We start from the raw sequence: 224,891 nt of genomic DNA, 5'->3' as shown, positions 1-224,891 counted from the left end.
GCCGAACAGGTCGATCTCCCAGCCGGCGTCGGCGACGGCGCTGGCCTGGCTGACTGCGTTGAAGCCCGTGGCGGCGGATGAGCCGCGCTGGGCCTGCACGTTGGCGCCGACGGTTGGCCAGCCGGCGGACGCCGCCACGCGCTGGCCGGCACGGGCCTGCTGGATGCGGGCGAGCGCCTGGGCGAGCAGTGGGTGGGCGGCCTGGGCCTCGTCGATCAGCGCAGGCAGCAGCGGGTCATCGAATTGCGACCACCAGGACACGAGCCGGCCCGGATCGCCCGCGTGTGGCAATGGTGCCTGCCAGGCGGGACGGGCCAAGGCGGCGGTGGACACGGGGGGCGGGAGCGGTGTCGGGGTGCTGCAGCCGGTCAGCAGACCCAAGCCGATCGCCAGAAACGCAGCGGGCGGCGGGAAACGAAAAGAAAGAAGGGCACGCATTTCGTGAGCTTATCAACGAATGCGTGCCCCCGCATGACAGCGCCGCGCGCTGTCCGCAGCCCCTGCGGGCTTACTGCTTCGCGCCGTCCTTCGGCAGATCCTTGAAGGCGTCCATCGGGTCGGGTTCCGACGCCGCGCCCGCCGGAGGCTCCAGACCTTGCATGTTCTGCTCGGCCGGGGCCTGCTCGTTGGCGATGGTCATCTCCTGCAGCGCCTGGTTGGCGTCGATGGTGCTGGCCACGACCGCATCACCGGACACCAGCGTCGGGAAGGCGATCACCACCCCGACCATGATGAGCTGCAGCACGATGAAGGCGATCGAGCCCTTGTAGATCTGCGAGGTCTGCACCGCCGGGATCATCTCGCCGGTCACGCGGTCCTTGTAGTCCTTCTTCGCCGCGACGCTGCGCAGGTAGAACAGGGCAAAGCCGAACGGCGGCGTCAGGAACGAGGTCTGCAGGTTCATCGCCAGGATCACGCCGAACCACACCATCGCGAAGTCCGCCGGGTAACCCGCCGGCAGCAGTTCCGGCAGGAGCTTCTCGGCCACCGGTGCCAGGATCGGCACGACGATGAAGGCGATCTCGAAGAAGTCGATGAAGCAGCCCAGCACGAACACCAGCAGGTTCACGACGATCAGGAAGCCCATCGCGCCGCCGGGCATGTTGTCGAACAGGTGCTCGACCCAGATGTGGCCGTCGGCGGCGTTGAACGTGAAGCTGAACACCGTCGAGCCGATCAGGATGAACAGCACGAAGCAGCTCAGCCGTGCGGTGCTGTCGAGCGCCTGGTTCATCAGCGCGCGGTTGATCTGGCCGCGCGAGAACGCCATCAGCAGCGCACCGACCGCGCCCATCGCGCCACCTTCCGTCGGCGTCGCCACCCCCAGGAAGATCGTGCCCAGCACCAGGAAGATCAGCACCAGCGGCGGGATCAGCACGAAGGTGAAGCGCTCGGCCAGCTTCGACAGCAGGCCCATCTTCAACACTCGGTTGACCATTGCCAGACCCAGCGCCAGGAAGGAGGCGATGGTCATCGACATGATCAGCGTCTCGTCGCCTGGCGCGGGCAGCGTGCGGCCCATCCACGGGTTCACGATGCTTTCATGCACCTGCGACCAGGCCCAGCCGGCCACGCCGCAGATCAGCAGCAGCGCCAGCAGCGACTTGTGGCCGCTCGCGCCGTTGGCTTCGCGGTAGATGCGCGCTTCGGGCGGCAGGGCGGGCACCCAGTCCGGCTTGAAGATCGCCACGGCCGCGATGAAGGCCAGGTACAGACCCACCAACAGCAGGCCCGGCACCAGCGCGCCGGCGTACATGTCGCCGACCGAGCGGCCGAGCTGGTCGGCCAGCACGATCAGCACCAGCGACGGGGGAATCGCTTGCGCGAGGGTGCCGGAGGCGGTGATGGTGCCGGTGGCGATGGTGCGGTTGTAGCCGTAGCGCAGCATGATGGGCAGCGAGATCAGGCCCATCGAGATCACGGCCGCCGCGACGACGCCGGTGGTGGCCGCCAGCAGTGCGCCGACCAGGATCACCGCGACCGCCAGACCGCCACGCAGCGGGCCGAACACCTGCCCCACGGTTTCGAGCAGGTCCTCCGCCATCCCGGATCGCTCCAGGATGATCCCCATGAAGGTGAAGAAGGGGATCGCCAGCAGGGTGTCGTTCTGCATGATCCCGAAGATCCGCAGCGGCAGCGCCTGGAACAGGTTGCCACCGAAGAGGCCCACCTCCATGCCGACGAAGCCGAACACGAGGCCGGTGGCCGCGAGACCGAAGGCGACAGGGATGCCGGTCAGCAGGAACACGAACAGGCCGCAGAACATCAGCGGCACAAAATTCTGGGTGATGAACTCGATCACGGGCGGGCTCCTTCGAGGGCAGCCTGCTCGGCCTTGGCGGCGAGTTCGGCGGCGAGTTTTTCTTCGTCGCTCGGGCCGTGTTCGACCGACATCGGCTCGTCGCGCAGGCCCTTCAGGTAGGCCACGCGCTTGATCAGTTCCGACACGGCCTGCACCAGCAGGATGCCGAACCCGGCCGGGATCAGCAGCAGCACCGGCCAGCGGATCAGACCGCCGGCGTTCTGGCTCATCTCGCCGCTGTCATAGGCGCGCACGAACAGCGGCCACGACAGGTCGATCAGGATCAGGCTCAGCGGGATCAGGAAGAGCACCATGCCGAGGATGTCGATGATGGTGTTGGTGCGGGTCGACAGCTTCGACGAGATGAAGTCGATGCGCACGTGGGCGTTCTTCAGGAAGGCATAGCCGGCGCCGAGCATGAACACGGCGGCGAACAGGTACCACTGGATTTCCAGGAAGGCGTTCGAGCCGATGTTGAAGGTCTTGCGCATGATCGCGTTGCCGGCGCTGATCAGCACCGCGGCCAGCACCAGCCACGACAGCAGGCGGCCGACACGTTCATTGAACGCATCGATCCAGCCCGAAAGTCTCAAGAGGGCAGTCAAGATGGTGTCTCCAGGATTGTGGGACGGGTTTTCGGAAGGTGAGAAATCTTGTCGCTATCACACTCGAAAACCCTGATGCGGCACATCGGGTCTAACGACTACGCGGCACTACGCATGCCGTGCGCGGCAGTTTCGTGGTCGGGATCAGCCAGCGGTCCGGCAGTGTTCCACGGCGTAGCGGATCAGCTCGGCCTGCCCCTCGATCCGCAGCTTGCGGCGGATGTTCTGGCGGTGGGTCTCGACGGTACGCACGCTGAGGTCGTGGTCGGCGGCGATCTGCTTGCTGGAGAGGCCGCGGGCCAGGCAGTTGAGAATTTCCGCCTCGCGCTCGGACAGCAGCGGGCGCGGCCCGTCGCTGCGGCTCACCGGCCGGGCGACGCTGTCGCTGAGGAAGGTGCCGCCCGCCGTGACGGCCGCAATGGCTTCGACGATGTCCGAGGAGGGGGCGTCCTTCAGCACGTAGCCGCTGGCGCCGGCCTGCATCGCCTGGTGCACGTACTCGGGGTTGTCGTACATGCTCAGCACGATCACCGCCATCTCGGGCCACTGCGTGCGCAGCTGGGCCGTGAGGGCGATGCCGTTGGTGTGCTTCATGCCGATGTCGGTCAGCACGAGCTGCGGCCGCAGCTCGGCCGCCAGTTGCAGCGCGGTGGCGGCGTCCGGTGCTTCGCCGACGACTTCATGGCCGGGCTGGCTCTGGATCAGCGTGCGCACGCCTTCGCGCACGAGAGGATGGTCATCGACGAGCAGGATGCGCATGGGCGGCAGCGGGTTGGAGGGTGAAGCGCCGCAGGGCCTCGGCAGGCACCTGGGCGATGACCCGGGTCGAGCCCGGGCGTGAATGGACCTTGAAGACACCGCCGATCGACTCGACCCGCTCGCGCATGTTGCGCAGGCCGATGCCGCGGCGCGGATCGACACCGATGGCCGCGATGTCGAAGCCGGTGCCGTCATCGGCCACGGTCAGGCGCACGCCACCGGCCAGGAAGATCAGCCGCAGGTCGACCCGGCCGGCGCGGGCGTGCTTGTCGATGTTGGTCAGGGCTTCCTGCGTGATGCGGAACAGGACCGTCTTGATCTCGTCCGGCAGGTCGTCGGCCTGGCCACGCAGGCGCATGAAGAAGGCCATCTCGGCGTGTTCGGCGAACTCCTCGCCCAGGTGCCGCAGTGCGCTGGGCAGCCCGAGCGTGTCGAGCACGACCGGGCGCAGCCGGTGCGAGATGTCGCGGACCTCGGTGAGCGCGTCGTCGATGCGGGCGCGGGCCTGTGTCAGCGTGGCGGGCAGGCGCTGGGGCTCGCGTCCGAGCTGGCCGATGGCGCTGTCCATCAGCAGCTTGATCGAGACCAGGGTCTGGCTGGTGGAGTCGTGCAGTTCGCGCGAGAGGTGGGCGCGCTCGTTTTCCTGCGACTGCACCACCTGGCGGGCGAGCAGCTGCAACTGGGCATCGGCGGCCCGGTACTCGCTCAGGTTCAGCGCCAGCGCACTGCCGCCGACCAGTCCCAGCGCGAGCAGGGCGATGCCGGCGATCCAGCCCATGGTCTTGGCGATGTTGGCGCTGCCTTGCTGGTCGAGCTGGTCGAGCGTGGCCTGCACGTCGTCGAGGTAGATGCCGGTGCCGATCATCCAGCCCCAGCGCTGCAACCCGACGACGTGGCCGAGCTTGGGCGCCACCTGCTTCACGGTCGGCTTGTTCCAGACATAGCGGAAGAAGCCCTGGCCCTGTCTGGCCTTGGCGACCAGCGACTGCACCACCGGCAGGCCATCGCGGTCGCGGATGTTCCAGAGGTTCTGGCCGACCAGCTCGGGCTGGTGCGGCAGCACGAGACAGCGGCCGCTGTATTCGTAGGCGAAGAAGTAACCGTCGCCATGGTCGAAGTCGAATGCGTTGAGGATGCGCACCGCCTCGGCCTTGGCGGCATCGTCGTCGCGGCCCGTGTCGTAGATGGGCGCGATCATGTTCATCGCCATCTCGACATGGTGGCGCAACTCCGCCTCCTTGCTGGCGAGGTAGGCGGATTCGACCAGCGTGCGCTCCTGCCGCGCCAGCTCCAGCGCCTGGTGGCGCACGGCGAGGGCGATCAGCAGCAGCGCTGCCAGCAGCGGCAGCACCGCCAGCAGCAGGATCTTCTTGCGCAGCCGGCGCGGGCCGCGGGGCTCGGAGCTGGCGCGACCGGCGTCGGCGAAGACCATCGCTGCGGGTCTCAGCCTGCCTGGGTGGCTGCCAGATAGAGCCTGGTGGACCGGGCGCCGCTGCGGCAGAAGCACAGCAGCGGACGCGGCATGGCGGCGATCAGCGCGGCGAAGCGGGCGATCTCCTCGGGGCTCTGGTAGCCACCGGCGACCGGCAGATGGGCGTACTGCAGGCCTGCGGCCAGGGCGGCGGCCTCGACGGCCGCGCTGGTGGGCTGGTCCGGGCCGTGCTCGAAGTCGGGGCGGTTGTTGACCACGCTGCGGAAACCGGCCGCAGCCACGTCGGCCATCGCGGCGGGCGCGAGTTGCGGGGCGACGCAGACATCGGCTGCGATGCGCTGGATTGGCAGGGAAGTGCTCATTGTGGTGCTCCGGACGTGTCCGTCATTGTGTCAGCGCGCGCTTGACGGCGGCGGAGACCAGCCCCATGTCGGCGTTGCCCGCCAGCCGCTGCTTCACGGTGCCCATGACCTTGCCCATGTCGCCAGGGCCGGAGGCACCCAGTTCGGCCACGATGGCCCGCACGGCGGCGTCGATCTCGTCCGCGCCCAGGCGCTGGGGCAGATAGGCGTCCAGCACCACGAGTTCGGCACTTTCCTGGTCGACCAGATCCGTGCGGCCGGCCGCGGTGAACTGGGCGATCGAATCCTTGCGCTGCTTGATCATCTTGTCGACGATGGCCACCACGTCGGCGTCCGACAGCGTCACGCGCTCGTCGACTTCCTTCTGCTTGCAGGCCGACAGCAGCAGCCGGATCGTGCCCAGGCGGGCCGTGTCCTTGGCGCGCATGGCCGTCTTCATGTCTTCGGTGATCTGGTCCTTGAGGGTCATGGTGTCATCCTGGCGGGTCCTGGGGGACCTGCATGCATCGGTTCCGGAAACGACAAAACCCGCAACGGCGTCCCGCGCGGGTTCTGGACTTTCGTCTGTCATCGAACGCTGGTGGCATCTGCACAGCGTGCTGTGCAGAGTACACCGGGTTCAGTACAGGCGCTTGGGCAGCTGCATCGAGCGCACGCGCTTGTAGTGGCGCTTGACGGCGGCAGCCTTCTTGCGCTTGCGCTCGGCGGTGGGCTTTTCGTAGAACTCGCGAGCGCGCAGGTCAGGCAGCAGGCCCAACTTTTCGATGGTGCGCTTGAAGCGACGCAGTGCAACGTCGAACGGCTCGTTTTCCTTGACTCGGATGGTCGTCATGAACTGAAAGATCCTTCGGTTTATGCCCTCGGTGGCCGACGCGGGGTTCCGGAAACCCTGGTGCCGCCGACTCGAACAGGCTTCTTTGCCAGCAAAGCCTTGGATTATAGGCGAGTTTGCTGGTGCTGGTGAAAATCAATCAGCTTGCCACGCAAGCGTCCGCGCAGGCGGCGGCACTGGCCCAGGCCCACTGGAAGTTGTAGCCGCCAAGCCAGCCGGTGACATCGACCACCTCGCCGATGAAGTGCAGGCCCGGCACGCGCTTGCTCTCCAGCGTCTGCGAGCTGAGTTCGCGGGTGTCGACGCCGCCGGCCATCACCTCGGCCTTCTTCCAGCCTTCGTCGCCAGTCGGCGTCACGTCCCAGGCGCGCGCGCGCTGCGCCACCGCCTGCAGGTCCTTGTCCTTGCAGTCGGGCATCGGGCGCTGGGCGTCCAGACCGGCGCCCTGCAGCCAGGCCTCGGCCAGCCGCGTGGGCAGGAGGGTGGCGAACTCGTTGCCGAGCTGCCGTCGCGACGACTGCTTGGCCGCCAGCAGCCGTGCACCAAGGTCCATGCCGGGGGCCAGATCGATCTGCAGCGACTGCCCCGGGCGCCAGAAGCTGGAGATCTGCAGCACCGCCGGCCCGCTCAGACCACGGTGCGTGAACAGCAGGTCTTCGAGGAAGGTGGTGCGGGCCTTGCCGCTGCCGGTGGAGATGCCGACTGGCAGCGCCACGCCCGACAGCGCGGCGAAGGGCGCCCACTGCACCGGATCGAAGGTCAGCGGCACCAGCGCCGGACGGGGCTCGATGACGTGGTGGCCGAACTGCTGCGCGATGCGCAGGCCGAAGTCGCTCGCGCCGATCTTGGGCACCGGCAGCCCGCCGGTGGCGATCACCAGCCGCGGCGCCTGCACGGGTCCGGCATCGGTGTCGAGTTCGAATCCGCCGGCGCCACCGCGGTGCTGCCGGATGGCCTGCACGCCGCAGGGCTGGCGCCGCACCACGCCACCGGTGTCGCACTCGCGCAGCAGCATCGTGACCAGGTCCTCTGCGCTGCGGTCGCAGAAGAGCTGGCCCTTGTGCTTCTCGTGGAAGGCGATGCCGTGGCGCTGGACGAGCGCGATGAAGTCGCCGGGCGTGTAGCGGGCCAGCGCCGAGCGGCAGAAACGCGGGTTGTCCGAGAGGAAATTCGCTGGCGTGACGTCGCGGTTGGTGAAGTTGGCGCGGCCACCGCCGGAGATCCGGATCTTCTCGGCGACCTTGGGGCTGTGGTCGAGCAGCAGCACACGCTGGCCGCGCTGTCCGGCGCGCCCGGCGCAAAAAAGGCCGGCGGCGCCGGCCCCGACGATGACGACGTCAAAGGTTTCCATGGGGCGGGATTATCCGCGCCCCGGGTGCGCGGGGTTCAGACGCGCTGCCAGGCCAGATTGGCCCGCGCGAACATCGCCTTCAGCTCGCCCTTCTCGGCGAGGTTGTTGAGGGCGCCCTGCAGGGCCTCGGCGAGGTCCGTGGCGTCCTTCTTGACCGCCATGCCGACGGCCCAGCCGTCCTTGGGCGCCCGTGGCATCGGAATCGGCGCGATCGCGAAGCGCGGGTCACCGCGCAGCACCGACTCGATTTCCGAACGCAGGCCGGCGGCCGCAGCCACCTCGCCGCGCTGCAGCATCTGTGCCGCCACGACCCCATCCGGGATCTTGGTGATCAGCCGCTCCCGCAGGGCACCCTCATCGGCGCCGATCATCAGCCAGCCGGCCAGCGAGAGACCGGGAACCGCGGAGCGCACCTGGCGCAGCGGCTCCAGCGAGTCGAGTTCGGGCAGCTTCGACAGATCGCGTGCCACCACGACACGCTCGCGCCAGTAGGGTCCGAAGATGCTGACACGCGGGTTGTTCTGCATCAGCGGACGGTCGACCGGGACATGCAGCAGGACATCGGCCGGGCCGTAGCCCAGGTAATGGCCCTTCCAGACCATGTTGCGCAGATCGTCGTTCATGTTGTCGTCCGCCGGGAACGGCAGCAGCGACACCTCGACCTCCAGCGCGGAGGCCAGCGCCTTGGCCAGCTCGATCTCGATGCCCTGGCCCTTGACGTGGAAGGGCGGCAGGTCGTTGTAGAGGCCGACGCTCAGTCGGCCGCGCTCGCGCACCCGGACGAGTGCGGGCTTGTCCTGCGCTGCGGCGCTGCCGACGCCGAGCAGACCGCCCAGCGTGCCGAGCGCCAGTGCCGAGGTCCTGCCGAGGAACGCGCGGCGCTCGGTCGCCTGGTCATGGGAGTGGCTCATGTCTGTCTCCTGGAATCTGGTCACGAATCGGGGGTCACGAAAAGGACGAGGCCCGGGGCTGGATTCTGTCAGCGAATCCATGCCACGGACCTCGTGGAGCACGTGCCTGGGGTTGGCAGCAGGGTCAGGGCAGCGGCTTTTCGCGGCGGGTTTCCAGGTAGGCCTTGATGGCCCACATGGCTTCCTGGCTGACCATGCCTTCGAACGGAGGCATGTAGACCGCGCCATTGCGGACCTTGCCACGGCGCACGCTGGTCAGGAAGTAGTCGTCCATCTCCTTGACGCAGGCGTTGCGCTTTTTCTCGTCCTTGACACTCGAACATTCGTTGTCGAGCTTGCGCAGGTCAGGCGCAATGCCACCGGAAATGGCTTCGAGTCCATGGCAGCGGGCGCAGTTCTGGTTGTAGGCCGACGAACCGATGGCGATGGCCTTGTCGTTCTTGCGGTACGGGTTTTCAGCGCGCCAGTCGGCGCCCAGTTGTGGCAGGCTGGACGTGTCCACTGCCTGGGGGGTCACATCGCCGTGCGCCATGGCCGGGCCACCGGCCACGGCGCAGAAGGCGGCCAGAATTGCTGCGCGGAAGAGGTTGCCTCGTGCCATTCTTTGTCTCCAGAAAGGGTTTGTTCAAAGGGGGTTGGCATCGTTTCTGCAATCACTGTGCCAAGCATGGACAAGGTCACGGATACGGCATTGAAACAAGGGTCTGTCCGGAGGTGGTACGCCGCAGTTGCTTCTAAATTGCGCGGCATCCTCCCGGGTTTTTCCTGTGCTGTGACAGGGTGACGGGTAACGTGTGCAAATAGATGACAGTGACAGTCGGGCGACAATGGGGTGGCACGGCAGCGCTGGATTGGCAGACAAGACAGGAGACAAGACCATGGCAGGACCCTACACACCCGCATCGGCAGGGCTGCGCTTGCGTGCGACGCAGGGCGATGCACGCCGGCCGATCGCGTCGGCGCTGCCGCTGGACCACACCCATGTCTCGAAGATCGACAACTCGCACGAACGCTGCGCCGCCCTCGGCCTGTCGCGCATCGAGCGTCTCGACTTCTCGCCGCTCGGGCGATCGGACCTGGTCGTGGCCCGCGAGCGCAACCAGCGCCTCTACGCCCATGCCGCGCCGGTCATGGAGATGCTCTACGAGCAGATCGTCAACAGCGACTCGATGGTCGTGCTGTGCGATGCCACCGGCACGATCATCCATTCGATCGGCGACCACGACTTCCTGACCCGTGCCTCGAAGGTCGCGTTGCAGCCCGGCGTCAACTGGTCCGAGCAGTCCAAGGGCACGAACGCGGTCGGCACGGCGCTGATCGAGGAGTCGCCCACGCTCGTCCACGCGGACGAGCACTACATGCACGCCAACCATTTCCTGACGTGCTCGGCCGCGCCGATCCTGGATCCGCGCGGCAACATCCTCGGCGTGCTGGATGTGTCCGGCGACCAGCGCACCTACCACCAGCACACGATGGGGCTGGTGAAGATGAGCGCGCGGATGATCGAGAACCACTGGCTCACCGACGACTACCGCAACGTGATGCGCCTGCATTTCCACAGCCGCGTCGAGTTCATCGGCACGCTGATGGAGGGCATCCTCGCCGTCAGCCAGGACGGCAAGCTGGTGGGCGCCAACCGTGGCGCGCTGGAGCAGCTGGGCCTGAGCGGTGCCGCGCTGCGCATGCACTCGCTGTCCACGCTGTTCGGCACCAGCGTGTCGGCACTGGTGGACCGCTTCCGTTCGCCGCTGGCGCAGCCGCAGCCGGTCGAGTTGTCGAACGGGCGGCAGTTCCATGTGCACGCCCGCTTCAACTGGCCGGTGTGGCATGGCATGGAGCCGGCATCGTCCGTCAGCGATGTCGTGGCCACCCAAGAGGCGCCGGGGGTGGCAGCGCCGGTGCGCGAGCCATCGGCCCGCCCGGCCGCCGCATCGACCGAGCGGGCTGGTCTGGCCAGCCTGATCACGGGCGATGCGCAGGTCGGCACGCTGGTGGACAAGATCCGCCGCGTCATCAACCGCGACATCCCCATCCTCATCCTGGGCGAGACCGGCACCGGCAAGGAGCTGCTGGCCCGCGCCATCCACCAGGACTCCGAGCGCGCCCGCCAGCCCTTCGTGGCGGTGAACTGTGCCTCGATCCCCGAGACGCTGATCGAGGCCGAGCTGTTCGGCTACGAGGAAGGTGCGTTCACCGGCGCCCGGCGCAAGGGGGCGGTCGGCAAGCTCGTGCAGGCCAACGGCGGCACGCTCTTCCTCGACGAGATCGGCGACATGCCGCTGACGCTGCAGGCCCACCTGCTGCGCGTGCTGCAGGAGCGCCAGGTCACGCCGCTGGGCAGCGCCAAGGCGGTGTCGGTGGACGTGATGCTGGTGTGTGCCACGCACCGCAACCTGCGCGAGATGATCGAGCAGAAGACCTTCCGCGAGGACCTGTACTACCGCCTGAACGGGCTGGCCGTGCGCCTGCCGCCGCTGCGCGAGCGCACCGACCTGATGGCGCTGGTCGAGCGCATTCTGGAGCGCGAGAACCCGGACCGCCGCCTGCGCCTGAACCCGGACGTGCTGCGCCTGTTCCAGGGCTACCAGTGGCCGGGCAACGTGCGCCAGCTGTTCAACGTGCTGCGCACCGCCAGCGTCATGGCGTCCGGGGATGCGGTGATCAGCCGCGACCACCTGTCGGACGACTTCATCGACGATGCCCGCCAGGCGTCGGCGCAGCGACCGGCGGTGGCGGTGCCGACGCCTGAGCCTGAGCCCGTGCAGCGGTCGGTGCCGCAGGACGCCATGCCGGCGTCACCGGCGGCCAGCCTCCCTGTGGACGAGCAGGCGGGTCGTTCTCTGGAAGACATCGAGCTGCAGTCCATCCAGCGTGCGGTGGATGCGGCGGGCGGCAACATCTCCGTGGCGGCCAAGCAGCTGGGCATCAGCCGCAACACCATCTACCGCAAGCTGCGCTGGAAAACGCCGCGCTGAGTCTCGGTTCCGGTCTCGCTGGCAGCGGGTGCGGCCATCCAGCGTGCTTCGGCCTCGCGCCAGACGTGCTGCCAGTTGAGCTGGTGGCGCAGGCTCCGGTTGACCACGTCGGACACGCCGGGCAGCGCCGGTGCCGGATCCGATTCCGGCGCCCCCCGGGCTTGTGCGGCGTCGACGGCTGCCCGCAAGGCCTGCAGGTAGTGCAGATGCTCGGCCGGTGCGGTCGCCGGCTGCAGCGGCCCCTGTTCCGGCAGCCAGTGCGCCCCGTCCGGGACCGACGCGGCGAGTCGCTGCCAGGCGCGTTCCAGATGGACCGTGTCCGCGTCCCGCAGATCCGGCGCCCCGTCGGCCCAGAGCAGGCCGTGGGCGGTGGTCAGGCGCGCGCGAGGCAGTGACCAGAGCGTGACGGCCGTTGTGCCGGAGCGCTGCAGGCGCTGCCAGCGCAGCGGCCCGAGCGCGCCACGGTCGCCCCGCAGCAGGTGATCGGGCAGGGCGACCACCGCCTCCGCGAGATCGGAGGCCGCAGTCCCCAGGCGCAGACGCAGGCGCTCGATGCAGCGCGGGCAGCGCTCCCGCATGGCGCTGGCCACGTCTGCGTGCGCCCAGCGCCGCGCACCGACCAGCCCGGCCTGTCCCAGCACCAGTTCCGGCCGCGGCCATGGCGCGATCACATCCGTCACCCGCTGTCCGCTGACGCGCTGGAGCTGGCAGTCCAGTGCCCGTGCATGGGCGATCGATGGCCCGCTGCCGACCAGCCAGAGCCGGCGACCATCGCGCACGGCCAGCAGGTTGGAGAGGGCGCCACGGTTGTCCGGCGTGGTGTCGCCGTCCGCGCCCGGCACCAGCCAGACGCCGGGCGCCACTGGCTGCAACGGGACGGGTGGTCCGGGGCATGCGAACGCCGGCCACGCCGCTCCGGCCGCAACCAGCAGCAGCGACAGGACGGTCTGCAGGGCCCGGTGTCGGCGGGATGTCCAGTTTCGTTGCATTCGGGTTGCCCCTGTGTCAGCTTTGAAACGATGTTGTTCCGCGTTGGAGCAGTTGGCGGGCGTGGTGCCCGTCGCCGGCGGCATCGGGGGGCATTCGGGCCACAGCCGGTTGCCGCATGCACCTGCAGGCGGTCGGTGGAGACGGTTGACGTGTGCGTCAACCTCGGCATGGCTCTTGCAAAAACCGGACGAGGTGGCTGTATGCAGTCGCGTGTTCAATGTGAAGACCATGAGGGGGACTTCATGAAACTGGTTGTACTCAAGGGCGGCGACGAAGCGGTACCGCTGGCCCAGTGTTCCCGGGCCAGCCCGACCTCGACCCGCGCGCCGGGGGCGGTCGCCTTGTCGGGGGATGGTCTGCACTGGGTGCTGATCAATGTATCGCCTTCGGTGGCGACGCAGTTGTCGACCGATGCGCGTCTGCTGCGGCATCCGGGTCTGCCGGACGCCGCCGTGCGCGCCGTGGTGCTGACCGATGCGCAGGTGGACCATGTCACCGGCCTGCTCGGACTGCGCGATGGTGCGCCGATCCACCTGTATGCGACGCCGGCGGTGTTCGAGGAACTGACGCATGCGCTGCCCGTGCTGCCGCTGCTGGAGCATTACTGCGGCGTGCAGTGGCACGTCATTCCGGTGGCGGGCGAATCGCGCGAGGCGGTGTTCCACATCGAGGGCCAGCCCACGCTCGAATTCACCGCCGTCGCCACCGATGGTCCGCTGCCGCGCCACGCGGCACAGCCCGCATCGGGCGAGGTGGGCGACACCATCGCGCTGGCCGTGCGTGATCTGGTGACCGGGCAGCGCTTCTTCTGCGCACGCAGTCTGGCGGCCGCCGGGTTCGAGGCCGTCGAGTGGATGCAGCAGGCCGACTGCCTGCTGCTCGGCGACGACCGGGTCGACACCTGGCCGGACGACGGCGGTGCCTGGACCACGGGTCTGGACATGCTGGCGCAACTCGACCGGGTCGGCGCCCGCCGCAAGGTGCTGATGGCGATGCCGGACTGGGAGGCCGGCCCCGGTCGGCTGCGGGGCGAACTGGCACGGCACGGGGTCGAACTCGCGGCCGACCGGATGGAGATCAATCTCTGATCTCCGGGTCTGATCTCCGGTCTCCGGATGGAGCAATCGGAGCCCGCCCGCGGTGTTTCTCGGTGTAAGTCCGGGCACGACGCCATGCACGGGGCCCTGTACAACGCGGACTGTGTCACTTTCCACACCTCCCCACGTCCCATGCTGCGTCTAGACGGTCTGATCAAGCGCTACGGCGACCGCACGGCCCTGGCCGGCCTGACGCTGGCGCTGCCCGCCGGCCAGTTTGTCGCGCTGCTCGGCCCGAACGGCGCCGGCAAGTCCACGCTGTTCCAGGTGCTCACCGGCCTGTTCGTCGCCGACGCGGGCGAGGTCGAGGTGGCCGGGCAATCGCTGCGGCACTCGGCGGTGCGGGCACTGCGTGACATCGGCGTGGTGTTCCAGCAGATGTCGCTTGATCTGGACCTCTCGGTCGAGCGCAACCTGCGCTTCCACGCCGACCTGCACGGCCTGCCGAGGGCGGTGGCGACCGAGCGCATCCGGTCCGGCTGCGTGGCGCTCGGCATCGACCAGGACCTGGCGCGCCCGGTGCGCGAGCTGTCTGGTGGCAACCGGCGCAAGGTGGAGCTGGTGCGGGCGCTGCTGCACCGGCCGAAGGTGGTGCTGATGGACGAGCCGACCGTCGGCCTCGATCCGAAGTCGCGCCGCGACCTGATGACCGCCATCCGCGCCGATGTCGCCGAGCGGCAGAGCACGGTGCTGTGGGCCACCCATCTGGTCGAGGAAGCCGAGGCGGCGGACCGCGTGGTCGTGCTGCACCAGGGCCGGCTGCTGGCCGACGGCACGCCGGCCGACGTGACCGCCACCCTGGGCGGTGGCGGCCTCGAAGAAGCCTTCATCCGGGCCACGGCCCGGTGACGACATGCACAACATGCTGGAGACGAAGATGAACAAGCTGGTGTTTGCGCGCAGCCTGCTGGGCGGCGCTGCCATGGTGGCGATGTCCCTGCTGGCGCAGGCGCAGACCGCGTACGTGTCGAGCGAGAAGGACCACACGCTGACGGTGATCGACCTGAAGACGCAGGCGGTCACCGGCACGGTGGCGACCTGCAAGCGCCCGCGCCACGTGCAGGTCACGCCGGACGGCAAGAAGCTGCTGGTGGCGTGCGCCGAATCGAACGCCGCCGACGTGATCGATCTGGCCACGCGCAAGTCGGTCGGCCGGCTGGCGATCGGCGAAGACCCCGAGGCGTTTGACCTCTCGCCCGACGGCAAGACGCTCTACATCTCGCAGGAAGACGACGCCGCTTTAGGCTTCTTCGACATCGCCAGCGGCAAGTTCACCCGCACGGTCGAGGTCGGCAAGGAGCCCGAGGGCGTGAAAGCCTCGCCCGACGGCAAGCTGGTCTGGGTCACCTCGGAGGTGGCGAACATGGTCCACGTCGTCGATGCGGCCACCGGCAAGGTGGTCAAGAACATCAAGGTCGGCAAGCGTCCGCGCCGGCTGGCCCTGACGCCGGACGGCAGCCAGCTCTGGGTGACCAACGAGATGTCGGCCAGCGTCAGCGTGGTCTCGACGAAGGACTGGTCGGTGACGGACACGATCAGGTTCGAGGTGAAGGGCGCGCGGGCCACGGACATCACGCCGGTGGGCATCACGATGACGAAGGACGGCAAGCAGGCGTTCGTGGCGCTGGGCCGGGCGAACCACGTGGCGTTCGTGGAGGTGGCGACCCGCAAGACGACGGCGCTGGCGCTGGTGGGCAAGCGGGCGTGGAACGTGACGCTGGACAAGGCGGAGAAGCAGTTGCTGGTGGTCAACGGGCTGTCGGATGACGTGACGCTGGTGGACGTGGCGAGTGCCAAGTCGATCAAGAGCCTGCCGGTGGGGCGCGTGCCGTATGGCGCGGTGATCGTCGAATGAAGCGCCTGCACGTTGCCGCATGGCTGGCGTGCGCGGGCGTGGCGACCGCCCAGGCTGCCACCTTCAAGCTGACCCTGCTCGTCCCCGCCGACGATGTCCGCCTGGAGCGCAGCCGCACCGAACGTGCCTACCTTGGCCATCCTGGCGGCCCCGCCGCGGATGGGCTGCAGGTCGCGCTGAAGGAAGCGAAGTTCGAGCTGGAGGCCGCGGGCGCCGTGCTGACGCTGGACACCGTGCCGGTGGCGAATGCCGCCGCCGCCAAGGACGCTGCGCAGAAAGCGGAGAAGGGCGGCGCCGCGGTCGTGCTGACCGACTTGCCGGCCGAATGGACGCTGGCGGCGGCGGACGCGGTCAAGCTGCCGGTGATGAACCTGGGCGACGCGAGCGACCGCCTGCGCGAGCAGGACTGCCGGCCGCGCCTGCTGCACCTGCTGCCCAGCGAGCGCATGCGCACCGACGCGCTGGCGCAGACGCTGGCGGCGGCGCGCTGGAGCCAGGTGCTGCTGCTGAGCGGCCCGGCGCCCGCCGACGCCCAGCGCAGCGCCACCGTGCAGGCGTCGATCAAGCGCTACGGCCTCAAGCTCGTGGCCGCCAAGCCGTTCAAGCTCTCGGCCGATCCGCGCGAGCGCGACATGGCGAACCTGAAGCTGCTGACCGGCAACGCGACCTACGACGTGGTCTGGGTGGTGGACAGCGACGGCGAGTTCGCGCGCACGCTGCCGTACCGGACCAGCCTGCCTCGCCCGGTCGTGGGTGATGCCGGGCTGACGGCGCTGGCGTGGTCGGCGCAGTTCGAGCGCTTCGGCGCGCCGCAGGTCTCGCGCCGCTTCGCCAAGACCACCGGCCGTCCGATGACGGCACACGACTGGGCTGCCTGGATGGCGGGCAAGGCGATCGTCGCCGCGGCCACGGAAGCCCCCAAGGGCCCGGTGGCTGCCTTCGCCAAGGCGCTGAATCAACTCGAATTCGATGGCTCCAAGGGCACGCCGATGGGCTTCCGCCCCTGGGATGGCCAGTTGCGCCAGCCGATGCTGCTGACCGACGGGCAGGGCGTGGTCGCGATGGCCCCGGTCGAAGGCGTGCTGCACCCGAAGAACAACCTCGACACCCTTGGCGTCGATGCCCCGGAGAAGCTCTGCAAGGTGGCCCGCCCATGAACCTCGGCCACGCCCTGCAGGCGATGCGCGCCATCGTCTGGCGCGAGATCGCCAAGTTCGCGCGCCAGACCGGCCGGCTGGTGTCGGCGCTGGTGCGGCCGCTGCTGTGGCTGGCGGTGTTCGCGGCGGGTTTTCGCAACGTGTTTGGCATGGCGATCGCCGAGCCGTATGACACCTACATCCCGTATGACGTGTACATCGCGCCGGGGCTGGTCGGCATGGTGCTGCTGTTCAACGGCATGCAGTCGAGCCTGGCGATGGTCTACGACCGCGAGATGGGGCTGATGCGGCTGCTGCTGACGGCGCCGTTGCCGCGACCGTGGATCCTGTTCTCGAAGCTCACCGCGACGGCCGTGCTGTCGCTGGCGCAGGCGCTGGCGTTCGTCGTGATCGCGTGGCTGCTCGGGACGGAGCTGCCGCTGATCGGGCCGCAGACGCCGCACGTGCTGCTCGCCGCGGTGTGCAGCGCGCTGATGCTGGGCGCGCTCGGCCTGCTGCTGAGCGTGCACATCAAGCAGCTGGAGAACTTCGCCGGCACGATGAACTTCGTGATCTTCCCGATGTACTTCATGTCCACCGCGCTCTACCCGCTGTGGAAGCTGGAGGAGTCCGGGGCGGCGTGGGTGTACCAGATCGCGCGGTTCAACCCGTTCACGCACGCGGTCGAGTGGATGCGCTACGCGATGTACGACAAGGATCCGGGCCTGTCGCCGTGGATCGTGCTCGGCACGCTGGCGCTGTGTTTCGGGCTGGCCAGCTGGGGGTATGACCCGCAGCGCGGGTTCGGTGCGCTGACCAAGCGGGGCGGCGGCGGGCCTCCTGGCGGCGGCGGAGGCTGACGGTGATGAAACTCTGGCAACGCCTGCGGGAACAGGGCCGTGTCGAGGCCGGGCTGCCCGTCGAATTCGGCGCGGCGGCGGTGGGTCGGGCCGACATCGCGGCGCTGTCGCAGCGGCTGTTCTGGGGCTGGGCGCTGCTGGCCGGGGTGGCGCTGTTCACCGCGTGGTGGATGCAGCGCCACGGCTGGTGGCGGGCGCTGGTCGACGGGGATCCGAGTGGCATCAGCGTGGTGATCGCGCTGCTGGCGGCCGTCGTCACCGGGTGGTGCGGCGTGCGTGCGTGGCGTCTGCAGCAGGAGGCGCAGCCGGGGGGCAGCCGCTGGCGCTCGGCCTACCTGGCGGACCTGGCGCACCAGCAGGGCGAGGCCAGCGCGCTGCTCGCCGAGCGCACCCATGGCCCGCACGAGACCGCGTGGTGGTTCACGGCGGCCACGATCAAGCTCGGCCTGCTCGGCACCGTGGTCGGCTTCATCCTGATGTCCTCGCAGCTCGGCAAGTCGCAGAGCTTCGAGCTGGCGGAAGTCCAGCAGCTGCTGCAGCAGATGACCGGCGGCATGGCGATCGCCCTCTACACCACGCTGGTCGGGCTGATCGCCAACCTGTGGCTGGGCTTGCAGCTGCTGCTGCTGGACCGGCTGGCGGACCGGCTGGCGGCGGACATCCTGGCCGACGGTGCGCGCTGATGGCGGTCCTGCGCCCGCGCCGCTCCGACGAGATCGACCCGTTCAGCGACCTGCTGTTCAACACGCTGCTGATCTTCGTCATGCTGTTCGCCATCGCGATCGTGGCGATGAACCCGAAGGCCAAGACCGGCGTGATCGATGCCAAGGCCGAGTTCATCGTCACCGTGACCTGGCCGGACATGAACCCGAACGACATCGACACCTGGGTCCAGGACCCGGGCCGCAACCTCGTCTGGTTCCGCCAGCGCGAGGGCGGGATGATGCACCTCGACCGCGATGACCGGGGCCTCGCCAACGACACGCTGGTGGTGAACGGCCAGCAGATCGTCAACCCGCTGAACCAGGAGGTCGTGACGGTGCGCGGGTTCTCGCCGGGCGAATACACCGTCAATGTCTTCTATTACGAGAGCAAGAACGGCGAACCGGTGCCCGTGAATGTCTCGGTGGTGAAGGTCAACCCGCGCGCCGAGGTGGTGTTCTACGGCACCGTGAACGTGGCGCGCAAGGGCGACGAGGTGACGGCGGTGCGCTTCACGGTGAACCGCGACGGGAAGGTCGAAGCGGTCAACACGCTGGCCAAGACGCTGGTGGAAAGGATCTGACGTGATGATGATGAGGGACATGCTGTGACATCGACCGATGCGGTGCTGTGGGCGTTTGTCGCCGTGCTGTTCGTGCTGGGGCTGGCGCTGGTGGCGTCGCGCTGGCCGGTGTGGGCCAAGGCGGGGCTGGTGGCGCTGGTGACGGGGCTGTATTTCTGGAGCGACACCGCGCTGGAGGACGTCTGGGGCTGGCCGAGCCGGCATGCGCTGCCGGAAAAGTTTGTCCTGCTGGCCGCGGTGATCGAGGAGCCGAGCAAGGGCAAGGAGGGCGCGCTGTATGTCTGGGTCAACGCGATCGAGAACGGCAAGCCCGCGCCGCAGCCGCGCGCCTACAAGCTGCCGTATGCCAAGGATCTGCACGCGCTGCTCGCCGAGGGCATGAAGAAGGTGCGCCAGGGCGTCACGCAGATGGGCTCGGCCGAACCGAAGCGCGGGCCGAAGGGCCTGAGCTGGCTGCGGCCGGGGTCGGACGAGCAGAACGTCAAGATCCGCGATCTGCCTGCGCCGCAGTTGCCGGAGAAGTGACGTGGTGCGTGCTGCCTTGCTTGTCCGTCCCCTGGGGCTGCCGGTGCTGCTGGGGCTGCTGCTGGCCGCGTGCAGCGAGCCGCCTGGTGCGTCGCTGTTTCCGCTCGACCAGGGCCGCACCTGGACCTACCGCCTCACCAGCGAGTGGGAAAACAACACCAGCGAGCGCGAGGCGGTCGTCCTGCGCAACGAAGGCCGCGACAGCGCGCTCGACTCGGGCCGTGCGTGGCGGCGGCGCAGCGACTCGGGCATCGACTACTGGCTGCGCGCTGACGACACGGGCGTCTACCGCGTCGCGAGCAAGAGCGATCTGGAGGAAGCGCCCAAGCCTGATCCGCAGCCACGCTACGTGCTCAAGGCGCCGATCGCGGTGGGCACGAACTGGTCGGCCTCGACGACCACCTACCTGCTGCGCCGGCGCAATGATTTCCCGCCCGAGATCCGGCACAGTCACCCGTCGGTGCCGATGGTCTACACGATCGTGGCGCTGAACCAGCAGGTCGAGACACCGGCCGGCCGCTTCGATGGCTGCGTCAAGGTCCAGGGCGAGGCGAAGCTGAAACTGTTTTCCGACCCGGTGCAGGGTTGGCGGGACATGCCGCTGACCACGCTGGAGTGGTACTGCCCAGGCGTCGGCCTCGTGCGCGTGGAGCGCAGCGAGCCGGCCAATTCGACCTTTCTGCTGGGTGGCGTGATGAAAATGGAGTTGATGTCATGGGAATGATGAGCCGCCGGCAGGTGCTGGGGGCCTTGAGCGCTGCGGCGTTCGGGCCGGCGAGTGCCCGGCTGATGGCCCAGCCGGGCGAGCGTTTTCCGGTCCGGCCGATCACGCTGTGGGTACCGTGGCCGGCGGGTGGGGCGACGGATCTGACGATGCGGTTGCTGGCGGAGCTGGCGGGGCGGCAGCTCGGGCAGCGGGTGCTGGTCGAGAACCGGGCGGGGGCGGGCGGGACGCTGGCCATGCCGGTCCTGCAACAGGCTGCGCCGGACGGCTACACGATCGCGCAACTGCCGCAGCCCGCGCTGCGGGCGCCGCACATCCAGAAGGTGCTGTGGGATCCGATCCGGGACACGACGCCGATCATTCAGATTTCCGGGGTGACGTTCGGGGTGGTGGTGCCGGGTGGCAGTGCGCTGAAGACGCTGGACGATGTGTTCGCGTGGGCGAAGGCGCATCCGGGCGAGCTGACGGTGTCGACCAACGGGGTGGGCACGACGCCGCACGTGGTGTTCGACGAGCTGTTCGCCAAGCGCGGGCTGGCGTACGTGCATGTGCCGTACAAGGGCACGTCCGAGCAGATGCTGGCGGTGTCGTCGGGACAGGTGATGGTGGGCATCAACTCCAACGGGTTCGCGCCATTCGTCGACTCCGGCAAGCTGCGGCTGCTGGTGACGTTCGGCGAACACCGCACGAAGCGCTGGCCGACGGTGCCGACGCTGAAGGAGCTGGGCCTGGGCATCGTGGCCACATCACCGTATGGGCTGGTCGGACCGCGGGGCATGCCGCCCGCGGTGGTCGCCGTGCTGCACGACGCGTTCAAGGCCGCGATGAATGATCCGGCGCACATTGCCGAGCTGGCGAAATACGACCAGGAGCTGGTGTATCTCGATGCCGAGGACTATGGGCGCAGTCTCAAGGAGAGTTTTGCGGCGGAGAAGAGGGCGGTGGAGAGGTTGGGGTTGAACAAGGGGGGGTAGATATTTGAAAAAGGCTGGGCGGTTTTAATTCTCTTGAAGAATGGCTGCGATCAGGCTATATGCCTGCGAAAGCGGCATAGCTCCTCGTTCCACCGCTTCAATGAGCTGAAAGGCCTTTTTCGGGGGAATTGCATCCTTCTCTATCATCTCGCGCAGGGATGTGATGAATGTATTTCTGTCTGATGAGGTGACTTCCTGTGCTTGCTCCCGCCTCTGTACTTCTTGAAGTCGCTCCTTGTATGTTTGTAGCAGTTCTCGCTTCCTGCCCTCGGATAGACTGCCGTCACGAATCAAGCGAGATACATAGTATGTCAGTGCGCCGCCAGCCAGTGCTGCGCCGATAATCCAGCCTACCGGCGTAGCTGCCACAGCAGTTACGCCCAGCCATGATGCTGCAGTCGTGACCAATGGAATCGCGGTGACTCCAGCTAGAGTTGCAGCAGTTCCTGCTGCTGCGGCACCGAGCCCGATTCCAAGCGAAGTAATTCCTACGTCTCCAAGAATGCGTACTCTATCTGCCGGAGTTGCTTCTAGGTCGCTGATGACTTGGAGAAGTTGCTTCTTTGTTACTGTGTTTTGCTGGAGCATAAAAATAAATTTTAAAATAATTGACTTTAGGCTTGATGCGAAAATTTTAAAATCAACAGCTTGGTAATAAAATTTTACTGGAATTGATTTTTTGGTGCCATCTGGATCTCAGGTGTCAAAATCAGAGGACAATATCGCTATGGTGTCGATCAACGACTGAAAAAAAACACTCGCGATCTCGATAAGATCTTGGGCAATGATAATGGCTCCGATGGAGCTGCTCATGGCTCCACCGTTGGCCTTATCTATTCTGTGGCCAGCGATTGCGCCTACTGCAATTCCAAGCGGGAGTGCAATCGGAGCCAATATTTGTCCCAAAAGAGGTATCGAAGAGATTAGTGATGAAACTGCTGCGCCCAAAGCGATTCCGGCGGCCAGATTTGGATGTTTCTCGATAAAATCGATTATTTTGAGTGCAATTATTTTTCCGAGGCTAATTATTTTTTCGCCAATCGGCCTGACTATTGCCAGCAATTCCTTCAGACGGATCGCAACTTCCGAAGGTAAGCCCATCTCTGTCAGTCGGATATAGATATCGCCGCTACTCGTCATGTCAGCGTCGGCTTGCCAAAGCGCTCGCTCTAGTCTTGCCTGAGATAGCGTCATGGTTGTTTTTTTCATGATGTATTTTAGATTTTCATCGGACTAAAAAATCATTTTCAATTATTGGTCTAAAAATAGCTATATCATTAATTGCAGATTGGGTGTGCGAGGAATATTTTAATGAAAATTGTGCGGATTTTTCACGCGGCAGAGGGGGTGGCGACTTGTCGCTTATTGTTTGGTGCCGCCGCCAGACAACAGGTCAGTCGCTTCGTCAGCGGATTCACTAGCCCAGCTGACGCTGGCCGACCCCGGCGCGGATGCACCGCGGCATAGACCCGCGCCGCGCTCAGATGTGTGTCGGTCAGAAATTGGAACGACTCGCGCAACTCCGCCTTGCCGATCCCCCGATCCCCCGGTCCAGCGACGCCAGCACGGTGTTGATCGGCCTCCGAGTCGTCCACCTCTCACGCGCGGACAAAGGCCTGTGCGTCGATCGGCCCGACGTCGATGCCCACCCCCGGCCGGAACACGCACCAACGTACTTCTGCTCAACGCGGCTTGGCCAGATCCATCACCCAGTAGTTCGAGCGGTTGGTCGTGTTGTAGACACAGGCCACCGCGAACTCTTCCATCACCGGGTTCATCAGGTTGGCGCAGTGCCCGTCGCTGCCCATCCAGGCATCGACGACCCGGGTCACCGTCGGCTGGCCGGCGGCGATGTTCTCGCCGACGCTGGCCCAGGAATAGCCGATCGCGTTGATCCGGTCGCTGATGGCGCTGCCGTTGCTGCCGGTGTGGGCGAAGAAGTTGCCGGTCACCATGTCGTTGGCATGCGCCGCCGCGGCACGGAACAGCACGTCGTTCCAGCGCAGGCTGCCGGCCGCGGCGAAGGTGCCGCGGCTGCCGCAGGACTGCGCACTGGCACGCCGCCGGTTCACTTCGGCCACCACGGAGGCCTGAAAGGCGGTGATGCTGCAACTGGTGGCGGCGGTCAGCGCGCTCGCGGCAGGTGCAGCGGTGCCCGTGGTGGTGGTTGTGCCGGTGGTGGTGGACGTGGCCGCACCGGAGGGGAGGACCGTGCTGGCCGTCAACGGGACCGGATCCTCGTCGCTGCCGCCATTGCAGGCGCTCAGCAGCCCGATCAGCACGGTGGCGCCGATCCGGCGGACGAAGTTACAAGTGCGGTAGGGCGTGCGGTTGTTCTTGTGGGTCATGTCAGGTGGCCTCTTTGCTTGAATTCATTCTGGGAGGCGGTCCTGCCTGGTGTCGATCGGTACTCCAAAGAACCGGGGGGGTCGTGGCTTCCACACGCTTCAAACCGCGCCATCTGCACGGGGGTCTGTTTCTTCGGCCCATGTTCGAGGGGGCGCTGAAGCTGGCAATCCCGAGGGGGCTCCCGCAGACTTCGAGGCCTGAACTGAAAGAAGTCGCAAGCAGTTGTCTGCATCGCGTTCGGTTCTGCTACAGGAGTCAGTGCATGTCCGTCTTTTCGTCACCAGCCCCAGAACGCACGAAGGACCCGGTCCGGTCCATCGGCGTGAATGCCTGGTTGATCACCTGCACCGCCGAGCGCACCCGCACCCGGGCCCGCCACGGCCGGGCGCGCTGGTGCCTGTCGGCGGGCCTGCGCCGCAAGCCGGCCACGACCCGGCCGCTCCGCGCGCTGGCCTGAACTGCACAGTCCGTGTGCCTGAAGTGCGCCTGAAGTGCGCCTGAAGTGAACTTTTTGGCATAACTTCCGCGCAAGCGTCGCCGGCTAGGATGTCGGCGATGCAGTTTTCAATCCGGAACCCTCAAGGACCATCGCTGCCGATGGTCGATCTGGGCAAGGCCCTCGCCTCCCAGTTCATCGTCTGGCACCACCTTGCCCTGTACGGCCCCATGTCCGACGTCGTCGGTCATCTCACGGGCGATCTGATGGAGTGGCTGGTCAGCCATGCGCGGCTCGCCGTGCAGGTCTTTCTCGTGATGGGGGGTTTTCTGGCCGCCCGCGGGCTCCTGCCGACTCCCGATGCCCCGACCCCTGCCGGCCCCGGCGTGCTGCTGCAGACCCAGTGGCGGCGTCTGAAGCGGTTGATGCCGCCGTACTTCGTGGCCTTGCTGGCCGCGGTGTGGTGCGCGCTGTGTGCCCGCACCCTGATCGACCATCCCACCATCCCGGAGGCACCGACCCTCTGGCAGTTCGTCACCAATGTGCTGATGCTGCAGGACGTGCTGGAGGAAGACGCCTTGTCGGCCGGTGTCTGGTACGTCGCCATCGACGCGCAGCTGTACGCGGCGCTGGCGCTGCTCTGTGCGCTGCGCCTCTGGTGGGGTGGGGACACCGCTGCCCGCGGGCGCGTCACGGCGCTGACCGTGGTGGTGCTGATCGGCGCGTCGCTGCTCTGGTTCAACCGCGAACCGCCTCTCGACATGTGGGCGCCGTACTTCATCGGCGCCTATGGTCTGGGCGTGATGGCGCAATGGGCGAGGGCGGCACGCCAGCGTGCCCTGTGGACCGGTGCCATCGTGGTGCTCACGGCATTGGCGCTGCTGGTGGAGTGGCGCAGCCGCGTGGCGCTGGCGGGTTGTGTGGCGCTGGTGCTGGCGCTGGACATCGGGCGCGGCTGGCGCTGGCTGAACGCCGGTCCGGTCCGCGGGGTGGTGGCCTTCCTGTCCCGCATCTCCTACACGGTGTTCCTGATGCACTACCCGGTGATTCTCGTGGTGGGCGCTGCGTTCTACCGCCTGTGGCCGACCTCGCCGGGCATGAACCTGCTGGGTCTGTTCGTCGCCTGGGGCACCAGCCTGGTGGCTGGCTGGTGGCTGCAGGTCGTCCTGACGCCACCAGCGGTGGCACGCACGACCGAGCGCGCGCCGGACCGGGTGGTCAGCCGGTCCTTTCACTCGGCCTCGGCCCTGCGCGCCTCGATCTCGAACGGATTGTCCCGGTAGGGCTCCCGGCCGCGCAGCCACGTCCAGCCGCTCGCCCCGAGGTAGAGCGGCCAGAACAGCAGGCCCCAGCGCTCGTACTGCCGCACGTGTGCCTGCTCGTGGCGGCGCCAGCGCGCCAGCGTGGCGTGGTCGCGCCCCAGGATGACGTGGCCGAGCGTGATCGCGACGAAATCCCGGACAGGCGGCCAGCGCCCGAAGCCGCGCAGCCGGTGCGCGCCGGCCACTTCGAGCTGGCCCTCGACCCACCGCGCCCGTGCCCCGCACGCCAGCGCGAGCCCGGCCAGCACCAGCCCGGCCAGCGTCACCGGCGCGACCCAGGCGTAGGCGATGGTGCGGTGCACCCGGTGGCGGGCGGGTCTCAAGCGCCGGATCCGCTGCGCGCCAGCGCCTCGGCCAGCTCGGCGCGCAGCAGGCGCAGCGCGGCCAGCTCCGTGTCCGGTGCCTGCAGCGCCGACCACAGCAGCGCCACCAGATCGGTCGAGACGGCGTCGATGTCGGTCGGCTTGTTCTGGGCGATGACCTCCCACAGGAGGTGCTCCATCGGCCCGAGCACCATCGAGCGCAGCAGCCGCAGCGGCACGTCCCGGCGCAGCTCGCCCGAGGCCTGACCGCGCGCGAGCAGGTCCATCAGCGGCGCGGTGTAGCGGCGCTGCAGCGGCAGGAAGCTCTCGCCCAGCGCCTGTCCCTTCGAGCGACCCTCCGACAGCACCAGCGCGCACAGCCCCGTGCCCTGCACCAGGAACAGCCGCAGGTGCGTCTGGATCAGGTAGTGCAGCTGCGCCCGGATCGGCTGCTCGCGCGGCAGGCCGGCTTCCATCGTCGCGATGATCTCGTCGTACCAGTCGCTGATCACGCGCACGCACAGCTCCCGCTTGCCGCGGAAGTAGGTGAAGACGGTCGCCTCGCTGATGCCCAGGCGCTGGGCGATCTCGGTGGTGGTCGCGTGCTCGTAGCCCTTTTCCGCGAACACCTCGCGGCCGACGCGCAGCAGGTCGCGGATGCGCTGCTCGGACTTGGCGCTGGCGGGGGCACGGCGACGGGGGCTGCGGGAGTCGTCGGAATCAGGGGATGGGCTGCTGCGCATGGGGCGATCTTAGTGGCCCGGTGGGTTGGCGTGCTTCGCAGTGGAGCGCGTGGGCTGCCCCAGGTGCTTTGTAAAAGAAAGTACCCGTAATGATAAAAATATACATACCAGACTATGATTTTTTTCACGAATAACAGCCAGTCTTGGCACTTTTGGGGTAAACCACGTGGATGCAACTGTTTTTGGAAATCCGCTGAGCCAGTGGTTGATGGCCGTGGGCCTGGTGGTCGGTGCCTTGCTGCTGGGCCGGATGCTGGTGGGCGTGCTGCACGCGTCGGCGCGCAAGCTGGGCAGTGGACTGGTCGTGGCCGTCAGCGAGGAGGCGTCAGCGCCCCTCACGGTGATGGCCATGCTGCTGGGCATGCGGCTGGCGATCGGGATGCTGTCGATGCCGGCCGCGCTGGGCACGGTGGCTGCGCAGGGCATCACGTTCGCCATCGCCGTGTCGCTCACCTGGCTGCTGGTGGCCGTCTACGACGCCTTCCACCGCAGCGTGTTCGAGCCGCAGGCGCGCAAGCCGGACAGCTCGATCGAGCTGCACCTGCTGATGGTGCTGCGCACGGTGGCGCATGTGCTGATCTGGCTTGCCGGTCTGGCGACGGCCCTCAACAGCATCGGCTTCGAAGTGACCGCGGTGCTGGCGGGTCTGGGGATCGGCGGCATGGCGCTGGCGCTGGCGGCCCAGGACACGGTGGCCAATATCTTCGGCGGCGTGGTCGTGCTGACGCAGCGTCCCTTCAAGGTCGGCGAGCGCATCGAGGTCAACGGCATCAACGGCTGGGTGCAGAAGATCGGCCTGCGCACGACCACGGTGACCAACTGGTACGGCCGCCTGGTGCAGATCCCCAACAAGGTCTTCACCGATGGTGTGGTCACCAACATCGACAGTCAGGGCTGCTACTACCAGGAAGCGCGCCTGCGCATCGAACCCTGGACGCCGCCGGCCAAGGTCGAAGAGGCGCTGGCCATCCTGCATGCGGTGGTGGCCGACAACGCGCTGTTGCTGAAGAGCGGCTGGGCGGCACTGGACAAGGTCGAGCCGGGTTACCTCGAACTGGAGTTCTGGTATGCCGTGGCCAAGTGGTCGTCCGACGAGCGGGCGCAGATCGGCAACGAGTACGAGAAGATCTGCCGCGCCAAGACGCAGGTGAACCTGGAAGTGCTGCGCCGCTTCGAGCAGGCCGGCATCCGCATGGCGCTGCCGCTGCGGGTGGAGATGCAACTGGACGAGCGTCCCGCCCCGGCGTCCACGCCCGTGGCCGTCCGTCCGACGCCTTCGCGGCTCCAGCCCGCCTGAGCCATGCCCGGTCCTGCCATCGCCCCCTCTGAACTGCGCCGGCGCTACCGCGCAGTCCGCGCCGTGACCGAGACGCTGTGTGCCCCGCTGCTGACCGAGGACTACCAGACCCAGGCCGCCGCCGAGGCCAGTCCGCCGAAGTGGCACATCGCCCACGTCACCTGGTTCTTCGAGACCTTCCTGCTCAAGCCGCACCACCCGGACTACCGGGCGGGGTTTCCGGGCTTCGAGGTGCTGTTCAACTCCTACTACGAGTCGATCGGCAAGTTCCATCCCCGCAATCAGCGCGGCCACCTCGCCCGGCCCTCGGTCGAGGATGTCTACCGCTACCGCCGCACGGTCGATGCGGCGATGGAGGAACTGTTCGATCTGCTGGAGCAGCAGCCGGATGCCGGCATCTGCGGCTTCATCGAACTCGGCCTGCACCACGAGCAGCAGCACCAGGAGCTGCTGTGCATGGACATCAAGGCCAACTTCGCGGTCAACCCGCTCAAGCCGGCCTACCGCCACGACCTGCCGCGCCGCACGGTCGAGTCCACCCGGCCGATGCGCTGGGTCGAGCTGGGCGAGGGGCTGCACGAGATCGGCCACGTCCGCGGCAGCGGCTTCGCCTTCGACAACGAGTCGCCGCGCCACCGCGTCTGGCTGGACCGCTACCGCGTCGCCGACCGGCTGGTGACCAACGGCGAATACCTCGCGTTCATCGAGTCCGGGGCCTACACGCAGGCCGCGCACTGGCTCTCCGACGGCTGGGCGCACATCCGCCGCCACGACTGGCAGCACCCGCTGTACTGGGAGCGGGACGGACAGGGCGGCTGGCTGGAGATGACGCTCGGAGGCTGGCGCCCGCTCGACCCGCACGCGCCGGTCTGCCACGTCAGCTACTACGAGGCCGAGGCCTATGCGCGCTGGGCCGGCCAACGCCTGCCGACCGAGGCCGAACTCGAAGTGGTGCTCGCGCAGCAGCCGCTGCAGGGCAACACCTTCGAACAGGGCTTCCTGCACCCCATGCCCGCCGGGCCGGAAGGCCAGTGGCACGGCGACCTCTGGACCTGGACCGGCTCGGCCTACCTGCCGTACCCGGGCTTCCGGCCGCTGGAAGGCTCGGCCGGTGAATACAACGGCAAGTTCATGTGCAACCAGATGGTGCTGCGCGGTGGTTGCTGCGCCACGTCGCTGGACCACCTGCGCGCGAGCTACCGCAATTTCTTCTACCCCCACGACCGCTGGGCCTTCACGGGCATCCGGCTCGCGGGGAATTGCTGATCTCTGGAGGATTCGACCGATGACGTACCGCTTTCACGACTGCCAGCCCGAGTTCGACGACTTCCACCACAGCGTGATCCACGGTCTGTCCGCGACGCCCAAGCAGATCCCGCCGAAGTTCTTCTACGACGAGGTCGGCTCGCAGATCTTCGACCAGATCTGTGCCCAGCCCGAGTACTACGTGCCCGCGGTCGAACGCAGCATCTTCGAGACCCATGCCGAGGACATCCTGGCGAGCCTGCAGATCGAGGACTGCCACCTGATCGAGCCCGGCGCGGGCAGCAGCATCAAGGTGCGCTTCCTGCTCGACCGGGTGCGCCCGGCGATGTACGTGCCGATGGACATCTCGGCCGAGCACCTACGCGCTTCGGCTGCGCGGCTGGCGGCGGACTATCCCGGGCTGCCGGTGCACGCGGTCTGTGTCGACCACACCAAGCCTTACGCGCTGCCGTCTGACATTCCCGCCACGCGGCGCGTGTTCTTCTACCCCGGCTCCAGCCTCGGCAACTTCGATCCGGCCGAGGCGATCCGCTTCCTGCGCGACCTGCGCAGCAAGGCGGGCGACGATGGCCGTCTGCTGATCGGTGTCGACACCAAGAAGCCGGCCGACATCCTGCACCTGGCCTACAACGACCCGGCCGGTGTCACCGCAGCGTTCAACCTCAATCTGCTGGAGCGCCTGCGCAAGGAGCTGGCCTCGGACGTCGACCCGGACAGCTTCGAGCACCGTGCCTTCTACAACGCCGCACGGGGACGCATCGAGATGCACCTCGTCAGCCGCGAAGCGCAGCGCGTGCGCGTCAACGGCAATACCTTCGACTTCGATGCCGGCGAGTCGATCCACACCGAGAACTCCTACAAGTACACGCCCGACGAACTCCGGCAACTGGCCTGGGATGCGGGCTGGATGGGCGAGAAGCTCTGGCTGGATGACAAAGGCTACTTCAGCGTGCATCTGCTGAAGGCGCGTACCTGACTCCGGCGCACCAGACCCCTGAACCTGACCTGCACGACATGTCCAACGATTTCCTCTTCACATCCGAATCCGTCTCGGAAGGGCACCCCGACAAGGTCGCCGACCAGATCTCCGACGCGATCCTCGACGCGATCTTCGAACAGGACCCGCGCAGCCGCGTGGCCGCCGAGACGCTGTGCAACACGGGCCTCGTCGTGCTGGCGGGCGAGATCACGACCAACGCGCACGTCGACTACATCCAGGTCGCCCGCGACACCATCAAGCGCATCGGCTACGACAACACCGAGTACGGCATCGACTACAAGGGCTGCGCGGTGCTGGTGGCCTACGACAAGCAGTCGAACGACATCGCGCAGGGCGTGGACCATGCGAGCGACGACCACCTGAACACCGGCGCCGGTGACCAGGGCCTGATGTTCGGCTACGCCTGCGACGAGACGCCGGAGCTGATGCCCGCGCCGATCTACTACGCCCACCGCCTCGTCGAGCGCCAGGCCCAGCTGCGCAAGGACGGCCGCATGCCCTTCCTGCGCCCGGACGCCAAGGGCCAGGTGACGATGCGCTACGTCGACGGCAAGCCGCACTCGATCAACACCGTCGTGCTCTCCACCCAGCACGACCCGGACCAGAGCGCGACGCAGACGACGATGAAGGCTTCGTTCATTGAGGCGATCCGCGAGGAGCTGATCAAGCCGGTGCTGCCGAAGGAGTGGATCACCGCGGACACCAAGTTCCTGATCAACCCGACGGGGCGCTTCGTCATCGGTGGTCCGCAAGGCGACTGTGGCCTGACCGGCCGCAAGATCATCGTCGATACCTACGGCGGCGCCTGCCCGCACGGCGGCGGTGCGTTCTCGGGCAAGGATCCGACCAAGGTGGACCGCTCGGCGGCGTATGCGGCGCGCTACGTGGCGAAGAACATCGTCGCGGCGGGGCTGGCGAAGCAGTGTCAGATCCAGGTGGCGTACGCGATCGGCGTGGCGCGGCCGATGAACGTGACGGTCTACACCGAAGGCACGGGCGTGATCTCCGACGAGAAGATCGCGCAACTGGTCAACGAGTTCTTCGACCTGCGTCCGCGCGGGATCATCCAGATGCTGGACCTGCTGCGGCCGATCTACACGAAGACCGCCGCGTACGGGCACTTCGGGCGCGAAGAGCCGGAGTTCACGTGGGAGCGCACGGACAAGGCAGCGCTGCTGCGCGCTGCCGCCGCGCATGCCTGATGCGCCGACCACCCGCCTGATCCACCACCCCTACCGGCCACCGGACGGGTTTGAAGGCGCGATGCCCGGGGTGTTCAAGGCGGCGACGGTGTATTTCCCGAACGTGGCGGCCTCGCGCACGGACGGGTGGATCGACAAGACCAGCTACACCTACGGGCTGCAGGGCACGCCGACCAGCTTCGTGCTGGAGGAGCGGCTGGCCACGCTCGAAGGTGCGCGCCGGGTGCTGCTCGCGCCGAGCGGTCGTTCGGCGGTGACGCTGGTCGAGGTGGTGGCGCTCCAGGCTGGGGACACGGTGGTGTTGCCACGCTCCGCGGTGGATGCGCAGGGCCATGACGCCGCCGGCCATGCGTTCGCGCGGGAGGATCTGGTTCGCTGGGGTGTCGGCGTCCGGGGCTACGACCCGATGTCCGTCGCCTCGCTGGCCGAGGTGGTGACGCCAGCCACGCGGCTGGTCTGGCTGGTCGCGCCGGATCCGGTGACGCTGGCCTTCCCGGACCTGCGCTGGCTGGTGCGCACCGTGCGCGAGCGGGCGCCGGGGGCCTTGGTCGCGCTGGACAACACCTGGGGCGCCGGACTCGCGTTCTGTGCCTTCGATCTCGGGGAGGGTCTGGCCGTCGATCTGACGATCCAGGACCTGGGTCCGCAGGTGTCGGGCGGTCAGGCTGGCCTGGGATCGGTGGCCTGTCGCGATGAGACGCTGTACCGGCGCCTGCTGTGGGGCCACACGCGGCTGGGGCTGGGTGTCGGCATGAACGAGGTCGAGTCGGTGCTGCGGGCCCTGCCGTCGCTGGCCTTGCGCCACGCCGCGCAGGACGCTGCGGCGCGGCAGATCGCGCAGTGGTGCCGGGCGCAACCCGCGATTGCCAGCGTGCGGCATCCGGTCAGTCCGGAGTCGCCGGGTCATGCCCACTGGGCGACGCTGTGCGGATCGGCGGCCGGTTTGGTCACGCTGCAGTTCGATGCTGGCGGTGGTCCGGACCGCCTCGACGCCTTCGCCGCAGCGCTGAAGACCTTCCGGCTGGGCGGCGGCTGGGGCGGGCCGGTGAGCCAGGCGCTGACGTTTCCTGGGTCCGACGGGCGAGGCGGCTGGGTGCGTCTGGCCGTGGGTCTGGAGGCGGTGGAGGATCTGGTGAACGACTTGGCCCGGGCTGTGGTGGCATTGAATTGAGTATTGCTCAACTTCAATCGCGGGCCGTCAGTTCGCTGCCGGAATGGCTTCCCGGTTGTGCTGAGTCAAAGAATGCGCAGGCCTTCAGGGTTTACCCGCAACCCTTGTTTTGAGTAAGGCTCAATAATTGTCGCCAGTTCCGACTGGAGACACACATGACGCCTCAAGATCTGGGAGTGCTTCCGCTGCATGGCCTCAGCCACGTCCGAGGGCCGGCGCAGCCGCAACTGTCCGTGCGCACCATGCCTGGCCTCTTGCGCGAGACCGTGGCGCGCTTCGGCGACCGCGAGGCCGTCGTGTTCCGCGAGCAGGGCGTGCGCTGGACGTGGCGTCAGTTCTCGGTCGAGGTCGACCGGCTGGGGGCGGGCCTGCTGGCGCTGGGCTTGCGGCGTGGTGATCGCCTGGGCATCTGGTCACCGAACCGCGTCGAGTGGCTGGTGACGCAGTTCGCCACGGCGCGCATCGGGGTGATCCTCGTCAACATCAACCCGTCGTACCGGCTGTCGGAGCTGGAATACGCGCTGCAGTTGTCGGGCTGCCGGGCGGTGGTCGCGGCGGAGCGGCTGCGCACGGCGGACTACCTGGCGATGCTGCAGACGGTGGCGCCGAAGCTGCCAGCGCTGGAATTCATCATCCGCATGGGCGACGGCGAGACGCAAGGGATGCTGCGCTACGCCGACGTGCTGGCGGCGCCGGAAGCGGTCGACGTGGCTGCGCTGGACGCGATCGAGGCCACGCTCGGCTGCCATGATCCGATCAACATCCAGTTCACCAGCGGCACCACCGGCCACCCCAAGGGCGCGACGCTGACGCACCACAACGTCGTCAACAACGCCATCGCGGTCGCGGCGGCGATGCGTTTCACTGCAGCCGACAAGCTCTGCATCCCCGTGCCGCTGTACCACTGCTTCGGCATGGTGCTGGCGGTGCTGGCCTGCGTGTCGAGCGGCGCTGCGATGGTGTTCCCCGGCGAGATCTTCGACGCGGGCGCGACGCTGGCCGCCGTGTCCGAGGAGGGCTGCACCGCGCTGCACGGCGTGCCGACGATGTTCATCGCCGAACTGGACCACCCGGAGTTCGCCACCTTCGACCTCAGCCGCCTGCGCACCGGGATCATGGCTGGCTCGCCTTGCCCGATCGAGACGATGAAGAAGGTCGTCGCGCAGATGCACCTGGTCGAGATCACCATCGCCTACGGCATGACCGAGACCAGCCCGGTGTCGTTCCAGAGCAGCGCCGACGATCCGCTCGACCGCCGCGTGACGACCGTCGGCCGCGTGCAGCCGCACGTCGAGGCCAAGGTGGTCGATGCCGAGTTCAAGACGGTCCCGGTTGGCACGCCCGGCGAGCTGTGGACCCGCGGCTACCTCGTGATGCAAGGTTACTGGGGCGACGAGGCGAAGACCCGCGAGGCCATCGTCGACGGCGGCTGGATGCGCACGGGTGATCTCGCCACGATCGACGCCGAGGGCTACTGCAACATCGTCGGCCGCGTGAAGGACATGCTGATCCGCGGCGGCGAGAACGTCTATCCGCGCGAGATCGAGGAGTTCCTGTTCCGCCACCCGAAGGTGCAGTCGGTGCAGGTCTTCGGCGTGCCGGACCAGAAGTACGGCGAGGAGGTCTGCGCGTGGATCGTGCTGCGGCCGGGCGAGACCTGTACCGCCGACGAGATCCAGACCTTCTGCCGCGACCAGATCGCCCACTACAAGGTGCCGCGCCACATCCGCTTCGTGGACGTCGCCGAGATGCCCATGACCATCACCGGCAAGGTGCAGAAGTACCTGATGCGCCGCGCCATGACCGAATCCCTCCAGCGCGCCGAAACCCGCACGGCCTGAACCCGCCCAACCCGCCCCCCACACGCCGTCATCCCCGCGCAAGCGGGGACCCACCCTTCCAGAAGCCCCCCCATGTTCGAATCCACCTTCCAGTTCCCCCTCGGCGACGACGTGGCCGCCCTGCGCGACGCCGTGCGCGACTTTGCCCAGCACGAGATCGCCCCCCGCGCCGCCGACATCGACCGCGACAACCTCTTCCCCCACGCGCTGTGGAAGAAGCTCGGCGACCTCGGTGTCCACGGCCTGACCGTCGCCGAGGAATACGGCGGCATGAACATGGGCTACGTCGCCCACATGGTCGCGATGGAGGAGATCAGCCGCGCCAGCGCCTCGGTGGGCCTCAGCTACGGCGCGCACTCCAACCTGTGCATCAACCAGATCAAGCGCAACGGCAGCGAAGCCCAGAAGCAGAAGTACCTGCCCAAGCTCATCAGCGGCGACCACATCGGCGCGCTGGCGATGAGCGAGCCGGGCGCGGGCTCGGACGTGGTGAGCATGAAGCTCAAGGCGGAGAAACGCGGCGACCGCTACGTGCTGAACGGCTCGAAGATGTGGATCACCAACGGCGGCGACGCCGACACGCTGGTCGTCTACGCCAAGACCGAGCCAGAAATGGGCGCGCGTGGCATGACGGCCTTCATCGTCGAGAAGGGCATGGCCGGCTTCACCCACGGCCACCACCTCGACAAGCTCGGCATGCGCGGCTCGAACACCTGGCCGCTGTTCTTCGACAACTGCGAAGTGCCGGAAGAGAACGTGCTCGGCGGCGAAGGCAATGGCGCCAAGGTGCTGATGTCGGGCCTAGATTTCGAGCGCATCGTGCTGTCGGGCGGGCCGCTGGGGATCATGGCGGCGTGCCTGGACGTGGTCGTGCCGTTTGTCCACGAGCGCAAGCAGTTCGGCCAGTCGATCGGCGAATTCCAGCTCATGCAGGGCAAGCTGGCGGACATGTACGCGACCTTCCAGGCCTGCCGCGCCTATGGCTACGCGGTGGCCGGCGCCTGTGACCGCGGCGACCACAGCCGCACGCTGCGCAAGGACGCGGCCGGCGTGATCCTCTACACCGCCGAGAAGGCGACGTGGATGGCGGGCGAGGCGATCCAGGCGCTCGGCGGCGTCGGCTACACCAACGAATACCCCACCGGCCGCCTCTGGCGCGACGCCAAGCTCTACGAGATCGGCGCCGGCACCAGCGAGATCCGCCGGATGCTGATCGGGCGCGAGCTGTTCAACGAGACCTGCTGAGCCGAAAGCCGAGCGACCACGCCATGCAAGCCCTTCAAAGCAAGATCAACCCGCGTTCGGATGATTTCCGTGCCAACGCGGCCCACATGAAAGCCCTGGTCGAGGATCTGCGTGTGCAGGCCGCGAAGGTGGCTCTCGGCGGCGGTGTATCGGCCCGCGCCAAGCACGCGGCCCGCGGCAAGCTGCTGCCCCGCGAGCGTGTGGACCAGTTGCTCGACCCCGGCACGCCCTTCCTGGAGATCGGCCAGCTCGCGGCACTCGGCCTGTACGACAACGACGCGCCGGCCGCAGGGATGATCGCCGGCATCGGCCGCGTGCAGGGCGTCGAATGCATGATCGTCGCCAACGACGCGACGGTGAAGGGCGGTACCTACTACCCGATGACGGTCAAGAAGCACCTGCGCGCGCAGGAGATCGCGATGCAGAACCACCTGCCGTGCATCTACCTCGTCGATTCGGGCGGCGCCTTCCTGCCGAAACAGGACGAGGTCTTCCCCGACCGCGACCACTTCGGCCGCATCTTCTTCAACCAGGCCACGATGTCGGCGATGGGCATCGCGCAGATCGCGGTCGTGATGGGCTCCTGCACGGCGGGCGGCGCGTATGTCCCGGCGATGAGCGACGAGACCATCATCGTCAAGAACCAGGGCACGATCTTCCTGGGCGGCCCGCCGCTGGTGAAGGCCGCGACCGGCGAAGTCGTCAGCGCGGAAGACCTGGGCGGTGGCGATGTCCACACCCGCGTCTCCGGCGTCGCCGACCACCTGGCCGAGAACGACAGCCACGCGCTGTTCATCTGCCGCCGCATCGTCGCGAACCTGAACCGCCGCAAGCCGTCACAGCTCGTGCTCGCCCCGAGCGAAGCGCCGTTGTACGACCCGGAAGAGATCTACGGCATCGTCTCGGCCGACCCGCGCAAGCCCTACGACGTGCGCGAGATCATCGCCCGCGTCGTGGACGGCTCGCGATTCGACGAGTTCAAGGCCCGCTACGGCACGACGCTGGTGACCGGCTTCGCGTACCTGCACGGCATGCCGATCGGCATCATCGCCAACAACGGCATCCTGTTCGGCGAGTCGGCGCAGAAGGGCGCGCACTTCATCGAACTCTGCGCCCAGCGCGGTATCCCGCTGGTCTTTCTGCAGAACATCACCGGCTTCATGGTGGGCCGCAAGGTCGAGAGCGCCGGCATCGCCAAGGACGGCGCCAAGATGGTCACCGCTGTCGCCACCGCCCAGGTGCCCAAGCTCACGGTGCTGATCGGCGGCTCGTTCGGCGCGGGCAACTACGGCATGTGTGGCCGGGCCTATTCGCCGCGCTTCCTGTGGATGTGGCCGAACTCGCGGATCAGCGTGATGGGCGGCGAACAGGCCGCCAGCGTGCTGGCCACCGTCAAGCGCGACGGCATCGAGGGCAAGGGCGGCGCGTGGTCGGCCGACGACGAAGCTGCGTTCAAGGCGCCGATCCGCCAGCAGTACGAGGACCAAGGCCATCCGTACTACGCGACGGCCCGTCTCTGGGACGACGGCGTGGTCGATCCGGCGCAGACGCGGCGCACGCTCGGGCTGTCGCTGTCGGCGTCGCTGAATGCGCCGATCGAACCGACGAAGTTCGGCTTGTTCCGCATGTGAGGCCACAGCGATGACGATGACCACCTTGAAGATCGATCGGCGCGGTGAAGCGGCGCGGTGCGTCGCCTGGGTCTGGATGGCCAAGCCGGCCGTCCACAACGCCTTCGACGAGACGCTGATCGCCGAACTGACCGCCACGCTGCTGGCGCTGGACGCCGACCCCACCGTGCGCGTGATCGTGCTGGCGGGTGAGGGCAAGAGCTTCTCGGCCGGCGCCGACCTGACGTGGATGCAGCGCCAGGGCGCGGCGTCCGTGGACGAGAACCTCGCCGACGCGCGCCGACTCGCCGAACTGTTCCGTACGCTGTCCACCTTGGCCAAGCCGACGATTGCGCGTGTCCACGGCGCAGCGCTCGGTGGCGGCATGGGGCTGGCTGCCGCCTGCGACATCTGCGTGGCGAGCGACCGGGCGGTGTTCGCGACCTCCGAAGTGAAGTTCGGGATCATCCCGTCCGCCATCAGCCCCTACGTGATCCGCGCCATCGGCGAGCGGCAGGCCTACCGCTACTTCCAGACCGCCGAGCGCATCTCCGCGGCGCGTGCCCGCGAGATCGGCCTGGTCCACGAGGTCACCGACAGCGAAGGTGGGCTGGACCCGCAGATCGAGGCGATCGTCGAGGCGCTGCTCGCCGGTGGCCCGAACGCCCAGGCGGCGGCGACCGATCTGATCCGGGCGGTGGCGAACAAGCCGGTGACCGACGACGTGGTGGACGACACCGCCCGCCGCATCGCCACGCTGCGCGCCACGCCGGAAGCGCGTGAGGGCTTGAGCGCTTTCCTCGACAAACGACAGGCTGCGTGGATGGTTTCCGCGCCCGCACCGAACCCCACGACGGGACACTGACATGTTCACCAAGATCCTGATCGCCAACCGCGGCGAGATCGCCTGCCGCGTCATCAAGACGGCACGCCGCATGGGCATCGCGACCGTCGCGGTGTACTCCGACGCCGATGCCAATGCCCGCCATGTCCGCCTGGCCGACGAGGCGGTGCGCATCGGCCCAGCCGCGGCGCGCGAGAGCTACCTGCGCGCCGACAAGATCCTCGAAGTCGCCCGCGCCACGGGTGCGCAGGCGGTTCACCCCGGCTACGGCTTCCTGTCCGAAAACGACGCCTTCGCCGACGCTTGCGCCGAGGCTGGCATCGTCTTCATCGGCCCGCCCGCGTCGGCGATCCGGGCGATGGGCAGCAAGTCCGCAGCCAAGGCGCTGATGGACAAGGCCGGTGTGCCGCTGACGCCGGGCTACCACGGCGACCAGCAGGAACCCGCCTTCCTCGCCGAACAGGCGGCGTGCATCGGCTACCCGGTGCTGATCAAGGCCAGCGCGGGCGGCGGCGGCAAGGGGATGCGCCGCGTCGACCGTGCCGAGGACTTCGAGTCCGCGCTCGCCTCCTGCCAGCGCGAGGCGATCAACGCGTTCGGCGATCAGCACGTGCTGGTCGAGAAGTACGTGCTCAGGCCGCGCCACATCGAGATCCAGGTCTTCGGCGACACGCAGGGCGACTGCGTCTACCTGTTCGAGCGCGACTGCTCGGTGCAGCGCCGACATCAGAAGGTGCTGGAAGAAGCGCCCGCGCCCGGCATGACCCCCGAGCGCCGCGCCGCGATGGGCCAGGCGGCGGTCGAGGCGGCCAAGGCGGTCGGCTACGTCGGCGCCGGCACGGTCGAGTTCATCGCCAACCAGGACGGCTCGTTCTACTTCATGGAGATGAACACCCGCCTCCAGGTCGAGCACCCGGTCACTGAAATGATCACCGGGCTGGACCTCGTCGAATGGCAACTGCGCGTCGCGTCTGGCGAGCCGCTGCCGCTGCGCCAGGAGCAGCTCACGCTCGATGGCCACGCGCTGGAGGCCCGCATCTACGCGGAAGATCCGGACCGCGGTTTCCTGCCGTCGACCGGCCGCTTGGTGCATCTGGTCCCGCCGGCCGAGAGCGACCATGTGCGCGTGGACACCGGCGTCGAGCAGGGCGACGAGATCTCGCCGCACTACGACCCGATGATCGCCAAGCTCATCGTCTGGGACCGCGACCGGCCGCGGGCGCTGGCACGGATGCGGGCGGCGCTGGCGCAGTACCGCGTGGTCGGCGTGTCGAACAACGTCGAGTTCCTGCAGCGGCTGGTGACGGCGCCCGCGTTCGCCAACGCTGATCTCGACACCGCGCTGATCGAGCGCGAGAACGCTGTGCTGTTCCCCGCCGCACAGCCGGTGCCGCAGGCGGTCTGGGCGCTGGCGGCGCTGGCCGAACTGCAGCGCGAGGCGCAAGGCGTGCGCGACGATTCGCCGTGGTCCGTGCTCGATGGCTGGCGCCTGAATTCGACCACCTTGCGCACGCTGACGCTGCGTCTCGGCGACGAGGTGCAGCCGGTCGGTGTCGCCTACGTCAGCGGCGGCCATGAACTGACGATCGGTGGCCAGTTGCTGACCGTGCGCGGCCAGTTCGGCCCGAGCGGCACGGTCCACGCGCAGATCGGCGAACGCCGCGTCAGCGCGGCCGTCGTCACCAGCGGCGAGAAGCGGCAGGTGTTCTTCGAGGGCCGTTCGTGGCCGGTCACCGTCGTGGGCGCGCTCAGCGCGGGCGGTGGCGGCGACGACCATGCCGGTGGTCTGAAGGCGCCGATGCCCGGCAAGGTGATCGCGCTGATCGCCACGGCCGGCAGCGTGGTCGAGAAGGGCACGCCGCTGCTGGTGCTCGAAGCCATGAAGATGGAGCACACCATCAGCGCGCCGGCCAAGGGGCGGGTGAAGGCGTTCCACTTCGCGGCGGGCGATCAGGTCACGGACGGGGTCGATCTGGTGGACTTTGAAGTCGAGGTGCAGCCATGAAACTTCTGGACCTGGAACCCGCGCGGGACGTTCGCATCGTCGAAGTCGGCCCGCGCGACGGCCTGCAGAACGAGAAGCAGCTCATCCCCACCGCCACCAAGCTGGCGCTGATCCGTCGCCTGGCCGCCGCGGGCCTGCAGGACATCGAAGCGACGTCCTTCGTGTCGCCGAAGTGGGTGCCGCAGATGGCCGACCACGCCGAGGTGATGGCCGGCCTGCCGTCGCAGGACGAATTCCCCGGCGTGAACTACCCGGTGCTGACGCCGAACCTGAAGGGCTTCGAGGCGGCGATGGCCGCAGGCGCCAAGGAGGTGGCGGTGTTCGCAGCGGCGTCCGAGGCGTTCTCGCAGAAGAACATCAACTGCTCGATCGCCGAATCGATCACCCGCTTCGAGCCGATCCTGGCCGCGGCGCAGGCGGCGGGTATGCGCGTGCGGGGCTACATCTCCTGCGTGGTGGGCTGTCCCTACGAGGGCGCCATCACGCCGCAGGTGGTGGCGGATGTGGCTTGGCGACTGCGTGATCTGGGCTGCTACGAGGTGTCGCTGGGCGACACGATCGGCGTCGGCAACCCGGCCAGCGTGGCGCGGATGCTCGAAGCGGTCGGGGCGCGGGTGCCGATGGCGCAACTCGCTGGTCATTACCACGACACCTACGGCATGGGCGCAGCCAACGTCCATGCGAGCTACCAGATGGGTGTGCGCGTGTTCGACAGCTCGGTCGCCGGGCTGGGCGGCTGTCCGTATGCGAAGGGCGCGACCGGCAATGTCGCCACCGAGGATGTCGTGTGGCTGCTGCACGGGCTGGGTGTGCGCACCGGTGTGGACCTGGAAGCGCTGGTCGACTGCGGCGCCTGGATCAGCGCGGAACTCGGGCGGCTGTCGGGTTCGCGGGTGGCGCGGGCGCTGCTGGCGCGGCGCGGCTGAAGGCTGGCGGACCCGGCGACGGGTCAGCGGATCCGGGTCTTGCTGTCCTGCTGCTTGTTGCCGGAGTTCGGCAGCACGTGCAGCGTCGCTTCGGCGATGCCGACGCGGATCATGTTGAGTTTCTCGGCCGCGGCGCGCGACAGATCGGCCACCCGCCCGCCCGTGAACGGACCGCGGTCATTCACGGTCACGACCACGCTGCGCTGATTGGCGGTGTTCGTGATCATCACCTTGGTGCCGATCGGCAGCGTGCGGTGCGCCATCGTCATCTCTTCGGCGTCGTAGGGCGTGCCACTGGCCGTCGGGCGGCCGTGGAACTTGTCGGCATAGAACGACACGCGGCCGGTCTGGAACAGCGTGGCGGCGGCGGTGGCCGCGCTCACCGCGGTCGTGGTGGCGACGTTGGCCACGCTGAACACCGCCGCCGTGGCCACCGTGGCTGCATCCATGGCCGCGCTGGTGGCTGTGCTGGCTGCCGTGGTGGCCACCGTGGTCGCCGCGCTGGCGGCGCTGGCGACGGCCATGCCGGCGGCGCTGGTGACCCGCTCGATCGGACGCTCCACCAGCCGCTCGAAACTGGAGGCCGCCGAAGCAGCCCGTTCGGCTGGCTCCGCTGCCACGGCCCGCGGGACCTCGCTGATGGCCTGTCCTTCTGCTGCCTGGCTGGCGGGGGCAAACGCGGCCAGCGTGGTGGCAAGGCTGAGACAGGTCAGGGTGGTCTTCGCGGTGCGTGCAATCAATGTCGATCTCCGTCCGGGGGGCAACTGGGAGCGCAGTCTAACGGCATCCGCAAGCTGCGTGAAACAGGGATAAGCGCTGGTACCAGCCAATTTGTTCAATTGCGGCGCGCACTTACCGCTGTCGGCGGGGTGTGTTCAGCGCGTGAACAGCCGCTTCCAGCCGGCCTGTCCGAGCGCCTTCAGCGTCTCGATGTTGCGCTCGTAGATGTCGCCTGCATCCGGAAATGCGGCCACCGCGGCGTCGATGCTGTCCTCGCGCAGCAGGTGCAGCGTGGGGTAGGGCGCGCGGTTGCTGTAGTTCTCGATGTCGTCGATGTGGGTCTCGTCGAACTGGTAGTCGGGGTGGAAACTGGCGACCTGCAGGATGCCGTCGAGCTGCAGTTCTTCCACGGCCGCGTCGGCCACGTCGAGGAAATCGTTGTAGTCCATGAAGTCGCCGAGCACCTGCGGATGGATCAGCAGCGTGGTCTCGATCTTCTCGGGCGAGGCCTCGGCCAGCGTTTCCAGCTCCTTCACCAGGTCTTCCAGCAGGGCTTCCGGCGTGGTGGCCGCGCTGACCACGTAGCGGATCTGCGCCTTCACATGCACCGCCTTGGCGAAGGGGCACAGGTTCAGGCCGATGACGGCTTTCTCCAGCCACTCGACGGTGTCGGCGATGACCCGGGTGTCGTCCGGGGTGGGGGTGGGGGTGGGCGTAGGGGTGTTCTGGCTCATTCGGGGATCTCCACGCCGCGCTCGCGCAGCAGGTCTTTCAGGGCGGGCAGCAAGGGCCCGAGGCGTTCTTCCAGCGTGTCGCGCACCGTGTCGACCAGCACCTGCGTCTGCCGCTCGATCTCGATGTTCAGCGCGTCGCCGACCTGCTTGTCGCCGAAGGTGGTCTGGCGCAGCGTCTCGGGGATCAGCCAGACCTCGAACCAGCCGGCCTGGCGGTCGGCCTCGGCGATGGTCAGGCTCGCGCCGTTGATGGCGATGTAGCCCTTCGGAAACACGTAGCGCATCCACGGCGCTGGCACCGCGATGCGCAGCACGTGGTTGTTCTCGGGCCGGCGGATCTCGGCGACCGTGGCCTGGAAGTCGATGTGACCGGACAGCGGATGGCCGCCGATCTCCACGCCATCGCGGGCGGCGCGCTCGACGTTGATCCGGCTGCCGACCTGCAGCGTGCCGAGCGTGGTGAGGTTCAGGCTCTGCTGCATCACGTCGAAGTCGGCGTGCAGCGCGTCGCGGTGCTGCGTGACGGTCAGGCAGGTGCCGTCGCAGGCGACGCTGGCGCCGATCTCCTGGCCCTCCAGGAAGCCGAGCGGGAAGGCGAGCGTGAAGCTGCGCAGGCCGGGGCGGTCGGTGATGGCCGCGACGGTGGCGATGGACTGGACGATGCCGGTGAACATGGGCGTGATCCTTGGTACTGGAGCTGGAAGCTGGAATCGGGTGGCGCGGCGCTCAGACCACGGTGACGCGCGGCGCACCGGCTGCCAGCGTGCCGACGACCGCCGCCTCGCCGAACCCGGCCTCGCGGAACATCGCCAGCACCGCGTCCACGCCGTCCGCCGCCACGCTCACCAGCAGCCCGCCGCTGGTCTGTGGATCGGTGACCAGCGCGCGCTGCCAGTCCGGGAAACCGTCGGGCAGGGTGACGCTGGCGCCGTAGCTGGCCCAGTTGCGCGTCGAGGCGCCGGTCCAGATGCCGTTCTGCGCGTGGCCGACCGCACTGGCGATCAGCGGCAGCGCGTCCCAGCGCACCTCGGCCGCGAGCTTCGAGCCGCGGCAGATCTCCAGCAGGTGCCCGGCCAGACCGAAGCCGGTGACGTCGGTGATCGCGTGCACGCTGTCCAGCCCGGCCAGGTCGGCGCCGACGCGGTTCAGCTTGGTCGTGTGGCGCAGCATCTCGGCGTAGCCGGCTGCGTCCAGCAGGCCCTTCTTCAGCGCCGCCGACAGCACGCCCACGCCGAGCGGCTTGCCCAGCACCAGCACATCGCCGGCCTGCGCGTCCGCATTGCGCCGCACGCGCTTCGGATGGACTAGCCCGAGCGCCACCAGCCCGTAGATCGGCTCGACCACGTCGATCGAGTGGCCGCCCGCGATCGGGATGCCCGCTTCGCGGCACACGCTCGCGCCGCCTTCCAGGATGCGTCCGATCACCTCGGGCGAGAGCTTGCTGATCGGCATGCCGACGATGGCCAGCGCCATGATCGGGCGGCCCCCCATCGCGTAGACGTCCGACAGCGCGTTGGTCGCGGCGATGCGGCCGAAGTCGTAGGGGTCGTCGACGATCGGGGTGAAGAAGTCGGTGGTCGCCACCAGCGCCTGCTCGTCATTGAGGCGCCAGACGGCGGCGTCGTCGCTGGTCTCGATGCCGACCATCAGCTCTGGCGGGATCAGGCCCGGCGTGTTGCGCGCCAGGATGTCGCTGAGCACGCCCGGGGCGATCTTGCAGCCGCAGCCGCCGCCGTGGGCGAGCTGGGTGAGGGCGGGCGAGGAAGTGGCCGGGAGGGTCATGGTCGGGGTCGGTGGCGAAGGCGAGACAATCGGGGACACGGGGCCGGACGGAACGATCTGGCCGAACCTGCCGATTTTGCCTGCGACTGCCGAGACCCCTGTTCCCCATGAGCCACAACCGCCCCGTCGGCATCGACCAGATCGCCGCCTTCGACACCGTCATCGACGCCCGTTCCCCGTCCGAGTTCGCGCTTGACCACCTGCCCGGCGCCATCAACTGCCCCGTGCTGGACGACGAGGAGCGCCGCATCGTCGGCACCATCTACAAGCAGCGCAGCGCCTTCGAGGCCCGGCGGGTCGGTGGCGCCATGGTGGCCGCCAATCTGGCCCGGCACCTGCGCGAGCGGTTCCACGACCAGCCGGCCGATTGGCGCCCGCTGGTCTACTGCTGGCGCGGCGGTCTGCGCAGCGGCTCGATGGTGCAGTGGCTGCGCCTGGTCGGCTGGGATGCGCAGCAGCTCGCGGGTGGCTACAAGCGCTTTCGCGGCCACGTCATCGCGCAGATCGAGGCGATCGCGCCGCAGTTGCCGCTGCGCGTGCTCTGCGGCCCGACCGGCAGCGCCAAGACCGCGCTGCTGCACGCGCTGTCCGCGCAGGGCGCGCAGGTGCTCGATCTGGAAGGGCTGGCGGTGCACAAGGGCTCCGTGCTGGGCAAGGTGCCCGGCACGCCGCAGCCCTCGCAGAAGCGCTTCGAGACGCAACTGGCGGTGCAGCTGCAGGCCTTCGACCTGGGCCGGCCCGTCTACGTCGAGTCCGAGAGCCGCAAGATCGGCCAGATCTCGCTGCCGACACCGCTGCTGGAGCGGCTGCGCGCGAGTCCCTGCATCGAGATCGTCGCGTCACCCGAGGCCCGGCTGGATTACCTGCTGCGCGACTACGTCTATCTGGGCGACGACGGCCCGCGGCTGGCGGAGACGCTCGGCCAGCTGCACGGCCTGCAGGCGAACGAGACGATCGCCCGCTGGCAGGCCTGGGCCGTGGCCGGGGAACTGCGCCCGCTGTTCGCCGAGCTGATGGTGCTGCACTACGACCCGCTGTACGCGCGGTCACAGAACGGCAACTACCAGCGTCTGAAAGAGGCCCGGCGGGTCGAGGCGGCCTCGCTGGACGAGGCCGCGCTGGTGGTGCTGGCCACCGGGATCAGTTCGATTCCTTGACCAGTCGGCCGCTGGCCTGCTGGATCGGGCGGGCGTTCATCGGGTAGAGGCGCGCGAATACCGCGAGCTGGTCCGGCGACATCTGGGCCGGCTGCTTGAGCACCAGCCACAGCACGCCCTCGCTGCACGGCGGCGTCGTCAGCGAGCCCATGTAGGTGTAGTAGCGGCGGTCTTCCGGCAGCAGCAGGTTCATGTCGATCGGCGCGGGCGACTGCAGCTCCTCGTTCTTCTCCAGCGGCAGGCTGTTCCACACCAGCTGCACCATCGGATGCTGCTTGCCCTGGTCCATCAGCACGGCGACCACCGCCAGGCGGCCTTCCGGGTCCTTGTGGACCAGGTGGGCGACCATGTCGTACTGGCGGCCATTGATGCGCTCCTCCGAGGGCCGGTGGAAGTGGAACTGCACCAGGTCGTAGCGGCGGCCGGCGACCTCGATGTTGTTGCCGTAGCCGAGGTTGGCCTGCACCGTGTGGCCGTTGTCCAGCACGTTGAAGCCGGTCGGGCGGTAGTTGAACTTGATCGGCTCCAGCTCGACCTTGAGACCGCCACGGATGTCGATCGGGCTCTGGCGCGTGCCGGAGGCGCAGGTCGAGAAGTCCGGGCGCAGCTTGGCCCATTCGGCCGGGCCACCCTCGCCGGCGTAGGACCAGTGCGCGGCATGGGCGGCCGGTGCATGCGCGGGCGCGGCGGCCTCGGCCGGCGCATGGCCGGCGGGCGCCACGATGCCCATGCGCACGGTGGGCGCTGCGGCTCCATGTTCGGGCGCGGGGCTAGCGGCCCGGCGTGCATGGGTGGCGGCCCGGGGCGCATGCGCCTGGGCCTGGGCCGCGCGAACGGTCGCGATGCGTTCCTGCAGGCGGCGTTGCAGTTCGTCGGAGGGCAGCGCTGCCGGAGCCGCGGCGGCAGCGGGCGCGGCGGCTGCATGACCGGCCGCGGCTGGTTCGACGGCCGCTGCTGCAGGCTTGGCGGCTGCGGGCTTGGCTGCCGGTGCGGCATGACCATCGGCGGCCATGGCCCAGGGGCTCACCAGCAGGGTGGACACCAGCGCGGCGCAATGCAGGGGCTTCAGGTTCAGGATAGGGCGGCGGGTCATCGGGTTCTCCGGCAGGGCTGTTGCTGCAGGTTTTCGACCCGATGACCGGGTGACTTGAGCCCTGTTCGCGGCAGAGACCGCCCGGTCCGCGCTCAGCGGCCGATGAAGATCGCGCGGAAGTCGTTGACGTTCGTCAGCGTCGGTCCGGTGATGACCTGATCGCCCAGGGCCTCGAAGAAGCCGTGGCCGTCGTTGTCGGCCAGCCGGTCCTTCGGGCGCAGGCCCAGCGCCCAGGCGCGCGCCAGCGTCCCGGGTTGCCAGACGGCGCCGGCAATCTCCTCCTGCCCGTCCACGCCATCGGTGTCGCCCGCCAGCGCGTGGATGCGCGGATGGCCGCCCAGCGCGATGCCCATCGACAGCAGGCATTCGACGTTGCGCCCGCCGCGCCCGGTGCCACGCACGGTGACCGTCGTCTCGCCGCCGGACAGCAGCACGCACGGTGCGGCAAACGGTTGCCCCTGCCGGGCAACTTGCAGCGCCAGGCCGGCGAGTACCTTGCCGACATCACGCGCCTCGCCCTCGATGGCGTCGCCGAGGATGTGCGCCGTGACGCCGGCCTCGCGCGCCACGGCGGCGGCGGCTTCGAGCGCTTGCTGTGGCGCGGCGACGATGCGCGTTTCGATCCCCGCCAGGCGTGGGTCACCCGGCTTGACCGATTCGCCTCGGCCGCTGTCGAGCACCTCGCGGGCTGCGGCGGGCAGCTCGATGCCGTAGCGCCGCACGATGTCGAGCGCGTCGGCGCAGGTCGTCGGGTCTGCCACTGTCGGGCCGGAGGCGATGTCGATCGGGTCGTCGCCGGGCACATCCGAGATCAGCAGCGTCAGCACCCGCGCCGGGTGGCACGCCGCGGCGAGCCGGCCGCCCTTGATCGCCGAGAGGTGGCGGCGCACGCAGTTCATCTCGGTGATCGTGGCGCCCGAGGCGAGCAGCGCGCGGTTGATCGCCTGCTTGTCGGCCAGCGTCACGCCCGCCAGCGGCAGCGGCAGCAGCGCCGAGCCGCCACCCGAGATGAGGCACAGCACCACGTCGTCCGCCGTGAGGCCGCCGACGAAGGCGAGCAGGCGCTCGGCGGCGCGCAGGCCGGCTTCGTCCGGGACCGGGTGGGCGGCTTCGATGATCTCGATGTGCTCGCAGGGCACGCTGTAGCCGTAGCGCGTGACCACCAGGCCGGTGAGCGGGCCGGGCCAGTGCTGCTCGACCGCCTGTGCCATCGCGGCGGAGGCCTTGCCCGCGCCGATGACGACCAGCCGGCCGCGCACGCTGGCGGGGTCGGGCAGGTGCGGCGGGATGCACAGGGCGGGCTGGGCGCTGGCGATGGCGGCGTCGAAGAGGCGGCGCAGGAAGGCGGGGGCGTCGGTGAGGGGCATGGTGGTGTGCGTGGGTTCCCGCTTGCGCGGGAATGACGGGTGGTGTGCGGGGCGAGGTCAGGCGGCCGGCGGGCCGACCTCGACATTGGACATCGTCTCCAGCGCCCGCACCATCGCCGAGTGGTCCCAGGCCTTGCCGCCGTGGGCCGCGCAGACGTTGAACAGCTCCTGCGCGGTCGCGGTGTTCGGCAGCGCGACGCCGAGGCTGCGTGCGGTGGACAGCGCGAGGTTCAGATCCTTCTGGTGCAGCTCGATGCGGAAGCCGGGGTTGAAGGTGCGGTCGATCATGCGCTGGCCGTGGACTTCGAGGATCCGGGACGACGCGAAACCGCCCATCAGCGCCGTCCGCACCCGCGCCGGATCCGCCCCCGCCTTGGCCGCGAAGACCAGCGCCTCGGCGACGGCTTCGATGTTGAGGGCCACGATGATCTGGTTCGCCACCTTGGCGGTCTGGCCATCGCCCACGCCGCCAACGTGGGTGATGTTCTTCCCCATCAAGGCGAACAGGGGCCGCACGCGCTCGAACGCCGCCTCGGTCCCGCCGACCATGATCGACAGCGTGGCGTTCTTCGCGCCGACCTCGCCGCCGGACACCGGCGCGTCGAGGTAGTTACAGCCGAGGGCGGCGATGCGCTGCGCGAAGTCCTTGGTGGCGATCGGCGAGATGGAACTCATGTCCACGACGGTCTTGCCAATGCCCAGGCCTGCCGCCACGCCGTGGGGACCGAACAGCACCGCTTCGACATCCGGCGTGTCGGGCACCATCGTGAAGACGATGTCGGCGCGCTCGGCGACGCCGCGGGCCGTGGTGCAGAGCGTGGCGCGGCTGTCGGCGATCGTGGGCGGCACACGGCCGCGGGTGTGGACGAACACGGTGTGGCCGGCGGCGACCAGGTGGCCGGCCATCGGCGCGCCCATGATGCCCAGGCCGATGAAGCCGAGGCGAAGGGGCTGGAAGGTCGAGGAGGTGTCGGCAGTCATGCAGTTTCCTTGGCAAAAGAACGGAACCAGCCCAGGCCCATCTCGGTCGTGGTCGCGGGCTTGTATTCGCAGCCGACCCAGCCGTTCCAGCCGAGCCGGTCGAGGTGCTCGAACAGGAAGGGGTAGTGGATCTCGCCGGTGCCGGGCTCGTGGCGGCCGGGGTTGTCGGCCAGTTGGATGTGCCCGATGCGGTGCAGGTGGCGCGTCAGCGTGCCGGCGAGTTCGCCCTCCATGCGCTGGGCGTGGTAGAGGTCGAACTGCAGCAGCAGGTTGCCGGCATCCACCTCGTCCATCACGTCGAGCGCCTGCGTAGTGCGGTTCAGCCAGAAGCCGGGGATGTCGAAGGTGTTGACCGGCTCGATCAGCAGCGTCAGCCCTGCCGCCTTCAGCTCGCCCGCGGCGTAGCGCAGGTTCTCCACGAAGGTCTGGCGCAGCACCGCGTCCTGCACCCCGGCCGGCGCCTTGCCCGCCAGGCAGTTCAGCCGCGGCACGCCGAGCGCGGTCGCGTACTCGATCGCCCGCTCGACTCCGCGGCGGAACTCGTCCACCCGGTCCGGGTGGCAGGCGATGCCGCGCTCGCCGGCCTCCCAGTCGCCCGCGGGCAGGTTGTGCAGCACCAGTTGCAGGCCCGCGTCGTCGAGCCGTTCCCGGATGTGTTGCGCCGGGTGGTCATAGGGAAAGAGGAACTCCACCGCCTCGAACCCGGCGCGGCGGGCGCGGATGAAGCGGTCGAGGAAGGGCACCTCGGTGAAGAGCATCGAGAGGTTGGCGGAAAAGCGGGGCATAGGGGTTCTCCGGCGCTCGTTCAATCGAGCATGGACGCGATCGCGGTCGGCGCGTCGCTGTGGTCGTGGGCGAGTTCCTCGAACTCGGTGACGTTGTCGATCTCGGTGCCCATGGCGATGTTGGTCACACGCTCCAGGATCACCTCGATCACCACTGGCACGCGGAACTCGGCCATCCAGGCGTCGGCCTGGGCGATGGCAGGGGCGAGTTCCTCCTGGCGGTGGACGCGGATTGCCTTGCAGCCCAGTCCTTCCACCACCTTCAGGTGGTCGACGCCGTAGCCGTGCGAGGGCGCGTCGGCGGGCGTGTTGATGTTGTCGAAGCCGAGTTGCACGCAGTAGTCCATCGAGAAACCGCGCTGGCTCTGCCGGATCAGGCCGAGGTAGCTGTTGTTCACGACGACGTGGATGTAGGGCAGCTTGAATTGCGCGCCCACCGCGAGTTCTTCGAGCATGAACTGGAAGTCGTAGTCGCCCGAGAGCGCAACGATGCGGCGCGTCGGGTCGGCCGCCCGCACGCCGAGCGCGGCGGGTACCGTCCAGCCGAGCGGCCCGGCCTGACCGCAGTTGATCCAGTGCCGCGGATGGTGCACGTGCAGGAACTGCGCCCCGGCGATCTGGCTCAGGCCGATGGTCGAGACGTAGCAGACGTCCCGCCCGAAGGCGCGTGTCATGCACTGGTAGACCCGCTGCGGCTTCATCGGCACGCTGTCGAAATTGGTCTTGCGCAGGTAGCGCACGTCCGATTTGCGGCCCAGGCATTCCATGGCCCAACCCGTGCGATCGCGCAACCGACCTGCGGCTTGCCACTCGCGCGCCACGTCGATCAGCATGGCCAATGCGGCCTTGGCGTCCGAGACGATGCCGTAGTCGGGGGCGAAGACGCGGCCGATCTGCGTCGGCTCGATGTCGATGTGGATGAACTGGCGGCCCTTGCAGTAGACCTCCGGCGAGCCCGTGTGCCGGTTCGCCCAGCGGTTGCCGATGCCGAGCACGAAGTCGCTGGCGAGCATCGTCGCGTTGCCGTAGCGGTGGCTGGTCTGCAGGCCGACCATGCCCGCCATCAGCGCGTGGTCGTCGGGGATCGCACCCCAGCCCATCAGCGTCGGGATCACAGGGATGCCGGTCAGCTCGGCGAACTCGACCAGCAGGTCGGCGGCGTCCGCGTTGATGATCCCGCCGCCGGCCACGATCAGCGGGCGCTCGGCGGTGTCAAGCATCTCCAGCACGCGTTCGATCTGGTGGCGGTGCGCGGCGGGCTTGTAGACGGGCAGCGGCTCGTAGGTGTCGATGTCGAACTCGATATCCGCCATCTGCACGTCAAACGGCAAATCGATCAGCACGGGGCCCGGCCGACCGGAGCGCATCAGGTGGAAGGCCTGCTGGAACGCCCGCGGCACCTGCGCCGGCTCCATCACGGTGGTCGCCCACTTGGTCACCGGCCGGGCGATCGAGGCGATGTCCACGGCCTGGAAATCCTCCTTGTGCAAGCGGGCCCGCGGCGCCTGGCCGGTGATGCAGAGGATCGGGATCGAGTCGGCCTGCGCGGAATAGAGGCCCGTGATCATGTCGGTGCCGGCCGGGCCGCTGGTGCCGATGCAGACACCGATGTTGCCGGCGCGGGCCCGGGTGTAGCCCTCGGCCATGTGCGAGGCGCCTTCGACGTGGCGCGCCAGGATGTGGTGGATGCCGCCGTGTTCGCGCATCGCGCTGTAGAGCGGGTTGATGGCGGCGCCGGGCACGCCGAAGGTCTGCGTCGCGCCTTCCTTTTCCATCACCAGCACGGCGGCCATGGCGGCCTTCATCTTGGGCATCGGGGACTCCTGGGGGATCGTGTTGCGATGGCTGCATGGTCGTGGTGAGGTGGCCGCACGAGAATCCCAGCCCGCCGATAACGCCTATTCCACGGTGGAATACCCCGGCAGGCCCGGCGCGTCGCTACAGTCCGCCCATGGACCGCATCACGGGCGTGCAGCTCTTCATCCGCATCGTCGAGACCGGCAGCTTCAGCAAGGCCGCCGCCGACCTCGGCATCACCCAGCCCACCGCCACCAAGTCGGTCGCCGCCACCGAGCAGCGGCTGGGCGCGCGGCTGCTGCACCGCTCGACGCGCGGCGTGACGCCCACCGAGGTCGGTGCGCTGTACTACGAAAAATGCAAGCGCATCGCCCGCGAGATGGACGAGGCCGACCACCTCGCCACGCTGCTGCAGAGCGCGGTCGGCGGCACCTTGCGCATCAGCACCTCGGTCGCCTTTGGCCGGCGCGTGCTGGTGCCGCTGGTGCTGCGCTACATGCGGGCCCACCCGCAGGTGACGATCGACCTGAGTTTCGACGACCGTTACGTCGATCTGGTCGCACAGGGTGTCGATCTGGCGATCCGCATGGGCCGGCTGGCGGATTCGTCGCTCGGGGCGCGTTACCTCGGCACGAACCCGTGGGTGATGGTCGCCTCGCCCGACTACCTGCGCCAGCACGGTGCGCCGCAGACCGCGGCCGACCTGCCGGCGCACGCCTGCCTCGTCTACAGCAGCGTACAGGGCGATGACCGCTGGGGCCTGACGACGCCGGACGGGCGCGAGGTGTCGGTGCCGGTGCAGGGGGCGCTGCGCTCGAACAACCTCTCGGCGGTGCTGGCGGCGGCGCGGGCGGGGATGGGGCTGGCGGTGCTGCCGTGGTATGTCGCGCACCCGTCGGTGGCGGCGGGCGCGGTGCAGCCGGTGATGCTGGACCACGGGCTGCCGGCGCAGGAGGTCCATGCCGTGTTCCCGTCGCCGAAGTTCGTGCCGTCGAAGGTGACGAGCTTCATCGCGTACCTGCAGCAGGCGCTGGATGGTGCGTGGTGGGCCGTGCCAGGCGCCTGAAGCCCATCAGCCGACTGGGTCGACTCAGCCGACCACTTCGGGCCAGTCTGTGTGAAACCATTGGCCTGCAGGCTTGTCGATGCGCTCGTAGGTGTGCGCGCCGAAGAAGTCGCGCTGGGCCTGCAGCAGATTGGCCGGCAGACGCGCCGTGCGCAGGCTGTCGTAGTAGCCGAGCGAGGCGCTCATCGCCGGCACCGGGATGCCCTGCGTCACGGCGTGCGCCACCACCTCGCGCCAGGCCTGCTGCGTGCGGTTCAGCAGCGCGGCGAAGTAGGGCGCCAGCATCAGGTGCGCCAGATCCGGCTGGGTGCGGTAGGCGTCGGTGATGTGGTTGAGGAAGCGCGCCCGGATGATGCAGCCGCCGCGCCAGATCGACGCCAGCCCGCCGAGGTCGATGTCCCAGCCCTTGTGCGCGCTCATGCTCCGGACGAGGTCCAGCCCCTGCGCATAGCTGATGACCTTGGCCGCGTAGAGCGCGTCGTGGATCTTGGCCACCAGCGCGTCGCGTGCGGCCTGGTCGCCGGTCCACGGCGTGGTCGGGCCTTGCAGGATCTGGCTGGCGGCGACGCGCTGCGCCTTCTGCGACGACAGCACGCGCGCCTCGACCGCGGCGTTGATCGTGCTGATCACGACCGCCTGCTCGGCCGCGTTGACGAGCGTCCACTGACCGGTGCCCTTCTGGCCCGCCTTGTCGAGGATGAGTTCGACGATCGGGCGGCCGGTTTCCGGGTCGATCTGCTCCAGCGCCTTGCCGGTGATCTGGACCAGGTAGCTCTGCAGCTCGCCCTCGTTCCAGCGGTTGAAGACCTCGGCGATCTCCAGCGTCGCCATGCCCGCTGACTGCATCAGGTGGTAGGCCTCGCAGATGAGCTGCATGTCGCCGTACTCGATGCCGTTGTGGATCATCTTGACGTAGTGGCCCGCGCCGCCCGGCCCGATGTGGCGCACGCAGGGCTGGCCTTCGGCGACCGCGGCGATGCTCTCGAAGATCGGCTGCATCACCGCCCAGGTCGAGGCCGGCCCGCCCGGCATGATCGCCGGCCCCTTGCGCGCACCTTCCTCGCCGCCCGAGACGCCCGCGCCGATGAAGCGCAGGCCCAGCGGCGTGAGCCACGCGTCGCGGCGTTCGGTGTCGGTGTAGAGGCTGTTGCCGCCGTCGATGACGATGTCGTCGGCCTCCAGCAGCGGCAGGAGCTGCTCGATCACCGCGTCCACCGCCGCGCCAGCCTTCACCATGATCATCACCTTGCGCGGGCGCGCCAGGCTCTGCACGAAGTCGGCGAGGGTGTGTGTGGCCGTCAGGCGCTTGCCCGGGTGCTGCGCCACGAATTCGTCCGTGACCGCGGCGGTGCGGTTGTAGACGCTGACGTGGAAGCCGCGGCTTTCCACGTTGAGCACCAGGTTCTGGCCCATCACGGCCAGGCCGATCAGGCCGAAATCGTTGAGCTTGTCTGTCATCGCATCACTGTCGAGGCTGAAGAGGCGGACAGGGTAGCGGGCCGGGCGTGGCGGGTCCAGTCCGCTGGTGACGGAAATCCGACCTCTGGCAGGGGGGGCTGACGGATAGCCGGTTCCGGGCAGACCCGTGGGGCCTGGGTGCCGTTTCAAATCAAGCACTTGGATCACGCCAGCGGCCAGAATGCCCACCGGAGCAGCTGGCACGACCTGTGCATTCTGACCGGACATGGCTGCCTTCCCTGACCTGATCCGAGCGCGACGGGCCCACCTTGCACGGTTCGTGCGGGTGGCGCTGCTGTCCTGTGCCGGCCTGATGGCCGGTGCCGTGCTGGCGCAGGAAGCCGACACGCTGCGCAAGATCGCCGAGACCGGCACGATCAATCTCGGGCACCGCGAGTCCTCGGTGCCGTTTTCCTACTACGACCAGCGCAAGCAGGTGGTGGGCTACTCGCACGAGCTGATGCTGCGGCTGCTCGACACCATCAAGGCCGAGCTGAAGCTGCCCGCGCTCACCATCAAGCTGATCCCGGTGACGGCGCAGAACCGCATCCCGCTGGTGCGCAACGGCACGGTCGATCTGGAATGTGGCTCGACCACCCACAACGCCGACCGGGCACGGCAGGTCGCTTTTTCCACCACCTTCTTCATTGCGGGCACGCGGCTGATGTCGCGCCGCGGCTCCGGCATCCGCGACTTCCCCGATCTGGCGGGCAGGGCCGTCGTCGTCACCGCGGGCACCACCTCCGAGCGGTTGCTGCGCACCTACACGGAACGCAACGGCCTGCGCCTGGCCATCCTGCCGGCGCGTGACCACGGCGAGTCCTTCCAGGCGCTGGAGTCCGGCAAGGCCGACGCCTTCATGATGGACGACGCGCTGCTCTACGGCGAGCGTGCCAAGGCCGTGCGCCCGGACGACTGGGTGGTGGTCGGCACCCCCATGTCGACCGAGGCCTATGCCTGCATGATGCGGCGCGGCGATCCGGCATTCAAGGCGGTGGTCGACCGCGGCCTGACCGTGCTGATGCGGTCGGGCGAGGCGCTGAAGATCTACACCCGGTGGTTTCAGGCGCCCATTCCTCCCAAGGGACTCAACCTGAACTGGCCGCCGTCTCCGGCGTTGCTGGAGTTGTACAAGAATCCCAATGATCGGCCGCTGGGCTGATGCGTGCATCGGCCCTGGCGGGCTGGTCCACTCCCTGATCCCTGACTGCATGTCGCACTTTTGAAGGAACTCCCATGAAGAAATCACTGCTGGTTGTTGCCGCTCTGCTGGCCCTGGGCACGGCCCAGGCCGACACCCTCAAGAAGATCAAGGACAGCGGCACTGTCACGATGGGCGTGCGCGAGTCTTCGGGCGCGCTGTCGTACACGCTGGGCGACAACAAGTTCGTCGGCTACCACATCGAGCTGTGCGAGCGCGTGATCGCCGATCTGGAAAAGTCGCTGGGCACCAAGCTGGCCATCAAGTACCAGCCGGTCACCTCGCAGAACCGCATCCCGCTGGTCGAGAACGGCACCGTGGACATCGAGTGCGGCTCCACCACCAACAACGCCGCCCGCCAGAAGCAGGTCGCGTTCGCCGTCACCACCTTCGTCGAGGAAGTGCGCATCGCGGTCAAGGCGAACTCGGGGATCACCTCGATCGCCCAGCTCAACGGCAAGAGCGTGGCCACCACCACCGGCACCACCTCGGTGCAACTGCTGCGCAAGAACGAGAAGGCCACGGGCGTCGACTTCAAGGAAGTCTTCGGCAAGGACCACGCCGACAGCTTCCTGCTGCTCGACTCCGGACGCGCCGACGCCTTCGTGATGGACGGCGCCATCCTGGCCGGCAACATCGCCAAGGCCAAGAGTCCGGCCGATTTCAGGATTGTCGGCGAGGTGCTGTCGGTCGAGCCGATCGCCATCATGCTGCGCAAGGACGATCCGGCCTTCAAGACGGCAGTCGACAACAGCCTGAAGGCGATGATGAAGTCCGGCGAGATCGCCAAGGCCTGGGACAAGTGGTTCATGCAGCCGATCCCGCCGACCAATTCGAAGGTCGGCATGCCGGTCAATGACAACACCAAGATGGCCTGGGCGAGCCCCAACGACAAGCCGGCCGAAGACTACGCCAAGAAGTAAGCGGCCAAGCCAAGCCAAGACAAGACAAGAGGAGTGACCCTGTGACTACCTGGGACTGGCAGGTCTTCTGCAAGAACACCGTCGATGGTGAGGTGATCCCGCGCTGCTTCGGCGAGGGCGGCGACATCACCTACCTCGACTGGCTGCTGTCAGCCTGGGGCTGGACGGCGTCGGTGTCGGTGCTGGCGCTGGTCGTGGCGCTGGCCTTCGGGGTGCTCATGGGCATCCTGCGCACCACGCCGAGCAAGGCGCTGGTCCTGCTCGGCGATGCCTGGACGGAGCTGTTCCGCAACATCCCGGTGCTGGTCCAGGTCTTCCTCTGGTACTTCGTGATCCCGGAGCTGGTGCCGCCGCTCAAGCAGGTGCCGAGCTTCGTGCTGGTGGTGCTGGCGCTGGGATTCTTCACCTCGGCGCGGGTGTCCGAGCAGATCAAGGCCGGCATCCAGAGCCTGCCGAAAGGCCAGCGCTACGCGGGTCTGGCGATGGGCCTGACGCTGCCGCAGACCTACCGCTACGTGCTGCTGCCGATGGCCTTCCGCATCGTCGTGCCGCCGCTGACCAGCGAGAGCATGGGCATCGTCAAGAACTCCTCGGTGGCGTTCTCGGTCTCGGTGGCGGAGCTCACGATGTTCGCCCGCCAGGCGCAGGAAGAGACCTCGCGCGGCATCGAGGTCTATCTGGCCGTCACGGGCCTGTACTACCTCACCTCGATCCTCGTCTACCAGGTGGCGAAGGTCATCGAGCAGCGCGTGCGCATTCCCGGCCAGACGAGCGGAGGCAAGTGACCATGGCATCCGGACTCCAACTCGACTTTTCCTTCCTCACGGCCGACGTGCTGGCGAGCTACGTCAGCAAGGGCCTGTGGTTCTCGGTGCAGCTCACGCTGGTGGCGATGGTCGGCGGCATCGTGCTCGGCACGCTGCTGGCGCTGCTGCGGCTGTCGGGCAAGAAGTGGCTCGAAATGCCCGCCGCGCTCTACGTGAACACCATGCGCAGCATCCCGCTGGTCATGGTCATCCTGTGGTTCTTCCTGCTGATTCCTCTGCTCATCGGGCAGCCGATGGGGGCGGAGCTGTCGGCGGTGATCACCTTCACGCTGTTCGAGGCGGCCTATTTCGCCGAGATCATGCGGGCGGGCATCCAGTCGATCCCGCGCGGTCAGGTCCACGCCGGCTACGCGGTCGGCATGAACTACCGCCAGACCATGCAGCTCATCGTGCTGCCGCAGGCCTTCCGCAACATGCTGCCGGTGCTGATGACGCAGACCATCATCCTGTTCCAGGACACCTCGCTGGTGTATGCGATCGGGGCCTATGACCTGCTCAAGGGCTTCGAGATCGCCGGCAAGAACTTCAACCGGCCGGTGGAAACCTATCTGGTGGCCACGGTGGTGTATTTCGTGATCTGTTTCACGCTGTCGATGCTGGTCAAGCGTCTGCAGAAGAAGATCGCCATCATTCGCTGAGATTCCCTGAGATTCGCTGAGGAACAACGTTGTGATCGACATCAAGAACATCTCCAAGTGGTACGGCAGCTTCCAGGTGCTCACCGACTGCACCACGACCATCAAGAAGGGCGAAGTGGTCGTCGTCTGCGGCCCGTCCGGCTCGGGCAAGTCCACGCTGATCAAGACGGTCAACGCGCTGGAGCCGTTCCAGAAGGGCGACATCGTCGTGGACGGCATCTCGATCGCCGACCCGAAGACCGATCTGCCCAAGCTGCGCAGCCGCGTCGGCATGGTGTTCCAGCACTTCGAGCTGTTCCCGCACCTGTCGGTGACCGAGAACCTGACGCTCGCACAGATCAAGGTGCTCGGCCGCTCGCAGGACGAGGCGCTCAAGCGCGGTCTGAAGATGCTGGAGCGCGTCGGCCTGATCGCGCACAAGGACAAGTTCCCGGGTCAGCTCTCCGGTGGCCAGCAGCAGCGGGTGGCGATCGCGCGTGCGCTGTCGATGGACCCGATCGTGATGCTGTTCGACGAGCCGACCTCGGCGCTCGACCCCGAGATGGTCGGCGAGGTGCTGGACGTGATGGTGCAGCTCGCCAACGAGGGCATGACCATGATGTGCGTGACCCACGAGATGGGGTTCGCGAAGAAGGTCAGCCACCGGGTGATCTTCATGGACCAGGGCCGCATCATCGAGGACTGCCGCAAGGACGAGTTCTTCGGCAATCCGGACGCGCGTTCGCCGCGCGCCAAGGAATTCCTCTCCAAGATCCTGGGGCACTGAGCACCCCTCTGGCCCCGCAGGTCCGCCAGCCCACGGCGGACGGCCAGTCCCATCCCCTCTGAAGCCTGACACCCCGCGCGGCCCGACTTTCCGGGCCGTGCCGGTTCGCCACGCCTTGTCGTCCCACCGACGGCCCATTCCCTGCGTTTTTCTGTCATTTTCTGAGTTGATTCGGAGCTTTCCATGTCCTTGATGCAATCTTCCCTGCGCGGCCTGCTGGCTGTCGTGCTGACTGCGGCGGTCGGCTGCGCGCTGGCCCAGTCGGTCAGCAAGCCCAACGTGGTCGTGCTCGCCACTGGCGGCACCATCGCTGGCGCCGGTGCTTCTGCTGCCAACAGCGCCACCTACCAGGCCGCCAAGGTGCCGGTCGACAAGCTGATCGCCGGCGTGCCCGAACTGGCCGACGTGGCCCATGTGCGCGGCGAGCAGGTGTTCCAGATCGCCTCCGAGAGCTTCACCAACGAGAAGCTGGTGACGCTGGCCAAGCGGGTCTCCGCGCTCGCCAAGGATCCGGCGGTCGACGGCATCGTCATCACCCACGGCACCGACACGGTGGAAGAGACCTCGTTCTTCCTGACGCTGACCGTCCACACCGACAAGCCGATCGTCATGGTCGCCTCGATGCGCCCGGGCACCGCCATGTCGGCCGACGGCATGCTCAACCTGTACAACGCCGTCGTGCTGGCGGGTGACAAGGAGTCGCGTGGCAAGGGTGTGCTGATCGCGATGAACGACGACATCCTGAGCGGCCGCGATGCCTCGAAGCGCATCAACATCAAGACCAATGCGTTCAGCAGCCAGTGGGGCGCGCTCGGTCTCGTCGTCGAGGGCCGCAGCTACTGGTTCCGCGCACCGGTGAAGCGCCACACGGTGAACAGCGAGTTCGACATCGACAGCATCAGCACGCTGCCGGACGTCCAGATCGTCTACGGCTCGGGCAACATGGGCACGGCGCTGTACGAAGCCGCGGCGAAGTCGGGCGCGAAGGCCATCATCCACGCCGGCACCGGCAACGGCTCGGTGGCCGACTACGCGGTCGAGACGCTGAAGAAGATCCGCGCCTCGGGCGTGCAGATCATCCGCTCCGCCCGCGTCGCTGACGGCCTGGTGCTGCGCAACTCCGAGCAGCCGGACGACAAGTACGACTGGGTGGTCGCCAACGACCTGAACCCGCAGAAGGCCAAGATCCTGGCCGCGGTCGCGCTGACCAAGACCAATGACCCGAAGGAACTGCAGCGCATCTTCTGGCAATATTGACCGGATCCGATCTGATCCGATCGACATGGAGCACAGGGGAACTGACACGGAACCGTCTCGCATCTTCGGGCCCCGCCGCCCCATCTGGCCTTCGCTGCGCCGGCTGCTCGGCATCGTGCTGGCCGGGCTCGCCGTCGGGCTGGCCGGGTGGAGCGGATTCCGGATCAGCGAGCAGCACGGCACGCTGGCGCTGCGCGACGAGTCGAACCACCGGCTCGACCTGTTCGCCTCCGCCGTCGAGGGCATGGTCAAGCGGCTGGAACACGTGCCCGCCACGATCCAGCTCAACCAGGACGTGCAGGCGCTGCTGCTGGAGCCCCGCCACGCGCTGCGTGTCAGCCGTGTCAACGACTACCTGCGCCGCCTGAACGCCCACCTGGGCAGCCTGGCGGTGTTCGTGCTGGACGAACGCGGCGTGGTGGTCGCCTCCAGCAACAGCGAACTGGGCGATGACAGCCAGCTCGGCGAGGACCTGTCCTTCCGCCCCTACTTTCTCGAAGCCCTGTCCGGCCAGGTCGGTCGCCATTTCGCCATCGGCGCCAAGAGCGGGCAGCCCGGCTACTTCGTCTCGCATCCGATTCGCGACGGTGCCCGGGTGCTCGGCGTGGCCACCATCAAGATCAGCCTCGATCCGGTGGACGAGGTCTGGGACATGCTCGGGGCGCCCGCGCTGCTGGCCGACACCAACCAGGTCGTGATCCTCTCCTCGCGGCCGGAGTGGCGCTACACCGCGCTGGCCGAGCTGTCCCTGGAGCGGCGGGTCGATCTGCAGATCACCCGGCTCTACAACAACCAGCAGATCCCGCGCTTCCCGCTGCCGGTGAAGCTCTCGATCGACGAGGACAGCCAGGTGCTCGAAGGCGTGCTGCCCGGCGGTCTGCCCCCCGACTCCGACGCGGCCCGCCCGGTGCGCAGCAGCACGCTGGTGCTCGGCCGCACGCTGGATGGCATGGACTGGCGGCTGCTGATCTTTTCGGACCTGCGCAGCGTGCGCAACCAGGCGGTGCTGAACAGCATGCTCTCGGCCGTGGCGGCGGGGTTCGTGCTGCTGCTGGCGCTCTACCTGAACCAGCGTCGACGCATCGCGCGCCAGAAGATCGAGTCGCGCCAGATGCTGGAGCGTGCCAACACCGAACTCGAACACAAGGTGGCCCGCCGCACGCGTGCGCTGACGGACTCCAACACCCGGCTGCGCCGCGAGATCGCCGAGCGCGAGCAGGCCGAGCTGACGCTGCGCGCGGCGCAGGACGAACTGGTCCACGTCGCCAAGATGGCCGTGCTGGGGCAGCTCGCCACCGGCATCACCCACGAGCTGACGCAGCCGCTGGGCGCGATCCGCACGCTCTCGGGCAATGCGCTGGAGTTCATGCGCCGGGGTGACCTGAAGGCGGTGCAGGGCAATCTGCAGTTCGTCACCCGGCTGGCCGACCAGATGGGCAACATCATCCAGCCGCTCAAGGGCTTTGCCCGCAAGTCGCTGGCCCAGCCCGCGGCGACCGATGTGGCCCACGCGGTCAGCAACGCGCTGTTCCTGTACGACCAGCGCCTGCGCAAGGAGGGCATCACGGTGCACAACCGCTGCGAGCCCGGCCAGATCATCGCCTGGTGCGACCCGAACCGGCTGGAGCAGGTGCTGATCAACCTGATCGGCAACGCGATGGACGCGATGCGCGACACCGCGGTGAAGGTGCTGACGCTGGAGGCCGTGTCCGACCCGGCCTGCACGCCGCCCCTGCGCATCGAGGTGTCCGACAGCGGCCCCGGCGTGCCCGAGGACGTGCGCCAGCGCCTGTTCGAGCCCTTCTTCACCACCAAGGAAGCCGGTGTCGGCCTCGGCCTGGGCCTGGCGATCTCGCGCGACATCGTGCGCGAGTTCCACGGGGACCTGGAGGCGGACAATCTGCCCGGGGGCGGGGCCTGTTTCACCGTGCGCCTGCCGGCTGCCCCTGACCCTGAAGAAGAGCCCACCACGACATGACCGCCCTGACCTCCACCCTGGCGTCTGCGCCACTCACCGTTCTCATCGTCGAGGACGATTTCCACATGCAGCTCGGCTGTGTCCAGGCGCTGCAGCTCGCCGGCCTCACGGTCGAGGCGGTGGATTCGGCCGAAGACGCGATGGCGCGCATCACCCCCGGTTACGCTGGCATCGTCGTGACCGACATGCGCCTGCCCAGGGCGGACGGCCTCTCGCTGGTGCGCCACTGCCATGCGCTCGACCCGGACCTGCCCGTCATCATGATCACCGGACACGGCGATGTGACGCTGGCGGTCGAGGCCATGCGCAGCGGCGCCTACGATTTCATCCCCAAGCCCTTCTCGCCCGAGATCCTGGTCGAGATCGTGCGCCGCGCGATGGAGAAGCGCAGCCTCACGCTCGAAGTCGCCACGCTGCGCCGCGTGCTGGCCCGACGCGACGGGATCGATGGCAAGCTCATCGGCCGCTCGCCGCAGATCCAGCGCGTGCGGCGGCTGGTGATGGAAGTGGCCGACAGCCCGGTGGACGTGCTGATCCAGGGCGAGACCGGTACCGGCAAGGAAGTGGTGGCCCGGGCACTGCACGATTTCTCCGGGCGGCGCGAGGGCAGCTACGTGGCGCTGAACTGTGGCGGCGTGCCCGACACGCTGCTCGACAGCGAACTCTTCGGCCACGAAGTCGGCGCCTTCACCGGCGCGCAGAAGAAGCGCATCGGCAAGATCGAGCACGCCCATGGCGGCACCCTGTTCCTCGACGAACTGGAGACCATGCCGATGGGCATGCAGATCAAGCTGCTGCGGGTGCTGCAGGAACGCGAGATCGAGCGCCTGGGCTCCAACCAGCCGCCGCCGGTGGATGTGCGCGTGGTCGCGGCGACCAAGGACGATCTGCTGCAGCGGGCGCAGCAGGGCGGGTTCCGCACCGATCTCTACTACCGGCTCAACGTGGTCACGATCGAGCTGCCGCCGCTGCGCGAGCGGCGCGAGGACATTCCCGTGCTGCTGGAGCACTTCATGCTGCTCGCCACCAGCCGCTTCAACCGTCCGCCGCCCCAGGTCACCACCGAGCAGATGCACCGCCTGATGGCCCACCACTGGCCCGGCAATGTGCGGGAACTGCGCAACATGGCGGACTGCCTGGTGCTGGGCGTGCGCAAGGACATCCTCGGCCCCGGTCCGGCGCCCGAATCCACCGGTGACGGTGCGGAGGAGGGCCTGTCGCTGTCCGATTCGGTCGACAGCTTCGAGCGCAGCCTGATCGCTGCGGAACTGCGCCGCCAGGAGGGCAACATTGCCCGCACCGCCAAGGAGCTGCGCGTGCCCAAGACGACGCTCAACGACAAGATCCGCAAGTACCGGCTGCAGGGCGAATAGGCCGCCGGCTCAGGCGGGATCCGATCCGGTGTGCAGCGCCAGACGGTGTGCCGGCGCCGTGTCGTGGCGCCTGGCAAAGTCCAGGGCGTCCGCCAGACCGCGCGCCGCGTTGTCGTAGGTGTAGTCGGCCACCAGTGCGCGGCTGCGGGCGGACATGCGCTGCCACAGTGCCGCGTCGGTCAGCAGCGCGCTGGCGGCATCGATCCAGGCGGGCAGGTCGAGCGGCAGGACGCGGCCGTTCTCGTGGTCGCGCACGATCTCGCCGGCCGAGCCGGCCACCGGCGTCACCAGCACCGGCAGGCCGACCGCACAGGCCTCGTTGGCCACCACGCCCCAGGGATCCCAGCTCGACGGGAACAGGAAGACCTTGCCCTGCCGGTAGGCCTGGGGCAGGGCGGCCTGGTCGAGAAAGCCGGGGAACTGCACGTCGACCAGATCCGCCAGGTCGCGTGCCTGTGCCTGCAGGCTGTCCCACAGCGGCCCTTTCCCCAGGAAGACCATCGAGACCCGCCGGCCGATGCGGCGTGCCACACCGGCGGCCACCTCCATCGCGAAACCGGGGTTCTTGACCGGGTGCATCCGCCCGCTGAAGATGAAGTCGACCGGCCGCTCCACCCCTGCCACGGCTGCCGCCTGGTCGACCGCCTGGAAGCGGGCCATGTCGGCACACAGGTGCGACTGGAAGATGGCGTCCGGCGCGATGCCGTACGAGGCGAACAGCCGCCGGGCACCCAGGCTCGGACCCACGAACGCCGCCGAGCGTGCGAACACGGCGCGGCGGACCTGCCGGTGGATCCAGGTCAGGGTCTGTTCGGATGTGTCGGTGCCGTCGGTCATGGCCACGTGCGGAATGTGCCTGCGCCAGGCATGGACGAAGGCCGCGAGGTAGGGCTGGCTGAACGAGGTGGTGACGATCACGTCGGGGGCGATGTCCGACAGCAGCGCGGGCAGACCGGCGGTGAAGTGGATGTACTTGTCGCCGACCTGCAGCTCCCGGGATGGCGGGAAGTGGGTCTGCACCAGGTCCGAGCGGGTCTCCAGCTGCCAGTCCCGGTTGCCTTCCTTGCGCGTCAGGTAGAGGCAGTGCACGTCGGCACCTGTCAGGGCGGGCAGGGCGGCGAACACCGGGATCCGGTAGGGCGACGGCATGTTGGTGACGATCGCGATCCGGGGGCGTCGGGCGGAATTCAGGGGACGCTGGTGAAGCATGGGATTGACGCGGAAATGCACTCGCTGTAGTGCCGGAATGGTAGTGAGGGCTGACGCTGCTGCGGTGTGCACATTGCCACGGTTTCCCCCTGGAACCAGGGGTCACCGGTGCATGGGGCGGTCCAGCCAGTCGATCAGGCGCTGCCCGAGCGCCTGGTGACCCGCCGTTGAGGTGTGGGTGTCGTTCGGACTGTAGAGGTCGCGGGTCTGGCGGCTCAGGTGCACGAAGTGGCTGAACAGGTCCGGGCCGAGTCCGGTGGTTTCCAGCACGGCGCCGATGCTGGCGGCCCGGTCGGGCTCCAGGTAGATGCTGGTCTTGTTGGGCACCACGAGCCAGGTGATGGCCAGTCCGGGATGCCGGGCGGAGAGCCGCTGCATCCGCTCCACCAGGGCGGGCGAGAAGGGCGGCGCTGTCCGGTCCTGCGCGAAGAACAGGCCGCGGTCGCAGGCCCGGTGGCTGAAGCGCTGGCAGCCGTCGGTCATGCGCTGGATACGGACCTGCTCGGCGCCATCGTGACGGTTGACCACTTCCGGGGCGTTCGCATGCAGGGCCCGCCAGGTGTGCCGGGTCGTCAGCAGCCCGGTGAACAGGGACTCACGGGTGTTCAGACCGAATACGCCGGCCGTTTCGTGGTCCCTGGGGGCCATCTGGCGAGTCTGCAGCGGGTGGGGGTCTCGGCGGGTGGCGCAGGCCAGGGAGCGGTCGAGCCGGTCGGCCAGCGCGCGCTCCACCGATTCGATCACCACGGTCCGGCTGTGGAACCCCTGTCTGCGCAGCGTCGATTCCAGATCGGCGCAGACCGGACCGAGCATCTCCCAGTGCACGGTGGCGACTTTCAGGCCCTGCGCGACCAGCACCGCCTGCCAGCGCAGGGGCGCTGAGAAACTGTCGCCGATGACCAGCACGTCAGCCTCGTCCAGCGCGCTGGACAAGCGCAGCGCCGGGTCCGTCGCAGGCGCCTGTACGTTCGGTCCGAACGCGGTTTCCGAGAGCCTGCCGATGCGGGTCAGATCGCCCTGGAACGGCGGGGTCAGGACCGTCCAGAGCAGCAGGGTGGCCACCACAGCCAGGCAGGTACCGAACACCCGCAGCCACAGTCGCTGGGCGGTGTCGTTGGTGTCAGGCGGTTTCATGGCGTGCGCATGGTCTGTCCGGCATCATCAGAACTGGAAGTACAGAAAGGCACTGTGCGTCCCCAGATGTGCCACGCCCGCCATGAACAGCCCTCCCGTGGCGAGCGCACTCAGCACGACTTGGCGGCGACTCGACACCCGGGGTGGCAGCCAGCGCGCCAGCGTGCCCGAGTTGGGCAGGCAGAACGCCACCCCGGCACACCCCAGGAAGTGTTGGTAGAACTCTGCCACCGGGTAGGGCAAGTCGAAGCCGCGGAAGGGGTGGCTCGACCAGCCGTTGAGCCCGGCCATGCCGCGGTAGAGCGCGCCGGCCACCTCCATCGACTCGGCCCGGAACACCACCCACGCCAAGGTCACCCAGGCGAAGGTCAGCCCTGCGCCCGCCCAGCGGCCCATCCGGCTGCCAGGCCGCGTGCCGAACCGCGCTCGCCACAGGTGATTGAGCACTAGCCCGGCGCCGTGCAGCGCACCCCAGAGGACAAACGTCCACGACGCGCCGTGCCACAGCCCGCCGAGCAGCATGGTCAGCACGAGGTTGAGGTAACGCCGCGCGGTGCCGTGGCGGTTGCCGCCGAGCGGCACGTAGAGGTAGTCGCGCAGGAACGTGGACAGCGAGATGTGCCAGCGGCGCCAGAAGTCGATGAGGCTGGTGGCCTGGTAGGGCGAGTCGAAATTGATCGGCAGCCGGATGCCCAGGCACAGCGACAGCCCGATCGCCATGTCCGAGTAGCCGGAGAAGTCGAAGTAGATCTGGAAGGCGTAGGCGAGGGCGCCCAGCCAGGCGGTCAGCGTGGTGAGGTCGACGCCCTGGCCGGCCGCGGCGAAGACCACGTCGGCGTACTGGCCCATCGGATCCGCCAGCAGTAGCTTCTTGGCCAGCCCGACCGTGAAGGTGGCCAGGCCTAGCACCAGCTTGGCGCGGTCGAGCCGGTAGCTGGCCGGGTCGGCGAACTGCGGCATCATCTGCGCGTGGTGCAGCACCGGGCCGGCGATCAGGTGCGGGAAGTAGGTGACAAACAGCAGGTAGTGCGAGAACGAGCGCTCGCGCACCTTGCCCGCCCAGGCGTCCACCAGGAAGGCGATCTGCGTGAAGGTGTAGAACGAGATGCCGATCGGCAGCAGCAGGTGGGGCAGCGGCCACGCGATACCCGCCGCCGCGTTGACGTTGCCGATGAAGAAGTCGGCGTACTTGAATACCGCGAGCAGGCCCAGGTTCACGGCCAGCGCGCCCCGCAGCCGCCACAGCCGCACCCGCTCGCTGCGCCCGGCCAGCGGCGTGACCCACAGGCTGGCGAGGTAGTTGAAACCGATCGAGGCCAGCAGCAGCGGCAGCGCCGACAGGCTCCACCAGCCGTAGAAGAACAGCGACGCCGCTCCCAGGAATCGCGCCGCCGCCAGCGCCCGCTGCGGCCCGAGCAGGAAATGCCCGGCCAGCACCAGCGGGAAGAACAGGAACAGGAACTCGTAGGAATTGAACAACATCGGCGGGTCCGCCTGGCGCCGCGCGTGGGTTCAGCGCCCCGGACCCCGGCGGCGCGCCCGGAGTGCCGACTGTGCCGCCCGGATGGCCGCGGCCAGCCCCGGCCAGGCCAGGTACACGCACTTGCGCACGCGCCAGCCAGGGTCCACCGGCGAAGACTGCAGCGCGATGCGCCAGCGGGACACAGCCCCTGGCGCGTCCAGCAGGGCGGCGACGAAGCGCTCGCGCTGGTACTCGCGCTCGATCGACCGCTGCACCACCTCCAGGCAGCCCGCCCGCGCCGCGTCCTGCAGCCACTGCTGGTGCAACGCGACGTGGATGACATTCAGCCGCCGCACCCAGGCGAGGTAGCGCTCGCCTGAGAACTCCCGCATCCGGTCCGACACGCCCCCGCGGCGGTAGCGCACCAGCGCCGCATCGACCGTGCAGGCGCCACCGCCACACAGCGCCCGCAGCAGGTTGACCTGATCCTCGTAAGACACGTGGGGCAGCAGCGGGCCGAAGCGCTCGAACAGCCGGCGGGTGAACGCATGGGCCGCGCCGATGATGTAGGGCCGCCGCTGCGCCCAGTCCTCCACGGTGCGCCACTGCGACAGGTCGTCCACCCGCACCACGCCGAGGTCTTCGCCTTCCGGGCTCATGTCGACGAGGTGGCTGGCGATCAGGTCGAGCCGCTGCCCCGAGGCGTCCCAGGCCTGCGCGACGCGAGCGACCCGCTCGGGCAACGAGAGGTCGTCGCCGGCCATCATCACCAGCAGGTCGCCCTGCGCCGCCTCGACGACTGCGTTGAAGTGGCCGTTGATGCCCAGGTTGCTCGCGTTGCGGCGCACCCGGACCTGGTGCGGCCCCTGGTAGGTGGCGGCCCTGGCCTGCATGCGGGCGAAGGTGTCGTCCGGCGAGGCGTCGTCGGACAGCAGGATCTCGATGGGCTCGCAGACCTGGACCAGCGCGCTGTCGATGGCGGCATCGATCATCGCGGACTGGTTGTAGGCGAACACCACCAGCGTGATGCGGGGGCGGCGCGTCGGGTCGCTCATGGCGCTCAGCTCCGGCGTCCGACGATGTCGGTCAGTGCGGCGACGACGGTGTCAACCTCGGCCTCGGTGTGCACCGGGCTGATCGGCAGGCTCAGCACCTGGTGCTGTAGCGCGCTGGCAATGGGCAGCGCCGGCCAGTGGCGGTCGGCATAGGCCTGCTGTTCGTGGCAGGCGATGGGGTAGTGGACCAGCGTCGTGATGCCGCGCTCGGCCAGTGCGGCCTGCACGCGTGCGCGCTCGGCCACCCGCACGACGAACAGGTGCCACACCGGCTCGCATCCCTCGACCGTGCGCGGCAGGCCGACGTTCACGTCCGCCAGCCCGGCGAGGTAGCGCTGCGCGAGGCGGTGGCGCACGGCGTTTTCCGTGTCCATCGCGGGCAGCTTGACGCGCAGCATCGCCGCCTGGAGTTCGTCCAGGCGCGAGTTCACGCCGATGGTCTCGTGGTGGTACTTGCGGGATGAGCCGTAATTGCGCAACTGGCGCAGCCTGGCCGCCAGCGCGTCGTCGTTCGTCGTCACCGCGCCACCGTCGCCGAGCGCGCCGAGGTTCTTGCCGGGGTAGAAACTGAACCCGGCCGCGTCGCCCAGCGCACCAGCGCGCACGCCGTGGTGACGCGCACCGTGGGCCTGCGCCGCGTCCTCGATCAGCTTCAGGCCGTGGCGGTCGGCGATGACGCGCAGCGCGGCCATCTCGGCGGTCTGGCCGTAGAGGTGGACCGGCAGGATTGCCCGGGTGCGCGGTGTGATCGCAGCTTCGACCAGCTCGGGGTTCAGGTTGGCGGTGTCAGGGCGTGGCTCGACCGGCACGGGCACCGCGCCCACCTGGCTCACCGCCAGCCAGGTGGCGATGAAGGTGTTCGACGGCACGATCACTTCGTCGCCTGGGCCGATTTCCATCGCGCGCAGGATCAGGTGCAGCGCGTCCAGCCCGTTGGCGACGCCGATGGCGTGGCGCACGCCGCACCACGCAGCGAACTCGACCTCGAAGTGGTCGCATTCCTGGCCAAGCACGTACCAACCGGAGGCGATCACGCGGGCGGCGGCGGCCTGCAGCGCGGCTTCATGGGGCGCGTTGACGCGCTTGAGGTTGAGGAAGTCGATCATGGCTGGGAGCGTGGAGCGGGCAGGGCGGCGGCGAGGAACTGGTCGTAGTCGCGGTAATAGTCGTCCTCGTCGTAGCGGTTGGACGCCAGCACCATGCAGACCGAGCCGGACGAGAAGTTGTCCAGCTCTCGCCAGATCATCGGGCAGACGTAGAGCCCGTAGTAGGAGCGATTGAGGTGGAAGCGGCGCTTGGCGGTGCCGTCGTCGAGGATCACGTCGAAGCTGCCTGACATGGCGACGATGAGCTGGTGCAGGCCCTTGTGGGCATGACCGCCGCGTTCGGAGCCGCCTGGCACGTCGTAGAGGTAGTAGACGCGCTGGATGTCGAAGGGAATGTGGCGCCCGCCCTCTATGAAGGTCAGGTTGCCGCGCGGGTCGGAGATCTTCGGCAGATCGACGAGGTGGCAGCGCTCCAGGGGCGTACTCATGTTCAGGTTCCTTCAGGCTGAGGCGAGCAGGGCAGGGTGCGGGCCGGGTTGCCGACCACGGTGAGGCCGGCCCGCACGTCGCGGGTCACCACCGCCCCCGCGCCCACCATCGCGCCCGCACCGATGCGCACGCCCGGCAGGATCACCGCCCCGGCACCGATCGAGGCACCGCGTTCGATGACGGTGTCTTCCCGGACGAAGTCGCGGTGGCCGCTGCGCGGATGGCGGTCGTTCGAAAAGGTCACGTTCGGGCCGATGAACACGTCGTCCTCGACGGTCAGGCCGTCCCAGAGCTGCACGCCGCTTTTCACGGTCACCCGGTCGCCGATGCGCACGTCGTTCTCGATGAAGCAGTGCGAGCAGACATTGCCGCCGCGACCGATGCGCGCGCCGGCCAGCACGACGACGAACTGCCAGACCCGCGTGCCGGCGCCGATGTGCGGGCTCTGCACGTCGGCCAGCGGGTGGATGAAGGGGGCGTCCAGCGAAGCAGACAGTTCAGACATGTTTCCAGGCTCCGTTCTCGCGCAACATGTGCAGGCTGTGGCCGGTGCGCTTTGTCTCCTCGGCGGACCACTGGTCGCGCTGCCGCTCGCGCTGCAGCTTGAAACGCTTGCGCGCCAGCCAGCCCATGCCGAGGCGGCTGTAGAAATAGTGCCGGTCACCGAGCGCCTTGGCCCCGGTTTCCTTCTTCATGGCCTTCTGCGTGATCGAGCCGAAGTGGTGGAACACCGCGTCGCCCACCGTGCCGACCGGGATGCCCGCGCGTGAGCAGCGCACGAGGTATTCCATGTCCTCGTGCCCGCCCAGCTTGCGGTCCGTGTCGGGGAAGCCGATCGCCTCGAACACGCTGCGGTGCACCGCGAAGCACACGCCGTGGAACCAGCCGCGGCGCACCGTTCCCGCCATCTTCACGAGGTATTCTGGCGCGAACTGCGCGTAACCGTAGTCTTCTGCGCCTTCGAGCAGCGCGGGGCTGACGACCTTCAGACCGTGCTGTTCCGCCGCGTCGAGCATCGCGTCGATCGCCCGCGGCCCGGCCAGCACGTCGTTGTTGAGCAGCACGACCCACTCGGCGTCGCCGGCCAGCAGCGCGCCCTGTGTCCACGCGCCGCCGCAGCCGAGGTTGACGCGGTTGCGCTGCTGCGCCAGTTCGGGGTGCCGGGCCAGCCACTGCGGGGTCTCGTCGGTGCTGGCGTTGTCGATGACGAGGATGTCGCCGGGCGTGACGCTCTGGGCGAGCAGGCTCTCGACGCACATCGCGGTGTAGCGCAACTGGTTGAGCACCGGGATGACGATGGTGTAGCGGCGGGTCATGGTGGGGGCGTGTCCTTCCTTGGCGGCGCGGCTCAGGCCACGAGCGTGTAGTGCTTGTGGCTCAGGTCCCAGCCGAACCAGCGTTCCAGCCGCATCGCGTGGCGGTGCTTGCGCTCGCGGCGGGTCAGCGGGTGGTTCGGGTCGGGCGTGAACGCGGGTTCGGCGTCGTGGGCCAGCCAGTCGGCCATGCAGGCAGGGTGCGTGCCGTCAAAGGGGCGCAGCGCCTGCGGGTCGATCGAGTAGCGCATCTTCGGCGGCTGGTGCGACCAGTATTTGCTGACCTGGTCCATCTTGGCCTGCATGTAGTCGAGCCGGCGCACGTGGCCGTAGTGGTAGATGTGGGCGTTGGCTAGCGCAGCTTTCGGGTGGCGGCCCTGGCGGTGCTTGTCCATCACGACCCAGAACTGGCCGTCCGGCGCATAGGAGCGGATCGTGTTGCGGATCAAGCGGCATTCGCGCCGGTACCAGGCCGGGCTCACGGCCAGCCACTGCGGCGAGCCGTAGAAGTGCAGGTAGTCGAAGACCAGCGCCTCGACCTGAGGATTGCCGTGGTGGCGGTCGACCGACGCGCGGATCGCCGCGAGTTCGCCCTCGTGCAGCACCTCGTCGCCTTCGAGGTAGAAGGCCCAGTCGCCGGTGCAGGCGTACTGCGCGATCATCTTCTGCTGGGCATAGACGAAGCCGCGCTCGGCCATGCGCTCGTTCCACAGCGTGTCGAGGATGCGGAGCTTCGGCTCGGTGGCGGCGAGCGCGTGGATGCGCGCGACCGTGTCGTCTTCGCCCGCCCCGAGCGCGATGACGAACTCGTCCACCAGCGGCAGGATCGAGCGGATCGAGGCCTCGAACGGGAAGCCCAGCTTCACGCCGTTGCGCAGGAAGGTGAAGCCGCTGATGACGGCGCGCGGGGCGGTGGAACTCATGCGCGCGGCGGGCGGGGCTGGCGGCCCATCAGGAAGAACTCGTCGTTGGGCCGCATGCCGATCAGGTTGGCCATGCGGTTGGACAGGCCGAAGAAGGCCGTGATGCCGCCGATGTCCCAGATGTCCTCGTCGCTGAAGCCGTGGGCGTGCAGCGCGGCGACGTCGGCCTCGTCGATGGCGGCCGAGTCCAGGCAGACCTTGAGCGCGAAGTCGAGCATGGCCTTCTGGCGCGGTGTCAGGTCGGCCTTGCGGTGGTTGACGGCGACCTGGTCGGCGATCAGCGGGTTCTTTTCATAGATGCGCAGGATGGCGCCGTGTGCGACCACGCAGTAGAGGCAGCCGTTCGCGCCCGAGGTGGCGACGACGATCATCTCCTTCTCGCCCTTGGTCAGCCCGGACGGGCGCAGCATCAGCGCGTCGTGGTAGTCGAAGAAGGCGCGGCATTCGTCGGGCCGGTGCGCCAGCGTCAGGAACACGTTCGGCACGAAGCCGGCCTTCTCCTGCACGCCGAGGATGCGGGTGCGCAGGTCCTCGGGCAGCGTGTTCAGGTCGGGCACAGGGTAGCGGCTGATGGGTGCGGTCGTCATGAAAGCGGTCTCCGGTCGATCCCGTGATTGTCGGGGCTGAAAGCAGCGGATTTCAGGTCTGGAACTGAAGGGCGTGCAGCCGGGCGAACAGGCCGCCTTGCGCCAGCAGTTCTGCCTGGGTGCCCTGCTCGACGATGCGCCCGCCTTCCAGCACCACGACCCGGTTGGCGCGTTCGATGGTGGACAGCCGGTGCGCGATGACGATGGCCGTGCGTCCGACCATCAGCCGCTCCAGCGCGGACTGCACCAGGCGCTCGGATTCCGAGTCCAGCGCCGAGGTGGCCTCGTCGAGGATCAGGATCGGCGCGTCCTTGTAGATCGCCCGTGCGATGGCCAGCCGCTGGCGCTGGCCGCCGGACAGGCGCTGGCCGTTGTGGCCGATGCGGGTGTCGATGCCGTCGGGCAGCGCGGCGGCGAAGTCGTGCAGGTTGGCGGCGCGCAGCGCAGCCTCGACCCGCACGCGGTCCACGGTCTGGCCGAGCGCCACGTTGGCGGCCACGCTGTCGTTGAACAGCACGACGTCCTGGCTGACCAGCGCGAACTGCTGGCGCAGCGCGGTGACGCGCCAGTCGGCCAGCGGCGTGTTGTCGATGCAGATGGTGCCGGCGGTGGGCTCGACGAAGCGGGCGAGCAGGTTGATCAGCGTGGTCTTGCCGGCGCCCGAGGGCCCGACCAGCGCGACCACCTGGCCGGCGGGGATGTGCAGGTCGATGTCCTGCAAGGCCGGGGTGTTCTGCTCGCCGTAGGTCACGGTGACGTGCTCGAAGGTGATGTCGCCGAGGGCGCGGCCCGGATCGAAGGGGCCGTCGCGCTCGACGGGAGCCTCGTCGATCATGGTCATGCCGCGCTCCAGCGAGGCGAGTCCGCGCGTGATGGGCACCGCGACTTCCGAGAGGCGCTTGATGGGTGCGACCAGCATCAGCATCGCCATCACGAAGCCGACGAAGCCGCCGACGGTCTGGCCGTCCTGCCCGCTCTGCCACAGCGCGGTGACGATCACGGCCGACAGCGCGATGGCCGAGAGCACCTGGGTCAGCGGCGTCATCGTGGCTGCGGCGGCGACCGACTTCATTGCGATGTGGCGCATGTCCTCGCTCATCGACAGGAAGCGCGCGGTCTGGTGCTGCTGCGCGCCGTGCATGCGGACCACGCGCCAGGCCTGGACGTTTTCCTCCACCGTGTAGGCGAGTTCGTCCGTGGCCTGCTGGCCCTGCAGCGTCAGGCGGTGCAGGCGGCGGCTGAGCGTGCGCATCACGAAGGCCACCGCCGGGAACAGCACCGCCACGAACAGCGTGAGCTGCCAGTTCATCCACAGCAGGTAGCCCAGCAGCGCCGCCAGCGTCAGCAGGTCGCGCAGCAGCGTCAGGCCCGAGGTGGACAGCTGCAGCGCGCCGGACTGCACCTCGTGCGCGACGATGTTGGTCAGCGTGCTGGTGGAGTGGGTGGCGTAGAGCTGCGGATGGGCGTCCATCAGGCGGCGGAACAAGGCCTCGCGCATGGCCTGCGTGCCGCGGTAGGCGACCCAGGCGAGGGTGTACTGGCCGACGTAGCCCGCAGCCCCGCGGACCGCGAACAGGCCGATGATCGCCACGGGCACCTGCCACAGCGGGATGCCGGCGGCCCCCTGCTTGAAGCCGGCATCCAGCAGGTGCTGCATCAGGCTGGGCACCATCGGCTCGGTGGCGGCGACGATCACGGTGCAGACCGCGGAGACGATGAAGCCCATGCGGCTCGGGGAGAAATACGGCCAGATGCGGCGCAGGCGCTGGAGCAGGGCTTTCATCGGAGCGGGCGAAGGCGATTCTGAAGAGCGGGGTCGCCGCGGAGGCGCGATTATCAGCGCAGGCGGGTTGTTGCCTACAATCCCCGGGTCCCGACCGTTCCGACCGTCCCTGTGCGCCCACTGCTCCTGTCTGCCCTGAACTTGACATGCCTCTGACGATTGCGCCGCGCTTGTCAGTGATCGTCATCACACGCAACGAAGCGCTGCGGCTGCGGCGCTGCCTGGAGTCGGTGTCGTTCGCCGACGAGTGCATCGTCGTGGACAGTGGCAGCACCGACGGCACGCCTGAACTGGCCGAAGCGCTGGGCGCCCGGGTGACCCGCACGACCGACTGGCCCGGATTCGGCGCGCAGAAGAACCGCGCGCTGGCGCTGGCCCGTGGCGACTGGGTGCTGAGTCTGGACGCCGACGAATGGCTGGACGACACGCTGGCAGCGCAGGTGCGGGCCGTGGTCGAGGCGCCGGGCGCGCCGGGCTGCAGCTACACGCTGTCGCGGCTGTCCTCGTTCTGCGGGCAGTGGATGCGCCACAGCGGCTGGTCTCCGGATCCGGTGCTGCGGCTGTTTCCGCGCGGCACGGCGCGCTTCAGCGACGACCTCGTGCACGAGCGGCTCCTGTGTGACCTGCCGACGCGGCCGCTGCCGGGACACCTGCTCCACGAGAGCATGCCGACGCTGACGGTCGCCAACGACAAGATGAACCGCTACTCCAGCGGACGCGCCGCCGACCTCCACGCCCGCGGTCGCCGCGGTGGTCTCGGCAGCGCCCTCGGGCACGGCTTCTGGGCCTTCGTGCGGACCTACGTTCTGAAACGAGGATTTCTCGACGGACGCATGGGGTTCATACTCGCGGTCCACAATGCCGAGACTTCTTACTACCGTTACCTGAAAATGTGGCTTGAATGCGACGATTCGACAAGTTGATGGACCGGCGCCTGTTCCTGCAACGTGGCTTGGGTGGCTGTGCGGTTCTGGCGACGGCCTTTCCGGCGGCGGCGCAGTTCCGGGTCGAGATCTCCGGCATCGGTGCGGCGCAGGTGCCCGTCGCCATCGCGCGCTTCCGGGACGAGGACAAGGCGCTGCACCCGGTGTCGCAGATCGTGCGGGCCGATCTGGAGCGCAGCGGCCTGTTCAAACTGGTGTCCGCGCCCGACAACCTCGACGAGAACGCGCGCCCGGTCTTCGCCGAATGGCGCAGCCGCAATGCCGATGCGCTGGCCGCCGGCACGGTCACCCGGCTGGCGGACGGCCGCTACGACCTGCGCTACCGGCTGTGGGACGTGGTCAAGGGCACCGAGCTGATCGCGCAGTCGCTGGCCGTGCCGAAGGACGATCTGCGTCTGGCGGCCCACCGCATCGCCGACGACATCTACCAGAAGCTCACCGGCGAGCGCGGCATCTTCTCGACCCGCATCGCCTACGTCTCCAAGGGGGCCGGTCGCTACACGCTGTTCGTGGCCGATGCGGACGGTGAAGGTTCCCGCTCCGCCCTGGGCAGCGCGCAGCCGATCATCTCGCCCGCCTGGTCGCCGGAGGGGAACGAACTGGCCTACGTCTCGTTCGAGACCGGCAAGCCGGTGGTGTACGTGCAGGATGTGCTCAATGGTCGCCGGCGCGCTGTCGCGGAATTCCGTGGCTCGAACAGCGCGCCAGCGTTCTCGCCGGATGGCTCCCAGCTGGCCGTGACGCTCACCAAGGACGGCAACTCCGAGATCTACGCGATGGGCCGGCAGGGCGACAACCTGCGCCGACTCACCACCGCGCCGGGCATCGACACCGAGGCGGCCTGGTCGTCCGACGGCAGGTCGATCTACTTTGTCAGCGACCGCGGCGGCGGCCCGCAGGTCTACCGCATGGGTGCGTCCGGCGGCAACGCCGAACGGGTCACCTTCAGCGGCAACTACAACATCAGCCCCGCCCTCAGTCCCGATGGCCGCTACATGGCCTACATCAGCCGCAACGGTGGCAACCAGTTCCGCCTGCAACTGATGGACCTCAATTCGGGAACTGTCACCGCACTCACGGACACCAACGACGACGAAAGCCCGAGCTTCGCACCCAACAGTCGGCTCATCATCTACGCCAGCCGCGCTGGCGGACGTGATCTGCTGATGACCACCACGCTGGACGGACTCATCAAGGCCCGTCTCAGTCCGCCCCAGGCGGATGTGAGAGAGCCGGTCTGGGGGCCTTACAGCCGCTGACCGCTGGTGCCGGGAGTCGTCTGGCGTCCTGTCTTTTGTCTTTCTGTTCGATCCCACCTTTCTGGAGCGTATTCATGAGCCCATTCCTCAACAGCCGCACCACGTGGCTGGCGTCCTTCGGTGCCGCCGTGCTGGTCCTGACCGGCTGTGCGTCGAATACCCGCGTCGAGCCGCCGGCGCCCGTCGAAAACCGCCTGGCCGGCGCTGGCACCGCCCCCACGGTCGCGCCGAACGCCAATGCCGGCGCCACCACCGGCCAGGCCGCACAGTCCACCGTCACGCCGGTTGACGTCACCCGCAACGATGCGGCCGCGAACGCAGGCGGCCGTGTCGTGTACTTCGATTTCGACAGCTACGTGGTCAAGGACGAGTACCGCAGCGTGGTGGAGAGCAACGCGCGGCGCCTGAGTGCCGACCGCAAGCGCCGTGTCCTGATCGAGGGGCACACCGACGAGCGCGGGGGCCATGAATACAACCTCGCGCTGGGCCAGCGCCGTGCCGAGGCGGTGCTGAAATCGCTGACGCTGCTGGGCGTGTCGGATGCGCAGCTGGAAGCCGTGAGCTTCGGCAAGGAAAAGCCGGCGGTCGCAGGCAGCAACGAAGCGGCATGGGCCAAGAACCGCCGTGCTGAGCTGAAGGACCGCTGAGATGCGCCGCGCTCCGCCCCTGACGCTGTCTGCACTGGCCGCTGCCGCCGTGCTGGCCCTGTCCGCGCTCTGGCCGGTCACGGCCAGCGCCGGGCTGTTCGATGACGAGGAGGCCCGCAAGGCCGTCGTCGATCTGCGCACCCGGTTCGAGCAGTCGCAGCGGCAGGCGGAGCTCGAGACCAGCGAACGCAAGGCCCTGGCCGCACAGCTTGCGGACCAGGCCGAGCAGCTCGGTGTGCTCAAGCGCAGCCTGCTCGATCTCAACGCGCAGATGGAGACCCTGCGCACGGAGATCGCCAAGCTGCGTGGCGCGGACGAAACGCTGGCGCAGGCCAACAAGGACCTGGCCCGTGAACTGGCCGACCTGCAACGCAAGTACAAGGACACGGTGGTTGCGCTCGACGACCGCATGCGCCGGCTGGAGCCGCAGCGGGTCTCGCTCGATGGCAAGGATGCCGTCGTCGAGGCGCCGGAGAAGAAGGCCTATGACGAGGCCATCGGCATCCTGCGCAAGGGCGAGTTCGCCAATGCGGCGACGGCGCTGGCTGCGTTCCAGAAGCGGTTCCCGTCGAGCGCCTACACCGGCCATGTCCAGTACTGGCTGGGCAATGCGCTCTACGGCAAGGGCGAGGTCAAGGAAGCCATGAACATCTTCCGGACCCTGGTCTCCACGACGCCGGACCACCCGCGGGCCTCCGAAGCCCTGCTGGCGCTGGCCAACTGCCAGATCGAGCTCAAGGACCAGAAGGGTGCGCGCAAGACGCTGGAAGAGCTGATCGCGAACTACCCGCAGTCCGAGGCCGCACAGGCCGGGCGGGAACGCATCAAGCAGATCAAGTGAACGTCCTGCATGACGACGACGATCGAGCTGGAACTGCCGGCGCTGGACGCCGATCTGGAGCGCCGCTTCGGCGGCCTGCGGCGCCTGTGGGGTGACGAGGGCTACCGCCGGGTGCGCGCGGCGCGGGTGGTGGTGGTGGGTGTGGGCGGCGTGGGCTCCTGGGCGGTGGAGGCGCTGGCGCGTTGCGGGGTCGCAGCGCTGGTGCTGATCGATCTGGACCATGTGGCCGAATCCAACATCAACCGCCAGGTCCAGGCGGTGGGGGCCACCGTGGGGGCTGCCAAGGTGCTGGCCTTGCGCGAGCGGGTGGCGGACATCCATCCCGGCTGCGTCGTGCACGCGGTGGAAGAGTTTGTCGAGCCCGCGAACTGGCCGGCGCTGCTGCCGATCGAGGTGGATGTCGTGATCGATGCCTGCGACCAGAATGCCGCCAAGTTCGCGATGGCCCGCTGGTCGATCGCGACGGGGCGGGCGCTGGTCATGGCCGGGGCTGCGGGTGGCAAGTCGAAGCCGGAACGCATCGAGGTGGCTGATCTTGCCGAGGTCACCCACGATCCCTTGCTGGCGCGGCTGCGCCAGCAATTGCGCAAGGACGGTGCCCCGCGCACGGGGCGCATGGGCGTGCGCTGCGTATTTTCGCGGGAGGAGGTTCGTCTGCCGCCGCAGGAGGATGCCTGTGCGGTCGACGGCAGCCTGAATTGCCACGGCTATGGATCCAGCGTGATGGTCACGGCCAGTTTCGGCATGGCCGCCGCTGCACAGGCGATGGAACTCGTCCGGGGGTCTTGACGAGACTGGTGGGTATTGGTTTAGAATCTATGGCTCGGCTTCAAGCAGTGCGGAATCGGTAACGAAGAAGCAATGCAAGAGGACGGGGCGGCGGGTCGTTAGCTCAGTTGGTAGAGCAGCGGACTTTTAATCCGTAGGTCGCAGGTTCGAGTCCCGCACGACCCACCAAGCGCCAAAAAGTGTGTTATAGTATCGGTCTTGACGCAATAAGCGTTAAGCAAGTGGGGTTCTTAGCTCAGTTGGTAGAGCAGCGGACTCTTAATCCGTAGGTCGAGTGTTCGAGTCACTCAGGACCCACCACCAGATACTGTCACACCACCGCATTTCAAATTGCGGGCTCTTAGCTCAGTTGGTAGAGCAGCGGACTCTTAATCCGTAGGTCGAGTGTTCGAGTCACTCAGGGCCCACCAGATTCTCTGGTCAACAAAGGGACTTGGCGCATGCCAAGTCCCTTTTGCATTGGCGCAGCGATTTTGCTCAGCGCTGGGTGCCTGCGTGCTGGCGCTGCAGTTCGAGCCGCTTCATGGCGAGATACTTGCCGCGGTCCATCTCGTGGAGCTGCTCCGCATGCCGCTCGGTGGCGGTGAACCAGTCGCGCAGGCGCTTCTCTTCCCGCTCGTCGGGGAGCGCTGACAGGCTGCCGAGGTAACTCTCGATCGCGAGAAAGTAGCGCATGGTGTTGCGCTCCACCACACCGCGCACCCCATGGATGTGGACCGGCCGACCATCGCTGCCCTGGCCGGTGACGCTGAAGCCGACCTTGTCACGGCCAGCGGACGCGAGGTAGATCTCCATCGCCACCAGCGCGGCCGTGCCATACGAATAAGCGTACGACATGTGGAGGAAGGCGTGCTTCGCGTCCAGCGGAATCGCTTCCAGTGCAAGACGGTAGTCGCTGGTGCCCAGCGGTCCGGAGGCCGCTGTCATCTGGACTCGGAGGTAGTCGCTGCTGGTGACAGGGACACGGTAGGCGAACCGGACCACGTAGGCCTCGCTCAGCGGCTGGTCGAACTTGCGCCCCACGGCCAGGCCCAGGGTCTGGCCTGGTGGCTCCCCGGCTGCGCCGCAGTGCTTCACGTTCAGGTGGAGGATCAGCAGGTCGCACCACGCCCCTGCGCTCCGCAGCGCGGAGGCCACGACGTCGAACGGCTGGTCGATGACAGCGTAGACCTCGCCCTTCAGGTCGCCCGAGGAAAGGCTGGACTCCAGTACCAGCGGCCGCTGGAACGGGCTCGACGCCAGCCGTGCGCGCAGGCTGGAATGCATGCTGCGCAGGGCGGCCGTGTCTTGCGCCTGGGCAGCGTCCACGCCGACCGTGCTGAAGACCATCGCCAATCCGATGGCCCGGATGAGCCGTTTTCCCGCAGACACCACCTCCACCTCCACCTCCCCAGGCCGAAAGTCCGAGTATGCGGGCAGCCCGGCAGTGCGGGTATCCGACCCGTTGCTGACTCATGCGGACGCTTGTGCCTGCCGTGGCCGCTCGATGCCGGTATCGCGGGCGATCTCGCTGGTGGCCAGCTCGAATTCTTCCATCAGGCGCTGGAGGGTCGGGGTGTCGCACAGTTGCCCGCTGGTCCGGGAGGCATTCTCGACCGCACGGGTCTGCATCGAGAAGCGCCGCGCACCGACCGTGGCGCCGCTGGAGGCCAGCTTGTGCGCCGAGAAAATCAGGCCTTGCACGTCGCCCTGGGCGTGTGCGTGGCACATGGCCTGCATCAGCTGGTTGCCGTCGTCGTAGAAGAGTTCCAGCAGACGGCGGACCAGGCTGCCGTCGGTGTCGAGGGCGCGGACTTCTTCGAGGACCTGGCTGTCGAAGGTCGGGATGCCGGTTTCCCGATGCACTGCTGCGGCCGGAGTCGGCGCGCCATGCGGGAGCTGGGGAGAGGCTGCCGATGCGCTGGCCAGCCAGCGCTGCAGCATCGCCCGCAGGCTGGCTCCCGAGAAGGGCTTGCTCAGGTAATCGGACATGCCCGCGTCCAGGCAGCGTTCCCGGTCACCGTGCAGGGCGTTGGCCGTCAGCGCGATGATCGGGGTCGGGGGGGTGGCCGTGCCTTCCCAGTCGCGGATGCGGCGGGTGGCCTCGAAGCCATCGATTTCCGGCATCTGGCAGTCCATCAGGACCACGTCGAACCGTTCGGTCCGCACCCGCTCGACGGCTTCCCGACCGTTGTGTGCCAGCGTCACGGTGCAGCCCATCTTCTGCAGCATGGCGATGGCGACCTGCTGGTTGATGGGGTTGTCTTCCGCGAGCAGCACGTGTGCGTCCAGCGGTCCGGTGGCGGCACCCGGCGCCGGGGCGGTCCCGGGACCCGCCGCGGTCTGGTCCGGTCGGGTTTCGGACGCCAGCGCCGATCGGATCGCCGCCAGCAGATCGGTCTGTCGCACCGGCTTGTCGAGGGTCGTGTGGAAGCCCGCATCCTTGGCCGCCTGCGCCTCGTTGGACGAGGTCAGCGAGGTGAGCATCACCATGGGCAGGGCCTTCAGCTCCGGATCGCCACGCACCACGCGGGCCAGCTCCAGCCCGCTGAGGCCGGGCATCTTCATGTCGATCAGGGCCAGATCGTAGGGCGCGTCATGCGCCTGTGCGTCGCGCAGCAGCATCAGCGCCTGCAGGGCATCGCCCGCACTCGCGCGGCGCAGGCCCATGGATTCGACCTGGTGCTCCAGCAGAGTGCGGTTCGTCGGGTTGTCCTCGACGATCAGGACCTTGCGGCCGAGCACGTCCGGGTGGGGGGGCAGTGCCACCGACGGTGTGTCCTCCAGCGGCAGCTCGAACCAGAAGGTCGAGCCCTGGCCTTCGCGGCTGACCATGCCGATGCGGCCGTCCATCAGGTCGGTGAGCTGCCGGGAAATCGCCAGACCCAGGCCGGTGCCGCCGTACTGGCGCGCCATCGAGCCGTCGGCCTGCGTGAAGGACTGGAACAGGCGCTCCTGCTGCGTGGCACCGATGCCGATGCCGGTGTCGCGCACCTCGAAGCGCAGGTGGGTCCGGTCCGCGCCGCTGTGCACGCCCAGCACCTCGATGACCACCTCGCCCTCGTGGGTGAACTTGATCGCGTTGGCCACGAGATTGGTCAGGATCTGCCGGATGCGGCCCGCGTCGCCCTTGAAGGCCAGCGGCAGCGACGGCTCCACCCCGCAGGCCAGCTCCAGGCCCTTGCGGTGGGCACGCTCGGCCAGCAGCGTGGCCACTTCCTCGACCATCGCGCGCAGATTGAAGGGCAGGATCTCCAGCTCCATCCGGCCGGCCTCGATCTTCGAGAAGTCCAGGATGTCGTTGATGATGCCGAGCAGCGATTCGCCGGACTGCTGGGCCGTCTGGGCCAGACGCTGCTGGGTCGGGTTGACGCCACTCTCCAGCAGCAGCTCGATCATGCCCAGCACGCCGTTCATCGGCGTGCGGATCTCGTGGCTCATGTTGGCCAGGAACTGCGACTTGGCCTGGCTCGCGGCCTCGGCGGCTTCCTTCGCGTGGCGCAGCTCGACCGTGCGGGCATCCACTTCCTGCTCCAGGTGGTCGCGGTGTGCGGACAGCGCCAGTTCGCGCTGCCGGATCTGGTCCAGCATCTCGTTGAAGCCGTGGATCAGCGTGCCGATCTCGTCCTGCCGTCCACCGTCCACGCGCACGGTGTAGTCCTGTTCGCGCGTGATGCGGTGCGTGGTGGCGGCCAGATGCTCGATCGGGGCGACCACGTCCCGTCGGGCCCAGCGGGCCACGACCAGCGAGGCGCCGAAGGCCAGCAGCGAGATGCCGGCCGTCTGCGCCAGCTGGCGCGCGATGGCCGCCCACATCTCGGTGAGATCGGCGTGGATCACCACCTGGCCGATCGCCTCTGCATCCGTCGTGATGGGGCGCTGCAGCGTGACGGTCCGGTTCAGCCCCAGCGTGTTGATGAGGCCGGAGGTCTGGTCTGGCGCTTCTGCGCGCGTGTAGCGGGCCAGGACCTGGCCATTGCCGGCCATGATCTGCGCGTCGGTGATGTTGGCTTTCACGCGCAGCGCCGACAGGGTCTCGTTGGCCGCCTTCGTGTCGCCGAAGGCCAGCGCCGCTGCGCTGTTGCTCGCCGTGATGTCGGCCAGGGTGCTCAGCTGGGCGCGGGTGTCGCGCTGGTACTGGTCGATCTGGCTGTACGCCGAGGCTGCATAGGACAGCAGCAGGGCCACGCCGGTGCTGGCGGCCATCAGCAGCCCCAGGCGTCGCCCGATCGACATGGACTGGATTGCACTCATGGTGTACGCCCTCGAACGGTGGTGGCCAGCCGCAGCAGCTGCGAGCTGAACTTCAGTGCGGCGGCCTGGGCCGCCTCGTTGTTGATTTCGAACGTGACCCGCCCGCCGGTTGCGCCGAGGCCGATCATCCCGCCCATTTCGGCGAATCCGTCCACATCGCCGATGGTCAGCACGGGCTGGTTGCGCACGGCACGCAGCACCTCGCTCTGGCGGCGCTCGTCCGGATCGGTCACGTACACGATCTGGCAGGACTTCAGCTCCTCGGCGCGCGGGTTGCGTTTCACGTTCATCACGCGGCCCTGCAAGGTGCGCCCCTCGATGGCGGTGCCCACCACTGTCTGGGGATCCTGTCCGACCAGACAGAGCTGGATCTGGCCGGCCGGCAAGGCGCCAGCCGGCCACTCCGTGAACTTGCCGAAGTTGAAGACAAAACCGGCCTTGACCGCCGCTTCCGTGGTCGCCGGGCCCTGTGCCAGCGCGGTGCAGACGAACCCGGTCAGCAGGGTCACCAGAGCACCTCGCCCCAGAGCGAGACTGCGCATGTCGATGCTTTCGCTGCCGTCAGGTCAGAACTGCCAGCGGCCCTTGACCGCGATGGAGCGGGGAATGCGCATCTGCATCGTGGGCAGCTGGTCGCCGGTGTACTCCACGTGCTGCGCCTGGAGCAGGTTCTGGCCGGTCACCGAGGCTTCGAACTGCGGGGTCACGCGCCAGGCCCAGCGCAGGTCGAGCGTGGTGAACGCGCCGATGTTCATGGACTCCAGCCGCCCCACGCGGCGCAGCCAGCCATCGAGTTGCTGTTGCTTGCCCAGATCGAAGGATGCGCGCAGCGACAGCTGGTGGCGGGGCACGCCGCCTCTGGCGGTGCGCACGTCGGCGTCATGGAGCGGGTCGCCACTGGACTCGGCGCTGACCTGCAGCAGGGTGTAGGCCGTCTGCACGCGCAGCGAGGGCGCCGCATGCCAGTCGACGGCAGCTTCCAGGCCGTTTTCCTGCGCTTCCAGGCCATTGCCGATCGCGCCGGACACCAGCAGGTAGGGCGACAGGCTGGTCAGGACCGGGGTGGCGCCCTGGGTCTGCGCGGCGCGCAGGTTCCGGTAGCGGTTGTGGAAGGCGGCCACGTCGAGCAGCAGGTTCGAGCCGAACTGCGCCCGGTAGCCCACCTCGTAGCTCAGCACCGACTCCGAGGAGAACGAGGGGCTGCCGCCGATGCGCAGCAGCGTCGGCAGGGGATTGCCGCCGGCCGGGTCGGCCGGGAGGACGGCGGCGTCGATGGTCGCGCCGCGCTCCACCCGGGCGGGCGTGCGCACCGCGCGGGAGACTGCTGCCCACACCGAATCGGTCGGGTTCAGGTTCCACGAGGAGCGCAGATTCGGCTGGACCTCGAAGCCGGTGTAGCTGTTGTGCTCGAACTTGCTGCCAGCGGCGATGCGCCAGCGGTCCGGGAGCACGGTGAACTCGTCGTGGACAAAGGCGCTGAACAAGGTCTGCGTTTGCTCGGCGGGCAGGAAGGTGGCGAGCGAGGCGGGCGGGGTGTGGATGGTGTCTGCGCTGCGCCGGTAACCCAGGCCCCAGACCATGTCCTGGCGGGACGTCAGCGCGAAGCGGTTCTGGAAGTCGACGTCCAGCGTGGTGCGGTCTTCGGCGTGGACACCTTCCATGGCGATGCGGCCGTGCTCCAGACCGACCTGCAGCGTGGCTTGCGAGCCGTTGTCCAGCGTCCAGTCGATCTTGCCCAGGACGTTCACGCCCTGGTTCTTCTGCATGGTCGGGGTCCGTGCGGCGTAGGGCGGGGTGAGCTGGGGCAGCAGCAGCACCTCGCCGCTCTTCGTGTCGAACACGTTCGCGGTGGCCATCACGCGGGCGGTGCCCGAGAGATCGCGGTCCAGCCGGAAGCCGGCGCGCACGGCATCGACATCGTCCGCGCCCGGCGTGCCGTCGCTGGCCTGCACGCTGTCGCGCCGGACGGACTTGGCCCAGAGGCGGTAGTGGGTGTCCTCGTCGACCTGCGCGCCCCAGCGCACGGCGCCGGTGCGCTGTCCCTCGTTGCCCACCAGGGCGGTCGCCAGCCCGCCCTGTGTGCGCCTGGCGTTGCGGGTCAGGATGTTGATCACGCCGTTCACGGCATTGGCGCCCCACATGGTGGCACCCGGGCCGCGGATCACCTCGATGCGGTCCACATCCTCCAGCAGCACATCCTCGGCTTCCCAGAACACGCCGGAGAAGAAGGGCGAGTAGGCGCTGCGGCCATCGATCAGCACCAGCAGCTTGTTGGCGAAGCGGCCGTTGAAGCCGCGTGCGGTCACCGCCCAGCGGCTGCCGCTGGCCCGGGCCACTTCCAGCCCCGGCACCATGCGCAGCGCTTCGGGGATCGACGTCGATCCCGAGCGCTGGATGTCATCGGCCGTGACCACGAAGGCGGCGGCGGCCGTGTCGGTCAGCCGCTGCGACTTGCGGGACACGGTGGTGACCTCGACGTTCATGAGGTCCTCGATGGACATCGAGGCGACCTCCAGTTCCTGCGCTGCCCGGGCCTGCGTGCCGGCCAGGGCCATGACCCCGACCATGACAGCGTTCAGGCATTTGCAAGGAAGCGCAAGGGTGGAACAGGTGGTTTGGTGCACAGCGAAAACTCCCAGCCGGTCAGATTCGACCCAGTCGCCACCATCTTGGGGACGAACCGACTGGCGCACTCGGCCGATCAGCTTGCGCTTGACCTCCCAGATCCGCTGTCTGCGCGCCGAGCCGCCAGACTGATCCTCATCAATGGTCTGTCTGGTTCTGGATCTTGAAATCTGGTCTGTACTGCCCCAGATCCCTTTCAACCGGAGGAACACCCCATGCGACTCGACAAACTCACCACCCTGCTGCAACAGGCGCTCGGCGACGCCCAGAGCCTGGCCCTCGCGGCGGACCACCCCTACATCGAACCCGTCCACCTGCTCAAGGCGCTGCTGCAGCAGGAGGACGGTCCGCGCTCGCTGCTGCAGCGCGCGGGCGTGAGCCTGCGTGCGCTCGACGAGGCGATCGACGCTGCCCTGGCCCGCATCGCGTCGGTGACGGGCGCCCAAGTGCAACCCGGCCGCGACCTGATGGCCCTGCTGCAGGCGGCCGAGAAGGAGTCGACCAAGCGCGGCGACCAGTACATCGCCACTGAAATGGTGCTGCTGGCGCTGGCCGAGTCGAAGACCGACTTCGCCCAGGCGGTGCGCACCTGCGGCCTGACCCGCAAGGCGCTGGAAACCGCCGTGGACGCCGTGCGCGGTGGCCAGCCGGTGGACTCGGCCGACGCCGAAGGCCAGCGCGAGGCTCTGAAGAAGTACACGATGGACCTCACCGAGCGCGCCCGCGCCGGCAAGCTCGACCCGGTGATCGGCCGTGACGACGAGATCCGCCGTGCCATCCAGGTGCTGCAGCGGCGCACCAAGAACAACCCGGTGCTGATCGGCGAGCCCGGCGTCGGCAAGACCGCCATCGTCGAAGGACTGGCGCAGCGCATCGTCAACGGCGAGGTGCCCGAGTCGCTGAAGAACAAGCGCGTGCTGGTGCTCGACATGGCCGGTCTGCTGGCCGGGGCCAAGTACCGCGGCGAGTTCGAGGAGCGGCTGAAGTCGGTGCTGAAGGAAGTGGCGCAGGACGAGGGCCGCATCATTCTCTTCATCGACGAGCTGCACACCATGGTCGGTGCGGGCAAGGCCGAGGGCGCGATGGACGCGGGCAACATGCTCAAGCCGGCGCTGGCCCGCGGCGAGCTGCACTGCATCGGCGCGACCACGCTCGATGAATACCGCAAGTACGTCGAGAAGGACGCCGCGCTGGAACGCCGCTTCCAGAAGGTGCTCGTCGCCGAGCCCACCGTGGAAGCGACGATCGCCATCCTGCGCGGCTTGCAGGAGAAGTACGAGGTTCACCACGGCGTCGAGATCACCGACCCGGCCATCGTCGCCGCGGCCGAACTCTCGCACCGCTACATCACCGACCGCTTCCTGCCCGACAAGGCCATCGACCTGATCGACGAGGCGGCGGCCAAGATCAAGATCGAGATCGACTCCAAGCCGGAGGTGATGGACAAGCTCGACCGTCGCATCATCCAGCTCAAGATCGAGCGCGAGGCGGTGCGCAAGGAGAAGGACGAAGCCTCGATCAAGCGCATGGGCCTGATCGAGGAAGAGATCGGCAAGCTGGAGCGCGAGTACGCCGATCTGGAAGAGATCTGGAAGGCCGAGAAGGCGACGGCGCAAGGATCGGCCCACGTCAAGGAAGAGATCGACCGCATCAAGTTCCAGATCGAGGAATGGAAGCGCAAGGGCGATTTCAACCGCGTGGCCGAGCTGCAGTACGGCAAGCTGCCCGAACTGGAGAAGCGCCTGAACGAAGCGCAGGCCAAGGAGGAATCCAAGACCCGCGCCGGCAAGGACGGCAAGGGCGGCCCGCAACTGCTGCGCACGATGGTCGGCGCGGAGGAAATCGCCGAGGTGGTCAGCCGCGCCACGGGCATCCCGGTGTCCAAGCTGATGCAGGGCGAGCGCGACAAGCTGCTGCAGATGGAAAACAAGCTGCACCAGCGCGTGGTCGGCCAGGAAGAAGCCATCGTCGCCGTGTCGAACGCGATCCGCCGTTCACGCGCCGGCTTGTCCGATCCGAACCGGCCGCTGGGCTCGTTCCTGTTCCTCGGCCCCACCGGCGTGGGCAAGACCGAGCTGTGCAAGGCTTTGGCCGGCTTCCTGTTCGACAGCGAGGACCACATGATCCGCATCGACATGAGCGAGTTCATGGAGAAGCACTCGGTGTCGCGGCTGATCGGCGCGCCTCCGGGCTACGTCGGCTATGACGAGGGTGGCACGCTGACCGAAGCCGTGCGGCGCAAGCCCTACAGCGTCGTGTTGCTCGACGAGGTGGAGAAGGCGCACCCGGACGTGTTCAACGTGCTGCTGCAGGTGCTGGACGATGGCCGGCTGACGGACGGGCAGGGCCGCACGATCGACTTCAAGAACACCGTGATCGTGATGACCAGCAACCTCGGCTCGCACCTGATCATGGCCATGGCCGGCCAGCCGACCGAGGACATCCGCGAGGCGGTCTGGGGCGAGGTGAAGGCGCATTTCCGGCCCGAGTTCCTGAACCGCATCGACGAGACCGTCGTGTTCCACGCGCTGGACCTGAAGAACATCGAGTCGATCGCTGCGATCCAGCTCAAGGGGCTGGAAGGGCGGCTGGCGAAGATGGAGATGGTGCTGGAGGTCACGCCCGAGGCGCTGAAGGAAATCGCCAAGGTCGGCTTCGACCCGGTGTTCGGGGCGCGGCCGCTCAAGCGGGCGATCCAGCAGCGCATCGAGAACCCGGTGGCGCGGCTGATCCTGGAAGGGCGCTTCGCGCCGCGCGACGTGATTCCGGTCGGGATCAATGTGGACGGCGAGTTCACCTTCGGCCGCACGGTGCACTGAAGCACCGGTGCCGCGGGCCTGGTGTTCAGAGCACCGGCGCCCGCGGCAATGCGGCATCCATCGCCATCAGACGCGGGCGCAACTGGGTCCAGCTCGTCAGGGACGGGCCGTAGACCAGGTGCAGCGCCAGCCCCGGCTGGGACTGCAGTGTCCGCACGCCAAGCGCCTCGTTGCCTCCCATGACCAGCACCTCGTCGGCTTGCCCGACGAGGTGCAGCTGTCTGCGGGTGCTGGTGCCGGCGGCCAGCAGCAGCGAGCCGCGGCGTGCCAGGTCGCTGGGCTGGAAGGCCGCGCCAGCGTGGGCGATCACGCGGCTGGTGGCGACATCGAACACGCACGCACTCTGCACCCCCGGCAGCGCATGGGCCTCCAGCACGAAGCGCTCGATCGGCTGCGTCCTGGACGCGAGCGTGGCTGGCGTGGTGGCCAGATCGGGCATGGCCTGCATCGTGTCCCGGCCGCTGGCCAGCACGCTCAGCAGCGGCCCGCTGCCGTCCGGGTGCAGGGCGGTCTGTACCCGGTTCCACGACTCGCTCAGGAAGTTCCAGGCCTCGGCCGGGCGACTGACCCGCGGCGCGATCTGGCAGGCCACGCCGCTGCCCGGTCCGAGTGCGGCAACGAGTCCGGCCAGTGCCGCGTGGCTGGTGGCGGCCAGCGGCATGAACTGCAGGTGGGCGCACTGCCAGTCGGGCCGGAACATCGCGTCGCGCAAGGGCTGGAGGGCGTCGCTCAGCGCGTGCGGTGGCACGTCGCCGATCAGGATGACGGCCATCGTCGCCTGCGCACAGAGCACCCGGGCGATGGCGGTCCGGGTCACGGTGTCGGCCTCGGCGTCGGTGCTGTAGAGCCGCACCAGCTGGCCGCGGCTGGCCGGACAGTCCACGTAGTCGATGCTGGCGAGCACGGTGCCATAGCTCTGGCGGCGGATGCTCAGGCGCTCCACCGGCCGGCCCGCCGCGGACGCGATGGCGTGCAGCAGGCGGCGTGCACCGCGGCTGGCGATGTCGTGCAGCGCGATGTAGCTGGGGCGCAGATATTCGAACTGCTGCTGCAGCGCCTCGCCCGGCTCGCAGGACACGAACAGCTCGCGGGTGTGGTTGCCGACCGGGCGGCCGATGTCGACGGCGTTGTCCAGCCGGTCGTCGAAGCTGCGCTGGATCTGGGTCGGTGGGGCGTCGACAGCGTTGTCGGATCCGTCGGCGGGTGGGTGCATGCCGTGGTCTCCAGAACGAAAAGGGCGCGGGCATCCTATCATCCGCGTCTTGATTTCACATCGTGCGCTGGCATGTCGTCTACCGTGTCCTCTACCTCTCCGCTCTCGGAACCTGAAATGGAAACTTTGCCTGTCGTGATCGTGGGGGCCGGACTGGCTGGCTTGACTGTGGCGCTGCACCTCGCGGCCGAGCGGCGGGTCATCGTGCTGGCCAAGCGGCAACTCGGTGAGGCGGCCACCGCCTGGGCCCAGGGCGGCATCGTCGGCGTGCTCGGCCGCGACGACAGCATCGACAGCCATGTGCGCGACACGCAGGAAGCGGGCGCCGGACTGGTGGACGAACACACCGCGCGCTTCATCGCCGAGCGCAGCGCGGACGCGGTGGGCTGGCTGGTCGACCAGGGGGTGGCGTTTTCGCCCGACCCGGACGGCCCGCTCGGCCTGCACCTGACCCGCGAGGGTGGCCATGCGGTGCGCCGCATCGCCCACGCCGCCGACGCCACCGGCTACGCCATCCACCAGGCGCTGCTGGCCGAGGTGAAGCGCCACCCGAACATCGAGCTGCGCGAGCAGGCGATGGCGGTGGACGTCATCACCCCGCGCCACCTGCGGCTGGACGCCGCGCCGCGCTGCTACGGCGTCTACGTGCTCGACATCGAGAGCCAGCGCATCGAGACCATTGCCACCAGCGCGGTCGTGCTGGCCAGCGGTGGCGTCGGCAAGGTCTACCGCTACACCAGCAACCCCGACACCGCCACCGGCGATGGCATCGCGATGGCCTGGCGCGCCGGCTGCCGGGTGGGCAACATGGAGTTCATCCAGTTCCACCCGACCTGCCTCTACCACCCGCAGGACCGCAGCTTCCTCATCACCGAGGCGCTGCGCGGCGAGGGCGCCTTCCTGCGTCTGCCGGACGGCACCCGCTTCATGCTGGCGCACGACGAGCGCGCCGAACTCGCGCCGCGCGATGTGGTGGCCCGCGCCATCGACTTCGAGATGAAGCGTCTCGGCGTGGACCACGTCTGGCTGGACGCGACCCACCTTGGCGAAGACTTCCTGAAGGAGCACTTCCCGACCATCCACGCCCGCTGCCTGAAGCTCGGCATCGACATCGCCCTGCAGCCGATCCCGGTCGTGCCCGCCGCGCATTACACCTGCGGCGGCGTGGTCACCGACCTGCATGGCCAGACCGATCTGCCAGGCCTCTTCGCGGTGGGCGAGACGACCTACACCGGCCTGCACGGCGCCAACCGGCTGGCCAGCAACTCGCTGCTGGAATGTGTGGTGCTGGGCCGCAGCTGCGCTGAAACCATCATGACGGCGCCGCAGTCCGAGCACCCGCCACTGCCGCTGTGGGACGAGAGCCAGGTCGAGAACGCCGACGAGCAGGTCGTGATCTCGCACAACTGGGACGAGCTGCGCCTGCTGATGTGGAACTACGTCGGCATCGTGCGCACCACCAAGCGCCTGGAGCGTGCGCTGCATCGCATTCAGATGCTGCGCGACGAGATCGACGACTACTACGCCAACTTCCGCGTCAACCGCGACCTGCTGGAGCTGCGCAATCTGGTGGAGTGCGCCGACCTGATCGTGCGCTCGGCGCTGATGCGCCACGAGAGCCGCGGGCTGCACTACAGCCGCGATTTCCCGACCACGCTGCCGGTGAGCTTCCCCACGGTGCTGGTGCGCCCGGCGCGCAGCCAGCGCGTGGCGGCGAAATCCGGTCGCCGGCTGGCCGGCGGACCGCCGCCGACGGGGTTGTGCGGCTGATCCGCCTGGACTGGGCCGCCGTTCAGCGCCGCGCCCGCATCGCCATGCGGGCCTGCACGAACTCGAAGGCGAAGGTGACGGCGTCGCTGATGGTCTCGTCCATCGCCAGGCGTTCCTTCTCCGTCAGGTAGAAGGTCAGATCGACCGAGTGGCGGATGTAGCGTGCGCCCAGCCGGTTGAGCGCAACGCAGGCCACATCGGGCAGCGCCTCCGCGTCCAGGTAGGGATAGCCGGGGGCCAGACGAACCACCGTGTCGAACACCGGCCGTTCGTAGTGGTTGTGGACGGAAGTGAAATCGATGCTCATGCCGAGGATGTCGGCATGCGCACCCGCAACTTGACTCAGGCCGCGCCGATGTTCGGCACGAAGCCCCGCGAGGGCTGGCTGATCGCGGCCGGGTTGGCCTTGACGAAGTCCAGCATGCGGTCGATGCAGCCGAGGGCCTGGGTGCGGACCGGCTCGTCGACCTGCACCTCGCCCGTGCCGCGCTCCAGACAGTCGATCACGCCCTGCAGCGCGTTCATCGCCATCCACGGGCAGTGCGCGCAGCTCTTGCAGGTGGCGCTGTTGCCCGCGGTGGGGGCCTCGATCAGCCGCTTGGTCGGCGCGGACTGGCGCATGCGGTGGAACATGCCGTTGTCGGTGGCGACGATGAACTCGGGCGCGTCCATGGTCATCACGGCCTTGAGCAGCTGCGCCGTCGAGCCGACCACGTCGGCCTGGTCGACCACGCTCTTCGGCGATTCAGGGTGGACGAGGACCTTCGCCTGCGGATGCTCCTGGCGCAGCAGCTCCAGCTCGACGCCCTTGAACTCGTTGTGCACGATGCAGTCGCCCTGCCACATCAGCATGTCGGCGCCGGTCTGGCGCTGCACGTAGCTGCCCAGGTGGCGGTCCGGGGCCCAGAGGATCTTCTGGCCCTGTTCGTGCAGGTGGCGGACGATGGCCTCGGCGCAGGAACTCGTCACCATCCAGTCGGCCCGGGCCTTCACGGCGGCGCTGGTGTTGGCGTAGACGACGACGGTGCGGTCAGGGTGGGCATCGCAGAAGGCGGCGAACTGGTCCGGCGGGCAGCCCAGGTCGAGCGAGCAGGTGGCGTCCAGGTCCGGCATCAGCACGCGCTTCTGCGGCGACAGGATCTTGGCGCTTTCGCCCATGAAGCGCACGCCGGCGACGATGAGCGTCTGCGCCGCGTGGTCGCGGCCGAAGCGGGCCATTTCCAGCGAGTCGCTGACGCAGCCGCCGGTCTCCATGGCGAGGTCCTGCAGGTCGCCGTCCACGTAGTAGTGGGCGACGAGCACCGCGTTGTGCTGCTGGAGCAGGGCGCGGGCGCGGTCCTTGAGGGCGGTGCGCTGGCTGGGGGTGAGCGGCGCGGGCACCTTGGCCCAGGCGTGCGCGGTGCAGCTCTGGCCGGTGGCGTCCTGCTGGGTGTAGTCGAATTGAACGTCGGTCATGGCGAGATCGTAATGCAGCAGATCAGGGAGACGGATTCTCGGAGGTTCCGATCCACTGGTTGCGTGCGACCGCGATCTGCCAGCGCGCAGCGCCCAGGTCGCCGAACTCGCGCTCGACGCAGGCGAGGATCAGCAGACCCGGCTGGCGCGGCACGGGCAGCGCCAGGTGGTGGTGGGTCGGACTGCCCCAGGACAGCTCCAGCAGCGGCTGCCCGGCGCCCAGCGCGCGGTGGGCCCGCCAGAGGGCGCAGCCGGCGCGCGCGGCTCCTTCGAGCAGGGTCAGCTGGTCCTCGGTCTGGGCCTGCACGCTCAACACGTGCGCGTCCTCGATCGCCACGACGGCACACGCCGTCACGCCGACCCCCATCGACAGCACCCGCAGCACGCGGTTCATCACGGTCGCGGACACGTCCGGCAGCGCCGAGGTCACGACCAGCGGCGCCAGCGCAGGCGAGACGGCCGGGGGGGGGGCCACCGGTGCCGCTGCGGCTGATCGCGCGGGCGCAGGCGTCGGCACTGGCGCTGGCGCCGCTTTTGCTGGCACCACCGGCGGTGCCGGTTCCGGCCGTGGTGCCTCCGCGTCAGCCGGGCCGTCGTCCATCGCGCCGGGCACGGTCGGCTCGCCGCTGGCAAAGCCGGTCACCAGCGAGATCAGCTGCTGCGACCAGCCCGGGTCGTTCACCGAGAACAGCTCCAGCACGTGCATCTTCATGCCGCGCGGCCAGGTGGCGCGGCGCAGGCGGTCGGCGCGGCTCGGCTTGTCCGCCGGCGACACCAGCAGCAGCGACGGCCCGCGCCAGGCGTCTGCACGCACGAAGTCGTTGATGCGCCGGATCAGGTCCTTGTCCCCGTTGGCACCGGCCAGGATCACGGCGCGGTCGGCCTGCTCCAGCAGGGTCAGGGCAACGCTGAGGCCGCGGTTGTCGGCGAACGAGGCGTCCACCTCGACCACCCCGAGCGGCTGGCCGGACGGCGTCGGCAGCACCGTGCTGCGCAGCATGGCCACCGGCTCCGTGCCTTGTTCCTGCATCAGCGAGATCTCGCTGATGCGGCCATGGGCCGCCAGGGCGAGCTGGGCGATCGAGAAACCGGGCCAGCTGCCGGAGGGGTCCCACACGGCCACCGTCTGTTGCGGTTGCACCGAATCGCGCGAAAACAGGGTCTGCACGGGCGGTGCGCTCGGTGTCTCGGCCCGGGTGCGCAATTCGCGGGTGCTGACCGGAACAGTGGTGGGGGGGTCTGCGGGCAGGCTGCTGGGGCCGGCCCAGGCCGCGCTGCGGGGGTCATCCTGGGACGCGGAGGCGTCGCTCGAAGGGGCAGTGCGCTTGAATTTCAGGCTGAGCATGGTGTCGAGGGTTGTGACCGGTTCACATCAGCACCTGCTGTGCCTCCATGATGCGGTAGCGCGTCATCGCCAGATTGCTGCGCAGCTTGTCCAGAACGGCCAGGATGAACAGGTCCGGGTGGGCGCGCAGCGTCCGGAGAATATGGTATCGGCTGCCCGCGGTGACCAGTATTTCTTCCAGCGGGTCGCCCGGACGGGAATGACCCAGCTGGCGCAGCGTGCGGCGGTGGGTTTTCCAGATTTCGGCGGCGGCCAGCGCCGCGCGGTCGATGTCGGGTCCGCGGGCGGGGCTGGCCTTGACCAGTCCGGTGCTGCCTTCGACCAGCGCAACGAAGATCAGGCCGTCCAGCACCGTGAGCTCGTCCAGCACGGCGAGTGCGCGCCTGGGGTGCACGGGCGTGCGTCCGGACTCCGGGGCCGGGGCGTCTGCGGACAGCTCTGGCGTTTCCGGAGGCGCCACAAACAGCGTGGCCTGTCGGGCAGGCGGCAGGGCGGGGCCGGAGGCCACCGCTTCCGACAGCGGCATCGGCGCGCTGCCGGGCGCTGGCGCAGCCACCACCGCCGGTGCGGCTGGTGGGGACGCCTGTTCCGACCGCAGGCGCTGCCAGTAGGCCAGCATGCGGTTCCACACCGCGCTGGCGCTGGTCAGCGGCTCGCACATCGTTTCGATGCGCACCTGCGCCGGCCAGTCCATGCGCTCGATCTTCTGCACCATCCAGCTGGCGCCCACCGGCAGCATGAACAGCAGGTTGCGGCATTGCCAGTGCAGGCTCAGCGTGGCGCTGTGCAGATCGACCAGCATGTCGTCGATCGCCGACGGTGCCATCGGCCCGATGATCACCACCGACAGGTCCGAGCGCTCCATCAGGGCCATCTGCACCTCGGCCGCATCGCCACCTTCGGCCTGGATGTCCGCGTGGTAGATCTTCAGCGTGTCGTCGGTGCGCCGGGGCAGGGTGGTGCGCTCGATGGTGGCCATCAGGTTGAGGCTGGCCTGGTCGCGCAGGCTGAGCCGCTCGATCGGCTGGCCGCTGGCGTCGGCCAGCGCGCGGATGACCGAGGCGGCCCACATGTGCGACGGGTCGCACATCGTGATGAGCTTCTGCCGGACAAAGGTGTCCTTGCGGCTGCCGGCGAAATGGGCGCGCATGGCCTGCGCGGGGGAGCCGCTGACCAGCAGGTCGTCGTTGTGGCGCGCTTCGGCTTCTGCCGCGGCTTCGGCCAGTTCGTTCTCGTCGGCCATGACGGCGGTGGAGGCGAACTCGGGCATCTCGACATCGGCGGCCGCGTCCTTGCCACTCGCGCGGGACGTGGCGTCCCGAATCGGGGTCAGATCGCCGAAGAGGCTCTTGAGCATGTTCATCGCGTGACGGAGCAGTCCGGGGAAAGGGGTGGGAGCATCGCTACTTTAGTCGCTGAAGCTGGCTGCGACCTGAGTTTGCGTGAAACTGCATGGAATGGACGCATTCCGTCATCAGGGTGATTGACGAATATGAAATCTGGAAATGCGTGATTTTCTGATCGTTTCGAAGAAAATGCACCCGGGCGCCTGTCCACAGTGTGAGTGCTTGTGACGAGGCGTCACCCGCGCACGCCTGTGCGGGGTGGACCGTGCCCCCTGAATCTGGTTGCCCCGTGTTTGATTCAGCGCGCAGAAATCCGTGTCTCGACAGGGCACACTGGTGGTCGGTTACGCTAGTCCGATGAAGATGAATTGCTTTTCTGGTTCCGATGTCCGGCGTCTGGTGTGGCGTTGCCTCGCTGCGGTACTGGTGTGGCTGGTGGTCACGGGGCCGGTGCGGGCGGCCGAAACCTTCCTGGAGCCGGAGCAGGCCTTCCGGCTCAGCGTGCGGGTGGCCGATGCGCAGACCCTGGCACTGCGGTTCGAGGTGGCCCCCGGCTACTACCTGTACCGGGAGCGGTTCGAGGTGCTGCCCGGCGGACCGGATGTCGTGCTGTCGCCGCCGGTCTATCCGGCGGGGGTGGTCAAGTTCGACGAGACCTTCCAGAAGGAGGTCGAGATCTACCACGACGTCCTGGAGGTGCCGCTGGCGGTGCAGTCCGCCCCCGGGCAGTTCACGGTGAAGGTGACGCACCAGGGTTGCGCCGACAAGGGCCTGTGCTATCCGCCGCAGATCCACCAGCTGCAGGTGCGCCAGGAGGCTGGTGCGCTGCGGGCGGTGCGTGTCGTGGCGGCGGACGCGACCGGGGATGCCGCGTTGTCCTCCGCCGAGGCAACGCCCGCGCCCGAGGCCAGTGTGTTCGACCGCTTCGGCACCGTGCTGCGCTCGGGCAACCTGTGGGGTGTCGCGGGGGTCTTCGCGCTGGCTGGCGTGTTGCTGTCGTTCACGCCCTGCGTGCTGCCGATGGTGCCCATCCTGTCCTCGATCATCCTGGGACAGGGGGGCGGCGGCTCGCGCCAGCGTGGCCTGCTGCTGTCGGGGGCGTACGCGCTCGGCATGGCGCTGGTCTACACCGGCATGGGTGTGGCCGCAGGGCTGGCCGGCGAGGGACTGGCGGCGACGCTGCAGACGCCCTGGGTGCTGGGGGCGTTCGCGCTGGTGCTGGTGGGGTTGTCGCTGTCGATGTTCGGCTTCTATGACCTGCAGATTCCGGCGTCGTGGCAGACCCGTCTGCACGCCGCCAGCAGCCAGGTCGAAGGCGGTCGCTATGGCGGTGTGTTCGTGATGGGCGGCGTCTCGGCGCTGATCGTCGGGCCGTGCGTGGCCGCGCCGCTGGCGGGTGCGCTGGTCTACATCAGCCAGACGCGCGACGTGGTGCTCGGGGGCGTGGCGCTGTTCGCCATGGCTTGCGGCATGAGCGTGCCGCTGATGCTGGTCGGCTTGTCGGCGGGTTCGCTGCTGCCCAGGGCGGGTGCCTGGATGGAGTGGGTCAAGCGCAGCTTCGGCGTGATGCTGCTGGCGGTGGCGGCCTGGATGGTCTGGCCGGTGCTGTCCTTCGGATCCACCGTGGAGGCTGCAGGTGCCTCCAGCCACACGATACCGGGCGATGGCGTGGTGTTCCGCCGCGTCCGCACCCTGGCCGAACTGGACGAGGCCGTGCGCACGGCAGGGCGCCCGGTGCTGTTCGATTTCTATGCCGACTGGTGTGTTTCCTGCAAGGAAATGGAGCGCTTCACCTTCACCGATCCGGCCGTCAAGGAGCGCCTGGCCGGGATGCTGCTGCTGCAGGTCGACGTGACGGCCAACAACGCCGACGACAAGGCCCTGATGCGCCGCTACGGCCTGTTCGGGCCGCCGGCCATCCTGCTGTTCGACACTGCCGGGCGCGAACTGCCCGCGCACCGCGTCATCGGTTTCCAGCGCGCGGGCGACTTCCTGTCCCATCTGGATGCGGCGCCGCTGCGTCCTTCATCCCCCTGAACCATGACTGCACCTGCTCCCACCACGCTCACCTCGACCTGCGACCTCTGCGACCTGCACAAGGGCGATACCAGTGGCGCCTTCCGCGTCCTGCCGCCGGTGTTCCGCTCGTTCGGCGGCCGTGCGGCCTTTGCCGGCCCGGTGACCACCGTGAAGTGTTTCGAGGACAACACCTCCGTCAAGGCGGCGCTGGAAGGCCCCGGCCAGGGGCGCGTGCTGGTGGTCGATGGCGCCGGCTCGCTGCGCCGGGCACTCATCGGCGGCAACATCGCGGCCGCGGCGGCGCGCAACGGCTGGGCCGGTGTCGTGGTGGATGGCTGCGTGCGCGATCTGGCGGAACTGGCCGCCTGCGACGTGGGCCTGTTCGCACTCGCCCCCATGCCGCTGCCGACCGACCGCCGCCAGGCCGGACTGGTCGATGTGGCCGTGCAGATCCAGGGTGTGACCGTGCGGCCCGGCGACTGGCTGGTGGCCGATGCGGACGGCATCGTCGTGCTGCCCGCCGCGCGCTGAACCCCGTCGAACGGGCCTGAATCGGCCCGGATCTGCACGAAATCCCGGCGTTTGCATTCCGAGATCATCGATTCAGGTCGTGCGGTTCATCACGGTCAGGCGGGGTGGTGCATACAGCACGGTGGCATGGGCGCCGAAAAGTGGCTATGCATGTGCTCTCCGTCCCGTCTGACCTCCTCGCGCCCTCGGTGGCGTCGGCCTTGTCCGATGCACCGATGCTGTCGGCGCTGGTCGCCGACATCGGCATTCCGCCGTGTCCTGACATGCTGTTGCGCCTGCGCGCCGAACTGGCGCGCACACCACCACGCAGCGAGGAACTCGCCCGCATTGCCATGACGGATGTGGCCGTCTCTGCCGCGCTGCTGAAGGCGGCCTATGCGCCCTGGCTCGGCCGCGGACGTGGTCGCGGCACGCTGGCCCAGGCCTTCGAGCGGCTCGGACCCGTGCGCTGTACCGCGCTGCTCAGTGCGCTGGCCCTGCGCGAGGTGCTGCCCGCGCACGGGCCCTCGCTGGAGCGCTTCTGGGATGTCGCGCACCGGCGCAGCGTGGCGATGGCCTGGCTGGCGCGCCGGCATGGCGAGGTCGCGCCGGACGTGGCGCAGACCTTCGGGCTGTTCTGCGACGTCGGGATTCCCGTGCTGCTGCAGCGCTTCGAATCACCCAGCTACCGCGCCACGCTGGCCGAAGCCAATCTCGGCTTCCGCGCCTTCACCGAGGTGGAACGCGGACGACACGGCACCGACCATGCGGTCGTTGGTGCCGCGCTGGCCCGGACCTGGGGCGTCGGCGAGGAGATCGTCGAGGCGGTCTGCCTGCACCACGACTACCGCGTGCTCGGCGCGGAACACCGCCGCCGGCCGTCCAGCCTGCTGATCGCGCTGGCGCTGGTGGCCGAGCGCATGATCCAGCTCCACCGCGGCCGCAACCGCCACGGCGAGTGGCTGCGCGGGGGCGTCCAGGCGCTGGCGGCGCTGGGCATGAGCGAGGACGATTTCGAGGACTGGAGCGACGAGATCCGGACCCAGATGGTGCTCAGCGGTCCCTGAAGACGTCGAGCAGGCGGTCGAGTCCGCCGTCGTCGATGGCGACCATGGCCTGGGCGCGCACGGCCGGTTTGGCGTGGTGCGCGACCGACAGGCCCGCCACACCCATCATCGGCAGGTCGTTGGCGCCGTCGCCCATGGCGATGGCCTGCGCCGGGGCGATGCCCAGGCGGGCGCAGGTGGCCAGCAGCGTGCGGCGCTTTTCCTCGCCGTCGCAGATGTCGCCCCAGGGCTGGTCGACCATGCGGCCCGTCAGCTGGCCGTCCACGATCTCCAGCAGGTTGCTGCGCGCCTCGTCGAGTTGCAGGCGTGCGGCCACGCGGTCCGCGAAGAACGTGAAGCCGCCCGAGACCAGCAGCGTCTTCAGGCCGGCGGCGCGGCAGGCCCGGACCAGCGCTTCGGCGCCCGGATTCAGCTGCAGGCGCTGCGTGTAGACCTCTTCCAGCGCGCTGGCCGGCACGCCCTGCAGCAGGGCCACGCGGCGGCGCAGGCTGTCCTTGTAGTCGGTGATCTCGCCGCGCATCGCCGCGGCGGTGATGGCGGCGACCTCGGCCTTGCGCCCGGCGGCGTCGGCGATCTCGTCGACGCACTCGATGTTGATCAGCGTCGAGTCCATGTCGAAGGCGATGAGCTTGAAGTCGCTCAGGCGCAGCGGGGGCTCGAAACCCTGGATCACCAGGCCGGGGGCAAGTTCACGGGGGGAAGCGGCAACAGACATCGCGGCGGACAGTGCAGTGGGAACAGCCCGCGATCCTACCCGCTCGGCCGCCGGACCTCAGGGTCTGGGGGCGGCCAGCAGTCCGTTGAGCACACCGATCTGGCGCTTCAGGTCCGGGCCGACCAGCTCCGCCAGGGTCTGCGTGTCCGAGGTGGCCAGCACGCCGGAAGCGCCCAGGCGCTCGCGCAGCTCGGCCGGCGTGAGTTTCAGCACCGGGGCCAGCGTCGACAGCGGCACCTGCGCCATGGCCCGCAGCGGCGGCGCGAAGCCTGGTTCGCTCTTCTGGTCGCCGACGCTGAGGAAGGACAGCCCCAGCAGCACGGCGAACACGCCGATCAGCACCCGCCCGGTCGTCTGGGTCAGGTGGCGCTTGAAGGCGGCGAAGTTGACCGCGACGTGCAGACCGACCGCCACGACCATGGCCCAGCCCAGCCATTCGTGGGCCTCCTTGTTCAGGCCGCGGTCGAGGTGGAAGAACATCAGCCCCCCGGTGACGGCCATCAGCAAGAAGGCGCCGATGGTGAGGGGCGTGGCCCAGTGGCGTTGGATCGTCATGGTGGAGTTGCAGTGGTTCAAGGGATAACCCTGATTCTGCAACGGTCATGTGAACGCCATCCCCACCGCGCTGTTGCTGCCGTGTAAAGCCTGCTGGCGAGGTCAGCGGCCAGCCAGCGGCGTGCCCAGCGCCCGCAGCACGTCGCGCACGTACTGGGCCCGGTCCTTGGCATCCGGATAGGCGCGTTCGATGCGCAGCTTGTCGTTGCCGGCGAGCTTCACGTTCCGGTTCTTCTGCACCAGATCGATGATGCGCATCGGGTCGATCGGCGGATTCGGGCGGAAGTGGATGTTGATCACCGCCGGGCCTGCATCGATCTTGGTCACGCCGTAGGGCTTCGCCTGCACGCGCAGCCGGTGCAGGTCGAACAGCGCCTGCGCCTGCGCCGGCAGCTTGCCGAAGCGGTCGACACACTCCTCCAGCATCGTGTCGATCTTGTCCGCCTTGTCCGCGGTGGCCAGGCGCTTGTAGAGGTTCAGGCGCACCTGCACGTCCGGGCAATAGGCGTCCGGCAGCAACGCCGGCGCGTGCAGGTTGACGTCGGTGGTCGCGCCAAAGAAGCCGGTGGGCGAGAGCAGGTCCGGCTCCTGGCCCGCCTTGAGGGCGCGCACCGCTTCCGACAGCATCTCGTTGTAGAGCTGGAAGCCCACCTCCATCATGTTGCCGCTCTGGTGGTCGCCCAGCACCTCGCCGGCGCCGCGGATCTCCAGGTCGTGCATCGCGAGGTAGAAGCCCGAGCCGAGTTCTTCCATGCTCTGGATCGCGTCCAGCCGCTGCTGCGCCTGCTTGGTGAGGCCCTCGATGTCGGGCACCAGCAGGTAGGCATAGGCCTGGTGGTGGCTGCGGCCGACGCGTCCGCGCAGCTGGTGCAGCTGGGCCAGGCCGAACTTGTCCGCCCGCGCCATGAGGATGGTGTTGGCAGTCGGCACGTCGATGCCGGTCTCGATGATGGTCGAGCACAGCAGCACGTTGTGGCGCTGCGCCACGAAGTCGCGCATCACCCGCTCCAGCTCGCGCTCGGGCATCTGGCCATGGGCGACACCGATGCGCGCCTCGGGGATCAGCTCCTGCAGCGACTGGCGGCGGTTCTCGATCGTGTCGACCTCGTTGTGCAGGAAGTAGACCTGCCCGCCCCGCTGGAACTCGCGCAGCACCGCTTCGCGGATCACGCCCTTGCTCTCGTTGCGGACAAACGTCTTGATCGCCAGCCGGCGCTGCGGCGCGGTCGCGATCACCGACAGGTCGCGCAGGCCTTCGAGCGCCATGCCCAGCGTGCGCGGGATCGGTGTCGCGGTCAGCGTGAGCACATCGACCTCGGCGCGCATCGCCTTCATCTGCTCCTTGTGGCGTACGCCGAAGCGGTGTTCCTCGTCGATGATCAGCAGGCCCAGGTTCTTGAACTGGGTGTCCGGGCTGAGCAGCTTGTGCGTGCCGACCACGATGTCGATCGTGCCGGCCGCCAGCCCCTCCATCGCCGCCTTCACCTCCTTGGGCGAGCGGAAGCGGCTCATCTCGGCGATCTTCACCGGCCACTGCGCGAAGCGGTCGACCAGCGTCTGGTGGTGCTGCTCGGCCAGCAGCGTGGTGGGCGCGAGCAGGGCGACCTGCTTGCCGCCCATCACCGCGACGAACGCCGCCCGCAGCGCCACTTCCGTCTTGCCGAAACCCACATCGCCGCAGACCAGCCGGTCCATCGGGCGCGGGCTGATCATGTCCTGGATCACGGCGTGGATCGCGGCGTTCTGGTCGGCGGTCTCTTCGAAGCCGAAGCTGGCCGCGAACGCCTCGTAGTCCTGCGCCGCGTAGCGGAAGGCGTGGCCCTCGCGCGCGGCGCGGCGGGCGTAGAGGTTGAGCAGCTCGGCCGCGGCGTCGCGCACCTGCTCCGCCGCCTTGCGCTTGGCCTTCTCCCACTGGCCGGAGCCGAGCTTGTGCAGCGGCGCCTCGTCCGCGCTGACGCCGGTGTAGCGGCTGATCAGGTGCAGCTGCGACACGGGGACGTAGAGCGTGGCCTTGTCTGCGTATTCGAGGTGCAGGAACTCGGTCGGGCCTTCGCCGAGGTCGATGCCGATCAGGCCCTGGTAGCGGCCGATGCCGTGGTTGGCATGCACCACCGGGTCGCCCACCTTCAGCTCGGACAGATCCTTGATCAGCGCGTCGACGTCGCTGGTGGCCTCCTGGCGGCGACGGCGGCGGTGGGTGGGGGCGCTGTCGAACAGCTCGGTCTCGGTGACGAACTGGACGTGCGACTCGGTCCAGAAGAAGCCTGCGGCCAGCGGCGAGGTGGTGATCGCGTAGCGGTGGTCGCTGGCGAGGAAGGCGGCCAGCGACTCCACCGAGGCCGGCTCCAGCCGGTGGTCGCGCAGCAGCTCCAGGATGCTTTCGCGCCGGCCGGCGCTTTCGGCGACGATCAGCACGCGGGTCGGTGAGCGGGTCTCGCCCTGGCTGCGCGCGGTGCGGGTGAGGTGTTCCTCCAGCTTGCGCAGCGGATCCTGGCCGCCGCGCTCGATGGCCAGATCGGGCAGCGGGCGTGCCCAGTCCACGGCCTCGTTGCCGCGGATCGACAGCTGGGCGTGGCCGTTGCAGCGCGAGAAGAACTCGTCGAGCTTCAGGTAGAGGTCTTCCGGCGGCAGAATGGGCCGCTCGGGGTCGTGCTGCAGGAAGCGGTGGCGCTCGCGCGTCTCGGTCCAGAAACGCTCCAGTGCCTCGTTGACCTCGCCGTGCAGCGCGAGCACCGCGTTCGGGCCGAGGTAGTCGAAGATGCTGGCCGTCTCGTCGAAGAACAGTGGCAGGAAATACTCGATGCCACCGCCGACGATGCCCTGCGCGATGTCCTTGTAGAGGCGCGCCTTGCTCGGATCGCCCTCCATGCGCTCGCGCCACCGTGCCCGGAAATCCTGGCGGGCGCGCTCGTCCATCGGGAACTCGCGGCCGGGCAGCAGCCGCACTTCCGGCACCGGGTAGAGGCTGCGCTGGCTGTCGGGGTCGAAGACGCGGATCGAGTCGACCTCGTTGTCGAACAGGTCCACCCGGTAGGGCACCAGCGAGCCCATCGGGAACAGGTCGATCAGCCCGCCGCGCACGGCGTATTCCCCGTGCGAGACGACCTGGCTGACGTGCTGGTAGCCGGCCAGCGTGAGCTGGGATTTCAGCTTCGCTTCGTCGAGCTTCTGCTTCTGCTTGAAATGGAAGGTGTAGCCGGCCATGAAGGACGGCGGTGCCAGCCGCGTCAGCGCCGTGGTCGCCGGCAGCAGCACGACATCGACCTCGCCCGAGCGGATGCGCCAGAGCGTGGCCAGGCGCTCGGAGATGAGGTCCTGGTGCGGGCTGAAGGTGTCGTAGGGCAGGGTCTCCCAGTCCGGGAAGACGGCCACGCGCAAATCGGGCGCGAAAAAGGCCAGTTCGTCCGGCAGGCGCTGCACGTCGGCCGGCTCGGCGGTGACCACGCCCAGCACGTTGCCGGCGGCCTTGTGCTGTTGCGCGAACCGGGCCAGCAGCAGCGCGTCGGCGGAACCGAGCGGGCGTGGCACGGTGAATCGGTGGCCGGGGGCGATCTTGGGAAGCTGCATGGAGGGGTCGGTCAGGCGGCGGAGTCGGCGGCGATTCTAGGCCGCAGCCCATGAGCGGCGACAATCGGGGGCATGCAGATCGGAACCCTTCCCCGTTGTTACGCCCTTGTACCCTGCGCGGGCGTCGGCCTGCGCGCCGGCGCCGGTGGTCCCAAGCAATACCAGCGCGTCGCCGGCCAGGCCATGGTGGCGCACACGCTGGCGGCGCTGGCGCAGGTGGTGCGCATCGAGGCCACGCTGGTCGTGCTGTCGCCGGAGGACACGCAGTTCGAGGCGGCTGCGCCTGCGCATGTGGGCGAGCGGGCCTGGGTCGCGCACTGCGGCGGCGCAACGCGTGCGGAGAGTGTGGCCAATGGGCTGCTGGAATTGCAGGCCCGGGGTGTTCAGCCGCACGACTGGGTTCTGGTGCATGATGCGGCCCGATGCCTGTTGCAGCCAGCCTGGGTCGATCGCCTGATCGATGCCTGTCTGGACGACGAAGTGGGCGGTCTGCTGGCGCTGCCGCTGGCCGACACGCTCAAGCAGGCAGAGGGCGGGCGGGTGTCGTCGACGGTCGACCGCACCGGCAAATGGGCCGCGCAGACGCCCCAGATGTTCCGTGCCGGCTTGCTGCTGCCCGCCCTGCGCTTGGCGGGTGACAGCGTCACGGACGAGTCCAGCGCCATCGAAGCGCTCGGGCACCAGCCAAAACTGATACACGGGGATCTCACCAATCTGAAAGTCACCTGGCCCGAGGACTTTGTCCTCGCCGAGCGGCTGATGAAGGGCTTAAATGGAACCCCCTGACCGCGGGATGTCGCGGTCGCCGTGTCTTACTTGCTTGACTTTCCTTCCTGCCTTGATTTCTTCCTATTTCCGGACAACAACACCATGAAAACCGTATGGATCGTGGACGGGGCCTACCTGTTCAACTATGGCCGCAACCGCCCCTTCGACTACCTCAAGCTCAAGGCCGAGATGACCCGCCTCAACGGCGGGCCGATCTACGAGTCGTACTACCTGAACTCGACGCCCGACGCGGCCACCGAAAGCCAGAACGCCTTCCACAGCTGGCTCAAGTCGGCGCCGCCGCGTGGTCCGAAGATGCGGGTGCAGCTCTACACCATCAAGGACCTCAACACGACCTGCCCGAACTGCTCGCATGCCTTCCACCGCTCGGTGCAGAAGGGCGTGGACGTGGGCATCGCCACGCTGATCATCAAGCTGGCCGCGCAAGGGGTGTACGACCGCCTGATCCTGTCCGCCGGCGACGGGGATTTCGAGGACGCGATCACCTACATCAAGTCCGAGCTGCACAAGGAGTTCTGGCTGCACGGCGCCATGTCCAACCTGTCGACCGACCTGCAGTGCTACGCCGACCACGTGCTGTGGATGGACGACATGCACCCCGCGATCGACAAGGACAAGCCCAGCTACGGCAGCGGATCGGCGGTGTCGGCATGACGCTGGCGGCCATGCGGATCGGGGAGGGCTGGGATACCCATGCGCTGGTCGCCGGCCGTCCGCTGGTGCTGGGTGGCGTGACCATTCCCCACTCCGTCGGCCTGCTCGGCCATTCGGATGCGGATGCGCTGCTGCACGCCATCACCGACGCGCTGTTCGGCGCCGCCGGTCTCGGCGACATCGGCCGGCATTTCCCGGACACCGCGGCCGAGTTCAAGGGCGCGGATTCGCGGCGCCTGCTCGCCGAAGCCGCCCGCCGCGTGCGGGCCGAGGGCTGGTCCATCGTCAACGTGGACAGCACCATCGTCGCGCAGGCCCCGAAGATGGCACCGCACATCCCGGCCATGCGCGAAGCCATCGCGCTGGCGCTGGAGATTGGTGTGGATTGCGTCAACGTCAAGGCCAAGACGGCCGAGCGGCTGGGCCCTGTGGGACGCGCGGAGTCGATCGAGGCCCGCGCGGTCTGTCTGCTGGTGCGCTGAGCCCGCCACGCGGGCTGGCGGCAGATCAGCCGCCGATGTAGCTCATCTCGATGCGCCGGCCGGACGTGCCGGTGCTCTCGGGCTGGCTGGCGCGCAGCTGCGAATAGCGGTCGTCACGGCCCTGCCAGATCAGGCCGACGGCGGCGGCGATCTCTGCATCGCTGCAGGGCCGGCCGGACGGATGTGCGGTTCGCAGCAGGCTGCGCAGATCGTGGCCCTGCTGGGCAAACAGACAGAGGTAGAGCTGTCCTTCGGTGGACAGCCGCGCCCGGTTGCAGTCGCCGCAGAAGGCCTGCGTCACCGACGAGATGAACCCCACTTCGCCACGCCCGTCCCGGTAGCGCCAGCGCTCCGCCGTCTCGCCAGGCTGGCCGGGATCGACCGCCTCCAGCGGAAAATGGCCATCGATCAGGCGCTGCACCTCGGCCGACGGCATCACCTCGTCCATGCGCCAGCCGTTGGTGGCACCGACATCCATGTACTCGATGAAGCGCAGGACCACCTGTCCACCGTAGTGGTCGCGGAAATGGCGCGCCATCGGCACGATTTCCTGCTCGTTGGTGCCCCGCTTGACCACCATGTTGACCTTGATCGGCCCGAGTCCGGCCGCCACCGCGGCGTCAATGCCCGCCAGCACGTCGGCCACCGGAAAATCGACGTCATTCATGCGGCGGAACACGGCGTCGTCCATGCCGTCGAGGCTGACGGTCACGCGGTTCAATCCGGCGGCCTTCAGTGCGGCGGCCTTGCGCGCGAGCAGGGAGCCATTGGTCGTCAGTGTCAGGTCGAGTGCCGTGCCGTCCGGCGTGCGCAGCGCGGCCAGCATCTCGATCAGGCGCTCCAGGTGCTTGCGCAGCAGCGGCTCGCCTCCGGTCAGCCGGATCTTGTGCACGCCGTGTGCCACGAAGATCTGCGCCAGCCGGAGAATCTCCTCGAAATTCAGCAGCGACGATTGCGGCAGAAACTGGTGATTCTTGTCGAATATTTCCTTCGGCATGCAGTAGCTGCAGCGGAAGTTGCACCGGTCCGTCACCGATATTCGCAAATCCCGCAGCGTCCGGCCGAGCCTGTCACTCAGCAGGCCATCGGGCGGCGGCAGGAGCGCAGGAATCCGCGGCAGTGCCGGCTGGGGCGCCGTGGCACTGCGTTGATCGACGATGGCAATGATGTTTCGTTCCGACATGGCGGCTGCATTGTGCCTGTTTCAGGCGGCGTGCGATGTCGGCGCAGAAGGTCAGTGCACGTCAGTTGCCGGTGTTTGCCGCGCCGAGGCTGCGCGAGGTGGCACTGGTGCTCAATTGTGGAGCACGGCGTGCGCCGTCGAAGCGGCGCAGCCAGTAATCCTGGCGCATGTCCTCGACCCGCACGGTGCTGCCGGTGCGCGGGGCATGAATGAATTTGCCCTCGCCGACATAGATGCCGACGTGGGAGAAGGCGCTGCGCATCGTGTTGAAGAACACCAGATCGCCGGGCTTGAGATCGTCTTGGCGAATCGACAGCAGACCGGGGGCCTGGGCCTGCTCCGACGAGCGGCGCGGCAGCAGCAGGCCGACGCTGTTCTCGAAGACATGGCGCGTGAAACCGCTGCAGTCGAAACCGGTTTCCTCGCTGGTGCCACCGAAGCGGTAGCGCACGCCCAGGAAGTTCATGGCGGACAGCACCAGATCAGACGCTGTTTCCCGGACGCCTTCCAGCAGGTCCTCTCTGCGGCCGCTGGCACTGGTCGACGGCGCGACTGCCGTGCTTTCGCCCGTGAAGCGTTCCTGCAGGAACCGGCTGATCGCGTCCGTGCCCTCCGGCAGAGCCTGCACCGGCAGGCTGGCCAGCGTGAGCGCGCAGGCGGCAAGACCGGAGAGAAGCAATGACCGTAACGCCGAAAGCAAACCGTGCATGGGGTAATGGAGTGTGAAAAAAGTCACTGCCGGAGCATAGGGACGGGTTGGGGGGCTGTCAATCCGCAGGCAACCCTCAATTCTTAAGGGTTGCCGCAGGTCGAATCTGAGCCATGTTCAACGTACTTCCGTCTGGGTGTCCGATTCGTGCCACGCTGATCGGCCCGGCAGTCTGCCTGAAATGAAAAAAGAAAACCACCCGGAGGTGGTTTTCATGGCGCGGAGCAAGGTCTCCGCGCAGAGCGGGCGTGCAGCTCAGACGGCGAATTCGGTCAGCGTGCGTCCGCTTTCGAGGGCCGCCGTCAGCCACTTGGGCTTCAGGCCGCGGCCCGACCAGGATTCGCCAGTGTCCTTGTTGCAGTATTTGGCAGCGACCTTGCGGGTCGTGCCGGGTTCCGCGATGCCGATTTTCGGCGGGCGCCCGGGCTTGCCCGAGGCGAGGTCGGCCGCGGTGATGCCGTTTTCGGCCATCAGCGTCTTGATCTGGCTGATCACGCTGGCGCGTTCATTGCGCAGGGTTTCGGCAATCTGCTTTTCCAGGTCAGCCTGCAGCCGATCCAGTTCCGCTTTCTGCGCGATGAGTTCCTGATAGGTGGTCATGTGTTTTCCCCAACGGTTGATCCGGACCGGATTCTAGAAACCTTTGGTTCCTGCTGTCCAGTGCAAACTGTATGTCAGGGTATCTCGAATCATTCCGTCGGCGGCACGTAACCCTGCGGCTGGTCGGCACCAGCGCCGAAGAAATAGTTCTCCATCTGGCGCGCCAGATACTGACGCGCGCGCGCGTCGGCCAGATTCAGGCGGTTTTCATTGACCAGCATGGTCTGGTGCTTGAGCCATTGCTGCCAGGCTTCCTTGCTCACGCTCTGGTAGATGCGCTTGCCCAGTTCGCCGGGATAGGTGGGAAAGTCGAGCCCTTCGGCTTCCTTTTTCAGCAGGATGCATTGAATGGTGCGTGCCATTGGAGTGTTCCTTTCGGGTGGATTCAGGCGGTAAATCAGCTGAGTTTCTTGACCAGGACCTGCGAGCGCCGGTCCCAGTTGTATTTGCGCTTTCGGGCTTCGGGCAGCCAGTCGGGATCGACCTGCTGGAAGCCGCGCTTGACGAACCAGTGCATCGTGCGTGTGGTCAGCACGAAGATGCTGTCAAGGCCCATGCCGCGGGCCCGCTGCTCGATGCGCTTGAGGATGCGCTCGCCGTCGCCCTGGCCCTGGACCTGCGGCGAGATGGTGAGCGCGGCCATCTCGGCGGTCTTCGCCTCCGGGTAGGCGTAGAGCGCGGCGCAGCCGAAGATGATGCCGTCGTGCTCGATGACGGTGTAGGTGGTGATGTCGCGCTCGATCTCGGTGCGGCTGCGCTTGACCAGCGTGCCGTCGCGCTCGAAGGGCTCGATCAGCTGCAGGATGCCGCCCACGTCGTCCGCGGTGGCCTCGTGCAGGCTCTCCAGCTTCTCGTCGACCACCATGGTGCCGACGCCGTCGTGGGTGAAGATCTCCAGCAGCACCGCTCCATCCGCGGCATACGGCAGGATGTGCGAGCGCTCGACCCCGCCCTCGCAGGCGCGCACGCAGTGCTGCAGGTAGAACGCCGGCTCGCTCGGCTGGGTCGGCGGTGGCAGCTTCGCGAGCAGGCGACGCGCCTCGGCCAGCGCGAGTTCGGTGTCGATGGCGCTGTCCGGGTCTCCCAGGTCTTCGTGGATGCCCGGGATCTCGGTCATGAAGAGCAGCTTGTCGGCCTGCAGCGCCACGGCCGTGGCGGTGGCGACATCCTCCATCGACAGGTTGAAGGCTTCCCCCGTCGGCGAGAAACCGAACGGTGACAGCAGCACCAGCGCGCCGATGTCGATGGCGCGGCGGATGGTGGCCGAATCGACCTTGCGCACCACGCCGCTGTGCATGAAGTCCACGCCGTCGACGATGCCCACGGGGCGCGCGGTCAGGAAGTTGCCCGACACCACCCGCACGGTCGCATTGGCCATCGGCGTGTTGGGCAAGCCTTGCGAAAACGCGGCCTCGATCTCGAAACGCAGTTGCCCCGCCGCCTCCTGCGCGCAGTCGAGCGCGACCGGGTCGGTGATGCGCTTGCCGTGGCTGAACCGCGAGGCGTGGCCCTTGGCGCGCAGCTGCTCGTTGACCTGCGGCCGGAAGCCATGCACCAGCACCAGCTTGATGCCCATGGCGTGCAGCAGCGACAGGTCCTGCACGAACGCATTCAGCTTGCCGGCGGCCACCAGCTCGCCAGCCATGCCGATGACGAAGGTCTTGCCGTGGTACGCGTGGATGTGCGGCGCGACCGAGCGGAACCAGGGGACGAAGGTGTGGGGGAAGACAAGGCTCATGGGGTCGGGATTGTGCCTGAGCACCTGCCGGCCGCCTTCCGTGGCTGCCGCCATGGACAATGCGGCGCAGCAAGGGGGCGCGTGTCGGAAAATGCTGTCAGAACTGTTGAGGCCGCTGGCCTTGAATCGACAAGGGCTGGGTCCGTCGCCTGCGTTTGGCCAGGGGGCGGCAGGGGCGTTGCGCGCCATCGAGCACCTGGGGTATGTCCAGATCGACACCTTGTCCGTGATCGAGCGGGCGCACCACCATGTGCTGTGGACGCGCGTTCCCGGGTATGCGCCCGGCCACCTGAACACGCTCCTGCGCGAAGGCCGGGTGTTCGAGCACTGGTTCCACGCCGCGTCCTGTCTGCCGATGCGCGATGTCCGGTTTTCCTTGCCGCTGATGGCGGCGGTGCGCGACGGGCGCACCTGGCATGCCGGCCGGGCCGATGCCGCGGTGATGCGCCAGCTTCTGGAGCGGGTGCGACTGGACGGGCCGCTGACGCTGCGCAGCCTGGGCCAGCCTTCGGGCATGAAAGGTGTCCAGGGCGGCTGGTGGAACGCCGGGCCTCTCAAGCACGCACTCGACCGGCTCTTCATGCAAGGCGACCTGATGGTGCGCGAGCGCCAGGGCATGGAGAAGGTCTACGACCTGACCGAGCGGGTGCTGCCGAGCGGGCTGGACCTGCGGATGCCGACGCTGGACGAGTCTGCGCGGTACCTGCTGGACACGACGCTGCGGGCGCATGGTGTCGTGACCTGGGCGCAACTGCTGCACCTCAAGACGGGGCAGGCTCTCCGGGACGCGATGCGCCGGGCCGTGAACGAACGGCTGGCGGATCGGTCCCTGGTGCGGCTGGAGGATGCGGCGCTGCCCGAGGCCTATGCAGATGCCGCCGCGCTGGCCGCACGCGACGGCACGGCGCCCACCGCCCGCCCGGTGGTTCGGCTGCTCTCGCCGTTCGACAACGTGGTGATCCACCGGGAGCGCCTGCTCGGGCTGTTCGGTCTGGACTATCGGCTGGAGTGCTACACGCCGGCGGCGAAGCGGGTGTACGGGTATTTCTGTCTGCCGATCCTGTTCGGCGACCGGTTCGTGGGACGGGTGGATTGCAAGGCGCATCGGCATGCGCGTCGCTTCGAGCTGCTGCGCGTGCATGTCGAGGAAACGCTGCCCGATCTGGATGCGTTTCGACCAGCATTCGCCGAGGCATTGCTGGCGCTGGCGGGGTTCTGCGGGTGTGACCGCGTGGACACGGGATCGACGTCGGGCGCTGGTGTTCTCAACTTGACGCTGTAGTTGCGTCGTCGCAGGATGGCAATGCACGACCCACCCAGGAGACTCCCCATGGATGCCTTCCAGACCCACGGCGCCATCAGCTGGTCCGAGCTGATGACCACCGACCCGATGCGTTCGGCCGACTTCTACCACCAGCTCTTCGGCTGGACCGTGGAGACGATGCCGATGCCGCAGGGCCCCTACCGCATCCTCAAGGTCGGCGACACCGCGATCGGCGGCATCATGGGCATCCCGCCCACCGCGCCGCCGGCAATGCCGCCGAACTGGTGCCCCTACGTGACGGTGGACAGCGCCGACGAAACCGCGGGCGAATGTGCCGCACTGGGCGGGCGGGTGCTGATCGAGCCGACCGACATCCCTGGCATCGGGCGCTTCGCGGTGCTGCAGGATCCGCAGGGTGCGGTGCTCAACATCATGGAATACGGCATGCCGGGCGACGCGCCGACCTGAGCGCAGCGGGCCGCGGGGCAGGGCGGCGATAATCCGCCCCCTGTGAACCCGACGCTCCCCACCCCTCCCGCCGCGCCGCCGAAGCGGACCGCTGCTGCTGCCGCGCCCGCGCGCCGCCCCGCCAACCCCGTTCCGCCGATCACCTACCCGGACGCGCTGCCGGTCTCGGCCCGGCGCGACGAGATCGCGCAGGCGATACGCGACCACCAGGTCATCATCGTCTGCGGCGAGACCGGCTCCGGCAAGACCACGCAGATCCCGAAGATCGCGCTCGAACTCGGCCGCGGCCTGGGCGCGGGCGGCTCCGGGCTGATCGGCCACACGCAGCCGCGCCGCATCGCCGCGAGTTCCGTCGCCAAGCGCATCGCCGACGAGCTGAAATCGCCGCTGGGCGAGGTGGTCGGCTACAAGGTGCGCTTCCAGGACCGCCTGCAGGCCGGTGCCTCGGTCAAGCTGATGACCGACGGCATCCTGCTCGCCGAGACGCAGTCCGATCCGCTGCTGCGCAACTACGACACGCTGATCATCGACGAGGCCCACGAACGCAGCCTCAACATCGACTTCCTGCTCGGCTACCTGCGCCAGATCCTGCCGCGGCGGCCCGACCTGAAGATCGTCGTCACCTCGGCCACCATCGACGCCGACCGCTTCGCGCAGCACTTCGCCTCGGCCAAGGGGCCGGCGCCGGTGATCCTGGTCAGCGGGCGCACCTTCCCGGTCGAGCAGCGCTGGAAGGCGTTCGAGGAAACGAAGGAATTCGACCTCAACGATGCCATCGCCGACGCGGTGGATGAACTCTGGCGCAGCGGTTCGGGCGACATCCTCGTCTTCCTGCCCGGCGAGCGCGAGATCCGCGAAGCCGCCGACCACCTGCGCAAGCACCTCAGCCACCAGCCGCTGCACCGCCACGCCGACATCCTGCCGCTGTTCGCGCGGCTGTCGCAGCAGGAGCAGGACCGTGTCTTCGAGACCTGCGGGGGAAAACGCATCGTGCTGGCCACCAACGTCGCGGAAACCTCGCTGACGGTGCCCGGCATCCGCTACGTCATCGACACCGGCCACGCCCGCGTCAAGCGCTACAGCTACCGCACCAAGGTCGAGCAGCTGCAGATCGAGCCGATCTCGCAGGCGGCGGCCAACCAGCGCGCCGGCCGCTGCGGGCGCGTGGCCAACGGCATCTGCATCCGGCTCTACGACGAGAAGGATTTCCTCGGCCGCCCGCGCTTCACTGACCCGGAAATCATGCGGTCCTCGCTGGCCGGCGTGATCCTGCGCATGAAGTCGCTGCGGCTCGGGCTGGTCGAGGATTTCCCGTTCCTGGAGCCGCCGCCGCGCAAGGCCATCGCCGATGGTTACGCGCTGCTGGGCGAACTCGGCGCGGTCGACGACCTCAACGAGCTGACCCCGATCGGCCAGGAGCTGGCGCGGCTGCCGCTGGACCCGCGGGTGGGCCGCATGATCCTGGAGGCACGCAGTCGCGAGGCGCTCAACGAGGTGCTCATCATCGCCTCGGCGCTGAGCGTGCAGGACGTGCGCGACCGGCCGATGGACCAGCAGCAGAACGCCGACGAGAAGCACAAGAAGTTCGACGACGAGCGCTCCGAGTTCATGGGCTACCTGAAGCTCTGGAAGTGGATCGACGAGGGCCGGGGCCACCACGCGCCGGCCGAAGGCGCCGCCCACAAGCTCAGCAACCGCCAGCAGGAGCAGCGCCTGCGCGAGAGCTTCGTCAGCCCGCGCCGCGTGCGCGAATGGCGCGACATCTACAGCCAGCTCCACACCGTGGTCGCCGAACACGGCTGGCGCCTCAACGGCTCGCCGGCCACCTACGACCAGATCCACCTGTCGATGCTCGCCGGCCTGCTGGGCAACATCGGCCTGAAGTCCGAGGACGAGGACTGGTACCTGGGCGCGCGCGGCATCAAGTTCTGGCGCCACCCGGGTGCGCACCTGAGCAAGAAGCCGGGCCGCTGGCTGGTCGCGGCCGAGCTGGTCGACACGACACGCCTGTTCGGGCGCGGGCTGGCCGCGATTGATCCGGCCTGGATTCCGCCGATCGCCGGCCACCTGCTCAAGGTCCAGCTGCTGGAGCCGCACTGGGAGAAGAAGGCTGCCGAAGTCACCGCGCTGGAGCGGGCCACGCTCTACGGCATCGTCATCTACAGCAACCGCCGGGTGAACTTCGGCAACGTCGATGCCCCGGCCGCGCGCGAGATCTTCATCCGCGAGGCGCTGGTCAATGGCGAGTGGGAAACCAGGCTGCCCTTCCTCGCCCACAACCAGAAGCTGATCCGGCAGGTCGAGGAGCTGGAGCACAAGTCGCGCCGCCAGGACGTGCTGGTCGACGACGAGCTGATCCACGCCTACTACGACGCGCAGCTGCCGCGCGACGTGGTCAGCGGCGCGACCTTCGAGCGCTGGTACCGCCACGAGAGCAAGGCGGAGCTGTCGGGGCCGAAGCTGCTGCACCTGACACGCGACGAGCTGATGCGCCACGAGGCGGCCGGCATCACCACCACCGCCTTCCCGAAGACGATCCGGCTGGGCGGCATCGACTGCACCGCCACCTACCTGCACGACCCGGGCGACGCCAAGGACGGCGTCACCGTGACGGTGCCGATCTACGCGCTCAACCAGGTCAGCGAGGAGCGCTGCGAGTGGCTGGTGCCGGGGATGCTGGAGGCCAAGGTGCTGGCGCTGGTCAAGAGCCTGCACCAGCGCCCGCGCTCGCGGCTGGTGCCCTTGCCGGATTACGTCGCCGAGTTCGTCGAGCTGAATCCGTTCGCGCAGGGCAACCTGGTCGACGTGCTGCTCAAGGCGGTGCGCGAACGCACGCAGATCGCCGTGCAGCGCAACGACTTCAAGCTGGAGATGGTGGCGGCGCACCTGTTCATGAACTTCCGCATCGTCGACGAGCACGGGCGGCAGCTGGGCATGGGGCGCAACCTGGCGGCGTTGAAGGCGGAGCTGGGGGGGCAGGCGCGGACGGCGTTTCAGGCGCTGGCGGGGTTGAAGGTGGCTGCGCGTGCGGAGCCCCCACCCCAACCCTCCCCCGCTGGGGGAGGGGGCAAGACGGGGGCTGCGCAAGGCTCGCGGGCATCGCCGTCTGCCGCATCTCTCCCTCCCCCAGCGGGGGAGGGCCGGGGAGGGGGTAGCGCACCGAGCGCCGCCCCTGCCCAGTACACCACCTGGACCTTCGGCGAACTCCCGGAGCTGATGGAGGTCCGCAAGGCCGGCCAGACGCTGATCGGCTTCCCGGCGCTGATCGACTGCGGTGCGCACGTCGAGATCGAGGTGTTCGACGAACCCGATGTGGCCGCGGCCAAGCACCGCGCCGGCCTGCGCCGGCTGGTGGCGCTGAACATCAAGGAGCCGCTGAAGTATCTGGAAAAGAACATCCCGGACCTGCAGAAGATGTCGGTGTCCTACATGCCGCTGGGCACGCAGGAAGAGCTGCGCGACCAGGTCATCGACGTGGCGCTGACGCGTGCCTTCCTCGCCGATCCGCTGCCGACCGACGCGACCGCCTTCCAGCGCCGCATCGACGAGGGCCGCCCGCGCCTGAACCTGATCGCGCAGGAAGTCGCGCGCTCGGCCGGCACCATCCTGATCGACTACGCCGCGGCGCTGCGCAAGCTCAAGGACAGCCGGGTGCCGAAGGAGGTCGCCGACGACATCACCGGCCAGTTGCAGCGCCTCGTGCCCAAGCGCTTCATCGCGCAGACGCACTGGTTGCAGATCCACCACCTGCCGCGCTACCTCAAGGCGATCGTGCTGCGCCTGGACAAGTGGCGCGCCGACCCGGCGCGCGATGCCCAGCGTCTGGCCGAGCTGCGTCCGTTGGAAACGCGCTACACGCGCCGCCTGGCCGACCTCAAGGGCACCGACGACAACCGCCTGACCGAGTACCGCTGGTTGCTGGAAGAGTTGCGCGTGAGCCTGTTCGCGCAGGAATTGCGCACGCCGCAGCCGGTCAGCGTCAAGCGGCTGGACAAGGTCTGGGCCCAGCTGAATCAGTAGGCTGCGCCAGATCTGGTGACAAAGTTCACGAATTTCTCCTACAGTGGGCCACCGCCAACGGTGGCGGCACCTCTGAGGAGATGGTCATGGGTTTTGTAATGATGGTGATCGTGGGCTTCCTGATTGGCCTGGTGGCGCGCTGGATCATCCCGGGTACGCAGGCGCTGGGGTTCATCCTGACGACCTTGCTGGGCATCGCGGGCTCGTTCGTTGCCGGCTATGCCGGACAGATGCTGGGCTGGTACGGACAGGGCCAGCCTGCGAGCTACATCGCGTCGGTGATCGGCGCGGCCGTGCTGCTGTTCGTGGTGGGCAAGCTCAAGGGCGCCTGACACGGGGCGTGGCCATGAAAAAGGCCGGCATCGCGCCGGCCTCCGAACGTTCCCCGTGCGGGGTCTGGCCGCCGTTCAGGCGTCCAGGGCCTCGCCGATGACACCCTTCTTGAACAGGAAGTTGCCGTAGGGCTGCAGATCGCCGGTCAGCACGATGGCGAATGCCGTGCGCACACGGTCATAGAACGCGAAGCGCTCGACCGCCTCGCACTGCTCGCCGTGCGCGTGACCATCCGTCTCGATCAGTGCGATCACCTCGCGCTGCAGGCGGCTGCGGTAGCCGTCCGGCGTGTCGCAGACCTTCATGTAGGCGATCGGCTGCGTCACCGCGGCATCCAGCGGCAGCAGACTCAGCAGCGCCTGCGCCGTGCGCTGGATGCCCGCACCCGGCAGGTGGATGATGGGCTTGCGCCGTCCATCCGGTCCGATGCCGAGGCTGGCGGCGGTGAAGTTGGCATCGGCCACGATGATCTCGTCGCCATGGCCCATCTCGGCGAGCACCTGCAGCAGCTGCGGTGTCAGCAGAGGATCGATCCCCTTGAGCATGTGGTCTCCTGTGTTGGTGGTGTGGTGCTTGTGCCTGGCGTGGCCTCAGGCCCGCCACTCGGCCGGGATCTGGTCGGCGGGCATGGCGCCCGTCATGACCGCCACGGTGTCGCTCATGCTGACCTTCTTCGGGTTCAGCACGGCGCCGCGCTTGCCCAGGCGGGCGACGTGGATGCGGTCGGCGATCTCGAAGACGTGCGGCATGTTGTGGCTGATCAGGATCACCGGCAGGCCCTTGTCGCGCACCCGGCGGATCAGCTCCAGCACCATGTTGCCTTCCTTGACGCCCAGCGCCGCGGTCGGCTCGTCCAGGATGACCACATGCTCGGCAAACGCCGCTGCACGCGCCACCGCCACGCACTGGCGCTGACCGCCCGAGAGCGTCTCCACCGCCTGCGTCATCGAGCGGATGCCCACCTTCAGGTCGTTCATCCGGGCGATCGACTGCTCCAGCATCTTCTTCTTGTCGATCATGCGCAGCACGCTGCCGGCAAAACCGGGGCGCAGCAGTTCGCGGCCCAGGAAGAGGTTTTCGGCGATCGTCATGGCCGGGGCCACGGCGAGGTCCTGGTAGACCGTCTCGATGCCGACGCGGCGGGCGTCGATGGGGCTCTTGAAGTGGATCGGCTTGCCGTCCAGCTCGATCGTGCCTTCATCGGGAATCGTCGCGCCCGAGAGGCACTTGATCAGCGAGGACTTGCCCGCGCCGTTGTCGCCGATCACGGCCAGGATCTCCCCGGCGCGCAGCTCGAAATCAGCGCCATCCAGCGCAGTCACCTGACCATAGCGTTTCACCAGGCCGGTGGCCTTCATGACGATTTGTGCTTGAGCGCTCATGTCAGCGGCCCCCCTTGCGAGACATCTGATCCGTGGCCACGGCCAGGATCACCAGGATGCCGGTCACCAGGATCTGGTAGACCGACGACACACCCATCAGCGTGAGGCCGTTGCGGAACACGCCGACGATCAGCGCACCCACCAGCGTGCCCAGGATGATGCCGCGGCCACCGAACAGGCTGGTGCCGCCCAGCACCACCGCGGTGATGGCGTCCAGGTTCTCGGTCTGTCCGGCGTTCGGATCACCGGCGCCGGTCCGTGCCACGGCCAGCATCGAGGCAATGCCGTAGAACATGCCGGCCAGCGCATAGACGCCCAGCAGCACGCGGTCGGTCGGGATGCCTGTCAGGCGGGTGGCTTCCGGGTTGTTGCCCACCGCGTAGACGTGGCGACCAGGCGCGGTTTCGCGCAGCCAGAGCCAGGTGGCGATGTACAGGGCCAGCACCAGCACCGAGCCGTACGCGATGCGCGCGCCGCCCAGGCCGAAGGTCTCGCCCAGCAGGTTCATGCCGTCGGGGATGTCGGTGATCGTCTGCGCCCGGGAATACAGCTGGGTGATCGCAAAGGCGATGTTCAGCGTGCCGAGGGTGACGATGAACGGGGGCAGCTTGACGCGGGTGACGAGCAAGCCGTTGGCCAGACCGAACAAGGTCGTCACGGCCACACCGCACAGGATGGCCACGGGCGCGCTCAGACCGAAGTCGGCGGCGAGCTTGGTCATCACGATGGAGCCGAGTGCCATCACCATGCCGCACGAAAGGTCGATGCCGGCGGTGAGGATGATGAGGGTCTGGCCGATGGCAATCGTGGCCACGACCATGACCTGCTGCAGGATCAGGGAAAAATTCTGCAGCGTGAGAAAGCGTTCGTGCTGAAAGGAAAAGAAGGCACAGGCCAGGAACAGTGCGATGGCCGGGCCCAGTGTCCCGATCGGGGGCAGCTTGGTGGTGAGCGAATTCATGGGTTGGGCTCGCTGGTGGCGTGCGTCGAGAAAGGAAAGCCCCGTGGTGACGGGGCTTCCAGAAGGAGGGGCGATCGCATGACCGCCCCTGTGCGATCAAAGATCCAGAGGGATCCGGGCTTGCGCCGGATCAGTCACCCCAGCACTGACCACGGGCCTTCTTGGTGTCGATGCTCTTGACGCCGGCAACCGCCTTGGCGGCGACCAGGTCCACGCCCGTGTCGGTGTAGCCGGCCTGACGCTTGCCGTCCTTGGCGAACTTGACACCGGCGGCCACGCCCATCGCGGCCATCTTCAGCGGGTACTGCATCGAGGTCGCGGCGATCACGCCCTTCTCGACGTTGCCCACGCCGTTGGAGCACATGCCGTCCACGCCCAGGATCACGACGTCCTTTTCCTTGCCAGCGGCCTTCAGCGCCTTGTAGGCACCGGCGGCTGCGGGTTCGTTGATGGCGTACACGACGTTGATGTCGGCGTTCTTCTGCAGGCAGTTTTCCATGCCGGTCTGGCCCTTGGCGGCGTCGCCGAAGGAGTCGGCCATGCAGACCACTTCAGCCGGCTGGGCCAGCTCGTTGCTGTCTGCCGGCAGGGTCTTCAGGCCGTAGCCAGCCAGGAAGCCGTTGTGGCGCTGTGCACCGACCGGGTGGCCAGGGAACAGGTCCATCGTGGCGATGACGGGCTTCTTGCCGGCCAGCGTGGCCTTGGCGTAGGCGCCGATCAGCTCGCCGGCCTTGTAGTTGTTGGTGGCGAACAGGGCGTCCGCTTCCGGCACCGGGCTGTCCAGGGCGATGACTTGCACGCCTTGGGCCTTGATCTTCTTGATGGTCGGGACGATGGCGTCGCCGGACGAGGTGATCAGGATGGTCTTGGCGCCGGCGGCGACCATGTTTTCCATCGCGGTGATCTGGCCGGCGGTGTCGCCGTCCTGCTTGCCGGCGGCCGACAGCAGCTTGGCGCCCAGCTTCTTGGCTTCGGCTTCAGCGCCTTCCTTCATCTTCACGAAGAACGGGTTGGTTTCGGTCTTGGTGATCAGGCCGATGACGGGCTGCGCAGCCATCGTCGAGGTGGCGAAGCAGGCGAGAGCGGCGGCGAAGCCCAGGGTGGAAAGACGCGACATGTTTTGTCTCCGGAAGAAAAGGCGGCCCGAGCAACGAGCCAGGTGGTGAGGTGAGGTCCGCTGTGGTGAACCTGCGGAACGAATGGTAGCGGCTGGACTAATTAAATCAACTAGCTTGATTTAGTGGTTTCCCTAGTGTCAGCGCTGCCGACTGATGAGACGATCGCGACCCCAACCCCGTTGACCGAGAAAACCATGAGTGTTGTGCCTGTGCCCGCGAACCTGTCCATCGTCATCTGTGGTGAGTCCTTGCTGGATGTGTTCCAGGATGGCCCCACGCCCACTGGCCTGCGGCTGGACGCCGTGGTCGGCGGCTCGCCACTCAATGTAGCGGCCGGTGTGCAGCGCATGGGGCAGTCTGCGGTCTTTCTCGGCGCGATCTCGCGCGATTTCCTGGGCGAGCGCATCCTGAAGAGCGTGGTCGACGAGGGCATCTCGACCGAGGCGGTGGTGCTGAACGACGCGCCCACCACGCTGAGTCTGGTCGGCGTCGATGCCCACGGCGTGCCCAGCTACCGCTTCTACGGCACGGGTGGCTCGGACCGCCAACTGCTGCCCGAGCACCTCGCCCGCCTGCCGGCCACGGTGGCTGCGATCCATTTCGGCTCCTTCGGCTGCGTGGTCGAGCCCATCGCGTCCACCATCCGCGTGTTGGTCGAGCAGCGCCACACGTCCACCGTCATCTCCTATGACCCGAACGTGCGGCTGAACGTCGAGCCGTCGCTGGACGCGTGGCGCGACAACATCGAATGGATGTCGGCGCGCACGCACCTGCTCAAGCTCAGCGACGAGGACTTCGAGCGCCTGTATCCGGAACTGGATCCGGCCGATCTGGCCGCGCGCTGGCTGGCGGCCGGTGTGTCGCTGGTGATGATGACGCGCGGCGGCAAGGGCGCGCTGGCGTGGACCCGCGAAGGGCAGTGCGAGGTCGCCGCGCCCAAGGTGCAGGTGCAGGACACGGTCGGCGCGGGCGATACCTTCCAGGCCGCGACCCTGGTGGCGCTGGCCGAACTGGGGCGGCTGAGTCCCGCCGGGCTGGCCGCCATCTCGCTCGACGAAGTGCGTCGCGTGGCCGATTTCGCGGCGAACGCGGCGGCCATCACCTGCACGCGGCGTGGGCCGGACCTGCCGCGCCGGCACGAATTGCGAGATCTGGTCTGAGAATGTCGTCAGCCTGCTGGAAAGTAGGCTATCATCGCAGGCTCTTGTCGGGGCGTAGCGCAGCCTGGTAGCGCATCTGGTTTGGGACCAGAGGGTCGAAGGTTCGAATCCTTTCGCCCCGACCAAGATCTTCACATCGCCAGATTCTTCAATCTGCACACTGCCCGTAGCTCAACTGGATAGAGCACCGGCCTTCTAAGCCGGGGGTCGGGAGTTCGAGTCTCTCCGGGCAGGCCAGACCGGATCCTCTGGTTTCACGGCCACTCAGACTTCGCTTCTGAGGCCGCCAGATCCCCCAGAATTTCTCGCGCGAGCTTCAGCAGACTGCTGGACAGTCGCTGCACGACTGTGTCTGGCGTTTCGCTGGTCAGCATGCTGACGTTGAGCGAGTAGATCGCTGGCGTCAGTGGAAGCGGCACCGAAATCGCGACGACTTCCGGCTGCCATGCTGCCGCGCAGTAGCCGTGTACGCGCACGCTGTGCCGGGCCTCCTCGATCTCTGCGGCCAGCTGTGGCCACCGCGCACCGCGGCGCTGGCAGAACACGGCCAGCAGCGTCTGGCGCCGTGCCTCCGGTGCCACAGCCAGATAGGCCCGGCCCAGCGACGTCAGCTCCATCGGCACACGCTGCCCTGAGACTACATTGCGGAACGCATGCCGGCGCGCATAGCGGATCGACTCCAGATACACCATTTCATCGCGGTCCGGCGCCGCCAGCCCGACGTTGATGCGCTCGCGTTCCGCCAGCGCGCGCATCTTCGGCGCTGCGACGGCCAGCACGCTGGACCCCGACCGCATCGCGTGCGCCACACTCAGCACGGCCGGCGCCAGCCGGTAGGCCCGCTGCGCCGTGTCCTGTTGCAGCATGCCCGCGCCCACCAGCGTCTGTGTCAGGCGGCTCACCGTGGCACGCGACAGCCCCGTGCGCTCGGCCAGATCCCCGTTGGCCAGCAACTCCGAACCTTGCCGGAAGGCCCGCAGGATCTCGATGCCGCGTTCCAGCGAGCGGTTCGCGGGAGAGCGGCCCGGCTTGTCGTTCAAGGGGTGTCGTTCGTCGTCTTCCATGGGCTTTCCAATTCCACTGGTTGGAATGGGCGTAGTGTATTGGCGGTGTCGTCCATCTATGCTTGACCTGCCTCCGATGCACTGCGCGGAGCGACCACCTTCACCGCGGGACACGCATCCCGCTGCCTCAGGAGACAAGCATGTTCGACACCTTTCAGCGCCCGCGTTCACGCACCGGATTCCTCTCTGTTTTCCCGGTTGTGGCGGCGGTTGCCATGACCCTGGCCGCGAACGTCGCGGTGGCCGCCTATCCCGACAAGCCGATCCGCCTGGTCGTGCCCTTTGCGCCGGGCGGTGGCACCGACCTGATCGCACGCACGCTCGGCGTGGGCATGTCGGCCGAGCTGGGCCAGCAGGTGATCATCGACAACAAGCCCGGCGCCGGCACCATCATCGGCACCGACGCCGTGGCCAAGAGCGCGCCGGACGGCTACACGATCGTGATCGCCACGTTCGCGCACGCGGTGAACCCGAGCATGGTGTCGAAGCTGCCCTACGCGGCCGACAAGGCCTTCACACCGATCACGCTGATCGGACGCGGTCCGAACGTGCTGGTGGTGCGCGCGAACAGCCCCTTCAAGACGGTCAAGGACATCGTCAGCGGCGGCCAATCCTGGCAAGCTCAACTATGCGTCGCAGGGCAATGGCACCTCGGCGCACCTGGCGGGTGAAATGCTGTCCAACCTCGCCAAGATCGAGATGACGCACATTCCCTACCGTGGCGCGGGCCCCGCCATCACGGACCTGCTGGGCGGGCAGGTGGACATGATCTTCGGCACCGCCGCGGCGGTCTCCACGATGGTGGACGCTGGAAAGCTGCGTGCCGTCGCTGTGACCTCGCCGCAACCCTCGGCCGCCTTCAAGGGCATCCCCACCATCGCCGAGGCCGTTCCGGGCTATGCGGTCGAAAGCTGGTATGGCCTGTATTCCCCCGCTGGCACGCCGTCGGACGTGATCCAGAAGCTCAACGCCGCCGCCCGCAAGGCCGCCCACGCGCCCGACTTCGTGAAGAAGGTCGAGCAGGAAGGGCTGGCCGTGGTCGCCAGCGACCCTGCCGAACTCGACCGCTACGTGAAGGCCGAGGAAGTGCGTTGGGGAAAGATCGTCAAGGAAAACAACATCAAGCCGGATTGAACGATTCCACGGGCCTGGCGGCCCGCCCCGCTTGCATTTCCCGTCTTCGGAGAGACCCATGAACCTCACCCTGATCGACCTGCGCGTCGATGTCGCGATCGCGACGATCACCCTCAACCGCCCCGACAAGCGCAACGCGATGAGCGATGACATGCGCACCGAGTTCATCCACGCGCTGGAGCTGGTCGCGGCCGACAAGTCCATCAAGGCCCTGGTGCTCACCGGGGCGGGCAAGGGCTTCTGCGCCGGTGGCGACATCTCGGGCATGCAGCGCCGCATGAATGCACCGGCCGGTGAGGTCGGTTTCAACGGCTGGCACCGGCAGCAACGGGTTCACCACACACAAGCCTTGTTGCACAACATGCCCAAGCCCGTGATCGCCGCCGTCAACGGCGCGGCGTCCGGCCTCGGCGCCGACACCGCGCTCGCCTGCGATTTCATCATCGCCAGCGAATGGGCCAGCTTCACCTGGTCCTACATCCACCGCGGCATCGTGCCCGACGGTGGCGGCATGTACTTCCTGCCGCGCCGCGTCGGCCTGGCCCGGGCGAAGGAGCTGATCTTCACGGGGCGCAAGGTCGATGCCGACGAGGCCCTGGCGCTGGGCATCGTGGACCGCAAGACCTCGGCCGCGATGCTGCTCGCCGATGCGCAGGCCTGGGCCGCCGAGCTGGGCAAGGGCTCCGGCACCGCGCTGGCCCTGACCAAGACCATCCTGAACCAGAGCTACGAGCTGTCCGCCCACGCCGTGTTCGCCCAAGGCAGCCAGGCCCAGGGCATCTGCTACACGAGCACCGAGCACCGCGAGTCGGTGATGGCCTTCCTGGCGAAGTCGGCGCCTGCCCCCAAAGAATGAATGCGTGACGGAGTGAAGAACATGGACGCCATTTCCCGCCTGCTGCAGCCGCGCAGCGTCGCCATCATCGGCGCCTCGGCCGACCCCACCAAGACGGCAGGCCGCCCGGTCGCCTACCTGCGCAAGCACGGCTACGCCGGCCAGATCCTGCCCGTGAACCCCAGGGCGGACCTCATCGGCGAGCTGACCTGCTACCCCGACATCGCCTCGCTGCCCGTGGTGCCGGACGTCGGCATCGTGCTGCTGGGGGCCGAGCGTGCGCACCTGGCCGTGCGCGACCTGGCAGCGCGTGGCACGGCGGCGGCCATCGTGCTGGCCAGCGGCTACACCGAGACCGGCGAGGACGGGGCCCGTCGGCAGCGGCAGTTGATTGAGGCAGCAGGCTCGATGCGCCTGCTCGGCCCTAACACCATCGGCCTGGTGAACCTCACCGACAAGATCGTGCTGTCGGCCACCGGCGCGCTGGAGATGGACCACTTCCCGGTCGGCGGCATCGGCGTGGTGTCGCAGAGCGGCGGCATCCTGGGCTCGCTGCTGTCGCGGGCCTCGGCGCGTGGCATCGGTCTGTCCAAGCTGATCTCCACCAGCAACGAGGTGGACCTGGAACTCGCGGATTTCATCGACCACCTCGCCGATGACGAGGCGACCAAGGTCATCGCGCTCTATGTCGAAACGGTGCGCAACCCGGCCAAGTTCCGCGCGGCCTGCCTGAAAGCAGCGCGCATGGGCAAGCCGGTCGTGGCCTTCAAGATTGGCCGTTCGGAAGCCGGTGCCGCCGCGGCGGTGTCGCACACCGGCGCCATGGCCGGCGCCGACCGGATGTACGACGCCCTGTTCCGCCAGACCGGCGTGATCCGTGCCCAGACCTTCAGCGACCTGCTGGACATCCCGGTCGCGCTGGCCACCGGCCGCAAGCTGCGCGGCAACCGCGTCGCGATCCTGACCTCGACGGGCGGCGCGGGCACGCTGGTGTCCGACGACCTGGGCCTGCACGGCTTCGAGACGCCGGCGCCGGACGCCGCCACGGCCGACGCCCTGCGCGCGCTGCACACCGGCAGCGAGGCGGTGCTGGACCGTAATCCGATCGACGTGACCCTCGCCGGGTTGCGGCCGGACCTGCTGCGCAGCGCGATCACCGCGCTGCTGGCCAGCCCGAACTACGACGCGCTGACCATCATCGTCGGCTCGTCCAGCCTGGCGCAGCCGGAGCTGATGGCTGGGGCGATCCAGGACTGCCTGCCACACACCGACAAGCCGGTGTTGGCGTACATCAGCCCCCATGCGCCCGAGGTAGGGGCGCTGCTGACCCAACGCGGCGTGCCGGCCTTCGCCGCAGCCGAAAGCTGCACGGCGGCACTGGGCGCGATGCTGCACGCCAGCCGCTTCGTGGCACCGAGCGATGCGCAACCTGTCAGCCCGGTGATCGCTGTCGATGACTTCGCGCCCGGCTCATTGGACGAGGCGCAGGCCAAGCGGCTCTTTGCCCGCTTCGGCGTCCCCTGCGCGGGCGAGGTCATCGTGGACACCCCGGCCGACGCGCAAGCCGCCGCACGCCAACTGGGCGGGCGCGTGGTGCTGAAGATCCTGTCGTCGCAGATCACGCACAAGAGCGATGTCGGCGGCGTGGCCGTGGGCCTGACGGCCGAGACGGTGGGCGCGCGGCTGTCGGCCATGGCGGACGAGGTGGAGACCAAGGCGGGTATTCGGCCCGAGCGCTTCTTGGTGCAGGAAATGGTCGGCGGCGGCACGGAACTGATCCTCGGCCTGCACCGCGACCCGCTGGGCACGGCCATCCTGCTTGGCATGGGCGGCGTCACGGCCGAGCTGTTCAAGGACACGACGATGCGGCTGTTGCCCGCCGAGTCGACCGGGCTCAGCGGTCTCAGCCGCGCGGAGGCGCTGGGGATGGCGCAGGAGTTGAAGACCTGGCCGCTGCTGGATGGGTTCCGTGGCCGGCCGAAGGCGGACGTGGAGGCGCTGGTGGACGCCATCGTCGCCTTCTCCCGCATGGCCGCGCAGTTGGGCGATCGCCTGGTCGAGGCCGAGATCAACCCGGTCTTCGTGCTGCCGCAGGGGCAGGGCGTGCGCGCGGCCGACGGCGTGGCCATGCTGGCCTGACAGGGAGGGGCCACCATGCAAGCACCTGAACGACGGGACGCCGTGCGCCTGGAGCGAGAGGGCGATATCGCCGTCATCGTCATCGACAACCCGCCGGTCAACGCCGGATCAGCCGCCGTGCGTGCTGGCCTGCTGGCGGCCATCGAGACGGTGAGGGATGACGAGCGTCTGCACGGCGCGGTGTTGATCGGCGCCGGCACCACCTTCATCGCGGGCTCGGACCTGCGCGAATTCGGCCAGCCGTTGGCCGAGCCGCAGTTGCCGACCGTGATCCGGGCCATCGAGGACTGCGGCAAGCCCGTGGTGGCGGCGCTGCACGGTGCTGCGCTGGGCGGTGGCTTCGAGCTGGCGCTGGGCTGCGATGCGCGGGTGGCGTCGCCGGGCACGGTGGTCGGCTTGCCGGAGGTGACGCTGGGCATCATCCCCGGCGCCGGTGGCACGCAGCGCCTGCCGCGCATCGTCGGCATCCCGCGGGCGATCGGCATGGTCTGCAGCGGCGAGCGGGTTCACAGTGCGGCAGCGCTGGCGGCGGGGTTGATCGATGCCGAGGTGGAGGGTGACCTGCGGGCGGCGGCCGTGGCGCATGCTCGCCAGATGGCCGGTTGCAAGCAGCGCCTGCGCGATCGCGCTGTGCCGATGGCCGATGCGGGCGCGGTGGCCGATGCCACAGCCGCTGCGCTGAAGGTGGGCAAGCGCCGGCCGGCGGTGCAGGCCGCCATTGACGCCATCACCGCCACGGCCCATGCGCCGTTCGATGAGGGCCTGGCGCAGGAGCGGGCGGTCTTCCAGCACCTGCGGGTGTCGCGTGAAGCCGCGGCGCTGCGCCACCAGTTTTTCGCCGAGCGTGACAGCGCCCGGCACCCGTCGCTGGACGGTGCCGGACCGAGGGCGGTGCAGTGCGTGGCCGTGATCGGCGCCGGCACCATGGGCTCGGGCATCGCCATCGCGGCGCTGGAGGCCGGCCACGACGTGCTGTTGCTCGAACAGGATGCGGCGGCACTGGAGCGGGGTGCGACCCGGATCCATGCCCACTACGCCGGCCGTGTCCAGTCCGGCAAGGTCAAGGCCGCGGTCGCAGTCGCAGCGGCCTGTGAAGCCCGGCTGACAGCCAGCCTCGACTGGACGCGCTTGGCCGAGGCCGATCTGGTCATCGAGGCCGTGTTCGAGGATCTGGCCGTGAAGCAGCAGGTCTTCCAGCGCATCGACCACCTGGCGCGCCCTGGCGCGGTGCTGGCGTCGAATACGTCCTACCTGGACCTGGAGGCCATTGCAGCGGCCACGTTCCGCCCGCAGGACGTGATCGGCCTGCACTTCTTCAGCCCGGCCCATGTGATGCGGCTGATGGAGGTGGTGCGCGGCACCGTGTCGGCGCCCGACGCGCTGGCGACCGGGCTGGCCGTGGCGCGCAAGCTCAGGAAGCTGCCGCTGCTCACCGGCAATGCCTTCGGGTTTGTCGGCAACCGGTTGTACGCCGCGTACCGGCGCCAGTGCGAATTCATGGTCGAGGAAGGTGCCTGGCCCGAGCAGGTGGATGCGGCGCTGGAAGCCTACGGTTTCGCCATGGGACCGTTCGCCGTCGCGGATCTGTCCGGGCTGGACATCGCGTGGCGGATGCGCAAGGCGCAGGCCGCGACCCGTGATCCGGCGGCACGTTACGTCCACATCGCCGACCGGCTGTGCGAAGCCGGCCGCCTGGGTCGCAAGACTGGTGCGGGCTACTACCGGTATGCCGACGGTGCATCGCGGCCCCAGGTGGACGCCGCGGTGCATGACCTCATCACGCAGGTCCGCTGCGACAAGGGACTGTCGCCGCGCACGCTGACTGACGGCGAGATCCAGCGCCGGGCGTTGCTGGCGCTGGTCAATGAAGCTGCGCTGCTGCTCGCGGAAGGCGTGGCCGAGCGCGCCACGGACGTGGATGTCGCGCTGGTCAACGGCTATGGCTTTCCGCGCTGGGAAGGCGGTCCGGTGTTCTGGGCGCGGGAGCGTGGGGCCGCGGCGCTGCAGGCGGATCTGGACGAACTGGCGGCGTTGAGCGGGCAAGGCTTCGTGCGCGGCGATGTTGCTGTGTTGCTGGACGGGGTGGTGTGCGATGAAGGTCACTGAACTTTTTGCCCGCTTCGCCGCGCAACTGGCGCAGCAAGCGTTGCCCGACGACGTGGTCCACCACGCCCAGCGGGCCGTGATCGACTGGCATGCCTCGCTCTACCCGGGGCTGGACATGCCGGCCGTGCGCGTGCTGGAGGCGACGCTGGCCGAGGATCTGGACCGCGGCCCGGCCCGCCTCGCGCGAGGCCGCGCCGCCACGACCCGGGCGGCTGCGCTGCTCAACGGCACCGCCGCGCACGCCGCCGAGGTGGACGACAGTTTTCGCGATGCGATGGTCCACCCGGGCGCGGCCACCATTGCCGCTGCGCTGGCGGTGGCCCAGGCGAATGGCGCGCACGGCGCCGAGTTCCTGCGCGCCGTGGTCGTGGGCTACGAGGTGTCCACGCGCATCGGCGTCGTGATGGGCCGGCCGCACTACCGCCATTGGCACAACACCGGCACCATGGGCAGCTTCGGCGCGGCGGCGGCAGCGGCCAGCCTGCTGCGGCTGAATGAGGTCGCCTTTGCCCATGCACTCGCCCTGGCCGGCACCTTCACCGCCGGGCTGCAGCAGGCGTTCCGCACCGAAGCCATGGCCAAGCCCCTGCACGCCGGTCGCGCCGCCGAAGCCGGTGTCCTCGCCGCGCAGTTAGCCGCCAAGGGGATGCGCAGTTCGCTCGACGTGCTCGAAGGTGCCTCCGGCTTGGGACAGGCCATGAGCGATGGCCCGGACTGGTCACAGGTCGACGCCACGCTGGGCGACGATTTTCACATCACGCGGCTGACCTTCAAGAACCACATCGGCTGCGGTCACACCTTCGCGGCCATCGACGGTGCATTGGCCTTGCAGGCGCAGCACGGTTTCCGCCACACCGACATCGCGTCCGTCCACCTCGGGGTCTACCAGGCCACGCTGGACATCGCCCCGCACGTCGAGCCGCAGACAGCCGACCAGGCTCGCTTCAGCCTGCACTACATGGTGGCCAGCGCGCTGGTCCATGGCAGCGTGCGCCTGTCGGCGTTCGAGCCGGACCGGTTGAACGACCCGGCCACGCGGGCGCTCATGCAGCGCATCCGCAAATCGCTCGACCCCGAGGTGGACGCCGGCTTCCCGGCCCGCCGCGCCGCGCGGGTGGTGATCACGCTGCACGACGGACGCTGCCTGTCGCACCTGCAGCCCGACCGCAAGGGCGACCCTGAACTTCCCCTGTCCGATGCCGACCTGGAGGGCAAGCTGCTGGAGCTGGCCGGGCCGGTCATCGGTGACGCCGCCGCCCGCACGCTGCTGGCCCACCTCTGGACCCTGAACACCAGCGAGACCCTGCCATGACCCGACACGCCTTCATCTGCGACGCCGTTCGCACCCCTTTCGGCCGCTATGGCGGCGTGCTGGCCAGTGTGCGGGCCGATGACCTGGGCGCCGTGCCGCTGGCGGCGCTGATGGCGCGCAACCCGACGGTGGACTGGCAGGCGGTCACGGACGTGGTCTACGGCTGCGCCAACCAGGCCGGCGAGGACAACCGCAACGTGGCGCGCATGAGCGCGTTGCTGGCGGGTCTGCCACTCGAAGTGCCGGGATCGACCGTGAACCGCCTGTGCGGCTCCGGCCTCGACGCACTGGGCACGGCCGCCCGCGCCATCAGGAGCGGCGAGGCAGGCCTGATGATCGCCGGCGGCGTGGAGAGCATGTCGCGTGCGCCCTTCGTCCTGCCCAAGGCCGAGTCCGCCTTCTCGCGGTACAGCACGGTGCAGGACACCACCATCGGCTGGCGATTCGTCAACCGCCTGATGAAGGCGCGCTACGGCGTCGATTCGATGCCCGAAACGGCCGAGAACGTCGCCACCGACTACCGCATCGACCGGGAGTCCCAGGACCGCATGGCGCTGGCCTCGCAGCAGAAGGCGCTCGCCGCGCAGCAGAGCGGCTTCTTCGACGCCGAGATCGTGTCGGTCCACATCCCGCAGAAGAAGGGCGATCCCCTCGTGGCGAACCGCGACGAGCACCCGCGCGACACCACGCTGGAGGCGCTGGCCAGGCTCAAGGGCGTGGTGCGACCCGAGGGCACGGTGACCGCGGGGAATGCGTCGGGGGTCAATGACGGGGCCTGCGCGCTGCTGCTGGCCGACGAAGCCATGGCGGCGCGGCACGGCCTGGTGCCAAGGGCGCGGGTGGTAGCGATGGCGACGGCGGGTGTGCCGCCGCGCACCATGGGCATGGGGCCGGCGCCCGCGACGCGCAAGGTGCTGGCGCTGGCGGGGCTGGCGCTGGCCGACCTGGACGTGATCGAACTCAACGAGGCGTTCGCGGCGCAGGGGCTCGCCGTGCTGCGCGACCTGGGCTTGCCGGACGACGATCCGCGCGTGAACCCGAACGGTGGTGCCATCGCGCTGGGCCACCCGCTGGGCGCGTCGGGCGCGCGGCTGGCCACCACGGCGGTGAACCAGTTGCACCGCACTGGAGGCCGTTACGCGCTCTGCACCATGTGCATCGGCGTGGGGCAGGGCATCGCGGTGGTGCTGGAGCGGATCTGACGGGTGAGCGGAATGCGATGATCGTGCGGCTGCTGATCCTCGTGCTTGTCCCATGTCCACTCCTCTGGAACGCCGCCTCCTCCCCTTCATCGCCTGCCAAGGCGCCTTCTCGACGCTGATCGGCTTCGCTGGCGTACTCGTGTTTGCGCAGAGTGGCTGGACGATGGCCGTCGTGTTCACGGCGGTGATGCTGACGGCCACGGTGGTGTGCATCGTCGGCGCCTTCGCGCTGGGGCGGCGCTGGTCGTTGCAGCCGGTGCACCTGATCCGCGCCGGCTTCCTGCTCCCCGCGCTGGTGCTGCTGCTGGCGCAGGACGCGCCGTTGTGGCTGGCCGTGGCGATCGGCGCGTTCATCGGGCTGACCTGGGGCGCGCGGCTGTGGCTGGAGCTGAGCCTGCTCGCCGACGCCGACCGCGACCCCTACGCGGCCCACACCACCGTCTGGACCGTCTTCGCCGGGCTGTGCGCCACGCTGACGGTCACGCTGTTCCTGTCGATGACCGGTGAACGCGCTGCGGCGGTCTATGCCAGCTATGCCGCGCTGGCGCTGGTGGCCGCGGTCTGGGCGCCGCGCCGGTTGCCGCGCACGCCAGCGATCCATTGGGAGCGCCCGATGGCCGTGGTGCGGCAGCCCGGTTTCGTGCGCTGCCTGCCGCTGTACGGGCTGGAGTCGGGACTGATGGGCGTGGGCATGGTGCTCGGGGCCAGCGGCGCGGTGCAGGCGCTCGGTGTCGTGAGCCACTACGGCTGGACGGCCAGCGCCGCGACGGTGTTCGGCGGCCTGGCGCTGTTCGCGCTGCGCGGCCGTCGACATGCTGGCAACCGTCTGCGCTGGATGGCGCTGGCCGCCGTCGGCATGGTCGCCGCCCATCTGCTGCTGGGGGCGAGCGTCTGGCATCCGGCGCTCTACGTTGTCCATCTGCTGACACTGGCCGCCGTGCAACCGTTCTGGGCCGCCAGCGAGCAGGTGCTCAACCAGCGGCTGCTCGACCTGGAAGGCGCGCTGGCGGACCGGATCGTCGTGCGCGAGGTCGTGCTGTGGGCCTTCCGGATGCTGGCGCTGGGGGGCTTCTGGTGGAGCGTGCAGGGCTGGTCGCCGGTGCGGGTGCTGCTGCTGGGGGCGGGGCTGATGGCGGTGGCGGTCGTCCTGGAGTGGATGGTCGGCCGTGCCTGGCTGCGCCGTGACGAAGCGGGAGCGATTCCGGATGACGCCCGATGAATCGTGATGAATGGTGATGGCTGGTCCTGAAGCGAAAATACGCGGCAGACGCTCTGCATAATCGTCTCCAGAAGCCGGCAGTCATTTCTGCTGCTGGCAGCAAGGAGTCTGCGTTCATGACCCGGCCTGATCGAAAGACATTGCAGGAACCTGGAAGTCGGCGGATTGTCCGGACCGGCCGCACCATCGACGACATCAATGCCGCGGCCCGCGCCGGATTCCAGCCGCTGGTGCAGTTCTTGCGGCCGAGTCCAGACGTCCATTTCAGTGTGGCGATATTCCAGAACCACGCCACAGGCGAGATTCAAGAGTTGTCCTTTGATCTGCGTGAATGGCCCAGTGATGGAAAACTGGTCGCTGGCGGGTCGTATTACCCCTACCATTTCCCCAGTCCATTCGCCGCCTACCTGCTGCCCCGCGACCTCGTGGTCGGCGAGGAAGTGTGGCTGGACGACCTGATCGAGGATCTGGTGGCCGCCAGGGGCAGCAACGGCTTCCGTCCGCGCTTGTCCGCTGCTCCTGCCGTGTGGAATGGTCGGGGATTTGACATCCTCTTCGATCCCGTTCAGGACGCCGAATGCTGGATCGGATAGCGGTCGCGGTTTCAGCCCCGCTTCGTCGCGATCAGCGACTGCACCACCGAGCCTTGCAGCCGCGGCCGGTCCGCCTCCTCCTCCTGCAGCGGCTGGACCTCCACCATTGATGCCATGCAGCGCCGCGACAGCTCCTGGTAGACCTGCGTGCCCTCCAGCTTCCACGCGACTTCGTCGTCTGTGAGGTCGCGCAGCTTGCGCGCCGGCGAGCCGACCACCAGCGTGCGCGGCGCCACCTTCTTGCCCGCCGGCACGAACGCACACGCGGCCACGATCGCCGCCTCGCCGATCTCCGCCTCGTCCATCACGACCGCGTTCATGCCGACCAGCGCGTCGCGCCGCACGGTGCAGCTGTGCAGCACGGCGCCGTGGCCGATGTGGCCGTTTTCCTCGACGAGGGTGTCCTGGTTCGGGAAGCCGTGGATGACGCAGGTGTCCTGCACGTTCACGCCCCGGTGCAGCACGATGCGCCCGAAGTCGCCGCGCAGGCTGGCGCAGGGGCCGATGTAGCAGTCCGGGCCGACGATCACGTCGCCGATCAGCACGGCGGTGGGGTGGACGTAGGCGCTGGGGTGGACGACGGGCGTGACACCTTCGAGGCTGTAGCAGGGCATTCGGGAACCTTTCGGGGCGGTCAGGGTTTGTCTGGAGGGGGTTTGACTTGCGTCAGTGCAGCGCTGCAATCTAATATCTACCGAACGGTCGGTCAATTCAGAACGACCCGATGCGGTCACGAGGAGATCACTGCATGCCGGAGTCCCTGGTCCTGAAAGCGCAAGACGGCGCCGTGCTGACGCTGACGCTGAACCGCCCGGCGGCGCTCAACAGCTTCACCACCGCGCTGCACCGCGAACTGTTCACCGCGTTGGACGATGCCGCGTCGGATGCCAGCGTGCGCTGCGTGGTGCTGACCGGGGCAGGGCGGGCGTTCTGCTCGGGGCAGGATCTGTCGGACCCGGTGGTCACGCCGGACCTGACGCCCGGCGCGCCGCCCAAGGATCTCGGCCACGTCATCGAACACTATTACCGCCCGCTGGTGCTGCGGCTGCGCTCGATGCCGGTGCCGGTGGTCGCGGCGGTCAACGGCGTGGCGGCCGGGGCCGGGGCGAATCTGGCGCTGGCCTGTGACCTCGTGCTGGCGGGGCGCTCGGCCAGCTTCATCCAGGCGTTCACCAAGATCGGGCTGGTGCCGGACACGGCGGGCACCTGGCTGCTGCCGCGGCTGGTCGGTCGGGCGCAGGCGCTCGGGCTCGCGCTGCTGGGCGACAAGCTGCCGGCGGCCGAGGCCGAGCGGATCGGGCTGATCTGGCGCTGTGTGGACGACGCCGCACTGCAGGCCGACGCGCAGGCCCTGGCGCAGAAGCTCGCCGCGATGCCGACCGCCGCGCTGGTCGCCACCCGGCAGGCGATGGACGCTGCGCAGGGCATGGACCTCTCCGAAGCCCTCGACGCCGAGTGCACGCTGCAGCGCCACTTCGGCAGCGCACATGACTACCAGGAAGGCGTGGCCGCGTTCATGGCCAAGCGCGCCCCGACCTTCACCGACCGCTGAACCGCATCCCGGAAGACCGCTCCGACATGACCCCACAAGACACCGCCGACCACGTCGGCACCGGGATGATGGCCAATGACCAGGCCTGCCAGGCGCTCGGCATCCGCGTCACCCACATCGCGCCCGGCCGCGCCACGATGACCATGACCGTGCGCCCCGACATGCTCAACGGCTTCGCCATCTGCCACGGCGGGCTGATCACGACGCTGGCGGACTCGGCCTTCGCCTACGCCTGCAACTCCTACAACGAACTCACCGTGGCCTCGGGCCTGTCGGTGGACTTCGTGGCGCCCGGCCGCGAGGGCGACGTGCTCACTGCGGTCGCCGAGGAAGTCTCGCTCGCCGGCCGGACCGGCGTGTACGACGTGAACGTCACCAACCAGCGCGGCGAGCGCATCGCCGTGTTCCGCGGCCGCTCGTACCGCATGAAGGGCCGGCCGACCGTGCCGCCCGCCGCCTGAATCCAGACCAAGAAGACCAGGAGACCCTGCCCATGCCCGTGCGCCAACCCGCCCCCGGTGAGCTGGAACCAATCGAGACCGCCAGCCGCGACGAGGTCGCCGCGCTGCAGCTCGACCGCCTGCGCTGGACGCTGCAGCACGCCTACGACAACGTGCCGCACTACCGCGCCGCGTTCGACGCCAAGGGCGTGCATCCGAGCGACCTGAAATCGCTGGCCGATCTCGCGAAGTTTCCGTTCACGACCAAGAAGGATCTGCGCGACAACTACCCGTTCGGCCTCTTCGCCGTGCCGCGCACGCAGGTGGCGCGGGTCCATGCCTCGTCGGGCACGACCGGCAAGCCCACCGTCGTCGGCTACACCAAGGGCGACATCGACCGCTGGGCGGATCTGGTGGCGCGTTCGATCCGCGCTGCGGGCGGCCGGGCGGGCGACATCGTCCACGTCGCCTACGGCTACGGCCTGTTCACCGGCGGCCTGGGTGCGCATTACGGCGCCGAGCGGCTTGGCTGCACCGTGATCCCGATGTCCGGCGGCCAGACCGAGAAGCAGGTCCAGCTCATCACCGACTTCAAGCCCGACATCATCATGGTCACCCCCAGCTACATGCAGGTGATCGTCGAGGAGTTCGTGCGCCAGGGGCTCGACCCGGTGCAGTCGTCGCTGAAGGTCGGCATCTTCGGCGCCGAGCCGTGGACCGAGGCCATGCGCCGCGAGATCGAGGGCAAGGCGGGCATCGACGCGGTGGACATCTACGGCCTGTCCGAGGTGATGGGGCCGGGCGTGGCCAGCGAGTGCATCGAGTCCAAGGACGGCCCGGTGATCTGGGAGGACCATTTCTATCCCGAGATCATCGACCCGGAGACGGGCGAGGTGTTGCCCGACGGCTCGGAGGGCGAGCTGGTCTTCACGACGCTGACCAAGGAAGCGCTGCCGGTCATCCGCTACCGCACCCGCGACCTGACCCGGCTGCTGCCGCCCACGTCGCGGTCGTTCCGCCGCATCGGCAAGATCGTCGGCCGCAGCGACGACATGCTCATCATCCGCGGCGTCAACGTCTTCCCGACCCAGATCGAGGAGATCGTGCTGGCCCATCCGCAGCTCTCGGGCCAGTACCAGATCCAGGTCAGCCGCGAAGGCCCGCTGGACAAGGTGGGTGTGCGCTGCGAGCTGCAGCCGGGTGTGGTGCTGTCGCCGAGTGAGCACCAGGAGGTGGTCGCGTGGGTCACGCACCGCATCAAGACGCTGGTGGGCATCTCGACCAAGGTCGAGGTGCTGCCCACCGATTCGATCGAGCGCACGCTGGTCGGCAAGGCCCGCCGCGTCATCGACCAGCGCAAGCGCTGAATCCTCTGCTGAAAGGAATCCCCATGTACACACAGGCGATGGACACGATGGGCCGCGAAGAAGGCAGCCCCAAGGCGGTCCGCTCGGCCGAGGAAGCGCAGCTCGAAGCGCGCTTCGACGCCCGCATCGACGACGGCGGCTTCATCGAGGCCAAGGACTGGATGCCCGCGCACTACCGCAAGACCCTGGTGCGCCAGATCAGCCAGCACGCGCACTCCGAGATCGTCGGCATGCTGCCCGAAGGCAACTGGATCACCCGCGCCCCGACCTTGAAGCGCAAGGCGATCCTGATGGCCAAGGTGCAGGACGAAGGCGGCCACGGCCTCTACCTCTACGCCGCGGCCGAGACGCTGGGCACCAGCCGCGACCAGCTGCTCGACGCGCTGCACACCGGCAAGGCCAAGTACAGCTCGATCTTCAACTACCCGACGCTGACCTGGGCCGACATCGGCGTGATCGGCTGGCTGGTCGACGGCGCGGCGATCATGAACCAGGTGCCGATCTGCCGCTGCAGCTACGCGCCGTATGCGCGGGCGATGGTGCGCATCTGCCGCGAGGAGAGCTTCCACCAGCGCCAGGGCTACGACAGCCTGCTGGTGATGATGCAGAACGGTACCGACGCGCAGAAGGCGATGGTGCAGGACGCGGTGAACCGCTGGTGGTGGCCGTCGATCATGATGTTCGGCCCGCCGGACGACCAGTCGCCCAACTCGGCGCAGTCGATGCGCTGGGGCATCAAGCGCATCTCCAACGACGACCTGCGCCAGAAGTTCATCGACGCGACCGTGCCGCAGGCCGAGGTGCTGGGCGTGACGCTGCCGGACCCCGATCTGCAATGGAACGCCGAACGTGGCCACCACGACCATGGCCCGATCGACTGGGCCGAGTTCTGGCGCGTGGTCGGCGGCGACGGGCCGTGCAACCGCGAGCGCCTCGGCGCCCGCGTCAAGGCCTGGGACGACGGCGCCTGGGTCCGCGAGGCCGCGCTGGCCCACGCCCGCAAGCAAACCCAACCTCTGAAGGCATCCGCATGAGCACGCCCAACAGCACCCCGAGCAGCACCCAGAACGAATGGCCCCTGTGGGAAGTCTTCGTCCGCAGCAAGGCCGGACTCGACCACAAGCACTGCGGCAGCCTGCACGCACCCGACGCGAAGATGGCCATCCAGCTCGCCCGCGAGGTCTACACCCGCCGCCAGGAAGGATCGAGCATCTGGGTCGTGCCCTCGGACCAGATCACCGCCAGCGACCCGGGCGACAAGGACATGTACTTCGACCCGATGGAGGACAAGGTCTACCGCCACCCGACCTTCTATCACCTGCCCGAGTCCGTGGACCACATGTGAACAGGGACCGCACGCGATGAGCACACCTTCCATCCAGCCGAGCCGCGACCCGTCCGTGCAGTACCTGCTGCGCCTGGGCGACACCTGCCTGATCCTGGGCCAGCGCCTGGGCGAGTGGTGCGGCCACGCGCCCATCCTCGAAGAGGACATCGCGCTGACCAACATGGCCCTCGACCTGATCGGCCAGTCGCGCGCGCTGCTGACTCGCGCCGGCCAGCTCGGCGCCGCCGCCGGTGCGCCGCTGCACGACGAGGACCAGCTCGCCTTCCTGCGCGACGAGCGCGACTACCTGAACGCCACGCTGGTCGAGCTGCCCCGCGGCGACTTCGCCTTCACGGTGCTGCGCAACGCGATGGTCGCGACCTTCCTGCGCCTGATGTGGACGCGGCTGGCGACTTCCAGCGACAGCGAACTGGCGGGCATCGCCGGCAAGGCGGTCAAGGAAGCCCGCTACCACGAGCAGCACGCTGCCGACTGGGTCGTGCGCCTGGGCGACGGCACCGACGAATCGCACCGCCGCATGGCCGCCGCGGTCGACACGCTCTGGCGCTACAGCAGCGAGCTGTTCGACGCCGACGCGGTCGACGAGGCGGCCGCCGCCTGCGGGCTGGGGCCGCGCTGGTCGGACCTGCGCGGCGACTGGGAAGCGGCAATGGGCGAGCTGCTGGCCGATGCCGGTCTGCAAGCACCCAAGGCCTCCACCTTCCTGACCACCGGCAAACGCGGCGTGCACAGCGAGCACATGGGCTACATCCTGGCCGACATGCAGTACCTGCAGCGCGCCTACCCCGGGGGCGCGTGGTGAGCACGCTGGCGCTGGACGCGTCCGGCGACATCGCCCGTGCCTGGGCGGTGCTGCACGAGGTGCCCGATCCCGAAGTGCCGGCGATCTCGCTGTGCGACCTCGGCATCGTGCGTGACGTGCGGCGCGGCGAGGACGGCGTGCTGGAGATCGTGCTGACGCCGACCTATTCCGGCTGCCCCGCCACCGAGCAGATCGAGCAGGACGCCCGCGCCGCGCTGGTCGCCGCCGGCCTCGGCCCGGTGCGTCTGTCGCTGCAGCGCGCGCCGGCCTGGACCACCGACTGGATCAGCGAGGACGGCCGCCGCAAGCTGCGGGAGTACGGCATCGCGCCACCCGGCCCGGTCGCACCCGGGGCGGACGTGCCGATCCGGCTGGTGCGTCGCACGGCGGCCGCGGCCATCGCCTGTCCACGTTGCGGCAGTGCGCAGACCGAGCGCCTGTCCGCCTTCGGCTCGACCGCGTGCAAGGCGCTCTACCGCTGCCTGAGCTGCCGCGAGCCTTTCGAACACTTCAAGCCGATCTGAGGCCGACATGAGTCTGCATTTCCACCCGCTGCGCGTGCGCGCCGTGCAAGCCGACACCGAGGAGGCCGTGCTGGTCTCCTTCGACGTGCCCGACACCCTGCGCGAGACCTTCCAGTTCCAGCCCGGCCAGTACCTGACGCTGCGCGGCGACATCGACGGCCAGGATCTGCGCCGTTCGTATTCGATCTGCGCGGGGCTGGACGATGCCGCGCTGCGCGTCGGCGTGCGCAAGGTGCCCGGCGGCGTGTTCTCGACCTGGGTCAACGAGCGGCTGCAGCCGGGCGACACGCTGCAGGTCTTTCCGCCGCAGGGCCATTTCACGGTGCCGCTGGACGCCGCGGCGTGCCGCCACGTCGTCGGCATCGCGGGCGGCAGCGGCATCACGCCGATCCTGTCGCTGATGAAGAGCGTGCTGGCCCGCGAGCCGCACAGCACCTTCACGCTGATCTACGGCAACCGCAGCCAGAAGTCCACGATGTTCAAGGAGGAGATCGAGGACCTGAAGAACCGCTACCTGACCCGCCTGGTGCTGCACAACGTCTTCTCCGACGAGCACACCGACACGCCGCTCAACACCGGCCGGCTCGACGCCGACAAGCTCGCCATCTTCCTGCGCGTGCTGGTGCCGGCGGCGTCGATCGACGAGGTCTTCGTCTGCGGGCCGTACAGCTTCAACGACGATGTGGAGACCGCGCTGAAGACGGCCGGCGTCGCGGCGGAGCGCATCCATGTCGAGCGCTTCGGTGTGCCGGCGGCGAAACCGGGTGCGGCGCCGGTCCATGAGGTCCGGCCGGAAGACGCGGACAACGCCAGCGTGGTGATCATCCGCGACGGTCTGCAGCGCGAGATCGCCTTCCGCAAGACCGATCCGAGCATCCTGGACGCCGCGGCCGCGGCCGGGCTGGACGTGCCGTTCTCATGCAAGTCGGGGGTATGCTGCACCTGCCGGGCCAAGGTGCTGGAGGGCAAGGTGCGCATGGACCGCAACTTCGCGCTCGATGCCAGCGAGGTGGCTGCCGGCTTCGTGCTGACCTGCCAGTCGCATCCCTTGACGGAGCGGGTCGTGCTCTCCTACGACGAACGCTGAGCTGACCTGAACCGTCAGTTCCCCTGCCTGTGGCCCGCACCCGATCCCCTGCCTACGACGACCAGCGCGAGATGATCCTCGCGCACGCAGCCGAGCTGTTCTCGCAGCGCGGCTATCCGGCCACGTCCATGAACCAGCTCGCCGAGGCCTGCGGGCTGTCCAAGCCGACGCTCTACCACTACTACCGCGACAAGTACGCGCTGCTGGTGCAGATCGCCGAGGGGCATGTGGCGCGCCTGTCCGAGCTGGTGCGCGGCATCGAAGCCGAAGGCCTGCCCGCCGAGGCGCGCCTGCAGCGGCTCATCATCCGCTTCGTCGAGGAATACGCCGGCGCCCAGCACGCCCACCGCGTGCTGACCGAGGACGTGCGCTTCCTGGAGCCCGAGGACCGCGCGCGCGTGCTGGTGATGGAGCGGCAGGTGGTCGACGGATTTGCCCGCACGCTGGTCGAGTTGCGCCCCGAGTTCGACGCGGCCCACCTGGCCACCCCCGTCTCGATGCTGCTGTTCGGCATGATCAACTGGATGTTCACCTGGCTGAAGCCCGACGGGCGGCTGGGCTACGACCAGATGGCGCCGATCGTGGCCGACCTGTTCTTTGGCGGCATCCACCGCATCCAGATTCCACCCCACGAGGAGACACCCCGATGAAACTCAACAAGATCCTGACCCTGCTCGCCGCCGCTCTCGCCAGCGCTGCCGCACTTGCCGACATCAACGTCGGTGTCACCGTGTCCGCCACCGGCCCGGCCGCTTCGCTCGGCATTCCGGAGAAGAACACCGTCGCGCTGATGCCCAAGAGCATCGCGGGCCAGACGATCAACTACATCGTGCTCGACGATGCGTCGGACACGACCGCCGCGGTCGCCAACGCCCGCAAGCTGATCGCCGAACACAAGGTCGACATCATCCTCGGCTCGACCACCACGCCGAACTCGCTGGCGATGATCGACGCGGTCTCGGAAGCGCAGACGCCGATGATCTCGATGGCCGCCTCGGCCCGCATCGTCGAGCCGCAGGACGCCAAGAAGCGCTGGGTCTTCAAGACGCCGCAGAACGACATCCAGATGTCGCTGGCGATTGCCGAGCACATGGCGGGCAGCGGCGTGAAGACGGTGGCCTTCATCGGTTTCGCGGACGCCTACGGCGAAGGCTGGTTCCAGGAGTTCACCAAGGCGGCCGAGCTGAAGAAGCTCCGGATCGTCGCCAGCGAGCGCTACGCCCGCAACGACACCTCGGTGACCGGGCAGGCGCTCAAGCTGATGGCGGCGCAGCCGGACGCGGTGCTGATCGCTGGTTCGGGCACGCCGGCCGCACTGCCGCAGAAGACGCTCAAGGAGCGCGGCTACGCTGGCAAGTTCTACCAGACGCACGGTGTCGCGAATGCCGACTTCCTGCGCGTGGGCGGCAAGGACGTGGAAGGCACCTACCTGCCGGCCGGCCCGGTGCTGGTGGCCAGCCAGCTGCCGGCCGCGCACCCGGTCAAGAAGTCGGCCATGGCTTACGTCACCGCCTATGAAGCAGCCTACGGCAAGGGCACCGTCTCGACCTTCGGTGGCCATGCCTGGGACAGCGGCGTGCTGATGTCGGCGGCGGTTCCGGCCGCGCTGAAGAAGGCCAAGCCCGGCACGCCCGAGTTCCGCGCCGCGCTGCGCGATGCGCTGGAGCAGGTCAAGGAAGTGCCCGGCGCGCACGGCATCTTCAACATGTCGGCCACCGACCACCTCGGCCTCGACCAGCGCGCCCGCGTGATGGTCAAGATCGAGAACGGCGCGTGGAAGTTCGCGCAATGACGGGGCCGCTGCAAAGCTGGATCGGCGGGCGCTGGATCGGCCAGGCGCCGGCGCAGGCGCTGCGCAGCGCGGTCGATGGCCGCGTGGTCGCGCAGACCCATGCCGAGGCGATCGACTTCGCCGAGGCGGTGGACCACGCCCGCCGTGTGGGCCTGCCGAACCTGCTGGCGCTGGATTTCCAGCAGCGCGCGCAGCGGCTGAAGGCGCTCGCCAAGTTCCTGATGGAGCACAAGGAGCCGCTCTACGCCATCTCCGCGCACACCGGGGCCACGCGCGCCGACTCATGGATCGACATCGAAGGCGGCGCGGGCACGCTGTTCGCCTACGCCAGCCTCGGCAGCAACGAACTGCCGTCGGGCAACGTCGTCCATGAAGGCCCGGCCATCCCGCTGGGCAAGAAGGGCGGCTTTGCCGGGACGCACATCCTCGTGCCGCGGCGCGGGGTGGCGGTCCACATCAACGCGTTCAACTTCCCCATCTGGGGTCTGCTGGAGAAGTTCGCGCCGAGTTTCCTGGCGGGCATGCCCTGCATCGGCAAGCCGGCGACGGCGACCAGCTACGTCACGGAAGCAGCGATGCGGCTGATCGTCGAGTCGGGGATCCTGCCGGAGGGCGCGCTGCAACTGGTCATCGGCGGCACGGGCGACCTGCTCGACCGGCTGAACGGGCAGGACGTGGTGACCTTCACCGGCTCGGCGGACACGGCGGCGCGGCTGCGTGTCCACCCGAACCTGGTCCGGAACTCGGTCCCGTTCAACGCCGAGGCCGACTCGCTCAACTGCGCCATCCTGGCTCCGGACGTGACACCGGACGACGAGGAGTTCGACCTCTTCGTCAAGGAAGTCGCCCGCGAGATGACGGTCAAGGCGGGCCAGAAATGCACCGCGATCCGCCGCGCCATCGTGCCGCGCCAGCACCTGGAGGCCGTCGCCGAGCGGCTGCAGGCGCGGCTGGCCAAGGTGGTGGTCGGGGATCCGGCGGTCGAGGGCGTCCGCATGGGCGCGCTGGCCTCGCACGCGCAGCAGGCCGACGTGGCCGAGCGCGTGGCGATGCTGCTGGCGGATGGCGCCGAGCTGGTCTGCGGCGGCGTGGATGCGGTGCGCCCGGTCGGTGAAGGCACCGCAGGCGGCGCCTTCTTCGCGCCGACGCTGCTGCTGTGCCGCCAGCCGCTGGCGCACGACGCAGTCCACGATGTCGAAGCCTTCGGCCCGGTCAGCACGCTGATGGCCTATGACGGCATCGACGAGGCGCTGGCGCTGGCGGCGCGTGGGCGTGGTTCGCTGGTGGCGACGCTGGTGACGCGCGATCCGCAGATCGCTGCGCGCGTGATTCCGGAAGCGGCGGCGCTGCATGGCCGGCTGCACATCCTCGACCGCGAATCGGCGGTGGAGTCGACCGGCCACGGCTCGCCGCTGCCCGTGCTCAAGCACGGCGGCCCGGGTCGCGCGGGCGGGGGCGAGGAACTCGGCGGCGTGCGCGCGGTGAAGCACTACCTGCAGCGCACGGCGGTGCAAGGTTCGCCGACGATGCTGGCCGCGGTCACGGGCGAGCATGTGCGCGGCGCCAAGGTGATCGAGACCGAGGTGCATCCGTTCCGGCGCCATTTTGAGGAGCTGCAGATCGGCGAGTCGCTGCTGACCCACCGCCGCACGGTGGGCGAGGCCGACATCGTCAACTTCGGCGGCATCTCGGGCGACTACTTCTACATGCACTTCGACGAGATCGCCGCGAAGGAAACGCAGTTCGGCCAGCGCATCGCGCACGGCTACTTCGTGCTGTCGGCGGCGGCGGGGCTGTTCGTCTCGCCCGCGCCGGGGCCGGTGCTGGCCAACTACGGGCTGGACACGCTGCGCTTCGTCAAGCCGGTGGCCATCGGCGACACGATCCGGGCGCGGCTGACCTGCAAGCGCAAGATCGACCGCAACCGCGTCGATCCGAGCGGGGTGGGGCAGGGCGTGGTGGCGTGGGACGTGGAGGTCAGCAACCAGCATGGGGAGCTGGTGGCGAGCTATGACATCCTGACGCTGGTGGCGAAGAAGGCTGGCGCCGCGGCCGGATGATCGGGCTCGTAGAAGCAGTTGTTGGCGCTGGCAGCGTGCAGCTTCATGTCGCTCATGGAGGTGCGGCAGGGGCTGCTTCAGCGCCATCGTGATGTTGAGTGCGACGGACACGTGCCGATCGTCGGCACCGGCCATCGCCCAGACCTCGCCATCAAGGAACTCATGGCGCTCGGTCTGGGCGGCTTCCCAGGCGAGGTAGTCGGTGGCGGTCATCGTCGGGGGCTGGCGGGATGTCCCATCGGGTGGCTCCAGGGTGGCGCGGCGGGAGAAGCTGGGTGCATGGTAGCGAACCCTGTTCCAATCGACTCCATGGGCGCCCGGTCTTCCGGAGCCTGCATGGGGACTCGACGAAAGGAATCCGGTGACCTACACCCTGATTGAACTGATCGGCGCGGTGCTGTTCGCTGTCGCCATTGCGCATACCTTCGCCACCAAGTTCTTCGAGCGTCTGGCCCACGCCCGCCCACGCCATGCCGGCTTGTGGCATCTGCTGGGTGAGGTCGAGGTGGTCTTCGGCTTCTGGGCCATGGTGCTGGTGCTCGCCATGTTCGCCATCGATGGATCGGCATCGGCCACTGTCTATGTCGATTCGCGCTCGATTCGCGCAACTTCACCGAGCCCTTGTTTGTCTTCGCGATCATGGTGATCGCGGCGACCCGGCCCATCCTCCGGACCGCGATGGCTGTGGTGCAGTTGCTTGCCCGCGTGCTGCCCTTGCCGGGCAGTCTGGGCTACTTTCTGCTGGTGATGATTGCGGTGCCGCTGCTCGGTTCATTCATCACCGAACCGGCAGCGATGACGCTGGCTGCACTGATCCTGGCCGACCGTTTCTTCTCACAGCCCATCTCCCTTCGGCTGAAGTACGCCACGCTCGGCACGCTGTTCGTCAACATCTCCATCGGCGGCACGCTGACGCCGTTTGCCGCGCCGCCAGTGCTGATGGTGGCCGGCACGTGGGGCTGGGACATGGCCTTCATGCTTTCCACGTTCGGCTGGAAAGCGGCGGTGGCGGTCACAGTCAATGCACTGGGGCTGTCCTTGCTGTTCTGGAAGGAGCTGGCAGGCCTGCCGCTGGCCAAAGGCGGGAATTCCGGTACGCCGGTGCCGCCCGTGCTGGTGGTGGTGCACTTGGCCTTTCTGGTCGGTGTGGTGGTGTTTGCGCACCACCCGGCAGTGTTCATGGGGCTGTTCCTGTTTTTCCTCGGGGTGACCCATGCCTACGAGCACCATCAGGACCGGCTCATCCTGCGTGAGGGCCTGCTGGTGGCGTTTTTCCTGGCCGGGCTGGTCGTGCTTGGCGGGCAGCAGCAGTGGTGGCTCAAGCCCGTGCTGCTGAGCATGAGCAGCGACGCGGTGTTCTTCGGCGCAACTGCGCTGACCGCCTTCACCGACAACGCGGCACTGACCTACCTCGGCTCGCTGGTGGAGGGGCTGTCGGACGACTTCAAGGTCGCGCTGGTGGCGGGTGCCGTGACGGGCGGCGGGCTGACGGTGATTGCCAATGCCCCCAACCCTGCAGGCATCGCGATCTTGCGCGGACATTTCGACGATGGTGCCGTCCATCCGCTGGGCCTGCTGGCAGCGGCCCTCGGACCGACGGTGGTGGCTGCCCTGGCCTTGCGTCTGCTGTGAGTCGTTTCGATGCTGCTTGATCTGGCCTCCTTGCTGGCGGCGGTCGTGCTGGCGGCTGCAGGCGGTGAGGCGTTCCTGCGGGGCGTGCTGGGCCTGGCTGCATGGTGGCGCCTGCCGACGATGCTGGTGGCGACCACGTTGGCCGCCTTTGCAACATCCAGTCCGGAACTGACGGTGACAACGCTGGCTGCGCTGGATGGGCAGCCAGCCATCGGTCTCGGGGATGCCTTGGGCAGCAACGTTGCCAACATGGCCTTGATCATGGGGCTGGCCCTGGTGTTCGGCGATGTGCCGGCGCAGTGGCCACCACTGCGTCGGGATGCCCTGCTGGCGCTGCTGGTGCCGCTGTTGACGGGGTTGCTGCTTCTGGATGGTGAACTGTCGCGCTTGGACGGGCTGCTCCTGCTTGGCCTTTTCGCGGGCTGGCTGGCATTGGTGGCCCGGCAGGCGGTCCGGTACCGCCAGAGCCTGCCGGCGCCCGAGGCACTGGAGCCCGCGGTGCGGCCGGTCCGGTTCTGGTCCTGGCTGCTGGGTGGGCTGATCGGCTTGCTTGTCGCCGGGCGCCTGTTCGTGTCCGGTGCCAGTGGACTGGCCGCGGCGCTCGGGATGCAGGGCTATGTGATCGGCGTCACCCTGGTGGCGCTGGGAACATCCTTGCCGGAACTGGTGACGACGCTGCTGTCTCGCTGGCGTGGCGAGGACGACATGGGCCTCGGCACCCTGCTGGGCAGCAATCTGTTCAACGGGATGGTCATTGTCGGTACCGCGGCGGTGATCCACCCGATCCGGATTCCATTCGCCACCGTGTCCGGCGTACTGTGGATCGGCGTGCTGGCCTTGCTGCTGATGCTGCCGGTTCGGGGGCGCATTCCGCGGGTGCGTGGCCTCTTGCTGCTGTCCGTCTATGCGGTGCACATCGCGAGGAGCCTCTCCGCCTGAACTCCGGGTGGTGACAGGCGCGCTCCTTTCGGGGTCATTGCCGAGGGGCAGGGAGGTGGCGCTGTGGTTGAATACTTGCGCATTCAAACTACACGGAGCCGTCCCATGCCTGGCCTGTTGCCCCACGTCGATCCCGACGGCCTGCTCGAATACTCGGTCGTCTACACCGACCGTGCCCTCAACCACATGTCCCAGCGCTTCCAGGGTGTCATGCGCGGCATCTCCGGCGTGCTCAAGGAAGCCTACAGCGCCCGCTCGGCCATCGTCGTTCCCGGCAGTGGCTCCTTCGGCATGGAGGCCGTCGCCCGCCAGTTCGCCACGCAGCAGCGTGTGCTGGTGATCCGCAACGGCTGGTTCAGCTTCCGCTGGTCGCAGATCTTCGACATGGGCGGCATCCCGTCCGAGACCCGTGTGCTGAAGGCGCGCCAGACCGCCAGCGGCTCGCAAGCGCCGTTCGCCCCAGCCCCGATCGAGGAAGTCGTCGCCACGATCGCCGAATACCGCCCTGGCGTCGTCTTCGCGCCGCACGTCGAAACCGCCAGCGGCATGATCCTGCCCGACGGCTACCTGAAGGCGGTGGCGGACGCGGTTCACGCGGTCGGCGGGGTGTTCGTGCTCGACTGCATCGCCTCGGGCGCGATGTGGGTGGACATGGCGGCGACTGGCGTGGACGTGCTGATCAGCGCGCCGCAGAAGGGCTGGAGCGGCTCGCCGTGCTGCGCCTTCGTGATGCTGAGCGAGCTGGCGCGGGCGCGCATCGACGCCACCACCAGCACCAGCTTCGCCTGCGACCTCAAGAAGTGGCTCCAGATCATGGAGACCTACGAGGGCGGCGGCCACATCTACCACACCACCATGCCGACCGACGCGCTGACCAAGTGCCTGGAGGCGATGGAAGAGACCCGCGCCGGCGGCTTCGCGTATCTCAAGGCGCAGCAGGTCGAACTCGGCCGCCGCGTGCGCGAGCTGATGGTGCGCCGCGGCTTCCCGAGCGTGGCGGCGGAAGGCTTCCAGGCGCCGGGCGTGGTGGTGAGCTACACGACCGATCCGGAGATCCAGTCGGCGAAGAAGTTCATCGCGCAGGGGCTGCAGACCGCTTCCGGCGTGCCGCTGCAGTGCGACGAGCCGGCCGATTTCCGCAGCTTCCGCATCGGCCTGTTCGGGCTGGAAAAGCTGCACCACATCGACCGCAGCGTCGCGGCGCTGGAAGCGGCGCTGGACCGCATCCAGTCGCCGTCCGCGCAGCCGGCGCAGGCCGTCAGCGCCTGACGTTCAGCGCTTGAATCGGTCGTGTGCGGCCATGCCGACCAGCATGGCTGCCACGAAGATGCCTGCGTCGCCCCAGCCGCTGCCCAGGGCGACGATCGCCGGTCCCGGGCAGAAACCGGCGATGCCCCAGCCGACGCCGAACAGCAGGCCGCCGAGCACCAGCGGGCCGTCGATCTGCGTGGCGCGGGGCCAGTCGATGGTCTCGCCGTCCAGGGTCTTGCCGCGCTTGCGGGCCCACGCGAAGGCCACCAGCCCGACACCCACGGCCGCCCCCATCACCAGTGCCAGGCTCGGATCCCAGGCGCCCCCCAGGTCGAGGAAGGCCTGCACCTTCAGCGGCTGCGTCATGCCGGCCGCGATCAGGCCCAGCCCGAAGACCAGTCCCGCCACCAGTGCGGTCAGGGCGCGCATCGAAGCATTGTTCATGGTGGTCATCCCAGCAGGTGGCGCGTGACGGCCACGGTGGCGAAGCCCGCCCCCATGAACACCAGCACGTTGACCAGCGAGCGCCCCGACAGCCGGCTCAGCCCGCACACGCCGTGGCCGCTGGTGCAGCCGTTGCCCAGCCGCGAGCCGAAGCCCACCAGCAGACCGGCGACGACCAGACCACCCGTGGAGGCCCCGGCCTGTCGGGCGGGCAAGTCCGCCGCCAGCTGCCACAGCCACGGCGACAGCAGCAGACCCAGCAGGAACAGCAGCCGGCTGGCCTGTGGTGCCAGGGACTGGCCACGCAGCAGCGCTGCCAGGGGCTCTCCGACCAGGCCTGCAATGCCCGCGATGCGGCCATTGCCGAGCAGATAGAGGGCGGAGGCCAGGCCGATCAGGGCGCCACCGGCCAGTGCGGCACCGGGAGTGAAGTGAATCCAGTCGAGGGTCATGTTGTCGTGGGTCAAGGCAAGGCTGCGGATCGTACCGACCTTGTCACGCACAGGCAAGACACCCCAGGGGGCATGTCATGCAGTGCCGTGTGGTGTGAACTATCCACGTCAGGAATGGAGGAAATCCCCCTCTTTCTCACAGGGTTTGTGCGGTATTGCACGGGCTATTCATGCCAATTCAAACGATGGTACATGTGCGTTTATTGCATGATTCCGGCATCACTTCAGAGCGTTTCATGATTGCGTCCATTTCCGTTCTCCACGTTGGTGCCGACGCACCGCAGGCGTCCGATTCCCGTTTCGGGCGCTGCGTCTGGCGCCTGTGTCCGACGCTGGACATGGCGCAGGCGGCGCTGGCCGAGTCCACACCCGAGGCGATCCTGATCTCGTGCGTGGACGAAGCCGAGGCCAGGACCTTGCCCTACTGGGCGGCCTGGACGCAGGCGGTGCTGGCGGCGGCGGTGGTGGTGCGCACGCCCAAGCCCTCGCGCGAACTGATGCTGAGTCTGCTGCGTGCCGGCGTGCAGGACGTGCTGCCGTCCGAGCAGTCCGACGACGAGTCGATCGGGCGCAGCCTGTGTCTGGCGATCGAGCGCAAGCGGCAGGAGCAGGAGCTGCGCCGGGCGTGGTCGATCGATCTGGCCACCGGACTGCCCAACCGCGTCCAGCTGATGGAGCTGCTCCACCAGCTCTGCGCGCTGCGCGAGCGCGAGCCGGCGCCGATGGCCTTGCTGGTGATCCGCGTCGAGGGGCTGGCGACGACCGAAGCCCGTCTCGGTGTGGCCGCGGCGCAGGCGCTGCGGCGCAAGCTCGCGGTGCGGCTGCGCAGCGGACTGCGGGCCAGTGACGTCGTCTCCGCGCTGGCGCCGGATGCGTTCGCGGTGGTGCTGACCCGGCTGGAGGCCCCGGAAGACGGCGACCGGGTGGCGCTGAAGCTGTCCCAGATGCTGCGCGAGCCGTTCATGGTGAGTGCGCAGACGGCCGTGGTCACGGTCTCGACGGGCCTGGCGGTCTACCCGTCCGATGGCCGTCAGCCCGAAGAGATGCTCAAGATGGCCCTGTCGGCGGCCGCCGCCCGGCGCGGTCTGGGCCGCCAAGGCTTTGCGGACCGCAAGGAAAGAGGCGCTGCCCCGGTCGCCAACGACGACTGAGGCAGCGCCCCTGGGTGGCCGGGTTCAGCGGACTGGCCGGAAGGTGTGCCGGCCGGACAGCGACGCCACCGTCGAGCTGGCCATCCACTCGGTGAGCCGGCCCATCGCCAGCGGACGGCAGATGCCGTAGCCCTGCGCCACGTCGCAGCCGTAGCCCCGCAGCATCTCCATCACGACATCGTCCTCCACGCCCTCGGCGACGACGTTGATGTCGAGCTGGTGGCAGAGGTCGATGGTCGAGCGCACGATCGCCGCATCCGCCTTGCTGGTGACCAGCGAGATGACAAAGTACTTGTCGATCTTGAGCGTGTGCAGCGGCAGGCGCTTGAGGCGCTGCAGCGACGAGAAGCCGGTGCCGTAGTCGTCCAGCGCCACCCGGATGCCGCGGCTGGCGAGGTCGTGCAGCGTGGCGATGGCCCGCTCCTCGTCCTCGACGACGATCTGCTCGGTGATTTCCAGCTCCAGCCGGTCGGCCGGGAACTGGATGTCGTCGAGCATGCGCATCAGCCGGTCGGCCAGGTTCGGGTGCATGAACTGGCGCGGCGAGATGTTGACGGCCAGCGACAGCGGCATCGACCGGATGGCCGCGCACGCTTCCCGCAGCACCCAGTCGCCCGCGTCCATGATCAGCCCGGTCTGCTCCAGGATGTCGATGAACTGGTCCGGCATCTGCAGTCCCATGCCCGGGCGGTTCCAGCGCAGCAGCGCCTCGACCCCCATGACCTGACCGGTGCGCAGATCGACCTTGGGCTGGTAGTGCAGCTCGAACTCGCCCCGCTCCAGTCCCCGGTAGAGCGCCACTTCGGTGTTCAGCCGGTCGATCCCGCGGTCGTGCATGTCGGCGGTGTAGAAGTGGTAGCTCGATCCGGTGGCCTCGCGGGCACGCGTCCGTGCGGCACCCGAGTGCTGCAGCAGCGCGTCGACCTCCTGCCCGTCGGACGGGTAGAGGGCCACGCCGACATGCACCGCCGCCAGCAGCTCCCAGTCATCGACCGGCAGCGGCACCGCGAAGGCGTCGATCAGGCGCTTGGCGCTGACGGCGACCTCGAGTTCCCCTTCCACGTCGGTGACGAGCAGCGCGAAGCTGTCCGCCTCCAGCCGGCACAGCGTGTCCCGGTCGCGCAGCACCGAGGCCAGTCGCTGGGCAACGGCCTTGAGGATGCGGTCGCTCGCCGCCTGACCCACCGAGGCCTGCGTGCGCTGCAGCAGGTCGACATCGATGTTCATCACGGCAAACGCGCGGCCACCCCGCTGCGCAGCGGTCACGGCCGTGCCCACCCGGTCGCGGAACAGCACCCGGTTGGGCAGCCCGGTCAGCTCGTCGAAGTGGGCGTAGTAGCTCAGGCGCGCCTCGGCATGGCGGCGCTCGGACACGTCCTGCGCCACCCCGAAGAGCGCGCAGGACCGACCCTCCTCGTCAAGCATCACGTCGCCCGACAGGAACAGGTACTTCGCCGGTGCGTTCGGGCCGATCACGCGGATCTCGACCTCGCGCTCGCGCTGGGTGCGCCGCAGCTCGCGCGTGAAGCGGCGCAGCCGCACGCGGTCCTCCGGCGAGACGTTGCCGACGATGTCTCTCACCGTCAGCCCGTCCGGCGCCGACAGTCCCAGCATGTCGCGCAACTCGCGCGAGCAGTGGATCTGGCCGGTGTCGAAATCGAGGCGCCACTGGCCGAGGCGCGCGATCTTCTGCGCCCGAGCGAGTGCCAGCTGGCTCTCGCGCAGCTCCCGCTCGGTCAGGCTGGTGCGCAGGGCGTATCGGACACGCTGCGCCAGCAGGGCCCAGTTGATGGGCTTGGTGACGAAGTCGGTGGCACCCGCCTCGAAGGCGAGCGTCACGGCCATGACGTCGTCGAGCGCGGTCAGCATCAGCACGGGCGTGTGGCCGCTGCGCAGGGAGCGGCGGATGTTCCGGCAGGCGTCGAAGCCGTTCATCACCGGCATGCGCACGTCCATCAGCACGAGGTCCGGGGATTCGCTGTCGCACAGGCGGGTGGCCGTCTGGCCGTCCTGCGCTTCGAGCACGCGGTAGCCGTAATCCTCCAGCACGCGGCGGATCATCATCCGCGTCACGCCCTCGTCGTCGACGATGAGGATGCGGGCGCCACTGGTCCCACTGGCGCCGGGAACGGCGGTGTGCGCAGGAAAGCTCATGGACTGCGGGGCGACGGTAGTTCGACGATCAGCTGGCGCACGGCCGCCAGGGCGGCAGTGCAGGCCAGTTCCAGTGGGCCGATGTCCGGCATGGGCGCGTTCTCCCTTGTGATGTCTCGTTCGAATTGTGCAGCCAGTTCGTGCAGCCGCATCGCGCCGATGTCGCCGGCCGTGTTCTTGAGCCGGTGCAGCAGTTCGCGCATCGTGTCGATCCGGTCTTCCGCTGCCGCGGCCTGCATCTGCATGATCTCACTGTCCAGCGTCTCCAGCACCTTGTCGAGCAGCGCCCCCATGGCGTCGCCCATGATGGAGCGGACCTGCTCGTAGCGGTCGAGGTCGATCACGGCCGTTGCCGGCTCCTCGATGATCTCCACCACCTGACCCGCCGGTACGGCCTTGCCCGGCGGCATGAGCCAGCGGGCGATGACGGTGCTCACGGTCTCGGTGCTGTAGGGCTTGACGACGTAGTCGTCCATGCCGGCGGCCAGGCACTTCTGCCGGTCGGCGGGCAGGGCATGCGCGGTCAGCGCGATGATGGGCACCCGCTCGCGCCCGGTGGCCAGCTCCCATTCCCGCACGGCCCGGGTGGCGTCGTAGCCGTCCAGACCCGGCATCTGGATGTCCATCAGCACGACGTCGTAATCGTGGGTCTGAATGGCCCGCACGGCCTGGAGACCGTCTTCGGCCAGCGCCACGTCCAGGCCGCGCTTGCGCAGCATCTGGGGGCACTTCTAGAAACCGGCCCTGCAGCCCTGAACCTGGTCTGAGCCTGCACAAATCCAGCTCAGACGAGCAGTGGATGACGGCGGCGAGCCCCTGTCCCCGCCGCCGCGGTGCCCCGCGACGGGGTTTTTCCCCTCACGCGGGCTGTGCGGACGGACCTGCGCTCTTGACCAGCCACACCAGCCTGCGCGCGTTGTAGGCCGCGCACTGCAGCGTGATCGCCAGCGCATTGCGCGCCAGCGTCATCGCCCGCACGCACTTGCCGCCCTGCTGGCTCAGCGCCGCGAACACGTGCTCGACCCGCGCCCGCGTGCGGTTGATCGTCTTGTTGCGCTGCTTGAGTCGAACCTTGGCCGTCTGCCCTGGCTTGGCGCGACGCGCGATGCCGTCGGCCAGTCCGTGCTGCTGCAGCGTCTGACGGTTGGCCGCGCTGTCGTAGCCCCGGTCGGCCAGCAGCCGCTTGCGCGTGTTCGCCACCTGCAGCACGTCGGGCAGTTGCTGTCCGTCGTCGGCGTTGGCCGCCGTGATCTTCATCTGGCGGATCAGCTTGTAGCGTGCGTCCACGTTGCCGTGCAGCTTGTAGCCGTAGTACGACTTGCCGTGCTTTTGCGTCCAGCGCGCGTCCCGGTCGGTGTGCGCCAGGCGCTTCTTGCTCCAGCCCTCGGGCGCCTCCCCCTTGTTCAGCGCATCGCGCTCCCGGGCGTTGGCCTGCGTGATCGGCGCCTGCACGATGCTGGCGTCCACGATCTGCCCGCCCCTCGGGATGAAGCCGTGCCGCTGCAACTGCTGGCTCAACGCCTCGAAAATCGCCCGGCCTCCCAGCCCGCCTTCGGCCAGCCGCTGCCGGAAGTTCCACAGCGTGCGTGCGTCCGGAATGTTCAGCGCGCCGTCCAGCCGGCAGAACCGCTGGAAGCTCATCCTGTCCAGCACCTGGTGCTCGCACTGCTCGTCCGACAGGTTGTACAGCCCTTGCAGGAACACCATGCGCACCAGCGCCTCGGTCGGGTACGGCGGGCGTCCGCCCTTGCTGCGGTCAGCGCGAGGGCAGGCCTTGTCCACCGCCGCGGCCATCGCTGCGAAGTCGATCAGTTCGTCCATCGCCGCCAGCGTCTGTACGTAGCCCTCCAGCTTGGCCTTGCGCTGCTGCACCACGAACAGGTCGTCCGCGGCCTCCTCAGGAAAGAAGCTCGATGGCTTGGTGCGGGGTGTGATCATGGGGCGGTATCTTGCCGCAGCGCGCGGCTCAGGCGGCGGTCAGGGTCGGTTTCTAGAAGTGCCCCTGGGTGCCGACCTCGCGCGTGATCGGGTTGTCCTCGACCAGCAGCACCTGCTCGCCGCTGAAATGCACCCCCGTCAGACGGGGTGCTGCTTCCGGCACCGGGATGTGCCGGTGCAGCACGGTCGAGATCGCGTCGTGCAGGTCCGACTGGCGCACGGGCTTGTCGAGCCAGATGTCGACCCGCAGGCCCTTCATGCGCACGGGATCCTGCACCGAGGAGCTGAGCATGACCAGCGGCATGGCCGCCAGCGCGGGATCGGACTGGATCTGGCGCACCAGTTCGTAGCCGTCCATGCCGGGCATGTTCAGGTCCAGCAGCGCCACCTCGTAGGGGCGGCCGGAGATGGCGGCGTCCTGCAGCTTGGCCAGGGCTTCCTCGCCGCTGGCCGCGCTGCTCGACTGGCTGCTCCACGAGGTCAGGTAGCGGTGCAGGATGATGCGGTTGGTCGCGTTGTCATCGACCACCAGCACGCGGGTGCCGGGGAAGTTGCGGTTGGGGTTCCGGCGCAGGGCCTGGCCGGACATCATCACCGGCAGCGTGAACCAGAAGCGCGAGCCATGGCCCTCCTGGCTGTCGAGGTCGATGTGGCCGTTCATCAGCTCGACCAGGCGCCTGGCGATGCTCAGCCCGAGGCCGCTGCCGCCGAAACGCCGGCTGGTCGAGCTGTCGGCCTGGGTGAAGGGCTGGAACAGCGTGCCCTGCTTGTCGCGGGCGATGCCGATGCCCGTGTCGCGCACCTCGAAGCGCAGCATCGACACGCCGCCCTCGCCCGACACCAGTCCCACGCTGACGACGACTTCGCCGCGCTCGGTGAACTTGATGGCGTTGCCGACCAGATTCACCAGCACCTGGCGCACGCGGATCGGGTCGCTGCGCACCATCTCCGGCACGCCGGGGGCGATGTAGCAGGCCAGCTCCAGCTTCTTGGCGTGGGCGCGCTGGGCGAGCATGGCCGTGACGTCTTCCACCGTGCGGCGCAGGTCGAAGTCCAGCGCCTCGATGCGCAGCTTGCCGGCCTCCAGGCGCGAGAAATCGAGGATCTCGTCGATCACGCCCAGCAGCAGCGAGGCCGAGGTGCGGGCTGTTTCCAGGAAACGCTCCTGCTGGCCGCTCAGGGGCGTGTCCTGCAGCATCTCGATGGCGCCGAGCACGCCGTGCATCGGCGTGCGGATCTCGTGGCTCATGTTGGCCAGGAACTCGGACTTGGCGCTCGCGGCGTCCTCGGCGGCTTCCTTGGCGTGGCGCAGCTCGATCTCGGTGCGCTTGCGGTCGGTGATGTCGTGGACGACGCCGATGAAGCGGCGGCGGCCGTCTGCGGGCGCTGGTGCCGTGCCGGTCTCGTCGAGCGGTCCGACACGCAGGGCAATCCAGACCACCTCGCCGTCCTTGCGCCGGGCCTCGAACTCGCGCTCGTTGCCCATGATGCCGCTGAGCCCCGTGGCCAGATAGCGGGCGAGGTAGTGGTCGTGCTGGCTGCGGTGCGGCTCGGGCACGATGACCGACACGTTGTGGCCGAGGACCTCGTTCGCGCTGTAGCCGAACATCCGCTCGGCGCCGACGTTGAAGCTCTCGATGGTGCCGCGCTCGTCGATGACGATGATGCCGTCGTGGGTCGCGTTCAGCACGCGGCGCAGCTGCTCCTCGCTGCGCGCGATCTGCTGCTGGGTCTCGATGCGGGCCGTCACGTCGTTCTGCAGCGCGACGTAGTGCGACAGGCGCCCTTCCGCATCGTGGATCGCCATGACCCGCAGTTCGTTCCAGAACGGCCGGCCGTCCCGGGTGTAGTTGCGCAGCAGCACCTCGATGTCGCGGCCTTCGGCAATGGCGCGGCGCAAGCGGTCGACCTCTGCACGGTCGGTGTCGGGGCCTTGCAGGAAGCGGCAGTTGCGGCCCATCACCTCGTCGAAGCGCCAGCCCGTCATGCGCTCGAAGGCGACATTGGCGTAGATGATCGGCTGGTCCGGCTTGCGGGCATCGGCGATGACGACCCCCACCCCGATCGAGTCGATGATGCGGCCCCGCAGCCGCAGCGCCCGCTCGGCGTCCAGCCGCTCGCTCACGTCGCGCACGACCACCAGCAGCGTCGCGGCGCCGGTGCCCTCGATGCGCGTCAGGCGCACCTCCAGCGGCACCAGCCGGCCGTCGGGCAGCACGCCGTCGAGCACCATCGGCTCGCCGAGCAGACTGGCGTCTTCCAGCTCCAGCGTGTCGCACAGCTGGGACCAGGCCGGTGGCGTGAAACATTCGGCCAGCGAGCTGTTCAGCGCCCGCTCGGACTGGCGCTGCAGGATGCGCTCGGCGGCCGGGCTCATCGACAGCACGCGCAGGTTCCGGTCCAGCGTCAGGATGCCGTCGAGGATGTTCTCCAGCACGCGCCGCAGCCCCTGTTCACTGCGCTGCAGCTCGGCGTAGCCTTCGCCGAGGCGTTTCGACATGCGGTTGAAGGCCTGCGCGGTCTCGGCCAGCTCGTCGCGTCCGCGCACCGGCATCTGGTAGCCCAGATCCCCGTCGGCGATCTGCTTGGCGGCACCCGCCAGCTCGGCGAGCTGCCGGGTCAGGTAGGCGCCCAGGGCCCACGAGAACACGGCGACCAGCAGCATCTCCAGGCCCGCCAGGCCGAGCCCGAACCGGGTCGCCGTCGCCTTCAGGCTCTGGACCTGCGTGGCCGCCAGGCCGACCTCGACCCGCCCGAACAGCTGGCCGTTGACCTGCACGTCGCTGGCGAGCCGGTAGACCCCGTCCGTGACCTCGGCCAGCCGGGCCTGCGTGTCCGGCGGCATGAGCAGCGGCTGGGCTTCGCCGGCCTGGGCCAGCACCAGCCGGTTCTCGTCGCGCACGCGGGCGTAGACGACCCCGGGGTAGGTCAGCATCTCGCGCGTGATCGCGTTCAGCGCGGCCAGGTCACTGGAGATCAGCGCCTCCTTGGCGACCACCGAGAAGGCCTTGATCGTGGCCTGCGAGCGCTGCTCGAACTCCGACTCGGCCGTGTCCGAGAGATAGCGCACACCCGAGACCACCAGGATCGCCAGCAGCACCGCCTCGATGAGCGCCACGCCGACGATGGTCTTGGCGCGAAAACTCCAGTTCATTCCTTGAGCAGCGCGGCCAGCGTGCTGATGCCCAGCGCGCGCACGTCGTTCCATTCGGCGTCCTGCGCGGCGTCGAAGCCCTTGAAGCCGATGCCTTCCAGCACCGAGCGCATCCTGGGGTCGCTGTCGGCCGTCAGCATGGCGGCGCGCAGCGCCTGCAGGTCGGCTGCTGGCACCCGCGGGTGGGCTGCGAAGGCGTGGGGCGTGTAGTCCTTGGTCTGCCACAGCACGCGCAGCTCGTCCCGGACGGGCGCGTCCATGGTCTGCAGGGTGCGCACGATGCCACCACCGGCCTCGATCTGGCGTTGTGCGACGTTGAGGTAGACCGACTCGTGCGACTTCACGAACACCGGCGTGATCGGCACGCCCATGCGCTCGAATTCGGCGCGCACCAGCACGGTGGCGGCAAACGCCGCCGGGGCCGGGAAGGCGATCTGCTGGCCGGCGAGTTCCTTCATGTCCTTGATCATCGAATCCTTGCGCACGACGACCAGGCCGCGCAGGCGGCGCCCCTTTTCCTTGGCGAAGGCCACATACCCCGGCTTCTGCGCGAAGACGCTGTAGTGGTAGGGGTTCATGTAGGCCACGTCGTAGGCGCTGGCGGCCAGGCGTTTCTCGAAGGCCGGGATGTCCGGCGCCGTGGCGAAACGCAGCGACAGGCCCGCGCGTTCGCTCAGCGCGCCGAGCACCGGAATCCAGACCCGCGCCAGTTCGCTGGCCGACTGCTGCGGCACGATGCCGACGGTCAGCGTGCGAACGGGTTTGCGGGCCGGCGCCTGGGCCCGGGCCGCGGTCAGGACACCACCGCCCAGCGTGGCGCCGAGGGCGGAGCGGCCGAGCCAGGAGAGGAAATTTCTGCGCATGCGGAAGTCTATACGCCGCATGCGCCCGGGCAACCGGCCCGCGCCGGGGTAACGCGGTCGATCAGCGCAGGATGTCGCCGATGCAGAGGTACTTCGTCTCGACGTAGTCCTCGATGCCCTGGTGCGAACCCTCGCGTCCCAGGCCCGACTGCTTCACGCCGCCGAACGGCACCTCGGCCACCGAGATCAGCCCGGTGTTGATGCCGACCATGCCGTACTCCAGCGCCTCGCCGACGCGGAAGATGCGGCCGATGTCGCGGCTGTAGAAGTAGCTCGCCAGCCCGAACTCGGTGGCGTTGGCCAGTTCGACCACTTCGGCTTCGGTCTTGAAGCGGAACACCGGGGCGACCGGGCCGAAGGTTTCCTCGCGCGAGCACAGCATGTCGCTGGTGACATCGGCCAGCACGGTCGGGGTGTAGAAGCGCTCGCCGATGCGGGTGCCGCCGACCACGACGCGGGCGCCCTTGGCCAGCGCGTCGGCCACGTGGGATTCGACCTTGGTGATGGCCTGCGCGTCGATCATCGGGCCCTGGTTCACGCCCGCCTCGAAGCCGTTGCCGACCTTGATGGCCACGGCCTTGGCCGCGAGCTTGTGGACGAACTGGTCGTACACGCCTTCCTGCACGTAGATGCGGTTCGCGCAGACGCAGGTCTGGCCGGCATTGCGGTACTTGGAGATCATCGCGCCCTCGACGGCCGAGTCGATGTCGGCGTCGTCGAACACGATGAAGGGCGCGTTGCCGCCGAGTTCGAGCGAGAGCTTCTTGATGGTCGGCGCGCACTGCTTCATCAGGATGCGGCCGACTTCGGTCGATCCGGTGAAGCTCAGGTGGCGCACGGTGTCGGAGGCGCACAGCACGTTGCCGATGGCGATGGACGAGTCCGCGTCGCCGGTGAGGATGTTGAGCACGCCGGGCGGCATGCCGGCGCGCTGGGCGAGTTCGGCGCAGGCCAGCGCGGACAGCGGCGTCTGCTCGGCCGGCTTGATGATGACGGTGCAGCCGGCGGCCAGGGCCGGGGCGACCTTGCGCGTGATCATCGCGATGGGGAAGTTCCACGGCGTGATGGCGGCGCAGACACCGATGGGCTGCTTCAGGATGACGAAGCGCTTGTTGTTGTCGGTCGAGGGGATGGTCTCGCCGTAGATGCGCTTGGCTTCCTCGGCGAACCACTCGACGAAGCTCGCGCCGTAGATCACTTCCCCGCGCGCTTCGGCCAGCGGCTTGCCCTGCTCGGCGGTCATGATCCGGGCGAGGTCGTCGGCGTGCTGGACCAGCAGGGCGTACCACTTCATCAGGATCGCGCCGCGCTCCTTGGCGGTCTTGCTGCGCCAGGCGGGCCAGGCGGCGTTCGCGGCGGCGATGGCGGCTTCCGCCTCGGCGGCGCCCAGCAGCGCGACATCGACCAGCTTCTCGCCCGTGGCCGGGTCGGTCACATCGAAGCGGTCGCGGCCGGCGACCCACTCGCCATTGAGCAGGGCATCAGTCTTGAGCAGCGACGGGTCGGCGAGCAGGGCGAGGGGTGAGGTCGGGGTGGTCGTCATGGGCGTGGTCGGTTGAAGGCGGCGGGAATGAGTGGCGCTGACTGTACGCCCGCGCCCGATGTCACGCACAGGCACATCCGGGGTGATCTGGGGCTGCACTGTGTAGGGGGGCGGGCCGGTACAGGTGGTGATAGGTCAGGTGGTACCCGCCCATCTGTTAAATATGCACGAATGAAAAAATCATGGCCGGATATGCTGTTTGGCCTAGAAGGATGGCGAACGCGTAACCATGCGGAATGGTTCGGGTCATCTGAAATGTGGAGGAAAAATGCTAAAAAGATTTTCGTTTGATTTATTTAGATTAAATATTGAGGACTCGTCTGATTTATTTATTGGGGTGGATCCAAAGCGCCTCAGAGGTGACGAAGATATTAGGCGGCTTCTTGAGGTTTCGTGTGATCCGAGTCATGATCAATTTCAAAAAACAAGAAGCGCATTTTTTAAATGGAGTGCTCGATCGTTTATTGATCTTGGAGATATTGCGCGGCAACGAGACTTGGTTCATGTTGTTTCCTGATTAGCAACGATCCTCAGCATTCCCCCGAACGACCCGCTGAGCCCGAGGCTTGCACCGCGCGACATCGATGATGAGCCGAGCCACCAGCCCGCGCAGGTCGAACCGGCGGTTGAAGCGGTAGGCGAACGCTGCCAGATAGCTGCTGGCGTACTTGGGGTACTTGAACGCATGGAACGCACCCGACAACGTCGTCTTCAGGTTGCCCAGCACCGTGTTGACCCAGGTGAACTCGGGCAGCTCGCGCGGCTTGCGCTGGCCCACCACGATCGGCGTGTGCAGGCAGCCCGCGCTGGTGACCGCGGCGAAGCACCCCAGCCCGTCGCTGACCACCCGCGTTCCCGGCATCAGCGCCGCCTGCGCCCACTGGCCCACCGCCTCCAGCGTGAAGCCGCTCACCGGCGCGAGCTTGACGTACTGCGGATGCCCCTGGTCATCGACCGAGACCGCCGCCACGAACGGCACCTTGTTCTCCGAACCCCGGCCCGCCTTGCCGCCGCTGCGCTCTCCGCCAAGGTAGGCATCGTCGAGCTGCACCGTGCCGTCGAGTCGGTACTGGTCCACCCGCTCGGCCATCGCGTGCATGATCTTCTGGTGCATCAGCCACGCCGTCGGGTAGCTCACGCCCACCTGCCGCTTGAGCGCCAGCGCCGACAGTCCCGTCTTGGCCTGGCTGAGCAGGTAGATCGCCAGGAACCACGTCTTCAGTGGCAGCTTGGTGCTGGCGAACAGGCTGCCCGCGGTCAGCGATGTCTGGTGGCGGCAGCCGTTGCACTGGAACAGCTTGCGCGCCCCGTGGCCCACCACGTAGTGCGCCGCACTGCCGCAGCGCGGGCACTCGAAGCCCTGCGGCCAGCGCGCCTGCTTGACCGCCTCGGCGCATTGCTCTTCCGTGCCGAAGCTGGCCATGAACTCTGGCAGCGACATCCCCTGCTGGAACTGGATTCGGTTCATCGGCATGTGCTCGCTCCTGCGCTTGGTCTGTCTTCTACGCTACGCCTGATCGTCAGTTGGCACCTTGCTGAGAATCATTGCTAATCAGGTGTTGTTTTGGCTAGAAGCATCTTGGAAAAAGATGGCATGAGTGTTACTGATGATGGCCTTACAAATGGCACGTCAATTTCATATCCGCCGCTAGCAAGTACGATAGTTTGTTTATTCGATCTTTCTCGGCACTTGGTTGCAGTGGAGCATACCGGTGAGTTGGCGAATACGGCATGGCGAGATTTTTTGCAGAAAATTCTAGCTAGCGCGGCAAGTTCATTGCAATGGTGGTCTACGATTGAGTTGGAGCCAGTTCCCGCTCACAATGATATTGTTCAACTATTTCTTTCTTTTCAGCGGGTGACCCGAATGAAGGTTACTTTGCGAATTCCAAATCCGGAGCTAAACCGATATACAAAAATGGTTTATGAGGATCTGAGGAATAGTGGGATTCGTGAAATAACTCAAGACATGAAAAACCCGAGCGGGCTTTCCAAATCACCTGATGCACGTCCATTTGCGTCGGCGGTGTTGGCTGAGCAGGGCTACAAAAAAGGAGAGGTAACAGTCGAGGGTTTAAGAAATGATGCTTTTGAAGTGGCTCAATCTGGAAATGAAGCGGCTCGCGGGGTTGTAAAAGGTTTGCGAGAGTTTGTGCGTGGAATGAATGTCAATTTACGAACAAAAGAAGCAAAAAATGCGATTGCGGCGATATGTGCGGAAATTGATAGAGTACACCCTCTGAGGGAAGAATGAATAATCGCAAAACAAAAATTATTTGGGCATACGTAACTGAGGTGATCCTCGCCATTCTGCTTGTGTTTCTTGGCTGTGTAACCCTGGGAATAACTGCAGTGACAGCATTGGTGCATCAGTTTGCCGTTGACTTCGCTACGCTATATTGCGCTGTCTTCTTTGCCGCGGCCCTTGCTTTCCTGTGGACTTTTTACTCTAAAGCTGACACAGTCTTCTATACATGGCTTGATGAAATACAAGCCTTCCACGTTTATTTGCATGCCACAGGTTATGTGGTGGCGGTAGAGGCGGTTGCAATTTTTTTGCTGGTGGCAACCAAAGAATACTCGGGTAGCGAATTTTCTTTAATTGCTGCCTTTGCCTTTTTTATGGCTGTAATAAATAGTTATACAATGGTAAAGAACGTTATTGATTTGATGAAGTTGCATACTTTATTTAATCGAGTTTGCGGTGCAAATGATAAGCAGTCTCGATAGGTGGTAAATTTTTATTTGGTTTAGTTTATTGTTTCTTGTATGAATAATATTTCCGTCATTGCCTTAATGATTGCTTTGTTGGTCCCTCTTTCAATTGCGAAGGCGACGAGTGTCTTCAAATGCACCATCAACGGCACAGTTTCCTACCAGAGCGTTCCATGCCCATCCGGCCCGCCCGGAAAACAGCCCACGCTCGACCAGTTGAACGCCGCAGAAAAACTGAAGCGCGAGCGGCAAGCCAGCGCAAGCCCGGCGAGAGCGCCCGCGCCATCGGGTCCGCGTGCGCCGTACACGAATCCGGTCGTCAGTTCGCCCAGCGCTGCGCCTGCCGAATTGCCCGGCAGGTCATTCCGTTGTGATGGGCGCACATACTGTTCGCAGATGACCTCCTGCGCAGAGGCCAAGTATTTCCTGAGCACTTGCCCGGACGTCAAGATGGATGGCGACGAGGACGGCATTCCCTGCGAAGAGCAGTGGTGCAACGGCGTGTTGCGCTGACTCAGCCTACCGTCTCGAACTCAAACCCGACGATCACTGGACCGTTCTAGGCGCCTCGGCACGCCAGCCGGCCAGCTCCAGCGCCCCCAATCCGAACCGCACCGCGTTGCCCTCGTGCAGGGACGCGAATTCCTCGCGCACCTGGCGTGCGAAGCGCGGTCGATCCGTCTCGGGCACGGTGTCGGGCGTGACTTGCGCAATGCGGGTGTCGTCGAGCGGCAGCCCGCCCTGGACGATGGCCTTGACCGCCGTCCCGAGTTCCTTGCGAAAACGCAGCCGGAAGGTGTCCGGTGGCACGAGTTGCTGGCGCACCGCCACGTATTGCTGGCAACTGCGCTCGTAGGCCCACACGAACACGTCCCGCAGCAACTCGATCCGCTGCAACTCGTACACGCCCAGCAGCCCATCGACATACACGGTCGCCGGCACGTCGATGAAGGACAGCGGACACAGGTTGTGGCGCATCAGCGGAATGTTCGCGGCCAGCCGCGAGACCCGCTTGTTCACGTCCTCGAAGGGTTGCAGGTACGGCAGGTGCACCATCAGGAAAAACGCCTGCTCGAACGGGTCGGTGATGTCTGCCGCCATCGCCATCACGATCCCGAACAGTTCTTCCAGACGCTGCGGCAGCGCAATCGGCCGGTAGACGCTGCCGCCGATGTCCACGGCCCGCCAGCGCACGCGCCCGCCGGCCAAGGGATCGCTCAGCAGCCCGTCCGACAGCAATGCGTGCAGGGCAATCACCGTGCCGGTGTCCGTGGTGAGCCGGTCATCGCCGACGAGGTACTCGATCGCGGCCTTGTGGTTCAGGATCATCTGCGTCTCGAAGGCATCCTTGCCCTCGGCCACCTGACCATGTTCGATCAACTGTTCGGTATCGAGCCGGGTGTAGGTGTTGCCCTCCAGCCTGGAGGAGGCCCAGGACAGGTCAATCAGCAAGCGGTTCAGGATGTCTCGGGCAAAGGTGCCGGCGGGGGCCCGGGCATCCACCCGGGCGCGGCCCATCAGGTGCAACTGCGCGCGCAAGGCGTCGGGCAGGTAGTGGGTGTGGTTCGGGACGTAGGCTTCCAGGAGCGCGGGCTGGTACGCCACCGGCGTGCGCAGATGCAGCGGCTGGCTGATGGCGTCGCGGATCACCTGGCCTTCCGGCGACAGCGGAATGCGGGCTTCGCTGGGCTGCGCGGGTGAGAGGCGGTAGCGCCGGCTGCGCTGGGTGCCAGCGGCGACTAGGTGGCCTTGCTGAATCCATTCAGCCAAGCGGCGCTGCAGGGTACGCCGTGCAGGCTGACCATCCAGTACGGCACTCAGGGCTTCGAGGCCAAGTCCGTCCGGGTGCTGGCGCAAGGTGACGATGACTTGCTCTAGAAATGGCGCATGAGTGCTTTTCATGCGCCATTATCGCGCCATAAATGCGCCACTAATGCGCCATTCGTGCGCCTTTTCAGCTTACCGCACCGGCACCCCCGGCAGCACGCACAGCATCTCGTACAGCAGATTCGCCCCCAAGAGCGCCGTGTTGCCCGACGGGTCATACGGCGGCGACACCTCCACCAGATCGCAGCCGACGAGGTTCAGCCCGCGGCAGCCGCGGATGATCTCCAGCGCCTGCGGCACGGTCAGCCCGCCGATCTCGGGCGTGCCGGTGCCGCCCGCGTAGGACGGGTCGATGCCGTCGATGTCGAAGCTCAGGTAGCACGGCGTGTCCCCGACGACCGCGCGGATCTTGTCCATCACCGGCGCCAGCGACTGCCACCACACCTCGTGCGCCGGGATGACCGTGAAGCCCTGCTGGCGCGGCCAGTCGAAGTCGTCGGCGGCGTAGCCGGTGCCGCGCAGGCCGATCTGCCAGACCTTGTCGCCCTGGAGCAGTCCTTCCTCGACCGCGCGGCGGAAGGGCGTGCCGTGGGCGATGCGCTCGCCGAACATGTCGTCGTTGACGTCCGCATGGGCGTCCACATGCACCATCGCCACCGGCCCGTGCCGTTCGGCCAGCGCGCGCAGGATCGGCAGCGCGATCGTGTGGTCGCCGCCCAGCGTCAGCGGCCGGCAGCCGTGCGAGAGCACCTCGCGGTAGAAGTCCGTGATGATCGGCAGCGACTTTTCCAGCGAGTAGGTGTTGATCGGCACGTCACCCAGGTCCGCCACCTGCAGCGCGTCGAACGGCGCCGCACCGGTGGCCATGTTGTACGGCCGGATCAGCGCGGACTCGGCCCGGATCTGGCGCGGGCCGAAGCGGGTGCCGGGCCGGTGCGAGGTGCCGATGTCGAGCGGGATGCCGATGAACGCGGCGTCCAGCCCGGCGGCGCTGCTGGCCACCGGCAGCCGCATCATCGTGGCGATGCCGCCGAAGCGCGGCATGGTGTTGCCGCCGAGCGGCTGGTTGAGAACGCGGTTCATGGCGGGCTGGCCTGGCTCAGCGGCGGCGGCCACGCACCCATTCGAGTGCGAGCATCAACCCCGTCGTGAAGATCGTCAGCAGCGTGGCGACCGCGGCAATCGTCGGGCTGATGTTCTCGCGGATGCCGGTGAACATCTGGCGCGGCAGCGTCACCTGGTCCGGCCCGGCGATGAACAGCGTCACCACCACCTCGTCGAAGGAGGTGGCGAAGGCGAACAGCGCGCCCGAGATCACCCCCGGCGCGATCACCGGCAGCGTGACACGGAAGAAGGTCTGGACCTGCCCGGCGCCCAGGCTCAGCGAGGCGCGCACGAGGTTCTGGTTGAAACCCTGCAGCGTGGCCAGCACAGTGGTCAGCACGAAGGGTGCCCCCAGCGCCGCGTGGACGACGATCAGGCCGAGGTAGGTGTCGGCCATGCCGATCTTGGCGAAGAACAGGTAGCAGGCCACGCCCACCACCACGATCGGCACCACCATCGGCGCGATCAGGATGCTCATCAGCAGGCCCTTGCCGGGAAAGTCGGCCCGCGCCAGCCCCACCGCGGCGAGGGTGCCCAGCACGGTGGCCAGCAGCGTCGCGGCCGGGGCGACGATGAAGCTGTTCTTCGCGGCGCGGCCCCATTCGGGCGCGTGGAAGAGGTTCTCGTACCACTGCAGCGACCAGCCCGGCATGGGATACGCCAGGAAGGAACTCGACGAGAACGACAGCGGCACGATCACCAGGATCGGCAGCAGCAGGAAGACCAGCAGCGCCACGCACAGGCCGCGCAGCGCCCACCAGCCGAGCTTGTCGGCCAGCGTCGCATAGGCGGGGAACTGGGGGTTCAGGGCAGACAGGATGGCGTTCATCGGGTGCGTTCCTCAGCCCAGGCTCAGTTCGGATTTGACGATGCGGCGGTACACCGCATAGAGCACCAGCGTCGCCGCCAGCAGCACGGCGCCCAGCGCGCAGGCCATGCCCCAGTTCACCTCGACGTTGGTGTACTGGGCGATGTAGTAGGACAGCATCTGGTCGTCCGCGCCGCCCAGCAGCGCCGGCGTCACGTAGTAGCCGATGCACAGGATGAACACCAGCAGCGCGCCCGCGCCGATGCCCGGGTAGGTCTGCGGCACGTAGACGCGGAAGAAGGCGGCCAGCGGCGCACTGCCCAGGCTCACGGCCGCGCGCAGATAGGTCGGCGGCACCGACTTCATCACGCTGTAGAGCGGCAGGATCATGAAGGGCAGCAGGATGTGCACCATCGCGATCACGACGCCGGTGCGGTTGAACAGCAGCGCGATCGGCTCGCTGGTCAGGCCGATGCCCATCAGCGCGGTGTTGACCAGCCCTTCGCGCTGCAGCAGCACGATCCAGGCGGCGACCCGCACGAGGATCGAGGTCCAGAACGGCACCAGCACCAGGATCATCAGCACGTTGGCGTGGCGCGCCGACAGCGTCGAGAGCCAGTAGGCCAGCGGATAGGCCAGCAGCAGGCAGCACAGCGTGACGACCGCGCTGATGTTGAAGGTGCGCAGCAGGATCTTGCCGAACACGGCCTGGTCGGCGGGCATGGGCTCGATGTCGCCGGCCGCACTGCGGCGGTGGTCGACCGAGGCGAGCAGGTAGTCGGGCGTCCAGCGGCTCGAATTCTTGGCGATGGCCTGCCAGTACTTGGTTTCGGACCAGCGGGGATCGACGGCGAGCAACTTCTCGCGCACCTGCTCGGGGGTCAGGCTTTCGCCGGCGGGCGCCAGCGGCAGCGCCCGGTAGGTGCCCATGACCAGCGAGCGGGCGCCGGCCACTTCGGAGTTGAGCCGCCGGGCCAGCGTGCCGGCCTGCGCGGACTCGGGCAGGGCGCCCAGGTCCTGCGCCAGGGCAGCGAATGCGGGCGCTGGCGGCGCGCTCTGGCGGTCCCACTGGGCGAGCGCCTGTCCGGTGTGGACGAGCACGTCGGCGACCTCCGGGTTCTCGACCGCGCGCTTGAGCAGCGCGCCGATCGGCACCAGGAAGGTCAGCAGCAGGAACACCAGCAGCGGCAGCGTGAGCGCCACCGCCATCTGCTTGCGGCGTCGTTCGGCGCGTTGCAGCGAACGGGCGAGATCGGCCGAGCCGATGGGGGCGATGGCGGCGGCGCTCATGGACTTACTGCGCAGCCCAGGCGGCGAAACGCTTTTCCAGCTCTTCACCCTGGTCGGCCCAGAAGGTGATGTTGAACTTCAGCGCGTCGCCGCTGTTGGCCGGCGAGGTCGGCAGCAGCGCCAGGGTCTTGGCGTCCAGCTTGGCCAGGGCCTTGTTGTTGGTCGGGCCGTAGGAGATCAGCTTGGCGTACTCGGCCTGCGCGTCCGGCTGCGAGGCCGCGGCGATGAACTTGATGGCCAGGTCCTTGTTTGGCGTGCCCTTGGGCATGACCCAGTAGTCCAGGTCATAGATACCGCCGGTCCAGGAGATCTTCAGGTTCTTGCCTTCGCGCTGGGCGGCGTCGATGCGGCCGTTGTAGGCGGTGGCCATGACCACGTCACCGGCGACGAGGAACTGCGGCGGCTGCGCGCCGGCTTCCCACCACTGGATGCTCGGCTTCAGCTCGGTCATCTTCTTGAAGGCACGGTCCGCGCCGTCCTTGGTGGCCAGCACCTTGTAGACGTCGCCGCTCTTGACGCCATCGGCCATCAGCGCGAATTCGAGGTTGTAGCGCGCGCCCTTGCGCAGGCCACGCTTGCCGGGGGTCTTCTTGGTGTCCCAGAAGTCGGCCCAGGTCTTGGGGCCGTCCTTCAGCTTGTCGCCGTTGTAGGCCATCACGGTCGACCAGATGAAGATGCCGACGCCGCATTCGTGCACGGCAGCAGGCTGGAAGTCGGCCTTCGGCGCGACCTTGGCCCAGTCGATCTTCTCGAACAGCCCTTCGTCGCAGCCGCGGGCCACGTCCGGGCTTTCCACTTCCACCAGGTCCCAGGTGACCTTCTTCGTCTCGACCATGGCCTTGATCTTGGCCTGCTCGCCGTTGTATTCGACGCCGACGATCTTGGTGCCCGTGGCCTTCTCGAAGGGCTCGACATAGGCCTTCTTCTGCGCGTTGCCATTGGCACCGCCGAAGTTCACGACGGTCAGCTGGCTCTGGGCCAAGGCCGAGCCGGCGGCGAGCGTGGCGGCAACGGCCACGGTCAGGGAGACGGAAGCGATGTTCATGGTGGAGAAACTCCAGTGAGAAGAGCCGTTGCCGGCGGGGTGGAAGGGATTCGGGCCTGCGCGGAAATCAGGCATAGACGCGCAGGAATTCGGGCGGAAAGCGCAGCCACACCGGCTGGCCAGCCTGCGGCGCCACGGCGCCCAGCGGCACCTTGACGGTGGCCTGGGCCTGGCCGGCGATGGCGCAGCGCAGGCGCAGGTGGTCGCCGTAGTAGATGACGTCGTTGATGGCGGCGTGCACGACGTTGCCCAGGTCTGCTGGCGCTGCCAGATGCGCCTCGATGCGCTCCGGGCGCACGGAGGCGGCCACCTTGGCGCCGGGCACGGCGTGGTTGATGTTCAGGCCCGCCAGGCGCTCGCCGGTCGGCAGCACCAGCTCGCAGCGGCCGTGGTCGTCGGCGCCGAGCGTGCCGTCCAGCACCGTGCTGTCGCCCACGAAGCCGGCGACGAAGCGGTTGGCCGGCGTCTCGTAGAGCTGGCCGACGGCGGCGATCTGCTGGATCAGGCCGTCGTTGAACACGGCGACGCGGTCGCTCATCGTCAGCGCCTCGCCCTGGTCGTGGGTCACGTAGACGAAGGTGATGCCGAGCTGGCGGTGCAGCTCCTTCAGCTCCAGCTGCATGTGCTCGCGCAGCTGCTTGTCCAGCGCGCCCAGCGGCTCGTCCATCAGCACCAGCTGCGGCTCGAACACGAGGGCGCGCGCCAGGGCCACGCGCTGCTGCTGGCCGCCGGAGAGCTGCGCGGGGTAGCGGTCGCCCTTGCCGCCGAGCTGCACCATGTCGAGCGCCTTGGCGGTGCGGCGGGCGATCTCGTCCTTGGGCACCTTGCGCACCGTCAGCGGGTAGGCCACGTTGTCGCCCACCGTCATGTGCGGAAACAGCGCGTAGTTCTGGAACACCATGCCGAAGTGGCGCTTGTGCGGCGGGGTGCGGGTGATCGGCTTGCCGTCGAGCAGGATCTCGCCTGCGGTCGGCGACTCGAAGCCGGCCAGCATCATCAGCGTGGTCGTCTTGCCCGAGCCGGACGGGCCGAGCAGCGACAGGAACTCGCCGCGCTGGATGTCCAGGTCGAGCGAGCGCACCACCAGGCTCAGGCCGTCGTAGGTCTTCTGTACGCCTTTGAATTGAACCAGGGGAGTGCTGCTCATCGTGCGGGTGTCCAGGGTCTGTCGAGGAAAGGGCTTGCTTGCGACGTCATGACATCGACAAGACGCCCGGACTGTAGGAGGGGGCAACCCGGGGCAACATGTACAGACAGTGGCGTGCAGTTGTGCACTGTGCAGGCCGCTTTCCATGTACAGACAGACCCTCTGTTCAAGAGTGGTGCGCTGTGTTTGGGGCTGGTGCGCTGCATGCGCCGAATGGAGGCAAAAACCGCCTGCGGGCCCGCTCGAATGGCTTCCTGGCGTGTTCCGTGAAGAAACATGCCAGCCTGAGGCGGCCAGCGCGTCAGATTTGGCGTGGATGGAATCCGAGGGGCTGCACCACGTTGTTGCATTGGTACCACTTCCGAAGTTGGTGCTGGATCAAGGTTCAGCCGAAGTTTGTTTTAGATACTAACAGCAAAGCATTGATGATTTGACCCCGACAAGTCACCGCGTAAACAATCCCCAGCACAACCTCCACAAGTCAGACCCCCGGCAAGCCGGAGGTCTAGAACAAGTGAAAGCGAAGCTCAGGCCGTGGCGTCGAAGCTGGCCGACAGGATGGTCAGCCCTTCGTCCAGCACCGCGTCCGACGCCGTGAGCGGCACCAGGATGCGGATCACGTTGCCATACACCCCGCACGAGAGCAGCACCAGCCCGCGCTGTGCCGCCTCCGTGACGACGCGCTTGACGCGGTCGGCGTCCGGCTGGTGCGGGTCACCGTTCTTGAACAGCTCGATGGCCACCATCGCGCCCAGACCGCGCACGTCGCCGATCGTGGCGTGGCGGCTGGCCATGTCTTGCAGACCGGACACCAGACGCGCGCCGACTTCACGGCCACGCGCCATCAGACCTTCGTTCTCGAAGATGTCCATCACGGCCAGCGCCGCCGCACAGGCCAGCGGGCTGCCGGCGTAGGTGCCGCCGAGTCCGCCCGGCGCCGCCGCGTCCATCACCTCGGCACGCCCGATCACGGCCGACAGCGGAAAGCCGCCCGCCAGCGACTTGGCCATCGTGATGATGTCCGGCGCCACGCCCGCCTGTTCGAACCACTGTTCGCACGCCAGCCAGGTGCCCGTGCGCCCGGCGCCGGTCTGGACTTCGTCGACGATCAGCAGGATGCCGTGCTGGTCGCAGAGCGCGCGCAGGGCCTTCACGAACTCGATCGGCGCCACGTAGAAGCCGCCTTCGCCCTGCACCGGCTCGATGATGATCGCCGCCACCCGCGAGGCTTCGACGTCGTACTTGAACAGTGCCTCGATGGAGGCCATCGCGTCTTCCACGCTCACGCCATGCAGCGCGCAGGGGAACTTGGCGTGGTAGACCTCGGCAGGGAAGGGGCCGAAACCGATCTTGTAGGGCGCGACCTTGCCGGTCAGTGCCATGCCCATCATCGTGCGGCCATGGAAGCCACCACCGAACGCGATCACGGCCGAGCGCTTCGTGTAGGCCCGCGCGACCTTGATCGCGTTCTCGACCGCCTCGACGCCCGTGGTCAGCAGGAAGCTCTTCTTCGGGAAGTTGCCCGGGGCCTTGGCGTTCAGGCGCTCGGCGACTTCGATGTAGGGCTCGTACGCCAGCACCTGGAAGCAGGTGTGCGTGTAGCGGTCGAGCTGCTCCTGCACCGCCTTGACCAGCGCCGGATGGCGGTGGCCGGTGTTCAGCACGGCGATGCCACCGGCGAAGTCGATCAGGCGGCGGCCCTCGACGTCCCACACCTCGGCGTTTTCGGCGCGGTCGACGAAGATCTCGTGCGACTGGCCCAGCCCGACGGGCAGGGCGGCGCGGCGTCGCGCCATCAGGGACGCATTGGTGGTGTCGGTGATCTGGGGTTCGCGGTGCATTCGGGGCTCCTGGTGTGGATGGCCGGACTCTAGGCCTCGCTCCGGGTGTCGGCCATGTACAGCGCACGGAACACCTCGGTGCACTGTGCAGGGCGGCGGCCCGGTACAGACGATGCCCGGCCGGCGCTAGACTCCCCGCAACATGCTCACGCTCCAATCCCAGTCCACCGTTCCACTGGTCACACAGATCGTCGACGGCCTGCGTCGCCTGATCGACGAAGGCGCCCTGCGCGCCGGAACCAAGGTGCCCTCGATCCGCCAGTTCGCCCACGCCCACGAGGTCAGCGTCTTCACCGTGGTCGAGGCCTTCGACCGGCTGGTCGCCCTCGGCTACCTCGTGTCGCGCCCGCATTCGGGCTTTTTCGTGCGCAAGCGCGCGGCGGTCGAGAACCGCGAGCCGGCCGGCGCCGCCCGCGCGGGCTACCGCTTCGACTCGGCCTGGTACCTGCGCAAGATCTTCGAGAACCGCCACCTGACGATGAAGGCCGGCTGCGGCTGGCTGCCCAGCGACTGGCTGTTCGAGGACGGCGTGCGCCGCTCGCTGCGGGCGCTGGCCGCGGACCACGTCGACCTGGGCGGCTACGGCGATCCGAAGGGCTTCCCGCCGCTGCGCGAGTTCATCCGCGACGCGATGGCCGAGCAGGAAATCGCCATCGCCGCCGAGCAGGTGCTGTTGACGCAGGGCTCCAGCCAGGCGCTCGACCTCGTGGCGCGGCGCCTGATCCGCGCGGGTGATGCGGTGCTCGTCGACGATCCGGGCTACGCCAACCTGCTGTTCTCGCTGCGCTTTGCCGGCGCGCAGCTGGTCGGCGTGCCGCGCACGCCGCAGGGCTATGACCTCCCGGCGCTGGAGCGGCTCATCATCGAGCACCGGCCCAAGGTCTTCTTCACCCAGCCGCGCCTGCAGAGCCCGACCGGCTCCACCGCACAGCTCGCCCACCTGCACCGCGTGCTGCAGCTCGCCGAGAAGCACGACTTCCTCGTCGTCGAGAACGACATCTACGTCGATCTCGACCCCGAACCGCGACCCTCGCTGGCCAGCCTCGACCAGCTGTCGCGGGTGGTCTACGTCGGCAGCTACTCCAAGACGATCTCGCCGAACCTGCGCGTGGGCTACCTCGTCGCGCACCCGGACCTGCTCGAAGACCTGGCGCAGCTGAAGATGATTTCCGGGCTGACCTCGTCGGAGTTCAGCGAGCGCCTGGTCTTCGGCGCCCTGACTGAAGGCCGCTGGCGCAAGCACCTGAAGGCCCTGCGCGAGCGGCTGGCCGAGGCGCACCAGCGGGTGGCGGGGCGGCTGGCCAAGCTCGGTTTCGAGCTGTTCACCGAGCCCAAGGCCGGCATGTTCCTGTGGGCGCGCCACCCGGCGCTGCCGGACGCGGCCGAGCTGTCCAACCAGGCCGCCGCGAGCGACATCATGCTCGGCCCCGGCCACCTGTTCACCGCCGACATGGCGCCCACCGGCTGGATGCGCTTCAACGTCGCGTACTGCGGGGACGAGCGGCTGTTCGCCTTCCTCGATCAGCGCATCCGCACGCTTCTATAATCAAAAGCTTTGCCACATCAAGCACTTAGAGCCCTCAGGGTCGAAAGCCACGGAATGAAAGCCTCAGAAATCCGCTCCACCTTCCTGAACTTCTTCGAGTCCAAGGGGCACCAGATCGTGGCCTCGTCGCCGGTCGTGCCGGGCGACGACCCGACGCTGCTGTTCACGAACGCGGGCATGAACCAGTTCAAGGACGTGTTCCTCGGGTTCGACAAGCGCCCGTACAGCCGCGCCACCACCTCGCAGAAGTGCATCCGCGCTGGCGGCAAGCACAACGACCTCGACAACGTCGGCTACACCGCGCGCCACCACACGTTCTTCGAGATGCTGGGCAACTTCAGCTTCGGCGACTACTTCAAGCACGACGCGATCAGCTTCGCGTGGGAGCTGCTGACCGAGCAGTTCAAGCTGCCCAAGGAAAAGCTCTGGGTCACCGTCTACTCGGAGGACGACGAGGCCTACGAGATCTGGAACAAGGTGGTGGGTGTCCCGGCCGAGCGCATCGTGCGCATCGGTGACAACAAGGGCGGACGCTACATGTCCGACAACTTCTGGATGATGGGCGACACGGGCCCGTGCGGCCCCTGCACCGAGATCTTCTTCGACCACGGCGAAGACGTGGCGGGTGGCCCTCCGGGCAGCCCGAACGAAGACGGTGACCGCTACATCGAGATCTGGAACAACGTCTTCATGCAGTACAACCGCACCGAAGACGGTGTGATGCACAAGCTCCCCAAGCCCTCGGTGGACACCGGCATGGGCCTGGAGCGCATCACCGCGGTGCTGCAGCACGTGCATTCGAACTACGAGATCGACCTGTTCGTCGCGCTGCTGGCTGCGGCCAAGAACGCGGTGGACTTCGCCGCGGGCGTCACCGACGGTGGCGCTGGCTGCGACGCGAGCAGCCCGAGCCTGAAGGTCATCGCCGACCACATCCGGGCCTGCTCGTTCACGGTCGCCGATGGTGTCATCCCGGGCAATGCCGGCCGCGGCTTCGTGCTGCGCCGCATCGCTCGCCGCGCGATCCGCCACGGCTACAAGCTGGGCGCGCGCGCGCCGTTCTTCCACACGCTGGTGCATCCGCTGGCCGTGCAGATGGGCGACGCCTACCCGGAACTGCGGAGTAACGCCGACCGCATCTTCAGCGTGCTGAAGCAGGAGGAAGAGCGCTTCTTCCAGACCATCGCCAATGGCATGGAGATCCTGGACAGCGCGCTCGCCGCGGTCGAAACGTCGGGCACCAAGCAGATCGACGGCGACACCGCGTTCAAGCTGCACGACACCTACGGCTTCCCGGTCGACCTGACCGCCGACGTCTGCCGCGAGCGTGGCGTGACGGTGGACCAGGCCGGTTTCGAAGCCGCGATGAACCGCCAGCGCGACCAGGCGCGTGCCGCCGGCAAGTTCAAGATGGCGGCCGGCCTGTCGTACAGCGGCGTGCCGACCGCGTTCCACGGCTACGAGCACCTGAACTGCGAGACCTCGAAGGTGGTCGCGGTCTATGTGGACGGCAGCCAGGTCGAACAGGCCAACGCCGGCGATGACGCCGTGATCGTGCTCGATCACACCCCGTTCTACGCCGAAAGCGGCGGTCAGGCGGGCGACACCGGCGAGCTGCGCAACGGCACGACGCGCGTCGTCGTCGAAGACACGTTCAAGATCCAGGCCGACGTGTTCGGCCACCACGGCCGCATCGCCGAAGGCGCGGTCAAGGTCGGTGACACGTTCGCGGCCAAGGTGGACGCCGAACTGCGCGTGAAGATCGTGCGCAACCACAGCGCGACCCACCTGATGCACAAGGCGCTGCGCGAAGTGCTCGGCGCCCACGTCCAGCAGAAGGGCTCGCAGGTCACGGCCGACCGCACCCGTTTCGACTTCGCGCACAACGCGCCGATGACCGATGCGGAAATCCGCCAGGTCGAGGCGCTCGTCAACGCCGAGATCCTCGCCAACGCCGCGGCGAACGCCGAGGTCATGGCGCTGGACGACGCGCAAAAGTCCGGCGCGATGATGCTGTTCGGCGAGAAGTACGGCGAGACCGTGCGCGTGCAGACGATCGGCTCAAGCAAGGAACTCTGCGGCGGCGTCCACGTGCGGCGCACGGGCGACATCGGCGTGTTCAAGATCGTGGCCGAGTCGGGTGTCGCGGCCGGCATCCGCCGCGTCGAGGCAGTGACGGGTGACGGCGCGCTGGCGTATCTGCAGTCGCTGGAAGCGACGGTGAACGGCGTGGCGGGTGCGCTCAAGGCCGCACCGGCCGAGATCGCGAACCGCATCGGCAGCCTGCAAGACCAGCTGCGCGCGCTGGAGAAGGAAGTCATCGCGCTCAAGGGCAAGCTGGCGTCCAACCAGGGCGACGCGCTGGTCGCGCAGGCGATCGACCTGAACGGGCTGAAGGTGCTGGCCGCCGTGCTGGAAGGCGCGGACGCGGCCACGCTGCGCACGACGATGGACCAGCTCAAGAACAAGCTGAAGACGGCGGCGATCGTGCTGGCGGCGATCGATGGCACGAAGGTGCAGATCGCGGCCGGCGTCACGGCCGACTCGATTGGCAAGGTCAAGGCCGGCGAGCTGGTCAACTTCGTCGCGCAGCAGGTCGGCGGCAAGGGTGGCGGCAAGCCGGACATGGCGATGGCCGGTGGCACCGACGCGAGCAAGCTGGCGGGTGCGCTGGCCAGCGTGCGTGGCTGGGTCGCCGAGCGCGTCTGAGGCATGAGCGACGCTTCGGAAGTCGAAGAAGACCCGTTTGCCCCGGTCCAGTCCCCGCGCCTGTGGCGCGACGAGGTCTGGACCGCCAAGGTCATCAGGAACGAGGGCGACGAGGGCTGGGCGGTGTCAATGACCCGCCACGGCGAGTCCGAGCCTGCACTCGTGGCCCCGTGGACCATGGGCCGCGACAAGAAGAACCCGAAGCCGCTCGACATGGCGGCGTTCAACACCTGGGTGAAGACCGCGTCCGAGGTGCTGCGCCGCCACGAGCAGCAGCTCCATGCCCAGCTGCACAAGAGCGCCTATGTCTCGACCGACCACGGTCGGGTGCTGGTGACGCTGGACATCGTGCCCGACGAGTTCGAGCCGAACGCCACGCTCAGCGCCTTCGATGCCGATGGGGGCGAGCTGGCCCGGGTGCGGGTGTCGCCGGCGTTCAAGCTGAACGGGGCGTCTGCGCTGGCGTGGGTCGAGTCGGAGTTTGCGCGGCCCTCCAGCCGTTGAACGCGTGAACCGCTGAACCGCTACCGCCGCCAGTGAGCGCCAAGTTCCAGCGCGAACGCGTGGGGAATGAAGCGCTCGAAGCCGGCGCCGGGGTAGTTGGTCAGCTCCCCCACGTACAGCCGGCCACCGACCACGTAGCAGTCCACCCGCAGGAACTCGAAGCACTGCGCCAGCCGCAGCGTGATGTCGATCATCTCGGCCAGACAGGCCGGGCGTGGATCGGGCGCGTGGTTCTCCAGCGAGAGGCGCGCTGGCAGCAGTTGCCAGTCGGTGTCGTAGAGGTTGCGCGTGTGGTGGCAGAAGCGGCCCCGGTCGACCTGGATGAAACGCACCGCGCCACCGATCACGTAGAGCTTGTAGTCCGCAGGCACCGTCCCCCGGTCGTCCGTCAGCAAGGTCTCGGCGATGACTTTGCCGTGCAGCCCCTCGTAGCACCACTCGCGGTTCACGCGGCTGTATTCAGTGTCCAGCCAGCGCTGCAGCGTCAGGCGGATCTGGCACACGTCGATGTCCTCGCCATCCCGCAGGAACAGCACCTGACCGCTGCCCACCGTCGGTTTGAGCACGCAGGGGCGGGGCAGGCGCTCGATCGGGACCCGTGCAGCGTCCGGCCAAAGGCCGATCACCGGCACGAGGTACTGCGTGCCGACGGTGCGGGCGACGTGGTCGCGTGTCAGTGCCTTGTCGGCGGCCATGTGCAGCAGCGGCGAGCGGCAGCGCAGCATGTAGGCGTGGATGTGTTCGTTGATCGTGCGTGGCTGGTCATAGTCCGGCCACGCGCCGAGGTAGAGCCGGTAGCCGATGGCCAGGTAGTGGCGGTCTGACAGGCGTGCGCCGAGCCAGCGGGCCAGCAGCAGATCCGGCCTGCGGATGCCGAGCAGGCGGGACAGGAGGTGCCGGGCCCGCGCTGACAGCGAGGGCCGGTTCGCAGCGGTGTGCTGGAACGCAACAGTGCGCGGATGGTCCATGCGGTAGCCGTGGCACCCGTGTCAGACCACGTGGGTGCGCACGCTCCGGAACCAGCGCCGGATCCGCCCGGAGGTGTTGGAGATGGCGATGCGGGGCGCCCAGGACGTGGGCACCAGCAGCACCACGAGCAGCCAGAGCTGTGCGGCGCGGCGTTCGGACCAGGTGTAGCCAGGGCAGGCGGCCAGCGAGTGCGCCTGCATCCGCAGGAGGGAGGCCAGGGTGTCTTCGGGATAGGGGTGGCGTTCGGGTTCGGTGCGCAGGGACAGCGCGCGGGTGCGCAGGTTCCACGGGGCGTGCAGGGGCGGGCTGTCGAGGACGATGCCGTCGTGGCGGGCCAGCAGCGCCAGCGTGGTGCTGCGCCGGTGGGCCTCGATGCGCAGCATGTCGCCATGGCGGGCAGAGATGTTGCCGAAGCAGCCGCGCGCCCGGTTGGCCGACGAGTGGATGCGGTAGCCGCCGAGCGGTCGGGGCGCGTTGACGACCCGACCGTTGAAGGCACTCAGGAGGAATGGGGGTGTATCCGCCGCCCGGCGCCAGGCGGGGGTATCGAGCGGGAAATAGCGGGCGATCGCCGAGCGCCGGTACAGGTTGCCACTCGACGGCGGACCGCCGTAGGTACCGAAGCGCTGGATCAGCGGCCGGACATCGCCCTCGTGCAGCAGGTAGGGAATCTGGCGACCCATGGGGCGGCCGTCCTCGGTGATGCACTGGAGCGGGAACTGGATCTTGGCGACATCCTCGGCCATCAGCGTCCGGCAGACCGCCAGCGCATCCGGGGCCAGACGGTCATCGGCGTCCAGGAACAGGACCCACTCGCCGGAGCTCATCGACATCCCCGCGTTCATGGCCGACGCCTGCCCCAGGTTGTGCGGGCTGCGCCAGGACCGGATGCGTGTGCCGTATCCCGCGATCACTTCCCACGAGTGGTCCGTCGAGGCATCGTCACAGACGATGACCTCCACGTCCGGACCGGCCTGGGCGAGCGCGCTGTCGATCGCGTCGCCGAGGAACCGGGCGTAATTGAAGTTGTTGATGAGGATGGAGATTCGCATACAAATTCAGTAGTTACAGAAGGATACTGTTTTGGCATGCGAATGTTGCTCCCGTGTCTCGGGCAGCGCGGGCGCCTGAACAAAGGGGTTCAGGTGGGGGCGGCGGCCTCCGGATACAGGCCGTGGACCCGCGCGAACAGCCGGGTCAGGCCGAGCAGCACGTCGATCTGCGGCGTCGGGAGGCCGACACGTTGACCGATTTCCCGCACGGCGGTGACGATGGCGTCCAGCTCGATCGGCCGGCCGGCTTCGACGTCCTGGAGCATGGAGGTCTTGAACGCACCGAGCCTGGCGGTGACCAGGTGCCGGTCCTCGGGGCGCTGCGCGATGTGACAGCCGATGCGCTCGCCGATCAGCGCCGCTTCGGCCATGGCGTCGGTGCAGAACTGGCGGGTCAGCGGATCGGCCAGGACGCGGTCGATGGTGGCGCCAGTGAGGGCCGAGATGGGGTTCATCGTCAGATTGCCCCAGAGCTTGTACCAGATGTCCGCCCGCACGTCGGCCGAGTCCGTGACCTCGAATCCGGCGGCCGCGAGCAGCGCTGCGACCTTTGCGCACCGATCCGAATGTCCGCCGAGCGGCTCGCCGACGATCAGCCCTTGACCCATGCGGTGCTGCACCAGCCCTGGTTCCGGTGACGCGGTGCTGGCGTGCACGACACAGCCCAGTACGTGGCGCAGCGGAATGGCGGCGCGGATGAGGCCACCCGGATCGACGCTGTTCAGCGGCGCATCGCCCAGACCGGCCCGGCCCTCGATGAACCACCACGGCACGCCGTTCATCGCCGGCAGCACCACGGTGTCCGGGCCCAGCAGCGGTGCGATGTCGCGCGCGACCTGCGACAGCGCCGGACCCTTGACGGCGATGATGACCAGGTCCTGCACGCCCAGATCGGCCGCCTGCGCCGAGGCCGCGGCGACGGGGGCCTGCAGCAGCCGGTCGCCCTGGCGCAGCCGCCAGCCGTGGGTGCGCAGCGCGTCGAGCGTGGCGCCGCGTGCGATGGCGCTCACGGCGGTCTGGCCGGTGGCAGCGAGCCGGGTCCCGATGAAACCGCCGATCGAGCCGGCGCCGATGATGCAGATGTTCTTCATGTCAGCTCACGATGTAGGCCGCGGCCCCGGTGGCGATCAGCACGCCTGCATCGTTGTGCAGGCGCATCTGGGTGGAGCCGACGCGGCCCCCCAGCCGCGTCACCTCGGCCGTGGCGATGAAGTGCTGGCCGATGCCCTGGCGCAGGTAGTCGATGCGCAGGTCGATCGTGCCCATGCGGCCGAAGCGGTGCAGGACCTGGTCGGCGGTCTCGTCGGGGTGTTTTTCGCCGATGGCGGTGGTGAGCGCAAAACCGCCCATGGCGTCCAGCGCGGCAGAGATCACGCCGCCGTGCAGGCGTCCGTAGAGGAAATGGCCGACCAGTTCCGGGCGCATGTCGAAGCGCAGGCGCGGGGAGGCCGGATCCAGCGACTCGACCTTCAGCCCGAGCACGGTGTTGAAGGTGATGCGCTGTTCCCAGAGTTCGGTGATGGCCTGGTGGAGGCGGGCTTGTTCTTCGGCGCTGCGGCGGCGGGGGGGCTGGGCGTGGGACGTGTGGGGCATGCCCGGGATGGTAGCGGGCGGTGTGGCTGCGCTATCGTCACGTGCATGACGCTCCCTGTTCGATCTGACCGCCTGGACCGGCTGGACGCCTTGCGCGGCCTGGCGATGGTCTGGATGACCGTGTTCCATTTCAGCTTCGACCTGAACCAGTTCCGGCTCATCCCGCGCCAGAATTTCTACGCCGACCCGTTCTGGACGTGGCAGCGCCTGTGCATCGTCACGCTGTTCCTGACCTGTGTCGGGCTCTCGCAGGCGGTGGCCCAGGCGCAGGGCACGCCGGCCGATCGCTTCTGGCGGCGCTGGTGGCGGGTGGCGGGGTGTGCGGTGCTCGTGAGCGCCGGATCAGCGCTGATGTTTCCGCACAGCTGGATCAGCTTCGGCGTGCTGCACGCGGTGGCGGTGTCGCTGCTGGTCGTGCGCTTCGTGCGGCTGCCGGACTGGGGCTGGCTGCTGCTGGGGCTGGCGGCGATCGGGCTGGCGTCTGGTGTCGCGCATCCGGTGTTCGATACCCGCTGGACCAACTGGGTCGGGCTCGTCACCCGCAAGCCGATCACGGAGGACTACGTGCCGCTGCTGCCGTGGCTGGGGGTGGTGGCGGTCGGGCTGGGTGCCGGACAGTGGCTGCTGACACACCACCCGATGGTGTTGCAGGGCCGGTTGCCGGCGGTGCTGCAGCCGCTGGCGCGGCTCGGGCGGTGGTCGCTGAGTTACTACATGGTGCACCAGCCGGTGCTGATCGGGCTGGTGCTGGCCTGGACGTCCTGCGCTGGACTTACTGCGCGCTGAACTTGTAGTCGGTCTTGGCCTTGGCCTTCAGGTCCTCGCGGAACTTGGTCATCTTGGCCTGCTGCAGACGCTGCGAGAGCTGCGGCTTGACTTCTTCCAGGCTCGGGAAGGTCGCAGCGCGCGAGTCGTCGAGCTGGATGATGTGGTAGCCGAACTGGCTCTTCACCGCGGTCTCGGTGAACTTGCCCTTTTCGAGCTTCACCATCGCCTGCGAGAACTCGGGGACGAAGTTGCCCGGTGCCGCCCAGTCCAGATCGCCACCGTTCGGTGCCGAGCCCGGATCCTTGGAGTTGGCCTTGGCCAGGTCTTCGAACTTGGCGCCGGCCTTGAGCTGGGCGATCAGGGCCTTGGCCTCGTCTTCCTTCTCGACCAGGATGTGGCGCGCGCGGTACTCGTTGCCACCGCCGCCAGCCCCCTTGAGCTTGTCGTACTCGGCCTTGAGCTCGGCGTCGCTGACGGCGTTCTTCTTCTGGTAGTCGTTGAACAGCTCGCGGATCAGCAGGCTCTGGCGCGCGACGTCCATCTGGCTGCGGTATTCCTCGCTGCGCTGCAGGCCGCGGGCTTCGGCTTCCTGCACGAAGATTTCGCGCAGCACGAGTTCGTCCTTGACCTGATTTTCCAGTTCCGGGGTGCGGGGCTGGTTGCCCTGCTTGGTGACCTGGGTCATGAACGATTCGAAGCGCGCCTTGGGCACCGCCTTGCCATTGACGATGGCGATGTTCTGGGCCGAGGCCAGCGCCGGCAGCAGGGCAGCCGCGAGGGCAACGGCGGACACGGCGAACGAGAGCTTCTTCATGGAGTGCGGAACCTTTTGAAAACAGAGGACGGACATCGGCGCTGGTTCAGGCTGTTTCGGCTTCGATGGCCAACGCGTGGATGCCCTGGGGGATCAACTCGGCGACGGCATCATACACAAGCCGATGTCGGGCAATCCGGGTCAGACCGGCGAACCGTTCCGAGCGGACGCGGACCCGGAAATGCCGTCCGGAAGCCGCTCCGGCATGCCCGGCGTGGAGGTGACTTTCGTCGATGACCTCCAGCCCGATGGGGTTCAGACGCTGCTGCAGCGCCTGCTCGATGGCGAGGGCCGAGACGCCCGGTGTGTGGTTGGCGCTCATGCTCACTCTCCGTCCGGCGACTTTAGGTGGCGCGTCAGGTAGAAACCTTGAGCGACCATGAACACGAACATCAGGCCCATGCCCCCGAAGGACTTGAACGAGACCCAGGTGCTGGTGTCGTAGTGGTAGGCCACCCAGAGGTTGAGCACGCCCATGAAGCTGAAGAAGGCGATCCAGGCCAGGTTCAGGTTGCGCCAGGCGAAGGCGGGCAGATCGACCTGCTCGCCCATCATGAGCTTGAGCAGGTTCTTGTTGGCCAGGATCGGGCTGAGCCAGAACGCGGCCGCCATCACCCAGTACAGCACGCTCGGCTTCCACTTGATGAAGGTGTCGTTGTGGAAGTAGATGGTCGCGCCGCCCATGACCGTCACCAGCCCCAGGCTGATCCACAGCATCGTGTCGACTTTCTGGCCGCGCAGCTTCAGGTAGAGCACCTGGGCGAAGGTGGCCAGGATGACGACCACGGTGGCCAGCAGCACCGGCGCCTCCTTGGCCCCGACCGTGCCCCCGGAGATCATGAAACCGAACCAGTCGGTGGCGAGGGCGGCGGCCTCGTCGGCCCGTTTCTCTGCCTGGTTGAAGGTCAGGAAGAACAGGACGATGGGCAGGAAGTCGAGGAATATTTTCATCGGGGATCAGACGAGACGGGCTTCGTTCGGTGTGGCGCCTGGAAGGTCAGGCTGCGTCGGGGCTGAAGTCTATAGAAGCCGAGTTGATGCAGTACCGCTCGCCTGAGGGAGCCGGCCCGTCATCGAAGACATGACCGAGGTGGGCGCCACATTGTTGGCACCGGACCTCGACGCGCACCATGCCGTGGCTGCGGTCCGTGATCCGCTCGATGCGGCCCTGTCCGATCTCGGCGCTGAAGCTCGGCCAGCCGCAGCCGGCGTCGAACTTGGTGTCCGCATCGAACAGCAGCGCAGCGCAGCAGACGCAGCGGTAGGTGCCGTCGGCCCAGTGGTTCCAGTACTTGCCGCTGAAGGCGCGCTCGGTGGCGGACTGGCGGGTGACGGCGAACTGGGTGCTGTCGAGCAGGGCACGCCATTCGGCGTCGGTCTTGGTGATCGGGTAGGTCATGGCGGGACTCCGTGGATCAATCAGGATGAGCAGGAGATTTCGAGCGAGCTGGCCCAGGCGGGCGGCAGCTCGGCGTAGGCGGCGTGTTCCGGCTGCTCGTCGAACGGCCGGCTCAGGGCCCGGTGCAGGCGCTGCACCTCGCTGTAGTCGCCCGCTTCGGCCAGCCGGATCGCGGTTTCGGCCAGGTGGTTGCGCAGGATGTAGCGCGGGTTGACCGCCTGCATGCGCGCGCGCCGTTCGGCGTCCATGCTGCCTTCGGCGCGCAGGCGCTCGTCGTAGCGGACGATCCAGGCGTCGAAGCCTTCGCCGTCGAGAAACAGGTCGCGCACCGGCTCCGGTGCCACGGGGCCGACTGCGCCGATCCGGTGGTCGGCCAGCAGCCGCCAGGTCAGCGTGTAGTCGGTCTGGTGGCGGGCCATCAAGCGCATCAGGTCGTCGATCAGCGTCTGGTCGCCATCCTGTTCGGTGGCCAGGCCGAGCTTGGCGCGCATGCGCTGGCCGAGCTGGCGGGTGAAGGTGTCGGGATAGACGGAGAGCGCATCGCTCAGCACCGCGCCGATCTGCTCCTTGTCGCCGTCGATCAGCGGCACCAGCGCCTGCGCCAGCGCGCGCAGGTTCCAGTAGGCGACCTGCGGCTGGCGCGCATAGGCGTAGCGGCCCTGTTCGTCCGAGTGGTTGCAGACGTGCATCGGATCGAAGCCGTCGAGGAAGCCGAAGGGGCCGTAGTCGATCGTCAGGCCGAGGATGGACAGGTTGTCCGTGTTCATCACGCCGTGGCAGAACCCGACCGCCTGCCAGTCCGCCAGCAGGCCCGCGGTGCGGCGCGCGACCTCGGCCAGCATCGCCGCGACGGGTTGCGCCGCCTCGCGGCAGGCCGGGTAATGGTGGTCGATGACAAAGTCGGCCAGGCGGCGCAGCGCGGTGTAGTCGCCATCGCGCACGTGGTGGCAGAAGTGCTCGAAGTGCCCGAAGCGCACGAAGCTCGGCGCGACCCGCGTGACCACGGCGGCGGTTTCCGCGCGCTCGCGGCGCACCGGCAGGTCGGACGCGGTCAGCGCCAGCGCGCGGGTCGTGGGGATGCCGAGCGCGTGCATCGCCTCGGAACACAGGAACTCGCGGATCGACGAGCGCAGCACGGCCCGGCCATCGGCGCGCCGGGAGTAGGGCGTCATGCCGCTGCCCTTGAGCTGCAGCTCGCGCGCGCCGTCCGGGGTCTCGACCTCGCCGAGCAGCAGCGCACGGCCGTCGCCCAGCTGGCCCGCCCAGACGCCGAACTGGTGGCCGCTGTAGACCGTCGCGGCCGTGTCCATGCCGGGCCAGGGGGTGCCGGCGCTGAAGGCGTCCAGCGCGCCTGGGTGCTGCCACCAGTCGGTCGGCCAGCCCAGGTCCGCCGATGCGGCGTCGCTGACCGCGACCCACCGCGGGTTCGGCAGCGCCTGGCCGGGCTGCCGGTGGGCAAACGGCAGGCCCATGCTGGTGTAGCGGTTGCGCCAGCGCAGGTGCGCAGGCTCGAAGGGGAGGCGGTCCAGGGGCTGCGCAGCGTTCATGGCGGCAGTGTAGCCAGCCGGTCCCGCGGGGGTGGCGGGCAGGGGCATCCCGGTGTGCGCCGGTGAAGTCATCCTGGCGACATTGGACGAGGGTTAAACGCTAGGACCGCGATCGGGGGGATTTTCTATAGTCGAATGGATTGCGTACCAGTCCCCGCTCCCCGTTTTCCGCTCCCCGAAGACTCCAACCAAGAAGGACCCCGACCATGAGCACCCTGATGGGCCAGATGATGACGATGCCGCTGATGATCTCGTCGCTGCTGGTGCATGCCGCCCGGCATGCCGCCGACACCGAGATCGTCTCCAAGCGCGTCGAAGGCGACCTGCACCGCACCACCTACCGCGAGGCCGAACTGCGCAGCCGCAAGGTGGCGCAGGCGATGGCGCGGCTGGGCTGCGTGGCCGGTGACCGCGTCGGCACGCTGGCGTGGAACGGCTACCGGCACTTCGAGCTCTATTACGGTACCTCCGGCTCGCAGCTGGTCTGCCACACCATCAACCCGCGCCTGTTCCCCGAACAGATCGCCTGGATCGTGGGCGATGCGGCGGACCGCGTGCTCTGCTTCGATCTGACCTTCCTGCCGCTGGTCGAGAAGCTGGCCGCGCACATGCCGACCGTGCAGCACTTCGTGCTGATGACCGACCGGGCCCACATGCCCGCGCAGACCGGCCTGCCGAACCTGCTGTGCTACGAGGAACTGGTCGAGGCCGAGAACGGCGACTACGCCTGGCCGGTCTTCGACGAGATGTCGGCGTCCAGCATCTGCTACACCTCGGGCACCACCGGTAACCCCAAGGGCGCCGTCTACAGCCACCGCTCGACCATCCTCCACGCCTTCGCGTCGACCATGCCGGATGCGATGGACTGCTCCTCCAGCGACGTGATCCTGCCGGTCGTGCCGATGTTCCACGTCAACGCCTGGGGCCTGCCGTACAGCGCCGCCATGGTGGGCGCCAAGCTGGTGTTCCCGGGACCGCACCTGGATGGCAAGTCGCTGTACGAGCTGTTCGAGTCCGAGCAGGTCACCTTCAGCGCGGGGGTGCCGACCGTGTGGCTGGGCGCGATCAACTTCATGAAGGCCAACAACCTGAAGGTCACGAGCCTGAAGCGCACGGTCATCGGCGGCTCCGCCTGCCCGCCGTCGATGATGCGCACGCTGGAAGACGAGTTCGGGCTGGAGGTGATCCACGCCTGGGGCATGACCGAGCTGTCGCCGCTGGGCACGCTGTCCAAGCTCAAGGCGAAGCACAAGTCACTGTCGCCCGAGGCGCAGCACCGCCTGCTGGAGAAGCAGGGCCGCGTCATCTACGGCATCGACATGGCCATCGTCGGCGACGACGGCACCGAGCAGCCCTGGGACGGCAAGACCACGGGCGACCTGGTGGTGCGCGGTCAGTGGGTCGTCAATGGCTACATGGGGCGCCCGGAATCGCCGCTGCAGCAGATCGGCGGGCAGGACTGGTTCCCCACCGGCGACGTCGCGACCATCGACGCCGACGGCTTCATGCAGATCACCGACCGCAGCAAGGACGTCATCAAGTCCGGCGGCGAGTGGATCAGCTCGATTGACCTGGAAAACGTCGCCATGGCCCACCCCTCGGTGATGGAGGCAGCGGCCATCTCCTGCGCCCATCCGAAGTGGGACGAGCGCCCGCTGCTGGTGGTCGTGCGCAAGGCGGGGCAGTCGGTGACACGGGACGAGCTGCTGGCGTTCTACGACGGCCGTATCGCCAAGTGGCAGATCCCGGACGACGTCGTCTTCGTCGATGAACTGCCGCACACCGCCACCGGCAAGCTGCAGAAACTCAAGCTGCGCGAGCAGTTCAAGCACTACGTGCTGCCGACGATCTGAACGGCTGCCAACCGTCCGGGCGCGGGTCCGGACGGCCTTGTCCCGATCGCGACAGGCGATAGTGGTAGTCCCTGACGCGGCAATGACAAGGCTTGCCGCACCATCTCGACACGCAGCCGGATGCACCGGTGCAAGCAAGGAGACTTCGACATGACGATCCGCGTTCACACCCGAGTTCAGCCGATGGGCCTGGTGCTCCAGGCTGGTGCCCTGGCGGCAATGACGATGTTCGCTTCGGCCGCATTGGCACAGAAAGGCGAGACGGTCAAGATCGCCTGGATCGACCCGCTGACCGGCCTGATGGGCCCGGTCGGCCAGAACCAGGTCAACAGCTTCCGCTTCTTCGCCGAGAAGCTCGGCGGTGCGGGCAACCCGGCGGGCGTGAAGTTCGAGGTCGTGCCCTTCGACAACAAGCTCAGTCCCGCCGAGTCGCTGACTGCGCTGAAGGCGGCGATCGACCAGGGCATCCGCTACGTCACCCAGGGCAACGGCTCGGGGGCGGCGGCCGCGCTGATCGATGCGGTCAACAAGCACAACGAGCGCAACCCCGGCAAGGAAGTCCTCTACCTGAACCACTCGGCGGTGGACCCGGACCTGACCAACAGCAAGTGCAGCTACTGGCATTTCCGCATGGACGCCGACACCTCCATGAAGATGGAGGCGCTGACCACGTTCATGAAGGACCAGAAGGATGTCCAGAAGGTCTACCTGCTGAACCAGAACTACGCCCACGGCCACCAGGTCGCCAAGTACGCCAAGGAGATCATGGCGCGCAAGCGGCCGGACGTGCAGTTCGTCGGCGAGGACCTGCACCCGCTGGCCCAGGTGCGTGACTTCGCGCCCTACATCGCCAAGATCAAGGCCAGCGGTGCCGACACGGTGATCACCGGCAACTGGGGGTCGGACCTGTCGCTGATGCTCAAGGCGGCCAACGAAGCGGGTCTCACCGCCAAGTTCTTCACCTACTACACCGGCGTCACCGGCACGCCGACCGCGCTCGGCTCCCAGGGCGATGGCCGCGTCTTCCAGGTGTCCTACAACCACTACCACCTGCCCGGCCAGATGGAGAAGTGGCGCGACGAGTTCCAGAAGAAGTTCGACGCCGACTTCTACACCGGCAGCGTGATCCACATCTACACCGCGCTGGGCGAGGCGATGGCCAAGGCCAAATCGACCGACCCGGTCAAGGTGGCGGCGGCGCTCGAAGGGCTGAAGTTCAAGAGCTTCAACGGCGACGTCGAGATGCGCAAGAGCGACCACCAGATGCAGCAGACGCTGTTCATCACGCGCTGGCAGAAGGCAGACGCCAAGTACAGCTACTCGCCCGAGAAGACCGGCTACACGCTGGTGCCGGTGGCGCAGTACGAGCCCTATGTGGCCAGCACGCCGACGTCCTGCCAGATGAAGCGGCCGTCCTGAACCGGAACCGCACTGGTAGATTCCCGCCTCCGCGGGAATGACGGGCGAATGGATCGGAAGCGTCGCGCCGGAACGGATTCGGTGCGACGCCCCGCCACGCCCCATTGATTGACCTTGACCGAACGCCCAGGCGCCGTGGACCAGCTCATCATCAATCTCCTGAACGGTTTCAGCTCCGGGCTGCTGCTGTTCATGCTCAGTTCGGGCCTGACGCTGATCTTCAGCATGATGGGCGTGCTGAACTTCGCGCACGCCAGCTTCTACATGGTCGGTGCCTACATCGGCTATGCGCTCACCGGCGTGGTCGGCTTCTGGCCGGCGCTGGTGCTCGCACCGCTCGTCGTGGGCGCGTTGGGCGCACTGTTCGAGCGGGGCGCGCTGCGGCGGGTGCACAAGTTCGGGCATGTGCCGGAGCTGCTGATCACCTTCGGGCTGTCCTACGTGCTGCTCGAAGTGGTGCAGCTCATCTGGGGCCGCACCTCGGTGCCGTTCACGCCGCCGACGCAGCTGCAGGGCTCGGCCTTCACGCTGGTGCAGTCCTCGGTCGAGGGGATGCGGCTGGTCTGGGGCCAGGCGCCGGCCGAGATGTGCCAGAACACGGCCAGCGTCCTCCTGAGCTGCTCGCGGTTTCCGATGACGCGGGTGTTCATGATGGGGGTCGCGCTGCTGATGCTGGTGGCGCTGTGGGCCTTGCTGACGCGCACCCGGATCGGCCTCGTCATCCAGGCCGCGCTGACCCACCCCGAGATGGCCGAGGCGCTGGGCCACAACGTGCCGCGGGTGCTGATGCTGGTGTTCGGCAGCGGCTGCGCGCTGGCCGGGCTGGCGGGCGTGATCGGCGGCATCACCTTCATCACCGAGCCGTCGATGGCGGCGGTGGTCGGCTCCATCATCTTCGTGGTGGTGGTGGTCGGCGGCATCGGCTCGCTGGCGGGGGCCTTCGTCGGCTCGATCCTGGTCGGCCTGCTGCAGACCCTGCCGCTGACGGTGGACGGCTCGCTCGCCACCTTGCTCAATCAGCTCTTCGGCGCCGGCATCGGCCCGTCCACCCCGGGCTGGCCGCTGCTGCGCATCACGCTGGCACAGGCCGCCCCCATCCTGCCTTACCTGCTGCTCGTGCTCATCCTCATCTTCCGCCCCAAGGGGCTGCTCGGCACGCGGGAGGGCTGAGGCATGTCGACACCTTCCGAATTCCATTTCAAGCCATGGAACGTCGGGCGCTGGGTCATCTGGGGCGGCTTCGCGCTGGTCCTGCTGCTGGCGCCGACGCTGTGGACCTCCGGTTTCGCGCTGACGATGCTGTCGCAGATGGGCGTGGCGATCATCATCTGCCTGTCCTACAACATGCTGCTGGGGCAGGGCGGGATGCTCAGCTTCGGCCACGCGGTCTACGCCGGCCTCGGCGCCTACCTGGCGATCCACACGCTCAACCGGGTTGGCGCCGGCACGCTGGGCCTGCCGGTGAGCCTGGTGCCGCTGGTGGGCGGGCTGGGCGGGCTGGCCTTTGCGGCGCTGCTGGGCTATGTGTCCACCAAGAAGGCGGGCACGACCTTCGCGATGATCACCATGGGCGTGGGCGAGCTGGTCTGGTCGATGTCGCTGATGCTGCCGGAGTTCTTCGGCGGTGAAGGCGGCGTGTCGTCGAACCGCGTCGTCGGCCAGCCGGTGCTGGGCATCACCTTCGGCCCGCAGGTCCAGCTCTACTACCTCATCGCGGTCTACTGCTTCGTCTGCACCGCGCTGATGTACGCCTTCACCCGCACGCCGCTGGGCCGCATGCTCAACGCCGTGCGCGACAACCCCGAGCGGGTCGAGTTCATCGGCTACAGCACGCAGCGCATCCGCTACATCGCCTTCATGATCGCGGGCTTCTTCGCCGGCATCGGCGGCGGGCTGGGCGCGCTGAACTTCGAGATCGTGACGGCGGAAGTCGTCGGCGCGCACCGCTCGGGCGCCTACCTGCTGTTCGTGTTCCTCGGCGGCGCGACCTTCTTTTTCGGCCCCATCCTCGGCGCCATCCTGATGGTGATCGCGCTGGTGCTGCTGTCGGAGCTGACGACGGCCTGGCTGCTCTACCTCGGCCTGGTCTTCCTGTTCATGGTGATGTATGCGCCGGGCGGTCTGGCCAGCCTGATCATGATGAACCTGCGGGTGGCGGCCTTCGGCAAGCTGCGCCGGCTGTGGACGGCCTACCTCGGCCTGTTCGGCACGGGCGCTGCGGCGCTGGTCGGCATCGGCGCGATGGTGGAGATGGTCTACCACCGCCAGCTCAACGCCGCGCTCGGCCCCGATCTGCGCTACCTGGGCGCCACGCTGAACACCGAGAGCGTGAACACCTGGGTGGGCGCGGTGTTCGTGATGCTGGTCGGCGTCGGGCTGTTCGAGCTGACGCGGCGCGAGTTCGCTCGCCAGTGGGGTGACACCCAGGGCGAGATCGAGAAGGAAATCAAACGCCGGGAGGCCCTGTGAGCACTGCCACCCCTGCCGCATCCGCGGCGCCCTTTGCCGTCGAACTCGACAACGTCCACAAGTCCTTCGGCAAGACGCAGATCATCCGCGGCGCGCAACTGCAGGTCCGCCAGGGCGAGCGGGTGGCCATCATCGGGCCTAACGGCGCCGGCAAGTCGACGCTGTTCAACCTGATCAGCGGCCGGCTGGTCCCGACCAGCGGCCAGATCCGCCTGTTCGGCGAGCGCATCGAGGGCAAGGCGCCCTACGAGATCAACCGCAAGGGGCTGGCGCGCAGTTTCCAGGTCAGCAACCTGTTCCCGAAGCTGAGCGTGTTCGAGAACATCCGCTGCGCGGTGCTGTGGAGCCTGGGCTACCGGTATGCGTTCTGGAAGTTCCTGTCCGATCTGAAGGACGCCAACGACCGCACCGACCAGCTGCTGCACCAGCTCCACCTCGACAAGCGCCGCGACGTGCTGGCGATGAACCTGACCTATGCGGAGCAGCGGGCGCTGGAGATCGGACTGACCATCGCGGGCGGCTCGCAGGTGGTGCTGCTGGACGAGCCGACTGCCGGCATGAGCCGCGGCGAGACGACACGCTTCATCCAGCTCATCCGCGAGGTGACCGAGGGCCGCACGCTGCTGACGGTGGAACACGACATGGGCGTGGTCTTCGGTCTGGCGGACCGGATCGCGGTGCTGGTCTACGGCGAGGTGATCGCCTTCGACACGCCCGAGGCGGTGCGCGCCAATCCGCGGGTGCAGGAGGCGTACCTCGGTTCGGTCCTCGCCCAAGGGCACTAACCTCCTCCGTCATTCCCGCGCAAGCGGGAACCCACCCCACCGCGACACCGACTGCCCCATGCTCGAAATCGACAACCTCCACGCCTATTACGGCAAGAGCCACGTCCTGCACGGCGTGTCGCTGCGCATCGAACCCGGCGAGATCGTCGCGCTGCTCGGCCGCAACGGCTCGGGGCGCTCGACCACGGTCAAGACGGTCATGGGCCTGGTGGACGGACACGGCTCGGTGCGCTGGAAGGGCGAGGAACTCCTGGGGCGCAAGGCCTACGAGATCGCCCACCGCGGCATCGGCTACGTGCCCGAGAACCGCGACATCTTCCCCAAGCTCACGGTGCACCAGAACCTGATGCTGGGGCAGAAGGTCAGCGGGAAATCGGGGCGCTGGTCCTTCGACGACATGTACGGCATGTTCCCGCGCCTCAAGGAACGCCAGCACACCGAGGCCGGCGTGCTCTCGGGCGGCGAGCAGCAGATGCTCACGCTGTGCCGCACGCTGATGGGCGACCCGGACCTGATCATGATCGACGAGCCGACCGAAGGCCTCGCGCCGAAGATCGTCGAACTGGTGGGCGAGTACCTGCGGGAGCTGCAGCGGCGGGGGATCAGCGTGCTGCTGGTGGAGCAGAAACTGACGATCGCGCTGGAGGTGTCGCAGCGCTGCCTGCTGATGGGGCACGGGCGGATCGTGTTCGAGGGGACGCCGGCGGAGCTGAAGGCGAATGCCTATATTCGCAAGGAGTGGCTGGAGGTTTGAGCCGCGCGGGCCAGGCTCACCGAGGGACCGCGGCTGCCGGCAGTGTCAGCCGCACATGGTCCTGCGTCGCCTCGAATTCCGCGTCCCGTCCGGCCAGCGTCCGCACCTGCGGCACGATCTTGCGCCGCACGCCCATGCCCCGGGCCTCGACATACCCGTAGTCGCGCATCACCTCGACGAGGATCGGGTTTCGGGCTGAGCGCTGGCCGGCCAGCATCTTGGCCACGGTCATCGAGTTCTGCATGGCGCCGGGGCTGGTGAGGGTCAGCCGGTCGCCGAAACGGACCAGTTCGACCTCGCCGGGGCGCGTCCAGTCGCGGTGGACCAAGGCATTGAGCAGCGCCTCCCGCAGGGCGTCGGGCGGGTAGTGCCAGTGGCGTTCCCGGCGCAGGTTTTCGGCGAGTTCAGACGACTCCGTTGAAAGGAACGGCGTAGCGCGCTCCAGCAGTTGCTCTATCAGACCGGGCTGTGCGCGGAACACCTGCCCCTGTGCCGATCGGGACCACAGGCCAACCAGCGGGCCATCAAGCACGGTGTCATCCAGTGCCTGATAGTCCAGGTCGTTCCCCGCGAACGCCATCCAACGCACCCCCGCTTGACGCAGCAGCCGGCGCGGTCGGTGCGCGAACAGCACCGTGCCGGCGATGGTGCAGACCGGCGGGCCGTCCGCCCGTTCCGTCATGAACCCCAGGCCGCAGAGCCGGCTGTGCCAGTCGTCGTCCGTCGCGGGCACCTCGTCGTCGAGCACGCGGCCGAGGTAGTCCGTCAGCCGGGCCCGGTCCAGATCGGCCAGACCGGAGCCGGACACGGGCAACACCTCGGCATGCAGCAACCCGCCCGAAGCGAACAGGGCGGCCTGCTGTTCCCGTGTCGCCAGTTGCGAGGTGCTGCCGACGCGCACGTAGATGTCTTCGCGCTGGTTGTGGCGGAGCACATAGGGCTTGGCGGTGCCGGTCAGCACGGTGATGACGGCCACGCGCTGGCCGTTGTCGAGCGTGATTTCCTCGTAGTACGGCAACAGTTGCGGGTGGATGAAGCGGCCGAACACGGTGTCCATGACCCAGCGTTCGAGGTCGGGCCGCTGAATGCCGCTGACCTGGCCGTCGTCCTCGACCCCGACGATCACCCGCCCGCCCTGGAAGTTGGCCAGTGCCACCACCTCGCGGGCCAGTTGCTCGGCGTGAATGTCATCGCGGCTGAATACGACGCCGGAGTTCTCGCCTTGGTGCAGCAGAAGCAGGAGTACGTTCGGGAGCATTGTGGAATTTGATGCAGGGCTCGGAGCTATTCGAATAATCGGAAAATTCGCCGCACGTATCAAATATTTTGACCGCCTACTGCTGACTCGCATCGTGCGTGGTGCGGGGGCTGGTTTAGATGCCCCCAGCTACCAGATTAAGAATTCGGTTGCCTCAATAGCGCTATCAGCTTCCCTACGACTCGTGTGAATCGTAATGGCGTAAAGGACCACGTTGCTTCGCCAGCGTTTACCAAGCCGAGGGCGATGAACCCACTGACGTTCAATGCATCCAATGATGCCGGGCTGACATAGAGCAAGTTATCTCCTGATTAGCAACGATCCTCAGCATTCCCCCGAACGACCCGCTGAGCCCGAGGCTTGCACCGCGCGACATCGATGATGAGCCGAGCCACCAGCCCGCGCAGGTCGAACCGGCGGTTGAAGCGGTAGGCGAACGCTGCCAGATAGCTGCTGGCGTACTTGGGGTACTTGAACGCATGGAACGCACCCGACAACGTCGTCTTCAGGTTGCCCAGCACCGTGTTGACCCAGGTGAACTCGGGCAGCTCGCGCGGCTTGCGCTGGCCCACCACGATCGGCGTGTGCAGGCAGCCCGCGCTGGTGACCGCGGCGAAGCACCCCAGCCCGTCGCTGACCACCCGCGTTCCCGGCATCAGCGCCGCCTGCGCCCACTGGCCCACCGCCTCCAGCGTGAAGCCGCTCACCGGCGCGAGCTTGACGTACTGCGGATGCCCCTGGTCATCGACCGAGACCGCCGCCACGAACGGCACCTTGTTCTCCGAACCCCGGCCCGCCTTGCCGCCGCTGCGCTCTCCGCCAAGGTAGGCATCGTCGAGCTGCACCGTGCCGTCGAGTCGGTACTGGTCCACCCGCTCGGCCATCGCGTGCATGATCTTCTGGTGCATCAGCCACGCCGTCGGGTAGCTCACGCCCACCTGCCGCTTGAGCGCCAGCGCCGACAGTCCCGTCTTGGCCTGGCTGAGCAGGTAGATCGCCAGGAACCACGTCTTCAGTGGCAGCTTGGTGCTGGCGAACAGGCTGCCCGCGGTCAGCGATGTCTGGTGGCGGCAGCCGTTGCACTGGAACAGCTTGCGCGCCCCGTGGCCCACCACGTAGTGCGCCGCACTGCCGCAGCGCGGGCACTCGAAGCCCTGCGGCCAGCGCGCCTGCTTGACCGCCTCGGCGCATTGCTCTTCCGTGCCGAAGCTGGCCATGAACTCTGGCAGCGACATCCCCTGCTGGAACTGGATTCGGTTCATCGGCATGTGCTCGCTCCTGCGCTTGGTCTGTCTTCTACGCTACGCCTGATCGTCAGTTGGCACCTTGCTGAGGATCATTGCTAATCAGGAGTTATCTTCCGCAATTTCAGATGGCTGAGGAATATTAGTGAGTGCCAAACCAGTATACCGATACGCAATTAGCAAGAACTCGATTTCTTCGGCAGAGATATCTCGAATTATCCTTGATAGGACGCACGCCTCTTGCGGCAGCATCTCAGACTCATTCAACGTGTTTTCAACAAAATCGCGTAGGTACTTTAGTTTATCGGCTTGGGTTGTCTGTAGAATGGTTAGAACTGTCTCGTTGATTAGCTTGTACTGCTCATCCGATAGGGTCTTGATTTTTTCTTCGTGGTTGTTGAGCGTAGATGCGATTTCTTCCAGTGCAACCTCGACTCGCTTTCTTTGGCGCTCCGATGCAAGTGACTTGGCGAGCACCGGAAGTAGCGGTGCGAGCACTCCTCCAGCAGCAGCACCAACGGCAGTAAGGGCAATTTCTGTCACAAAACTGCCCGCAACGCTCTCGGTTTTAGATGACTTTGAAATACGCATAGAAATACCAAATGAATGAAAGTGACTTCCCTCTGAAGGGGCAGGGTCGTTCACTGCTAACGCTGACCTGCGGAAAACTGCGAGACTGATAGAAGCAGATGGATGTCCATGCTCAGGTTCACTCGCGATGTCGGATCAACGTCTGGCTTCGACTGCATATTCCACCTCAAACCCCACGATATTCCGATCTTGCCGACTGAACTCCACCCCAATCAGATACACCGGCTCCCCCCGCCCCGCGTATTTCTCGCCATACCCCCGATCCTTCAGTTGCTGCAACGCCCGCCCCTGAGGCACGAGTTCCACCACCTTGAACTCGAACAGCCACACCACCCCGCAGGCCAGCACCGCCATGTCGATGCGCCCCTTGTTCGTCGTGTCCTCGACCCGGATGTCCAGCCCGAGCGCGGCGAAGTGGCTGTAGAAGATGCTGGCCCAGTAACCCTCGAACTGCGCGATCGGGTTGTTGCGGTACCAGTCGTTCGGGATGCTCGCAAAGAAGGCGTGGAACAGGTCTTTCAGCGCCAGCGGATCACCCGCCTGCAACACGCGCCATAACCGGCTGATCTGCGGCTCCGGCGCCGAAAGATCGCCCACAAACCGCTTGAGCAGGCTGTCGTTCAGGCTCGCCTGCACCTCCATGTTCGGGTATTTCAGCGTGTACTCGGTGCGCCCCGGAATCTCGTGCGTCTCGGCGATGGTCAGGTAGCCGGTCTGGAACAGCAGCGCCTCCGCCGTCATCGCGTCCACGTCGAAGGTGGACAGCAGCGTTTCGCTCGTCACCAGCCGCCCCAGGTCCGGCGTGAACATGCGCCGCTCGGCCAGCAGATCGACCAGGAAGGTCGGCGTGCCCGTCTCGAACCAGTAGGGCTTGAAGCGCCGGTTTCGGAACAGCAGCAGCGCGTCGAACGGGTTGTAGACGCTGGTCCCGCCCCAGTTGTAGCCGTTGTACCAGCGCCGGATTTCCTCCCGGTCCAGCCCCGGCAGCTCCGGCGCGAACACGGTGTCCATGTCCTCGTCCGTGTAGCCGCACAGCGCGCTGAAGGGCGGATCGAGCGTGATGTCCACGAGGTGATTCAGCCCGGAGAACAGGCTGACCTTGCTGAACTTCGACACGCCCGTGAGGAACACGAACCGCAGGTGCGCGTCCATGTCCTTGAGCACCGAGTACAGGTTGCGCAGCCCGTCGCGCATCTCGCGGGCAATGGCCGGCTCGGTCAGGTTGTCGAGGATCGGCTTGTCGTATTCATCGACCAGCACGACGACGCTGGCGCCTGCTTGCTCGTGCGCGAGTCGGATCAGATCCTTGAAGCGCCCGCTCAGGCTCTGGTTGTGCAGCGTCAGACCCAGTCGGTTGGCGTGCTCGTCGATCAGTTCGGCGATGTGCTGGTCCAGATCGCCCCCTTTGCGCAGCACGCCGCCACCGAAGCTGATGCGGATCACCGGATGCCGCTTCGACCAGTCCCAGCGCGTCTCGGCCGCCAGCCCGCCGAACAGCGCCCGGTTGCCCTCGAACAGTTCCTTGAACGTGTCCACCAGCAGGCTCTTGCCAAAACGCCGCGGCCGACTCAGGAAAAACGCTTTGCCAGACGACTCGATCAGGTCGATCGCCAGCCCCGTCTTGTCCACGTAATAGCAGCCCGTGTCGCGCAGATCGGCGAAGGTCTGGATGCCGATCGGCAGGCGACGGCGTGGCAGGGCGGCAGCGGCTGGACTCATGGGCGCAGTGTAGTTTTTCGGTGCCCCTGCGTCCTCCAATGGAATGCGCCCTCCCGTCCATTGGCGTGGACGCAAGAGGGCGCGGAGCGGGCGCGACGACATCGCGCCCGCAGACAGCCACCGGGCGTCATCGCCCGGCCTGGATCAATGCGGGATCATGCCGACGAGGTAGTACGCCTGCACATAAGTGATCACGCCCACGATGGTCGCGAAGAACAGGCTGTGCTTGAGCGTGAAGCGGAACAGGTCCGACTCCTTGCCCACCAGCCCCACCGCGGCACAGGCCACCGCGATCGACTGCGGCGAGATCATCTTGCCGGTCACGCCGCCGGTCGTGTTGGCAGCCACCAGCAGCGTGTCGCTCACGCCGATCTGGTGCGCGGTGGTCGCCTGCAGCGAGCCGAACAGCGCGTTGGCCGAGGTGTCGGAGCCGGTCAGGAACACGCCCAGCCAGCCCAGGAACGGCGAGAAGAACGGGAAGGCCGAGCCCGTGCCGGCCAGTACCAGCGCCAGCGTCGAGGACAGGCCGGAATAGTTGGCCACGAAGGCAAAGGCCAGCACCATGCCGATCGAGTAGATCGGACGCTTCAGGTCGTTGAGCACCTCGCCGAAGGCGCGCAGGCCGTCGGCCGGCTTCATGCGCAGGATGACCATCGAGATCAGCGCCGACAGCAGGATGGCCGTGCCGGTGGCCGAGACCAGGTCCAGCTTGTAGATCGCCTCGTAGGCCTTGTCGGCGGTGACGATCGGGGTGGTCTTGATCACCAGGTTGTGCAGGTGCGGCACTTCGAACTTGAGGACGAGGCCGGCCAGCGGGCCGCCCTTGTCGAACAGCATCTTGAAGGGCTTGAGGCTCCAGACCGTGACCAGCACGGTCAGGATCACGAACGGCGACCATGCCTTGGCGATCTGGGCGGCGCTGTAGCCGCTGGCGCGCCGCTGGCCGTTCCAATCGGCGGTCAGGCCTGCACCGGCTACCGCGGAGGCGCCCACGCCGCCCGGGGTTGCGAACCGGAAGATTTCCTTCGGGTGCCACACCTTCAGGAACAGCGTCAGGCAGACCAGGCTGACGAGCGCCGAGGTGATGTCCGGCAGTTCAGGGCCGAGGTGGCTGGCGGTGAAGTACTGCGTCACCGCGAAGCTGCCACCGGCGACCAGCACGGCCGGCCAGGTGTCCTTCACGCCCTTGAAGCCGTTCATCATGAACACCAGCCAGAACGGCACGAACAGCGACAGCAGCGGCAGCTGGTGGCCGGCCATCTTGCCGATCAGGAAGGGGTCGATGCCGGTGACCTTGCCAGCGACCAGGATGGGAATGCCCATGGCGCCGAAGGCCACCGGGGCGGTGTTGGCGATCAGGCACAGACCGGCCGCGTAGAGCGGGTTGAAGCCCAGCCCGACCAGCAGTGCGGCCGTGATGGCCACCGGCGCGCCGAAGCCCGCCGCGCCTTCCAGGAAGGCGCCGAAGGCGAAGCCCACCAGCAGCATCTGCAGGCGCTGGTCGTCGGTGATCGACAGGATCGATGCGCGGATGACGTCGAACTGCCCGGTCTTGACCGTGACCTTGTAGAGGAACACCGAGCAGACGATGATCCAGGCGATCGGCCACAGGCCGTAGACGAAGCCGTAGCCGGCCGAGGCCAGCGCCATGTCCGCCGGCATGCCGTAGAACAGGATGGCGATGCCGAGCGAGAGCACGACGGTGATGGTCCCGGCGATGTGCCCCTTCATGCGCAGCACCGCGAGGGCCACGAAGAAGAAGACGACGGGGATGACGGCGACCAGGGCCGACAACGCGAGGTTGCCGAGCGGGTCGTAGGTTTGTAGCCAGGTGGACATGGGTCGGATTGCTCCAGGGCGTTCAGAGTGGTGTTCAGGGATGCGGAGGCACGGGAGCCGGGGCGCGTGCGGGTTCGGCGCAGGCGTCGAGCAGGGCTTCGAGGCTCTGGTAGGGGATGCCGGCGTGGCTGCTCAGACCGATCTGGCAGGTGCGGCTGCAGGACACGCCGCTGGCACAGCCGGCGGGCAGCAGGGGCTTCAGGCGCCGCAGGCTGTTGGCGTTGAGTTCGGGCAGGCGGAAGCCCTTGTCACCGGCGAAGCCGCAGCAGGCGATGTCGGGCACCGTGATCTCGCTGGCGCAGCGCTGTGCCAGCGCCACCAGCTTGCCGCCGGTGCCGAGCTTGCTGGTGCTGCAGGGCACGTGCACGGCGAGCTGGTCGAGCTGCACCCGGATTTCCAGACGTGGTGCCACGACATCGGCCAGGAAGCCCACCGCGTCGTGCAGCTGCAGCCGGTGGTCGAGCCGGCCGGCGCGCTGGGCCTCGATCAGGCGCAGCGCGCAGGGGGCGTTGTCGAGGTAGACCGGCAGGCGTCCGCCGTCGCTGGCGGCCAGCAGCGCCTGGCCGGTGCGGTCCAGCGCCCGGTCGGCCGCTGCGTGCGCGCCCTGGCTCTCGAAGGGCTGGCCGCAGCACAGGTCGTCCTGCGCCGCCAGCAGGACGGGCGACAGCCCCGCCTTGGCCAGCAGGCGCAGCGCGGAAGCGGCCAGCGGCGTGCGGGCCTCGGCGCCGCCTTCCGCGAAGACGCGGTTGACGCAGGAGGCGAAGTAGACGACCGATGTGCTGGGGTCGGTGGGGGCTGTGGGTGTGACCGGCAGCGGCGCGGCCGCAGCCGGCGTGGCCGACGGCGCCACCGGCAGCACCGGAATCACCCGGTGCAGCGCTTCGTTGACCGACTGGGTCGCCGATGCGCCCAGCACGCCGCGCGCCAGCCGGAGCACGCCCAGCCCGGCGCGGGCCGTGCCGAGCACGGCGCCGAGGTGGGCTTCCACCGCGTTGGCCACACCCGGGTGCCGGGCCTCGCCGCGTAGCTTGCGCACGAGGTCGCCGGTGTTGATGCCGACGGGGCAGCGGGTGGCGCACATGCCGGTGGCCGCACAGGTGTCGAGCCCGGCCCAGCCGTAGTCGGCTTCCAGGCGGGCCAGCGTCTGCGGGTCGCTGCCGTCGCGGCGCAGCTGTTGGATGCGCCGCCACGCGACGATGCGCTGGCGCGGCGTGAGCGACAGGCCGCTGGACGGGCAAGCCGGCTCGCAGAAGCCGCACTCGATGCAGCGGTCCACCAGCGGATCGGCTGCCGGCATGGCCTTCAGATCCTTCAAGTGGATCCGCGGGTCGCCGCTGATGATGACGTCCGGGTTGAGCAGGCCGTCCGGGTCGAACAGCGCCTTGATCTCGCACATCACCGCGTAGGCCTCGTCGCCCCACTCCATGCGCACGAAGGGGGCGACGTTGCGCCCGGTGCCGTGCTCGGCCTTGAGCGAGCCGCCGAATTCGACGGCCACGAGCTGGCTCACGGCGTCCATGAAGTCGCTGTAGCGCTGCACCTCGGCCGCGCTGTCGAAGCCGGGGGCGAAGACGAAGTGCAGGTTGCCTTCCAGCGCATGGCCGAAGATCAGCGCCTCGTCGTAGCCGTGGCGGTCGAACAGCGCGGTCAGGCGCATCACGCCTTCGGCCAGCCGCTCGACGGGGAAGGCCACGTCCTCGATGACGCAGGTGGTGCCGACCGCACGCTGTGCGCCCACAGCGGGGAAGAGCCCCTTGCGCACGGCCCAGTAGGTGTCGCAGACCGCAGCGTCGGTGGAGAAGCCGCTGTCGGCGGCGGGCGCGAACGGGGCCAGCGTGGCGCCGATGGCCTGGCAGCGCACCGCCAGCTCGGCCGCGTCGGCGCCGCGGGTCTCGATCAGCAGGGCGGCGGCGCTGGGCGCGGGCGCGCCGTACAGGAAGGCGGGCAGGCCCTTCTTGCCCTGGATGGCCAGGATGGAGCGGCGGTCCACCAGCTCCACGGCGTCGACCGCGCCGCCGTCCTTGAGCGCGGTGACGGCGCGGCAGCAGGCTTCCAGCTCGCTGAACAGCACCAGGCACGAGGCCTTGTGCGGGTGGTCCGGCACCGTGCGGTAGGTGATGCTGGCGATGAAGCCCAGCGTGCCTTCGGAGCCGATCATCAGGTGCGCCAGCATGTCGACGGGATCGACGAAGTCCAGCAGCGCATTGATGCCGTAGCCGGTGGTGTTCTTCAGCCGGTACTTGCGGCGCACCTTGGCTTCCAGCGCCGGCTGGCTGCGGATGCGGTCGGACAGCACGGCGAGGCTGGCGAGCAGCCCGGCGTGCGAGCGCCGGAAGGCGGCCACGCTGTCGATGTCGGCGGTGTCGAGCACGGTGCCGTCGCGCAGCATCACGCGCAGTGCGGCCAGCGTGTGGTAGCCGTTCTGGGCCGTGCCGCAGCACATGCCGGAGCTGTTGTTGGCGGCCATGCCGCCGATGCGCGCCGTCGCGATCGAGGCCGGGTCCGGGCCGATCTTGCGGCCGTGGCGGCGCAGCGCGTCGTTGGCGTGCTGACCGATCACGCCGGGCTGCAGGCGGATGTGTTCGCCACCGTCCAGCACCTCGATGCCCGTCCAGCCCTCGCCGATCACCACCAGCACCGAATCGCTCACGGCCTGGCCCGACAGGCTGGTGCCCGCGGCCCGCAGCGTGACCGGCACGCGGTGCGCGTGCGCCGCGGCCAGCACGGCGGCGACCTCGGCTTCGCTGCGCGCCAGCACCACGATCTGCGGCACCAGCCGGTAGAAGCTGCCGTCGGTGCCGTACGCCAAGGTGCGCAGCGGATCGGTGACGAGTCGCTCGTCCGGAAGGTGCTGGCGGATCGCCAGCAGAAAGGCTTGGTGCTGCGGAGACATCGGTTTGGCTTGATTGGAAATTGGTCAGTCCAATAATTGAACGACTGGGGCGCGAATTTATGGGCCAAATCAACGCCAGTCAACGCGCTTTGGATCAGTATTTACCCTAATATTGGGCTTTTTGTGTAATTGGTAAGACCAATAATTGAGGTTCTTGAGCGCCAATCTGGCAGCGGTTATCATTGGTCAGACCAATCTGGAGCCTTGCTTGACTGCCCCCATGCCGGACCTGAACGCTGTTGCCATCAAGCCGCTGAACGTCACCCGCCTGTCGGACCAGATCGTCCAGCGCCTCGAAACCCTTATGTTGGAAGGCTCCTTCAAGTCGGGTGACCGGCTGCCGCCGGAGCGGCAACTGGCCGAGCAGCTGGGGGTGTCGCGGCCCTCGCTGCGCGAGGCGATTCAGAAACTGACCGCGCGCGGCCTGGTCAGCGCTCGCCAGGGCGGGGGCACCTACGTGACCAGTCGGCTCGACAGCGGCTTCGCTGATCCGTGGAAGGAGATGCTGGGCACCCATCCGGAGCTGCACCGGGACGTGCTGGAGTTCCGCCGCATGCTCGAAGGCACGGTGGCCCAGATGGCCGCCGAGCGCGCCACCGAGGCCGATCTCGACCGCATCGGCGTCCTGTTCGCGCAGCTGGAGGTGGCCCACCAGCAGGGCCAGCTCGACCTGACCTCCGAGGTGGACGTGCAGTTCCACCAGGCGCTGGCCGATGCCGCCCACAACGCCCTGTTCACCCACCTCAGCAACAGCCTGCTGACCATGCTGCAGACGCATGTGCACGACAACATCGCCAACCTGTTCGCAGTCGGCACGGTGTCGGGGCAGTTGCTGGACCAGCACCGCGCCGTCTGGCTGGCGGTGAAGGGCCGCCAGGGTGCGGCTGCGCGCGCCGCCGCCGAAGCCCACATCGACTTCGTCGACCAGACGCTGACCGCGCTGCGCGAGGCGTCGGTGCGGCGCGAGCGCTCCTTGCGTCGCAGCGCGGTCTGAGGCGGGCGGCGGGGGCCGGACCCCGCTACGGAGTTCCCCGCAGCTTGTCTCCAAAAAGACAGGACCACACCTCCCGCCTCTCCTAGACTGCGCCGCATGGCCCGGCGCACTCGCTCCCCCCGGTCGGGCCGCCCGCTAGCGCAGGAGACCCGAACCCCATGACTGCCACATCCACCCGCCACGGCGCCGTCGCCGTCATCATGCTCGACAACCCGCCCGTCAACGGCCTCGGCTACGACACGCGCCGCGCTTTCGCCGCCCATGTGCAGGCCGCGGACGCCGATCCAGCCGTCACCGCCATCGTCATCACCGGCGCCGGCAAGGCGTTTTCCGGCGGCGCCGACATCAAGGAGTTCGGCTCGCCCAAGGCCATCGCCGAGCCGAACCTGCTCAGCCTGATCCGCCTGCTGGAGAACTGCAGCAAGCCGACCATCGCCGCGATCCACAGCGTCTGCATGGGCGGCGGGCTGGAGCTGTCGCTGGGCTGCCATTACCGCGTGTCCGCACCGGGCGCCAGCATCGCGCTGCCGGAAGTGAAGATCGGCCTCGTCCCCGGCGCGGGCGGCACGCAGCGCCTGCCGCGCGCCCTTGGCGTGGAAACTGCGCTGAACATGATCGTCTCCGGCGACCCGGTGAAGAGCGAAGTCCTGGCCCAGGTGCCGGGCCAGAAGCTGATCGACCGCATGATCGACGGCGACCTGCTGGCCGGCGCGCTGGCCTTCGCCGAGGAGGTCGCCGCCGTGCGCCCGCTGCCGCTGGTGCGCAACCTGAAGGCGACGCACCCCGAATCCGACGCCTACTTCCAGTTCGCCCGCAACACCGCCAAGGCGATGGCGAAGAACTTCCCCGCGCCGGCCCGCTGTGTCGACTGTGTCGAGCAGGCGGTCAAGGCCAAGTTCGACGCCGGCATGGTCTACGAGCGCGAAGCCTTCGTTGCGCTGATGATGACGCCCGAGTGCAAGGCGCTGCGCCACGCCTTCTTCGCTGAACGCGCCGCCAGCAAGATCCCCGATGTGCCCGAGAACACGCCGCAGCGGCCGATCGCCAAGATCGCCGTGATCGGCGCCGGCACGATGGGCGGTGGCATCAGCATGAACTTCCTCAACGCTGGCATCCCGGTGGTGATGCTGGAGATGAAGCAGGAGGCGCTGGACCGTGGCGTGGCCACCATCCGCAAGAACTACGAGGCGCAGGTCAAGAAGGGCAAGCTCAAGCAGGACAAGTACGAGCAGCGCATGGCCCTGCTGACCACCACGCTGCACTACGCCGAGATCGGTGACGCGGACATGGTGATCGAGGCGGTGTTCGAGGACATCGAGGTCAAGCGCGCCGTCTTCGAGCAGCTCGACGCGGTGATGAAGCCGGGCGCGATCCTGGCGTCCAACACCTCGACGCTGGACGTGGACAAGATCGCCAGCTTCACCAAGCGCCCGCAGGACGTGGTCGGCACGCACTTCTTCAGCCCCGCCAACGTGATGAAGCTGCTCGAAGTGGTGCGCGGCGCGGCCACGGCCAAGGACGTGCTGGCCACCGTGATGGCGCTGGGCAAGAAGATCAAGAAGACCTGCGTGGTCTCGGGCGTGTGCGATGGCTTCATCGGCAACCGGATGATCGAGCAGTACAGCCGCCAGGCCGGCTTCCTGCTGGAAGAGGGCTGCACGCCGCAGCAGGTGGACCGGGCGGTCGAGAAGTTCGGCTTCGCGATGGGGCCGTTCCGCATGGGCGATCTGGCCGGCAACGACATCGGCTGGTTCATCCGCAAGCGCCGCTACCAGGAGAAGCCGAACATGCGTTACAGCAAGACGGCCGACCTGCTGTGCGAACTCGGCCGCTACGGGCAGAAGACGGGCGCGGGCTGGTATGACTACGTGCCGGGCCAGCGCAACGCGATCCCGAGCGCGCTGGTCGAGCAGATGATCGCCGACCACCGCACCGCGCTGGGCATCACGCCGCGCAAGATCAGCGACGAGGAAATCGTCCACCGGCTGGTGTATTCGCTGGTCAACGAGGCGGCGAAGATCCTGGAAGAGGGCATCGCCAGCAAGGCCAGCGACATCGACATGGTCTACCTGACCGGCTACGGCTTCCCGCTGCACCGGGGCGGTCCGATGTGCTACGCCGACACGCAGGGGCTGTTCAACGTGGTCGAGGACATGAAGCGCTTCGCCCGCAATCCGCATGACGACGCCGAGTTCTGGCAGCCAGCGCCGCTGCTGGCGCGGCTCGTGGCCGAAGGCAAGACCTTCAGCTGAGCGGCGGTCGGGCCGTCAGACCACGGCTCCTTTCAGTGGTTGTACAATTTAACGTACCACTGATTGGGGCCGTATTCCATGGACGCCATTTCCTACTCTTCCGCACGCGCCAACCTGGCCACCACCATGGACCGCGTGTGCAACGACCATGAGCCGTTGATCATCACGCGCAACGGCCAGCAGTCCGTGGTGATGCTGTCGCTGGAGGACTTCACGGCACTCGAAGAAACGGCCTACCTGCTGCGCAGCCCGGCGAACGCGAAGCGCCTGATGGGTGCCATCGAGCAACTCGGCGCGGGCGGTGGCACCGAGCGGACGCTGGCCGAATGAAGCTGATCTTTGCGGATGCCGCATGGGAGGACTACCTCTTCTGGCAGCGGCAGGACAAGCGCATGGTCGAGCGCATCAACAAGCTGATCAAGGAAGTCCAGCGCGAGCCGTTTTCCGGGATCGGGAAACCGGAGCCGCTGAAACATGCGCTGGCGGGATACTGGTCGCGGCGCCTCACGGATGAACACCGGATGGTCTACAAGGTGGAAGGCGAGGCGCTGTTGATTGCGCAACTGCGGTATCACTATTGAGCGATCGGAGCGATCGACCAGACCTTCAGCTGACCGCCCCGCGGCGGATCGCATCCGCCCGGTCGACGACGCTCTGGCGCTGGGCGTCGTCCAGCCGCGCGAGGTTCTTCACCTGCAGCGCCATGCGCGGGTTCTTCGCCAGCAGCGTCTCGTGGCGCATCAGGAAGTCCCAGTACAGCGTGGTGAAGGGGCAGGCGCGGTCGCCCGTGCGCTGCGCCGGGTCGTAGCGGCAGCCTTGGCAGTGCGGGCTCATGCGCTCGATGTACTTGCCGGTGGCGATGTACGGCTTGCTGCCCATCAGCCCACCGTCCGCGTACTGGCCCATGCCCAGCGTGTTCGGCAGTTCGACCCATTCCACCGCGTCCACATACACCGACAGGTACCAGGCGTGGACCTGCTGCGGCTCGACGCCGAACATCAGCGCATACAGGCCCGTGACCATCAGACGCTGGATGTGGTTGGCGTAGCCGTGGGTCAGGGTCTGCGTGAGGGCGTCGCGCAGGCAGGCCATGTCGGTGTCGCCGGTCCAGTACCAGCCCGGCAGGTCCGCGGTGGCGCCGAGCATGTTGCGGCTCAGGTAGCCGGGCATCTGCGTCCAGTAGATCCCGCGCACATATTCGCGCCAGCCGAGGATCTGGCGCACGAAGCCTTCCACGCTGGACAAGGGCGCACGTCCCGCGTCGTGCGCCGCCACGGCCGCCTCGACCACCTCGCGCGGGTTCAGCAGCTTCAGGTTCAGCGCGGCCGACAGGTGTGCGTGGTAGAGCCACGGGTTGCCTGGCCACATCGCGTCCTGGTAGCGGCCGAACAGCGACAGGCGCTCGTCCACAAAGGTGTGCAACGCCTGCAGGGCCTGCGCGCGGGTCACTGGCCAGGCGAACTGCGCCAGGCTGCCCGGGTGGCTGGCGAAGCGCTGCGCCACGAGTTCGAGCACTTCGCGCGTCACGGCATCCGGCGCGAACATGCTGCGCGGCGGCACCATGCCCGGGCCGGCGGCACCGAATGCCTCGCGGTTGTCCGCATCGAAGTTCCACTGTCCACCGAGCGGCTGGGCGTCGTCCTGCGGGTCCATCAGCACGCGGTGGCGCTTGCGTTGCTCGCGGTAGAAATACTCCATGCGCAGCGACTTGCGGCCCCGGGCGTGGGCTGCGAACTCGCGCACGGTGGTGTAGAAGTGGCGGTCGTCGCGGATGTCCAGCGGCAGCGCGCAGGTCTGCGCCACACCCTGGATCGCTTTCAGCACACGCCAGTCGCCCGGGGCCGTCATCACCAGTCGGGCGGGGCGCAGGCGCACGATGTCGGCGTGTAGTTGTGCTGCGAGACTGCCCTGGTTGTCGGGTGCGTCCAGCCGCATGTAACGCAAGGGACGGCCGGCGCCCTGCAAGGCCAGCGCGAAGTGACGCATCGCAGCCAGGAACATCGCCGTGCGGGGCTGGCTCGACCAGACATGGGTGGATTCCTCGGCCACCTCGGCCATCCACACTGTGTCCGTCCGGGGATCGAAGCCATCGAAGGCCGAAGCGTCGAGGTCGAGCTGGTCGCCCAGCACGATCACCAGCGTGCGCAGCTCAGCCACGGTGGGCCTTCAGGCGCCGGCAGGCGTCGCTGCAGTACTTCACCTCGGCCCAGTTCTTGGCCCAGCTGCGGCGCCAGGTCATGACGCGGCCACAGACCACGCAGACCTTGCTGGGCAAGGCGGCCTTGTTGCCGCGGAAGCTGGAAGGCGTGCTCATGGCGATGGAGCCGCAAGGCCCGTCGTCGCGGGGTGATCCAGGTAATAGCCGGCCGCCAGCGCCAGCGTGTAGGTGGGGAACGGGCCTTCGTGTTCCATGCACGCGGGCAGCTGGTCGGCGGCCTTCATGTACGCCTGCGCCCGCAGCGGTGCAGCGTGTCCGGGGCCGGCGTCGAGTTCGATCTCGACGCGCAGGTAGCCAGTCGGTTGGCCGACTTCCTCGAAGGCGTCCATCGCGGGCAGCGCGGCGGCGTCGACTTCGTAGACCTCGCCCGTGACCTGGTGGCCTTCACCGGGCCGGTGGACGAGCCACGGCGCGCGGTCCTCGTGCGGCAGCCGGACGACGTACAGCGGGAAGCGCTCGCGGGTCCGGAAGGTGCCGGCTACTCGCTGGCCCTGGTTGAGGCCGTGGTTGGGGAAGCCCTCTTTCAGGGTGCCGTAGACGAACAGGAGGACGGGCATGGCGGGCGGGAGCGGCTTGCGGACAGCGGGACACGAAGGCGCCGATTGTGCCCCCGCGTTCCTGTCTCCGAAACGACAGGCCGCCATCGGGCGGTCGACCTAGACTGCGTGCGAACTGACGCACCCCGGAGCTTGCCCCCATGACCAATGCCGTGATCGTTTCCACCGCACGCACCCCGCTGGCCAAGAGCTGGAAGGGCGCGTTCAACATGACCCATGGCGCCACGCTCGGCGGCCACGCCGTCGCGGCGGCCGTCCAGCGCGCGGGCATTGACCCCGGCGTGATCGAGGACGTGATCATGGGCTGTGCCAACCCCGAAGGCGCCACGGGCTGGAACATCGCCCGCCAGATCGCGCTGCGCGCCGGCCTGCCCATCGGCGTGTCGGGCATGACCGTCAACCGCTTCTGCTCCAGCGGCCTGCAGACGATCGCGCTGGCCGCCCAGCGCATCATCGCGGGCGAGGGCGAGGTCTACGTGGCCGGTGGCGTGGAAAGCATTTCCTGCGTGCAGCAGGAGATGAACCAGCACATGTTCATCGACTCCTGGCTGCAGCAGCACAAGCCGGAGATCTACTGGCCGATGCTGCAGACTGCCGAGAACGTGGCCAAGCGCTACGGCATGTCCCGCGAGCGCATGGACCAGTTCGGCGCCGAGAGCCAGCAGAAGGCCTGCGCCGCACAGGCCGCCGGCAAGTTCGCCGACGAGATCGTGCCGATCACCGTGACCGCGGGCGTGGCCGACAAGGTGCTGGGCCTGCGCACGAAGCAGGTCACCGTCAGCGCCGACGAGGGCCTGCGCGAAGGCACGACCTATGCCTCTGTCAGCGGCATCCGTTCTGCCATGCCGGGTGGCGTGGTCACCGCGGGCAATGCGAGCCAGTTCAGCGACGGCGCGGGTGCCTGCGTCGTGGTGGACGAACGCTACGCCGAGCGCCACGGCCTGCAGCCGCTGGGGCGTTTTCTCGGCTTCGCGGTCGGGGGTTGCGAGCCGGACGAGATGGGCATCGGCCCGGTCTACGCGGTGCCGAAGGTGCTGGCGCGGCTCGGCCTGACGGTGGACGACATCGGCCTGTGGGAGCTGAACGAGGCCTTCGCCGTGCAGGTGCTGTACTGCGCCGACAAGCTCGGCATCCCGATGGACCGGCTGAACGTCAACGGCGGCGCCATCGCGGTCGGCCACCCCTACGGCATGAGCGGCCAGCGCCTGACCGGCCACGCACTGATCGAAGGCAAGCGCCGCGGCGCCAAGTACGTCTGCGTGACGATGTGCATCGGCGGCGGCATGGGCGCGGCGGGCGTCTTCGAAGTGCTGTGAGAACGGTGCGATGAGCGGCCTGCGCCAGAACCTCGATTTCCTGTTGCACGACTGGCTGGGGGTTGCATCGCTGACCACGCGTCCGCGCTTCGCCGACCACAGCCGGGAGACCTTCGCCGCCGTGCTCGACACCTGCGAGCGCATCGCCCGCGAGAAGTTCGCCCCGGCCAACCGGACGGCCGATGTGCAGGAGCCGCATTTCGACGGCGAATGTGTCCACCTGCCCGAGAGCACACGGGCCGCCAGCGACGCCTACGTGGCCTCCGGCATGCTCGCGGCGGCGCAGGACTACGACCTGGGCGGGATGCAGTTGCCCTGCGTCATCGAGATGGCGGCCAACAGCTTCTTCGCGAAGGCGGGCATCGGCCTCGGTGGCCACATGCTGACCAGCGGCAACGCCAATCTGCTGATGGCCCACGGCACCGAGGCGCAGTGCCGTGTCTTCGCCCACCAGGAGTTCAGCGGGCGCTTCTTCGGGACCATGTGCCTGAGCGAGCCGCAGGCCGGATCGAGCCTGTCCGACATCCTCACCCGCGCCGAGCCGGATGGGGACGACAGCGCCAGCGACCCGCTCGGCCCGCGTTTCCGCCTGCGCGGCCACAAGATGTGGATCAGCAACGGCGAGCACGAACTGGCCGAGAACATCGTCCACCTCGTGCTGGCCAAGATTCCCGGCCCGGACGGCAAGCTGGTGCCCGGTGCACGGGGCATCTCGCTGTTCATCGTTCCGAAACGATTGGTCGATCTTGACGGAGATTTGACCGGAGAGCGTAATGATGTGGCACTCGCCGGGCTGAACCACAAGCTCGGCTACCGTGGCATCCCGAACACGCTGCTGAACTTCGGCGAGGGCAAGTACCCGGTGCGCGGCGCGGCCGGCGCCATCGGCTACCTCGTCGGCAAGCCAGGCGACGGCCTGCGCTGCATGTTCCACATGATGAACGAGGCGCGGATCGCGGTCGGCCTCGGCGCGGTGATGCTGGGCTATGCCGGCTACGAGGCCAGCCTCGATTACGCCCGCGGCCGTCCGCAGGGCCGCCCGATTGGCCCCGGCGGCAAGGATCCGAGCCAGCCGCAGATCCCGATCATTCGCCACGCCGACGTGAAGCGGATGCTGCTCGCGCAGAAGAGCTATGTCGAAGGTGGCCTCGCGCTCGAACTGTATTGCGCGCGGCTGGTCGACGAGCAGCACACCGGCGATGCGCAGGCGGCGAAGGACGCCGCGCTGCTGCTGGAGATGCTCACGCCGATCGCCAAGAGCTGGCCGAGCGAGTGGTGTCTGGAGGCGAACAGCCTGGCGATCCAGGTCCACGGCGGTTACGGCTACACCCGCGACTATCCGGTGGAGCAGTACTGGCGCGACAACCGCCTGAACATGATCCACGAGGGCACGCACGGCATCCAGGCGCTGGACTTGCTGGGGCGCAAGGTGGTGATGGACGGCGGGGCGGGCCTGCTCGCCTTGGCGCAGCGCATCAACGGCACCATCGAACGCGCCTCGCCGCACGCCGACTTGCATCCGCAGGCGACGGCGCTGGCCGCGGCACTGCAGCAGATCGGTGCCGCGACCAAGGCGGCGTGGTCCACGGGCGTGCCCGAGGAGGCGCTGGCCAACGCCGTGCCGTATCTGCAGGCCTTCGGGCATGTCGTGCTGGCGTGGATCTGGCTCGATGTGGCGCTGTCGGTCGATCCGGCGACGCCCGCGGGACAGGGGCGACTCGCCGCCGGCCGCTATTTCTTTCGCCACGAGCTGCCGCGCATCGATGCATGGCTGGCCGTGGTCCGCACACGCGATGACACCTGCCGCACGGTGCAGGACGATTGGTTCTGACTGGTTTTGACCAAGGAAACCCCATGGGCACCCCGATTTCGCAACTCTTCGACCTGACGGGCCGCGTCGCGCTGGTCACCGGTGGCTCGCGCGGGCTGGGCCTGCAGATCGCCGAAGCGCTCGGTGACGCGGGCGCCAAGGTCATGCTCACCGCCCGCAAGGCCGGCGAACTCGAAGCCGCCGTCGCGCAGTTGCAGGCCCGCGGCATCGACGCCCGCTGGGTCGCCGCCGATGCAAGCACGGCGGACGGTGTGGCCAAGATCGTGGACGACACCGTCGAGCGCCTGGGCGACATCGACATCCTCGTCAACAACGCGGGCGCCACCTGGGGCGCGCCGGCCGAGGATCACCCGGTCGAGGCGTGGGACAAGGTGATGGACCTGAACGTGCGCGCCGTGTTCCTGATCAGCCAGGCGGTGGGCAAGCGCTGCATGATCCCGCGCCACGCCGGGCGGATCATCAACGTGGCGTCGATCGCGGGCCTCTCGGGCAACAGCGGGATCATGACCACGATCGCCTACAACACCAGCAAGGGCGCGGTGGTCAACTTCACGCGGGCGTTGGCCGGCGAGTGGGGCCGCCACGGCATCACCGTCAACGCGCTCGCGCCGGGTTTCTTCCCGAGCAAGATGACCCGTGGCACGCTGGCCCATTTCGGCGAGGAGAAGCTGGCTGCCAAGGCGCCGCTGAACCGGCTCGGCGATGATGACGACCTCAAGGGCGCTGCCGTGCTCTTCGCCAGCACGGCGGGCAAGCACATCACCGGGCAGATCCTGGCGGTGGACGGCGGCGTCAGTGCCGTTCATGGCGGCTGAACCTGCCCCTGTCATCCCGATGCAATTTCCCGTTTCCATCCCCTTCGTCGACCACCTCGGTTTCGAGCTGATCCGCTTTGATGGCGGCGAGGCCGAGATCCATGTCGAGCTGAAGCCCGAGTTGCTGAACTCCTTCCTCGTCGCGCATGGCGGGCTGTCGATGACGCTGCTGGACGTCGTGATGGCCCACGCCGCCCGCAGCGTCCAGCACGAAAGCGGCGCCGTCACGATCGAGATGAAGACCTCGTTCTTCCGCCCCGGTGAAGGGCGCCTGCGGGCGATCGGCAAGCTGCTGCACCGCTCGGCGACGATGGCCTTCACCGAGGGGCATGTCTATGGCACGGATGGGCAGCTCTGCGCCCATGCGACGGGGACGTTCAAGTATGTGAAGCGCCTGCCGGCTGCCGGGCGGGAGATCAAGTCGCTGCAGCGGCGGGAGGATCGTCCACATCCACCTCTGCAAACAGATCCTCCGCACTGATGCGCAGATCCACGCTCGCGAACGCCACCCCTTGACCCAGCTCGAACGGATGCAGCAGCCACAAGCCATCCCCCTGCCGGCGGTACACATCGCAGCCACGGCTGGACAGGTCGATCAGCGCGATTTCCTGCAACGACGCCATCTGGCGGTAGTGTGCGAACTTGGCGCCCCGGTCATAGGCGGCGGTACCGGGCGAGAGGACTTCGATCACCAGCGTCGGCTCGCGCATGACCAGCTGACTGGTGCGGTCGCTTGCGCTGCACGTCACGAACACGTCCGGATAGAAGTAGCTGCCCGACGTTTCCGCGTGGAGCTTCATGTCGCTCATGAACGTCCGGCATGGCGTGCCGCGCAGGTGCTGGCGCAACGCCATGTAGAGATTGCCCGCCACCATCGCATGCCCTGCGCCCGCGCCAGCCATCGCGAACACTTCGCCGCTGACAAATTCATGCCGTTCGACCTGACCCGCTTCCCATGCGAGGAACTCGGCGGCGGTCATGGCGGGCTGTCGTGCGGCGTGTCCCATTCAGTTTCTCCGGTGGCACAAGGATTATCCGTGCCGATCCTGCCTTGACGAAAGAAAGACGCTCATGTCCCTGACCAACCACCAGATCCTCCTCGCCTCCCGCCCCCAAGGCGAGCCGACCACCGACAACTTCCGCCTCGTCGAGACCCCGGTGCCCGAGCTGGAGGCCGGCCAGGTGCTGGTGCGCCACCACTACCTGAGCCTCGACCCGTACATGCGCGGCCGGATGAACGACGGCAAGAGCTACGCCCAGCCGCAGCCGCTGGACGCGGTGATGATCGGCGGCACGGTCGGCGAGGTCGTCGCGTCGCGCAACGGCAATTTCAACGTCGGTGACCACGTCGTCGGCATGGGCGGCTGGCAGGAATACGCCGTCGTGGACGCGACCCAGCGCGGCGTGCTGCAGAAGGTGGACACGCGCCACGTCCCGCTGTCGGCCTACCTCGGCGCGGTCGGCATGCCGGGCGTGACGGGCTGGTACGGGCTGGTCAAGATCATCGACCCGAAGGAGGGCGAAACCGTCGTCGTCAGCGCGGCCAGCGGCGCCGTCGGCTCGGTCGTCGGCCAGCTCGCCAAGGCGCGCGGCTGCCGCGTCGTCGGTCTGGCGGGCGGCCCGGACAAGTGCGCCTATGTGACGGACGAACTCGGCTTCGATGCCTGCATCGATTACCGCCAGTTTCCGGACCTGAAGTCGCTGTCCGGCGCGCTGAAGGTGGCGTGTCCGAAGGGCATCGACGGCTATTTCGAGAACGTCGGCGGCGTGATCCTGGACGCCGTGATGCTGCGCGCCAATGCCTTCAGCCGCGTGGCGATGTGCGGGATGATCGCCGGCTACAACGGCGAGCCGATGCCGATGGCCAACCCGGCGCTGATCCTCGTCAACCGCATGAAGATCGAGGGCTTCATCGTCAGCGAGCACATGAACGTCTGGCCCGAGGCCCTGAAGGAACTCGGCGCGGGCGTGGCGACCGGCCAGATCAAGTTCCGTGAATCGGTCGCGCAGGGCATCGCCAGCGCGCCGGAAGCGTTCCTCGGCCTGCTGAAGGGCAAGAACTTCGGCAAGCAGCTCGTCAAGCTGGTCTGAGAAAGGCACGGCGATGAAAACGTTGATTGGCAAGACCGCCGTACTGACCGGCGCGGCCTCCGGCTTCGGGCTGGAACTGGCGCGGCTGTGCGCGGGGCAGGGCATGAAGATCATCATGGCCGACGTGCAGCAGGACGCGCTCGACCGCGCCGCCGCGGAGGTCGCGGCACTCGGACGGCCCAACGGCGCCGAGGTACTGGCGTATCGGCTCGATGTGTCCAAGGCCGATCAGGTCGAGGCGCTCGGCGCTGCCACGCTCGCACGCTTCGGCGCACCGCACCTGGTGTTCAACAACGCGGGGGTCGGCGCGGGCGGGCTCATCTGGGAACACACGCTGGCGGACTGGGAATGGGTCATCGGCGTGAACCTGATGGGCGTGGCGCATGGCGTGCGCGTGTTCACGCCGATGATGCTGGCTGCAGCCAAGGCGGACCCGGACTGGGAAGGCCACATCGTCAACACCGCGTCGATGGCCGGGCTGCTGAACGCGCCGAACATGGGCGTCTACAACGTGACCAAGCACGCGGTGGTGAGCCTGTCGGAGACGCTGTACCAGGACTTGTCACTCGTCACCTCGCAGGTCGGCGCCAGCGTGCTGTGCCCGTACTTCGTGCCGACCGGCATCCACCAGAGCGACCGCAACCGGCCCGCCGACCTGCCCGCCGCCCAGCCGACGCAGAGCCAGTTGATCGGCAAGGCGATGGGCGACAAGGCGGTGACCAGCGGCAAGGTGAGCGCGGCCGAGGTGGCGCAGAAGGTGGTGGACGCGGTGCTGGCCGGGCAGTTCTACATCTACAGCCACCCGCGCGCGATCGGGCTGGTGGGCACGCGGCTGGAGGATGTGCTGCAGGGGCGCAACCCGACGGATCCGTTCAAGGACCGGCCGGATCTGGGGGACAAGCTGCGGGCGGCGCTGCGCGGGTGAGCACGGACGCGGGGGCGGCCGTCCCCCGTCACAATGCCGCATGACCGCATTTCGTTCCGAACGTCCCTCCGACCCCGACACCCACGTCCACACCCTCGCCAACGGCGTGCGCGTGCTGACCATCGTGCAGCCGCACCTGGAAAGCGCCTGCGTCAGCGTCTATGTGCGCACCGGCAGCCGCCACGAGAGCGCCCGGCTCAACGGCATCAGCCACGTCGTCGAGCACATGGCGTTCAAGGGCACCCGCACCCGCGACTGCCAGCAGATCAACCTCGACGCCGAACAGCTCGGCGCCGAGGCCAACGCCCACACCGACAAGGACCACACCGCCTACCACCTGCGCGGGCTGGCGCAGCACGCGCCGCAGTTCATCCGCATGCTCGGCGACATCGTGCTGGAGAGCCAGTTCCCCGAGTCGGAGCTGGAGCGCGAGCGGCAGGTGATCCTGCAGGAGTACCTGGAGGACGAGGACGACGCGCTGTCCACCGCGTTCAAGCTTTTCGATGAAGCCTGCTACGGCCGCCACGCGCTGGCGCAGCCGGTGATCGGCAAGCGCCGCAACATCGAGCGCTTCAGCCGCGACGAGCTGATGGGCTATGTGCAGCGCCAGTACACGGGGGCGAATGTCATCGTGGCGGTCTGCGGCCCCGTGGATCCGCAGGCGATGGCGGCGCAGGCCGAGGCCGTCTTCGGCGCCATGCCGGCGGGCGCGCCGAACCTGATCGCGGCGCCGGCCTACCTGGGCGGCGTGCGCACGAAGCGCATGAGCGGCTCCAGCCAGACGCATGTCGTGCTGGGATTTCCGGTGCCGACGCAGTGCGACCCCGACATGCCGGCCGCCGTGATGGCCGCGACGGTGTTTGGCGAGGGCATGAGTTCGCCGCTGCTCGACCGGGTGCGCGAGCGGCTGGGGCTGGTCTATTACGCGGGCTGCTCGGCGGACGTGTCGGACCTGGCCGGGCAGTTCGTCATCGAGGCGTCCACGACCCCGGAACACCTCGACGCGCTGTTCACCGAAGTCACCACGCTGCTGCAGGCGCAGGCCGTGTCCATCGATCCGGTGCATCTGGAGCGCGCCCGCAACCAGCTGGCCGTGCGCAGTGTGCGGGCCCGGGAGCGGTCACAGCGCCGGCTGGAGGGCGCGGCGCAGGATCTGTTCGTGTTCGGCCGCGTGCGCCCGTCCGGTGAATGGATGGAGCGGATCGCCTCGATCGACGCCGACGAGGTCCGGCTGCAGTTCGAGCGCATGCTGGCCGCGCCGGTGTCGGCGGCGATCACCGGCAAGGTGCCGGCGGGCACCAAGGAGCGCTGCCAGCATCGGCTGGCCAGCCTGCAGAGTCCGTCCGCCTGACCAGGCGGTGGGTCTCCTCAGTACATCTGCCTATCGCGGCGCGTGGTGTGCTCTGGTCCACTCAGGACATGAACGCACCGATCCTGCAGCGCTGCTCCATCGACACTGCCACGATCAATCCGGACAGGCGGGCTCGTTACTGGGAGGACCAGTGCCGGGATGCCATGTTCAGCTTCCGCTGCTCGCCCCATGCCGACGAGGGCCTGCGGGCCCGCCAGACCTGTCTCGACATCGGTCCGCTGCGCATCGCGCTGACCTGTGCGAACGAACATGTCATCGAACGGACGCCGGACCTGGTCCGTGCCTTTCCACGCGAATCGATGTTCGTCAATCTGATCCTGACCGGCGAAGCCTTCGTCTACCAGCGCGGACACTGCGCCAAGATGCATGCAGGCGAGATGCTGGTCTATGACGCGCGCCACCCCTACCTGTTTGGTGGTGCACGGGATTTCGCGCTGCTGCACATCGACATCCCCGCGCAGCTGTTTCAGACCCAGCTCGCGCGCATCGACACCACCCAGCCGATTCATGTGGCCGCCACGCACAGCACGCACCTGCTTTACCAGCGCACGCTCATCCGCTTGCTGCTGAACCTGCTGAACGGGCCCGAGCGCGCCGAATGGCCCGCTGCCGTGCTGACGCAGCAGGTCTGTGATCTGCTGGGGTCCTTGCTCGGTCCGGTCGAGGGCCGTGGTGCGATGTCAGCGCTCAGCGCGGGCCATCTGCTGGCGGCCAAGCAGTACATCGAGGAGCACTACGCCGATGAGGGGCTGGATGCCGAACAGATCGCCGTGACGGTCGGCGTGTCGGCGCGCCACCTGCGTCGGTTGTTCGCTGCGCAGGAACTCTCGGTGGGCGATTTTGTGCTGGCGTGTCGCCTGGACCACGCCCACCACATGCTGACGGACCCGCGTGAGCGCCCAGGTACGGTCGCGGAGGTGGCCTACCGCTGTGGCTTCGCCAGCCACGCGCATTTTTCAAGGGTGTTCAAGCAGCGCTTCGGCCTGACGCCCACCGAGGTGCCGAGCACCAGCCGGCACTAGGTGCCGCATGGCGCACCGGGTCGGAACGGATCCACCAGGACCTTGCACTGCGACGTTCGCCGCCGCAGTGCCTCGAAGGCGACGGGCAGATCCGCCAGTGCGATCGTCTCGGAGATCAGCGCCTGTGGGGCACGATGGCCCTGGTCGAGCGCATCGATCGCAATCTCGAATTCACGCATGCTGAAGAACACCGACATGGTGATGCGGACCTCCTTGGAGATCGCGCGGAAGGCATCGAAGTGGTCCTGTGCCGTACACAGACCCAGCACCAGCACCGTGCCGCGCGGACGCACCAGCCCGATGCACCGGTCGATCAGGCCGGGCTTGCCGACACACTCGAACACCACATCGGGCTCGCCGCCGAGGCGATCACGGGCCTGGCGTGCGAGATCGTCGTCGGCGATCAGGAAGGCCGTGGCGCCCAACGCCAGCGCGCGCTGTTCCTGGTGACGGTGCAGATCGGTCACGACCACCGAACCCGCCCCCAGCCGGCGCGCCCAGTAGGCCACCGCCAGGCCAATCGCGCCAGCGCCGACCACCAGCACCCGGTCGCCCGGTTCCATCCGTGCCTGCCGCACGCCATGCAGTGCAACCGCCAGCGGTTCGGCCAATGCGCCATCCGCCGCCGAGATGCCCCAAGGCAGCTTGCGGCACTGGCGCGCGGCCAGGGCGGTGTACTGCGCATAGCCGCCGCCGATCAGTCGCATCTGGGCGCACCAGGCCGGCTCGCCGCGGTGGCAACTGTCGCAGGCGCCACAACCGGACAGGGGAGCGGCAGTGACCTGGTCCCCGACCTTCAGGTGCGTCACGCCGGCGCCGACCTCCAGCACCTTGCCCGAGAATTCGTGGCCCAGCACGTCGCCTGCGCGGGCGCCGAACACGGGGTCCTGGGTGATGTGCAGGTCGCTGCCGCAGATGCCGCAGCGGCAGATCTTGAGCAGCACCTGGTAGCGGTCGGGTTCCGGGTCGTCCAGCTCGACCAGCCGCAGGGGCTGATTCAAGGCGTCGAAGATGGCGGCTTGCATGCGGGCTCCGTGCTCAATCGACCCGGCCGAGCATCTGCCCGCCATCGATCACCAGTTGCGCGCCCGTCATGAACGACGAGGCCCGTGAGGCCAGGTACAGCGCCAGCGGCTTGATTTCTTCCGTGTCCGCCACCCGGTGCATCGGCACGCGCACCTGGAAGGCCGCGCGGTCGGCCGGGTTGCGCAGGCGCCCGCCAGCGATGTTGGTGGCAAACGGGCCCGGCGCGATGGCGTTGACGCGGATGCCGTAGCGTGCCAGCTCCATCGCGGCCTGCCGCACCAGGGACGCTGCACCGGCCTTGGCCGGCATGTACGGCGTGCCGACGATGGCTTCGTTGATCACCGCGGCGTTCGAGGTGGTGACGATGATGCTGCCGGCACCGCGTGGTTTCATCAGCCGGGCAGCGGCGCGCAGGCTGGTGAACACCGAGGTCAGGTTGGTGGCGAGCACGGCATCCCAGTGGCGCTCGTCGAGGTGTTCCAGCGCACCATCGGGATTGCGGGCGTTGTCCGGGGTGAGAAATCCCGGACCGGCATCGATGCCCGCGTTGGCGAACAGCACATCCAGCCCGCCGTGCGCCTCGGCACTGCGCGCGAAGGCAGCCTCCAGCGCGCGGCGGTCGGTCACATCGACCACCTCGCTGCGCACGTCCGCACCCGCGGCGCCCAATCGCTGGGTGGCCGCCTCCAGGCCGGCGGCGTTGAAGTCGAACAGGCTGACGCGGGCACCGTGTTCGGCCATCACTTCGGCGTAGGCCAGACCGATGCCGCTGGCCGCGCCGGTGACGACGCAGGCCAGGCCGGACACATCGAATTGCTTCAGGATCGAGGTGGTCATCATGGTCCCGTTGGGCAGAGGCTCAGAGAAACAGGGCCTTGTTGATGGGCAGCCCGTGGGCACGGCAGTGGCTGACGTAGTGGTTGATGAACCAGAAGACGTCAAAGGTGTCGGTGAGCTGCCCGGCGTTGTCAAAGAACTCGATCGCGCCATTGATCCAGAACATCGCCTTCATGCCCTGGGGGTCGTCGGAGTAGAGCGTGTGCGCCGTGCCCGGGGTCTCGTGGACAAAACTGCCGGGGCGGGCGATCCAGTCGTACTCGTAGTAGCCCCAGCTGCCTTCGAGCGTGACGGCCGAGACGGCGCCGCGGTGGCGGTGGGTGCCGATGCGGCCACCGCCCTTGACCCAGAGGATGTTGGCGACCGAGCCGGTGCGCACGTCGAACGACAGGTGGCGAATCGCCGCGCTGTCGCCGAAGGGCACCCACGGCGACTCGACCTCGGACGGGCCGACATGCCCGCCTTGCAGCCCGAACTCGGTGATGACTGCGGCGTGCGGTTCGGGCGGGAGCTGGATCAATGCAGGGTTGAAGGCGGGGGTGTCGCTCATCGGGCTCTCCTGGTGGGGTCGGGGGTGGACAGATTCGGTGCCAATGGCAGCAGGCGGCGGCGCAGCGCAAACCAGGGTGCATCGACGCGCTGGCTCCACAGGCCCCACAGCCCTCCACGGGCCAGCAGCGCCATGCCGAGCGTCATCAGCCCGAGCACGACCATGTAGGTCGCGCCGAAGCGGCCGAAGAGCCGGTCGGCGGCGAAGTACAGCAGTGCGCCGATCAGCGGCCCCTCGATCGTTCCGATACCGCCCACCATCACGATGAAGATGCAGATCGATGACCAGTTGGCGTCGAAGCCGGCGGCTGGCGAGATGCGCAGCGCGCTGAGGTAGTACACCGCGCCCACCATGCCCGTGCCGACGGCCGCCGCCAGGTAGACCAGGAACCGCAGGCGCTGCACGTCAACACCCTGGCTGGCAGCGGCGACCGGGTTGTCGCGCATGGCGGTCAGTGCCAGTCCGTAGCGGGAACGCAGCAAGGTGTAGCTCCCGCCCACGGCCAGCAGCAGCATCGCGGTGCTGAGCCACAGCACCCCCAGCTCCCGCTGCTCCACCGTGTACTTGCCCATGGCCCGCAGCGTCATGCCCGAGCCACTGCCGACATAGTCGAAGGTGGAGGTGAACAGGCGGCACACCTCCGCCACCACCCAGGTTCCGATGGCGAAGTAGGGGCCGTCCAGCCGGTGCAGCAAGGCATAGGCCGGCACCGCCAGCAGCGCCGGCGCCACCAGGCACAGCACGGCGGCAACAAAGGGGTCGACGCCGAAGTGGTTGGCCAGCACGAACATCGCATAGCCGGCCACGCCGATGTACGCCTGCTGGCCCACCGACACCAGTCCGGCGTAGCCGGCCAGCAGGTTCCACATCTGCGCGACGACGATGAAGCAGCTCAGTTCGATCACCGAACGGATCGCACCGGAATCGGCCCACCACGGCATGCTGAGCATCACCGGCACGGCCAGCGCGCACAGACCCATCGCGGCCCGGCTGGACGGGGTGTGGCGCTGCACGTCGCGTGCAATGTCCTGTGGATGTCGGGTATCCCGCATGGCAGTCAGCTCCTCCGAGACATCAGGCCTTGCGGGCGGATCGCCAGCACCGCCAGGAACACCAGGTGCCCGCTGAGGATGCCCCAGCCGGCGTCGAGGCGAAAACCGATGGCCTGGGCCACGCCCAGCACCATCGCGCCGAGAAAGGCGCCCCAGATCGAGCCCATGCCACCGATGATCACGGCCTCGAATGCATAGATGAGTTGCGCCGGCCCGTCTGCTGGAGACACGGTGGCGCGCAGCGACTGGCACACGGCAGCGACCCCCAGCATGCCCACCGCCAGCGCCGTCGCTGCCGCGTAGACCCGTCTGGGATCGACGCCGGTGATCGCGGCCGCCTCGGGATCGGCCGACGCTGCCCGCAGCGCGCGGCCGAAGGCGGTGTAGCGCAGCGTCAGGTCCAGCCCGGCGCTCATCAGCAGCGCGGCGATGAAGATCTGCAGTGGCAACACCCCGACGAACAGATCGCCCAGCGCGATGGAGTCGAACTCCAGCCCGTCGCCCGGCAGCGAACGGGTGTCGGCCGACCAGACCTGGAGCATCAGGTTCTGCAGCGCGATGGAGAGCCCGTAGGTGGCGATCAGCGAGGGCAGTGGATCGTTGCCCAGCACCCGGTTCAGCACCAGCCGCTGCAACAGCCAGCCCAGCACCGCAGCGATCGGCACCAGCATCCCGATCACCACATACGGCCCGACCGCCAGCGCACCCGCCAGGCTCACGCCCATCAGCGCCAGCAGCACCATCAGATCGCCATGCGCGGTGTTGACGATGCGCATCACGCCGAACATCAGCGCCATGCCGAGCGCGTACTGCGCGTACATGCCGCCGAGCAGGAGGCCCTGCACCAGTGCATCAAGCCACGGCATGACCGGCTCCAAAATAGGCGCGCGCGATGGCCTCGCGCGGGGTGTCGGCCGAGCGGCCGGTGAGGGTGATGCGGCCTTCGAGCATGCAGTACAGGCGGTTCGAGGCGCGACAGGCGAGCGCCACGTCCTGCTCGACCAGCACGATGGCGGTGCCGGCCGCCGTGATGCCTGGCAGGGCGGCATAGATTTCGCGGATCACCAGGGGAGCGAGTCCGAGCGACAGCTCGTCGCACAGCAGCAGCCGTGGCTGGCTGAGCAGTCCGCGTGCGATGGCCACCATCTGCTGCTGACCGCCCGACAGCGACTCCACCGGCGTGCGGCGCTTGTCCTTCAGGATCGGGAACAGGGCGTGCAGCCGTTCGATCGTCCACAGTGGCACGTTCTGCCCCGGTGCAGGCCTGCGGGCCTGGTCGATCGCCACGCGCAGGTTGTCCTCCACGGACATGCCCGTGAACAGCCTGCGCCCCTCGGGCACCATCGCCAGACCGCGCTGCACCATCTGGTGCGGCGGGCACCCGCCGACCGGCACATTGTCGAAGCGCACCATGTCGCTGGCCACTGGCAGCAGCCCCATCAGGCTGCGCAACAGCGTGGACTTGCCGGCGCCGTTGGCGCCGATGAGCGCGACGACTTCACCCGGCGCGATCGAGAATTCGATGCCGAACAGCGCCTGGAAGTCGCCGTAGCGGGCATCCAGGGCGTGTGTGGACAGCAGCCATGGCGACGGGGGGGGCATGGCTGTCATGCTTCGATTCCCATGTAGATGCGCTGCACGTCTGGATCGGCCATCACCGCCTGGGGCAGGCCCTCGGCAATCTTCTCGCCGAAGTTCAGCACGAGCAGTCGGTCGGCCACCGCCATCAGCGCGTTGAGCACGTGTTCGATCCAGATCACCGTGACCTGGCGCTCGCGGATGCGCCGCACCAGTTCGACCAGCTCGCGCGACTCCTCATCGGTCAACCCACCGGCGATCTCGTCGAGCAGCAGCAGTTTCGGGCCGCTGGCCAGCGCCCGGGCCAGCTCCAGCCGCTTGCGATCGAGCAGCGTCAACCCACCCGCGAGCTGGTTGGCCCGACCGGCGAGCCCGCAGTCTTCGAGGATGGCTGCACAGCGGGCGTTGGCGGCCCGTTCGGACTGCTGTCCACCGAACATTGCTGCCACCAGCAGGTTCTCGAACGCCGTCATGCCACCATAAGGGCGCGGCACCTGGTAAGTGCGGCCGATGCCCCGCCGGCAACGCCGGAACGGCGGCTCACCCTTCAGCCGTTCACCGGCGAACTGGAGTTCACCGCCCTGCGGCGACAGGTCCCCGCTGATCAGGTTGAACAGCGTGGTCTTGCCAGCGCCATTCGGCCCCAGCACGCCGAGCACCTCGCCCGTGCGGACTTCGAAACTGACTTCGTGGAGCACGCGGACTGCGCCGAAGGACTTGCTCAGTCCGTGGGCGGCCAGGAGCGGTGTCGGCATCGGCTGCATTCTCCAGTCCCGTCAGATCAGTTGCAGCTTGCCTTCGGGCGTGATCAGCTTGCTGGCACTGTTGTCCACGATCCGCAGGTCGTACTTGTGCTTCTTGCCCTTGACCCACTGACCGCCCAGCACGGGCGTCTTGGAGATGTTGGGCGTGGGGCCTCCGCCGGTGAAATTGACCGGGCCGGCCACTGTCGTCAGGTTGGTTTCCGTGATGGCCTGGCGGATGGCCTCGCGGCTGGTCGGATCCTTGGCGCGCTTGAGTACATCGAGCGCCACCTCCCACAGTGCGTGTGCGTAGCCCAGCGGCTGGGTCCATTGCTTGCTGGTGGCCGCTTCCCAGTCTTCGGCAAGCTTGGCGCTGGTCTGACCGGTCAGCGAGGACTTGAACGGGAAGGCCGGCGTCCACCACACCTCCGTGCTCATGCCAAACCCCAAGGCCCCCATGGCTTCGATGCCGGAAGGAAACAGCAGCGCCGCTGCGACCGTCACCACCTTGGGCTTGAACTGCTGCTGGCGGCACTGGGTGATGAAGGTCTTCAGGTCGGCGGGGTAGCTGATGCCGCCGATGATGTCGACGCCCGCCTTCTTGTACTCGGAGATCTGGGCCGAGAAGTCGTTGGTGAGGGGCTGGAAGGAACTCGGGATCACGGTCTGGAACCCGGCCTTGGTCACGGCGGGCGGCAGGCCCCATTCCTTGTTGCCCCAGGCTTCGCCATCGGCATTGCGCGGGAACAGCATGCCCACCTTGCGGTTGGTCTGCACCGAATTCCACATGCCGGTGAAGCCGGTCAGCACGTCTTCCAGGCCCCAGAAGAAGTGGTAGGTCCACTTGAATGGCTTCTCGACCGAGCCACCCCGCGGGAACACGAAGCTCTGCCACGGTGCCTGACTGGACAGGCAGGGCACGCCGTTCAGCTCGCACTGGTCGGACACCGGGTTGATGGCGTCGGTGGTGGAGGCCGGCAGCATCAGGTGGATCTTCTCGTTGAGGATCAGGTTCCCTGCCAGCTCGGCCGCCTTGTTGGGGTTCGACTGGCTGTCCCGGACCAGCACCTCGACGGCGTACTTCGTGCCATGGATGGTCAGTCCGTCCTTCAGCAGTTCCTGGATCTTGGCGACGGTGTACTTGTCGGTCTCGCCGAACGGGGCCAGCGGGCCGGTCAGCGGGCTGATATAGCCGATGCGGATGGTCTTGTTCTGTGCGAGTGCCAGCGTTGGCAGACTGGCTGCCGTTGCTGCTGCGCCAAGGCCTCGGAGCACCTGGCGGCGTGCGGTGGACAGCGTCTCGGTGGCCGCGTCGGCCGTGTGCAGTATGTTCTGGCTCATGGTGTCTCCTACGGGGAAGAGACACCAGTCTAGGCACGCAGGCTCACCCGGCCTTGCTCCAGACGGACACGATGCTTGCCTGGGAAGGACCCGCCACGGTCAGCGGGTTCAGCCGCTCAGTGGACGTGATCGTGCGCCTGCCCGTGATCGTGCCTGGCAGGCGCTGCGCAGGGCCGCGTGAACGGCACCCGCATGGTCTGCAGCGTCACGTGCTCGATTCCGAAACGGTCGTGCAACTGCGTGGTGGCGTGCTGCAGGAAGGCATCGTCGGCGTGGCCGTCGGGCATGGCGAGGTGGGCGGTCAGGGCGATTTCGGACGTGCCCATCGCCCAGACGTGCAGGTCGTGGACCCGCGCCACGCCGGGCAGGTCTTCCAGCAGGTGCTGCACGGCGTGCAAGTCCACGCCATCGGGCACGCCGTCGAACAGCAGGTGCAGCGACTGCCGGAACAGGCTCCAGGTGCCGACCACGATCACCGCGGCGATCAGCAGGCTGACCACCGGATCCAGCCAGATCCAGCCGAACCACAGCGCCAGCCCGCCCGCCACCACCACGCCCGCCGACACCAGCGCGTCGGCGGCCATGTGCAGGAAGGCCCCGCGCAGGTTGAGGTCGTGTTCGCCGCCGCGCATGAACAGCAGCGCCGTGGCCGTGTTGACCACGATGCCGACCCCGGCGACCGCCATCACGGTGAGGCCCTCGACTGGCGCAGGTGACTGCAGGCGCTGCGCAGCCTCCCAGCCCAGCGAGCCCATCGCCACCAGCAGCAGCACGGCGTTGACGAAGGCCGCGAGGATGCTGGCGCGTTTCCAGCCGTAGGTGTGGCGCGCGTCCGGCTGGAGCCGACCCGCCAGCGCGCCCACCCAGGCCAGCACCAGGCCGATGACATCGCTCAGGTTGTGGCCGGCGTCCGCCAGCAGCGCCAGCGAATCGATCTTCCAGCCGTAAAAGCCCTCGATCGCCACGAAGGCGATGTTCAGCCCGATGCCGACGGCGAACGCGGTGTTGAAATTCGCCGGGGCGTGGCTGTGGCCATGCCCGTGTCCGTGGTCGTGTCCGTGGTGATGGGCTGCACTCATGCGCGGGTTCTCCTGCGGCCGATCATAGGTGCAGCGCCCCTGCGTCAGATGGCGCGCTGGTTCACGCGCTTCGACAGCTCGGCCGCGCTCTCGCGCCGCTCGCTGTAGCGGTCGACCAGATAGGGCGCCACATCGCGGGTCAGCAGCGTGAACTTCACCAGCTCCTCCATCACGTCGACCACCCGCTCGTAATAGGCCGAGGGCTTCATGCGCCCGGCCTCGTCGAACTCCATGAAGGCCTTGGCGACCGAGGACTGGTTGGGGATGGTGATCATGCGCATCCAGCGGCCCAGGACGCGCATCTGGTTGACCGCGTTGAAGGACTGCGAGCCGCCTGAGACCTCCATCACCGCGAGCGTCTTGCCCTGTGTCGGCCGGACGGCGCCGACGGACAGCGGAATCCAGTCGATCTGGGCTTTCAGGATGCCGGTCATGGCGCCGTGGCGCTCCGGCGAGGTCCAGACCATGCCTTCGGCCCAGGCGGCGGCTTCGCGCAGCTCGGCCACCTTGGGGTGGGTGTCGGGCGCGCCGTCCGGCAGGGGCAGGCCGGTCGGATCGAAGACGCGGGTTTCCGCGCCCATGGCCTGCAGCAGACGGGCAGCTTCCAGCGTCAACAGCTTGCTGAACGAGCGTTCGCGCAGCGAGCCGTACAGCAGCAGGAAGCGCGGCGCGTGGGTCGAGTGGCCGGCGCCGTGGAGGCGTGCGCCGGTCGGGCGGTCGAACAGGGCCGGGTCGAGGTTCGGCAGATCGTGGGTATCGCTGGAATGGTCCATGGTGGTGGTGTTCAGCCCGTCCGGGCGTCGGGTCGTCGAGGCTTCGATTGACATTCGTCAACCAGTGGATGAATCGGTGGATCAGACAGTCAGCACATCGGAGGGAAGCAGGCGTCAGAATGGAGGCCATCACATACCCTTTAGGGTATCAGGCAACCGAGGAGCTTCCAGACCATGCGCATTGCCAAACGATATCTCTTTACTGCGCTGGCGGTGGCCGTGCTGCTGGGCGCCGGTGGCGTCGCTTACTGGCGCTTCGGCCGTGCGGTCGAACTTCCCGTGGCGGTGGTGGCGCAGGGTGCCGTGGCGGCGCGGGTGGTCGGCCCCGGAACAGTGCAGGCGCGGGTGCCCGTCACGGTCAGTGCCCGGGTGGGTTCGACGGTGGTCGAAGTGCTGGCCGATGTCGGCGACACCGTGCATGCCGGGCAGTTGCTGGTGCGGCTGGACGACCGCGACCTGAGCGCGCGCCGCGGCGTCGTCACGGGCCAGCAGGAGGCGCTGCAGCGCAATACCGAAGGTGCCCGCGCCGCGCTCGTCAAGGCGCAGGCCGATCTCGAGCTGGCCCGCAGCAAGCAGCGCCGCGATGCCGAGCTGCTCGCCCAGGGCTACGTCTCTGCGGCGGTGCTGGACGCCTCGAATGCGGCGCTGGGCAGCGCGGCGGCCGGGGTGGACATCGCCCGCGCCACGCTGGCCGCCCGCGAGGCCGATGCGCGCACGCTGTCGCAGGAGGCGCGCTATTCGGATGCGGTGCTCTCGAACACGCGTGTCGCAGCGCCGATGGAGGCCGTCGTGGTCCAGCGCATGGCCGAGGTCGGCAGCACCACGGCGCCCGGCACGCCGCTGTTCAAGCTGGTGGATCCGCGCTCGCTGTGGGTCGCCACCCGTGTGGACGAGGCGGTGGT

General features: G+C 68.0%; 205 protein-coding genes, 5 tRNA genes and 2 pseudogenes (2 of these 212 only partly in view). 106 read left to right on the top strand and 106 right to left on the bottom strand.

All coding sequences use genetic code 11. The annotated features are described in order from the left end of the window. The 11 genes from BDD16_RS21115 to pedF all read right to left on the bottom strand — a co-directional run. On the bottom strand, nt 1–333 hold the beginning of the coding sequence (locus BDD16_RS21115; protein ID WP_375139089.1) for an efflux transporter outer membrane subunit. Its footprint begins 993 nt before the window's first position; only the first 333 of its 1,326 coding nucleotides appear in the window; it begins with the start codon at nt 331–333; the stop codon falls past the left edge of the window. A gap of 175 nt (nt 334–508) precedes the next feature. Continuing rightward, nucleotides 509–2,302 (bottom strand): TRAP transporter large permease, encoded by a 1,794-nt coding sequence (locus BDD16_RS21110; RefSeq protein WP_310732834.1) that lies wholly within the window; start codon nt 2,300–2,302, stop codon nt 509–511. Then, nucleotides 2,299–2,907, bottom strand: coding sequence for a TRAP transporter small permease subunit (locus tag BDD16_RS21105; protein ID WP_179635741.1), 609 nt, complete (start codon nt 2,905–2,907; stop codon nt 2,299–2,301). The genes BDD16_RS21110 and BDD16_RS21105 overlap by 4 nt, the downstream gene beginning before the upstream one ends. A gap of 144 nt (nt 2,908–3,051) precedes the next feature. Beyond that, a complete protein-coding gene (locus BDD16_RS21100; RefSeq protein ID WP_179635740.1) occupies nt 3,052–3,666 on the bottom strand; it encodes a response regulator transcription factor in 615 nt (204 codons plus the stop codon). Next, complete coding sequence (locus BDD16_RS21095; RefSeq protein WP_179635739.1) at nt 3,644–5,098, bottom strand: cache domain-containing protein; 1,455 nt, start codon at nt 5,096–5,098, stop codon at nt 3,644–3,646. The genes BDD16_RS21100 and BDD16_RS21095 overlap by 23 nt, the downstream gene beginning before the upstream one ends. An 11-nt stretch (nt 5,099–5,109) precedes the next feature. Beyond that, nucleotides 5,110–5,460 (bottom strand): protein tyrosine phosphatase family protein, encoded by a 351-nt coding sequence (locus BDD16_RS21090; RefSeq protein WP_179635737.1) that lies wholly within the window; start codon nt 5,458–5,460, stop codon nt 5,110–5,112. A 22-nt stretch (nt 5,461–5,482) separates the two neighbouring features. Further along, complete coding sequence (locus tag BDD16_RS21085; protein WP_179635736.1) at nt 5,483–5,929, bottom strand: GatB/YqeY domain-containing protein; 447 nt, start codon at nt 5,927–5,929, stop codon at nt 5,483–5,485. A gap of 150 nt (nt 5,930–6,079) precedes the next feature. Beyond that, nucleotides 6,080–6,292 (bottom strand): 30S ribosomal protein S21, encoded by a 213-nt coding sequence (rpsU, locus tag BDD16_RS21080; RefSeq protein WP_179635735.1) that lies wholly within the window; start codon nt 6,290–6,292, stop codon nt 6,080–6,082. Nucleotides 6,293–6,431: 139 nt separating this feature from the next. After that, entirely contained in the window at nt 6,432–7,643 is a 1,212-nt protein-coding gene (locus BDD16_RS21075) for a BaiN/RdsA family NAD(P)/FAD-dependent oxidoreductase (protein ID WP_179635734.1), read from the bottom strand. Between the two features lie 35 nt (nt 7,644–7,678). Beyond that, nucleotides 7,679–8,554 carry a substrate-binding periplasmic protein gene (locus tag BDD16_RS21070; RefSeq protein WP_179635733.1) on the bottom strand — a complete coding sequence of 292 codons (876 nt, stop codon included), beginning with the start codon at nt 8,552–8,554 and terminating at the stop codon, nt 7,679–7,681. A 124-nt stretch (nt 8,555–8,678) separates the two neighbouring features. Continuing rightward, the gene (pedF, locus tag BDD16_RS21065) at nt 8,679–9,155 is read right to left on the bottom strand and encodes a cytochrome c-550 PedF (protein ID WP_179635732.1); all 477 of its coding nucleotides are present in this window, start codon (nt 9,153–9,155) and stop codon (nt 8,679–8,681) included. A gap of 277 nt (nt 9,156–9,432) precedes the next feature. On the opposite strand from pedF, the gene BDD16_RS21060 reads away from it, so the two are divergent. Next, entirely contained in the window at nt 9,433–11,529 is a 2,097-nt protein-coding gene (locus tag BDD16_RS21060) for a sigma-54-dependent Fis family transcriptional regulator (RefSeq protein ID WP_179635731.1), read from the top strand. Here the strand turns inward: BDD16_RS21060 and BDD16_RS21055 are convergent. Continuing rightward, nucleotides 11,496–12,518, bottom strand: a complete 1,023-nt coding sequence (locus BDD16_RS21055) for a hypothetical protein (protein ID WP_179635730.1) — start codon at nt 12,516–12,518, stop codon at nt 11,496–11,498. The two genes, BDD16_RS21060 and BDD16_RS21055, sit on opposite strands and share 34 nt — an antisense overlap. A 243-nt stretch (nt 12,519–12,761) precedes the next feature. Between BDD16_RS21055 and BDD16_RS21050 the strand changes: the two genes are divergently transcribed. The 10 genes from BDD16_RS21050 to BDD16_RS21005 all read left to right on the top strand — a co-directional run bounded on the left by BDD16_RS21050 (nt 12,762) and on the right by BDD16_RS21005 (nt 20,975). After that, the gene (locus BDD16_RS21050) at nt 12,762–13,607 is read left to right on the top strand and encodes an MBL fold metallo-hydrolase (RefSeq protein ID WP_179635729.1); all 846 of its coding nucleotides are present in this window, start codon (nt 12,762–12,764) and stop codon (nt 13,605–13,607) included. Between the two features lie 141 nt (nt 13,608–13,748). After that, complete coding sequence (locus BDD16_RS21045; RefSeq protein WP_179635728.1) at nt 13,749–14,465, top strand: ATP-binding cassette domain-containing protein; 717 nt, start codon at nt 13,749–13,751, stop codon at nt 14,463–14,465. Nucleotides 14,466–14,538: 73 nt separating this feature from the next. Then, nucleotides 14,539–15,471 carry a PQQ-dependent catabolism-associated beta-propeller protein gene (locus tag BDD16_RS21040; protein WP_246332851.1) on the top strand — a complete coding sequence of 311 codons (933 nt, stop codon included), beginning with the start codon at nt 14,539–14,541 and terminating at the stop codon, nt 15,469–15,471. After that, a complete protein-coding gene (locus BDD16_RS21035) occupies nt 15,468–16,628 on the top strand; it encodes a type 1 periplasmic-binding domain-containing protein (protein ID WP_179635727.1) in 1,161 nt (386 codons plus the stop codon). The genes BDD16_RS21040 and BDD16_RS21035 overlap by 4 nt, the downstream gene beginning before the upstream one ends. Then, nucleotides 16,625–17,467: an ABC transporter permease gene (locus tag BDD16_RS21030; RefSeq protein WP_179635726.1), complete on the top strand. Its 843-nt coding sequence runs from the start codon at nt 16,625–16,627 to the stop codon at nt 17,465–17,467. The genes BDD16_RS21035 and BDD16_RS21030 overlap by 4 nt, the downstream gene beginning before the upstream one ends. Before the next feature lie 5 nt (nt 17,468–17,472). Further along, on the top strand, nt 17,473–18,150 hold the full coding sequence (locus BDD16_RS21025; RefSeq protein ID WP_179635725.1) for a MotA/TolQ/ExbB proton channel family protein: 678 nt from the start codon (nt 17,473–17,475) through the stop codon (nt 18,148–18,150). Beyond that, nucleotides 18,150–18,752, top strand: a complete 603-nt coding sequence (locus tag BDD16_RS21020; protein ID WP_179635724.1) for a hypothetical protein — start codon at nt 18,150–18,152, stop codon at nt 18,750–18,752. The genes BDD16_RS21025 and BDD16_RS21020 overlap by 1 nt, the downstream gene beginning before the upstream one ends. A 24-nt stretch (nt 18,753–18,776) precedes the next feature. Further along, nucleotides 18,777–19,277 carry a hypothetical protein gene (locus BDD16_RS21015; protein WP_179635723.1) on the top strand — a complete coding sequence of 167 codons (501 nt, stop codon included), beginning with the start codon at nt 18,777–18,779 and terminating at the stop codon, nt 19,275–19,277. A 16-nt stretch (nt 19,278–19,293) separates the two neighbouring features. After that, the gene (locus BDD16_RS21010; protein WP_246332631.1) at nt 19,294–20,001 is read left to right on the top strand and encodes a TapB family protein; all 708 of its coding nucleotides are present in this window, start codon (nt 19,294–19,296) and stop codon (nt 19,999–20,001) included. Next, the gene (locus tag BDD16_RS21005; RefSeq protein WP_179635722.1) at nt 19,992–20,975 is read left to right on the top strand and encodes a tripartite tricarboxylate transporter substrate binding protein; all 984 of its coding nucleotides are present in this window, start codon (nt 19,992–19,994) and stop codon (nt 20,973–20,975) included. Before BDD16_RS21010 ends, BDD16_RS21005 begins: the two co-directional genes overlap by 10 nt. A gap of 24 nt (nt 20,976–20,999) precedes the next feature. Here BDD16_RS21005 and BDD16_RS21000 read toward each other — a convergent pair whose 3' ends face one another. From BDD16_RS21000 to BDD16_RS20990, 3 genes are all read right to left on the bottom strand, one after another. Next, nucleotides 21,000–21,563 (bottom strand): hypothetical protein, encoded by a 564-nt coding sequence (locus tag BDD16_RS21000; protein ID WP_179635721.1) that lies wholly within the window; start codon nt 21,561–21,563, stop codon nt 21,000–21,002. Between the two features lie 108 nt (nt 21,564–21,671). Continuing rightward, nucleotides 21,672–22,184 (bottom strand): hypothetical protein, encoded by a 513-nt coding sequence (locus BDD16_RS20995; RefSeq protein ID WP_179635720.1) that lies wholly within the window; start codon nt 22,182–22,184, stop codon nt 21,672–21,674. 473 nt (nt 22,185–22,657) lie between these two features. Next, nucleotides 22,658–23,323 (bottom strand): CAP domain-containing protein, encoded by a 666-nt coding sequence (locus tag BDD16_RS20990; RefSeq protein ID WP_179635719.1) that lies wholly within the window; start codon nt 23,321–23,323, stop codon nt 22,658–22,660. A 263-nt stretch (nt 23,324–23,586) separates the two neighbouring features. Here BDD16_RS20990 and BDD16_RS20985 point away from each other — a divergent pair, with 263 nt between their 5' ends. Both BDD16_RS20985 and BDD16_RS20980 read left to right on the top strand, forming a co-directional pair. After that, nucleotides 23,587–23,781: a hypothetical protein gene (locus BDD16_RS20985; RefSeq protein WP_179635718.1), complete on the top strand. Its 195-nt coding sequence runs from the start codon at nt 23,587–23,589 to the stop codon at nt 23,779–23,781. Nucleotides 23,782–23,879: 98 nt separating this feature from the next. Then, entirely contained in the window at nt 23,880–25,043 is a 1,164-nt protein-coding gene (locus BDD16_RS20980; RefSeq protein ID WP_179635717.1) for an acyltransferase family protein, read from the top strand. On the opposite strand, the gene BDD16_RS20975 is transcribed toward BDD16_RS20980, so the two are convergent. Continuing rightward, complete coding sequence (locus tag BDD16_RS20975; RefSeq protein ID WP_218897895.1) at nt 24,992–25,405, bottom strand: signal peptide prediction; 414 nt, start codon at nt 25,403–25,405, stop codon at nt 24,992–24,994. The two genes, BDD16_RS20980 and BDD16_RS20975, sit on opposite strands and share 52 nt — an antisense overlap. Further along, complete coding sequence (locus BDD16_RS20970; RefSeq protein ID WP_179635716.1) at nt 25,402–26,127, bottom strand: TetR/AcrR family transcriptional regulator; 726 nt, start codon at nt 26,125–26,127, stop codon at nt 25,402–25,404. The genes BDD16_RS20975 and BDD16_RS20970 overlap by 4 nt, the downstream gene beginning before the upstream one ends. Before the next feature lie 208 nt (nt 26,128–26,335). Between BDD16_RS20970 and BDD16_RS20965 the strand changes: the two genes are divergently transcribed. From BDD16_RS20965 to BDD16_RS20915, 11 genes are all read left to right on the top strand, one after another. Next, nucleotides 26,336–27,424, top strand: coding sequence for a mechanosensitive ion channel family protein (locus tag BDD16_RS20965; protein WP_179635715.1), 1,089 nt, complete (start codon nt 26,336–26,338; stop codon nt 27,422–27,424). A 3-nt stretch (nt 27,425–27,427) separates the two neighbouring features. Beyond that, on the top strand, nt 27,428–28,690 hold the full coding sequence (gene egtB, locus BDD16_RS20960) for an ergothioneine biosynthesis protein EgtB (protein ID WP_179635714.1): 1,263 nt from the start codon (nt 27,428–27,430) through the stop codon (nt 28,688–28,690). Between the two features lie 19 nt (nt 28,691–28,709). After that, the gene (gene egtD, locus BDD16_RS20955) at nt 28,710–29,666 is read left to right on the top strand and encodes an L-histidine N(alpha)-methyltransferase (RefSeq protein WP_179635713.1); all 957 of its coding nucleotides are present in this window, start codon (nt 28,710–28,712) and stop codon (nt 29,664–29,666) included. Between the two features lie 38 nt (nt 29,667–29,704). Continuing rightward, on the top strand, nt 29,705–30,892 hold the full coding sequence (metK, locus tag BDD16_RS20950; protein WP_179635712.1) for a methionine adenosyltransferase: 1,188 nt from the start codon (nt 29,705–29,707) through the stop codon (nt 30,890–30,892). Beyond that, nucleotides 30,885–32,063, top strand: a complete 1,179-nt coding sequence (locus tag BDD16_RS20945) for a PLP-dependent transferase (protein WP_179635711.1) — start codon at nt 30,885–30,887, stop codon at nt 32,061–32,063. Before metK ends, BDD16_RS20945 begins: the two co-directional genes overlap by 8 nt. A gap of 143 nt (nt 32,064–32,206) precedes the next feature. After that, nucleotides 32,207–33,904, top strand: a complete 1,698-nt coding sequence (locus BDD16_RS20940; RefSeq protein ID WP_375139102.1) for an AMP-binding protein — start codon at nt 32,207–32,209, stop codon at nt 33,902–33,904. 72 nt (nt 33,905–33,976) lie between these two features. Beyond that, the gene (locus tag BDD16_RS20935; protein WP_179635709.1) at nt 33,977–35,149 is read left to right on the top strand and encodes an isovaleryl-CoA dehydrogenase; all 1,173 of its coding nucleotides are present in this window, start codon (nt 33,977–33,979) and stop codon (nt 35,147–35,149) included. A 23-nt stretch (nt 35,150–35,172) separates the two neighbouring features. Then, nucleotides 35,173–36,780 carry a carboxyl transferase domain-containing protein gene (locus BDD16_RS20930; RefSeq protein ID WP_179635708.1) on the top strand — a complete coding sequence of 536 codons (1,608 nt, stop codon included), beginning with the start codon at nt 35,173–35,175 and terminating at the stop codon, nt 36,778–36,780. A gap of 16 nt (nt 36,781–36,796) precedes the next feature. Next, the gene (locus BDD16_RS20925; RefSeq protein ID WP_218897894.1) at nt 36,797–37,624 is read left to right on the top strand and encodes an enoyl-CoA hydratase/isomerase family protein; all 828 of its coding nucleotides are present in this window, start codon (nt 36,797–36,799) and stop codon (nt 37,622–37,624) included. Between the two features lies 1 nt (nt 37,625). Next, nucleotides 37,626–39,608: an acetyl/propionyl/methylcrotonyl-CoA carboxylase subunit alpha gene (locus BDD16_RS20920; RefSeq protein WP_179635706.1), complete on the top strand. Its 1,983-nt coding sequence runs from the start codon at nt 37,626–37,628 to the stop codon at nt 39,606–39,608. Further along, nucleotides 39,605–40,534 carry a hydroxymethylglutaryl-CoA lyase gene (locus tag BDD16_RS20915; protein ID WP_179635705.1) on the top strand — a complete coding sequence of 310 codons (930 nt, stop codon included), beginning with the start codon at nt 39,605–39,607 and terminating at the stop codon, nt 40,532–40,534. Before BDD16_RS20920 ends, BDD16_RS20915 begins: the two co-directional genes overlap by 4 nt. Before the next feature lie 23 nt (nt 40,535–40,557). Here BDD16_RS20915 and BDD16_RS20910 read toward each other — a convergent pair whose 3' ends face one another. The 4 genes from BDD16_RS20910 to selD all read right to left on the bottom strand — a co-directional run bounded on the left by BDD16_RS20910 (nt 40,558) and on the right by selD (nt 43,770). Next, nucleotides 40,558–41,274: a septal ring lytic transglycosylase RlpA family protein gene (locus BDD16_RS20910; protein WP_246332630.1), complete on the bottom strand. Its 717-nt coding sequence runs from the start codon at nt 41,272–41,274 to the stop codon at nt 40,558–40,560. A gap of 135 nt (nt 41,275–41,409) precedes the next feature. Then, nucleotides 41,410–41,988 (bottom strand): DUF1415 domain-containing protein, encoded by a 579-nt coding sequence (locus tag BDD16_RS20905; RefSeq protein WP_179635704.1) that lies wholly within the window; start codon nt 41,986–41,988, stop codon nt 41,410–41,412. Continuing rightward, on the bottom strand, nt 41,985–42,662 hold the full coding sequence (locus BDD16_RS20900; RefSeq protein ID WP_179635703.1) for a riboflavin synthase subunit alpha: 678 nt from the start codon (nt 42,660–42,662) through the stop codon (nt 41,985–41,987). Before BDD16_RS20900 ends, BDD16_RS20905 begins: the two co-directional genes overlap by 4 nt. A gap of 52 nt (nt 42,663–42,714) precedes the next feature. Continuing rightward, nucleotides 42,715–43,770: a selenide, water dikinase SelD gene (gene selD, locus BDD16_RS20895; protein WP_179635702.1), complete on the bottom strand. Its 1,056-nt coding sequence runs from the start codon at nt 43,768–43,770 to the stop codon at nt 42,715–42,717. Nucleotides 43,771–43,877: 107 nt separating this feature from the next. Between selD and mnmH the strand changes: the two genes are divergently transcribed. Continuing rightward, nucleotides 43,878–44,927: a tRNA 2-selenouridine(34) synthase MnmH gene (mnmH, locus tag BDD16_RS20890; RefSeq protein ID WP_179635701.1), complete on the top strand. Its 1,050-nt coding sequence runs from the start codon at nt 43,878–43,880 to the stop codon at nt 44,925–44,927. On the opposite strand, the gene BDD16_RS20885 is transcribed toward mnmH, so the two are convergent. The 5 genes from BDD16_RS20885 to gcl all read right to left on the bottom strand — a co-directional run bounded on the left by BDD16_RS20885 (nt 44,911) and on the right by gcl (nt 50,967). Then, on the bottom strand, nt 44,911–46,020 hold the full coding sequence (locus BDD16_RS20885; RefSeq protein WP_246332629.1) for a carbonic anhydrase: 1,110 nt from the start codon (nt 46,018–46,020) through the stop codon (nt 44,911–44,913). The genes mnmH and BDD16_RS20885 overlap by 17 nt on opposite strands. A 92-nt stretch (nt 46,021–46,112) precedes the next feature. Next, nucleotides 46,113–47,387, bottom strand: coding sequence for a glycerate kinase type-2 family protein (locus BDD16_RS20880; protein ID WP_179635700.1), 1,275 nt, complete (start codon nt 47,385–47,387; stop codon nt 46,113–46,115). A gap of 57 nt (nt 47,388–47,444) precedes the next feature. After that, nucleotides 47,445–48,368, bottom strand: coding sequence for a 2-hydroxy-3-oxopropionate reductase (gene glxR, locus BDD16_RS20875; RefSeq protein WP_179635699.1), 924 nt, complete (start codon nt 48,366–48,368; stop codon nt 47,445–47,447). Then, entirely contained in the window at nt 48,365–49,153 is a 789-nt protein-coding gene (gene hyi, locus BDD16_RS20870) for a hydroxypyruvate isomerase (protein ID WP_179635698.1), read from the bottom strand. Before hyi ends, glxR begins: the two co-directional genes overlap by 4 nt. A 20-nt stretch (nt 49,154–49,173) precedes the next feature. Continuing rightward, a complete protein-coding gene (gene gcl, locus BDD16_RS20865; RefSeq protein ID WP_179635697.1) occupies nt 49,174–50,967 on the bottom strand; it encodes a glyoxylate carboligase in 1,794 nt (597 codons plus the stop codon). Between the two features lie 137 nt (nt 50,968–51,104). Between gcl and BDD16_RS20860 the strand changes: the two genes are divergently transcribed. After that, entirely contained in the window at nt 51,105–52,016 is a 912-nt protein-coding gene (locus tag BDD16_RS20860) for a LysR family transcriptional regulator (protein WP_179635696.1), read from the top strand. Nucleotides 52,017–52,040: 24 nt separating this feature from the next. Here the strand turns inward: BDD16_RS20860 and gnd are convergent, their stop codons facing one another. Beyond that, entirely contained in the window at nt 52,041–53,474 is a 1,434-nt protein-coding gene (gnd, locus tag BDD16_RS20855; protein ID WP_179635695.1) for a decarboxylating NADP(+)-dependent phosphogluconate dehydrogenase, read from the bottom strand. 313 nt (nt 53,475–53,787) lie between these two features. On the opposite strand from gnd, the gene BDD16_RS20850 reads away from it, so the two are divergent. The 8 genes from BDD16_RS20850 (at nt 53,788) to BDD16_RS20815 (ending at nt 62,437) form a co-directional block, all read left to right on the top strand. Further along, on the top strand, nt 53,788–54,636 hold the full coding sequence (locus BDD16_RS20850; RefSeq protein ID WP_179636283.1) for a transporter substrate-binding domain-containing protein: 849 nt from the start codon (nt 53,788–53,790) through the stop codon (nt 54,634–54,636). A 74-nt stretch (nt 54,637–54,710) separates the two neighbouring features. Then, on the top strand, nt 54,711–55,598 hold the full coding sequence (locus BDD16_RS20845; protein WP_179635694.1) for an amino acid ABC transporter substrate-binding protein: 888 nt from the start codon (nt 54,711–54,713) through the stop codon (nt 55,596–55,598). A 41-nt stretch (nt 55,599–55,639) separates the two neighbouring features. Next, nucleotides 55,640–56,383 carry an amino acid ABC transporter permease gene (locus BDD16_RS20840; protein WP_179635693.1) on the top strand — a complete coding sequence of 248 codons (744 nt, stop codon included), beginning with the start codon at nt 55,640–55,642 and terminating at the stop codon, nt 56,381–56,383. A 2-nt stretch (nt 56,384–56,385) separates the two neighbouring features. Next, entirely contained in the window at nt 56,386–57,063 is a 678-nt protein-coding gene (locus BDD16_RS20835; protein ID WP_179635692.1) for an amino acid ABC transporter permease, read from the top strand. A 31-nt stretch (nt 57,064–57,094) separates the two neighbouring features. Then, complete coding sequence (locus BDD16_RS20830; RefSeq protein WP_179635691.1) at nt 57,095–57,829, top strand: amino acid ABC transporter ATP-binding protein; 735 nt, start codon at nt 57,095–57,097, stop codon at nt 57,827–57,829. Between the two features lie 183 nt (nt 57,830–58,012). Further along, nucleotides 58,013–59,086, top strand: a complete 1,074-nt coding sequence (locus tag BDD16_RS20825; protein ID WP_375139088.1) for a type II asparaginase — start codon at nt 58,013–58,015, stop codon at nt 59,084–59,086. A 25-nt stretch (nt 59,087–59,111) separates the two neighbouring features. Continuing rightward, the gene (locus BDD16_RS20820) at nt 59,112–61,064 is read left to right on the top strand and encodes an ATP-binding protein (protein ID WP_179635690.1); all 1,953 of its coding nucleotides are present in this window, start codon (nt 59,112–59,114) and stop codon (nt 61,062–61,064) included. Then, nucleotides 61,061–62,437 carry a sigma-54-dependent transcriptional regulator gene (locus tag BDD16_RS20815; RefSeq protein ID WP_179635689.1) on the top strand — a complete coding sequence of 459 codons (1,377 nt, stop codon included), beginning with the start codon at nt 61,061–61,063 and terminating at the stop codon, nt 62,435–62,437. Before BDD16_RS20820 ends, BDD16_RS20815 begins: the two co-directional genes overlap by 4 nt. A 9-nt stretch (nt 62,438–62,446) precedes the next feature. Here the strand turns inward: BDD16_RS20815 and BDD16_RS20810 are convergent, their stop codons facing one another. From BDD16_RS20810 to msbA, 11 genes are all read right to left on the bottom strand, one after another. Further along, entirely contained in the window at nt 62,447–63,586 is a 1,140-nt protein-coding gene (locus BDD16_RS20810) for a glycosyltransferase family 4 protein (protein WP_179635688.1), read from the bottom strand. Between the two features lie 162 nt (nt 63,587–63,748). Then, on the bottom strand, nt 63,749–64,780 hold the full coding sequence (locus BDD16_RS20805; protein ID WP_179635687.1) for an alginate O-acetyltransferase AlgX-related protein: 1,032 nt from the start codon (nt 64,778–64,780) through the stop codon (nt 63,749–63,751). Between the two features lie 27 nt (nt 64,781–64,807). Next, on the bottom strand, nt 64,808–66,262 hold the full coding sequence (locus BDD16_RS20800; RefSeq protein ID WP_179635686.1) for an MBOAT family O-acyltransferase: 1,455 nt from the start codon (nt 66,260–66,262) through the stop codon (nt 64,808–64,810). 30 nt (nt 66,263–66,292) lie between these two features. Further along, the gene (locus tag BDD16_RS20795) at nt 66,293–67,297 is read right to left on the bottom strand and encodes a glycosyltransferase family 2 protein (RefSeq protein ID WP_179635685.1); all 1,005 of its coding nucleotides are present in this window, start codon (nt 67,295–67,297) and stop codon (nt 66,293–66,295) included. 5 nt (nt 67,298–67,302) lie between these two features. After that, entirely contained in the window at nt 67,303–68,403 is a 1,101-nt protein-coding gene (locus BDD16_RS20790; RefSeq protein ID WP_179635684.1) for a DegT/DnrJ/EryC1/StrS family aminotransferase, read from the bottom strand. Next, nucleotides 68,400–68,831: a sugar 3,4-ketoisomerase gene (locus tag BDD16_RS20785; RefSeq protein ID WP_179635683.1), complete on the bottom strand. Its 432-nt coding sequence runs from the start codon at nt 68,829–68,831 to the stop codon at nt 68,400–68,402. Before BDD16_RS20785 ends, BDD16_RS20790 begins: the two co-directional genes overlap by 4 nt. A 2-nt stretch (nt 68,832–68,833) precedes the next feature. Further along, nucleotides 68,834–69,337 (bottom strand): acyltransferase, encoded by a 504-nt coding sequence (locus BDD16_RS20780; RefSeq protein WP_179635682.1) that lies wholly within the window; start codon nt 69,335–69,337, stop codon nt 68,834–68,836. Next, nucleotides 69,330–70,148 carry a glycosyltransferase family 2 protein gene (locus BDD16_RS20775; protein ID WP_179635681.1) on the bottom strand — a complete coding sequence of 273 codons (819 nt, stop codon included), beginning with the start codon at nt 70,146–70,148 and terminating at the stop codon, nt 69,330–69,332. The genes BDD16_RS20780 and BDD16_RS20775 overlap by 8 nt, the downstream gene beginning before the upstream one ends. Before the next feature lie 32 nt (nt 70,149–70,180). Beyond that, the gene (locus BDD16_RS20770) at nt 70,181–71,068 is read right to left on the bottom strand and encodes a glycosyltransferase family protein (RefSeq protein WP_179635680.1); all 888 of its coding nucleotides are present in this window, start codon (nt 71,066–71,068) and stop codon (nt 70,181–70,183) included. After that, nucleotides 71,065–71,655: a peroxidase-related enzyme gene (locus BDD16_RS20765; protein WP_179635679.1), complete on the bottom strand. Its 591-nt coding sequence runs from the start codon at nt 71,653–71,655 to the stop codon at nt 71,065–71,067. Before BDD16_RS20765 ends, BDD16_RS20770 begins: the two co-directional genes overlap by 4 nt. Nucleotides 71,656–71,707: 52 nt before the next feature. Further along, nucleotides 71,708–73,438, bottom strand: coding sequence for a lipid A export permease/ATP-binding protein MsbA (gene msbA / locus BDD16_RS20760; RefSeq protein WP_179635678.1), 1,731 nt, complete (start codon nt 73,436–73,438; stop codon nt 71,708–71,710). 146 nt (nt 73,439–73,584) lie between these two features. Between msbA and BDD16_RS20755 the strand changes: the two genes are divergently transcribed. The 8 genes from BDD16_RS20755 to BDD16_RS20720 all read left to right on the top strand — a co-directional run bounded on the left by BDD16_RS20755 (nt 73,585) and on the right by BDD16_RS20720 (nt 78,328). Further along, nucleotides 73,585–74,361 (top strand): glycosyltransferase family 2 protein, encoded by a 777-nt coding sequence (locus BDD16_RS20755; RefSeq protein WP_179635677.1) that lies wholly within the window; start codon nt 73,585–73,587, stop codon nt 74,359–74,361. After that, a complete protein-coding gene (gene tolB, locus BDD16_RS20750; RefSeq protein ID WP_179636281.1) occupies nt 74,361–75,641 on the top strand; it encodes a Tol-Pal system beta propeller repeat protein TolB in 1,281 nt (426 codons plus the stop codon). The genes BDD16_RS20755 and tolB overlap by 1 nt, the downstream gene beginning before the upstream one ends. Before the next feature lie 74 nt (nt 75,642–75,715). Further along, nucleotides 75,716–76,288 carry a peptidoglycan-associated lipoprotein Pal gene (gene pal / locus BDD16_RS20745; RefSeq protein ID WP_179635676.1) on the top strand — a complete coding sequence of 191 codons (573 nt, stop codon included), beginning with the start codon at nt 75,716–75,718 and terminating at the stop codon, nt 76,286–76,288. Nucleotide 76,289: 1 nt separating this feature from the next. Further along, complete coding sequence (gene ybgF / locus BDD16_RS20740) at nt 76,290–77,129, top strand: tol-pal system protein YbgF (RefSeq protein ID WP_179635675.1); 840 nt, start codon at nt 76,290–76,292, stop codon at nt 77,127–77,129. 9 nt (nt 77,130–77,138) lie between these two features. Beyond that, nucleotides 77,139–77,918 (top strand): tRNA threonylcarbamoyladenosine dehydratase, encoded by a 780-nt coding sequence (locus tag BDD16_RS20735; RefSeq protein WP_179635674.1) that lies wholly within the window; start codon nt 77,139–77,141, stop codon nt 77,916–77,918. A gap of 92 nt (nt 77,919–78,010) precedes the next feature. After that, nucleotides 78,011–78,086 (top strand) — tRNA-Lys (locus BDD16_RS20730). Between the two features lie 56 nt (nt 78,087–78,142). Then, nucleotides 78,143–78,218: transfer RNA gene (locus BDD16_RS20725), tRNA-Lys, on the top strand. Nucleotides 78,219–78,252: 34 nt separating this feature from the next. After that, nucleotides 78,253–78,328, top strand: a tRNA-Lys gene (locus BDD16_RS20720). 67 nt (nt 78,329–78,395) lie between these two features. Here the strand turns inward: BDD16_RS20720 and BDD16_RS20715 are convergent. The 4 genes from BDD16_RS20715 to BDD16_RS20700 all read right to left on the bottom strand — a co-directional run bounded on the left by BDD16_RS20715 (nt 78,396) and on the right by BDD16_RS20700 (nt 84,718). After that, complete coding sequence (locus BDD16_RS20715; RefSeq protein WP_310732786.1) at nt 78,396–79,289, bottom strand: hypothetical protein; 894 nt, start codon at nt 79,287–79,289, stop codon at nt 78,396–78,398. 81 nt (nt 79,290–79,370) lie between these two features. Then, the gene (locus BDD16_RS20710) at nt 79,371–82,133 is read right to left on the bottom strand and encodes a response regulator (protein WP_218897892.1); all 2,763 of its coding nucleotides are present in this window, start codon (nt 82,131–82,133) and stop codon (nt 79,371–79,373) included. A 14-nt stretch (nt 82,134–82,147) separates the two neighbouring features. Continuing rightward, on the bottom strand, nt 82,148–82,660 hold the full coding sequence (locus BDD16_RS20705; RefSeq protein WP_179635672.1) for a YfiR family protein: 513 nt from the start codon (nt 82,658–82,660) through the stop codon (nt 82,148–82,150). Nucleotides 82,661–82,717: 57 nt separating this feature from the next. Further along, complete coding sequence (locus BDD16_RS20700) at nt 82,718–84,718, bottom strand: TonB-dependent receptor plug domain-containing protein (protein ID WP_179635671.1); 2,001 nt, start codon at nt 84,716–84,718, stop codon at nt 82,718–82,720. Nucleotides 84,719–84,991: 273 nt separating this feature from the next. Between BDD16_RS20700 and clpB the strand changes: the two genes are divergently transcribed. Next, a complete protein-coding gene (clpB, locus tag BDD16_RS20695) occupies nt 84,992–87,595 on the top strand; it encodes an ATP-dependent chaperone ClpB (RefSeq protein WP_179635670.1) in 2,604 nt (867 codons plus the stop codon). A 25-nt stretch (nt 87,596–87,620) separates the two neighbouring features. Here the strand turns inward: clpB and BDD16_RS20690 are convergent, their stop codons facing one another. Continuing rightward, nucleotides 87,621–88,808 (bottom strand): hypothetical protein, encoded by a 1,188-nt coding sequence (locus BDD16_RS20690; protein ID WP_179635669.1) that lies wholly within the window; start codon nt 88,806–88,808, stop codon nt 87,621–87,623. Between the two features lie 117 nt (nt 88,809–88,925). Between BDD16_RS20690 and nadB the strand changes: the two genes are divergently transcribed. After that, complete coding sequence (gene nadB, locus BDD16_RS20685; protein ID WP_179635668.1) at nt 88,926–90,578, top strand: L-aspartate oxidase; 1,653 nt, start codon at nt 88,926–88,928, stop codon at nt 90,576–90,578. 22 nt (nt 90,579–90,600) lie between these two features. Here the strand turns inward: nadB and BDD16_RS20680 are convergent, their stop codons facing one another. Genes BDD16_RS20680 through BDD16_RS20665 form a run of 4 tightly spaced genes read right to left on the bottom strand, consistent with a single transcriptional unit; the run spans nt 90,601 to nt 94,741 of the window. Beyond that, entirely contained in the window at nt 90,601–90,885 is a 285-nt protein-coding gene (locus tag BDD16_RS20680) for a late competence development ComFB family protein (protein ID WP_179635667.1), read from the bottom strand. A 35-nt stretch (nt 90,886–90,920) separates the two neighbouring features. After that, nucleotides 90,921–92,033: a quinolinate synthase NadA gene (nadA, locus tag BDD16_RS20675; RefSeq protein ID WP_179635666.1), complete on the bottom strand. Its 1,113-nt coding sequence runs from the start codon at nt 92,031–92,033 to the stop codon at nt 90,921–90,923. 22 nt (nt 92,034–92,055) lie between these two features. Beyond that, the gene (locus tag BDD16_RS20670; protein ID WP_179635665.1) at nt 92,056–93,378 is read right to left on the bottom strand and encodes a hypothetical protein; all 1,323 of its coding nucleotides are present in this window, start codon (nt 93,376–93,378) and stop codon (nt 92,056–92,058) included. A gap of 22 nt (nt 93,379–93,400) precedes the next feature. Then, complete coding sequence (locus tag BDD16_RS20665) at nt 93,401–94,741, bottom strand: roadblock/LC7 domain-containing protein (RefSeq protein WP_180552349.1); 1,341 nt, start codon at nt 94,739–94,741, stop codon at nt 93,401–93,403. 340 nt (nt 94,742–95,081) lie between these two features. On the opposite strand from BDD16_RS20665, the gene dsbD reads away from it, so the two are divergent. The 3 genes from dsbD to BDD16_RS20650 all read left to right on the top strand — a co-directional run bounded on the left by dsbD (nt 95,082) and on the right by BDD16_RS20650 (nt 98,320). Next, the gene (dsbD, locus tag BDD16_RS20660) at nt 95,082–96,761 is read left to right on the top strand and encodes a protein-disulfide reductase DsbD (protein WP_246332628.1); all 1,680 of its coding nucleotides are present in this window, start codon (nt 95,082–95,084) and stop codon (nt 96,759–96,761) included. A gap of 3 nt (nt 96,762–96,764) precedes the next feature. After that, nucleotides 96,765–97,274 (top strand): ribonuclease E activity regulator RraA, encoded by a 510-nt coding sequence (rraA, locus tag BDD16_RS20655; protein WP_179635663.1) that lies wholly within the window; start codon nt 96,765–96,767, stop codon nt 97,272–97,274. Between the two features lie 146 nt (nt 97,275–97,420). Further along, nucleotides 97,421–98,320, top strand: a complete 900-nt coding sequence (locus BDD16_RS20650) for an HDOD domain-containing protein (RefSeq protein WP_179635662.1) — start codon at nt 97,421–97,423, stop codon at nt 98,318–98,320. Here BDD16_RS20650 and serB read toward each other — a convergent pair. From serB to mfd, 3 genes are all read right to left on the bottom strand, one after another. Next, a complete protein-coding gene (gene serB / locus BDD16_RS20645; protein WP_179635661.1) occupies nt 98,307–99,035 on the bottom strand; it encodes a phosphoserine phosphatase SerB in 729 nt (242 codons plus the stop codon). The genes BDD16_RS20650 and serB overlap by 14 nt on opposite strands. A gap of 57 nt (nt 99,036–99,092) precedes the next feature. Then, on the bottom strand, nt 99,093–99,590 hold the full coding sequence (locus tag BDD16_RS20640; protein ID WP_179635660.1) for a DUF4405 domain-containing protein: 498 nt from the start codon (nt 99,588–99,590) through the stop codon (nt 99,093–99,095). Between the two features lie 102 nt (nt 99,591–99,692). Beyond that, a complete protein-coding gene (mfd, locus tag BDD16_RS20635) occupies nt 99,693–103,157 on the bottom strand; it encodes a transcription-repair coupling factor (RefSeq protein WP_179635659.1) in 3,465 nt (1,154 codons plus the stop codon). A 72-nt stretch (nt 103,158–103,229) separates the two neighbouring features. Between mfd and ispD the strand changes: the two genes are divergently transcribed. From ispD to ispF, 3 genes are all read left to right on the top strand, one after another. Further along, a complete protein-coding gene (ispD, locus tag BDD16_RS20630; RefSeq protein WP_179635658.1) occupies nt 103,230–103,943 on the top strand; it encodes a 2-C-methyl-D-erythritol 4-phosphate cytidylyltransferase in 714 nt (237 codons plus the stop codon). Between the two features lie 84 nt (nt 103,944–104,027). Continuing rightward, complete coding sequence (locus BDD16_RS20625; protein WP_179635657.1) at nt 104,028–104,600, top strand: NYN domain-containing protein; 573 nt, start codon at nt 104,028–104,030, stop codon at nt 104,598–104,600. After that, nucleotides 104,597–105,082: a 2-C-methyl-D-erythritol 2,4-cyclodiphosphate synthase gene (gene ispF / locus BDD16_RS20620; RefSeq protein ID WP_246332627.1), complete on the top strand. Its 486-nt coding sequence runs from the start codon at nt 104,597–104,599 to the stop codon at nt 105,080–105,082. Before BDD16_RS20625 ends, ispF begins: the two co-directional genes overlap by 4 nt. Before the next feature lie 25 nt (nt 105,083–105,107). On the opposite strand, the gene moaA is transcribed toward ispF, so the two are convergent. The 5 genes from moaA to argA form a co-directional block, all read right to left on the bottom strand. Then, nucleotides 105,108–106,265, bottom strand: coding sequence for a GTP 3',8-cyclase MoaA (gene moaA / locus BDD16_RS20615; protein WP_179635656.1), 1,158 nt, complete (start codon nt 106,263–106,265; stop codon nt 105,108–105,110). A gap of 61 nt (nt 106,266–106,326) precedes the next feature. Beyond that, nucleotides 106,327–106,974, bottom strand: a complete 648-nt coding sequence (locus tag BDD16_RS20610; RefSeq protein ID WP_179636277.1) for a C40 family peptidase — start codon at nt 106,972–106,974, stop codon at nt 106,327–106,329. A 255-nt stretch (nt 106,975–107,229) separates the two neighbouring features. Next, on the bottom strand, nt 107,230–107,574 hold the full coding sequence (locus BDD16_RS20605) for an H-NS histone family protein (RefSeq protein ID WP_179635655.1): 345 nt from the start codon (nt 107,572–107,574) through the stop codon (nt 107,230–107,232). Between the two features lie 89 nt (nt 107,575–107,663). Further along, on the bottom strand, nt 107,664–107,936 hold the full coding sequence (locus BDD16_RS20600) for an oxidative damage protection protein (RefSeq protein WP_179635654.1): 273 nt from the start codon (nt 107,934–107,936) through the stop codon (nt 107,664–107,666). Nucleotides 107,937–107,971: 35 nt separating this feature from the next. Beyond that, nucleotides 107,972–109,312, bottom strand: a complete 1,341-nt coding sequence (argA, locus tag BDD16_RS20595; RefSeq protein WP_179635653.1) for an amino-acid N-acetyltransferase — start codon at nt 109,310–109,312, stop codon at nt 107,972–107,974. A 121-nt stretch (nt 109,313–109,433) separates the two neighbouring features. Here argA and BDD16_RS20590 point away from each other — a divergent pair, with 121 nt between their 5' ends. From BDD16_RS20590 to BDD16_RS20575, 4 genes are all read left to right on the top strand, one after another. Continuing rightward, the gene (locus BDD16_RS20590) at nt 109,434–110,594 is read left to right on the top strand and encodes a winged helix-turn-helix domain-containing protein (protein WP_179635652.1); all 1,161 of its coding nucleotides are present in this window, start codon (nt 109,434–109,436) and stop codon (nt 110,592–110,594) included. Between the two features lie 48 nt (nt 110,595–110,642). Continuing rightward, nucleotides 110,643–111,044, top strand: coding sequence for a VOC family protein (locus tag BDD16_RS20585; protein ID WP_179635651.1), 402 nt, complete (start codon nt 110,643–110,645; stop codon nt 111,042–111,044). A gap of 42 nt (nt 111,045–111,086) precedes the next feature. Beyond that, nucleotides 111,087–115,064 carry an ATP-dependent RNA helicase HrpA gene (gene hrpA, locus BDD16_RS20580; protein ID WP_179635650.1) on the top strand — a complete coding sequence of 1,326 codons (3,978 nt, stop codon included), beginning with the start codon at nt 111,087–111,089 and terminating at the stop codon, nt 115,062–115,064. Nucleotides 115,065–115,150: 86 nt separating this feature from the next. Further along, nucleotides 115,151–115,396, top strand: a complete 246-nt coding sequence (locus tag BDD16_RS20575; RefSeq protein ID WP_179635649.1) for a GlsB/YeaQ/YmgE family stress response membrane protein — start codon at nt 115,151–115,153, stop codon at nt 115,394–115,396. 75 nt (nt 115,397–115,471) lie between these two features. On the opposite strand, the gene BDD16_RS20570 is transcribed toward BDD16_RS20575, so the two are convergent. The 4 genes from BDD16_RS20570 to BDD16_RS20555 all read right to left on the bottom strand — a co-directional run bounded on the left by BDD16_RS20570 (nt 115,472) and on the right by BDD16_RS20555 (nt 118,857). Next, on the bottom strand, nt 115,472–115,942 hold the full coding sequence (locus BDD16_RS20570) for an RbsD/FucU family protein (RefSeq protein WP_179635648.1): 471 nt from the start codon (nt 115,940–115,942) through the stop codon (nt 115,472–115,474). A 45-nt stretch (nt 115,943–115,987) separates the two neighbouring features. Further along, on the bottom strand, nt 115,988–116,779 hold the full coding sequence (locus tag BDD16_RS20565; protein WP_179635647.1) for an ATP-binding cassette domain-containing protein: 792 nt from the start codon (nt 116,777–116,779) through the stop codon (nt 115,988–115,990). Nucleotide 116,780: 1 nt separating this feature from the next. Then, nucleotides 116,781–117,740 (bottom strand): ABC transporter permease, encoded by a 960-nt coding sequence (locus BDD16_RS20560; RefSeq protein ID WP_179635646.1) that lies wholly within the window; start codon nt 117,738–117,740, stop codon nt 116,781–116,783. 130 nt (nt 117,741–117,870) lie between these two features. Next, nucleotides 117,871–118,857: a substrate-binding domain-containing protein gene (locus BDD16_RS20555; protein ID WP_179635645.1), complete on the bottom strand. Its 987-nt coding sequence runs from the start codon at nt 118,855–118,857 to the stop codon at nt 117,871–117,873. A 195-nt stretch (nt 118,858–119,052) separates the two neighbouring features. Here BDD16_RS20555 and BDD16_RS20550 point away from each other — a divergent pair, with 195 nt between their 5' ends. The 3 genes from BDD16_RS20550 to BDD16_RS20540 all read left to right on the top strand — a co-directional run bounded on the left by BDD16_RS20550 (nt 119,053) and on the right by BDD16_RS20540 (nt 120,255). Further along, nucleotides 119,053–120,018 carry a carbohydrate kinase family protein gene (locus tag BDD16_RS20550; RefSeq protein ID WP_179635644.1) on the top strand — a complete coding sequence of 322 codons (966 nt, stop codon included), beginning with the start codon at nt 119,053–119,055 and terminating at the stop codon, nt 120,016–120,018. A 48-nt stretch (nt 120,019–120,066) separates the two neighbouring features. Then, a tRNA-Pro gene (locus BDD16_RS20545) sits at nt 120,067–120,143 on the top strand. 35 nt (nt 120,144–120,178) lie between these two features. Then, nucleotides 120,179–120,255: transfer RNA gene (locus BDD16_RS20540), tRNA-Arg, on the top strand. Nucleotides 120,256–120,272: 17 nt separating this feature from the next. Here BDD16_RS20540 and BDD16_RS20535 read toward each other — a convergent pair. Further along, nucleotides 120,273–121,082 (bottom strand): IclR family transcriptional regulator, encoded by an 810-nt coding sequence (locus tag BDD16_RS20535; RefSeq protein ID WP_179635643.1) that lies wholly within the window; start codon nt 121,080–121,082, stop codon nt 120,273–120,275. A 215-nt stretch (nt 121,083–121,297) separates the two neighbouring features. Between BDD16_RS20535 and BDD16_RS20530 the strand changes: the two are divergent. The 8 genes and pseudogenes from BDD16_RS20530 to BDD16_RS20495 all read left to right on the top strand — a co-directional run bounded on the left by BDD16_RS20530 (nt 121,298) and on the right by BDD16_RS20495 (nt 131,622). Next, nucleotides 121,298–122,216: pseudogene (locus tag BDD16_RS20530) on the top strand (tripartite tricarboxylate transporter substrate binding protein). A 58-nt stretch (nt 122,217–122,274) separates the two neighbouring features. Further along, nucleotides 122,275–123,072, top strand: a complete 798-nt coding sequence (locus BDD16_RS20525) for an enoyl-CoA hydratase/isomerase family protein (RefSeq protein ID WP_179635642.1) — start codon at nt 122,275–122,277, stop codon at nt 123,070–123,072. A gap of 21 nt (nt 123,073–123,093) precedes the next feature. Further along, entirely contained in the window at nt 123,094–125,190 is a 2,097-nt protein-coding gene (locus tag BDD16_RS20520; RefSeq protein WP_179635641.1) for an acetate--CoA ligase family protein, read from the top strand. 15 nt (nt 125,191–125,205) lie between these two features. After that, a complete protein-coding gene (locus BDD16_RS20515) occupies nt 125,206–127,296 on the top strand; it encodes a 3-hydroxyacyl-CoA dehydrogenase NAD-binding domain-containing protein (RefSeq protein WP_179635640.1) in 2,091 nt (696 codons plus the stop codon). Then, nucleotides 127,283–128,608 carry an MmgE/PrpD family protein gene (locus BDD16_RS20510; protein WP_179635639.1) on the top strand — a complete coding sequence of 442 codons (1,326 nt, stop codon included), beginning with the start codon at nt 127,283–127,285 and terminating at the stop codon, nt 128,606–128,608. Before BDD16_RS20515 ends, BDD16_RS20510 begins: the two co-directional genes overlap by 14 nt. Further along, nucleotides 128,605–129,810 (top strand): 3-oxoadipyl-CoA thiolase, encoded by a 1,206-nt coding sequence (gene pcaF / locus BDD16_RS20505; protein ID WP_179635638.1) that lies wholly within the window; start codon nt 128,605–128,607, stop codon nt 129,808–129,810. The genes BDD16_RS20510 and pcaF overlap by 4 nt, the downstream gene beginning before the upstream one ends. Nucleotides 129,811–129,862: 52 nt before the next feature. After that, complete coding sequence (locus BDD16_RS20500; protein ID WP_179635637.1) at nt 129,863–131,029, top strand: hypothetical protein; 1,167 nt, start codon at nt 129,863–129,865, stop codon at nt 131,027–131,029. Between the two features lie 116 nt (nt 131,030–131,145). Continuing rightward, a complete protein-coding gene (locus tag BDD16_RS20495) occupies nt 131,146–131,622 on the top strand; it encodes a hypothetical protein (protein ID WP_179635636.1) in 477 nt (158 codons plus the stop codon). Between the two features lie 11 nt (nt 131,623–131,633). Here the strand turns inward: BDD16_RS20495 and BDD16_RS20490 are convergent, their stop codons facing one another. Then, on the bottom strand, nt 131,634–132,236 hold the full coding sequence (locus tag BDD16_RS20490) for a phenylacetic acid degradation protein PaaY (protein ID WP_179635635.1): 603 nt from the start codon (nt 132,234–132,236) through the stop codon (nt 131,634–131,636). Between the two features lie 134 nt (nt 132,237–132,370). Between BDD16_RS20490 and BDD16_RS20485 the strand changes: the two genes are divergently transcribed. The 14 genes and pseudogenes from BDD16_RS20485 to BDD16_RS20415 all read left to right on the top strand — a co-directional run bounded on the left by BDD16_RS20485 (nt 132,371) and on the right by BDD16_RS20415 (nt 146,434). Then, nucleotides 132,371–133,174 carry an enoyl-CoA hydratase-related protein gene (locus BDD16_RS20485; RefSeq protein WP_179635634.1) on the top strand — a complete coding sequence of 268 codons (804 nt, stop codon included), beginning with the start codon at nt 132,371–132,373 and terminating at the stop codon, nt 133,172–133,174. 26 nt (nt 133,175–133,200) lie between these two features. Next, nucleotides 133,201–133,635, top strand: a complete 435-nt coding sequence (gene paaI / locus BDD16_RS20480; RefSeq protein ID WP_179635633.1) for a hydroxyphenylacetyl-CoA thioesterase PaaI — start codon at nt 133,201–133,203, stop codon at nt 133,633–133,635. 32 nt (nt 133,636–133,667) lie between these two features. Beyond that, on the top strand, nt 133,668–134,981 hold the full coding sequence (gene paaK / locus BDD16_RS20475) for a phenylacetate--CoA ligase PaaK (RefSeq protein WP_179635632.1): 1,314 nt from the start codon (nt 133,668–133,670) through the stop codon (nt 134,979–134,981). A gap of 23 nt (nt 134,982–135,004) precedes the next feature. Then, on the top strand, nt 135,005–136,015 hold the full coding sequence (gene paaA / locus BDD16_RS20470; protein ID WP_179635631.1) for a 1,2-phenylacetyl-CoA epoxidase subunit PaaA: 1,011 nt from the start codon (nt 135,005–135,007) through the stop codon (nt 136,013–136,015). Continuing rightward, complete coding sequence (paaB, locus tag BDD16_RS20465; RefSeq protein WP_179635630.1) at nt 136,012–136,326, top strand: 1,2-phenylacetyl-CoA epoxidase subunit PaaB; 315 nt, start codon at nt 136,012–136,014, stop codon at nt 136,324–136,326. Before paaA ends, paaB begins: the two co-directional genes overlap by 4 nt. Before the next feature lie 16 nt (nt 136,327–136,342). After that, nucleotides 136,343–137,131, top strand: a complete 789-nt coding sequence (gene paaC, locus BDD16_RS20460) for a 1,2-phenylacetyl-CoA epoxidase subunit PaaC (RefSeq protein ID WP_179635629.1) — start codon at nt 136,343–136,345, stop codon at nt 137,129–137,131. Next, entirely contained in the window at nt 137,128–137,655 is a 528-nt protein-coding gene (paaD, locus tag BDD16_RS20455) for a 1,2-phenylacetyl-CoA epoxidase subunit PaaD (RefSeq protein ID WP_310734000.1), read from the top strand. The genes paaC and paaD overlap by 4 nt, the downstream gene beginning before the upstream one ends. 7 nt (nt 137,656–137,662) lie before the next feature. Beyond that, nucleotides 137,663–138,742 (top strand): 1,2-phenylacetyl-CoA epoxidase subunit PaaE, encoded by a 1,080-nt coding sequence (gene paaE / locus BDD16_RS20450; RefSeq protein WP_179635628.1) that lies wholly within the window; start codon nt 137,663–137,665, stop codon nt 138,740–138,742. A gap of 29 nt (nt 138,743–138,771) precedes the next feature. Next, a complete protein-coding gene (locus tag BDD16_RS20445; protein WP_179635627.1) occupies nt 138,772–139,392 on the top strand; it encodes a TetR/AcrR family transcriptional regulator in 621 nt (206 codons plus the stop codon). Continuing rightward, on the top strand, nt 139,389–140,534 hold the full coding sequence (locus BDD16_RS20440; RefSeq protein WP_179635626.1) for an ABC transporter substrate-binding protein: 1,146 nt from the start codon (nt 139,389–139,391) through the stop codon (nt 140,532–140,534). Before BDD16_RS20445 ends, BDD16_RS20440 begins: the two co-directional genes overlap by 4 nt. Next, nucleotides 140,531–142,594: a phenylacetic acid degradation bifunctional protein PaaZ gene (gene paaZ, locus BDD16_RS20435; protein WP_179635625.1), complete on the top strand. Its 2,064-nt coding sequence runs from the start codon at nt 140,531–140,533 to the stop codon at nt 142,592–142,594. The genes BDD16_RS20440 and paaZ overlap by 4 nt, the downstream gene beginning before the upstream one ends. Before the next feature lie 361 nt (nt 142,595–142,955). Further along, a pseudogene (locus BDD16_RS20425) lies at nt 142,956–144,226 on the top strand (putative Na+/H+ antiporter). Between the two features lie 9 nt (nt 144,227–144,235). Beyond that, nucleotides 144,236–145,165 carry a sodium:calcium antiporter gene (locus BDD16_RS20420; RefSeq protein ID WP_179635624.1) on the top strand — a complete coding sequence of 310 codons (930 nt, stop codon included), beginning with the start codon at nt 144,236–144,238 and terminating at the stop codon, nt 145,163–145,165. Between the two features lie 105 nt (nt 145,166–145,270). Beyond that, a complete protein-coding gene (locus BDD16_RS20415) occupies nt 145,271–146,434 on the top strand; it encodes a pyridoxal-phosphate-dependent aminotransferase family protein (protein WP_179635623.1) in 1,164 nt (387 codons plus the stop codon). 3 nt (nt 146,435–146,437) lie between these two features. Here the strand turns inward: BDD16_RS20415 and BDD16_RS20410 are convergent, their stop codons facing one another. Together BDD16_RS20410 and BDD16_RS20405 are read right to left on the bottom strand one after the other, a co-directional pair. Further along, nucleotides 146,438–146,860: a DUF6691 family protein gene (locus tag BDD16_RS20410; protein WP_246332625.1), complete on the bottom strand. Its 423-nt coding sequence runs from the start codon at nt 146,858–146,860 to the stop codon at nt 146,438–146,440. A gap of 5 nt (nt 146,861–146,865) precedes the next feature. Then, nucleotides 146,866–147,312, bottom strand: a complete 447-nt coding sequence (locus BDD16_RS20405) for a YeeE/YedE family protein (protein ID WP_179636274.1) — start codon at nt 147,310–147,312, stop codon at nt 146,866–146,868. A 236-nt stretch (nt 147,313–147,548) separates the two neighbouring features. On the opposite strand from BDD16_RS20405, the gene BDD16_RS20400 reads away from it, so the two are divergent. Next, entirely contained in the window at nt 147,549–148,463 is a 915-nt protein-coding gene (locus BDD16_RS20400; protein WP_179635622.1) for a GGDEF domain-containing protein, read from the top strand. A gap of 24 nt (nt 148,464–148,487) precedes the next feature. Here BDD16_RS20400 and BDD16_RS20395 read toward each other — a convergent pair whose 3' ends face one another. From BDD16_RS20395 to BDD16_RS20365, 7 genes are all read right to left on the bottom strand, one after another. Next, nucleotides 148,488–150,617: a two-component system response regulator gene (locus BDD16_RS20395; RefSeq protein WP_179635621.1), complete on the bottom strand. Its 2,130-nt coding sequence runs from the start codon at nt 150,615–150,617 to the stop codon at nt 148,488–148,490. After that, entirely contained in the window at nt 150,614–151,336 is a 723-nt protein-coding gene (locus BDD16_RS20390) for a response regulator (RefSeq protein WP_179635620.1), read from the bottom strand. The genes BDD16_RS20395 and BDD16_RS20390 overlap by 4 nt, the downstream gene beginning before the upstream one ends. Before the next feature lie 139 nt (nt 151,337–151,475). After that, entirely contained in the window at nt 151,476–152,555 is a 1,080-nt protein-coding gene (locus BDD16_RS20385; protein ID WP_179632624.1) for an IS5 family transposase, read from the bottom strand. Between the two features lie 52 nt (nt 152,556–152,607). Next, on the bottom strand, nt 152,608–155,709 hold the full coding sequence (locus BDD16_RS20380; protein ID WP_179635619.1) for a PAS domain S-box protein: 3,102 nt from the start codon (nt 155,707–155,709) through the stop codon (nt 152,608–152,610). Further along, a complete protein-coding gene (locus BDD16_RS20375) occupies nt 155,706–156,572 on the bottom strand; it encodes a phosphate/phosphite/phosphonate ABC transporter substrate-binding protein (protein WP_179635618.1) in 867 nt (288 codons plus the stop codon). Before BDD16_RS20375 ends, BDD16_RS20380 begins: the two co-directional genes overlap by 4 nt. 61 nt (nt 156,573–156,633) lie before the next feature. Then, the gene (locus BDD16_RS20370) at nt 156,634–158,115 is read right to left on the bottom strand and encodes an NAD-dependent succinate-semialdehyde dehydrogenase (protein ID WP_179635617.1); all 1,482 of its coding nucleotides are present in this window, start codon (nt 158,113–158,115) and stop codon (nt 156,634–156,636) included. A gap of 517 nt (nt 158,116–158,632) precedes the next feature. Continuing rightward, entirely contained in the window at nt 158,633–159,589 is a 957-nt protein-coding gene (locus BDD16_RS20365) for an IS1595 family transposase (RefSeq protein ID WP_179632313.1), read from the bottom strand. A 120-nt stretch (nt 159,590–159,709) separates the two neighbouring features. Between BDD16_RS20365 and BDD16_RS20360 the strand changes: the two genes are divergently transcribed. The 3 genes from BDD16_RS20360 to BDD16_RS22840 are packed head-to-tail and all read left to right on the top strand — an operon-like array spanning nt 159,710 to nt 161,343. Further along, entirely contained in the window at nt 159,710–160,369 is a 660-nt protein-coding gene (locus tag BDD16_RS20360; protein ID WP_179635616.1) for a DUF4747 family protein, read from the top strand. Beyond that, nucleotides 160,366–160,845 (top strand): hypothetical protein, encoded by a 480-nt coding sequence (locus BDD16_RS20355; protein ID WP_179635615.1) that lies wholly within the window; start codon nt 160,366–160,368, stop codon nt 160,843–160,845. The genes BDD16_RS20360 and BDD16_RS20355 overlap by 4 nt, the downstream gene beginning before the upstream one ends. A 39-nt stretch (nt 160,846–160,884) precedes the next feature. Further along, nucleotides 160,885–161,343 carry an excalibur calcium-binding domain-containing protein gene (locus BDD16_RS22840; protein WP_218897890.1) on the top strand — a complete coding sequence of 153 codons (459 nt, stop codon included), beginning with the start codon at nt 160,885–160,887 and terminating at the stop codon, nt 161,341–161,343. A gap of 33 nt (nt 161,344–161,376) precedes the next feature. Here the strand turns inward: BDD16_RS22840 and BDD16_RS20345 are convergent, their stop codons facing one another. From BDD16_RS20345 to gabT, 7 genes are all read right to left on the bottom strand, one after another. Next, on the bottom strand, nt 161,377–162,732 hold the full coding sequence (locus BDD16_RS20345; protein WP_179635614.1) for a Fic family protein: 1,356 nt from the start codon (nt 162,730–162,732) through the stop codon (nt 161,377–161,379). Between the two features lie 57 nt (nt 162,733–162,789). Continuing rightward, entirely contained in the window at nt 162,790–163,740 is a 951-nt protein-coding gene (gene speB, locus BDD16_RS20340) for an agmatinase (protein WP_179635613.1), read from the bottom strand. A gap of 16 nt (nt 163,741–163,756) precedes the next feature. After that, nucleotides 163,757–164,590: an ABC transporter permease gene (locus tag BDD16_RS20335; protein ID WP_179635612.1), complete on the bottom strand. Its 834-nt coding sequence runs from the start codon at nt 164,588–164,590 to the stop codon at nt 163,757–163,759. A 12-nt stretch (nt 164,591–164,602) separates the two neighbouring features. Continuing rightward, on the bottom strand, nt 164,603–165,859 hold the full coding sequence (locus BDD16_RS20330; RefSeq protein ID WP_179635611.1) for an ABC transporter permease: 1,257 nt from the start codon (nt 165,857–165,859) through the stop codon (nt 164,603–164,605). 4 nt (nt 165,860–165,863) lie between these two features. Next, complete coding sequence (locus BDD16_RS20325; RefSeq protein WP_179635610.1) at nt 165,864–166,904, bottom strand: ABC transporter substrate-binding protein; 1,041 nt, start codon at nt 166,902–166,904, stop codon at nt 165,864–165,866. A gap of 67 nt (nt 166,905–166,971) precedes the next feature. Beyond that, nucleotides 166,972–168,051: an ABC transporter ATP-binding protein gene (locus tag BDD16_RS20320; RefSeq protein WP_179635609.1), complete on the bottom strand. Its 1,080-nt coding sequence runs from the start codon at nt 168,049–168,051 to the stop codon at nt 166,972–166,974. A gap of 527 nt (nt 168,052–168,578) precedes the next feature. Then, nucleotides 168,579–169,892, bottom strand: a complete 1,314-nt coding sequence (gene gabT / locus BDD16_RS20315) for a 4-aminobutyrate--2-oxoglutarate transaminase (RefSeq protein WP_179635608.1) — start codon at nt 169,890–169,892, stop codon at nt 168,579–168,581. Nucleotides 169,893–170,034: 142 nt separating this feature from the next. Between gabT and BDD16_RS20310 the strand changes: the two genes are divergently transcribed. Genes BDD16_RS20310 through BDD16_RS20300 form a run of 3 tightly spaced genes read left to right on the top strand, consistent with a single transcriptional unit; the run spans nt 170,035 to nt 174,651 of the window. Continuing rightward, nucleotides 170,035–171,438, top strand: a complete 1,404-nt coding sequence (locus BDD16_RS20310; protein ID WP_179635607.1) for an aminotransferase-like domain-containing protein — start codon at nt 170,035–170,037, stop codon at nt 171,436–171,438. Nucleotides 171,439–171,492: 54 nt separating this feature from the next. Then, a complete protein-coding gene (alaS, locus tag BDD16_RS20305) occupies nt 171,493–174,147 on the top strand; it encodes an alanine--tRNA ligase (protein ID WP_179635606.1) in 2,655 nt (884 codons plus the stop codon). A gap of 3 nt (nt 174,148–174,150) precedes the next feature. Beyond that, on the top strand, nt 174,151–174,651 hold the full coding sequence (locus tag BDD16_RS20300) for a hypothetical protein (RefSeq protein WP_179635605.1): 501 nt from the start codon (nt 174,151–174,153) through the stop codon (nt 174,649–174,651). A gap of 20 nt (nt 174,652–174,671) precedes the next feature. On the opposite strand, the gene BDD16_RS20295 is transcribed toward BDD16_RS20300, so the two are convergent. From BDD16_RS20295 to BDD16_RS20280, 4 genes are all read right to left on the bottom strand, one after another. Then, nucleotides 174,672–175,619, bottom strand: coding sequence for an ATP-grasp fold amidoligase family protein (locus BDD16_RS20295; RefSeq protein WP_179635604.1), 948 nt, complete (start codon nt 175,617–175,619; stop codon nt 174,672–174,674). 21 nt (nt 175,620–175,640) lie between these two features. Further along, on the bottom strand, nt 175,641–176,672 hold the full coding sequence (locus tag BDD16_RS20290; protein ID WP_179635603.1) for a glycosyltransferase family 2 protein: 1,032 nt from the start codon (nt 176,670–176,672) through the stop codon (nt 175,641–175,643). Between the two features lie 89 nt (nt 176,673–176,761). Next, nucleotides 176,762–177,763, bottom strand: a complete 1,002-nt coding sequence (locus BDD16_RS20285) for a 2-dehydropantoate 2-reductase (RefSeq protein WP_179635602.1) — start codon at nt 177,761–177,763, stop codon at nt 176,762–176,764. Nucleotide 177,764: 1 nt separating this feature from the next. Continuing rightward, nucleotides 177,765–178,265 carry a thioesterase family protein gene (locus tag BDD16_RS20280; RefSeq protein ID WP_179635601.1) on the bottom strand — a complete coding sequence of 167 codons (501 nt, stop codon included), beginning with the start codon at nt 178,263–178,265 and terminating at the stop codon, nt 177,765–177,767. A gap of 45 nt (nt 178,266–178,310) precedes the next feature. Here BDD16_RS20280 and BDD16_RS20275 point away from each other — a divergent pair, with 45 nt between their 5' ends. Continuing rightward, nucleotides 178,311–179,051, top strand: a complete 741-nt coding sequence (locus BDD16_RS20275; RefSeq protein WP_179635600.1) for an acetyltransferase domain-containing protein — start codon at nt 178,311–178,313, stop codon at nt 179,049–179,051. On the opposite strand, the gene BDD16_RS20270 is transcribed toward BDD16_RS20275, so the two are convergent. From BDD16_RS20270 to BDD16_RS20250, 5 genes are read right to left on the bottom strand one after another with little or no spacing between them, the layout of a single operon-like run. Further along, nucleotides 179,038–179,847 carry a peptidylprolyl isomerase gene (locus BDD16_RS20270; RefSeq protein WP_179635599.1) on the bottom strand — a complete coding sequence of 270 codons (810 nt, stop codon included), beginning with the start codon at nt 179,845–179,847 and terminating at the stop codon, nt 179,038–179,040. The genes BDD16_RS20275 and BDD16_RS20270 overlap by 14 nt on opposite strands. 46 nt (nt 179,848–179,893) lie before the next feature. Further along, the gene (locus BDD16_RS20265; RefSeq protein ID WP_179635598.1) at nt 179,894–180,169 is read right to left on the bottom strand and encodes a BolA family protein; all 276 of its coding nucleotides are present in this window, start codon (nt 180,167–180,169) and stop codon (nt 179,894–179,896) included. Nucleotides 180,170–180,171: 2 nt separating this feature from the next. Beyond that, nucleotides 180,172–180,798: a septation protein A gene (locus BDD16_RS20260; protein WP_179635597.1), complete on the bottom strand. Its 627-nt coding sequence runs from the start codon at nt 180,796–180,798 to the stop codon at nt 180,172–180,174. Nucleotides 180,799–180,844: 46 nt separating this feature from the next. Next, the gene (gene msrB / locus BDD16_RS20255; RefSeq protein WP_179635596.1) at nt 180,845–181,246 is read right to left on the bottom strand and encodes a peptide-methionine (R)-S-oxide reductase MsrB; all 402 of its coding nucleotides are present in this window, start codon (nt 181,244–181,246) and stop codon (nt 180,845–180,847) included. Nucleotides 181,247–181,266: 20 nt separating this feature from the next. Continuing rightward, nucleotides 181,267–182,793 carry a protein adenylyltransferase SelO gene (locus tag BDD16_RS20250; RefSeq protein WP_257645034.1) on the bottom strand — a complete coding sequence of 509 codons (1,527 nt, stop codon included), beginning with the start codon at nt 182,791–182,793 and terminating at the stop codon, nt 181,267–181,269. Nucleotides 182,794–182,999: 206 nt separating this feature from the next. Here BDD16_RS20250 and BDD16_RS20245 point away from each other — a divergent pair, with 206 nt between their 5' ends. The 6 genes from BDD16_RS20245 to BDD16_RS20220 all read left to right on the top strand — a co-directional run bounded on the left by BDD16_RS20245 (nt 183,000) and on the right by BDD16_RS20220 (nt 190,073). Beyond that, complete coding sequence (locus BDD16_RS20245; protein ID WP_179635594.1) at nt 183,000–184,646, top strand: 3-(methylthio)propionyl-CoA ligase; 1,647 nt, start codon at nt 183,000–183,002, stop codon at nt 184,644–184,646. A gap of 183 nt (nt 184,647–184,829) precedes the next feature. Then, nucleotides 184,830–186,065: a branched-chain amino acid ABC transporter substrate-binding protein gene (locus BDD16_RS20240; protein WP_179636272.1), complete on the top strand. Its 1,236-nt coding sequence runs from the start codon at nt 184,830–184,832 to the stop codon at nt 186,063–186,065. Between the two features lie 192 nt (nt 186,066–186,257). After that, a complete protein-coding gene (locus BDD16_RS20235) occupies nt 186,258–187,235 on the top strand; it encodes a branched-chain amino acid ABC transporter permease (RefSeq protein ID WP_218898180.1) in 978 nt (325 codons plus the stop codon). A gap of 3 nt (nt 187,236–187,238) precedes the next feature. Next, on the top strand, nt 187,239–188,534 hold the full coding sequence (locus BDD16_RS20230; protein WP_179635593.1) for a branched-chain amino acid ABC transporter permease: 1,296 nt from the start codon (nt 187,239–187,241) through the stop codon (nt 188,532–188,534). Further along, nucleotides 188,531–189,319 (top strand): ABC transporter ATP-binding protein, encoded by a 789-nt coding sequence (locus tag BDD16_RS20225; protein WP_179635592.1) that lies wholly within the window; start codon nt 188,531–188,533, stop codon nt 189,317–189,319. The genes BDD16_RS20230 and BDD16_RS20225 overlap by 4 nt, the downstream gene beginning before the upstream one ends. A gap of 58 nt (nt 189,320–189,377) precedes the next feature. Continuing rightward, entirely contained in the window at nt 189,378–190,073 is a 696-nt protein-coding gene (locus tag BDD16_RS20220) for an ABC transporter ATP-binding protein (RefSeq protein ID WP_179635591.1), read from the top strand. Between the two features lie 16 nt (nt 190,074–190,089). Here BDD16_RS20220 and BDD16_RS20215 read toward each other — a convergent pair whose 3' ends face one another. The 6 genes from BDD16_RS20215 to BDD16_RS20190 form a co-directional block, all read right to left on the bottom strand. Continuing rightward, nucleotides 190,090–191,331 (bottom strand): RNA-binding domain-containing protein, encoded by a 1,242-nt coding sequence (locus tag BDD16_RS20215; RefSeq protein WP_179635590.1) that lies wholly within the window; start codon nt 191,329–191,331, stop codon nt 190,090–190,092. Between the two features lie 311 nt (nt 191,332–191,642). Next, a complete protein-coding gene (locus BDD16_RS20210; RefSeq protein ID WP_179632313.1) occupies nt 191,643–192,599 on the bottom strand; it encodes an IS1595 family transposase in 957 nt (318 codons plus the stop codon). Between the two features lie 78 nt (nt 192,600–192,677). Beyond that, nucleotides 192,678–193,220: a hypothetical protein gene (locus tag BDD16_RS20205; RefSeq protein WP_179635589.1), complete on the bottom strand. Its 543-nt coding sequence runs from the start codon at nt 193,218–193,220 to the stop codon at nt 192,678–192,680. Nucleotides 193,221–193,301: 81 nt separating this feature from the next. Then, on the bottom strand, nt 193,302–194,885 hold the full coding sequence (locus BDD16_RS20200) for an ATP-binding protein (RefSeq protein WP_179635588.1): 1,584 nt from the start codon (nt 194,883–194,885) through the stop codon (nt 193,302–193,304). Between the two features lie 144 nt (nt 194,886–195,029). Beyond that, nucleotides 195,030–196,724 (bottom strand): lactate permease LctP family transporter, encoded by a 1,695-nt coding sequence (locus BDD16_RS20195; protein WP_179635587.1) that lies wholly within the window; start codon nt 196,722–196,724, stop codon nt 195,030–195,032. Between the two features lie 34 nt (nt 196,725–196,758). Beyond that, the gene (locus BDD16_RS20190; protein WP_179635586.1) at nt 196,759–199,617 is read right to left on the bottom strand and encodes an FAD-binding and (Fe-S)-binding domain-containing protein; all 2,859 of its coding nucleotides are present in this window, start codon (nt 199,615–199,617) and stop codon (nt 196,759–196,761) included. A gap of 208 nt (nt 199,618–199,825) precedes the next feature. Here BDD16_RS20190 and BDD16_RS20185 point away from each other — a divergent pair, with 208 nt between their 5' ends. From BDD16_RS20185 to BDD16_RS20170, 4 genes are all read left to right on the top strand, one after another. Continuing rightward, entirely contained in the window at nt 199,826–200,611 is a 786-nt protein-coding gene (locus BDD16_RS20185) for a GntR family transcriptional regulator (RefSeq protein ID WP_218897888.1), read from the top strand. Between the two features lie 158 nt (nt 200,612–200,769). After that, entirely contained in the window at nt 200,770–202,863 is a 2,094-nt protein-coding gene (locus tag BDD16_RS20180) for a 3-hydroxyacyl-CoA dehydrogenase NAD-binding domain-containing protein (RefSeq protein ID WP_179635585.1), read from the top strand. Between the two features lie 78 nt (nt 202,864–202,941). After that, complete coding sequence (locus tag BDD16_RS20175; RefSeq protein ID WP_179635584.1) at nt 202,942–203,193, top strand: type II toxin-antitoxin system Phd/YefM family antitoxin; 252 nt, start codon at nt 202,942–202,944, stop codon at nt 203,191–203,193. Beyond that, entirely contained in the window at nt 203,190–203,444 is a 255-nt protein-coding gene (locus BDD16_RS20170) for a Txe/YoeB family addiction module toxin (RefSeq protein WP_179635583.1), read from the top strand. The genes BDD16_RS20175 and BDD16_RS20170 overlap by 4 nt, the downstream gene beginning before the upstream one ends. A gap of 25 nt (nt 203,445–203,469) precedes the next feature. On the opposite strand, the gene BDD16_RS20165 is transcribed toward BDD16_RS20170, so the two are convergent. Genes BDD16_RS20165 through BDD16_RS20155 form a run of 3 tightly spaced genes read right to left on the bottom strand, consistent with a single transcriptional unit; the run spans nt 203,470 to nt 205,638 of the window. Beyond that, the gene (locus BDD16_RS20165; protein WP_179635582.1) at nt 203,470–205,020 is read right to left on the bottom strand and encodes a cryptochrome/photolyase family protein; all 1,551 of its coding nucleotides are present in this window, start codon (nt 205,018–205,020) and stop codon (nt 203,470–203,472) included. Continuing rightward, a complete protein-coding gene (locus BDD16_RS20160; protein WP_179635581.1) occupies nt 205,013–205,177 on the bottom strand; it encodes a DUF2256 domain-containing protein in 165 nt (54 codons plus the stop codon). Before BDD16_RS20160 ends, BDD16_RS20165 begins: the two co-directional genes overlap by 8 nt. Continuing rightward, complete coding sequence (locus tag BDD16_RS20155) at nt 205,174–205,638, bottom strand: gamma-glutamylcyclotransferase family protein (RefSeq protein ID WP_179635580.1); 465 nt, start codon at nt 205,636–205,638, stop codon at nt 205,174–205,176. Before BDD16_RS20155 ends, BDD16_RS20160 begins: the two co-directional genes overlap by 4 nt. 140 nt (nt 205,639–205,778) lie before the next feature. On the opposite strand from BDD16_RS20155, the gene BDD16_RS20150 reads away from it, so the two are divergent. Genes BDD16_RS20150 through BDD16_RS20135 form a run of 4 tightly spaced genes read left to right on the top strand, consistent with a single transcriptional unit; the run spans nt 205,779 to nt 210,081 of the window. Continuing rightward, a complete protein-coding gene (locus BDD16_RS20150; RefSeq protein ID WP_179635579.1) occupies nt 205,779–206,954 on the top strand; it encodes an acetyl-CoA C-acyltransferase in 1,176 nt (391 codons plus the stop codon). Nucleotides 206,955–206,964: 10 nt separating this feature from the next. Next, entirely contained in the window at nt 206,965–208,785 is a 1,821-nt protein-coding gene (locus tag BDD16_RS20145; RefSeq protein WP_179635578.1) for an acyl-CoA dehydrogenase, read from the top strand. Nucleotides 208,786–208,808: 23 nt separating this feature from the next. After that, complete coding sequence (locus tag BDD16_RS20140; RefSeq protein WP_179635577.1) at nt 208,809–209,600, top strand: SDR family oxidoreductase; 792 nt, start codon at nt 208,809–208,811, stop codon at nt 209,598–209,600. Nucleotides 209,601–209,619: 19 nt separating this feature from the next. After that, nucleotides 209,620–210,081 carry a PaaI family thioesterase gene (locus BDD16_RS20135; RefSeq protein ID WP_179635576.1) on the top strand — a complete coding sequence of 154 codons (462 nt, stop codon included), beginning with the start codon at nt 209,620–209,622 and terminating at the stop codon, nt 210,079–210,081. Here BDD16_RS20135 and BDD16_RS20130 read toward each other — a convergent pair. Further along, nucleotides 210,017–210,580, bottom strand: coding sequence for a Uma2 family endonuclease (locus tag BDD16_RS20130; RefSeq protein ID WP_246332624.1), 564 nt, complete (start codon nt 210,578–210,580; stop codon nt 210,017–210,019). The two genes, BDD16_RS20135 and BDD16_RS20130, sit on opposite strands and share 65 nt — an antisense overlap. 91 nt (nt 210,581–210,671) lie before the next feature. On the opposite strand from BDD16_RS20130, the gene BDD16_RS20125 reads away from it, so the two are divergent. The 4 genes from BDD16_RS20125 to BDD16_RS20110 all read left to right on the top strand — a co-directional run bounded on the left by BDD16_RS20125 (nt 210,672) and on the right by BDD16_RS20110 (nt 215,010). Then, complete coding sequence (locus BDD16_RS20125) at nt 210,672–211,691, top strand: NADP-dependent oxidoreductase (protein WP_179635574.1); 1,020 nt, start codon at nt 210,672–210,674, stop codon at nt 211,689–211,691. A 13-nt stretch (nt 211,692–211,704) separates the two neighbouring features. Next, nucleotides 211,705–212,616 (top strand): SDR family oxidoreductase, encoded by a 912-nt coding sequence (locus tag BDD16_RS20120; protein ID WP_179635573.1) that lies wholly within the window; start codon nt 211,705–211,707, stop codon nt 212,614–212,616. 40 nt (nt 212,617–212,656) lie between these two features. Further along, nucleotides 212,657–213,967 (top strand): M16 family metallopeptidase, encoded by a 1,311-nt coding sequence (locus tag BDD16_RS20115; protein ID WP_179635572.1) that lies wholly within the window; start codon nt 212,657–212,659, stop codon nt 213,965–213,967. Between the two features lie 68 nt (nt 213,968–214,035). Next, nucleotides 214,036–215,010 (top strand): helix-turn-helix domain-containing protein, encoded by a 975-nt coding sequence (locus BDD16_RS20110; RefSeq protein ID WP_179635571.1) that lies wholly within the window; start codon nt 214,036–214,038, stop codon nt 215,008–215,010. On the opposite strand, the gene BDD16_RS20105 is transcribed toward BDD16_RS20110, so the two are convergent. The 10 genes from BDD16_RS20105 to arsH form a co-directional block, all read right to left on the bottom strand. Further along, a complete protein-coding gene (locus BDD16_RS20105) occupies nt 215,007–216,035 on the bottom strand; it encodes a zinc-dependent alcohol dehydrogenase (protein WP_179635570.1) in 1,029 nt (342 codons plus the stop codon). The genes BDD16_RS20110 and BDD16_RS20105 overlap by 4 nt on opposite strands. A 13-nt stretch (nt 216,036–216,048) precedes the next feature. Further along, nucleotides 216,049–216,873, bottom strand: coding sequence for an SDR family NAD(P)-dependent oxidoreductase (locus BDD16_RS20100; RefSeq protein ID WP_218897886.1), 825 nt, complete (start codon nt 216,871–216,873; stop codon nt 216,049–216,051). A 22-nt stretch (nt 216,874–216,895) separates the two neighbouring features. Continuing rightward, on the bottom strand, nt 216,896–217,423 hold the full coding sequence (locus tag BDD16_RS20095) for a 2,4'-dihydroxyacetophenone dioxygenase family protein (RefSeq protein ID WP_179635568.1): 528 nt from the start codon (nt 217,421–217,423) through the stop codon (nt 216,896–216,898). After that, the gene (locus tag BDD16_RS20090) at nt 217,420–218,475 is read right to left on the bottom strand and encodes a branched-chain amino acid ABC transporter permease (RefSeq protein ID WP_179635567.1); all 1,056 of its coding nucleotides are present in this window, start codon (nt 218,473–218,475) and stop codon (nt 217,420–217,422) included. Before BDD16_RS20090 ends, BDD16_RS20095 begins: the two co-directional genes overlap by 4 nt. A 5-nt stretch (nt 218,476–218,480) precedes the next feature. Then, nucleotides 218,481–219,341, bottom strand: coding sequence for a branched-chain amino acid ABC transporter permease (locus tag BDD16_RS20085; RefSeq protein WP_179635566.1), 861 nt, complete (start codon nt 219,339–219,341; stop codon nt 218,481–218,483). Beyond that, nucleotides 219,328–220,086, bottom strand: coding sequence for an ABC transporter ATP-binding protein (locus tag BDD16_RS20080; RefSeq protein ID WP_246332623.1), 759 nt, complete (start codon nt 220,084–220,086; stop codon nt 219,328–219,330). The genes BDD16_RS20085 and BDD16_RS20080 overlap by 14 nt, the downstream gene beginning before the upstream one ends. Further along, nucleotides 220,083–220,808 (bottom strand): ABC transporter ATP-binding protein, encoded by a 726-nt coding sequence (locus BDD16_RS20075; protein ID WP_179635565.1) that lies wholly within the window; start codon nt 220,806–220,808, stop codon nt 220,083–220,085. Before BDD16_RS20075 ends, BDD16_RS20080 begins: the two co-directional genes overlap by 4 nt. A gap of 21 nt (nt 220,809–220,829) precedes the next feature. Next, complete coding sequence (locus BDD16_RS20070) at nt 220,830–222,137, bottom strand: ABC transporter substrate-binding protein (protein WP_179635564.1); 1,308 nt, start codon at nt 222,135–222,137, stop codon at nt 220,830–220,832. 116 nt (nt 222,138–222,253) lie between these two features. Next, nucleotides 222,254–223,216, bottom strand: coding sequence for a cation diffusion facilitator family transporter (locus BDD16_RS20065; protein WP_179635563.1), 963 nt, complete (start codon nt 223,214–223,216; stop codon nt 222,254–222,256). 44 nt (nt 223,217–223,260) lie between these two features. After that, entirely contained in the window at nt 223,261–223,989 is a 729-nt protein-coding gene (gene arsH / locus BDD16_RS20060; RefSeq protein ID WP_179635562.1) for an arsenical resistance protein ArsH, read from the bottom strand. A 174-nt stretch (nt 223,990–224,163) separates the two neighbouring features. Here arsH and BDD16_RS20055 point away from each other — a divergent pair, with 174 nt between their 5' ends. Beyond that, nucleotides 224,164–224,891, top strand: partial view of an efflux RND transporter periplasmic adaptor subunit gene (locus tag BDD16_RS20055; protein WP_179635561.1) — the 5' portion only. 427 nt of this gene lie beyond the right edge of the window; the window shows 728 of its 1,155 coding nt (coding positions 1–728); it begins with the start codon at nt 224,164–224,166; the stop codon falls past the right edge of the window.

The sequence above is a fragment of the Sphaerotilus montanus genome (assembly GCF_013410775.1).
GTDB lineage: Bacteria > Pseudomonadota > Gammaproteobacteria > Burkholderiales > Burkholderiaceae_C > Sphaerotilus > Sphaerotilus montanus.
The sequence above is the reverse complement of the archived record's forward strand: the minus strand, read 5'-3'. Positions and strand labels throughout refer to the sequence as shown.

What these genes read in the sequence shown, in the direction of transcription:
- BDD16_RS20155 (WP_179635580.1), bottom strand. Translation starts at nt 205,638, where the DNA reads ATGCCCGTCCTCCTGTTCGTCTACGGCACCCTGAAAGAGGGCTTCCCC.
- BDD16_RS20180 (WP_179635585.1), top strand. Translation starts at nt 200,770, where the DNA reads ATGACTGCCACATCCACCCGCCACGGCGCCGTCGCCGTCATCATGCTC.
- paaI (WP_179635633.1), top strand. Translation starts at nt 133,201, where the DNA reads ATGACCCCACAAGACACCGCCGACCACGTCGGCACCGGGATGATGGCC.
- rraA (WP_179635663.1), top strand. Translation starts at nt 96,765, where the DNA reads ATGACTGCACCTGCTCCCACCACGCTCACCTCGACCTGCGACCTCTGC.
- BDD16_RS20400 (WP_179635622.1), top strand. Translation starts at nt 147,549, where the DNA reads ATGATTGCGTCCATTTCCGTTCTCCACGTTGGTGCCGACGCACCGCAG.
- BDD16_RS20240 (WP_179636272.1), top strand. Translation starts at nt 184,830, where the DNA reads ATGGGCCTGGTGCTCCAGGCTGGTGCCCTGGCGGCAATGACGATGTTC.
- BDD16_RS20650 (WP_179635662.1), top strand. Translation starts at nt 97,421, where the DNA reads ATGCATGTGCTCTCCGTCCCGTCTGACCTCCTCGCGCCCTCGGTGGCG.
- BDD16_RS20795 (WP_179635685.1), bottom strand. Translation starts at nt 67,297, where the DNA reads ATGAGCGACCCGACGCGCCGCCCCCGCATCACGCTGGTGGTGTTCGCC.
- BDD16_RS20670 (WP_179635665.1), bottom strand. Translation starts at nt 93,378, where the DNA reads ATGCTCAGCCTGAAATTCAAGCGCACTGCCCCTTCGAGCGACGCCTCC.
- BDD16_RS20575 (WP_179635649.1), top strand. Translation starts at nt 115,151, where the DNA reads ATGGGTTTTGTAATGATGGTGATCGTGGGCTTCCTGATTGGCCTGGTG.
- selD (WP_179635702.1), bottom strand. Translation starts at nt 43,770, where the DNA reads ATGACCCTCCCGGCCACTTCCTCGCCCGCCCTCACCCAGCTCGCCCAC.
- pal (WP_179635676.1), top strand. Translation starts at nt 75,716, where the DNA reads ATGAGCCCATTCCTCAACAGCCGCACCACGTGGCTGGCGTCCTTCGGT.
- BDD16_RS20610 (WP_179636277.1), bottom strand. Translation starts at nt 106,974, where the DNA reads ATGCACGGTTTGCTTTCGGCGTTACGGTCATTGCTTCTCTCCGGTCTT.
- BDD16_RS20935 (WP_179635709.1), top strand. Translation starts at nt 33,977, where the DNA reads ATGTTCGAATCCACCTTCCAGTTCCCCCTCGGCGACGACGTGGCCGCC.
- serB (WP_179635661.1), bottom strand. Translation starts at nt 99,035, where the DNA reads ATGTCTGTTGCCGCTTCCCCCCGTGAACTTGCCCCCGGCCTGGTGATC.
- BDD16_RS21025 (WP_179635725.1), top strand. Translation starts at nt 17,473, where the DNA reads ATGAAACTCTGGCAACGCCTGCGGGAACAGGGCCGTGTCGAGGCCGGG.
- BDD16_RS20625 (WP_179635657.1), top strand. Translation starts at nt 104,028, where the DNA reads ATGAAAACCGTATGGATCGTGGACGGGGCCTACCTGTTCAACTATGGC.
- BDD16_RS21035 (WP_179635727.1), top strand. Translation starts at nt 15,468, where the DNA reads ATGAAGCGCCTGCACGTTGCCGCATGGCTGGCGTGCGCGGGCGTGGCG.
- paaB (WP_179635630.1), top strand. Translation starts at nt 136,012, where the DNA reads ATGAGCACGCCCAACAGCACCCCGAGCAGCACCCAGAACGAATGGCCC.
- BDD16_RS20835 (WP_179635692.1), top strand. Translation starts at nt 56,386, where the DNA reads ATGGCATCCGGACTCCAACTCGACTTTTCCTTCCTCACGGCCGACGTG.
- BDD16_RS20300 (WP_179635605.1), top strand. Translation starts at nt 174,151, where the DNA reads ATGAGCGACGCTTCGGAAGTCGAAGAAGACCCGTTTGCCCCGGTCCAG.
- paaC (WP_179635629.1), top strand. Translation starts at nt 136,343, where the DNA reads ATGAGCACACCTTCCATCCAGCCGAGCCGCGACCCGTCCGTGCAGTAC.
- BDD16_RS20985 (WP_179635718.1), top strand. Translation starts at nt 23,587, where the DNA reads ATGTCCGTCTTTTCGTCACCAGCCCCAGAACGCACGAAGGACCCGGTC.
- BDD16_RS20770 (WP_179635680.1), bottom strand. Translation starts at nt 71,068, where the DNA reads ATGAGTTCCACCGCCCCGCGCGCCGTCATCAGCGGCTTCACCTTCCTG.
- BDD16_RS20555 (WP_179635645.1), bottom strand. Translation starts at nt 118,857, where the DNA reads ATGTCGCGTCTTTCCACCCTGGGCTTCGCCGCCGCTCTCGCCTGCTTC.
- BDD16_RS20980 (WP_179635717.1), top strand. Translation starts at nt 23,880, where the DNA reads ATGCAGTTTTCAATCCGGAACCCTCAAGGACCATCGCTGCCGATGGTC.
- BDD16_RS20380 (WP_179635619.1), bottom strand. Translation starts at nt 155,709, where the DNA reads ATGAACTGGAGTTTTCGCGCCAAGACCATCGTCGGCGTGGCGCTCATC.
- BDD16_RS20150 (WP_179635579.1), top strand. Translation starts at nt 205,779, where the DNA reads ATGACCAATGCCGTGATCGTTTCCACCGCACGCACCCCGCTGGCCAAG.
- argA (WP_179635653.1), bottom strand. Translation starts at nt 109,312, where the DNA reads ATGAGCCTTGTCTTCCCCCACACCTTCGTCCCCTGGTTCCGCTCGGTC.
- BDD16_RS20605 (WP_179635655.1), bottom strand. Translation starts at nt 107,574, where the DNA reads ATGACCACCTATCAGGAACTCATCGCGCAGAAAGCGGAACTGGATCGG.
- BDD16_RS20375 (WP_179635618.1), bottom strand. Translation starts at nt 156,572, where the DNA reads ATGCGCAGAAATTTCCTCTCCTGGCTCGGCCGCTCCGCCCTCGGCGCC.
- BDD16_RS20785 (WP_179635683.1), bottom strand. Translation starts at nt 68,831, where the DNA reads ATGAGTACGCCCCTGGAGCGCTGCCACCTCGTCGATCTGCCGAAGATC.
- BDD16_RS20915 (WP_179635705.1), top strand. Translation starts at nt 39,605, where the DNA reads ATGAAACTTCTGGACCTGGAACCCGCGCGGGACGTTCGCATCGTCGAA.
- BDD16_RS20260 (WP_179635597.1), bottom strand. Translation starts at nt 180,798, where the DNA reads ATGAAAATATTCCTCGACTTCCTGCCCATCGTCCTGTTCTTCCTGACC.
- BDD16_RS20560 (WP_179635646.1), bottom strand. Translation starts at nt 117,740, where the DNA reads ATGAATTCGCTCACCACCAAGCTGCCCCCGATCGGGACACTGGGCCCG.
- clpB (WP_179635670.1), top strand. Translation starts at nt 84,992, where the DNA reads ATGCGACTCGACAAACTCACCACCCTGCTGCAACAGGCGCTCGGCGAC.
- rpsU (WP_179635735.1), bottom strand. Translation starts at nt 6,292, where the DNA reads ATGACGACCATCCGAGTCAAGGAAAACGAGCCGTTCGACGTTGCACTG.
- BDD16_RS20310 (WP_179635607.1), top strand. Translation starts at nt 170,035, where the DNA reads ATGCTCACGCTCCAATCCCAGTCCACCGTTCCACTGGTCACACAGATC.
- BDD16_RS20250 (WP_257645034.1), bottom strand. Translation starts at nt 182,793, where the DNA reads ATGAACGCTGCGCAGCCCCTGGACCGCCTCCCCTTCGAGCCTGCGCAC.
- paaK (WP_179635632.1), top strand. Translation starts at nt 133,668, where the DNA reads ATGCCCGTGCGCCAACCCGCCCCCGGTGAGCTGGAACCAATCGAGACC.
- BDD16_RS20295 (WP_179635604.1), bottom strand. Translation starts at nt 175,619, where the DNA reads ATGGACCATCCGCGCACTGTTGCGTTCCAGCACACCGCTGCGAACCGG.
- BDD16_RS21085 (WP_179635736.1), bottom strand. Translation starts at nt 5,929, where the DNA reads ATGACCCTCAAGGACCAGATCACCGAAGACATGAAGACGGCCATGCGC.
- pedF (WP_179635732.1), bottom strand. Translation starts at nt 9,155, where the DNA reads ATGGCACGAGGCAACCTCTTCCGCGCAGCAATTCTGGCCGCCTTCTGC.
- egtB (WP_179635714.1), top strand. Translation starts at nt 27,428, where the DNA reads ATGCCCGGTCCTGCCATCGCCCCCTCTGAACTGCGCCGGCGCTACCGC.
- BDD16_RS20900 (WP_179635703.1), bottom strand. Translation starts at nt 42,662, where the DNA reads ATGTTCACCGGCATCGTCCAGTCCATCGCCACCGTCGCGGCCATCACC.
- BDD16_RS20570 (WP_179635648.1), bottom strand. Translation starts at nt 115,942, where the DNA reads ATGCTCAAGGGGATCGATCCTCTGCTGACACCGCAGCTGCTGCAGGTG.
- BDD16_RS20135 (WP_179635576.1), top strand. Translation starts at nt 209,620, where the DNA reads ATGCAATTTCCCGTTTCCATCCCCTTCGTCGACCACCTCGGTTTCGAG.
- BDD16_RS20320 (WP_179635609.1), bottom strand. Translation starts at nt 168,051, where the DNA reads ATGAGCAGCACTCCCCTGGTTCAATTCAAAGGCGTACAGAAGACCTAC.
- paaE (WP_179635628.1), top strand. Translation starts at nt 137,663, where the DNA reads ATGAGTCTGCATTTCCACCCGCTGCGCGTGCGCGCCGTGCAAGCCGAC.
- BDD16_RS21090 (WP_179635737.1), bottom strand. Translation starts at nt 5,460, where the DNA reads ATGAGCACTTCCCTGCCAATCCAGCGCATCGCAGCCGATGTCTGCGTC.
- BDD16_RS20820 (WP_179635690.1), top strand. Translation starts at nt 59,112, where the DNA reads ATGGAGCACAGGGGAACTGACACGGAACCGTCTCGCATCTTCGGGCCC.
- BDD16_RS20115 (WP_179635572.1), top strand. Translation starts at nt 212,657, where the DNA reads ATGACCGCATTTCGTTCCGAACGTCCCTCCGACCCCGACACCCACGTC.
- BDD16_RS20365 (WP_179632313.1), bottom strand. Translation starts at nt 159,589, where the DNA reads ATGCCGATGAACCGAATCCAGTTCCAGCAGGGGATGTCGCTGCCAGAG.
- BDD16_RS20485 (WP_179635634.1), top strand. Translation starts at nt 132,371, where the DNA reads ATGCCGGAGTCCCTGGTCCTGAAAGCGCAAGACGGCGCCGTGCTGACG.
- BDD16_RS20345 (WP_179635614.1), bottom strand. Translation starts at nt 162,732, where the DNA reads ATGAAAAGCACTCATGCGCCATTTCTAGAGCAAGTCATCGTCACCTTG.
- BDD16_RS20510 (WP_179635639.1), top strand. Translation starts at nt 127,283, where the DNA reads ATGAAGGTCACTGAACTTTTTGCCCGCTTCGCCGCGCAACTGGCGCAG.
- BDD16_RS20640 (WP_179635660.1), bottom strand. Translation starts at nt 99,590, where the DNA reads ATGACGATCCAACGCCACTGGGCCACGCCCCTCACCATCGGCGCCTTC.
- dsbD (WP_246332628.1), top strand. Translation starts at nt 95,082, where the DNA reads ATGAAGATGAATTGCTTTTCTGGTTCCGATGTCCGGCGTCTGGTGTGG.
- BDD16_RS20565 (WP_179635647.1), bottom strand. Translation starts at nt 116,779, where the DNA reads ATGAGCGCTCAAGCACAAATCGTCATGAAGGCCACCGGCCTGGTGAAA.
- gcl (WP_179635697.1), bottom strand. Translation starts at nt 50,967, where the DNA reads ATGCCCAAGATGAAGGCCGCCATGGCCGCCGTGCTGGTGATGGAAAAG.
- BDD16_RS20170 (WP_179635583.1), top strand. Translation starts at nt 203,190, where the DNA reads ATGAAGCTGATCTTTGCGGATGCCGCATGGGAGGACTACCTCTTCTGG.
- hyi (WP_179635698.1), bottom strand. Translation starts at nt 49,153, where the DNA reads ATGCCCCGCTTTTCCGCCAACCTCTCGATGCTCTTCACCGAGGTGCCC.
- BDD16_RS20390 (WP_179635620.1), bottom strand. Translation starts at nt 151,336, where the DNA reads ATGCTGCGCAAGCGCGGCCTGGACGTGGCGCTGGCCGAAGACGGTCTC.
- BDD16_RS20415 (WP_179635623.1), top strand. Translation starts at nt 145,271, where the DNA reads ATGCCTGGCCTGTTGCCCCACGTCGATCCCGACGGCCTGCTCGAATAC.
- BDD16_RS20385 (WP_179632624.1), bottom strand. Translation starts at nt 152,555, where the DNA reads ATGATCACACCCCGCACCAAGCCATCGAGCTTCTTTCCTGAGGAGGCC.
- tolB (WP_179636281.1), top strand. Translation starts at nt 74,361, where the DNA reads ATGGACCGGCGCCTGTTCCTGCAACGTGGCTTGGGTGGCTGTGCGGTT.
- BDD16_RS20210 (WP_179632313.1), bottom strand. Translation starts at nt 192,599, where the DNA reads ATGCCGATGAACCGAATCCAGTTCCAGCAGGGGATGTCGCTGCCAGAG.
- pcaF (WP_179635638.1), top strand. Translation starts at nt 128,605, where the DNA reads ATGACCCGACACGCCTTCATCTGCGACGCCGTTCGCACCCCTTTCGGC.
- BDD16_RS20395 (WP_179635621.1), bottom strand. Translation starts at nt 150,617, where the DNA reads ATGAGCTTTCCTGCGCACACCGCCGTTCCCGGCGCCAGTGGGACCAGT.
- BDD16_RS20235 (WP_218898180.1), top strand. Translation starts at nt 186,258, where the DNA reads ATGCTCAGTTCGGGCCTGACGCTGATCTTCAGCATGATGGGCGTGCTG.
- BDD16_RS22840 (WP_218897890.1), top strand. Translation starts at nt 160,885, where the DNA reads ATGAATAATATTTCCGTCATTGCCTTAATGATTGCTTTGTTGGTCCCT.
- BDD16_RS20280 (WP_179635601.1), bottom strand. Translation starts at nt 178,265, where the DNA reads ATGCCCCACACGTCCCACGCCCAGCCCCCCCGCCGCCGCAGCGCCGAA.
- BDD16_RS20755 (WP_179635677.1), top strand. Translation starts at nt 73,585, where the DNA reads ATGCCTCTGACGATTGCGCCGCGCTTGTCAGTGATCGTCATCACACGC.
- BDD16_RS20190 (WP_179635586.1), bottom strand. Translation starts at nt 199,617, where the DNA reads ATGTCTCCGCAGCACCAAGCCTTTCTGCTGGCGATCCGCCAGCACCTT.
- BDD16_RS20245 (WP_179635594.1), top strand. Translation starts at nt 183,000, where the DNA reads ATGAGCACCCTGATGGGCCAGATGATGACGATGCCGCTGATGATCTCG.
- BDD16_RS20330 (WP_179635611.1), bottom strand. Translation starts at nt 165,859, where the DNA reads ATGAGCGCCGCCGCCATCGCCCCCATCGGCTCGGCCGATCTCGCCCGT.
- BDD16_RS20930 (WP_179635708.1), top strand. Translation starts at nt 35,173, where the DNA reads ATGCAAGCCCTTCAAAGCAAGATCAACCCGCGTTCGGATGATTTCCGT.
- BDD16_RS20780 (WP_179635682.1), bottom strand. Translation starts at nt 69,337, where the DNA reads ATGTCTGAACTGTCTGCTTCGCTGGACGCCCCCTTCATCCACCCGCTG.
- BDD16_RS20095 (WP_179635568.1), bottom strand. Translation starts at nt 217,423, where the DNA reads ATGAGCGACACCCCCGCCTTCAACCCTGCATTGATCCAGCTCCCGCCC.
- BDD16_RS21000 (WP_179635721.1), bottom strand. Translation starts at nt 21,563, where the DNA reads ATGCTCCAGCAAAACACAGTAACAAAGAAGCAACTTCTCCAAGTCATC.
- BDD16_RS20710 (WP_218897892.1), bottom strand. Translation starts at nt 82,133, where the DNA reads ATGTCGATCGGGCGACGCCTGGGGCTGCTGATGGCCGCCAGCACCGGC.
- BDD16_RS20800 (WP_179635686.1), bottom strand. Translation starts at nt 66,262, where the DNA reads ATGTTGTTCAATTCCTACGAGTTCCTGTTCCTGTTCTTCCCGCTGGTG.
- egtD (WP_179635713.1), top strand. Translation starts at nt 28,710, where the DNA reads ATGACGTACCGCTTTCACGACTGCCAGCCCGAGTTCGACGACTTCCAC.
- BDD16_RS21005 (WP_179635722.1), top strand. Translation starts at nt 19,992, where the DNA reads ATGGGAATGATGAGCCGCCGGCAGGTGCTGGGGGCCTTGAGCGCTGCG.
- BDD16_RS20140 (WP_179635577.1), top strand. Translation starts at nt 208,809, where the DNA reads ATGGGCACCCCGATTTCGCAACTCTTCGACCTGACGGGCCGCGTCGCG.
- BDD16_RS20070 (WP_179635564.1), bottom strand. Translation starts at nt 222,137, where the DNA reads ATGAGCCAGAACATACTGCACACGGCCGACGCGGCCACCGAGACGCTG.
- metK (WP_179635712.1), top strand. Translation starts at nt 29,705, where the DNA reads ATGTCCAACGATTTCCTCTTCACATCCGAATCCGTCTCGGAAGGGCAC.
- BDD16_RS20105 (WP_179635570.1), bottom strand. Translation starts at nt 216,035, where the DNA reads ATGCAAGCCGCCATCTTCGACGCCTTGAATCAGCCCCTGCGGCTGGTC.
- BDD16_RS21040 (WP_246332851.1), top strand. Translation starts at nt 14,539, where the DNA reads ATGGTGGCGATGTCCCTGCTGGCGCAGGCGCAGACCGCGTACGTGTCG.
- BDD16_RS20120 (WP_179635573.1), top strand. Translation starts at nt 211,705, where the DNA reads ATGAAAACGTTGATTGGCAAGACCGCCGTACTGACCGGCGCGGCCTCC.
- BDD16_RS20335 (WP_179635612.1), bottom strand. Translation starts at nt 164,590, where the DNA reads ATGAACGCCATCCTGTCTGCCCTGAACCCCCAGTTCCCCGCCTATGCG.
- glxR (WP_179635699.1), bottom strand. Translation starts at nt 48,368, where the DNA reads ATGACTGCCGACACCTCCTCGACCTTCCAGCCCCTTCGCCTCGGCTTC.
- BDD16_RS20825 (WP_375139088.1), top strand. Translation starts at nt 58,013, where the DNA reads ATGTCCTTGATGCAATCTTCCCTGCGCGGCCTGCTGGCTGTCGTGCTG.
- BDD16_RS20100 (WP_218897886.1), bottom strand. Translation starts at nt 216,873, where the DNA reads ATGACCACCTCGATCCTGAAGCAATTCGATGTGTCCGGCCTGGCCTGC.
- BDD16_RS20700 (WP_179635671.1), bottom strand. Translation starts at nt 84,718, where the DNA reads ATGGTCGGGGTCATGGCCCTGGCCGGCACGCAGGCCCGGGCAGCGCAG.
- BDD16_RS20860 (WP_179635696.1), top strand. Translation starts at nt 51,105, where the DNA reads ATGGACCGCATCACGGGCGTGCAGCTCTTCATCCGCATCGTCGAGACC.
- moaA (WP_179635656.1), bottom strand. Translation starts at nt 106,265, where the DNA reads ATGTCGGAACGAAACATCATTGCCATCGTCGATCAACGCAGTGCCACG.
- BDD16_RS21075 (WP_179635734.1), bottom strand. Translation starts at nt 7,643, where the DNA reads ATGGAAACCTTTGACGTCGTCATCGTCGGGGCCGGCGCCGCCGGCCTT.
- BDD16_RS20125 (WP_179635574.1), top strand. Translation starts at nt 210,672, where the DNA reads ATGTCCCTGACCAACCACCAGATCCTCCTCGCCTCCCGCCCCCAAGGC.
- BDD16_RS20080 (WP_246332623.1), bottom strand. Translation starts at nt 220,086, where the DNA reads ATGACAGCCATGCCCCCCCCGTCGCCATGGCTGCTGTCCACACACGCC.
- BDD16_RS20065 (WP_179635563.1), bottom strand. Translation starts at nt 223,216, where the DNA reads ATGAGTGCAGCCCATCACCACGGACACGACCACGGACACGGGCATGGC.
- BDD16_RS20535 (WP_179635643.1), bottom strand. Translation starts at nt 121,082, where the DNA reads ATGGAAGACGACGAACGACACCCCTTGAACGACAAGCCGGGCCGCTCT.
- BDD16_RS20990 (WP_179635719.1), bottom strand. Translation starts at nt 23,323, where the DNA reads ATGACCCACAAGAACAACCGCACGCCCTACCGCACTTGTAACTTCGTC.
- BDD16_RS20885 (WP_246332629.1), bottom strand. Translation starts at nt 46,020, where the DNA reads ATGACCCGCCGCCCTATCCTGAACCTGAAGCCCCTGCATTGCGCCGCG.
- BDD16_RS21055 (WP_179635730.1), bottom strand. Translation starts at nt 12,518, where the DNA reads ATGCAACGAAACTGGACATCCCGCCGACACCGGGCCCTGCAGACCGTC.
- BDD16_RS20090 (WP_179635567.1), bottom strand. Translation starts at nt 218,475, where the DNA reads ATGCGGGATACCCGACATCCACAGGACATTGCACGCGACGTGCAGCGC.
- BDD16_RS21050 (WP_179635729.1), top strand. Translation starts at nt 12,762, where the DNA reads ATGAAACTGGTTGTACTCAAGGGCGGCGACGAAGCGGTACCGCTGGCC.
- BDD16_RS20815 (WP_179635689.1), top strand. Translation starts at nt 61,061, where the DNA reads ATGACCGCCCTGACCTCCACCCTGGCGTCTGCGCCACTCACCGTTCTC.
- BDD16_RS20110 (WP_179635571.1), top strand. Translation starts at nt 214,036, where the DNA reads ATGAACGCACCGATCCTGCAGCGCTGCTCCATCGACACTGCCACGATC.
- BDD16_RS20285 (WP_179635602.1), bottom strand. Translation starts at nt 177,763, where the DNA reads ATGAAGAACATCTGCATCATCGGCGCCGGCTCGATCGGCGGTTTCATC.
- ybgF (WP_179635675.1), top strand. Translation starts at nt 76,290, where the DNA reads ATGCGCCGCGCTCCGCCCCTGACGCTGTCTGCACTGGCCGCTGCCGCC.
- arsH (WP_179635562.1), bottom strand. Translation starts at nt 223,989, where the DNA reads ATGGACCATTCCAGCGATACCCACGATCTGCCGAACCTCGACCCGGCC.
- BDD16_RS20520 (WP_179635641.1), top strand. Translation starts at nt 123,094, where the DNA reads ATGGACGCCATTTCCCGCCTGCTGCAGCCGCGCAGCGTCGCCATCATC.
- BDD16_RS20270 (WP_179635599.1), bottom strand. Translation starts at nt 179,847, where the DNA reads ATGAAGAAGCTCTCGTTCGCCGTGTCCGCCGTTGCCCTCGCGGCTGCC.
- BDD16_RS20220 (WP_179635591.1), top strand. Translation starts at nt 189,378, where the DNA reads ATGCTCGAAATCGACAACCTCCACGCCTATTACGGCAAGAGCCACGTC.
- BDD16_RS20130 (WP_246332624.1), bottom strand. Translation starts at nt 210,580, where the DNA reads ATGACCGCCGCCGAGTTCCTCGCATGGGAAGCGGGTCAGGTCGAACGG.
- BDD16_RS20775 (WP_179635681.1), bottom strand. Translation starts at nt 70,148, where the DNA reads ATGACCCGCCGCTACACCATCGTCATCCCGGTGCTCAACCAGTTGCGC.
- BDD16_RS20880 (WP_179635700.1), bottom strand. Translation starts at nt 47,387, where the DNA reads ATGCCCCTCACCGACGCCCCCGCCTTCCTGCGCCGCCTCTTCGACGCC.
- BDD16_RS20085 (WP_179635566.1), bottom strand. Translation starts at nt 219,341, where the DNA reads ATGCCGTGGCTTGATGCACTGGTGCAGGGCCTCCTGCTCGGCGGCATG.
- BDD16_RS20410 (WP_246332625.1), bottom strand. Translation starts at nt 146,860, where the DNA reads ATGAACAATGCTTCGATGCGCGCCCTGACCGCACTGGTGGCGGGACTG.
- BDD16_RS20925 (WP_218897894.1), top strand. Translation starts at nt 36,797, where the DNA reads ATGACCACCTTGAAGATCGATCGGCGCGGTGAAGCGGCGCGGTGCGTC.
- BDD16_RS20810 (WP_179635688.1), bottom strand. Translation starts at nt 63,586, where the DNA reads ATGCCGTCGCCCTACCGGATCCCGGTGTTCGCCGCCCTGCCCGCCCTG.
- BDD16_RS20440 (WP_179635626.1), top strand. Translation starts at nt 139,389, where the DNA reads ATGAAACTCAACAAGATCCTGACCCTGCTCGCCGCCGCTCTCGCCAGC.
- BDD16_RS20525 (WP_179635642.1), top strand. Translation starts at nt 122,275, where the DNA reads ATGAACCTCACCCTGATCGACCTGCGCGTCGATGTCGCGATCGCGACG.
- BDD16_RS20370 (WP_179635617.1), bottom strand. Translation starts at nt 158,115, where the DNA reads ATGACGACCACCCCGACCTCACCCCTCGCCCTGCTCGCCGACCCGTCG.
- msrB (WP_179635596.1), bottom strand. Translation starts at nt 181,246, where the DNA reads ATGACCTACCCGATCACCAAGACCGACGCCGAATGGCGTGCCCTGCTC.
- BDD16_RS20850 (WP_179636283.1), top strand. Translation starts at nt 53,788, where the DNA reads ATGGCCGGTGCCGTGCTGGCGCAGGAAGCCGACACGCTGCGCAAGATC.
- BDD16_RS20145 (WP_179635578.1), top strand. Translation starts at nt 206,965, where the DNA reads ATGAGCGGCCTGCGCCAGAACCTCGATTTCCTGTTGCACGACTGGCTG.
- BDD16_RS20175 (WP_179635584.1), top strand. Translation starts at nt 202,942, where the DNA reads ATGGACGCCATTTCCTACTCTTCCGCACGCGCCAACCTGGCCACCACC.
- BDD16_RS20905 (WP_179635704.1), bottom strand. Translation starts at nt 41,988, where the DNA reads ATGAGCCAGAACACCCCTACGCCCACCCCCACCCCCACCCCGGACGAC.
- BDD16_RS21100 (WP_179635740.1), bottom strand. Translation starts at nt 3,666, where the DNA reads ATGCGCATCCTGCTCGTCGATGACCATCCTCTCGTGCGCGAAGGCGTG.
- BDD16_RS20515 (WP_179635640.1), top strand. Translation starts at nt 125,206, where the DNA reads ATGCAAGCACCTGAACGACGGGACGCCGTGCGCCTGGAGCGAGAGGGC.
- BDD16_RS20325 (WP_179635610.1), bottom strand. Translation starts at nt 166,904, where the DNA reads ATGAACATCGCTTCCGTCTCCCTGACCGTGGCCGTTGCCGCCACGCTC.
- BDD16_RS20195 (WP_179635587.1), bottom strand. Translation starts at nt 196,724, where the DNA reads ATGTCCACCTGGCTACAAACCTACGACCCGCTCGGCAACCTCGCGTTG.
- BDD16_RS21030 (WP_179635726.1), top strand. Translation starts at nt 16,625, where the DNA reads ATGAACCTCGGCCACGCCCTGCAGGCGATGCGCGCCATCGTCTGGCGC.
- mfd (WP_179635659.1), bottom strand. Translation starts at nt 103,157, where the DNA reads ATGCAGCTTCCCAAGATCGCCCCCGGCCACCGATTCACCGTGCCACGC.
- BDD16_RS21020 (WP_179635724.1), top strand. Translation starts at nt 18,150, where the DNA reads ATGGCGGTCCTGCGCCCGCGCCGCTCCGACGAGATCGACCCGTTCAGC.
- paaZ (WP_179635625.1), top strand. Translation starts at nt 140,531, where the DNA reads ATGACGGGGCCGCTGCAAAGCTGGATCGGCGGGCGCTGGATCGGCCAG.
- speB (WP_179635613.1), bottom strand. Translation starts at nt 163,740, where the DNA reads ATGAACCGCGTTCTCAACCAGCCGCTCGGCGGCAACACCATGCCGCGC.
- gnd (WP_179635695.1), bottom strand. Translation starts at nt 53,474, where the DNA reads ATGACAGACAAGCTCAACGATTTCGGCCTGATCGGCCTGGCCGTGATG.
- BDD16_RS20550 (WP_179635644.1), top strand. Translation starts at nt 119,053, where the DNA reads ATGAGTGTTGTGCCTGTGCCCGCGAACCTGTCCATCGTCATCTGTGGT.
- nadB (WP_179635668.1), top strand. Translation starts at nt 88,926, where the DNA reads ATGGAAACTTTGCCTGTCGTGATCGTGGGGGCCGGACTGGCTGGCTTG.
- BDD16_RS21060 (WP_179635731.1), top strand. Translation starts at nt 9,433, where the DNA reads ATGGCAGGACCCTACACACCCGCATCGGCAGGGCTGCGCTTGCGTGCG.
- BDD16_RS20790 (WP_179635684.1), bottom strand. Translation starts at nt 68,403, where the DNA reads ATGATCGACTTCCTCAACCTCAAGCGCGTCAACGCGCCCCATGAAGCC.
- paaA (WP_179635631.1), top strand. Translation starts at nt 135,005, where the DNA reads ATGTACACACAGGCGATGGACACGATGGGCCGCGAAGAAGGCAGCCCC.
- BDD16_RS20680 (WP_179635667.1), bottom strand. Translation starts at nt 90,885, where the DNA reads ATGAGCATCGATTTCACTTCCGTCCACAACCACTACGAACGGCCGGTG.
- BDD16_RS20230 (WP_179635593.1), top strand. Translation starts at nt 187,239, where the DNA reads ATGTCGACACCTTCCGAATTCCATTTCAAGCCATGGAACGTCGGGCGC.
- BDD16_RS20200 (WP_179635588.1), bottom strand. Translation starts at nt 194,885, where the DNA reads ATGAGTCCAGCCGCTGCCGCCCTGCCACGCCGTCGCCTGCCGATCGGC.
- BDD16_RS20805 (WP_179635687.1), bottom strand. Translation starts at nt 64,780, where the DNA reads ATGAAACCGCCTGACACCAACGACACCGCCCAGCGACTGTGGCTGCGG.
- BDD16_RS20765 (WP_179635679.1), bottom strand. Translation starts at nt 71,655, where the DNA reads ATGACGACCGCACCCATCAGCCGCTACCCTGTGCCCGACCTGAACACG.
- BDD16_RS20420 (WP_179635624.1), top strand. Translation starts at nt 144,236, where the DNA reads ATGCTGCTTGATCTGGCCTCCTTGCTGGCGGCGGTCGTGCTGGCGGCT.
- BDD16_RS20965 (WP_179635715.1), top strand. Translation starts at nt 26,336, where the DNA reads ATGGCCGTGGGCCTGGTGGTCGGTGCCTTGCTGCTGGGCCGGATGCTG.
- BDD16_RS20360 (WP_179635616.1), top strand. Translation starts at nt 159,710, where the DNA reads ATGAGTGTTACTGATGATGGCCTTACAAATGGCACGTCAATTTCATAT.
- ispD (WP_179635658.1), top strand. Translation starts at nt 103,230, where the DNA reads ATGCAGATCGGAACCCTTCCCCGTTGTTACGCCCTTGTACCCTGCGCG.
- BDD16_RS20735 (WP_179635674.1), top strand. Translation starts at nt 77,139, where the DNA reads ATGACGACGACGATCGAGCTGGAACTGCCGGCGCTGGACGCCGATCTG.
- alaS (WP_179635606.1), top strand. Translation starts at nt 171,493, where the DNA reads ATGAAAGCCTCAGAAATCCGCTCCACCTTCCTGAACTTCTTCGAGTCC.
- BDD16_RS20945 (WP_179635711.1), top strand. Translation starts at nt 30,885, where the DNA reads ATGCCTGATGCGCCGACCACCCGCCTGATCCACCACCCCTACCGGCCA.
- BDD16_RS21070 (WP_179635733.1), bottom strand. Translation starts at nt 8,554, where the DNA reads ATGAGCCACTCCCATGACCAGGCGACCGAGCGCCGCGCGTTCCTCGGC.
- BDD16_RS20265 (WP_179635598.1), bottom strand. Translation starts at nt 180,169, where the DNA reads ATGAGCGCCAACCACACACCGGGCGTCTCGGCCCTCGCCATCGAGCAG.
- BDD16_RS20600 (WP_179635654.1), bottom strand. Translation starts at nt 107,936, where the DNA reads ATGGCACGCACCATTCAATGCATCCTGCTGAAAAAGGAAGCCGAAGGG.
- BDD16_RS21095 (WP_179635739.1), bottom strand. Translation starts at nt 5,098, where the DNA reads ATGGTCTTCGCCGACGCCGGTCGCGCCAGCTCCGAGCCCCGCGGCCCG.
- BDD16_RS20405 (WP_179636274.1), bottom strand. Translation starts at nt 147,312, where the DNA reads ATGACCCTCGACTGGATTCACTTCACTCCCGGTGCCGCACTGGCCGGT.
- BDD16_RS20690 (WP_179635669.1), bottom strand. Translation starts at nt 88,808, where the DNA reads ATGCACCCACCCGCCGACGGATCCGACAACGCTGTCGACGCCCCACCG.
- BDD16_RS20500 (WP_179635637.1), top strand. Translation starts at nt 129,863, where the DNA reads ATGTCCACTCCTCTGGAACGCCGCCTCCTCCCCTTCATCGCCTGCCAA.
- gabT (WP_179635608.1), bottom strand. Translation starts at nt 169,892, where the DNA reads ATGCACCGCGAACCCCAGATCACCGACACCACCAATGCGTCCCTGATG.
- BDD16_RS20585 (WP_179635651.1), top strand. Translation starts at nt 110,643, where the DNA reads ATGGATGCCTTCCAGACCCACGGCGCCATCAGCTGGTCCGAGCTGATG.
- BDD16_RS20075 (WP_179635565.1), bottom strand. Translation starts at nt 220,808, where the DNA reads ATGCCGACACCGCTCCTGGCCGCCCACGGACTGAGCAAGTCCTTCGGC.
- BDD16_RS20970 (WP_179635716.1), bottom strand. Translation starts at nt 26,127, where the DNA reads ATGCGCAGCAGCCCATCCCCTGATTCCGACGACTCCCGCAGCCCCCGT.
- msbA (WP_179635678.1), bottom strand. Translation starts at nt 73,438, where the DNA reads ATGAAAGCCCTGCTCCAGCGCCTGCGCCGCATCTGGCCGTATTTCTCC.
- ispF (WP_246332627.1), top strand. Translation starts at nt 104,597, where the DNA reads ATGACGCTGGCGGCCATGCGGATCGGGGAGGGCTGGGATACCCATGCG.
- BDD16_RS20845 (WP_179635694.1), top strand. Translation starts at nt 54,711, where the DNA reads ATGAAGAAATCACTGCTGGTTGTTGCCGCTCTGCTGGCCCTGGGCACG.
- BDD16_RS20355 (WP_179635615.1), top strand. Translation starts at nt 160,366, where the DNA reads ATGAATAATCGCAAAACAAAAATTATTTGGGCATACGTAACTGAGGTG.
- BDD16_RS20290 (WP_179635603.1), bottom strand. Translation starts at nt 176,672, where the DNA reads ATGCGAATCTCCATCCTCATCAACAACTTCAATTACGCCCGGTTCCTC.
- BDD16_RS20160 (WP_179635581.1), bottom strand. Translation starts at nt 205,177, where the DNA reads ATGAGCACGCCTTCCAGCTTCCGCGGCAACAAGGCCGCCTTGCCCAGC.
- BDD16_RS20215 (WP_179635590.1), bottom strand. Translation starts at nt 191,331, where the DNA reads ATGCTCCCGAACGTACTCCTGCTTCTGCTGCACCAAGGCGAGAACTCC.
- mnmH (WP_179635701.1), top strand. Translation starts at nt 43,878, where the DNA reads ATGAGCCACAACCGCCCCGTCGGCATCGACCAGATCGCCGCCTTCGAC.
- BDD16_RS21045 (WP_179635728.1), top strand. Translation starts at nt 13,749, where the DNA reads ATGCTGCGTCTAGACGGTCTGATCAAGCGCTACGGCGACCGCACGGCC.
- BDD16_RS20995 (WP_179635720.1), bottom strand. Translation starts at nt 22,184, where the DNA reads ATGAAAAAAACAACCATGACGCTATCTCAGGCAAGACTAGAGCGAGCG.
- BDD16_RS20490 (WP_179635635.1), bottom strand. Translation starts at nt 132,236, where the DNA reads ATGCCCTGCTACAGCCTCGAAGGTGTCACGCCCGTCGTCCACCCCAGC.
- BDD16_RS20665 (WP_180552349.1), bottom strand. Translation starts at nt 94,741, where the DNA reads ATGAACATGCTCAAGAGCCTCTTCGGCGATCTGACCCCGATTCGGGAC.
- nadA (WP_179635666.1), bottom strand. Translation starts at nt 92,033, where the DNA reads ATGACCGACGTTCAATTCGACTACACCCAGCAGGACGCCACCGGCCAG.
- BDD16_RS20920 (WP_179635706.1), top strand. Translation starts at nt 37,626, where the DNA reads ATGTTCACCAAGATCCTGATCGCCAACCGCGGCGAGATCGCCTGCCGC.
- BDD16_RS20275 (WP_179635600.1), top strand. Translation starts at nt 178,311, where the DNA reads ATGACGCTCCCTGTTCGATCTGACCGCCTGGACCGGCTGGACGCCTTG.
- BDD16_RS20495 (WP_179635636.1), top strand. Translation starts at nt 131,146, where the DNA reads ATGACCCGGCCTGATCGAAAGACATTGCAGGAACCTGGAAGTCGGCGG.